This window comes from Phycicoccus sp. Soil802 (assembly GCF_001429605.1).
Taxonomy (GTDB): Bacteria; Actinomycetota; Actinomycetes; order Actinomycetales; family Dermatophilaceae; genus Pedococcus.
This window is the reverse complement of record NZ_LMSS01000001.1, coordinates 227322-452710: the sequence shown is the minus strand read 5'-3', so window position 1 is coordinate 452710 and position 225389 is coordinate 227322. Positions and strand designations below refer to the sequence as shown.

Annotated in this window: 217 protein-coding genes, 4 tRNA genes and 1 riboswitch (2 of these 222 cut by a window edge); of the genes, 94 read left to right on the top strand and 127 right to left on the bottom strand. The window is 71.0% G+C overall.

The window, feature by feature from the left end; genetic code table 11:
- The 10 genes from ASG91_RS02095 to pdxT all read right to left on the bottom strand — a co-directional run.
- Nucleotides 1–2204: the 5' portion of a bifunctional (p)ppGpp synthetase/guanosine-3',5'-bis(diphosphate) 3'-pyrophosphohydrolase gene (locus ASG91_RS02095; RefSeq protein WP_056920934.1), read on the bottom strand. Its footprint begins 106 nt before the window's first position; 2204 of the gene's 2310 nt are visible here — the first part of the coding sequence; its start codon is at nt 2202–2204; its stop codon lies beyond the left edge, outside the window.
- A 9-nt stretch (nt 2205–2213) separates the two neighbouring features.
- Nucleotides 2214–2762, bottom strand: coding sequence for an adenine phosphoribosyltransferase (locus ASG91_RS20965; RefSeq protein ID WP_235545322.1), 549 nt, complete (start codon nt 2760–2762; stop codon nt 2214–2216).
- A complete protein-coding gene (gene secF, locus ASG91_RS20960; protein ID WP_200961203.1) occupies nt 2759–3922 on the bottom strand; it encodes a protein translocase subunit SecF in 1164 nt (387 codons plus the stop codon). Before secF ends, ASG91_RS20965 begins: the two co-directional genes overlap by 4 nt.
- On the bottom strand, nt 3919–5706 hold the full coding sequence (secD, locus tag ASG91_RS02080; protein ID WP_056920933.1) for a protein translocase subunit SecD: 1788 nt from the start codon (nt 5704–5706) through the stop codon (nt 3919–3921). Before secD ends, secF begins: the two co-directional genes overlap by 4 nt.
- Nucleotides 5707–5718: 12 nt before the next feature.
- Complete coding sequence (gene yajC / locus ASG91_RS02075) at nt 5719–6066, bottom strand: preprotein translocase subunit YajC (protein ID WP_235543775.1); 348 nt, start codon at nt 6064–6066, stop codon at nt 5719–5721.
- A gap of 261 nt (nt 6067–6327) precedes the next feature.
- Nucleotides 6328–7431: a Holliday junction branch migration DNA helicase RuvB gene (gene ruvB / locus ASG91_RS02070; protein ID WP_056920931.1), complete on the bottom strand. Its 1104-nt coding sequence runs from the start codon at nt 7429–7431 to the stop codon at nt 6328–6330.
- 3 nt (nt 7432–7434) lie between these two features.
- Nucleotides 7435–8037, bottom strand: a complete 603-nt coding sequence (ruvA, locus tag ASG91_RS02065) for a Holliday junction branch migration protein RuvA (RefSeq protein ID WP_056920930.1) — start codon at nt 8035–8037, stop codon at nt 7435–7437.
- Entirely contained in the window at nt 8034–8585 is a 552-nt protein-coding gene (gene ruvC, locus ASG91_RS02060; RefSeq protein ID WP_056920929.1) for a crossover junction endodeoxyribonuclease RuvC, read from the bottom strand. The genes ruvA and ruvC overlap by 4 nt, the downstream gene beginning before the upstream one ends.
- 82 nt (nt 8586–8667) lie before the next feature.
- Nucleotides 8668–9429, bottom strand: a complete 762-nt coding sequence (locus tag ASG91_RS02055) for a YebC/PmpR family DNA-binding transcriptional regulator (protein ID WP_056920928.1) — start codon at nt 9427–9429, stop codon at nt 8668–8670.
- Nucleotides 9426–10034, bottom strand: coding sequence for a pyridoxal 5'-phosphate synthase glutaminase subunit PdxT (gene pdxT, locus ASG91_RS02050; RefSeq protein WP_056920927.1), 609 nt, complete (start codon nt 10032–10034; stop codon nt 9426–9428). The genes ASG91_RS02055 and pdxT overlap by 4 nt, the downstream gene beginning before the upstream one ends.
- Nucleotides 10035–10115: 81 nt before the next feature.
- Here pdxT and ASG91_RS02045 point away from each other — a divergent pair, with 81 nt between their 5' ends.
- Nucleotides 10116–10631, top strand: a complete 516-nt coding sequence (locus ASG91_RS02045; protein WP_056920926.1) for a GNAT family N-acetyltransferase — start codon at nt 10116–10118, stop codon at nt 10629–10631.
- Between the two features lie 20 nt (nt 10632–10651).
- On the opposite strand, the gene ASG91_RS02040 is transcribed toward ASG91_RS02045, so the two are convergent.
- Both ASG91_RS02040 and ASG91_RS02035 read right to left on the bottom strand, forming a co-directional pair.
- Nucleotides 10652–11743: a class I SAM-dependent methyltransferase gene (locus ASG91_RS02040; RefSeq protein WP_056920925.1), complete on the bottom strand. Its 1092-nt coding sequence runs from the start codon at nt 11741–11743 to the stop codon at nt 10652–10654.
- A gap of 154 nt (nt 11744–11897) precedes the next feature.
- Nucleotides 11898–13436, bottom strand: coding sequence for a helix-turn-helix transcriptional regulator (locus ASG91_RS02035; RefSeq protein WP_056920924.1), 1539 nt, complete (start codon nt 13434–13436; stop codon nt 11898–11900).
- 97 nt (nt 13437–13533) lie between these two features.
- Here ASG91_RS02035 and kynU point away from each other — a divergent pair, with 97 nt between their 5' ends.
- Nucleotides 13534–14769 (top strand): kynureninase, encoded by a 1236-nt coding sequence (gene kynU, locus ASG91_RS02030; RefSeq protein WP_056920923.1) that lies wholly within the window; start codon nt 13534–13536, stop codon nt 14767–14769.
- Nucleotides 14770–14887: 118 nt separating this feature from the next.
- Here the strand turns inward: kynU and pdxS are convergent, their stop codons facing one another.
- The 6 genes from pdxS to ASG91_RS02000 form a co-directional block, all read right to left on the bottom strand.
- Nucleotides 14888–15799 carry a pyridoxal 5'-phosphate synthase lyase subunit PdxS gene (pdxS, locus tag ASG91_RS02025; RefSeq protein WP_056920922.1) on the bottom strand — a complete coding sequence of 304 codons (912 nt, stop codon included), beginning with the start codon at nt 15797–15799 and terminating at the stop codon, nt 14888–14890.
- Between the two features lie 216 nt (nt 15800–16015).
- A complete protein-coding gene (locus tag ASG91_RS02020) occupies nt 16016–16603 on the bottom strand; it encodes a hypothetical protein (protein ID WP_056920921.1) in 588 nt (195 codons plus the stop codon).
- A complete protein-coding gene (locus ASG91_RS02015) occupies nt 16603–17790 on the bottom strand; it encodes a glycosyltransferase family 4 protein (protein WP_056920920.1) in 1188 nt (395 codons plus the stop codon). Before ASG91_RS02015 ends, ASG91_RS02020 begins: the two co-directional genes overlap by 1 nt.
- Entirely contained in the window at nt 17787–18749 is a 963-nt protein-coding gene (locus tag ASG91_RS02010; protein WP_056920919.1) for a phosphatidylinositol mannoside acyltransferase, read from the bottom strand. Before ASG91_RS02010 ends, ASG91_RS02015 begins: the two co-directional genes overlap by 4 nt.
- A gap of 13 nt (nt 18750–18762) precedes the next feature.
- On the bottom strand, nt 18763–19377 hold the full coding sequence (gene pgsA / locus ASG91_RS02005) for a phosphatidylinositol phosphate synthase (RefSeq protein ID WP_056920918.1): 615 nt from the start codon (nt 19375–19377) through the stop codon (nt 18763–18765).
- Nucleotides 19378–19384: 7 nt separating this feature from the next.
- The gene (locus ASG91_RS02000; RefSeq protein ID WP_082593834.1) at nt 19385–19813 is read right to left on the bottom strand and encodes a thiol-disulfide oxidoreductase DCC family protein; all 429 of its coding nucleotides are present in this window, start codon (nt 19811–19813) and stop codon (nt 19385–19387) included.
- Nucleotides 19814–19849: 36 nt separating this feature from the next.
- Here ASG91_RS02000 and ASG91_RS01995 point away from each other — a divergent pair, with 36 nt between their 5' ends.
- Both ASG91_RS01995 and ASG91_RS01990 read left to right on the top strand, forming a co-directional pair.
- Nucleotides 19850–20338 carry a hypothetical protein gene (locus ASG91_RS01995; RefSeq protein ID WP_157605935.1) on the top strand — a complete coding sequence of 163 codons (489 nt, stop codon included), beginning with the start codon at nt 19850–19852 and terminating at the stop codon, nt 20336–20338.
- Complete coding sequence (locus ASG91_RS01990; RefSeq protein WP_200961202.1) at nt 20335–21210, top strand: hypothetical protein; 876 nt, start codon at nt 20335–20337, stop codon at nt 21208–21210. The genes ASG91_RS01995 and ASG91_RS01990 overlap by 4 nt, the downstream gene beginning before the upstream one ends.
- Here the strand turns inward: ASG91_RS01990 and ASG91_RS01985 are convergent.
- On the bottom strand, nt 21107–21676 hold the full coding sequence (locus tag ASG91_RS01985; RefSeq protein ID WP_056920915.1) for an HIT domain-containing protein: 570 nt from the start codon (nt 21674–21676) through the stop codon (nt 21107–21109). The genes ASG91_RS01990 and ASG91_RS01985 overlap by 104 nt on opposite strands.
- 18 nt (nt 21677–21694) lie before the next feature.
- Between ASG91_RS01985 and ASG91_RS01980 the strand changes: the two genes are divergently transcribed.
- Nucleotides 21695–22177, top strand: coding sequence for a GNAT family N-acetyltransferase (locus tag ASG91_RS01980; RefSeq protein ID WP_056920914.1), 483 nt, complete (start codon nt 21695–21697; stop codon nt 22175–22177).
- Nucleotides 22178–22196: 19 nt separating this feature from the next.
- Here the strand turns inward: ASG91_RS01980 and thrS are convergent, their stop codons facing one another.
- On the bottom strand, nt 22197–24182 hold the full coding sequence (gene thrS, locus ASG91_RS01975; protein WP_056920913.1) for a threonine--tRNA ligase: 1986 nt from the start codon (nt 24180–24182) through the stop codon (nt 22197–22199).
- Nucleotides 24183–24307: 125 nt separating this feature from the next.
- Entirely contained in the window at nt 24308–25009 is a 702-nt protein-coding gene (locus tag ASG91_RS01970) for a GPP34 family phosphoprotein (RefSeq protein ID WP_056920912.1), read from the bottom strand.
- A 72-nt stretch (nt 25010–25081) separates the two neighbouring features.
- On the opposite strand from ASG91_RS01970, the gene ASG91_RS01965 reads away from it, so the two are divergent.
- Nucleotides 25082–25738, top strand: a complete 657-nt coding sequence (locus ASG91_RS01965) for an NAD(P)H-binding protein (protein ID WP_056920911.1) — start codon at nt 25082–25084, stop codon at nt 25736–25738.
- A complete protein-coding gene (locus ASG91_RS01960; RefSeq protein ID WP_200961201.1) occupies nt 25735–26247 on the top strand; it encodes a GNAT family N-acetyltransferase in 513 nt (170 codons plus the stop codon). Before ASG91_RS01965 ends, ASG91_RS01960 begins: the two co-directional genes overlap by 4 nt.
- Before the next feature lie 13 nt (nt 26248–26260).
- Here the strand turns inward: ASG91_RS01960 and ASG91_RS01955 are convergent, their stop codons facing one another.
- Nucleotides 26261–27481 (bottom strand): aromatic acid exporter family protein, encoded by a 1221-nt coding sequence (locus tag ASG91_RS01955; protein WP_056920910.1) that lies wholly within the window; start codon nt 27479–27481, stop codon nt 26261–26263.
- 312 nt (nt 27482–27793) lie between these two features.
- Between ASG91_RS01955 and ASG91_RS01950 the strand changes: the two genes are divergently transcribed.
- Nucleotides 27794–29089 (top strand): alpha/beta hydrolase, encoded by a 1296-nt coding sequence (locus ASG91_RS01950; RefSeq protein WP_162257489.1) that lies wholly within the window; start codon nt 27794–27796, stop codon nt 29087–29089.
- Between the two features lie 3 nt (nt 29090–29092).
- On the opposite strand, the gene ASG91_RS01945 is transcribed toward ASG91_RS01950, so the two are convergent.
- From ASG91_RS01945 to ASG91_RS01935, 3 genes are read right to left on the bottom strand one after another with little or no spacing between them, the layout of a single operon-like run.
- Nucleotides 29093–29941 carry a MaoC/PaaZ C-terminal domain-containing protein gene (locus ASG91_RS01945; protein WP_056920908.1) on the bottom strand — a complete coding sequence of 283 codons (849 nt, stop codon included), beginning with the start codon at nt 29939–29941 and terminating at the stop codon, nt 29093–29095.
- Between the two features lies 1 nt (nt 29942).
- A complete protein-coding gene (locus ASG91_RS01940) occupies nt 29943–31286 on the bottom strand; it encodes a 3-oxoacyl-ACP reductase (protein WP_056921228.1) in 1344 nt (447 codons plus the stop codon).
- Nucleotides 31286–32611, bottom strand: a complete 1326-nt coding sequence (locus ASG91_RS01935; protein WP_056920907.1) for an acetyl-CoA C-acetyltransferase — start codon at nt 32609–32611, stop codon at nt 31286–31288. Before ASG91_RS01935 ends, ASG91_RS01940 begins: the two co-directional genes overlap by 1 nt.
- 89 nt (nt 32612–32700) lie before the next feature.
- Between ASG91_RS01935 and ASG91_RS01930 the strand changes: the two genes are divergently transcribed.
- The gene (locus ASG91_RS01930) at nt 32701–33375 is read left to right on the top strand and encodes a TetR family transcriptional regulator (protein WP_056920906.1); all 675 of its coding nucleotides are present in this window, start codon (nt 32701–32703) and stop codon (nt 33373–33375) included.
- Between the two features lie 29 nt (nt 33376–33404).
- A complete protein-coding gene (locus ASG91_RS01925; RefSeq protein WP_056920905.1) occupies nt 33405–35321 on the top strand; it encodes an acyl-CoA dehydrogenase in 1917 nt (638 codons plus the stop codon).
- A 188-nt stretch (nt 35322–35509) separates the two neighbouring features.
- Here the strand turns inward: ASG91_RS01925 and ASG91_RS01920 are convergent, their stop codons facing one another.
- The 8 genes from ASG91_RS01920 to ASG91_RS01885 all read right to left on the bottom strand — a co-directional run bounded on the left by ASG91_RS01920 (nt 35510) and on the right by ASG91_RS01885 (nt 43127).
- Complete coding sequence (locus ASG91_RS01920) at nt 35510–35929, bottom strand: VOC family protein (RefSeq protein ID WP_056920904.1); 420 nt, start codon at nt 35927–35929, stop codon at nt 35510–35512.
- The gene (locus tag ASG91_RS01915; RefSeq protein WP_056921227.1) at nt 35929–37182 is read right to left on the bottom strand and encodes a class I SAM-dependent methyltransferase; all 1254 of its coding nucleotides are present in this window, start codon (nt 37180–37182) and stop codon (nt 35929–35931) included. The genes ASG91_RS01920 and ASG91_RS01915 overlap by 1 nt, the downstream gene beginning before the upstream one ends.
- Nucleotides 37183–37244: 62 nt before the next feature.
- The gene (locus ASG91_RS01910) at nt 37245–38627 is read right to left on the bottom strand and encodes an FAD-binding oxidoreductase (protein ID WP_056921226.1); all 1383 of its coding nucleotides are present in this window, start codon (nt 38625–38627) and stop codon (nt 37245–37247) included.
- A 103-nt stretch (nt 38628–38730) separates the two neighbouring features.
- Complete coding sequence (locus ASG91_RS01905; RefSeq protein WP_200961200.1) at nt 38731–39093, bottom strand: hypothetical protein; 363 nt, start codon at nt 39091–39093, stop codon at nt 38731–38733.
- Between the two features lie 2 nt (nt 39094–39095).
- On the bottom strand, nt 39096–39356 hold the full coding sequence (locus ASG91_RS01900; protein WP_056920902.1) for a DUF6295 family protein: 261 nt from the start codon (nt 39354–39356) through the stop codon (nt 39096–39098).
- Nucleotide 39357: 1 nt separating this feature from the next.
- Nucleotides 39358–40110 carry a dienelactone hydrolase family protein gene (locus ASG91_RS01895; RefSeq protein ID WP_056920901.1) on the bottom strand — a complete coding sequence of 251 codons (753 nt, stop codon included), beginning with the start codon at nt 40108–40110 and terminating at the stop codon, nt 39358–39360.
- Nucleotides 40111–40755: 645 nt separating this feature from the next.
- A complete protein-coding gene (locus tag ASG91_RS01890; protein ID WP_157605933.1) occupies nt 40756–41361 on the bottom strand; it encodes a hypothetical protein in 606 nt (201 codons plus the stop codon).
- A gap of 269 nt (nt 41362–41630) precedes the next feature.
- Nucleotides 41631–43127 (bottom strand): cobyric acid synthase, encoded by a 1497-nt coding sequence (locus ASG91_RS01885; protein WP_056920899.1) that lies wholly within the window; start codon nt 43125–43127, stop codon nt 41631–41633.
- Between the two features lie 136 nt (nt 43128–43263).
- Here ASG91_RS01885 and ASG91_RS01880 point away from each other — a divergent pair, with 136 nt between their 5' ends.
- From ASG91_RS01880 to ASG91_RS01865, 4 genes are all read left to right on the top strand, one after another.
- Nucleotides 43264–43887 (top strand): antibiotic biosynthesis monooxygenase, encoded by a 624-nt coding sequence (locus ASG91_RS01880; RefSeq protein ID WP_056920898.1) that lies wholly within the window; start codon nt 43264–43266, stop codon nt 43885–43887.
- A gap of 341 nt (nt 43888–44228) precedes the next feature.
- Nucleotides 44229–45020 (top strand): N-formylglutamate amidohydrolase, encoded by a 792-nt coding sequence (locus tag ASG91_RS01875; protein WP_056920897.1) that lies wholly within the window; start codon nt 44229–44231, stop codon nt 45018–45020.
- A complete protein-coding gene (locus ASG91_RS01870) occupies nt 45017–46183 on the top strand; it encodes a flavohemoglobin expression-modulating QEGLA motif protein (RefSeq protein ID WP_056920896.1) in 1167 nt (388 codons plus the stop codon). The genes ASG91_RS01875 and ASG91_RS01870 overlap by 4 nt, the downstream gene beginning before the upstream one ends.
- Complete coding sequence (locus tag ASG91_RS01865; protein ID WP_056920895.1) at nt 46180–47220, top strand: glutathione synthetase; 1041 nt, start codon at nt 46180–46182, stop codon at nt 47218–47220. Before ASG91_RS01870 ends, ASG91_RS01865 begins: the two co-directional genes overlap by 4 nt.
- Nucleotides 47221–47257: 37 nt before the next feature.
- On the opposite strand, the gene ASG91_RS20025 is transcribed toward ASG91_RS01865, so the two are convergent.
- Nucleotides 47258–47425, bottom strand: a complete 168-nt coding sequence (locus tag ASG91_RS20025; RefSeq protein WP_082592511.1) for a Flp family type IVb pilin — start codon at nt 47423–47425, stop codon at nt 47258–47260.
- 338 nt (nt 47426–47763) lie between these two features.
- Between ASG91_RS20025 and ASG91_RS01860 the strand changes: the two genes are divergently transcribed.
- A complete protein-coding gene (locus ASG91_RS01860) occupies nt 47764–48252 on the top strand; it encodes a hypothetical protein (RefSeq protein WP_056920894.1) in 489 nt (162 codons plus the stop codon).
- A 93-nt stretch (nt 48253–48345) separates the two neighbouring features.
- Here the strand turns inward: ASG91_RS01860 and ASG91_RS01855 are convergent.
- The 4 genes from ASG91_RS01855 to ASG91_RS01840 form a co-directional block, all read right to left on the bottom strand.
- A tRNA-Val gene (locus ASG91_RS01855) sits at nt 48346–48422 on the bottom strand.
- Between the two features lie 99 nt (nt 48423–48521).
- A complete protein-coding gene (locus ASG91_RS01850) occupies nt 48522–48998 on the bottom strand; it encodes a TIGR02611 family protein (RefSeq protein WP_235545321.1) in 477 nt (158 codons plus the stop codon).
- Nucleotides 48995–49840 (bottom strand): aminotransferase class IV, encoded by an 846-nt coding sequence (locus ASG91_RS01845; RefSeq protein ID WP_056920893.1) that lies wholly within the window; start codon nt 49838–49840, stop codon nt 48995–48997. The genes ASG91_RS01850 and ASG91_RS01845 overlap by 4 nt, the downstream gene beginning before the upstream one ends.
- On the bottom strand, nt 49837–50862 hold the full coding sequence (locus ASG91_RS01840; protein ID WP_056920892.1) for a chorismate-binding protein: 1026 nt from the start codon (nt 50860–50862) through the stop codon (nt 49837–49839). The genes ASG91_RS01845 and ASG91_RS01840 overlap by 4 nt, the downstream gene beginning before the upstream one ends.
- A gap of 35 nt (nt 50863–50897) precedes the next feature.
- Here ASG91_RS01840 and ASG91_RS01835 point away from each other — a divergent pair, with 35 nt between their 5' ends.
- Nucleotides 50898–52094 carry a CapA family protein gene (locus tag ASG91_RS01835; RefSeq protein WP_200961198.1) on the top strand — a complete coding sequence of 399 codons (1197 nt, stop codon included), beginning with the start codon at nt 50898–50900 and terminating at the stop codon, nt 52092–52094.
- 16 nt (nt 52095–52110) lie between these two features.
- On the opposite strand, the gene ASG91_RS01830 is transcribed toward ASG91_RS01835, so the two are convergent.
- Nucleotides 52111–52842, bottom strand: coding sequence for a cyclopropane-fatty-acyl-phospholipid synthase family protein (locus tag ASG91_RS01830; RefSeq protein WP_056920891.1), 732 nt, complete (start codon nt 52840–52842; stop codon nt 52111–52113).
- 90 nt (nt 52843–52932) lie between these two features.
- Between ASG91_RS01830 and ASG91_RS01825 the strand changes: the two genes are divergently transcribed.
- The 3 genes from ASG91_RS01825 (at nt 52933) to ASG91_RS01815 (ending at nt 55651) form a co-directional block, all read left to right on the top strand.
- A complete protein-coding gene (locus ASG91_RS01825; protein WP_056920890.1) occupies nt 52933–54039 on the top strand; it encodes a CE1758 family FMN-dependent luciferase-like monooxygenase in 1107 nt (368 codons plus the stop codon).
- On the top strand, nt 54036–54653 hold the full coding sequence (locus ASG91_RS01820; RefSeq protein ID WP_056920889.1) for an FMN reductase: 618 nt from the start codon (nt 54036–54038) through the stop codon (nt 54651–54653). The genes ASG91_RS01825 and ASG91_RS01820 overlap by 4 nt, the downstream gene beginning before the upstream one ends.
- 230 nt (nt 54654–54883) lie before the next feature.
- Entirely contained in the window at nt 54884–55651 is a 768-nt protein-coding gene (locus ASG91_RS01815; protein ID WP_056920888.1) for an SDR family NAD(P)-dependent oxidoreductase, read from the top strand.
- A gap of 77 nt (nt 55652–55728) precedes the next feature.
- Here the strand turns inward: ASG91_RS01815 and ASG91_RS01810 are convergent, their stop codons facing one another.
- Entirely contained in the window at nt 55729–56319 is a 591-nt protein-coding gene (locus ASG91_RS01810) for a hypothetical protein (RefSeq protein ID WP_056920887.1), read from the bottom strand.
- Between the two features lie 85 nt (nt 56320–56404).
- Nucleotides 56405–56851 carry a pyridoxamine 5'-phosphate oxidase family protein gene (locus ASG91_RS01805; protein ID WP_056920886.1) on the bottom strand — a complete coding sequence of 149 codons (447 nt, stop codon included), beginning with the start codon at nt 56849–56851 and terminating at the stop codon, nt 56405–56407.
- Nucleotides 56852–56973: 122 nt separating this feature from the next.
- On the opposite strand from ASG91_RS01805, the gene ASG91_RS01800 reads away from it, so the two are divergent.
- Together ASG91_RS01800 and ASG91_RS01795 are read left to right on the top strand one after the other, a co-directional pair.
- Entirely contained in the window at nt 56974–57870 is an 897-nt protein-coding gene (locus tag ASG91_RS01800; RefSeq protein WP_056920885.1) for a universal stress protein, read from the top strand.
- Nucleotides 57870–58295 (top strand): pyridoxamine 5'-phosphate oxidase family protein, encoded by a 426-nt coding sequence (locus ASG91_RS01795; protein ID WP_056920884.1) that lies wholly within the window; start codon nt 57870–57872, stop codon nt 58293–58295. The genes ASG91_RS01800 and ASG91_RS01795 overlap by 1 nt, the downstream gene beginning before the upstream one ends.
- Here ASG91_RS01795 and ASG91_RS01790 read toward each other — a convergent pair.
- From ASG91_RS01790 to ASG91_RS01775, 4 genes are all read right to left on the bottom strand, one after another.
- Nucleotides 58273–58923 carry a response regulator transcription factor gene (locus ASG91_RS01790; protein WP_056920883.1) on the bottom strand — a complete coding sequence of 217 codons (651 nt, stop codon included), beginning with the start codon at nt 58921–58923 and terminating at the stop codon, nt 58273–58275. The two genes, ASG91_RS01795 and ASG91_RS01790, sit on opposite strands and share 23 nt — an antisense overlap.
- Before the next feature lie 97 nt (nt 58924–59020).
- Nucleotides 59021–59971, bottom strand: a complete 951-nt coding sequence (locus ASG91_RS01785; protein WP_056920882.1) for a universal stress protein — start codon at nt 59969–59971, stop codon at nt 59021–59023.
- A gap of 64 nt (nt 59972–60035) precedes the next feature.
- Nucleotides 60036–61538 (bottom strand): GAF domain-containing protein, encoded by a 1503-nt coding sequence (locus tag ASG91_RS01780; RefSeq protein ID WP_157605930.1) that lies wholly within the window; start codon nt 61536–61538, stop codon nt 60036–60038.
- A 224-nt stretch (nt 61539–61762) separates the two neighbouring features.
- Entirely contained in the window at nt 61763–62368 is a 606-nt protein-coding gene (locus ASG91_RS01775) for an HPP family protein (RefSeq protein WP_056920880.1), read from the bottom strand.
- A gap of 161 nt (nt 62369–62529) precedes the next feature.
- On the opposite strand from ASG91_RS01775, the gene ASG91_RS01770 reads away from it, so the two are divergent.
- Nucleotides 62530–62955 carry an OsmC family protein gene (locus tag ASG91_RS01770; RefSeq protein ID WP_056920879.1) on the top strand — a complete coding sequence of 142 codons (426 nt, stop codon included), beginning with the start codon at nt 62530–62532 and terminating at the stop codon, nt 62953–62955.
- 43 nt (nt 62956–62998) lie between these two features.
- Nucleotides 62999–63982 (top strand): magnesium transporter CorA family protein, encoded by a 984-nt coding sequence (locus ASG91_RS01765; protein ID WP_056920878.1) that lies wholly within the window; start codon nt 62999–63001, stop codon nt 63980–63982.
- Nucleotides 63983–64078: 96 nt separating this feature from the next.
- On the opposite strand, the gene ASG91_RS01760 is transcribed toward ASG91_RS01765, so the two are convergent.
- Nucleotides 64079–65131 (bottom strand): ribonucleotide-diphosphate reductase subunit beta, encoded by a 1053-nt coding sequence (locus tag ASG91_RS01760; protein WP_235545320.1) that lies wholly within the window; start codon nt 65129–65131, stop codon nt 64079–64081.
- Nucleotides 65128–67608 (bottom strand): ribonucleoside-diphosphate reductase subunit alpha, encoded by a 2481-nt coding sequence (locus tag ASG91_RS01755; RefSeq protein WP_235545318.1) that lies wholly within the window; start codon nt 67606–67608, stop codon nt 65128–65130. Before ASG91_RS01755 ends, ASG91_RS01760 begins: the two co-directional genes overlap by 4 nt.
- A 133-nt stretch (nt 67609–67741) precedes the next feature.
- Nucleotides 67742–67997, bottom strand: a riboswitch (cobalamin riboswitch).
- A gap of 67 nt (nt 67998–68064) precedes the next feature.
- Here ASG91_RS01755 and ASG91_RS01750 point away from each other — a divergent pair.
- The 6 genes from ASG91_RS01750 to ASG91_RS01725 all read left to right on the top strand — a co-directional run bounded on the left by ASG91_RS01750 (nt 68065) and on the right by ASG91_RS01725 (nt 71950).
- Nucleotides 68065–69234 (top strand): DUF4185 domain-containing protein, encoded by a 1170-nt coding sequence (locus tag ASG91_RS01750; protein WP_056920877.1) that lies wholly within the window; start codon nt 68065–68067, stop codon nt 69232–69234.
- A gap of 55 nt (nt 69235–69289) precedes the next feature.
- On the top strand, nt 69290–69748 hold the full coding sequence (locus tag ASG91_RS01745; RefSeq protein WP_056920876.1) for an isoprenylcysteine carboxylmethyltransferase family protein: 459 nt from the start codon (nt 69290–69292) through the stop codon (nt 69746–69748).
- 51 nt (nt 69749–69799) lie between these two features.
- Nucleotides 69800–70222 carry a nuclear transport factor 2 family protein gene (locus ASG91_RS01740; protein ID WP_082593830.1) on the top strand — a complete coding sequence of 141 codons (423 nt, stop codon included), beginning with the start codon at nt 69800–69802 and terminating at the stop codon, nt 70220–70222.
- Between the two features lie 118 nt (nt 70223–70340).
- Complete coding sequence (locus ASG91_RS01735; RefSeq protein WP_056920874.1) at nt 70341–70919, top strand: dihydrofolate reductase family protein; 579 nt, start codon at nt 70341–70343, stop codon at nt 70917–70919.
- Nucleotides 70912–71301 (top strand): TraR/DksA C4-type zinc finger protein, encoded by a 390-nt coding sequence (locus ASG91_RS01730; RefSeq protein WP_082593829.1) that lies wholly within the window; start codon nt 70912–70914, stop codon nt 71299–71301. The genes ASG91_RS01735 and ASG91_RS01730 overlap by 8 nt, the downstream gene beginning before the upstream one ends.
- Before the next feature lie 10 nt (nt 71302–71311).
- Complete coding sequence (locus ASG91_RS01725; RefSeq protein ID WP_056920873.1) at nt 71312–71950, top strand: dihydrofolate reductase family protein; 639 nt, start codon at nt 71312–71314, stop codon at nt 71948–71950.
- A gap of 46 nt (nt 71951–71996) precedes the next feature.
- On the opposite strand, the gene ASG91_RS01720 is transcribed toward ASG91_RS01725, so the two are convergent.
- From ASG91_RS01720 to ASG91_RS20020, 6 genes are all read right to left on the bottom strand, one after another.
- Nucleotides 71997–72761 carry a MerR family transcriptional regulator gene (locus ASG91_RS01720; protein ID WP_056920872.1) on the bottom strand — a complete coding sequence of 255 codons (765 nt, stop codon included), beginning with the start codon at nt 72759–72761 and terminating at the stop codon, nt 71997–71999.
- An 18-nt stretch (nt 72762–72779) separates the two neighbouring features.
- A complete protein-coding gene (locus tag ASG91_RS01715; protein ID WP_056920871.1) occupies nt 72780–73541 on the bottom strand; it encodes an ABC transporter permease in 762 nt (253 codons plus the stop codon).
- Complete coding sequence (locus ASG91_RS01710) at nt 73538–74356, bottom strand: ABC transporter ATP-binding protein (protein WP_056920870.1); 819 nt, start codon at nt 74354–74356, stop codon at nt 73538–73540. The genes ASG91_RS01715 and ASG91_RS01710 overlap by 4 nt, the downstream gene beginning before the upstream one ends.
- Nucleotides 74357–74426: 70 nt before the next feature.
- A complete protein-coding gene (locus tag ASG91_RS01705) occupies nt 74427–76688 on the bottom strand; it encodes a xanthine dehydrogenase family protein molybdopterin-binding subunit (protein ID WP_082593828.1) in 2262 nt (753 codons plus the stop codon).
- Nucleotides 76685–77680 (bottom strand): xanthine dehydrogenase family protein subunit M, encoded by a 996-nt coding sequence (locus ASG91_RS01700; RefSeq protein ID WP_056920869.1) that lies wholly within the window; start codon nt 77678–77680, stop codon nt 76685–76687. Before ASG91_RS01700 ends, ASG91_RS01705 begins: the two co-directional genes overlap by 4 nt.
- Entirely contained in the window at nt 77677–78216 is a 540-nt protein-coding gene (locus ASG91_RS20020) for a 2Fe-2S iron-sulfur cluster-binding protein (protein WP_235545316.1), read from the bottom strand. Before ASG91_RS20020 ends, ASG91_RS01700 begins: the two co-directional genes overlap by 4 nt.
- 309 nt (nt 78217–78525) lie before the next feature.
- Between ASG91_RS20020 and ASG91_RS01690 the strand changes: the two genes are divergently transcribed.
- Nucleotides 78526–80619: an ATP-binding protein gene (locus ASG91_RS01690; RefSeq protein WP_056920868.1), complete on the top strand. Its 2094-nt coding sequence runs from the start codon at nt 78526–78528 to the stop codon at nt 80617–80619.
- A gap of 167 nt (nt 80620–80786) precedes the next feature.
- Entirely contained in the window at nt 80787–81068 is a 282-nt protein-coding gene (locus tag ASG91_RS01685) for a DUF1801 domain-containing protein (RefSeq protein WP_235545314.1), read from the top strand.
- A 20-nt stretch (nt 81069–81088) separates the two neighbouring features.
- Here the strand turns inward: ASG91_RS01685 and ASG91_RS01680 are convergent, their stop codons facing one another.
- Entirely contained in the window at nt 81089–81478 is a 390-nt protein-coding gene (locus ASG91_RS01680; protein WP_056920867.1) for a DUF2237 family protein, read from the bottom strand.
- A gap of 47 nt (nt 81479–81525) precedes the next feature.
- On the bottom strand, nt 81526–82086 hold the full coding sequence (locus tag ASG91_RS01675; RefSeq protein ID WP_056920866.1) for a 1-acyl-sn-glycerol-3-phosphate acyltransferase: 561 nt from the start codon (nt 82084–82086) through the stop codon (nt 81526–81528).
- Nucleotides 82087–82225: 139 nt separating this feature from the next.
- Here ASG91_RS01675 and ASG91_RS01670 point away from each other — a divergent pair, with 139 nt between their 5' ends.
- Both ASG91_RS01670 and helR read left to right on the top strand, forming a co-directional pair.
- On the top strand, nt 82226–82873 hold the full coding sequence (locus tag ASG91_RS01670; RefSeq protein WP_082593826.1) for a hemerythrin domain-containing protein: 648 nt from the start codon (nt 82226–82228) through the stop codon (nt 82871–82873).
- 127 nt (nt 82874–83000) lie between these two features.
- The gene (helR, locus tag ASG91_RS01665; protein WP_056920864.1) at nt 83001–85199 is read left to right on the top strand and encodes an RNA polymerase recycling motor ATPase HelR; all 2199 of its coding nucleotides are present in this window, start codon (nt 83001–83003) and stop codon (nt 85197–85199) included.
- Nucleotides 85200–85278: 79 nt separating this feature from the next.
- On the opposite strand, the gene ASG91_RS01660 is transcribed toward helR, so the two are convergent.
- Nucleotides 85279–85857 (bottom strand): NADPH-dependent F420 reductase, encoded by a 579-nt coding sequence (locus tag ASG91_RS01660; RefSeq protein WP_056920863.1) that lies wholly within the window; start codon nt 85855–85857, stop codon nt 85279–85281.
- 109 nt (nt 85858–85966) lie between these two features.
- Between ASG91_RS01660 and ASG91_RS01655 the strand changes: the two genes are divergently transcribed.
- A complete protein-coding gene (locus tag ASG91_RS01655) occupies nt 85967–86455 on the top strand; it encodes a MarR family winged helix-turn-helix transcriptional regulator (RefSeq protein ID WP_056920862.1) in 489 nt (162 codons plus the stop codon).
- Between the two features lie 15 nt (nt 86456–86470).
- On the opposite strand, the gene ASG91_RS01650 is transcribed toward ASG91_RS01655, so the two are convergent.
- Nucleotides 86471–87076, bottom strand: coding sequence for a GNAT family N-acetyltransferase (locus ASG91_RS01650; protein WP_056921218.1), 606 nt, complete (start codon nt 87074–87076; stop codon nt 86471–86473).
- A gap of 100 nt (nt 87077–87176) precedes the next feature.
- Here ASG91_RS01650 and ASG91_RS01645 point away from each other — a divergent pair, with 100 nt between their 5' ends.
- Complete coding sequence (locus ASG91_RS01645) at nt 87177–87875, top strand: spermidine synthase (RefSeq protein WP_056920861.1); 699 nt, start codon at nt 87177–87179, stop codon at nt 87873–87875.
- A 193-nt stretch (nt 87876–88068) separates the two neighbouring features.
- Here ASG91_RS01645 and ASG91_RS01640 read toward each other — a convergent pair whose 3' ends face one another.
- Nucleotides 88069–88269 (bottom strand): three-helix bundle dimerization domain-containing protein, encoded by a 201-nt coding sequence (locus tag ASG91_RS01640; RefSeq protein ID WP_056920860.1) that lies wholly within the window; start codon nt 88267–88269, stop codon nt 88069–88071.
- A gap of 159 nt (nt 88270–88428) precedes the next feature.
- Here ASG91_RS01640 and ASG91_RS01635 point away from each other — a divergent pair, with 159 nt between their 5' ends.
- Nucleotides 88429–89298 carry a CHAD domain-containing protein gene (locus ASG91_RS01635; protein WP_056920859.1) on the top strand — a complete coding sequence of 290 codons (870 nt, stop codon included), beginning with the start codon at nt 88429–88431 and terminating at the stop codon, nt 89296–89298.
- A gap of 102 nt (nt 89299–89400) precedes the next feature.
- Entirely contained in the window at nt 89401–90345 is a 945-nt protein-coding gene (locus tag ASG91_RS01630) for a S1C family serine protease (RefSeq protein WP_056920858.1), read from the top strand.
- A gap of 95 nt (nt 90346–90440) precedes the next feature.
- Here ASG91_RS01630 and ASG91_RS01625 read toward each other — a convergent pair whose 3' ends face one another.
- Nucleotides 90441–92396, bottom strand: coding sequence for a thiamine pyrophosphate-binding protein (locus ASG91_RS01625; RefSeq protein ID WP_056920857.1), 1956 nt, complete (start codon nt 92394–92396; stop codon nt 90441–90443).
- 276 nt (nt 92397–92672) lie between these two features.
- On the opposite strand from ASG91_RS01625, the gene ASG91_RS01620 reads away from it, so the two are divergent.
- Both ASG91_RS01620 and ASG91_RS01615 read left to right on the top strand, forming a co-directional pair.
- Complete coding sequence (locus ASG91_RS01620; RefSeq protein WP_200961196.1) at nt 92673–93575, top strand: ATP-binding cassette domain-containing protein; 903 nt, start codon at nt 92673–92675, stop codon at nt 93573–93575.
- Nucleotides 93572–94402 carry an ABC transporter permease gene (locus ASG91_RS01615; RefSeq protein WP_056920855.1) on the top strand — a complete coding sequence of 277 codons (831 nt, stop codon included), beginning with the start codon at nt 93572–93574 and terminating at the stop codon, nt 94400–94402. The genes ASG91_RS01620 and ASG91_RS01615 overlap by 4 nt, the downstream gene beginning before the upstream one ends.
- Before the next feature lie 153 nt (nt 94403–94555).
- Here the strand turns inward: ASG91_RS01615 and ASG91_RS01610 are convergent, their stop codons facing one another.
- Nucleotides 94556–94957 (bottom strand): hypothetical protein, encoded by a 402-nt coding sequence (locus ASG91_RS01610; protein WP_056920854.1) that lies wholly within the window; start codon nt 94955–94957, stop codon nt 94556–94558.
- A 708-nt stretch (nt 94958–95665) separates the two neighbouring features.
- Here ASG91_RS01610 and ASG91_RS01600 point away from each other — a divergent pair.
- The 4 genes from ASG91_RS01600 to ASG91_RS01585 all read left to right on the top strand — a co-directional run bounded on the left by ASG91_RS01600 (nt 95666) and on the right by ASG91_RS01585 (nt 100125).
- Nucleotides 95666–96178 (top strand): hypothetical protein, encoded by a 513-nt coding sequence (locus tag ASG91_RS01600; RefSeq protein ID WP_056920852.1) that lies wholly within the window; start codon nt 95666–95668, stop codon nt 96176–96178.
- A 272-nt stretch (nt 96179–96450) separates the two neighbouring features.
- Complete coding sequence (locus ASG91_RS01595; protein ID WP_056920851.1) at nt 96451–96906, top strand: hypothetical protein; 456 nt, start codon at nt 96451–96453, stop codon at nt 96904–96906.
- Between the two features lie 83 nt (nt 96907–96989).
- Complete coding sequence (locus ASG91_RS01590) at nt 96990–97562, top strand: DUF305 domain-containing protein (protein WP_056920850.1); 573 nt, start codon at nt 96990–96992, stop codon at nt 97560–97562.
- A 127-nt stretch (nt 97563–97689) separates the two neighbouring features.
- Nucleotides 97690–100125, top strand: coding sequence for a heavy metal translocating P-type ATPase (locus ASG91_RS01585; RefSeq protein WP_256363709.1), 2436 nt, complete (start codon nt 97690–97692; stop codon nt 100123–100125).
- 381 nt (nt 100126–100506) lie between these two features.
- Here ASG91_RS01585 and ASG91_RS20495 read toward each other — a convergent pair whose 3' ends face one another.
- The 3 genes from ASG91_RS20495 to ASG91_RS01570 form a co-directional block, all read right to left on the bottom strand.
- Nucleotides 100507–100944 (bottom strand): pyridoxamine 5'-phosphate oxidase family protein, encoded by a 438-nt coding sequence (locus ASG91_RS20495; RefSeq protein WP_056920848.1) that lies wholly within the window; start codon nt 100942–100944, stop codon nt 100507–100509.
- Between the two features lie 145 nt (nt 100945–101089).
- Nucleotides 101090–101356, bottom strand: coding sequence for an SHOCT domain-containing protein (locus tag ASG91_RS20490; protein WP_371262019.1), 267 nt, complete (start codon nt 101354–101356; stop codon nt 101090–101092).
- Between the two features lie 87 nt (nt 101357–101443).
- Nucleotides 101444–102355 carry a universal stress protein gene (locus ASG91_RS01570; protein WP_056920846.1) on the bottom strand — a complete coding sequence of 304 codons (912 nt, stop codon included), beginning with the start codon at nt 102353–102355 and terminating at the stop codon, nt 101444–101446.
- Between the two features lie 430 nt (nt 102356–102785).
- Here ASG91_RS01570 and ASG91_RS21345 point away from each other — a divergent pair, with 430 nt between their 5' ends.
- The 3 genes from ASG91_RS21345 to ASG91_RS01555 all read left to right on the top strand — a co-directional run bounded on the left by ASG91_RS21345 (nt 102786) and on the right by ASG91_RS01555 (nt 104841).
- Entirely contained in the window at nt 102786–103307 is a 522-nt protein-coding gene (locus ASG91_RS21345) for a dsRBD fold-containing protein (RefSeq protein ID WP_082593824.1), read from the top strand.
- 199 nt (nt 103308–103506) lie between these two features.
- Nucleotides 103507–103770: a hypothetical protein gene (locus ASG91_RS01560; RefSeq protein ID WP_371262025.1), complete on the top strand. Its 264-nt coding sequence runs from the start codon at nt 103507–103509 to the stop codon at nt 103768–103770.
- An 87-nt stretch (nt 103771–103857) separates the two neighbouring features.
- Complete coding sequence (locus ASG91_RS01555) at nt 103858–104841, top strand: universal stress protein (protein WP_056920843.1); 984 nt, start codon at nt 103858–103860, stop codon at nt 104839–104841.
- A gap of 105 nt (nt 104842–104946) precedes the next feature.
- On the opposite strand, the gene ASG91_RS01550 is transcribed toward ASG91_RS01555, so the two are convergent.
- Nucleotides 104947–105945 (bottom strand): universal stress protein, encoded by a 999-nt coding sequence (locus tag ASG91_RS01550; RefSeq protein ID WP_082593823.1) that lies wholly within the window; start codon nt 105943–105945, stop codon nt 104947–104949.
- Nucleotides 105946–106890: 945 nt separating this feature from the next.
- On the opposite strand from ASG91_RS01550, the gene ASG91_RS01545 reads away from it, so the two are divergent.
- Nucleotides 106891–107127, top strand: coding sequence for a hypothetical protein (locus tag ASG91_RS01545; protein ID WP_157605927.1), 237 nt, complete (start codon nt 106891–106893; stop codon nt 107125–107127).
- Between the two features lie 128 nt (nt 107128–107255).
- On the opposite strand, the gene ASG91_RS01540 is transcribed toward ASG91_RS01545, so the two are convergent.
- The 4 genes from ASG91_RS01540 to ASG91_RS01525 all read right to left on the bottom strand — a co-directional run bounded on the left by ASG91_RS01540 (nt 107256) and on the right by ASG91_RS01525 (nt 108720).
- A tRNA-Val gene (locus ASG91_RS01540) sits at nt 107256–107330 on the bottom strand.
- 31 nt (nt 107331–107361) lie between these two features.
- Nucleotides 107362–107432, bottom strand: a tRNA-Cys gene (locus ASG91_RS01535).
- A gap of 22 nt (nt 107433–107454) precedes the next feature.
- Nucleotides 107455–107527 (bottom strand) — tRNA-Gly (locus ASG91_RS01530).
- A gap of 32 nt (nt 107528–107559) precedes the next feature.
- A complete protein-coding gene (locus ASG91_RS01525) occupies nt 107560–108720 on the bottom strand; it encodes a YihY/virulence factor BrkB family protein (RefSeq protein ID WP_235545313.1) in 1161 nt (386 codons plus the stop codon).
- Nucleotides 108721–108752: 32 nt separating this feature from the next.
- On the opposite strand from ASG91_RS01525, the gene ASG91_RS01520 reads away from it, so the two are divergent.
- Nucleotides 108753–110399, top strand: coding sequence for an acyl-CoA dehydrogenase family protein (locus tag ASG91_RS01520; RefSeq protein WP_056920840.1), 1647 nt, complete (start codon nt 108753–108755; stop codon nt 110397–110399).
- 26 nt (nt 110400–110425) lie between these two features.
- Here ASG91_RS01520 and ASG91_RS01515 read toward each other — a convergent pair whose 3' ends face one another.
- The 3 genes from ASG91_RS01515 to zapE form a co-directional block, all read right to left on the bottom strand.
- Nucleotides 110426–110806 (bottom strand): VOC family protein, encoded by a 381-nt coding sequence (locus ASG91_RS01515; RefSeq protein ID WP_056920839.1) that lies wholly within the window; start codon nt 110804–110806, stop codon nt 110426–110428.
- Nucleotides 110807–110916: 110 nt separating this feature from the next.
- Nucleotides 110917–111882, bottom strand: a complete 966-nt coding sequence (locus ASG91_RS01510; protein ID WP_056920838.1) for a polyphosphate kinase 2 family protein — start codon at nt 111880–111882, stop codon at nt 110917–110919.
- A gap of 41 nt (nt 111883–111923) precedes the next feature.
- Nucleotides 111924–112928 (bottom strand): cell division protein ZapE, encoded by a 1005-nt coding sequence (gene zapE, locus ASG91_RS01505; RefSeq protein WP_056920837.1) that lies wholly within the window; start codon nt 112926–112928, stop codon nt 111924–111926.
- Between the two features lie 50 nt (nt 112929–112978).
- Here zapE and ASG91_RS01500 point away from each other — a divergent pair, with 50 nt between their 5' ends.
- The gene (locus ASG91_RS01500; protein ID WP_082592543.1) at nt 112979–113695 is read left to right on the top strand and encodes a dihydrofolate reductase family protein; all 717 of its coding nucleotides are present in this window, start codon (nt 112979–112981) and stop codon (nt 113693–113695) included.
- 28 nt (nt 113696–113723) lie between these two features.
- Here the strand turns inward: ASG91_RS01500 and ASG91_RS01495 are convergent, their stop codons facing one another.
- Nucleotides 113724–114893, bottom strand: coding sequence for a S9 family peptidase (locus tag ASG91_RS01495; protein WP_056920836.1), 1170 nt, complete (start codon nt 114891–114893; stop codon nt 113724–113726).
- On the bottom strand, nt 114893–117073 hold the full coding sequence (locus ASG91_RS20005) for an ATP-dependent DNA ligase (protein WP_082593821.1): 2181 nt from the start codon (nt 117071–117073) through the stop codon (nt 114893–114895). Before ASG91_RS20005 ends, ASG91_RS01495 begins: the two co-directional genes overlap by 1 nt.
- Nucleotides 117074–117242: 169 nt before the next feature.
- On the opposite strand from ASG91_RS20005, the gene msrB reads away from it, so the two are divergent.
- Nucleotides 117243–117674, top strand: coding sequence for a peptide-methionine (R)-S-oxide reductase MsrB (msrB, locus tag ASG91_RS01485; RefSeq protein WP_056920835.1), 432 nt, complete (start codon nt 117243–117245; stop codon nt 117672–117674).
- Between the two features lie 36 nt (nt 117675–117710).
- Here msrB and ASG91_RS01480 read toward each other — a convergent pair whose 3' ends face one another.
- The 3 genes from ASG91_RS01480 to hemG all read right to left on the bottom strand — a co-directional run bounded on the left by ASG91_RS01480 (nt 117711) and on the right by hemG (nt 121061).
- Nucleotides 117711–118658, bottom strand: a complete 948-nt coding sequence (locus ASG91_RS01480; RefSeq protein WP_056920834.1) for a type IV toxin-antitoxin system AbiEi family antitoxin domain-containing protein — start codon at nt 118656–118658, stop codon at nt 117711–117713.
- 182 nt (nt 118659–118840) lie between these two features.
- Nucleotides 118841–119554 (bottom strand): hydrogen peroxide-dependent heme synthase, encoded by a 714-nt coding sequence (gene hemQ, locus ASG91_RS01475; protein ID WP_056920833.1) that lies wholly within the window; start codon nt 119552–119554, stop codon nt 118841–118843.
- A 4-nt stretch (nt 119555–119558) separates the two neighbouring features.
- On the bottom strand, nt 119559–121061 hold the full coding sequence (gene hemG, locus ASG91_RS01470) for a protoporphyrinogen oxidase (RefSeq protein ID WP_056920832.1): 1503 nt from the start codon (nt 121059–121061) through the stop codon (nt 119559–119561).
- Between the two features lie 133 nt (nt 121062–121194).
- Between hemG and ASG91_RS01465 the strand changes: the two genes are divergently transcribed.
- The gene (locus tag ASG91_RS01465; protein WP_056920831.1) at nt 121195–122184 is read left to right on the top strand and encodes a DUF4349 domain-containing protein; all 990 of its coding nucleotides are present in this window, start codon (nt 121195–121197) and stop codon (nt 122182–122184) included.
- Between the two features lie 42 nt (nt 122185–122226).
- On the opposite strand, the gene hemE is transcribed toward ASG91_RS01465, so the two are convergent.
- The gene (hemE, locus tag ASG91_RS01460) at nt 122227–123261 is read right to left on the bottom strand and encodes a uroporphyrinogen decarboxylase (protein ID WP_056920830.1); all 1035 of its coding nucleotides are present in this window, start codon (nt 123259–123261) and stop codon (nt 122227–122229) included.
- 18 nt (nt 123262–123279) lie between these two features.
- Nucleotides 123280–124104 (bottom strand): DMT family transporter, encoded by an 825-nt coding sequence (locus tag ASG91_RS01455; protein WP_056920829.1) that lies wholly within the window; start codon nt 124102–124104, stop codon nt 123280–123282.
- Between the two features lie 79 nt (nt 124105–124183).
- Here ASG91_RS01455 and ASG91_RS01450 point away from each other — a divergent pair, with 79 nt between their 5' ends.
- The 4 genes from ASG91_RS01450 (at nt 124184) to ASG91_RS01435 (ending at nt 129616) form a co-directional block, all read left to right on the top strand.
- Nucleotides 124184–124771 carry a DUF3000 domain-containing protein gene (locus ASG91_RS01450; RefSeq protein ID WP_082592547.1) on the top strand — a complete coding sequence of 196 codons (588 nt, stop codon included), beginning with the start codon at nt 124184–124186 and terminating at the stop codon, nt 124769–124771.
- Nucleotides 124772–124830: 59 nt separating this feature from the next.
- Complete coding sequence (locus tag ASG91_RS01445) at nt 124831–126075, top strand: HRDC domain-containing protein (RefSeq protein WP_056920828.1); 1245 nt, start codon at nt 124831–124833, stop codon at nt 126073–126075.
- 179 nt (nt 126076–126254) lie between these two features.
- Nucleotides 126255–127472: a thiolase family protein gene (locus ASG91_RS01440; protein ID WP_056920827.1), complete on the top strand. Its 1218-nt coding sequence runs from the start codon at nt 126255–126257 to the stop codon at nt 127470–127472.
- Nucleotides 127469–129616: a 3-hydroxyacyl-CoA dehydrogenase NAD-binding domain-containing protein gene (locus ASG91_RS01435; RefSeq protein WP_056920826.1), complete on the top strand. Its 2148-nt coding sequence runs from the start codon at nt 127469–127471 to the stop codon at nt 129614–129616. The genes ASG91_RS01440 and ASG91_RS01435 overlap by 4 nt, the downstream gene beginning before the upstream one ends.
- A gap of 73 nt (nt 129617–129689) precedes the next feature.
- On the opposite strand, the gene ASG91_RS01430 is transcribed toward ASG91_RS01435, so the two are convergent.
- Entirely contained in the window at nt 129690–130442 is a 753-nt protein-coding gene (locus ASG91_RS01430) for an SDR family NAD(P)-dependent oxidoreductase (RefSeq protein ID WP_056920825.1), read from the bottom strand.
- Between the two features lie 139 nt (nt 130443–130581).
- On the opposite strand from ASG91_RS01430, the gene ASG91_RS01425 reads away from it, so the two are divergent.
- Together ASG91_RS01425 and ASG91_RS01420 are read left to right on the top strand one after the other, a co-directional pair.
- The gene (locus ASG91_RS01425) at nt 130582–131346 is read left to right on the top strand and encodes a 3-hydroxybutyrate dehydrogenase (protein ID WP_056920824.1); all 765 of its coding nucleotides are present in this window, start codon (nt 130582–130584) and stop codon (nt 131344–131346) included.
- A 28-nt stretch (nt 131347–131374) separates the two neighbouring features.
- Nucleotides 131375–133261 (top strand): helix-turn-helix domain-containing protein, encoded by a 1887-nt coding sequence (locus ASG91_RS01420; RefSeq protein ID WP_056920823.1) that lies wholly within the window; start codon nt 131375–131377, stop codon nt 133259–133261.
- On the opposite strand, the gene dxs is transcribed toward ASG91_RS01420, so the two are convergent.
- Both dxs and ASG91_RS01410 read right to left on the bottom strand, forming a co-directional pair.
- Nucleotides 133233–135101, bottom strand: a complete 1869-nt coding sequence (gene dxs, locus ASG91_RS01415) for a 1-deoxy-D-xylulose-5-phosphate synthase (protein ID WP_056920822.1) — start codon at nt 135099–135101, stop codon at nt 133233–133235. The two genes, ASG91_RS01420 and dxs, sit on opposite strands and share 29 nt — an antisense overlap.
- 47 nt (nt 135102–135148) lie before the next feature.
- Nucleotides 135149–137230: a glycogen debranching N-terminal domain-containing protein gene (locus tag ASG91_RS01410; RefSeq protein WP_056920821.1), complete on the bottom strand. Its 2082-nt coding sequence runs from the start codon at nt 137228–137230 to the stop codon at nt 135149–135151.
- A gap of 245 nt (nt 137231–137475) precedes the next feature.
- Between ASG91_RS01410 and ASG91_RS01405 the strand changes: the two genes are divergently transcribed.
- The 4 genes from ASG91_RS01405 to ASG91_RS01390 all read left to right on the top strand — a co-directional run bounded on the left by ASG91_RS01405 (nt 137476) and on the right by ASG91_RS01390 (nt 141831).
- Nucleotides 137476–138546, top strand: a complete 1071-nt coding sequence (locus tag ASG91_RS01405) for a LacI family DNA-binding transcriptional regulator (RefSeq protein WP_056920820.1) — start codon at nt 137476–137478, stop codon at nt 138544–138546.
- Between the two features lie 62 nt (nt 138547–138608).
- Nucleotides 138609–139847 carry an extracellular solute-binding protein gene (locus ASG91_RS01400; protein ID WP_056920819.1) on the top strand — a complete coding sequence of 413 codons (1239 nt, stop codon included), beginning with the start codon at nt 138609–138611 and terminating at the stop codon, nt 139845–139847.
- Nucleotides 139848–139849: 2 nt separating this feature from the next.
- Entirely contained in the window at nt 139850–140980 is a 1131-nt protein-coding gene (locus ASG91_RS01395) for a carbohydrate ABC transporter permease (RefSeq protein WP_056920818.1), read from the top strand.
- Entirely contained in the window at nt 140977–141831 is an 855-nt protein-coding gene (locus ASG91_RS01390; protein WP_056920817.1) for a carbohydrate ABC transporter permease, read from the top strand. The genes ASG91_RS01395 and ASG91_RS01390 overlap by 4 nt, the downstream gene beginning before the upstream one ends.
- A gap of 164 nt (nt 141832–141995) precedes the next feature.
- Here ASG91_RS01390 and ASG91_RS01385 read toward each other — a convergent pair whose 3' ends face one another.
- The 3 genes from ASG91_RS01385 to ASG91_RS20485 all read right to left on the bottom strand — a co-directional run bounded on the left by ASG91_RS01385 (nt 141996) and on the right by ASG91_RS20485 (nt 144568).
- Complete coding sequence (locus ASG91_RS01385) at nt 141996–142328, bottom strand: hypothetical protein (protein WP_056921214.1); 333 nt, start codon at nt 142326–142328, stop codon at nt 141996–141998.
- A gap of 335 nt (nt 142329–142663) precedes the next feature.
- Nucleotides 142664–143854 carry a hypothetical protein gene (locus ASG91_RS01380; RefSeq protein WP_157605918.1) on the bottom strand — a complete coding sequence of 397 codons (1191 nt, stop codon included), beginning with the start codon at nt 143852–143854 and terminating at the stop codon, nt 142664–142666.
- Between the two features lie 81 nt (nt 143855–143935).
- Nucleotides 143936–144568, bottom strand: coding sequence for a hypothetical protein (locus ASG91_RS20485; protein WP_157605915.1), 633 nt, complete (start codon nt 144566–144568; stop codon nt 143936–143938).
- A gap of 587 nt (nt 144569–145155) precedes the next feature.
- Between ASG91_RS20485 and ASG91_RS01370 the strand changes: the two genes are divergently transcribed.
- The 5 genes from ASG91_RS01370 to ASG91_RS01350 all read left to right on the top strand — a co-directional run bounded on the left by ASG91_RS01370 (nt 145156) and on the right by ASG91_RS01350 (nt 151461).
- The gene (locus tag ASG91_RS01370; RefSeq protein ID WP_056920814.1) at nt 145156–145737 is read left to right on the top strand and encodes a DinB family protein; all 582 of its coding nucleotides are present in this window, start codon (nt 145156–145158) and stop codon (nt 145735–145737) included.
- Nucleotides 145738–145825: 88 nt separating this feature from the next.
- Nucleotides 145826–147238 (top strand): hypothetical protein, encoded by a 1413-nt coding sequence (locus ASG91_RS01365; protein ID WP_056920813.1) that lies wholly within the window; start codon nt 145826–145828, stop codon nt 147236–147238.
- A complete protein-coding gene (locus ASG91_RS01360) occupies nt 147235–149256 on the top strand; it encodes a VWA domain-containing protein (RefSeq protein ID WP_056920812.1) in 2022 nt (673 codons plus the stop codon). Before ASG91_RS01365 ends, ASG91_RS01360 begins: the two co-directional genes overlap by 4 nt.
- Nucleotides 149257–149438: 182 nt before the next feature.
- Nucleotides 149439–150899 (top strand): HNH endonuclease signature motif containing protein, encoded by a 1461-nt coding sequence (locus ASG91_RS01355; RefSeq protein ID WP_056920811.1) that lies wholly within the window; start codon nt 149439–149441, stop codon nt 150897–150899.
- Between the two features lie 151 nt (nt 150900–151050).
- Complete coding sequence (locus tag ASG91_RS01350; RefSeq protein ID WP_056920810.1) at nt 151051–151461, top strand: VOC family protein; 411 nt, start codon at nt 151051–151053, stop codon at nt 151459–151461.
- Nucleotides 151462–151499: 38 nt separating this feature from the next.
- On the opposite strand, the gene ASG91_RS01345 is transcribed toward ASG91_RS01350, so the two are convergent.
- The 4 genes from ASG91_RS01345 to ASG91_RS01330 all read right to left on the bottom strand — a co-directional run bounded on the left by ASG91_RS01345 (nt 151500) and on the right by ASG91_RS01330 (nt 158443).
- Nucleotides 151500–151949 carry a DinB family protein gene (locus ASG91_RS01345; protein WP_056920809.1) on the bottom strand — a complete coding sequence of 150 codons (450 nt, stop codon included), beginning with the start codon at nt 151947–151949 and terminating at the stop codon, nt 151500–151502.
- 188 nt (nt 151950–152137) lie between these two features.
- Nucleotides 152138–154945 carry an aconitate hydratase AcnA gene (acnA, locus tag ASG91_RS01340; RefSeq protein ID WP_056920808.1) on the bottom strand — a complete coding sequence of 936 codons (2808 nt, stop codon included), beginning with the start codon at nt 154943–154945 and terminating at the stop codon, nt 152138–152140.
- Nucleotides 154946–155141: 196 nt separating this feature from the next.
- Nucleotides 155142–156440: a class I SAM-dependent RNA methyltransferase gene (locus ASG91_RS01335; RefSeq protein ID WP_082593818.1), complete on the bottom strand. Its 1299-nt coding sequence runs from the start codon at nt 156438–156440 to the stop codon at nt 155142–155144.
- Entirely contained in the window at nt 156437–158443 is a 2007-nt protein-coding gene (locus ASG91_RS01330; RefSeq protein ID WP_235545311.1) for an APC family permease, read from the bottom strand. Before ASG91_RS01330 ends, ASG91_RS01335 begins: the two co-directional genes overlap by 4 nt.
- 79 nt (nt 158444–158522) lie before the next feature.
- Between ASG91_RS01330 and ASG91_RS01325 the strand changes: the two genes are divergently transcribed.
- Both ASG91_RS01325 and ASG91_RS01320 read left to right on the top strand, forming a co-directional pair.
- Nucleotides 158523–159191: a TrkA family potassium uptake protein gene (locus ASG91_RS01325; RefSeq protein ID WP_056920807.1), complete on the top strand. Its 669-nt coding sequence runs from the start codon at nt 158523–158525 to the stop codon at nt 159189–159191.
- A 64-nt stretch (nt 159192–159255) separates the two neighbouring features.
- The gene (locus ASG91_RS01320; RefSeq protein WP_056920806.1) at nt 159256–159939 is read left to right on the top strand and encodes a TrkA family potassium uptake protein; all 684 of its coding nucleotides are present in this window, start codon (nt 159256–159258) and stop codon (nt 159937–159939) included.
- Here the strand turns inward: ASG91_RS01320 and ASG91_RS01315 are convergent.
- The 5 genes from ASG91_RS01315 to ASG91_RS01295 all read right to left on the bottom strand — a co-directional run bounded on the left by ASG91_RS01315 (nt 159912) and on the right by ASG91_RS01295 (nt 162802).
- Nucleotides 159912–160646 (bottom strand): DUF3159 domain-containing protein, encoded by a 735-nt coding sequence (locus tag ASG91_RS01315; RefSeq protein ID WP_056920805.1) that lies wholly within the window; start codon nt 160644–160646, stop codon nt 159912–159914. The two genes, ASG91_RS01320 and ASG91_RS01315, sit on opposite strands and share 28 nt — an antisense overlap.
- Nucleotides 160636–161055 carry an OB-fold nucleic acid binding domain-containing protein gene (locus tag ASG91_RS01310; protein WP_369820378.1) on the bottom strand — a complete coding sequence of 140 codons (420 nt, stop codon included), beginning with the start codon at nt 161053–161055 and terminating at the stop codon, nt 160636–160638. Before ASG91_RS01310 ends, ASG91_RS01315 begins: the two co-directional genes overlap by 11 nt.
- 6 nt (nt 161056–161061) lie before the next feature.
- Nucleotides 161062–161916, bottom strand: a complete 855-nt coding sequence (locus tag ASG91_RS01305; RefSeq protein ID WP_056920804.1) for a DUF3710 domain-containing protein — start codon at nt 161914–161916, stop codon at nt 161062–161064.
- A gap of 7 nt (nt 161917–161923) precedes the next feature.
- Nucleotides 161924–162418, bottom strand: a complete 495-nt coding sequence (gene dut / locus ASG91_RS01300; protein WP_235545310.1) for a dUTP diphosphatase — start codon at nt 162416–162418, stop codon at nt 161924–161926.
- 84 nt (nt 162419–162502) lie between these two features.
- Nucleotides 162503–162802: a DUF4193 domain-containing protein gene (locus ASG91_RS01295; RefSeq protein WP_056920802.1), complete on the bottom strand. Its 300-nt coding sequence runs from the start codon at nt 162800–162802 to the stop codon at nt 162503–162505.
- A gap of 425 nt (nt 162803–163227) precedes the next feature.
- Between ASG91_RS01295 and ASG91_RS01290 the strand changes: the two genes are divergently transcribed.
- Nucleotides 163228–163413, top strand: coding sequence for a hypothetical protein (locus ASG91_RS01290; protein ID WP_056920801.1), 186 nt, complete (start codon nt 163228–163230; stop codon nt 163411–163413).
- Nucleotides 163414–163494: 81 nt separating this feature from the next.
- On the opposite strand, the gene ASG91_RS01285 is transcribed toward ASG91_RS01290, so the two are convergent.
- Genes ASG91_RS01285 through ASG91_RS01275 form a run of 3 tightly spaced genes read right to left on the bottom strand, consistent with a single transcriptional unit; the run spans nt 163495 to nt 166146 of the window.
- Nucleotides 163495–164376 carry an inositol monophosphatase family protein gene (locus ASG91_RS01285; protein ID WP_056920800.1) on the bottom strand — a complete coding sequence of 294 codons (882 nt, stop codon included), beginning with the start codon at nt 164374–164376 and terminating at the stop codon, nt 163495–163497.
- A 2-nt stretch (nt 164377–164378) separates the two neighbouring features.
- A complete protein-coding gene (locus ASG91_RS01280) occupies nt 164379–165497 on the bottom strand; it encodes a ferrochelatase (protein WP_056920799.1) in 1119 nt (372 codons plus the stop codon).
- A gap of 13 nt (nt 165498–165510) precedes the next feature.
- A complete protein-coding gene (locus ASG91_RS01275) occupies nt 165511–166146 on the bottom strand; it encodes a trimeric intracellular cation channel family protein (protein WP_056920798.1) in 636 nt (211 codons plus the stop codon).
- 126 nt (nt 166147–166272) lie between these two features.
- Between ASG91_RS01275 and sepH the strand changes: the two genes are divergently transcribed.
- On the top strand, nt 166273–167481 hold the full coding sequence (gene sepH / locus ASG91_RS01270) for a septation protein SepH (RefSeq protein ID WP_162257488.1): 1209 nt from the start codon (nt 166273–166275) through the stop codon (nt 167479–167481).
- A gap of 27 nt (nt 167482–167508) precedes the next feature.
- On the opposite strand, the gene ASG91_RS01265 is transcribed toward sepH, so the two are convergent.
- The 6 genes from ASG91_RS01265 to ASG91_RS01240 form a co-directional block, all read right to left on the bottom strand.
- A complete protein-coding gene (locus tag ASG91_RS01265) occupies nt 167509–168183 on the bottom strand; it encodes a thymidine kinase (protein ID WP_056920796.1) in 675 nt (224 codons plus the stop codon).
- A gap of 11 nt (nt 168184–168194) precedes the next feature.
- Nucleotides 168195–169343: an alkaline phosphatase family protein gene (locus ASG91_RS01260; protein WP_056920795.1), complete on the bottom strand. Its 1149-nt coding sequence runs from the start codon at nt 169341–169343 to the stop codon at nt 168195–168197.
- A gap of 94 nt (nt 169344–169437) precedes the next feature.
- A complete protein-coding gene (locus tag ASG91_RS01255) occupies nt 169438–170073 on the bottom strand; it encodes a DUF5998 family protein (RefSeq protein ID WP_235545308.1) in 636 nt (211 codons plus the stop codon).
- Nucleotides 170074–170121: 48 nt separating this feature from the next.
- Nucleotides 170122–172788, bottom strand: coding sequence for a bifunctional GNAT family N-acetyltransferase/acetate--CoA ligase family protein (locus ASG91_RS01250; RefSeq protein WP_056921209.1), 2667 nt, complete (start codon nt 172786–172788; stop codon nt 170122–170124).
- Between the two features lie 65 nt (nt 172789–172853).
- Nucleotides 172854–174299 (bottom strand): sialidase family protein, encoded by a 1446-nt coding sequence (locus ASG91_RS01245; protein ID WP_056920794.1) that lies wholly within the window; start codon nt 174297–174299, stop codon nt 172854–172856.
- The gene (locus ASG91_RS01240; RefSeq protein WP_157605912.1) at nt 174296–174946 is read right to left on the bottom strand and encodes an RNA polymerase sigma factor; all 651 of its coding nucleotides are present in this window, start codon (nt 174944–174946) and stop codon (nt 174296–174298) included. The genes ASG91_RS01245 and ASG91_RS01240 overlap by 4 nt, the downstream gene beginning before the upstream one ends.
- A gap of 14 nt (nt 174947–174960) precedes the next feature.
- Here ASG91_RS01240 and ASG91_RS01235 point away from each other — a divergent pair, with 14 nt between their 5' ends.
- The 8 genes from ASG91_RS01235 (at nt 174961) to ASG91_RS01205 (ending at nt 184032) form a co-directional block, all read left to right on the top strand.
- On the top strand, nt 174961–175590 hold the full coding sequence (locus ASG91_RS01235; protein ID WP_056920792.1) for a nitroreductase family protein: 630 nt from the start codon (nt 174961–174963) through the stop codon (nt 175588–175590).
- A 66-nt stretch (nt 175591–175656) separates the two neighbouring features.
- Nucleotides 175657–178104: a DNA topoisomerase (ATP-hydrolyzing) subunit A gene (locus ASG91_RS01230; RefSeq protein ID WP_056920791.1), complete on the top strand. Its 2448-nt coding sequence runs from the start codon at nt 175657–175659 to the stop codon at nt 178102–178104.
- 10 nt (nt 178105–178114) lie between these two features.
- On the top strand, nt 178115–179140 hold the full coding sequence (locus tag ASG91_RS01225) for a sucrase ferredoxin (RefSeq protein WP_157605910.1): 1026 nt from the start codon (nt 178115–178117) through the stop codon (nt 179138–179140).
- A gap of 190 nt (nt 179141–179330) precedes the next feature.
- Complete coding sequence (locus tag ASG91_RS01220) at nt 179331–180599, top strand: ABC transporter substrate-binding protein (protein WP_056920789.1); 1269 nt, start codon at nt 179331–179333, stop codon at nt 180597–180599.
- A gap of 153 nt (nt 180600–180752) precedes the next feature.
- Nucleotides 180753–181808, top strand: coding sequence for a carbohydrate ABC transporter permease (locus tag ASG91_RS01215; protein ID WP_056920788.1), 1056 nt, complete (start codon nt 180753–180755; stop codon nt 181806–181808).
- A gap of 1 nt (nt 181809) precedes the next feature.
- Nucleotides 181810–182715 (top strand): carbohydrate ABC transporter permease, encoded by a 906-nt coding sequence (locus ASG91_RS01210; protein WP_056920787.1) that lies wholly within the window; start codon nt 181810–181812, stop codon nt 182713–182715.
- A gap of 88 nt (nt 182716–182803) precedes the next feature.
- On the top strand, nt 182804–182965 hold the full coding sequence (locus tag ASG91_RS20480; protein ID WP_200961195.1) for a hypothetical protein: 162 nt from the start codon (nt 182804–182806) through the stop codon (nt 182963–182965).
- A 20-nt stretch (nt 182966–182985) separates the two neighbouring features.
- Nucleotides 182986–184032, top strand: coding sequence for a LacI family DNA-binding transcriptional regulator (locus ASG91_RS01205; RefSeq protein WP_056920786.1), 1047 nt, complete (start codon nt 182986–182988; stop codon nt 184030–184032).
- Nucleotides 184033–184039: 7 nt separating this feature from the next.
- Here the strand turns inward: ASG91_RS01205 and ASG91_RS01200 are convergent, their stop codons facing one another.
- On the bottom strand, nt 184040–185476 hold the full coding sequence (locus ASG91_RS01200; protein WP_056920785.1) for an APC family permease: 1437 nt from the start codon (nt 185474–185476) through the stop codon (nt 184040–184042).
- A 162-nt stretch (nt 185477–185638) separates the two neighbouring features.
- Nucleotides 185639–187837, bottom strand: a complete 2199-nt coding sequence (locus tag ASG91_RS01195; protein WP_082593814.1) for a DNA topoisomerase IV subunit B — start codon at nt 187835–187837, stop codon at nt 185639–185641.
- Nucleotides 187838–188153: 316 nt separating this feature from the next.
- Between ASG91_RS01195 and ASG91_RS01190 the strand changes: the two genes are divergently transcribed.
- Together ASG91_RS01190 and ASG91_RS01185 are read left to right on the top strand one after the other, a co-directional pair.
- On the top strand, nt 188154–188375 hold the full coding sequence (locus ASG91_RS01190; protein ID WP_056920783.1) for a hypothetical protein: 222 nt from the start codon (nt 188154–188156) through the stop codon (nt 188373–188375).
- A gap of 21 nt (nt 188376–188396) precedes the next feature.
- Nucleotides 188397–188882 (top strand): DUF456 domain-containing protein, encoded by a 486-nt coding sequence (locus ASG91_RS01185; protein WP_056920782.1) that lies wholly within the window; start codon nt 188397–188399, stop codon nt 188880–188882.
- A gap of 9 nt (nt 188883–188891) precedes the next feature.
- Here ASG91_RS01185 and ASG91_RS01180 read toward each other — a convergent pair whose 3' ends face one another.
- The 6 genes from ASG91_RS01180 to ASG91_RS01155 form a co-directional block, all read right to left on the bottom strand.
- A complete protein-coding gene (locus tag ASG91_RS01180; RefSeq protein WP_056920781.1) occupies nt 188892–189305 on the bottom strand; it encodes a DUF3040 domain-containing protein in 414 nt (137 codons plus the stop codon).
- 143 nt (nt 189306–189448) lie between these two features.
- Nucleotides 189449–190735: a DNA polymerase IV gene (dinB, locus tag ASG91_RS01175; protein ID WP_056920780.1), complete on the bottom strand. Its 1287-nt coding sequence runs from the start codon at nt 190733–190735 to the stop codon at nt 189449–189451.
- Nucleotides 190736–190768: 33 nt separating this feature from the next.
- On the bottom strand, nt 190769–191542 hold the full coding sequence (locus ASG91_RS01170; protein ID WP_056921208.1) for a methyltransferase domain-containing protein: 774 nt from the start codon (nt 191540–191542) through the stop codon (nt 190769–190771).
- Nucleotides 191543–191747: 205 nt separating this feature from the next.
- On the bottom strand, nt 191748–195749 hold the full coding sequence (locus ASG91_RS01165; protein WP_056920779.1) for a DNA polymerase III subunit alpha: 4002 nt from the start codon (nt 195747–195749) through the stop codon (nt 191748–191750).
- Nucleotides 195746–196249: an SAV_6107 family HEPN domain-containing protein gene (locus tag ASG91_RS01160; RefSeq protein ID WP_235545304.1), complete on the bottom strand. Its 504-nt coding sequence runs from the start codon at nt 196247–196249 to the stop codon at nt 195746–195748. Before ASG91_RS01160 ends, ASG91_RS01165 begins: the two co-directional genes overlap by 4 nt.
- The gene (locus ASG91_RS01155; protein ID WP_235545302.1) at nt 196249–196620 is read right to left on the bottom strand and encodes a DUF6504 family protein; all 372 of its coding nucleotides are present in this window, start codon (nt 196618–196620) and stop codon (nt 196249–196251) included. The genes ASG91_RS01160 and ASG91_RS01155 overlap by 1 nt, the downstream gene beginning before the upstream one ends.
- A 330-nt stretch (nt 196621–196950) precedes the next feature.
- On the opposite strand from ASG91_RS01155, the gene ASG91_RS01150 reads away from it, so the two are divergent.
- Entirely contained in the window at nt 196951–197496 is a 546-nt protein-coding gene (locus ASG91_RS01150) for a YbaK/EbsC family protein (RefSeq protein ID WP_082593812.1), read from the top strand.
- A 101-nt stretch (nt 197497–197597) separates the two neighbouring features.
- Here ASG91_RS01150 and ASG91_RS01145 read toward each other — a convergent pair whose 3' ends face one another.
- Entirely contained in the window at nt 197598–197984 is a 387-nt protein-coding gene (locus tag ASG91_RS01145; RefSeq protein WP_056920778.1) for a VOC family protein, read from the bottom strand.
- Between the two features lie 90 nt (nt 197985–198074).
- Here ASG91_RS01145 and ASG91_RS01140 point away from each other — a divergent pair, with 90 nt between their 5' ends.
- Nucleotides 198075–198881 carry an HAD-IIA family hydrolase gene (locus ASG91_RS01140; RefSeq protein WP_056920777.1) on the top strand — a complete coding sequence of 269 codons (807 nt, stop codon included), beginning with the start codon at nt 198075–198077 and terminating at the stop codon, nt 198879–198881.
- Between the two features lie 36 nt (nt 198882–198917).
- Here ASG91_RS01140 and ASG91_RS01135 read toward each other — a convergent pair whose 3' ends face one another.
- Nucleotides 198918–199235 carry a helix-turn-helix transcriptional regulator gene (locus ASG91_RS01135; RefSeq protein WP_056920776.1) on the bottom strand — a complete coding sequence of 106 codons (318 nt, stop codon included), beginning with the start codon at nt 199233–199235 and terminating at the stop codon, nt 198918–198920.
- A 102-nt stretch (nt 199236–199337) separates the two neighbouring features.
- Between ASG91_RS01135 and ASG91_RS01130 the strand changes: the two genes are divergently transcribed.
- Nucleotides 199338–200627, top strand: a complete 1290-nt coding sequence (locus ASG91_RS01130) for an MFS transporter (RefSeq protein ID WP_082593811.1) — start codon at nt 199338–199340, stop codon at nt 200625–200627.
- 229 nt (nt 200628–200856) lie between these two features.
- On the opposite strand, the gene metF is transcribed toward ASG91_RS01130, so the two are convergent.
- Nucleotides 200857–201795, bottom strand: a complete 939-nt coding sequence (gene metF / locus ASG91_RS01125; RefSeq protein ID WP_056920775.1) for a methylenetetrahydrofolate reductase [NAD(P)H] — start codon at nt 201793–201795, stop codon at nt 200857–200859.
- Nucleotides 201796–201889: 94 nt separating this feature from the next.
- On the opposite strand from metF, the gene ASG91_RS01120 reads away from it, so the two are divergent.
- The gene (locus ASG91_RS01120) at nt 201890–202975 is read left to right on the top strand and encodes a polyprenyl synthetase family protein (protein WP_056920774.1); all 1086 of its coding nucleotides are present in this window, start codon (nt 201890–201892) and stop codon (nt 202973–202975) included.
- Between the two features lie 110 nt (nt 202976–203085).
- On the opposite strand, the gene ASG91_RS01115 is transcribed toward ASG91_RS01120, so the two are convergent.
- Nucleotides 203086–203469 (bottom strand): Rv2175c family DNA-binding protein, encoded by a 384-nt coding sequence (locus ASG91_RS01115; protein WP_056920773.1) that lies wholly within the window; start codon nt 203467–203469, stop codon nt 203086–203088.
- 239 nt (nt 203470–203708) lie between these two features.
- Between ASG91_RS01115 and ASG91_RS01110 the strand changes: the two genes are divergently transcribed.
- From ASG91_RS01110 to ASG91_RS01100, 3 genes are all read left to right on the top strand, one after another.
- Entirely contained in the window at nt 203709–205028 is a 1320-nt protein-coding gene (locus ASG91_RS01110; protein ID WP_082592571.1) for a lytic transglycosylase domain-containing protein, read from the top strand.
- 114 nt (nt 205029–205142) lie between these two features.
- Nucleotides 205143–207101: a Stk1 family PASTA domain-containing Ser/Thr kinase gene (gene pknB, locus ASG91_RS01105; RefSeq protein ID WP_056921203.1), complete on the top strand. Its 1959-nt coding sequence runs from the start codon at nt 205143–205145 to the stop codon at nt 207099–207101.
- 16 nt (nt 207102–207117) lie between these two features.
- Nucleotides 207118–208041, top strand: coding sequence for a DMT family transporter (locus ASG91_RS01100; protein ID WP_056921202.1), 924 nt, complete (start codon nt 207118–207120; stop codon nt 208039–208041).
- Between the two features lie 5 nt (nt 208042–208046).
- Here ASG91_RS01100 and ASG91_RS01095 read toward each other — a convergent pair whose 3' ends face one another.
- From ASG91_RS01095 to ASG91_RS01080, 4 genes are read right to left on the bottom strand one after another with little or no spacing between them, the layout of a single operon-like run.
- Nucleotides 208047–209114, bottom strand: a complete 1068-nt coding sequence (locus ASG91_RS01095; protein ID WP_200961194.1) for a low specificity L-threonine aldolase — start codon at nt 209112–209114, stop codon at nt 208047–208049.
- Between the two features lie 4 nt (nt 209115–209118).
- Entirely contained in the window at nt 209119–210471 is a 1353-nt protein-coding gene (locus tag ASG91_RS01090; protein ID WP_082593809.1) for a class II 3-deoxy-7-phosphoheptulonate synthase, read from the bottom strand.
- Between the two features lie 53 nt (nt 210472–210524).
- Complete coding sequence (locus tag ASG91_RS01085) at nt 210525–211088, bottom strand: VanZ family protein (protein ID WP_056920770.1); 564 nt, start codon at nt 211086–211088, stop codon at nt 210525–210527.
- Nucleotides 211085–211786, bottom strand: a complete 702-nt coding sequence (locus ASG91_RS01080) for a M15 family metallopeptidase (RefSeq protein WP_056920769.1) — start codon at nt 211784–211786, stop codon at nt 211085–211087. The genes ASG91_RS01085 and ASG91_RS01080 overlap by 4 nt, the downstream gene beginning before the upstream one ends.
- A gap of 88 nt (nt 211787–211874) precedes the next feature.
- Here ASG91_RS01080 and ASG91_RS01075 point away from each other — a divergent pair, with 88 nt between their 5' ends.
- From ASG91_RS01075 to ASG91_RS01065, 3 genes are read left to right on the top strand one after another with little or no spacing between them, the layout of a single operon-like run.
- Entirely contained in the window at nt 211875–212582 is a 708-nt protein-coding gene (locus tag ASG91_RS01075) for a response regulator transcription factor (protein WP_056920768.1), read from the top strand.
- Complete coding sequence (locus tag ASG91_RS01070) at nt 212575–213645, top strand: HAMP domain-containing sensor histidine kinase (RefSeq protein WP_056921200.1); 1071 nt, start codon at nt 212575–212577, stop codon at nt 213643–213645. Before ASG91_RS01075 ends, ASG91_RS01070 begins: the two co-directional genes overlap by 8 nt.
- A gap of 17 nt (nt 213646–213662) precedes the next feature.
- Entirely contained in the window at nt 213663–214241 is a 579-nt protein-coding gene (locus tag ASG91_RS01065; RefSeq protein WP_056920767.1) for a dihydrofolate reductase family protein, read from the top strand.
- Nucleotides 214242–214308: 67 nt separating this feature from the next.
- On the opposite strand, the gene ASG91_RS01060 is transcribed toward ASG91_RS01065, so the two are convergent.
- The 3 genes from ASG91_RS01060 to ASG91_RS01050 are packed head-to-tail and all read right to left on the bottom strand — an operon-like array spanning nt 214309 to nt 217146.
- Nucleotides 214309–215010, bottom strand: coding sequence for a response regulator transcription factor (locus ASG91_RS01060; RefSeq protein ID WP_056920766.1), 702 nt, complete (start codon nt 215008–215010; stop codon nt 214309–214311).
- Nucleotides 215007–216191: a MacS family sensor histidine kinase gene (gene macS / locus ASG91_RS01055; protein WP_056920765.1), complete on the bottom strand. Its 1185-nt coding sequence runs from the start codon at nt 216189–216191 to the stop codon at nt 215007–215009. The genes ASG91_RS01060 and macS overlap by 4 nt, the downstream gene beginning before the upstream one ends.
- A 13-nt stretch (nt 216192–216204) precedes the next feature.
- Nucleotides 216205–217146: a 1-acyl-sn-glycerol-3-phosphate acyltransferase gene (locus ASG91_RS01050; RefSeq protein ID WP_082592574.1), complete on the bottom strand. Its 942-nt coding sequence runs from the start codon at nt 217144–217146 to the stop codon at nt 216205–216207.
- Nucleotides 217147–217275: 129 nt separating this feature from the next.
- Here ASG91_RS01050 and ASG91_RS01045 point away from each other — a divergent pair, with 129 nt between their 5' ends.
- Nucleotides 217276–218013 (top strand): carboxylesterase, encoded by a 738-nt coding sequence (locus ASG91_RS01045; protein WP_235544197.1) that lies wholly within the window; start codon nt 217276–217278, stop codon nt 218011–218013.
- A 55-nt stretch (nt 218014–218068) separates the two neighbouring features.
- Nucleotides 218069–218713 carry a hypothetical protein gene (locus tag ASG91_RS01040; RefSeq protein WP_056920763.1) on the top strand — a complete coding sequence of 215 codons (645 nt, stop codon included), beginning with the start codon at nt 218069–218071 and terminating at the stop codon, nt 218711–218713.
- 95 nt (nt 218714–218808) lie between these two features.
- On the opposite strand, the gene ASG91_RS01035 is transcribed toward ASG91_RS01040, so the two are convergent.
- The 6 genes from ASG91_RS01035 to ASG91_RS01010 are packed head-to-tail and all read right to left on the bottom strand — an operon-like array spanning nt 218809 to nt 223266.
- The gene (locus tag ASG91_RS01035) at nt 218809–219609 is read right to left on the bottom strand and encodes an endonuclease/exonuclease/phosphatase family protein (RefSeq protein ID WP_082593808.1); all 801 of its coding nucleotides are present in this window, start codon (nt 219607–219609) and stop codon (nt 218809–218811) included.
- Entirely contained in the window at nt 219606–220598 is a 993-nt protein-coding gene (locus tag ASG91_RS01030; RefSeq protein WP_056920762.1) for an ROK family glucokinase, read from the bottom strand. The genes ASG91_RS01035 and ASG91_RS01030 overlap by 4 nt, the downstream gene beginning before the upstream one ends.
- A complete protein-coding gene (locus ASG91_RS01025) occupies nt 220595–221191 on the bottom strand; it encodes a hypothetical protein (protein ID WP_056920761.1) in 597 nt (198 codons plus the stop codon). Before ASG91_RS01025 ends, ASG91_RS01030 begins: the two co-directional genes overlap by 4 nt.
- Nucleotides 221184–222392 (bottom strand): ArsA family ATPase, encoded by a 1209-nt coding sequence (locus ASG91_RS01020; RefSeq protein ID WP_056920760.1) that lies wholly within the window; start codon nt 222390–222392, stop codon nt 221184–221186. The genes ASG91_RS01025 and ASG91_RS01020 overlap by 8 nt, the downstream gene beginning before the upstream one ends.
- A 48-nt stretch (nt 222393–222440) precedes the next feature.
- Nucleotides 222441–222887, bottom strand: coding sequence for an SRPBCC family protein (locus ASG91_RS01015; protein ID WP_056920759.1), 447 nt, complete (start codon nt 222885–222887; stop codon nt 222441–222443).
- 10 nt (nt 222888–222897) lie between these two features.
- Nucleotides 222898–223266, bottom strand: coding sequence for a polyketide cyclase / dehydrase and lipid transport (locus ASG91_RS01010; RefSeq protein WP_157605904.1), 369 nt, complete (start codon nt 223264–223266; stop codon nt 222898–222900).
- A 115-nt stretch (nt 223267–223381) separates the two neighbouring features.
- Between ASG91_RS01010 and ASG91_RS01005 the strand changes: the two genes are divergently transcribed.
- Nucleotides 223382–225181 (top strand): long-chain fatty acid--CoA ligase, encoded by a 1800-nt coding sequence (locus tag ASG91_RS01005; protein ID WP_056920757.1) that lies wholly within the window; start codon nt 223382–223384, stop codon nt 225179–225181.
- Nucleotides 225182–225230: 49 nt separating this feature from the next.
- Nucleotides 225231–225389, top strand: the beginning of a protein-coding gene (locus ASG91_RS01000; protein ID WP_056920756.1) for a DUF2029 domain-containing protein. 1182 nt of this gene lie beyond the right edge of the window; 159 of the gene's 1341 nt are visible here — the first part of the coding sequence; it begins with the start codon at nt 225231–225233; its stop codon lies beyond the right edge, outside the window.

The window sequence follows — 225389 nt, the reverse complement described above, 5'->3', positions numbered from 1 at the left end:
CCCATCTCGAAGGTGAACTTGCTGATCGCGACGCGGTCGCGCGACGTCTGCACCGACGCCGACAGGATGTTGACGTGCTGGTCGGACAGCACCCGAGTGACGTCCGAGAGCAAGCGGTTGCGGTCGAGCGCCTCGACCTGGAGCTGCACGAGGAAGACCGACGCCGACGACGGCGCCCACTCGACCTCGATCATCCGATCCGGTTGCGAGAGCAGCGACTCCGCGTTGGTGCAGTCGGTCCGGTGGACTGACACGCCGTTGCCACGGGTGATGAAACCCATGATCGGGTCGCCGGGCACGGGCGTGCAGCAGCGCGCGAGCTTGACCCACACGTCAGCGGTGCCGACCACGACCACGCCCGGGTCGCCCGAGCGACGGCGCATCGACCGGGTCGGGGTGGTCGCCTCGGCGAGGTCCTCGGACGCGCCCTCCTCGCCACCCAGGGAGGCCACGAGCCGGCCCACCACGTGCTGGGCGGACACGTGCCCCTCGCCCACCGCGGCATACAGGGCGTCGATGTCCTGGTAGCGCAGCTCGGAGGCGAGCCCGGTCAGGGTCTCGACGGTGAGCAGCCGCTGGAGCGGGAGGCCCTCCTTGCGCATGGCGCGGGCGATCGCGTCCTTGCCGGTCTCGATCGCCTCCTCGCGGCGCTCCTTGGAGAACCACTGCTTGATCTTGTTGCGGGCCCGCGGCGACTTGACGAAGGTGAGCCAGTCGCGGGACGGGCCAGCGCCGTCGGCCTTGGAGGTGAGGACCTCGACGACGTCGCCGTTCTCGAGGGTGGACTCCAGCGGGACCAGGCGACCGTTGACGCGGCCGCCGATGCAGTGGTGCCCGACCTCGGTGTGCACGGCATAGGCGAAGTCGACGGGCGTCGCCCCGGCCGGCAGCGCCACGACCTCACCCTTGGGGGTGAAGACGTAGACCTCGCGGGCGTTGATCTCGAACCGCAGCGAGTCGAGGAACTCCCCCGGGTCGGCGGTCTCCTTCTGCCAGTCGAGCAGCTGGCGGAGCCACGCCATGTCGTTGATGGGGCCGGTCTCGCCTTCCTTGGTGCTGGCGCTCGGCGCGGTGCCGTCCTCCTTGTACTTCCAGTGCGCGGCGACGCCGTACTCCGCCCTGCGGTGCATCGTGTGCGTGCGGATCTGGATCTCGACGGCCTTGCCCTCGGGCCCGATGACCGTCGTGTGCAACGACTGGTACATGTTGAACTTCGGCATCGCGATGTAGTCCTTGAACCGCCCGGGCAGGGGGTTCCACCGCGCGTGCAGGGCACCGAGCGCGGCGTAGCAGTCGCGCACCGAGTCGACCAGCACGCGGACCGCGACGAGGTCGTAGATGTCCTCGAAGTCGCGGCCGCGCACGATCATCTTCTGGTAGACGGAGTAGTAGTGCTTGGGGCGGCCGGTGACCGTCGCCTTGATCTTGGCGCCCTTGAGGTCCTCGCTGACCTGCTCGCGCACCCCCGACAGGAACTCCTCACGGGCCGGCGCGCGCTCGGCCACGAGGCGGACGATCTCGTCGTAGACCTTCGGGTAGAGCGTCGCGAACGACAGGTCCTCGAGCTCCCACTTGATGGTGTTCATGCCGAGCCGGTGGGCCAGGGGGGCGTAGATCTCGAGGGTCTCGCGGGCCTTGCGCTGGGCGGACTCGACCGAGACGTAGCGCCAGGTGCGGGCGTTGTGGAGGCGGTCGGCGAGCTTGATGACGAGGACGCGGATGTCGCGCGCCATGGCGACGACCATCTTGCGGACCGTCTCGGCCTGCGCCGCGTCGCCGTAGGTCACCTTGTCGAGCTTGGTGACGCCGTCGACCAGCATCGCGACCTCGCGCCCGAAGTCCTTCTCGAGCTGCGTGAGGCTGTATGCCGTGTCCTCCACCGTGTCGTGCAGCAGCGCCGCTGCCAGCGTGGCCGGCGTCATGCCCAGCTCGGCGAGGATCGTCGTGACCGCCAGCGGGTGGGTGATGTAGGCGTCACCGGACTTGCGCTTCTGGCCGCGGTGGGCCTCCTCGGCGACGACGTAGGCCCGCTCGATGACGGTCAGGTCGGCCTTGGGATGGGTGGCCCGCACGGTCTGGAGCAACGGCTCGAGGACCGGGTTGGTCGGGCCCCCGCGACTGCCGAACCTGGCCAGTCGGGCGCGGACGCGGTTCGCCGAGGACGCACCGGTGGGCACCGGCCCGGTGACGACGTCCTCAGTCATGTCGGAAGCCTACGTGACCACCACGGTCGAGTGGATCTCGCGTCCGGACAACCGCTCGCGCCCGGGCAGGAAGGCCAGCTCGACGAGGGTCTCGAACGCCACCACCTCGGCCCCGGCCCGGTCGAGCAGCTCGCACGCGGCTGCTGCGGTGCCGCCGGTGGCCAGGACGTCGTCCACGACCAGCACCCGCTCGCCACCGACGAAGGAGTCCTGGTGGATCTCGATGGTGGCCGAGCCGTACTCGAGGTCGTAGGTCAGGCCGTGCACGGCTCCGGGGAGCTTGCCCGCCTTGCGGACCGGCACGAACCCGATGCCGAGCTCGTGCGCCAGGGCTGCCCCGAAGATGAAGCCGCGGGCCTCGATGCCGACGACGACGTCGATGCTGCCGCGGCGGCGGTCGGCCATGTCGCGGATGATGTCGCCGAAGACCTCGCCGTCGGCGAGCACCGGCGTGACGTCCTTGAACAGGATCCCGGGCGTCGGGAAGTCCGGGATGTCACGCAGCCGCGCGGTGACCCGGGCGGCGAGCGACTCGCTCACCGACGTGCCGCTGTTCACCGACGAGACTTCGGGGGGCGCTTGGGCTGGTTGCGGGGACCGCTGGTCGCGTACTTGTGCGTCTCGCGGACGGCACCGGTGCGGGCCGCCGACGGGTCCGGCTCCCGGCCTTCGGCGAGCTCCTCGGCATCCGGCTCGTGCTCCACCGGTGCGGCGTCCGAGGACGAGACCACGCCACCGTGGCGGGCCTGGTAGCGCGTCGCCTTCTTGTCGAGGTCGATGATCGCCGGCTCCTTCAGGCGCAGGTGCACCAGGAGCGGGGTGGCGATGAAGATCGACGAGTAGGCGCCCACCGCGATACCGACGAACAGCGCCAGCGCGAGGTCGAGCAGCGTGCCCGGACCGAGGAAGACGAAGCCGATCACCAGGATCGACGCGATCGGCAGCAGGGCCACGATGGTGGTGTTGATCGAGCGCACCAGCGTCTGGTTGACCGCGAGGTTCGCCGCCTGCTGGTAGGTCATCCGACCGTTGCCGAGGGCTTCGGTGGTGTTCTCCCGGACCTTGTCGAACACCACGACCGTGTCGTAGAGCGAGTAGCCGAGGATCGTCAGGAAGCCGATCATCGTGGCCGGCGAGACCTCGAACCCGGCCAGCGCGTAGATCCCCACGGTGATGAACAGGTCGTGGAGCAGGGCGACCAGCCCGGCGACGGCCATCTTCCAGGTGCGGAAGTAGACCGCCATGACGAGGGAGACGAGCCCGAGGAAGACCAGCAGGGCCTTCAGCGCCTTCTGGCTGACCGAGGCGCCCCACGAGGGTCCGACGAACGAGGCCGAGACGTTGCCCGGGTCGGTCTTGAACTCGCTGGCCAGCGCCGACTGCACCGAGCGGATGTCGTTCTCGCCCAGCTTCTCGGTCTGCACGCGGATGGTGCCGGTGCCGACCTTGGTCACCTCGGCGGCGCCCGCGTTCGGCACCGTGCCCACGGCATCCTTGGCCCTGGCCTCGTAGTCCTGGCCCGAGGCCACCTTGGAGACCCGGAACTCCGAGCCGCCACGGAACTCGAGGCTCAGGTTGAGCCCGTGCCAGACGAGGCCGAGGGCGGCGATCAGCACGAACACGCCGGAGAGCGCGTACCAGCGCTTGTAGCGGCCGACGAAGTCGACCGACCGCTTCCCGGTGTAGAGGTCGTTGCCCAGTGCGGCGAAGTTGATCACAGCGCGCTCCCGTCGCTCGCGGTCCGTGCGTTGGTGGGCATCGCGACCCGTCCGCGCCCGGCATACCGGGGCTTCTGGGCCTTGGCGCCGAGACGCTCGGGGTCGAGACCCGACCACCGGTGTCCGCCACCGAAGAACTTCGTGCCCGCCAGCAGGGCGACGAGCGGGTGGGTGAAGAGCACCACGATGAGCAGGTCGATGAGCGTGGTGAGGCCGAGCGTGAAGGCGAACCCGCGCACGTTCGACGACGCCAGCAGGTAGAGCACGAAGGCGGCCAGGAAGTTCACCCCGTCAGCGGCCAGGATGGTGCGCCGGGCCCGGCGCCAACCGGTGTCGACGGCTGCCCGCAGTGGCCGTCCTTCGCGGACCTCGTCCCGGATGCGTTCGAAGTAGACGATGAACGAGTCGGCGGTCACACCGATGGCCACGATCAGGCCGGTCACCCCCGCCATGTCGAGGCGGAAGTTGTGCGACCACCCCAGGATGGCGATCGCGACATAGGTCAGCAACGCCGCGATGATGATCGACGCGACGGTGACCAGGCCCAGGGCGCGGTACTGCGCGAGCGAGTAGAGGAACACCAGCGCGAAGCCGATGATGCCCGCGATGAGGCCCATCCGGAGCTGCTCGCTGCCGAGCGTGGGGCTGATCTGGTCGCGGGTCTGCAGCGTGAAGGACAGTGGGAGGGCGCCGAACTTCAGCTGGCTGGCGAGGTCGCGGGCCGACTCGATCGTGAACGAGCCCGAGATGCTGGCCCGTCCGTCGAGGATGGCCGCCTCGAAGTACGGCGCGACGATGACGCGCGAGTCGAGGGTGGCGGCCATCTGGTTGCGCGGCGACTCGAGCGAGACCATCCGCTTGCTGGCCTCGCCGTAGGCCTTGGTGCCGGAGGACTTGAAGGTCAGGCTGATCTCGACGGTGCTGGACGGCTGCCCGTTGGACAGCGGTCGGTAACCGGCGGCGGCGTCGGCGATCTGGTCGCCGTTGACGACCACCGGGCCGAGCACGTACTTCTCGGCCCCGTCGTCGCTGCAGGTCACGAGGGGCTTCGCGGGGTCATCGACGATCTTGTCGGTCACACCGGGGACCGAGCAGTCGAGCGCCTGGTAGGCCTTGGAGATGTCGTCGGTGATCCAGGCGAGGTCACTGGAGTTGGCCGGCTTGGCCGTCGAGCCGGTCGGTGCCGTCGTGCTGCTACCGGTGGCGGTGGCGGACCCCGTCGGCTCGGTGGTGCTCTTGACGAATGCACCGGGCACCCCGGAGCCGGCCGTGGTGGCCGTGCCGGTCGCCTTGGGCACCGTGCCGGTCGCCGTCCCGGTCGCGGTGCCGGTGGCCGTCCCGGTCGCGGTGCCGGTCGAGGTCCCGGTGGGCACCGGCTGGTTGGTGCCCGGGGCGGTGGCCAGCACCGGGCGGAACCGCATCTGCGAGGACTTGCGGATCGCGTCCTCGGTGGTCTTGTCGAGGCTCTTGCCCGGCACGCTGACCACGATGTCCTCGCTGTTGCGCGTGGTCACCTCGGCGCCGGCGACACCGTTGGCGTCGACCCGCTGCACGATGATGTCGCGGGCCTGGCTCAGCTGCTCGTTGGTGACCTTGTTCGCCCCGACGAGCACCGGCTTGAGCACCAGCTGCGTGCCGCCGTCGAGGTCGAGCCCCAGCTTGGGTGCCCATTGCGCGTCACCCCAGGTGGTCGCGGCGAAGAGGAGGCCGTAGAGGCCGAGGGTGACGGCCGCCAGCGCTGACAGGATCTTCAGCGGCTTGCGGTTGTACGGGTTGATTGCCACGTGCAGGGACCTCTACTCGGTGGTGCCGGGTGTGCCCGGGTCAGCTGGGCCGGTCGGCACAGTCTTGGTGCCGATGGCTCGCCGGTCGAAGCGGACGGTGACCCCGGGGCTGATCTCCAGGGTGGCGGTCTTGTCGTCGAGGGACTTGATGGTGCCGAACAGGCCGGACGTCGTGCAGACCTCGTCACCGACGACCAGCGCCGCCTGGAGCGACTGGACCTCGCGCTGGCGACGCCGCTGGCTGAACACCATGAAGACGATCAGCAGGACGGGCAGCGCGAAGATCAGCAGGCTGGCGACGGGCGAGCCCCCGCCGGAAGCCGTGACCGCCGTCAGCGTGGCCGGCATGCCTAACGTCATGGAGCAGTCCCTTCGAGTTGGGGCAGTCGGTGTGCGGCGCCACGCAGTCGGGCACACGCAGGTCCCCGACTCCAGCCGGGGGACCGCCCGAGTGTAGGTGACGCACGGCATACCGACCAACGTGCCCCACCGTGGCCGCGTTCCAATTGTGACCTTTGGCGAAGCTGAAGGGTGTTACTGCGGCGAAGCTGAAGGGTGTTACTGCGCCGAAGCTGAAGGGTGTTGCTGCGGCGAAGCTGAAGGGTGTTGCTGCGGCGGTGCTCAGCTCCCGAAGCGGCCCTCGCCGGTGTCGAGCGGGAGGCTCGGCTGGGCGACCTGCCCGGCCGGCGGGGTGAGCCCGAGGTGCTCCCAGGCCAGGGCCGTGGCGGCCCGTCCGCGTGGGGTGCGGGTGATGAAGCCCTCGCGCACGAGGAACGGCTCGGCGACCGTCTCGACCGTGTCGGCCTCCTCCCCCACGCCCACGGCCAGGGTCGACAGCCCCACCGGGCCACCGCCGAAGCGGCGGCACAGGGAGTCGAGCACGGCGCGGTCGAGCCGGTCCAGGCCACGGTCGTCCACGTCGAAGAGGGCGAGGGCCGCGTGGGCCGCCTCCTCGTCGACGACCTGCCGCCCGTGCACCTGCGCCCAGTCCCGCACGCGGCGGAGCAGGCGGTTGGCGATCCGCGGTGTGCCCCGGGAGCGGCGGGCGATCTCGGTGATGCCGTCGGTGTCGGCCGACACCTCGAGCAACCGGGCCGACCGCTCGAGGATCGTCACGAGGTCCTCGGCGGCGTAGAAGTCGAGGTGGCCGGTGAACCCGAACCGGTCGCGCAGCGGGGCGGGGAGCAGGCCGGCCCGCGTCGTGGCCCCCACGACGGTGAAGGCCGGGAGCTCGAGCGGGATCGCGGTCGCGCCGGGACCCTTGCCGACGATCACGTCGACCCGGAAGTCCTCCATCGCGAGGTAGAGCATCTCCTCGGCGGACCGGGACATCCGGTGGATCTCGTCGAGGAAGAGCACCTCGCCCTCCATCAGCGACGAGAGCACCGCGGCCAGGTCGCCGGCGTGCTGGATCGCCGGGCCGCTCGTGATGCGGATGGGGCGCTCCAGCTCGGTGCCGATCAGCATCGCCAAGGTGGTCTTGCCCAGCCCCGGCGGTCCGGAGAGCAGCACGTGGTCGGGTGGGGTCCCGCGCCGACGGGCCGCCTCGAGCACCAGCGAGAGCTGGTCGCGCACCCGCGTCTGTCCTGTGAACTCGCTCAGGCGCCGGGGTCGCAGGGCTGCCTCGACAGTGCGCTCGTCGGCCTCGCTGTCGGCGTCGACCACGCGCGACGTGGCGTCGATCGAGGAGTCCTCGAACATCTCGGAGGAGAAGCCGTCAGCCATGGCCTAGCGCCCCAGCTCGCGGAGGGCGGCGCGGAGCATCGCCGAGACGTCGGCCCCCGCGGGCGCGGCCTCGGCGGCACGGGACACCGCGTCCTCGGCCTGCTTGGCGGAGTAGCCGAGCCCGACGAGGGCCTCGGCCACCTGGTCGCGCCAGGCGGCGGTGGGGCTTGCCGGGGCCGCGGTCGCGCCGGCGGCCGCGCCGGACGGCATCCCGAGCTTGTCACGCAGCTCGAGCACGATGCGCTCGGCGCCCTTCTTGCCGATGCCCGGCACCTTGGTGAGCGTCGCGAGGTCGGAGCTGGTCACGGCGGCGCGCAGCCGGTCGGGCGCGAGCACGGACAGCATGGCGAGGGCGATCCGGGGCCCGACCCCCGACACGGTCTGCACCTGCTCGAAGATGTCGCGCTCGTCGTCGGAGCCGAAGGCGTAGAGGGTCAGCGAGTCCTCGCGCACGACCAGCGTCGTGGCGAGCAGCGCCTCCTGACCGAGGTGCAGGGCCGACGCGGTCGCCGGGGTGGTGTGCAGCAGCATGCCGACTCCCCCGACCTCGACGACGACGCGGTCGAGGCCGACGTGGCGCACCGCGCCACGGACGCTGGCGATCACCGGGCCACCGCGGCTCGGCCCACCGACCGCAGCCGGGCCTGCTCCGCGCGGGCCGCGTCCTGCAGGCGGCTGGACGCGGCTCCCTGCCACAGGTGGCAGATCGCGATCGCGAGGGCGTCGGCGGCGTCGGCCGGCTTGGGGGCGGACTCCATCCGCAGGATGCGGGTGACCATCGCGGTGACCTGCGCCTTGTCGGCGCGGCCGGAGCCGGTCACCGCGGCCTTCACCGACGTGGGCGTGTGGAGCTCGACCGGCAGCCCGCGCCGGGCGGCGGCGAGCAGCGGGATGGCCGAGGCCTGCATGGTGTGCATGACGCTGGCGACGTTGACGTCGGCGAAGACCTGCTCGACGGCGATCGCGTCGGGCTGGAACCGGTCGAGCCAGGTGTCGAGCTCGGTCTGGAGGTAGAGCAGGCGCTCGGCGGCGGGCTCGGTCGCCGGCGAGCGCACGACCCCGACGGCCACCAGCCGGACCTGTCGGCCACGACCTCCCTCGACCACCCCGATGCCACACCGGGTCAGGCCGGGGTCGACCCCGAGTACGCGCACGACTGCAGCTCCCTCATGTCCGAACAGGTGTTCGGTCAAACGCTACACACCGGCCCGCACCTGCGAGCGCAGCAACACGCCTCTACTCCTCGTCGTCCTCGATCTCGGCGAGCACGTCGTCGCTGATGTCGCCGTTGGCGAAGACGTCCTGCACGTCGTCGGAGTCCTCGAGGGCCTCGATCACGCGGATCATCTTGCGCGCGCCGTCGGCGTCGAGCGGCACCTTGAGGTTGGGGACCCACGACGCCTCGGCGGAGTCGTAGTCGATGCCGGCGTCCTGGACCGCCTTGCGGACGGCCACGAAGTCGGTGGCCTCGGAGATGATCTCGTAGGAGTCGCCGAGGTCGTTGACCTCGTCGGCGCCGGCCTCCAGCACCACCTCGAGGATGTCGTCCTCGGTCTTGTCGCCCTTGGGGACGATGACGACGCCCTTGCGGTCGAAGACGTAGGACACCGAGCCGGGGTCGGCCAGCTGGCCACCGTTGCGGGTCAGCGCAGTGCGCACCTCGGCCGCCGCGCGGTTGCGGTTGTCGGTCAGGCACTCGATGAGCACGGCGACGCCGCCGGGCGCGTAGCCCTCGTAGGTGATCGTCTCCCAGTCGGAGCCGCCAGCCGTCGCACCGGACCCGCGCTTGACCGCGTTGTCGATGTTGGTGTTGGGGACCGAGGTCTTCTTGGCCTTCTGGATGGCGTCGTAGAGCGTCGGGTTGCCGGTCGGGTCACCGCCGCCCGTGCGGGCCGCGACCTCGATGTTCTTGATGAGCTTGGCGAAGAGCTTGCCCCGCTTCGCGTCGATGGCAGCCTTCTTGTGCTTCGTGGTTGCCCATTTGCTGTGGCCGCTCATGCCTTGCCTCTCACGATCTCGACGAACAACTGGTGGAACCGGTGGTCACCGGTCACTTCCGGGTGGAAGGAGGTGGCCATCAGCGACCCCTGACGAACGGCGACGATCCTACCTGCGGCGGGTCCGTCCTCGACGCGGGCCAACACGTCGACGCCCTCCCCCACCTCCTCGACCCATGGCGCGCGGATGAACACGGCACGCATGGGAGCGCCGCCGATGGCGCGGATGTGCAGGTCCTCCTCGAAGGAGTCGACCTGCCGCCCGAACGCGTTGCGCCGCACCGTGATGTCCAGCCCCCCGAGGGTCTGCTGGTCGGGACGCGCGTCGGCGATCCGGTCGGCGAGCATGATCATGCCCGCGCAGGAGCCGTAGGCCGGCATGCCCGCTCCCAGCCGCTCACGCAGCGGGTCGCGCAGCTCGAAGGCCCGGACCAGCTTGTCCATGGTGGTCGACTCGCCCCCCGGGATGATGAGGGCGTCGACCCCGTCGAGCTCGGTCGTGCGACGCACGGTGGTGGCGCGCGCGCCCGCCTGCTCCACGGCATACAGGTGCTCTCGCACGTCACCCTGGACGGCGAGCACTCCGATGGTGGGCTGGTCGGTCACGCCCGGAATGCTACGGCCGCAGGGGCAGCGGCCACGCCCCGGCCTGTCACTGCGCAGGACTGGCCCCCCTACAGTGACGCCATGAGCGAGGTGGTGGTGCGCGAGCGCACTGCGGATGACATCCCGGCCCTGGCCGACGTGCTGGCCGCCCAGCAGCCGCACTCCGGGTACCCCCAGAACTGGCCGCTGCCGTTCCCGGTCGAGTCGTTCATCGCCCGCGCCGACGAGGACGCTGCGTGGGTCGCCGAGCTCGGTGACCGGGTGGTCGGCCACGTGGCCGTGTCGCGGGTCGAGCCCGGGCTCGAGGCCGACCTGTGGACTGCCGGTGCCGGCCGTCCGCGCGAGGAGCTCGCCGCGGTCGCGGTGCTGTTCGTCGACCACACGGTGGTCGGCCGGGGCATCGGCACCGCGCTGCTCGCGACGGCGGTCGACGCGATCCGCGGGTCGGGGCGGACCCCGGTGCTCGACGTCGTGCAGGAGACCGCCTCCGCCGTCGAGCTCTACCGGCGCACCGGCTGGCAGGTGGTCGGCGAGGGGCGTCCCTGGTGGCTCCCCGACGACCACCTCCCGGTGCTGTTCATGGTGCTGCCGGACTGACCTCAGTGGACGCCCGACCCCTACCGCCGAGAAACGAAGTAGGCGTTGAACGGGTCCTGCTCGAGCTCGTACTGGTGCACCTCGGCGAACCCGGCCTCGCGCAGCATCTGGGTCGCGAGCTCGGTCCCCCAGACCGTCCCCAGCCCGTCGCCGTCCTGACCGAGTGACACCGACATGCAGTGCACGGTGGAGATCGCGTAGAGGAAGCTGGCCCACGGCAGCTCCAGGTTGTTCTCCAGGTGGCTGGAGGCCTTGATGTCGACCATCAGGAACGTCCCACCCGGACGTAGCGAGCGCTGGATGTTGGACAGCACCGTCGCCGGGTGCGCCTGGTCGTGGATCGCGTCGAAGGCCGTCACCAGGTCGTAGGCCTCCTCCTCGGCCTCGTTGGCGACGTCGCACTCGACGAACGTCGCGTTGGTCAGGCCCCAGGCCGCGGCCTCGGCGCGGGCCGGGACCAGTGCCTCGGGGCTGAAGTCGAAGCCCCAGAACCGGCTGTTCGGGAACTCGCGCGCCAGCAGGTTCACCGCGTGTCCCTCGCCGCAGCCGATGTCCGCGACGTCGATGCCGGCCCGCAACCGGTCCACGACGCCGGTGAGCGGCACGATGGCGTCGATGAGGGAGGCGTCGTTGACGGCGGCGCTGTCGGCGGCCTGGCCGTCGTGGAAGCCCGGGTAGTCGGCGTAGGCGAGCCCGCCGCCGGTGCGGAAGGTCTCGAGGACCTTCGGCGTGACCTCTCCCATGAGGGTGACCAGGCTCATCGTGCGGGCGATGTTGTCGACGCCCGTCCCGGAGAGGAACGGCGCGTGGTCGGGGCGGATCCGGTAGAGCCGCCCGTCCGGTTCGTACTCCACCCAGCCGGCGGTGACGACGCCGCCGAGCCACTCGCGGACGTACCGCTCGGTCAGGCCGGCCGCATCGGCCACCTGCTCGCTGGTCGCCCACGGGAGCGTGGTGAGGACGTCGAAGAGACCGAGCTGGTGCCCGATGCTCCCGAGGACGGTGATCGCGCCGTCGTTGAGGACCTGGACCATCCGCTCGGCCACGGCCTGCGGGTCCTGGGTGTCCTGCTCCTCGGTCGTCGTGACGGCCGGCTGCTCGAGTGTGGTCATGGTGTGCTCCCTCCGGGTCCGGGTCGACCTCCAGCGGGTGCGACCTCGTGCCGTCGACGCTAGGAGCCGCGGCACTGGCGTCGCGTCGGGCGGATCGTGCAGGTCGCTGCGCCACCAGTGGTGCAGATGGTGCAGACCCAGCGTTCGTCCAGGGTCAGACCGGCTCGCGGGTGGCGATGCCGTGGGTCCGAGCCCACGCGGCGGCGGCGGTGCGGGAGCTCACCCCGGCCTTGAGGTAGATGTTCGCCAGGTGCCGACCGACCGTCTTGTCGCTGATGAACAGCGCCCTGGCCACCTCGCGGTTGCTCGCCCCGGAGGCGACGCAGGCCAGCACCTCGGCCTCGCGCGGCGTGAGCCCGGCGGGCAGCGTCGGCGGCGACAACCGCGCGAGGTCGGTCACCGCGCCCAGCTGGCGGTAGATCTCGTGGGCGCAGGCGAGCTCGGCGCGGGCCGCGGTGTCACGGCCGAGCAGCCGGTGTGCTTCCGCGAGCCCTTCGTGGACCTGGGCGCTCGCGTAGCGGTAGCGCTGGTCGCGGTAGACCTGGGCCGCGAGCTCGAGGTGCGGGACCGCCTCCTCCGGACGCGACTCGGCCAGGAGCACCGAGGCCCGCGCGCGGGCCGCCCCGGCCAGCATGCCAGGGGTGCCGTAGCGCTCGGCCGTGGCCTCGGCCTCCTCGGCGAGCGAGTGGGCGTATGCCGCGTCGCCGGCCTCCAGGGCCAGCCCCACCGCCGCGGGGAGCAGGCGGGCGCGCTCGAGTCGGCCGCGCTGACCGAGGCTGGCCCGGAGGGAGGCCAGTCCCGCCGACGGACCGGAGGCAGCGCGGGCCAGGAGCGCCAGGCCCGGCTGGGGGTCGACCCCCAGCGCGAGTGCCGCGTCGAAGGCCTCCCTCGCCGGGCCGACCTGGCCACGCAGCCGTCGCACCTCACCGAGCTCGTGGTACCCGGCACCGGCGAGCCAGCCGTGCGACCCGATCAGTCCCTCGCTGCGCTGCCCCAGCTCGCTCTCCACGACGTCCCAGCCGCCCTCCGCGGCGATCAGCTGGAGCTGGTGGATCCTGGTCACCCCTGCATACATGAAGGTCTGGGACTGGGGGATCGCCCAGCGTTCCAGCGCATCGGTCCAGGCTCGCACCCGGGCCAGGTCACCGAGGCCCTCGCAGAGGTGGATCACCGAGCAGTAGATGTCCCCGGACCAGAGCGCGGGCACCTGGCCGGCCAGCACCGGGAGCATCGCCTCGTCGAGGTCGCCGAAGCCCTCCCTCGGGTGCCCGTCCCGCACCGCCGCGACCCCGGACAGCACGAGGGCGAAGCAGGCCAGCGCTGGGTCGTCGAACGCCGCGGCCATGCTGGACAGCATGGCGGCGGCCTCGTGGGCCGGCCCGGAGTCACCCTCGGCGTCCATCGCGATGGTCGCCTCGAGATAGGCGAGGTAGCCGTGGTCGGCGGACGGGGCCAGGCCGGCGAGCAGCTTGCGGGCCCGGTTGAGCCAGCCGGAGGCGACCTCGATGTCTCCGCGGGTCACCCACTCGAGAGTGAGCGTGAGCGCCTGGTGGGCGGCACCCGCCGGGTCACCGGCATCCACCCGTCGTCGGTAGACCTCCTCGGACGCGGCCATCGACGCGGCGCCGTCGCCGCGCCACCAGGCCTGGTCGGCCTCGCGCTCCAGCTCCTCGATGGTGAGTGCGCCCGCCATGTCCACCTCCCAGCGTCAGGGTACGCCGGACCCCCCCTCGAAACCGGGGTCCTCGGGGCCCTGACATCGCCGGCCACCGCCCCGATAGGTTGCGGACATGACCGACCTCGCCGCCCGCGCTCGCGACCTCGACGCGCAGCACTCAGCCACTGACCGACGCAGCGCCTTCCGCATCCCCGAGGGCGTGATCTACCTCGACGGCAACTCGCTGGGGGCACTGTCGGTCGAGGCCGAGCGGACGGCCGCCGACGTGGTGGCGCGGCAGTGGGGCGAGCAGCTCATCCGGGCCTGGAACGAGTCCGACTGGTGGGGTGCGCCCGAGCGCGTGGGTGACCGCATCGGCTCGCTCGTGGGCGCCGCTCCCGGCCAGGTCGTCGTGACCGACTCGACCTCGGTCAACCTCTTCAAGACCATCGTCGCCGCGTCCCGGATGCGGCCGGGACGCAGCACGGTGCTGACCGACCCGGACTCGTTCCCGACCGACGTCTACATCGCCCGCTCGGCCTGCGACCTGCTCGGCCTGACCCTCGAGCTCGTGCCGACCCCGGAGGCGCCGGCCCGGATCGCCGAGCTGGGCGAGTCGCTGGCCCTGGCCGCCTACTCGCAGGTCGACTACCGCACCGGCGAGCAGTGGGACCTACCCGCCCTCACCCGGGCCGCCCACGCCGTCGGCGCCCTGGTCTGCTGGGACCTGTGCCACTCCGCGGGCGCCATGCCGGTGGGGCTGGACGATGGCGGCGCCGACCTGGCGGTGGGCTGCGGCTACAAGTACCTCAGCGGTGGCCCGGGCGCGCCGGCCTTCATCTACGTCCGGCGCGAGCACCTGGCCGCGTTCGACAACCCGCTGTCGGGGTGGCAGGGCCACGCCAACCCGTTCGGGATGTCCACCGACTACGCCCCCGCGGCCAGCATCACCCGCGCCAGGGTCGGCACCGCTCCCCTGCTCAGCCTGCTCACGCTGGAAGGTGCGCTCACGGCATACGACGGGCTCTCGATCGAGGACGTGCGGGCCCGGTCGCTCTCGCTGACGGGGCTGTTCATCGAGGCGCTCGACGCCCTGGGCGTCGAGCTCCCCCTCGCGACGCCCCGCGACGGGGCGCGACGCGGCTCGCAGGTGAGCCTGCGACACCCGGAGGCGTATGCCGTGGTGCAGGCGCTCATCGCGCGCGGCGTCATCGGCGACTTCCGTGAGGTCGACATCGTGCGGCTGGGCTTCAGCCCGCTCTACCTCTCGCACGCCGACGTGGTCGCGGCCGCCGAGCACGTCGCGGCGGTGCTGGAGGGTCGCGAGTACGAGCGCGACGAGTTCCGCGCCCGCAGCACCGTCACCTGACCCCACCCGGCCCAGCTTTATCGGGTCAAGGGACAAGGTTGACCCTCACTCGACTTCGGAAGCCGAGTGAGGGTCAAGGTTCTTGCCAGACCCGATAAAGCTGCGGGTCGGGGGTGGGCTACCAGCCGCGCTCGGCGAGGCGGTGCGGCTCGGGGATCTCGTCGACGTTGATGCCGACCATCGCCTCGCCCAGACCGCGCGAGACCTTGGCGATCACGTCGGGGTCGTCGAAGAAGGTGGTCGCCTTGACGATCGCCTCGGCGCGCTGGGCCGGGTTGCCGGACTTGAAGATGCCGGAACCGACGAAGACACCCTCGGCGCCGAGCTGCATCATCATCGCCGCGTCGGCCGGGGTCGCGATGCCACCGGCGGTGAACAGCACGACGGGGAGCTTGCCGAGCTCGGCGACCTCCTTGACCAGGTCATAGGGCGCCTGGAGCTCCTTGGCCGCGACGAACAGCTCGTCCTCGGGCAGATTCTGGAGCTTGCGGATCTGCTGGCGGATCTGGCGCATGTGCGTGGTGGCGTTGGAGACGTCGCCGGTGCCGGCCTCACCCTTGGAGCGGATCATCGCCGCGCCCTCGGTGATCCGGCGCAGGGCCTCACCCAGGTTGGTCGCACCACAGACGAAGGGCACCGTGAAGTTCCACTTGTCGATGTGGTTGGCGTAGTCGGCCGGGGTCAGCACCTCGGACTCGTCGATGTAGTCGACCCCGAGGGACTGCAGGACCTGGGCCTCGACGAAGTGGCCGATGCGGGCCTTGGCCATGACCGGGATCGAGACGGCCTCGATGATGCCGTCGATCATGTCGGGGTCGGACATCCGCGAGACGCCACCCTGGGCGCGGATGTCGGCCGGGACGCGCTCGAGCGCCATCACGGCGACGGCTCCGGCGTCCTCGGCGATCTTGGCCTGCTCGACGTTGACGACGTCCATGATGACGCCGCCCTTGAGCATCTCGGCCATGCCGCGCTTCACGCGCGGCGTGCCGGTGGTGGGCTGGCTGGGGCTGCTGGTGTCCGCGGACATGGGGTCACTCCAAGAATGTGCAGGGCGCAGCGCGGGGAACGCGCTTCACACCCGAGTTTAGTGGGTCCCGACGGCACCCCCGACCCCGGCTCGGTCTCGCACTTCGGGCCACCCATGCAGCACCAGGGCCCGGAATGCAGCCGCGGAGCAGCACCAGTGGCCAGAAGTGGCGGGACGACAGGCGGGTATGCCGCGCGGCCGGGAACGCGGGTGCGCTCAGTCGCGGACGGCGGGGGGCAGCTCGTCGTCGAACTCGACGGTGCGCGGCAGGTCGGCGTGCCCGGCCAGCCGGAACAGCCGAACCACGGGCTTGCGGCGGACCCGACGCACGTCGGTCACCGCGTCGTTGAGGAACCGCCGGGCCAGCTGGACGCGCACCCCGGCCGCCTCGACCCGCTGGAGCGCGCTGGCCCCGAGGGCGTCGGTGCCCTCCGCCCGCAGGTCGGCCACGACCTCCGCGGTCAGGGCTGCCTGGAGCGCCTCGGTGAGGTCGCTCTCGAGGACCTCGCGCGCCCCGAAGCTCTGGCCGTCCAGCAGGTCGTCCTCGAGCGCCCGCTCGTTGTGCGCCTCCAAGGACTCCGAGGCCGCCCCCGCCAGCATCAGGGCGCTGGCGGGGTCGACGGCTCCCGAGTTGGCCAGCTCGAGGGTGGCCTCGGCCCGACGCACGAGCTGGGCGTCCAGCGCCGACAGCGCACCCTCGGCCCGGGTGTGGAGACGGTCCAGGCGTGCTGCGCTGTAGGAGAGGTACCAGGCGACGCCGAGCAGCACCGCCACCACGACGACACCCCAGGTGAGTGAGTCCATCAGTCCTCGCCTCCTCGACGGCCGCGCAGCAGCCGGGTCCATCGGGTGTCCACGGAGGCCTCGGCCCGCAGCTCGTCGGTCCCGTGGGTGACGGTGTCGTAGACCGCCATGACGTCCTCGGCCACGACCGACCAGTCGAAGACCCAGGCCCGCCGGTGCCCGGCGTCCCCCAGGCGTTCGCGTTCGGTGCGGTCACCGAGGAGCCGCACCAGGTGGCGGGCGAGGTCGGCGCTGTCCTCGTTGGCGAAGGTGCAGCCGGCCTGCCCACCGTCCAGGACGCGGACGAAGGCCGGCAGGTTGCTCGCCACGACGGGGGCCCCGGCGCTCATCGCCTCGACCAGCACGATGCCGAAGCTCTCGCCGCCGGTGTGGGGCGCCACGTAGAGGTCGACGGACGAGAGCAGCGCCGCCTTGTCCTCGTCACTGACCATGCCCAGGAACTCGGTGGCCGCGGCGACCGCCGGGTCGAGGCGTTCGCGGGCGGCCTCGACGTCACCCGGCCCGGCGACCAGGACGCGGGCGCCGGGGTGCTTCGCCAGCACCGCGGGCATGGCGGCAGCCAGCACCGGGAGTCCCTTGCGGGGCTCGTCGATCCGGCCGAGGAAAGCGATGGTCGGGGTGGTGTCGGTGCCGGTCCAGCGTTCGGCCGGCACGGCGTCGGCGAAGCGAGCGACGTTGACCCCGTTGGGGATCACGACGGCGTCGCCCCCCAGGTGGGTGGTGACGGTGCGCCGAGCGTCCTCGGACACGGCGATCCGCCCGTTGATCTTCTCCAGGCTGGGGCGCAGCAACGGGTAGGCCGCCTGCATCGCCCTGGACCGCAGGTTCGAGGTGTGGAAGGTCGCCACGACGGGGCCTTCGGCGGACCAGAGCGCCAACAACGAGATGCTGGGCGTGACCGGCTCGTGGATGTGGAGGACGTCGAAGTCGCCTGCCTCCAACCAGCGACCGACCCTGGCGGCAGTCAGCGGCCCGAAGTTCAGCCTGGCGACGGAGCCGTTGTAGCGCACCGGGACCGCCCGCCCGACAGACTCGACGTAGCCGGGCAATGGGGTGTCCTCGTCGGCGGGGGCGAGCACCGAGGCGTGGTGACCCTGGCCGAGGAAGTGCTCCGCGAGGTCGCGGACGTGGAACTGCACCCCGCCCGGCACGTCGAACGAGTAGGGGCAGACGATGCCGATCCTCATGGCCACGTCCTGGTCACGCGATCCGCCGGCGGGGACTCGTCGACGCTCGGCGTGAGGTCGTCGAGGAACACGCGCTGCAGCATGTGCCAGTCAGCCGTGTGCTCGACGATGGCGGCGCCGAGCGCGTCCGCGCACTGCTGCGTCATGGCCACCGCCTTCGCGCGGGTCGCCCCCGTGGTCGGCACCTCGACGCGGTCGTGGAACGTGATGACGGTGCGGTGCTTCCAGCTCGGCCGGTCGAGGCGCTCGTAGTGGATCGACACGGGGTGCAGGGCCGCACCCGTCGCCAGGGCCAGGGCGGCCGGGCCCGCGGCCATCTTCGAGCGGTGACCGCACAGGTCCACCTCGACACCGCGGTCGGTGAGGTCGCGGTCGGCCAGCAGGGGCATCAGCACCGGCTTGGTCAGGTGACCCCGGAGCTGGGCGAAGACGTCACCACCGCCGGTCAGCGGCAGGATCGTCATGCCGAGCGACTCCCGGAAGGCGAGGAACTCGGCATACACCTCCTCGGGCTCGAGGCGCTCGGCGACGGTCACGACCGGCGCGAGGTCGGTCGTGCCCCAGGCGCCGGCGAGGTCCCAGTTGCCGAGGTGACCGAGGAAGCACACGACGGGGCGCCCGGCGGCGAGCTCGGCTCGCACCGGCCCGTCGCCCTCGACCCGCACCGACGCGGCCACGTCTTCCGCACTGCGGTCGGGCAGTCGGAACGCCTCGCAGTAGTAGCGCAGGTAGGACCGCATGCCCTCGCGCACCAGGCTGTCGAGCGCGGACTCGTCGAGGTCGGGGCGCACTCTCGCGTAGTTGCTCCGCAGCCGTTGCACGCCCTTGCCGCCACGGGCGGTGGTGAGGTCGGCGAGCTGCTCGAAGACCGTGTATGCCGTGCGCTCGGGGAGCCGTCGGACGGCGCCCCACCCGAGGCGGTACCCGCTGACGGCGAGGAGGTCGCCCAGCCCGGTCATGACACCAGCCCGGTCAGGAGGTCTGGCCGAGCGCCTGCTGGCGCACGAGCAGCATCCGCTGGAAGACGGTGACGAGACTGGCGACCGCGAGCAGGGCGAGCACGATGGTGAGGACGACCTCGGGCAGCCCCAGTCCCACGAGCCCGGTGATCACGAGGACCGCCACGAGGCGGTCGGCGCGCTCGGCGATCCCGACGTTGGCGGTGAAGCCGAGCCCCTCGGCCCGGGCCTTCGCGTAGGAGACGACGCTGCCGAGGATGAGGCAGGCCAGCGCCAGACCGGCCATCAGGAAGTCGTCGCCCTTCCCGGCATACCAGAGCACGAGCCCGCCGAAGATGGCCGAGTCGCCCACGCGGTCGAGGGTCGAGTCGAGGTAGGCGCCCCACTTGCCGGACCGGCCGGACATCCGCGCCATGACGCCGTCGACGGTGTCGGAGAAGACGAACAGCGTGATGACGACGGTGCCCCAGAAGAACTCGTGGCGCGGGTAGAACGCCAGCGCGCCGGCACACACGCCGAGCGTGCCGACGACGGTCACCACGTCAGGGCTGATGCCCAGCTTGAGGAGCAGCCGGGCGACCGGGGTGAAGATCTTCGTGAAGAGGGCGCGTGCGTACTTGTTGAGCATGGTGGGGTCAGCCTACTGAGGCTGAGCCCGACTTCCCGGCCACCGTGCCGTCCGGCAGGTGTGCCGGTGCGCACGCGGGCGTCCCGCCCGGAAGGGCATAGCGGTGGTCGGCGACCCACGTGTAGACGCGGCCGGCCAGCCAGCGCACCCCCGGCAGCGTGACCAGGTGGCCGAGCGGCCGCCACGGTGGGGCGCCGTGCTTGAGCCCTTCGGCGATGGCGAGGTGGGCCGCCGCGACGGAGCCGTCGGGGCGCACGAACTGGGCGGCCTCGATGCAGTCGGCCTCGGTCAGGCCGAAGCGGGCGAGGTCGACCTGCTGCCAGGGTTTGATGTCGTAGCGGTCGCGACGGTCGACCCACCGGGTCGCGAACCGCGCACTGGTCGTGCAGAACCCGCAGTCGCCGTCGAAGATGAGCAGTCCCCGCTCCATGTCCATGGTTCCAGTCTGTCACCCGCATGGGAGCATGACCGCGTGAGGGGGACGTCCAGGCCGTTGGGTCCGTATGCCGTGTTGTGGCGGCTCGCCGTGACCGCGGCGGTGGTGACGACGGTCTGCCTCGGCACGTGGGTGGGCGACGACGACTGGTGGCCGTTCGCCCCGATGTCGCAGTACGCCTTCTCGGTGCGCAACGACGGGGTCATCAACTCCCTGACGATGGACGCCCTGACCGTGGACGGCGAGGTCGTGCGGGTGCCGCTGTCCAAGGAGATGATCGGCATCGAGCGGGCCGAGATCGAGGGCCAGGCTCCGCGGATCATCGCCCACCCCGAGCTGCTGCAGGACATCGCCGTGCTGCACGCGCGCCGCCTCCCCCACCAGCCCGCGTACGTCGTGATCTACCTGCGCAACACGTCCACGCAGATCGGCACCGGCGCGACCACCATCTACACGCTGGCGACGTGGCAGGTCCGTGACCCGTTGCAGCCCAAGCCCTCTGGCCTGCCAGGGGGTGCGCGGTGAACCGTGTCGAGAGGTTCTTCGCCCCGGAGCTCCCGCTCGCGCGGGTGGCCTGGCTGCGGGTCTTCGTCTACGCCTTCGTGTGGCTCGACGTGCTGTGGATCGTCACCGACCCGATCCCGCACGGCGACGTGCCCCCGAGCCTCTACCGCGGGCTGGAGGTGCGCACGCTGCTTCACCTGCCGGCCCCCTCCCACGACTACGTCCGGGTGCTGCTGGCCGTGGTGCTGGTCAGCTCTGCCATCGCGGTCACCGGCCGCCTGCCACGACTCGCTGGGTGGGTGTGTGCCGTCGGCATGCTCGACTGGGTGAGCAACGCGTTCGCCTACTCCAAGGTCGACCACGACCACTTCGCCCTCGTGGTGGCGTTGTTCGTCCTGCCGACCGTCGGCCGGGCCCGTCTCTCCGATGTCGACGTGCAGTCGCAGGCCGCCGGCTGGGCGATCCGCATGGTGCAGATCAGCGCGGTGTCGATCTACTTCCTGTCGGCCAGCGCCAAGATGCGCTTCGGTGGCTGGGGCTGGGCCAACGGCGCGACGCTCATCTGGGCGCTCACCCGTCGTCCCAACGGCATCGGGCCCTGGGTCGGGTCACACCCGGCGCTCACCCATGCGTTGCAGTGGGTCGTCCTGGTGGCCGAGTTCACCTCGCCGATCCTGTTGTGGCTCAAGGGAAGAGCGCTGTATGCCGCGTTGCTCTTCTGGGCCGGTTTCCACCTCAGCACCTACGTGATGCTGAAGATCCACTTCCTGCCGCTGGTGGTCTGCCTGCTCAGCTTCCTGCCACTGGAGCGGCTGCCCCACCCGGCCACGCTGCGACGAGCCGTGACCGCACGTCCTCGAGGAGCATCGGCAGCGCCTTCGTCTGTCCGATGACCGGCAGGAAGTTCGAGTCACCACCCCAGCGCGGGACGATGTGCTGGTGCAGGTGGGCCTGCACCCCCGCGCCGGCGACGGCTCCCTGGTTCATGCCGATGTTGTAACCGTGCGGCCCGGACGCGGCGTCGATCGCGGCGATGGCCTCCTTGGTCAGCCGGGTGAACTCGCTGGTCTCTTCGTCGGTCAGCTCGACGTAGAGCGAGACGTGGCGGTAGGGGCAGACCAGGACGTGGCCGGGGTTGTAGGGGAACAGGTTCATCACGACGTAGCAGGTGCTGCCGCGGTGCACGATGAGGCCGGTCTGGTCGTCCTTGTCCGGCGCTGCGCAGAACGGGCAGCCGTCACCGGCGTCCTCGCTGGGGCGCTCCCCCGTGACGTAGGCCATCCGGTGCGGGGTCCAGAGGCGCTCGAAGCCGTCCTTGGCACCGGCGAACTCCGTGTCGGGCTGCATCGCGTCCGTCATGTCGTGATCCTATGAGGCGTGCCCGAGACCGCCTCCGAGCCCACCATCCGTCGCGCCGTACCCGACGACGCCGTCGAGCTGGCCGAGCTGTTCTGGCGGGTGCGGGAGCAGTCGGTGCCGGCGATCCCCATGATCGCCCACCCCCGCGAGACCGTGCTGCCGTTCGTGCGCGAGGTCCTGCTGCCCGACTTCGAGGTCCACGTCGCCGTCCTCGACGGACGGATGATCGGCTTCCTCGCCCTCATGGCGCCCGACCAGCTCGGCCACCTCTACCTCGACCACTCGCACACGGGGGAGGGCCTGGGCAGCCGTCTCGTCGACCTCGCCAAGGAGCGCTTCCCGGACGGGCTGCGGCTGTGGGCCTTCCAGGACAACCACGACGCGCTGCGCTTCTACCGTCGACACGGGTTCGTCGCGGTCGAGTGGACCGACGGTGACAACGAGGAGCACGCCCCGGACGTGCTCATGACGTGGTCTCCCACAGCACCCGACGGCACCTGACGGCGCCGGTCCGCCCCGACTACACCTGACGGCGTGAGGCGACGGCCTCGAGGACCTCGGCGATCGCGTCCGCGATCGGCACCCCGTTCTTCTGCTCGCCGTTGCGGTAGCGGAAGGACACGGCGTTCTTGGCCCGGTCCTCCTCACCGGCGATGAGGACGAACGGCACCTTCGACTTCGAGGCGTTGCGGATCTTCTTCGGGAACCGGTCGTCGCTCTCGTCGAGCTCGACCCGGATGCCCTTGGCCTTCATCTGCGAGAGCACGTCCCACAGGTAGTCGTTGAAGTCCTCGGCGACCGGGATCCCCACCACCTGCACCGGGGACAGCCAGACCGGGAAGGCGCCCGCGTAGTGCTCGACGAGCACGCCGATGAAGCGCTCGATCGAGCCGAACTTCGCCGAGTGGATCATCACCGGCTGCTTGCGGGTGCCGTCCGACGCCTGGTACTCGAGACCGAACCGCGCGGGCTGGTTGAAGTCGTACTGGATGGTCGACATCTGCCAGGTGCGGCCGATGGCGTCCCGCGCCTGCACCGAGATCTTGGGGCCGTAGTAGGCCGCGCCACCGGGGTCGGGCACCAGCTCGAGCCCGGACTCCTCAGCCACCTGCTCGAGCACCGCGGTCGCGACCTCCCACTCCTCGTCGGACCCGATGAACTTGTCCTTCTTGTCGCCCTCGGTGTCGCGGGTCGACAGCTCGAGGTAGAAGTCGTCGAGGCCGAAGTCGCGGAACAGGCCGAGGCAGAAGTCGAGCAGGTGCTTGACCTCGCCCGGCGCCTGCTCGGCGGTGACGTAGGAGTGCGAGTCGTCCTGGGTCATGCCGCGCACCCGGGTCAGACCGTGGACCACGCCGGACTTCTCGAACCGGTAGACCGAGCCGAACTCGAACAACCGCAACGGCAGCTCGCGGTAGGACCGCCCGCGCGAGCGGAAGATGAGGTTGTGCATCGGGCAGTTCATCGCCTTGAGGCGGTACTCGGTGCCCTCGAACTCCATCGGCGGGAACATGGTGTCGGCGTAGTAGGGCAGGTGGCCCGAGGTGTGGAACAGCCCGTCCTTGCTGATGTGGGGGGTCCCGACGTACTCGAAGCCCTCCTCGATGTGGCGGCGGCGGACGTAGTCCTCCATCTCGCGCTTGATGATCCCGCCCTTGGGGTGGAACACCGCGAGACCCGAGCCGAGCTCGTCGGGGAAGCTGAAGAGGTCGAGCTCGGCGCCGAGCTTGCGGTGGTCGCGCTTCTCGGCCTCGGCGAGCCGGTCGAGGTAGGCCTTGAGCTCGTCCTTGGTCGGCCACGCGGTGCCGTAGACCCGCTGGAGCTGCGGGTTCTTCTCGCTGCCACGCCAGTAGGCGCCGCCGCTGCGCATCAGCTTGAACGCGTTGCCGAGCACCTTGGTCGACGGCACGTGCGGGCCACGGCACAGGTCGCCCCACGCCCGTGAGCCGTCCCGCTTGAGGTTGTCGTAGATGGTGAGCTGGGCGCCACCGACCTCGACGTCAGCGCCCTCCGCAGCATCGCCGGCCGCGCCGCCCTTGAGCCCGATCAGCTCGATCTTGTAGGGCTCGTCGGCGAGCTCGGCGGCTGCCTCCTGGTCGGTGACCTCGCGACGGGCGAAGGTCTGGCCCTCGTTGACGATGCGCTGCATGACCTTCTCGAGCGCCTTGAGGTCCTCGGGGGTGAACGGCTCGGCAACGTCGAAGTCGTAGTAGAAGCCGTCGCGCACCGGCGGCCCGATGCCCAGCTTGGCCTTGGGGTTGACCTCCTGCACGGCCTGCGCCAGCACGTGGGCAGCGCTGTGCCGCAGGACGTCCAGGCCGTCCTGCTCCTGGGCGGTGACCGGCTCGACGGCGTCGCCGTCGGACAGCACGTGGGCCAGGTCGCGGAGCTCACCGTTGACCCGTGCGACGAGGACGGCGCGGTCACCCTCGAACAGCTCGGCAGCGGTCGTCTGCTCCGGCACCGATCGCTCGTCTCCAGCGACGTTGACGGTGATCTGGGCAGACATGGTGGTGGCTTCTCCTGCTGGTCGGGTGATGGGGCTGTCGGTATGCCGCGCGCGGAGGCCCGCAGGCGGCATACCGATGCTATCGGCCGCCTCGCAACCCTCGCGCGCGAGTTGCGCGCGGCCGGTCAGCTGCCGCCGCTGGCGACGACCGTCGAGGCGACGATGGACGCCGTGATGGCGGTCTGCACGTCCTGGACCGCCTTGCGCACCGCCTCCGCACCCCAGTCACCGTCGGCGACCGCCTTGCCGCGGGCCCGGACCTCGCGCTTGGGCTCGTCCGGGAACAGCTTGGGCAGCAGGTCGACCGAGTGCAGGAGGGCCACCAAGGCGCCGGTCCGCTCGTCGGGCTCGACACCACCCACCACCGTGGCCCGGACCCGGCCGAGCACCTCGCGCTCGACAGCCGGGTCGGCGAGTGGCCAGGACGTCCTCGGGAAGAGCCCCAGCACCTTGCCCTGCTCGCGGCTCAGGACTCCTTGGGCCGCGAGGTCGCTGAGCACGGCGTCCTTGAGGCTGCCGGCCCGGTCCTTCCACGCGCTCACGCCGCCGATCCGGCCGACCGCGTCCTTCGGCTTGCGGTCGTGCGACAGCCGCGCCACCTCGGCCAGCAACGGGTCGGCGACGTGGCGGGTCGTGCGGACCAGCCGTCCGGGCCTGTGCTCGGGGTCGCCGGGCTCACTCAGCCGAAGGGCACCGTCGAGGGCCAGGTCGACGATCGCGGCGCCGGCGACCGCCGCCTTGAGCTTGGTGCTGTCGATCCGCGGCCGGCCGTCCTCGTCGCCCAGGGCGAGGAGCAGGAACTCGGCGGTGAGCGGGCGTCGCGTCATGTCCTCACTGTAGGAAACGCCCGCGCCCTCGACAGTGCCCGAGGGCACACAACGTGGTGGTAGACAGGCTCCATGATCGTCGTCATCGCCGGAGGCCACGGCCAGATCGCCCTGCACCTCGAGCGGTTCCTGGCGGACGCCGGTCACGAGCCCGTGGGCCTGGTGCGCAACCCCGACCACCTCGCCGACCTCGCCAAGCAGGGCGCTCGCGGTGAGGTGGTCGACCTCGAGAAGGCCACCGTCGACCAGCTGGCCGCCGCCGTGGCCGGCGCTGACGCGGTCGTGTTCGCCGCGGGTGCCGGTCCGGGCAGTGGCGCGGACCGCAAGGAGACCGTGGACCGGGCCGCTGCGGCACTGCTCGCCGACGCCGCCGAGCAGGCCGGGGTGACCCGCTACCTCATGGTGTCGGCGATGGGCACGGAGCGAGCAGACCCCGACAGTGACGACGTGTTCCAGGTGTACCTGCGGGCCAAGGGGGCGGCCGACGACGACCTCCGTGCACGCACCGCGCTCGAGTGGACGGTGGTGCGGCCCGGTCGGCTCACGGACGACGAGCCCACGGGTCGGGTGACCCTCGGCGAGGGGCTCGACCGGGGCTCGGTCACCCGGCGCGACGTCGCCGCCGTGCTCGCCGAGCTGCTGGTCACGGGCGCGGGGCGGGGACGCACCGTCGACCTCGTGTCGGGCAAGGTGCCCGTCGAGCAGGCTGTCGCGGCCCTCGGCTCGTGACCGCGCGACCCCCTGACCCTGCCCGGGCGTGGTCCGTGCAGCAGGTGGCGTTCACCGACCCGCGGGTGCAGGCCCTCGTGGCCGAGGTACAGGGCTACTACGTGCAGATCTATGGCGGACCCGACGACTCCCCCGTGGACCCGACGGAGTTCGACGAGCCGCGCGGCCGCTTCCTCCTGGGACTGGTGGACGGGTCGCCCGTCGCGATGGGCGGCTGGCGGCTGCGGCCAGAGCTCGATGCCGCCATCGGTGGCCGCTGCGCCGAGGTGAAGCGGATGTTCGTCTCCCCCACCGTGCGCCGCCAAGGGCTCGCGCGACGGCTGCTGGCCGCCCTCGAGGACTCGGCCCGGACGGCCGGCGTGGAGGTCCTGGCGCTGGAGACCGGCATGATGCAGCCCGAGGCGATCGCGCTCTACCAGGGGCAGGGGTACGAACCGACGATCCGGTTCGGCCACTACGCCGACTCCGACCTCTCCCGCTACTTCGCCAAGCGCCTCGACGGCCGCTGACGACCCGCCGACGTCATCGTCCGACGATGCGGCCCGGTGGTTTGCGGATCGGGCCGCTGTCAGTGGGCATCACTGCTGTCCTCGAGTGCAGCGCCAGCTCCCGGATCAGGCGCCGGGCGTCGAGCAGCATGGCGCCGTAGGCCGGCCAGGCCCGCTCGTCCTCGAGCTCGGTGGTGCGGACCACGTTCTCCAGCTCGGTGAGGATCTCTTCGGCGGACTGCAGGTAGCCGCGGACGACGGCCTGCTCCTTCTCCCCCTCCAGCCCGAAGTGGCTCAGGGCGCCGGCGATCTCGTCGAGCGCACCGGCATAGCTGTCGAGGAAGCGCTGGGTCGGTCTCGGCTGGTTCGCCTCGTCATCGGCGGCGTCCACGAGGGTCCGGGCGATCCCGCTCACCTGCCACTGACCGCGCCGGATCGCCTCGACCGTCTGCGCGTACCCCTCCCAGTCGACCTGCAGCCGGCGCACGTTGTCGCGTGGGTTGAACCGGGTGCTCTCCTGGCCGGTCTCGATCGAGGCGTGGATGTCCGGGGCCGACCTGAGGAGGTCGGTGCTGGTGTCGAACCACCCCCGGGCCTGGTCGCCGTCCCAGCCCTCGCGGAGGCCGGCCGCGATGTCGTTGAGCAGCAGGCAGACCTGTCGTGTCAACGCGCGGATCTGGTCACGCGGCTGCTGGATGTGCAGTGGTGCCACCACGATCGCGTTGGTCAGCACCCCGATGACGCCGCCGGCCAGGGTCTCCACGATCGTGAGGTAGGTGAACTCCGTGTCCGTCCCACCGACGGTGATGAGCGACAGGAGCACCATGGTCGGGACCTGGATGCCGTGGTCGCCCAGCCGGCGCCACCGGCCGACGAGCAGGGCGAGCGCCATGACGGGCAACATGCTCCACCAGTGCACCCCGAGCGTGGAGCCGACCAGCCACGCCGCGCTCATGCCGACCATCACCGCCACCAGCCGCTGCGCGCTGGCGAAGAGTGAGCGCACCATCGTGCGGTCCACCACGAGCAGAGCCGCCATCGGCGCGTAGAAGGGTGCCGGGCTGTGCAGCACTCGCATCGCGAACTGCCACGCGAGGACGGTGGCGAGGGCCGCCTTGCCCATCAGCAGCGCAGCGTCCCGCTCGGGTCCGGCGTGGCGGACCGCCTCACCCACGGCGCGGGCCGCGCCCCGAGCCGACTCGCGCAGGGCACCGAACCGCGGGGACGGCTTCGGCCCGTCGGCTGGGGACTCCATGCTGCTGACCCTAGGGCCACCGGACCGCTCCGTCCCCACCGCGCGATGGCACAGTTGGGGTCCGCCCCAAGATGGCTCGGGTGGGTGATCGCGCTGGGCCCGGCCCGCTGCTGTACTGGTCGCGTGCGGCGCCGTGTGCCCGCCGCGGTCGCGGCAGTTGCCCTGAGTCTGGCCTCGTGTTCGGGAGAGCCGGACGAGTCCGACGCGACCCGTGTCCGATGGGGTTCTTGCCAGGGCGTCACCGACCTGTCGGCCCCGCCGGTGCCGCCGGAGCGGTTGGCCCGGCTCAGCTTCAGCTGCGGCAGGCTCACTGTGCCGCTCGACCGCACCCGCCCGGCGGCCGGGACGCTCGTCCTCCAGCTGATCAGGGCGACGACCGGCCACGACCTGGACGCCACGCGACCGATCGTGCTGCTGGTGCCCGGTGGGCCGGCCTCGTCCGGGGTCGACAACCACGCCTTCCTCGTCGGCCGGCTGTCCGACCGGCTGCTGGCCGAGTTCGACGTGGTGGGCTTCGACCCTCGTGGGGTGAAGCACTCCAACCCGATCAGGTGCGAGCACGTGAAGCGTCCCGCCACCCTGCCCGACGTGTCGACCGACGCGGGGTATGCCGCGGCGGCCCGGGTCGTTCGGACCTTCACCGAGGAGTGCCTCACCAGCCTCGGCGACCGGGCCTCCCTCTTCGGCACCACCGCCGCGGCCGCGGACATCGACGCCATCCGCGCCGCGCTGGGACAGACGAAGCTCACCTTCGTCGGAGGGTCCTACGGAGCCAAGCTGGGGGCGGAGTACGCGCGGCTCTACCCCGGCGCCATCCGCGCTGGCGTGCTCGACGCCCCCACCGATCCGCAGACCTCGGCGGTCGTCACGGCAGAGCACCAGGTCAAAGGGTTCGAGGACTCGCTCGACGAGTTCATCGCCTGGTGCCTCGACCGGTCCTGCCCTCGGCTGACCGACGTCCGCGCCTTCATCGCCGCGCTGGTGGCCGAGGCCGACCGCTCGCCGATCCGGAGCGGGCGCCCCCAGGGCGACGAACCGATGCGCGGCAGCGAGGTGCTCGACGCCGTCGCCTCGTCGCTGTACGACGTCGACCGGTGGCCCGACCTGGCCGCCGGGCTGATCGAGGCCGACGACGGCGACTCCGGCACCCTGTGGGACCTGCGCGACGCCTCGGGCAACGACCCCGACGACACCACGGAGAGCGACGGACGGTTCGTCATCAACTGCACCGACAGCGGTGCCGCACCGACTGAGGCGGAGATCCGGAGGCTCGCCGCGCACTTCAAGAAGTCCTACCCGACCTTTGGGGTGTGGGGCACCTGGCAGCTCTTCGGCTGCTCGTTCTGGACCGCACCGAAGCACACCCTGCCGGTACCCGTGGCCGAGGCCGCACCACCGCTGATGGTGATCGGCACGATCCACGACCCCGCCACCCCGTATGCCGGCGCGGTGAGCATGACACGGGTCCTCGGCAACGGTTCGACGTTGATCACCTGGGAGGGCTTCGCCCACGCCGCCTTCACCCGCGACCCCTGCATTGACGCGCTCGTCGACGCCTACCTGATCTCCCTCAGCCTCCCGTCGGACGGCACCCGCTGCGCAGCCTGAGGCTCAGTGCTCCAGCGTCAGGGTCAGGTGTGTGGTCGTCGGGTTCTTCGCCGATCGCAGCCCGGCCACCGTGATCGGACCCGCGTCGTCCACCACGAGCTCGACGGTGCTGGGCAGCAGCACCGGCTTGGCGAACCACACGTGCGACGTGCTCGGCCCGGCGGTGCCCGGTCCCAGGGCGGAGAGCGTGCGGGCCGCCGTCCACATCCCGTGCGCGATGGCGCGCGGGAAGCCCATCGCCTTGGCGGTGATGGCGTGCAGGTGGATCGGGTTCACGTCACCCGACACCGCGGCATACGCACGGCCCTGTCCCTCAGGCACGCGGATGACGCCAGCGGGCGGACGATCCGGCAGCGGTGGCGCCTGGCCGCCACGGTCGGCGTCGGCGTTCGTGCGGCCGCGCCGCAGGTAGGTGCTGCGGCCCTCCCAGACCCGCTCGCCGTCGACGTCGACCTCGGTGACCAGGTCGACGAGCCGGCCCTTCGGATGGGGGCGCAGGTGCTCCGCGTGGACGGTGAGGTCGAGCCGGTCGTCGGCAGTGAGCTGGCGGTGCACGGTGATCTGGTTCTCGAGGTGGACCAGCCCCGGCAAGGGCAGCGGGAACGACCGGTCGGCCATCAGCGCGACCTGGAGGGGGAACCCGAGGACGTGCGGGTAGGTGTGCGGGAGCACGTCGCCGCCGCCGAAGCCGCAGACCCGCTCGTAGCCGAGCAGGTGGTCGCGGTCGACGACGACGCCTTCGCGCCGCAGTGCGGAGTCCGGGAGGTCGCCGTGACGACCCCGCTGGGTGAGCGCAGCCTTGGCGAACAACGGTGCGAGGGAGGGCGACTCACTCACCGTGCGGATCACCATGTCAGGCGCCCAACAGGCTCTGGCCGCAGACCCGCACGACGTTGCCGGTCACGCCTGCGTTGGCGTCCTGGCTGAACCACGCGATCGTCTCGGCGACGTCGACCGGCAGCCCGCCCTGGTTGAGGGAGTTGAGCAGGCGGCCGACCTCGCGGGTGGCGAAGGGGACCTTGGCGGTCATCTCGGTCTCGATGAAACCCGGCGCCACGGCGTTGACCGTGATGCCCCGAGCCCGGAGGCCCTCGTCCGCCGCCAGCGCGTCGACCAGTCCGATCACCCCGGCCTTGGACGCTCCGTAGTTGGTCTGGCCGCGGTTGCCCGCGATGCCGGCGATCGACGACACGAGGACGACGTGGCCGCCGTCGCGGATGCCCCCGTCGGCGAGCAGCACCTCGTTCATCCGCAGGATCGACCCGAGGTTGACGTCGAGCACCGACGACCAGCGGGCCTGGTCCATGTTGGCGAGCAGCTTGTCGCGGGTGATGCCGGCGTTGTGCACGACGATGTCGAGACCGCCGTGCCGGGCGGTGGCGTGGTCGAGGATCTGGCGTCCGGCGTCGTCAGCGGTGACGTCGAGCTGCAGCGCCGTGCCGCCGACCCGGTTCGCGGTGCGGGCCAGCGAGTCGCCGGCGGCAGGGATGTCGACGCAGAGGACCGTGGCACCGTCACGGGCCAGCACGTCCGCGATCGAGGCACCGATCCCCCGAGCGGCCCCGGTCACGACAGCGACCTTGCCGGCCAACGGCTTTGCCCAGTCGGCGGGCTCGGTGGGCGTGCCCGGCCCCACGCGCACCACCTGACCGTCGACGTATGCCGCGCGGCCCGACAGCAGGAAGCGCACCGCCGCGTCGGCATTGGCCTCCGCACCGTCACCGACGAGGACGAGGTTCGCGGTGGCTCCCGCACGGAGCTCCTTGCCGATGGACCGGGTGATGCCCTCGAGAGCCCGTCGCGTCGCCGCCTGCGCGAAACCGTTGGCACTGCTGGGCTCCCGGCCCACCACGATGACCCGACCGCTGGGACGCAGGCCCCTGAGGGCTGGCGCCACGAGCGCCCGCAGGGCGTCGAGGTCGCTCGGTTCTGCGGCCTCGGTGAGGTCGGCGACGACGGCCGCGACCCGGTCGCCGTCAGCCAGCTCGTCCACCGTGTCGATCCCCTCGCTCTTCAGCAGGGCACGCACGCGTTCCGCGACGGGTGCCGGGCCGAGCCCACCGACGAGGACGGACCCCTCCACGAGTGGCTCGCCCACGGCATACCTCCGCAGCGTGGCGGGGCGAGGCAGTCCCAGCTGGGTCGCCAGCTTCCTGCCGACCGGACTGTTGACGAGGCCGGCGTAGGTACCCGCCATCACGCGGCCTCGAGGATCGCCATGACGCCCTGGCCACCCGCGGCGCAGATCGAGATCAGGCCACGGGCACCGGATCCCTTCTCGTGCAACATCTTTGCGAGCGAGGCGACGATGCGGCCACCCGTCGCTGCGAACGGGTGACCGGCCGCGAGGGACGACCCGTTGACGTTGAGCCGGTCGCGGTCGAGCGCTCCGATCGGCGCGTCGAGGCCCAGCCGGTCGCGGCAGAACTCCTCGCTCTCCCAAGCGGCCAAGGTGGTGAGCACGGTGGCGGCGAAGGCCTCGTGGATCTCGACCAGGTCGAAGTCCTGCAGCTTCATCCCCTGGCGGGCCAGCAGGTGGGGCAGGGCGTAGGCGGGGGCCATCAGCAGGCCCTCGTTGCCGGTCACGTAGTCGACGGCGGCGGTCTGGGCGTCGACGAGGTGCGCGAGCACGGGCAGCCCGCGCTCCTGGGCCCACTCGTCCGACCCGAGCAGCACGGCAGAGGCACCGTCGGTGAGCGGCGTGGAGTTGCCCGCCGTCATGGTCGCGCCCTCACCCCTGCCGAAGACGGGCTTCAGGGTGGCGAGCTTCTCGACGGTGGAGTCGGGGCGCAGGTTCTGGTCGCGCGTCTGCCCGAGGAACGGCGTCATCAGGTCGTCGAAGAAGCCCCGGTCGTAGGCGGCGGCGAGGTTGTGGTGCGAGCTGGCGGCGATCTCGTCCTGGGCCTCGCGGCTGATGCCCCACTGCTTGGCGGTCTGGGCCATGTGCTCGCCCATGGACAGCCCGGTGCGGGGCTCGACGTTGCGCGGGATCTCGGGCACCAGCTGGCTGGGGCGCAGCCCGGTGAGCGCCTTCACGCGCTGCCCCGGGGTCTTCGCGCGGTTGAGCGTCAGAAGCGTCTCGCGCAGGCCCTCATTGACGGCGATCGGCGCGTCCGAGGCGGTGTCGGTGCCACCCGCGATGCCGGACTCGATCTGGCCCAGCGCGATCTTGTTGCCGACCAGGATGGCCGCTTCGAGTCCGGTGCCACAGGCCTGCTGCACGTCGTAGGCAGGGGTGCGCGCGGAGAGGCTCGACCCCAGCACCGACTCGCGGGTCAGGTTGAAGTCGCGGGCGTGCTTGAGCACCGCACCGGCGGCGACCTCGCCCACCTGCTCCCCCGCCAGGCCGTGCCGGGCCACCAGGCCCTCGATGGCGGCGGTCAGCATGTCCTGGTTCGAGGCCTTGGCGTAGGCGGCGTTCTGCCGCGCGAAGGGGATCCGGTTGCCGCCGATGACGGCGGCCCGACGGGGCTGCCCGGAGGTGCGGGACGCGGATCGGGATGACGACGCTGAGGGGGACACGGGGTGCTCCTGAGGTGGGTCGAGCTGTGGGGCAGGTAACTGATACGCACAGTAGCAGGTACACCTAGTACCTGCTACTGTCCAGCGTTGTGACCACGAGCACGCAGCCGGCGAGCCCGGCTCCCGACGGCCGCAGCACCCGGTGGGACCAGCACCGGGCAGCCCGCCGCCGCGAGCTGGTCGACGCGACCCTGCGCGCGATCCGCCAGCACGGGGCAGGCGTGGGGATGGACGACATCGCCGCCGTGGCCGGCACCTCGAAGACCGTCGTCTACCGCCACTTCACCGACCGCCAGGGCCTGTATGCCGCGGTGTCGGAGAGCGTCGACGCGCTGATCCTGCGCAACCTCGCGCAGGCCACCGGCGCGGCCGGTGACGACCTCGCGAGCGCGGACTCGACGCCGCGAGGCCTGATTGCGGGGGCCATCGACGCCTACCTCACGCTCGTCGAGAAGGACCCGGAGGTCTACCGGTTCGTGGTGACCGCTCCCCTGCTCGACCAGCCGGCAGGAGACCCGGCGGCGCCGGTGACCGGCCACATCGCGGCACAGATGTCCCTCGTGATCGCGGAGGCGCTGGCCCGCGCCGGACGCGACACCGCGCCCGCGAAGGTGTGGGGTGCCGGTCTCGTGGGGATGGTGCGCGCCGCGGCCGACCAGTGGCTGGCCGAGAGCGATGCGATGAGCCGACCCGAGCTGACCCAACACCTGACCGACCTGGCCTGGGGCGGGCTCTCCGCTGCCTGGCCCGACGAGACCCCCTGACCTGTGCAGCACCGACCCAGGAGCTCCCCATGACCACTCTCGCCACCGCCCTCCAGAAGACCCTCGACGGTCGCTGGGCCGCGATCCGCGACGAAGTCAGGACCGACCTCGACCCGGAGCGCTTCGCCCCTCCGAGCGAGCCGCTCGACCTCGAGTCCTACCGGGCGCGGATCGCCGACCAGGTGCAGGCGCTGGCCGCCACCGGCCACGCCAAGCGCGGCTTCCCCCAGGCCATCGGCGGCAACGGTGACCTGGGCGGCTCGGTGACCGCCTTCGAGCTGCTCGGCCACGCCGACCTGTCGCTCATGGTGAAGGCCGGGGTGCACTGGGGACTGTTCGGAGGGGCGGTGGCGAACCTCGGCACCGAACGCCACCACACGGCATACCTCCCCTCGATCATCGACGCGACGCTGCCGGGCTGCTTCGCGATGACCGAGACCGGGCACGGCTCCGACGTCCAGTCGCTGGGCACCACCGCCACCTACGACCCGGCCACCGACGAGCTCGTCGTCCACACGCCCGACCTGCGCGCCCGCAAGGACTACATCGGCGGCGCGGCGCGCGACGGGCGGATGGCCGCCGTGTTCGCCCAGCTGGTCACCGAGGGTGAGAGCCACGGAGTGCACTGCGTCCTGGTGCCGATCCGCGACGAGTCCGGCGCCACGATGCCGGGCGTGACGATCGGCGACTGCGGCGCCAAGGCCGGGCTGCCGGGGGTGGACAACGGCCGCCTGTCGTTCGACCAGGTGCGCGTGCCGCGGACCAACCTGCTCAACCGCTACGGCGACATCGACGAGCAGGGCGCCTACACCTCACCCATCGACAACCCGACCCGTCGGTTCTTCACCATGCTGGGAACGCTGGTGCGCGGACGGATCAGCGTGGCCGGTGGTGCCGGCGCGGCCACCCGCACCGCCCTGACCCTGGCCATCACGTATGCCGGTCACCGCCGCCAGTTCGCCCCTCCCGGCGGCAGCGACGAGGTGATCCTGCTCGACTACCGCGTGCACCAGCGCAAGCTCCTGCCCGCGCTCGCCAAGTCCTACGCGTTGCAGTTCGCCCAGAACGAGCTGGTCGGGCTCATGCACGACGTGCAGTCGGCCGGTGACGCCGCCGACGACCACCAGCAGCGCGAGCTCGAGGCACGGGCGGCGGGCACCAAGGCGGTCGCGACGGCCCATGCGACCGCGACGATCCAGGTGTGCCGGGAGGCCTGTGGCGGCGCCGGCTACCTGGCGGTCAACCGACTGCCCGCCCTCAAGGCCGACACCGACGTCTTCACCACCTTCGAGGGCGACAACACCGTCCTGCTGCAGCTCGTCGCCAAGGGGCTGCTCACCGACTACCGCGACGCGTTCGGCGACCTCGACACCCTGGGCATGGTGCGGTTCGGGGCTCGGCAGTTCGCCGGGGCCGTCATCGAGCGCACCTCCGCGCGGGGCCTCATCCAGCGCCTCATCGACTCCGCACCGGGCCGCGACAGCGAGAAGGGCCCGACCGACCGCGGCTGGCAGCTCGACCTCTTCGAGGACCGCGAGAAGCACCTGCTCGAGACCCTGGCGCTGCGCCTGCGCAAGGCCGGCAAGCCCGGCGCCGAGCTGTTCGACGTCTTCAACGACGCCCAGGACCACGTGATCGAGGCGGCCCGCGCCCACGTCGACCGCACCATCCTCGAGTCGTTCGTCGCGGCTATCGACCGGTGTGACGACCCGTCAGCCGCCCAGACGCTGTCGCGGGTCTGCGACCTCTACGCGCTGAGCAGCATCGAGGCCGACAAGGGCTGGTTCCTTGAGCACGGGCGGATCACGCCGGCGCGCAGCAAGCAGGTCACCGCCGCGGTCAACGACCTGTGCGCGGCGCTGCGCCCGCACGCCCAGGAGCTGGTCGACGCGTTCGGGATCCCGAAGGCCTGGCTCGGCACCGAGCTCCTGACCCCCCTCGCCTGACCGGCCCGTCTGCCCGCGCTTCTGGCCACCCATCTCTCACCGGACCCCCGAAGCAGCGCCCGCGTGCCACACCAGTGGCACGAAGTCCCGGGCCCCGCGCACTTCTTGCCACCCATCCCTCACCGGACCCCCGAAACAGGGCCCGCGTGCCACACCAGCGGCCACAAGTGCCGGGTATGCCGCGTGGCTCAGCCGCGGAGCAGGGTGCGGCCGTCGTCGGTGACCGTCCAGAACGGGTTGTGGGCGACCTCCCACGGGTGGCCGTCGGGGTCGATGAAGATCCCCGTGTAGCCACCCCACGACGTCTCGGCACCGCGGCGACCGATGACGGCTCCGGCGGCCTCCGCCTGGTCGAGCACCTCGTCGACCTCCGCCGGACCGCGGAGGTTGAGGGCCAGGGTCACCCCGCCCCACCCACCGTTGTCCTCGACGACGGAGTCCTCGGCCAGCGCGCCACGGTCCCACAACGCGACCACCATCCCTCCGCACTGGAAGAAGGCGACCTCGTCGTCGTCGTTGCCCCGCTCCCAGCCCAGGGCGGTGTAGAAGCGCTCGGCCCGGTCGAGGTCGGAAACGCCGAGGGTCACCAGCGAGAGTCGTTGCTCCACTAGGCGTTCCACCACGGTCGCAGGGGCAGGTCAGACTGGCCCCGGTCGTCGAGCTTGACGGCCAGCACCTGGTGGAGCTGCACGATGTTGCGCTCGAAGCCCACCCGCGAGCCGGCCATGTAGAGGCCCCACACCCGAGCCGTCGCCTCGCCCACCTCGTCGACACAGGCGTCCCAGTTGTCGACCAGGTTGGCGCACCAGCCGGCGAGGGTGCGGGCGTAGTGCTCGCGGAGGTTCTCCTCGTGGCGGACCTCGAGACCGGCGTCCTGGGCGGCGGCGATGATCGTGCCCGAGCCGGTCAGCTCGCCGTCGGGGAACACGTAGCGGTCGATGAAGGCACCGGTGGAGGTGCGCTTGTTGTCGGGACGGGTGATGCAGTGGTTGAGCAGCATCCCGCCGGTGCGCAGGTGGTTCTTGATGAAGGCGAAGTAGGCCGGGTAGTTGCGCACCCCGATGTGCTCGGTCAGCCCGATCGAGGAGATCGCGTCGAACCCGGTCTCGTGGATGTCGCGGTAGTCGCTGTGACGCACTTCGGCCAGGTCCTGCAGACCCTCACGGCGGATGGCCTCTTGCGCCCAGCTCGCCTGCTCGGCCGAGAGCGTGGCGCCGACGACGTGCACGCCCCGCCGCGCGGCATACCGGACCATCCCGCCCCAGCCACAGCCGATGTCGAGGAGCCGGTCGCCCTCCTTGAGCCGGAGCTTGTCGAAGACGAGGCGGTACTTGTTCTCCTGTGCCTCCTCGAGGGTGGCGCCGTCGTGCGGATAGCACGCGCAGGTGTAGGTCATCGACGGCCCGAGGACGTACTCGTAGAACGTGTTGGACACGTCGTAGTGGTGGTGGATCGCCTCGGCGTCGCGGGTCTTGCTGTGCCGCAGGCCTTCGGCGACCCGGCGCCAGCGCGGGAGCGCCTCCTGCGGGGGAGGCGGCGGCGGCTTGAGCAGCTCGACACCGAGCGACCGGGCGATGGCCGCGGCGGTCTTGGGCGGCGGCATCCGGAAGTGCAGGTTGCCCATCGCGTCGAGGAGCTCGTAGGGGTCGCCGGGGTGGACCCCGGTGAGGTCGAGGTCGCCGGCCACGTAGGCGCGCGCCATGCCGAGGTCGCCGGGCGCGGTGGCGAGGTAGCTCGCGCCCCGCGGTGACTTGAGGTCGAGGCCGTAGGGAGCGTCCTCTGGGCCGGTGGCGGAGCCGTCGAAGGCGGTGAACCGCAGCGGCACGTCGTCGGCGGTCACGGCATCGAGGATCTCAGCCATCGACAGCTTTTCGGGGCCCGGGGAGCTGTGCTGGGGGTCGGTCCGGTTGGTCCTGAGAATCGTCACTTGCGTTGCACCGCCTTGGAGTAGAGGTCAAGCAGTCGGGACTTCGGGTCGTAGCGGCGCTTGAGGTCGGCGTAGGTGTCGCCGCCGTAGAGGCGCCAGAACTGGGCTTCGTCGTAGTAGGCGTCGGAGTAGAGGGACTTGTGCCCGTCGAGGGCGGTGACCTGCTCCTCGATGAGGCGGTTGGCCGCACCGTCGGGCTCGGCCGGGTCGCGGGGCACGCTGGACCAGAAGCCGACGTTGACGTAGGTCTGGCCCGGCTTCAGCGGGTAGAGCGGCCACTGGTCCTTGCTGCGCACCGGGCAGAGCCAGATCGGCTCGATGGGGATCTCCCGCAGGAACCAGTGGACGAACTCGGCGGTCCGCCCCAGCGGCACCTCGATGTCCTGCACGACGCGCTCGCGCGGCGGGCGGCCCTTGCGCGCCTCCAACCGGTCGGCGACGTCGAACCGGTGGTCGAGCGCGATGAGCTTCCAGTAGAACGAGCTCCGCCGGTAGCGACGCGGCCAGAGCCGGCGCACGCGAGGATTCTGCGCGCCGAACGCCCGGCTGCACCAGAACCAGTCGGTGTCCCAGCGCCAGAGGTAGTCGTGGATCGTGAGCCGGTCGACCTTGGGCAGCGGCGAGTCGTGCTGGATCGAGCGGTAGTAGACCTGCTGGCCGGTGTAGTCGCTGACCGGTCCGGGTTGGGCCGTCTTCCTGCCCAGGGTGAGGTAGGACTCGGTCGCGGAGAACACCACGCCGTCGAGGTAGTCGACCCGCTCCCCCTCGTGCTCCCCCGCGTCGCAGATCCGGCCCATCGTGGCGACGAGCGACTCGACGTCGTGGAAGCGGACGTGGCGCAGGGCGACGAAGGGGTCGACCGGCTCCAGCGCGATCCGCAGCCGGGTGGCGTAGCCGAGCGTGCCGTAGGAGTTGGGAAACCCGTGGAAGAGGTCGGCGTGCTCCCCCTCCGGTCGGGCGGTGACGATCTCGCCCGCCCCGGTGAGGATGTCCATCTCCAGCACCGACTCGTGGGGGAGACCGCTGCGGAACGAGGTCGACTCGATGCCGAGCCCGGTGACGGCGCCACCCAGGGTGATCGTCTTGAGCTGGGGCACCACGAGCGGCGCGAGGCCGTGCGGCAGGGTCGCCTCGACGAGGTGCTCGTAGGTGCACATGCCCTGCACGTCAGCGGTGCGGGCCTGCGCGTCGACCGCGATCACCTGGTCGAGCAGGGCGACGTCGAGCCCCGGCGCGTCGGTGCGCGCGCGGGCCCGGAAGAGGTTGGAGGTCTTCTTGGCCAGCCGCACCGGGGCATCGAGCGGGATGGCCGCGTAGCTGGCAGCAAGACGACCCACGGCGGCGTCGTGGCGCGCACGAGCGTCCGTGGGAGCCTTCATGATCCGCCCAGTCCCAGCGGAGACGAAGTCCGGCACACCTTGACCTTATGCCGCCGTGCCGACACTCGTCACGCAGGTTGTCAGCACCTGGTCTCCGGGCGGCTCAGCCCGCATCGACAGCGCCGTCCGGAGCGACTGTCGTCACCTCGTCGCCGACGCGCACGATGCCCGGGTGACGCACGGCGGCATACACCCCCGGGCAGTTGCGGGCGGTGCCGGTGACCTCGAGCTCGACGCCGCCGGTGACGAGGAGCCCACCGATGGCTGCCTCCAGCTCGACCGGGGTGAGCGACACCACGAGGTTGGCCCGGGTGTCGGGCGCGACGTCGGCAGCCGCCACGACGTGGACCGCCGCCTTCTTGCGCCGGTCGCCGGCCAGGCCCTCGGAGTCGACGGCGGCCTCCTCGAGGTCACGGCCGGGCTCGCCGCTGACCGGATAGACGTGGAGCTCGGTCACCTCGGCCACGGTCACATGCCTTCCGGTGCGGAGGCGAGGGCTTCCTCGATGGCCCGGACGAGCCGGGTGGCCGAGTCGCGGGTCAGCTCGACGGCCAGCCGGGCTCCCGGGCCGCGCGAGGGGTCGGCGAGGTCGATGTTGAGGGTGTGCTCGGCCATCGCGTGGGCAGGGTGGTCGTAGTAGACAGTGGCGTCGGTGACGTGGAACCACTGGCCCCCGGGACCCTTGGCGCTGCCCTCGACCTGCTCGGAAACCGTTGCGTAGGTGCACATCTCAGCTGTCCCGTCCGGCGAGGTGGGTGTCGAAGAAGGACGCGATCCGCTCCCAGCCGTCGTTGGCCGCGGCGACGCGGTAGCTCGGGCGGTCGGTGGCGAAGAACGCGTGGCCGGCCTCGTCGTAGGAGTGGAACTCGTGGGGTTTGTCGAGCTCGGTGAGGCGCTCGTCAAGCTCCTTGACGTGCTCTGGGCTCGGCGTCTTGTCCTCCTTGCCGAAGAGTCCCAGCAGCGGCGCCCTGAGGTCCGGCAGCTGGTCGACGAGGTTGGTGACCTTCAGCGGGTAGCCCTGCGGCGGCTCGCCCGTGACGAAGGCGCCGTAGCAGTCCACCGCCGCATCGAGGTCGAGATGGCACGCGGCGAGCACGGCCTGCCGGCCGCCGGAGCAGTGCCCGATCACGCCGACAGAGCCGTTGCTGGTCGCCAGTGCCCGCAGGTATGCCGCGGCGGCACCGACGTCGTCGACCAGCCTTGCGTCGGGCACGCCACCCTGCGCCCTTGCTGTCGCGGCTGCGTCGGACGGGTCTGCTCCCGGGGCCTCGCGGCTGTAGAGGTTGGGGCAGATCGCGTCGTAGCCGAGCTCGGCGAACCGGCGCACCATCTCCTTGGTGGCCCGGTCGTAGCCGGGCAGGTGGTGGATGACGACCACTCCCCCGCGGGTGTGCTCGCCGTCGGGACGGGCGAGGTAGGCCTCGACCTCCGCGTCGTCGGCGCCGGTCAGGAAGATGGTGGTCGCGCTGAGGGAGTCGCTCACGTCTCGGATGCTATGCCTCGCGCTCAACGTCGGCCCTGACACCCGTCATGAGACCAAGGCGACCCGCTGCCCAGAATGACAATGCGGCGCGGCGCGCGCTGACTTCGGGCGCCGCCCCTCCCTACAGGGGTGTGGGCGGGGCGGCTACGCGGCGTGGGCACGTGGGGGTGCAGGCCCCAACCGCGCTGTGATCACGGTACCGAGCACGATCAGGCCGGCGACCTCTTGCGGTCCTAGTCCAGGTGCGCTGACTCCCTCGCCATGGAGGCCCGACTCCCTCGCCATGGAGGCCCCGCGACGGGGTCCACCGTTCGGCTGAGGCCGGATCCACCGAACGGTCAGTCTATTTACTGGCAAACCGGGACAGAAGCGGATCTGGCAATACCTCTCTCATACCAAGTGATGACTCTTTCTTGACCTAGCCCTAACCTCCGAGTTGGGGGCCGGGTCGACTTCGGGGGAGGTCGATAGCGGCAAGGAGGGGCAGGGCTTTGGTGGGTCCGGTTGCTTGCAGGGGGAACGCGACCGGGCCCACCAAAACCTCAAGGATCGAACGACGCATGCTTTCGTCGGCGACCGCAACCATCCGTAGCCAGCCGACTCACCGTTCCGAGAACCGCGTGACGGATCACCCGGTGGGTCTCGTCAACCCGCGTCGGCGTCCATCCATCCGAACGTGTGCCCGCAGTCGAGGCAACGGTGCTCGTGGCACCGTCCGCGTTGCTCCACGAAGGCCACCCGGTGCCCCGACACCCGGCAGATGAACGGGTGCGTGACCCGGGTGAGGCCCTGCTCCGCGAGCAGGAAGCTGTGCCCGCAGTCGCAGCCGTACTCGATGAAGCCGCTCCGGGCGGTGACCTCGTGGACGGCGTGGCCGAACACGCCGCACAGATAGCGGACCCGCTTGGGAAACGCCGCCAAGGGCTCGTGGGGGTCGTCGTCCACGGCGAGGAGCAGCGGATGCCCGCAGCGAACACACATGTACTCGTTGTGTCCGGCGCGTCGGTCGATGCGGATGTAGGTGTGATGGCGGAGGAAGCAGCCCAGCACGTGGCGGGTGTGGCTGACCCTGCCGTCCTCGAACAGGAACGGCTGGCCGCACCGTCGGCACCGCGGGTTGCCGGCGGCGACCGTTCGGTTGTCGATCTCGTGGCCGAAGAGCGCGCACGACCCCGTCGGGGGCGCGGCGACCGGCGGCACGACGGCCGGGGCGGCGGGCGCGGCCACGGGTGTGACAAGTGGTCGTTGCATGGTCGGATCCTCGGCTTCCACGTTTGTCGCTCGGGTGGTTGATCCCAGCAGCATGGCGACCAGCATCAGCGGTCCGCATCCGCGCCGGGGGCCATCCGTGTGGCCGCGTGGCCGACACCGTTGTGGACCAGAACACGACTGTGGACCAGAACACGACGGTGGACCAGAACACGACGGCTGGAGGCTGGACCGCCAGCCAGCATCAGCCCCAGAACCCTTGGGCCACCAACGCGATCAGGGGTGCTCTCAGTGATGGGTCGCGCGGTCGCTCACCGCGAGTCCCCCGGCGGCAGAACCGGCAGCCCTCCCGGTGCTCCCGCGGTGATCAGCGCGTCGATCGCGTCCATGTCGACGCACCCCTCGACCAGGTCAGCCAACAGATCGAGCCGGGCCTGCCGAGCCGCCTCGAAGCTGACTCCACTGGCGGCGAAAGGGCGCCCCACTCGCGCGGCCACCTCGCCCAGGAGCGCCTGCCGGAAGCCGTCGGACTCCAAGCTGCCGTGCACCATCGTCCCGAGCACGTGCCGGCGGCGGGCGCCGCCGAAGAACTCCTCCTCGCCACCGGTGGTGATCACCCCGTGGTGGATCTCGTAGCCGGACACCGCTGCGCCCAACGCCGTTCCCTGCGAGAGGCGCAGGACCTTCTCGCGCGCGAACGTGGTCGTGGTGTCGAGCAGCCCCAGTCCTTCGACCACCGTCCCGGCCGGGCCCTCGACACCATCCGGGTCACTGATCGTGCGTCCAAGCATCTGGAACCCGCCGCAGATGCCGAGCACAGGGCGTCCGGCGGAGGCGTGCTTGACGACGGCACGGTCGAGGCCACGATGCCGCAGCCAGGCCAGGTCCGCGATGGTCGCCCGGGTCCCGGGGAGCACGACGAGGTCCGCGTCCGCGAGGTCCTGCGGTCGGGACGCGAACCGCACGTCGACGTCGGGCTCCAGCCCCAGGGCGTCCAGGTCGGTGAAGTTGCTGATCCGTGGGAACCGCACCACCGCAACCACCAGCGGGTGCTCGGCGTCGGCCGCTCGTCCCGCGAGGTCGAGGCCGTCCTCCGAGTCCAACCACACGACTGGGCTCCACGGGATCACCCCGAGCACCGGGCGACCGGTGATGCGTTCGATCTCGCGGTTGGCCGGTGCGAGCAGGGTCTCGTCCCCCCGGAACTTGTTCACGACGAACCCGGCCACCAGTCGCTGGTCCGCTGGCTCCAGGAGCGCCACGGTGCCGTGCAACGCGGCATACACACCGCCACGGTCGATGTCTCCGACGACAACCACCGGCATGTCGGCGTGCCGCGCCAGCCCCATGTTGATGTAGTCGTGCTCCCGCAGGTTGATCTCGGTGGGGCTTCCGGCGCCTTCGCAGACGACCACGTCAAAACGGCATACCAAGTCGTCGTATGCCGCGAACGCCGCCTTCGCGAGCGACCCTCGCGACCCTGCGAACTCGGCTGAGGAGATCGAGCCGGCAGGGTGCCCGTTGAGGATGACGTGGCTGCGCCGATCACTCCCCGGTTTGAGGAGGACGGGGTTCATCGCCACCTCGGGCGTGGCCCCCGCAGCCACAGCCTGGATCCACTGGGCGCGGCCGATCTCGGCGCCGAGCCCGTCCGGGCCGGCGACGACCATCGAGTTGTTCGACATGTTCTGGGCCTTGAACGGAGCCACGCGGACCCCGCGGCGGGCCAACAGCCTGCACAGCCCCGTGGTCACCACACTCTTGCCGGCGTCCGACGTCGTCCCGGCGACCAGCAGTGACCCCTTCACGGTGCTCAGCCTACGAACCCACGGCGGGGATCCCGAGGCCGCCCCAATTGTCCCTAGACGGACCCACGCCGGAGGAGAAAGATCAACCGGTGACGGCAGCGCCGTCGGGGCGCTGCCCCGATCAAGGGAGCACGTCGTGTACGCACGTACCACCACGATCCAGGCGGATCGCTCCAAGGTCGAGGACGGGATCGCCCACGTCCGGGACCAGGTCTTCCCCGCCGTGACAGCCATAGACGGCTGTGCCGGCATGTCGCTGCTCGTCGACCGCGAGTCGGGCCGCTGCATCGCCACGACCTCGTGGGAGTCGGAGGCCGCCATGCAGGCCAGCGCCGAACAGGTGAAGCCCCTGCGATCCGACGCGGAGGACACCCTTGGGGCGACGTCCAGCGAGGTCGCGACCTGGGAGGTCGCCGTGATGCACCGCGACCACGCGAGTCCTGATGGGGCCTGCGCTCGCATCACGTGGCTCAGTGGGGACCAGGGACTTGCCGACCGGGCCACCGACGTCTACAAGACACTCATCCTTCCGACGCTGCAGGAGTGGGACGGGTTCTGCAGCGCGAACCTGATGATCAGCCGGGACTCCGGCCGCATCGTCGGCACGGTGACCTTCGAGACGCGGGCCCAGCTCGAGGCCACGCGCGAGGCGGCCAAGGACCTTCGCCACCGGGCCAGCGAACGGCTCGACGCAAAGGTCGACGACGTGGCCGAGATGGACGTGGCCATGGCCCACCTGCACGTGCCTGAGCTGGTCTGACTCCACGGTCAAACCGCGGTCGTGCGCCGTCGGGTCACCATGCGGTGCACTCGACGGCGCGCGCGGAGCCAGCACGTCATTGCACGCGTTGTCGGCCCAGCCCTCAGCTACGTGAGACAAGCGCTGACGCGCAGGACTCCCTACGCACGCTCGAAGATGAGGTCGAAGTCCCCCAGTGGACTCCATCGTTGCTCCTGGCACGATCCGTTCAGTCAAGCAGTTGGCACGAAAGCGCGTCAGGTCTCTGCTCCGTGCACCTCCCCGGACCGGTCGGCGCAGGACGAGCGTGAACAGGACGCGGGGCGGGTGTGAACAGGACGCGGGGCGGGTAAGTCGTGCACATGGCTACTCCCGAGATCGTTGAGTTCATCGGTGACTGGACGGGCCCGGTGGTCGCCACCTCCGTCCACGCCGGACACGATGTGCGCCCCGACCTCGTCGAGCTGATGGTGCTTGACGACGCCGAGCGCCTCCGGGAAGAAGACCCCTACACGGACCGGATCGCCGCGGTCGTGCCCGACCGGGTGCTGACCCATCGGTCCCGGTTCGAGTGCGACCTCAATCGGCCGCGCCGCGAAGCGATCTATCGCACGCCTGACGACTGCTGGGGGCTCCAGGTGTGGCGCGACGGAGAGCTCCCGGACGAACAGTTCCAAGGCAGCCTCGCGACGTATGACGCGTTCTTCGACGCTCTCGGTGCGCGCCTCGACCGGGTTGCCGAGCGTGGACCGTTCGTCCTGCTCGACGTGCACTCCTACAACCATCGCCGCGACGGCGAGGACCAGCCGGCTGCCCCGGCGCACGAGAACCCGGAGGTGAACGTCGGCACCGGAAGCGTCGACCACGACCTGTTCCAACCACTGCTCGAGCGGTTCATGAGGGATCTGCGTTCGAAGGATCTGGGTTGTGGACCGATGGACGCCCGCGAGAACGTCGCGTTCGAGGGGCGCAACATCGCCTGGTTCGTGCACGACCGCTATCCGCGGGTCGGTTGTGTGCTGGCCCTGGAATTCAAGAAGACCTTCATGGACGAGTGGACCGGTGAGCTCAACCAGCCTGCGCTCGAGTGTGCCAGTGTGGCCCTCGAGGCGGCCCTGCCCGGCTTGCGAGAGGAGCTGGATCGACTCCGATGACCAGATCTCCGCTGAGCGCGCCTGACCGCGCCGTCGATCATGCGCTGGCCCAGCTCTCGGCCAGCATAAAGTTCCTGCTCGAGGTCACGCCCGTCAATGCCGCGGACGTGCGCGCCGAGTTCCTCGACGGCGACGTCACGGAGCCCGTGTTCACCTACCGGGAGCTCGAGGTGGAGCCCGAGGTCGTGGTGGAGCAGCTCGCCGCGATCGACATCGGGTCGGTGGAGGACACCACGCTTGCTCACCTGTTGCGCGCCAAGCATCGCGAGATGGAGTTGCAGCTGGAGATGCTGCGCGCCCGCGATACCGACGACTTCCTCGGCCTGAGCATCGAGCTGTACGGCGGGGTGTCGCCGGCGCTGCGTGAGCAGGCCGAGTCAGTGCTGGAGGCCGTGCCGTCCGCAGAGACCCGGGGTGCGTCGATCGACGCTGAGGAGTTCCTCGAACTCGCGCTGGACGAGATCGGGCACTACCGCGAGCAGGACCCCGAGATCGAGATGCATGCGGAGATCAGGCCCGACGTCAACGGGGTCATGGTCTCGGGTGACACCCTGCTCATCGGCAGAGAGGCTTCCGTGCAGCGGGCTCGGGCGGAGGGCCTGCTGCACCATGAGGTCGGCACCCACCTCGTCACCCAGGTGAACGGCGCCGCTCAGCCGGTGAAAGTTCTCGGCACCGGCCTGGCGGGCTATGACGAGACGCAGGAGGGGCTGGCCGTGCTGGCCGAGGTCGCCTGTGGCGGGCTCACCGCGTTCCGGCTGCGCCAGCTCGCCGGTCGGGTCGTCACGGTGCACCGGCTCGTCGCGGGGGCGAGCTTCTCCCAGGCCCACGGCGGGTTGCTCGAGGCCGGATTCCCGCGGGGAAGTGCCTTCAACACCGTGATGCGGGTCTACCGCGCCGGTGGGATGACCAAGGACGCCATCTATCTCCGGGGCCTGGTCGACCTGCTGGCGCACCTGCGCGGGGGCGGGACCCTCGACCTGCTCTGGCGTGGCAAGTTCTCGCTCGATGATCTGCCCCTCATCGCCGAGCTGGACGACAAGGGCGTGCTCTTGCCTGCTCGGCTCATACCCCGCTATGTCGCCGACCCTGCGGCCGTCCGCCGGATCGAACTGGCCGCAACGACCAATGAGCTCAGCACACTCCTGGGAGGGGCGTCGTGAAGATCGCCTTCGTCGTCAACGACGTCAACACCGAGGACCCGCGCTACACCACCAACCGGCTCGCCATGGCCGCCAAGAGCATGGGCCACGAGGCGTGGTTCGTTGGCGTCGGTGACTTCTCCTACGAGCCCGACGGCTCGCTGAGCGCCAAGGCCCGAATGGGTCACGCGAAGAACTACCGCTCACTCGAGCGACACCTCAATGACGTGAAAAAGCCCGACGTCGAGCAGCTCATCGGGCTCGAGGAGTTCGACGTGGTCATGCTCCGCAACGACCCCGCCGAGGACGCCGAGTCGGCGCCTTGGGCCAACAACGCCGGAGTGGCATTCGGCCAGCTGATTGCGACCTGCGGGGTACTCGTCGTCAACGACCCCACCAGCCTGGCCAATGCGCTGTCCAAGGCGTACTTCCAGCACTTCCCGGAGATCGTCAGGCCACGCACGCTCATCTCGCGCGACACGGCACTGATCAACAGCTTCATCGAAGACCTCGGAGGCAAGGCAGTGCTCAAGCCGCTCCAAGGCTCTGGTGGCAGTGGCGTCTTCCTGATCGACCGCAAGGAAGGGCCCAATCTCAACCAGATCATCGAGGCGATCTCGCGCGACGGGTACGTCGTGGCGCAGGAGTACCTACCGGAAGCCAAGAACGGCGACATCCGCCTCTTCGTGATGAACGGCGAGCCGCTCCAGCACGAAGGCAAGTACGCCGCGTTCCGACGTATGAACAAGACCAATGACATGCGCTCCAACATGTCGGCCGGCGGCGAGGTCGCGAAGGCCACCGTCACTGACACGATGCTGGAAATGGTCGAGATCGTCCGGCCGAAACTGGTCTCCGACGGCATGTTCCTCGTGGGCCTCGACATAGTCGGTGACAAGCTCATGGAGATCAACGTCTTCAGCCCGGGCGGCATCGGCAGTGCTCAGGCGTTGTACGACGTGAACTTCGCGCACGTGATCATCGGCGAGCTGGAGCGGAAAGTCCGGATCCGCAAGTACTACAGCGACATCGACAACTCTCGGCTCGCGACCAGCTGAGTCCCTCCGGGTCAGGGGGCCCGGAGGATTGCAGGACTCAGATGCTGGTGGCGCCGTCGTGGAAGATGGTCGAGAGGTTCGTACCCAGCAACGCGACGGCCACGATGATGACGAGCGCGATGAGGGCGACCATCAGGCCGTACTCGACGGCGGTGGCGCCGCGCTCGGTCAGGAGGGCCCGGAACTTGGTGATGTGCTTGGACATTGGAGACTTCCATCCTCATGGGGTGCCAACGGATGGTCCGAGGGTGGCAGACCACCTGACCGAAAGGCTCCTCCCTTTGAGGGAGTACATCCCTCCCACCAATGGGCCGGCCAGCGCCCGTGCAGTGCACTTCCAGGGGGCTGGCCGGAACGTAAGGATAGACGCCGCCCGAGCGCGCGTCGTCCGCCATTCGAGCGACCCCAAAGGGTCGACCCCGAGCGCAAACGGCGTAGGTCTGTTGGGCGATGTGGAGCTCTCCGCGCAGGGCCTACCTTGGCGACCCTTGGACCACGCGGATGCAGCGGGCAGCCAAGGGTCCTTGACCAAGGAGCGCGGACATGGTCACTCGAACCGGACGCGGTCGCACCCTCTTGGTGGGGCTCGCGAGCGCCACTGCCCTGCTGGTCCCGATCAGCATGGCCTACGCCGGCGGCAGCCCCGCCGGCGACAACGGGACCGTCAAGATCGACGGAGTCCCCTTCGACGAAGCCCCAGACAACCAGCCGCACGTCGGCTGTGTGTTCCAGGTCGACTTCTACGGTTTCGACAAGGGCAACCTCAATGCCACGGTCACCTTCGAAGCCCAACCGCCCACCGGGCGTGACGTGCTGCTCGAGAAGGACAAGATCTTCATCGGTGAGGACGACGCGGGCGGTGGCACCGACGTCGACGCCCAGGAGACCTACAACCTCTCTCCCTACCTGTTGCCCTACATGGCCCACCCGCAGCAGGGCTACCACGTCAAGCTCACCGTGAAGGCTCCCGGCTCGATCGGCTCCGACACGAAGTACAAGACGTTCTGGGTCCAGACCTGCCAGATCTCGTGAGCACCCGACAGGCGTGCCCCTGACGCCACCGGAACGTCGGCACCACGCAGAACAGCCCCTGATCCTCACCGCGGATCAGGGGCTGTTTCGGGCTGGTGGACGTGAAGGGACTCGAACCCCTGGCCTCTCGCGTGTGAAGCGAACGCTCTAACCAACTGAGCTACACGTCCAGCGCCCTCGTCACGCAAGGGTGACTTTCGGGCCTGCCGAAGAATAGCCGGATCGGGCGCGCGAGGTGAAATCGGCCCCCCGCCCGGCGACCAACCCGGTCAGAGCCCGGGCAGGCCCTCGATCCAGTCCTCGATGGCGTCGGGGAAGAAGCCGGGAACGCCAGACAGGAGGAACAGCCCGTAGAAGATCGCCAGCACCAGCGCCAGCGTCACCAGCCCGACCAGACCCTTGAACCACAGGGGTTTGGGGGCGAGCCACTCGCTCCAGTCCTTGAGCCTGGCCTTGGCCCAGTCGAGCAGCCGCTGCGCCGGCTCGAACTCCGACCCCAGGATGGCGATCCCGGCGAAGACGATCAGCCACCCCGGTCCAGGGAGCGGCACCAGGGCGAGCCCGACCACCGCGATGACGAGCCCGAGGACGATGACGGCAGCCCGGTAGACGGGGTACACCGCCGGGTTGGCGCGGATCCGGCGCCGCCACTCCCAGTCGTCGTCGACCGCGTCGACCACCTCGTCGACCACCTCATCAACGACCGGCTCCCCCGGCGTGACCGGCCCGGGACGCTCGCTGCTCACGGGTCCATCCGCTCGACGCAGAGCCGGGCGAACACGGACGCGGCCCGAGCCGTGACCGGCCCCGGCTCCAGGGCGCGGTCGTCGACGCCGTGGATGGCCAGGACGTCCTTGGTGCTGCTGGTGATGAAGACCTCGTCGGCCTCGCGCAGGACCTCCAGCGGCAGGGCCTCCTCGCGCACCTCCAGCCCGTCCTCACGGCACCACTCGATCGTCACCTCGCGGGTGATCCCGGCCAGGCAGCCCGAGTCCAGCGGCGGGGTGAGGATCGCCCCACCCACGACGACGAAGATGTTCGACCCGGTGCACTCGCACAGCTCGCCACGGGTGTTGGCGAAGACCGCCTCGATCGCCCCGCGCTCCTTGGCGTACGCGAGCGCGACGACGTTCTCGGCATACGAGGTGGTCTTGAGGCCGGCTACGGCGGACCGCTCGTTGCGCGTCCAGGGGACGACGGCGACGGCCGCGCTCTGCGGCGGGCGCGGCTGGGCGCCGGCGGTGACGATGTAGGTGAGCGGGCTGTCGTCGCGGTCCGACCCGAGGGGGCCGGCCCCGCCGGTCACGGAGTAGCGCAGCCGGCCGAACTCGATCTGCTCCCCCGCGCCGAGGACGGCCTTGGCACCCTCGGCGATGTAGTCGTGGTCAGCGGCAGGCAGGCCGAGCCCGGCGAGGGTGCGGTCGAGCCGCCGGGCGTGCCGGGTCGCGGCGAACACCTGGCCACGGTCGATCTTGGCCGTCTCGAACGCGCCGTCGCCGACCGTCACCCCGTGGTCGAGCGCCGTGATCGACGGTTCGTCGACCGCAGTCAGCCGACCGTTGACCCACACGCGTGGCTCGTTGCTCATGCCTCCACCTTCCCAGACGCCAGCCCCACGAGACGTCGGGATTTCACCTGAGTCTCCACCCATTCCTGCTCGGGGTCGGACCCCCACGTGATCCCCGCGCCGGTGCCGAACCGCAGCCACCGCTGCCCGTCGGCGTCCCTCTGCGCCCAGAACGAGCGGATGCCGACGGCGAGTTCCGCGGTCCCGCGGTCGGCGTCGACCCAGCCGATCGCGCCGCAGTACGGGCCACGGGCGGTCGGCTCCAGGTCGACGATGGCCTGCAGGGCGGTGTGCTTGGGCGCGCCGGAGACCGAGCCCGGGGGGAAGGTCGCCGCCAGCACCTCGCCCCAGCCGACACCTGGTCGCAGCCGTCCCGAGACGGCGGACACGAGGTGCACCATCCCGGGGTGCTCCTCGGGTCGACACAGGTGGTCGACCTGCACGGTCCCCTCCCGGCAGACGTGCGACAGGTCGTTGCGCACGAGGTCGACGATCATGACGTTCTCCGCGTAATCCTTGGGCAGCATCGCGTCGAGGCTGGTGGCCGTCCCCTTGATCGGGCGCGACTCGAGGCGGTCGCCGTCCCGCAGGAGGAACGCCTCCGGGCTGGCGCACACGACGTCGAGCCCCGCGGACGGCACCACCACCCGCCCCGCGTGCGGTGCCGGGTTGCCGCGCTCGAGCAGCAGCGCGAGCCCGTCGAGATCGGCCTCCTCGGGCAGCTCGTGCGAGAGCACGCGACAGAGGTTCACCTGGTAGACGGTGCCCGCGGCGATCCGCTCGCGGATCTCGCCCACCCCCGCGAGGTATGCCGCGTGGTCCAGGCTCGTGTGCCACTCGCCCTCCAGCGGCACCCAGGGAGTCGGCCGCCCGGTGGGTGCCGACCGGTCCACCTGGGCGAAGCGGACGGCCGTGACCTTGCCCTCGAACTCGGCGACGACGGCCCAGAAGCCGCTCGCCAGGGAGTCGAGGTCGTGGCGGACCTCGACGGGTCGGGTGGCCAGGACCGAGCCGAACCTCGCATGTCCGGTCGCCGCCTCCACGTGGGCGATCCTAGGCCGACCTAGACTTCCCGATCATGCGCCCTCTCGCCGTTGCCGCGGCTGCCGCCCGCTCGGCCCCGAGACTGACCCCGACGCTGGCCCCGACCCTGGTGCTGGCCGTCGTGGTGGCCCTCACGGGCTGTCAGGCCGCGACCCCGGCCCCTGCCGCCGGCACCAGCCCTGCGACGGCCACGACCGCTCCATCGCCGTCGACGTCTGACGCAGCGCCGAGTGCGTCGACCACCACGACCACCACGGCTCCCCCGTCGGACCCCGACACCCTGACCATGGCCTTCGCCGGCGACGTGCACTTCGAGGACTACCTGGCGCCGCTGGCCCGGGATCCCCACGGGCTGGACGAGCTGCAGTCGTCGCTCGGCGCCGCCGACCTGGCGATGGTGAACCTCGAGACCGCCATCACCGAACGCGGCACCAAGATCGGCAAGGAGTTCCACTTCCGGGCTCCCGCCTCGGCCCTCGAGACCATCAAGGGCGCCGGCATCGACGCGGTCAGCATGGCCAACAACCACGGGGTCGACTACGGACCGGTGGGGCTGCAGGACACGCTGGCGGCCAAGAAGGCCAGCCCCGTGCCGATCGTCGGCATCGGCAAGGACGAGGACGAGGCCTTCGCGCCCGCGATCCTGTCGGCCAAGGGCCTGAAGGTGGCGGTCTTCGGCGCATCGGAGGTCTTCGAGATGACCTTGGCGCGCTACTCGGCAGGTCCGGGCAAGGGCGGCATCGCCAGCGCCTCACCCGTGACCCGGCTCCGCAACGCCGTCAGCAGGGCAGCCGCGCGCTACGACGTCGTGGTCGTCTTCCTGCACTGGGGCCTGGACTACCAGAAGTGCCCTGACCAGCTCTCGGTGCAGACCGCCCAGGCTCTCGAGCAGGCCGGCGCGGACATCATCGTCGGGGGGCACTCCCACCGGGTCAACGGAGCCGGATGGCTCGGCCGGTCCTACGTCGACTACGGCTTCGGCAACTTCGTCTGGTGGCGCAGCCACGAGCCCGACTCACGGTCGGGGGTGCTCACCCTGTCCATCGACGTGAAGGCGGCCAAGGGCACCAAGCGCACCACGACCAGTGCGGTGCGCAAAGCAGTCTGGACGCCGATGCTGATCGGCGCGGACGGCATACCCAGGCCGCCGGCGGCTGCCGACAGCGCTCGGCTCCTGGCGCTCTGGAAGCAGGCCGGCCAGTGCGCGAACCTCGCCACCGGTCCCCGGTGACCCTCCACCGCTGCGCTCAGCGACCGAGGACGAGGTAGCAGAACTGGAGCACGCCCCGGTAGGTGCGGACGTAGGCGTCGAGCTGCGCGTCGAGCCTGCTGCGCACCTCCGGAGCCCGGTCGTCGTCGCCGTGGCGGATCAGCCACTCCTGCCGGGCCGCGCGCCAGGTCGACTCGAAGTCGTCCCACTCCCGCTGGTCGGCGGTCGACAGGTGCAGCACCCGCCACCCGCTGGTGTGCACGTGCTCGAGCAGGTCGGTCAGGGACTCGACCTCCTCGAACATCTCGGCCGCCGCGGCAGTGGGCGGGGCGGTCCAGCAGGCGTCGCCGAAGAGCAGCCGTCCACCGCGCGGGGTCAGCTCGGCCAGCCGGGCGAGGGCAGGACCGGTGCCCCCGAGCACGTGGCTGGACCCGATGCACAACAGCCGGTCGGCAGGCTCGTCCCACGAGGCCGCCACCGCATCGACGAACCTGACCCGCGATTCGAGACCGCGCGCCACGGCCAGCGCACGGCCCCGCTCCAGCCCGTCGGCGTCGGTGTCGACCCCGATGCCCGTGGCGCCGGTCGGCTCCACGGCCCGCAGCAGGAGCTCACCCCACCCACAGCCCAGATCGGTCACCCGGTCGCCCTCCCCCACGTCGAGGCGTTCCAGCAAGAGGGCCGCGTGGTCCTGCGACAGCGGCGTGTTCCAGCGCATCCGGTCGTAGCGGGTGCGGGCGGGGTCGGGGACTGAGGACGGGGCGGCCATGCGCCACACTCTGCCGCACGGGAATGCGCGCGGCGGTCGCACCGTTACGATAGTTGAAATTGAAACTACCTAGCCAGGAGCGCGAGCGAGATGCAGTTCGGAATCTTCACGGTCGGCGACGTCACCACCGACCCCACCACCGGGACGACGGTCAGCGAGAACGAGCGGATCAAGCACACCGTGGAGCTGGCCCGCTTGGCTGAGCAGGTCGGGCTCGACGTGTTCGCCACCGGCGAGCACCACAACCCGCCGTTCGCCGCCCCGGCCAACCCGACCGTGCTCCTCGCCCACCTCGCCGCCGTCACCGAGCGCCTGGTGCTCTCCACCTCCACGACGCTGATCACCACCAACGACCCGGTGCGGCTGGCCGAGGACTACGCCTACCTGCAGCACCTCGCAGACGGTCGCATCGACCTGATGATGGGTCGCGGCAACACCGGCCCGGTCTACCCGTGGTTCGGCAAGGACATCCGCGACGGCATCCCGCTCGCGGTCGAGAACTACGCCCTCCTGCGGCGGCTCTGGACCGAGGAGAACGTCACCTGGGAGGGCAAGTACCGCGGCCCGCTGCAGTCCTTCACCTCGACGCCGCGTCCCCTCGACGGCATCGCGCCGTTCGTGTGGCACGGGTCGATCCGCAGCCCCGAGATCGCCGAGCAGGCGGCCTACTACGGTGACGGCTTCTTCCACAACAACATCTTCTGGCCGATGAGCCACACCAAGCAGATGGTCGCGCTCTATCGGCGCCGGTTCGCCCACTACGGCCACGGGACCGCCGACCAGGCGATCGTCGGCCTCGGTGGACAGGTGTTCATGCGGGCCAACAGCCAGGACGCGGTCCGCGAGTTCCGCCCCTACTTCGACAACGCCCCGGTCTACGGGCACGGGCCGTCGCTCGAGGACTTCACCCGCGAGACGCCGCTGACCGTGGGCTCGCCCGAGCAGGTCATCGAGCGGTACGCCGGCATGGCCGACGCGGTGGGCGACTACCAGCGCCAGCTGTTCCTCGTCGACCACGCCGGGCTCCCGCACAAGACCGCCATGGAGCAGGTCGAGCTGCTTGGCACCCAGGTCGTGCCCGAGCTGCGCAAGATCGCCGCGGCTCGCAAGCCGGCCCACGTGCCCGACGCCCCCACCCACGCCAGCCGGCTCGCCGCCGGCGCCACGAAGCACGAGGACCTGGAGGTCACCCGATGAGCACCCGTCGAGTCGTGGTGGTGCAGGCCGGTCTCGGCCAGCCGAGCAGCAGCCGGCTGCTCGCCGACCGGCTGGCCACCGCCACCCGCGACGCGCTCCTGGAGCGCGGCGACGAGGCCGAGGTCGTCACCGTCGACCTGCGCGAGCACGCGCACGCGATGGCCGACGCCCTCCTCACCGGGTTCGCCACCGGTGAGCTCCGGGCCGCCCTCGACGCGGTGCGCGACGCCGACGCCGTCATCGCCGTCACGCCGGTCTTCCAGGCGTCCTACAGCGGGCTCTTCAAGACCTTCGTCGACGTCCTCGACGACGGCGCCCTGCGGGGCACGCCGGTGCTCATGGCGGCCACTGCCGGGACGGCCCGTCACTCGCTCGTCCTCGAGCACGCCATGCGGCCGATGTTCGCCTACCTGAAGGCGATCACCGTCCCGACCGCCGTGTTCGCCGCGTCGGAGGACTGGGGCAGCGGCGGCACGGTCGACACCGGCCTCTCGGGCCGGATCGACGTGGCAGCCGGCGAGCTCGCCGACCTCCTCACCGGGCGCCCGCCGCGGACAGACCGGGTGGACGAGTTCGCCGACCCCGTGCCGTTCGAGCAGCTGCTCGGCCACTGACCGGGGCCGTCCCGGCGGGGAAGCGACCAATTGGCCGACTTCCGACGTGCGAGCTCGATTTCGCAGGGGGAAAGCGGGCCATTGGCCGACTTTCGGCGCCCAGGTGCCCATTTCGCGCCGGAAAGCGGGCAACTGGCCGACTTTCGGCGCACCGTCGCCGACCGCGGTGACGTGGGTATGCCGCGTCGGCACCGGTGTCGTGCGGGTTTCCCGAGCCCTAGATTGGTCGGATGAACGCACTGGAGCGCTTCTCCCTGGCCGGCCGCGTCGCCGTCGTCACCGGCGGGACCCGAGGGCTCGGTGCCGGCTTCGCGCGCGCCCTCGGTGACGCGGGGGCAGCCGTCGTCCTCGTGGGCCGCGACCCGGAGGCTGCCGAGGAGGTGCTCGGGTCGTTGCGCGACAACGACATCCGGGCCGACTTCGTGGCGGCTGACGTCACGGTGGCCGCAGACGTGCAACGCGTGCTCGAGGCCACCTTGTCGCAGCACGGCCGGGTGGACGTACTGGTCAACAACGCCGGCGCCTGCGTGCACGCTCCTGCCCTCGACGTGACCCCGGAGGACTGGCGTGCCGTCATGGCCGTCAACGTCGACGCGGTGTGGACCTGCTCGCAGACCTTCGGCCGGCACTTCGTCGAACAGGGCTCGGGGTCGATCGTCAACATCGGCTCGATGTCTGGCTTCATCGTCAACCGGCCCCAGTGGCAACCCGCCTACAACGCGTCCAAGGCAGCCGTGCACCACCTGACCCGCAGCCTGGCCGCCGAATGGGCGCCGCACGGGGTGCGGGTCAACGCCCTGGCACCGGGCTACATCAAGACGGACATGTCCCCCGTCGACGACCCGAAGTTCCGCCAGCACTGGATCGACGACGCCCCCATGCAGCGCTACGGCACGGTCGAGGAGCTCGCGCCGGCGGTCATCTTCCTGGCCAGCGACGCGTCCTCGTTCGTCACCGGCTCGGTCCTCGTGGCGGACGGCGGCTACACCGCCTTCTAGCCAGACGTGCTTCTGGGACGACGTGGCAGAGCCCCCGCCGCAGGGGGCGAGGGCTCTGGTCCGGGGGTCGGTGCGGCCTAGGCGATCGCCGGCTTCGGCGCGGTGTGGCGTGAACCGATGGCGACCTCTTCCTCGACCGGCACCCGGCGCAGGTGCCGGAAACCGAGCAGGGCCAGGAAGATCATCGCCGCCGCGCCGATGAAGCTGGCCCACGCGGCATACATCGCGATCTTGCCCATGGTGCCGAAGGCGTAGGCGTTGAGCAGCAGGCCGCGCAGGGTCTCGCCCTTGAAGGCGAGGTCGACCATGGCCTTGGCCTTCGGGTCGTCCGGGTTGGCCCGGGCGGCGGCGCTCAGCTCGGAGTAGGTCTTCCCACCGGTCGACTCGTCGAGGTGCACCTTGATGTAGTGGTCGGCCCAGGCCTTGGCCTGTGCGCCCGTGGTGAGCTGCTGTCCGGCGTACTGCTCGAGGTAGGGCTTCACGAGCGGGTCGTTGAGCTGCTCACTGCCCTTCGCCGGGAAGGTGATGTGCTGGGCCGAGAGCTGGGAGTGGACCTCGTTGTCCACGAAGCTGCTGGCCCAGGTCATCAGTCCCCCGACCACCAGCAGGACTGCGGCGACGATGAGGCCACCGGTCGTGAGCAGGGCATCCAGGGTGCGTCGTCGCATGGTGGTGGTTCCTCCTTCGGGTGCGTGGCACCCGCGTTGTATTCCGTTCTGACACCTCAACTCTGGCGTCGACAGAGCCGGGCGATCAGGGCCGAAGGTCCCGACTTCGGGACTGGTGGCCGCCCTTGACGTAGCCACCCTTGACGACGAACCGGCGGCCGGTGACCGAGTCGGGGTGGATGCGCATGATGCGGGGCTTGGGCGCGTCGTGCCAGGGGTGCACGGGCAGTCGCATCGCCTCGAGTGCGTCGTCGAGCTGGTAGACCTCGTGGGCTACGCCTCGGACGACGACGCTCCAGGCCTCGGCCCGCTCGACGTCGTAGCCGTCCACCTCGAAGGCGACGAAGGTGCCGTCCGAGGAGGTGAAGAGGGTGCCCGACCCGGTCCGGAAGACCACCGTCCCGTGGTCGACGGCGTAGTTGATCGGGAAGATGTCGGGACGCCTGTCGTGGACCACGGCGAGGCGCCCGACCACGCCCTCCCGAAGGGACTGCCAGCACTGCGGGACGGTGAGCTCTGTCTGCGTTTCCATGCGTCCACGATTCCCCTGCGACGGCCCGGAGATCAGGGTCCAAGGTCCCTGTGCCCGGCGACCCGGCAGTCGGACCCTGAGGTCAGGGCCCGGACCGCGGGCCGTCAGCAGAGGAGGAAGTCATGTCGTCCAACACCGGAGCCTCGACCGCCACCCGACCCGTCGTCGTCGGGGTCGATGGCCAGGAACCAGCTGCCCACGCGCTGGACTGGGCGATCGCCGAGGCCCAGCGCGCGAACGTGCCGCTGCACGTCGTGCACGCCCGGATGATGCCGCTACGCGGCCCCACCATCGAGTCGGAGTTGGGTGTGCACACGCCCGAGTCCGACGCGATCCTCGCCGTTGCCACCGAACGGGTCCACGCCCTGGCGCCCGACCTGGCCGTGACCACCGCAGCCGCCTACCGCAACGCTGCCGCGCTACTCGTGGACGAAGCCCGCGACGCCACCTGCCTCGTCGTGGGGGGCCGCCACCACAGCGCCCTGGGCAGCGTCCTGCTGGGCTCGACCTCGCTCGACGTCGCGGCCCACGCACCCTGCCCGGTCGTGGTGGTGCGTGAGCTCCCGCAGCAGCTCCCCGACCGTCCCGGGGTCGTCGTGGGGTCCGATGGCTCCGAGCTCTCAGAGGCCGCCATCGCGGCCGGCTTCGAGCAGGCCGACCGTCTCGGGCTGCCATTGACCGTGGTCCACGCCTGGTACCTCGACTACCAGGGCACCGGCCTGGCCGCGCTCGAGACCGACGACGTGCGGCTGGTCGTGACCCAGGAGGAGCTGGCCGTCTCGTCCGAGGCAGTCGCCGGCTGGTCGGAGAAGTACCCCGACGTGACGGTGCGACAGCGCATCCTGCACGCCCACCCCGTCGAGGCCCTCGTGGACCACTCGCGTGGGGCCGAGCTGCTGGTCGTCGGCAGCCGCGGTCTAGGCGGGTTCACCGGCATGCTCCTGGGGTCGGTCAGCCAAGGTGTGCTCCACCACGCGCACTGCCCGGTGATGGTGGTGCGGTCGAGTGGGGGTGCGTGATGGCCGACGTCGTCCGTCCCACCGACCACACCGGTCTGGAGGTCCTCGACCTCGACGAGTGCCTGGCGAAGCTCGTGGAGGTCCCGGTCGGCCGGCTCGCCTTCCACCTCGACGGGGAGCTGACCATCCTGCCGGTCGTGCACACCGTCGACGGCGTCGACGTGTGCTTCCGGACGACGGGCGACTCCAAGATCCAGGCTGCCGTGGACCGCGACCCGGTCGCGTTCGAGGTGGACCAGTTCGACGCGTCGACGAGGACCGGCTGGAGCGTCCTGGTCCAGGGGACGGCGATGGTCGTCGACGACGACTCGGACGTCCGCCGGCTCGACCAGACGGCGCGGGCGCCGTGGGTTCCACCACATCCCGGACCGAGCACGTGGGTGCGCGTGCGCACCCAGAGCATCACCGGTCGCGCGCTGGTCTGACTCCCTGGCCGGCGACGTAGACGGCGGCCTGGGTGCGCCGCTCCATGCCGAGCTTGGCCAGCACCGACGTGACGTAGTTCTTGACCGTCTTCTCCGCCAGTGACAGGGACTCGCCGATCTGGCGGTTGGTCAGGCCCTGGGCGATGCAGTCGAGGATGCGCCGCTCCTGCGGGGTGAGCGAGGCCAGCCGGGGGTCGGTCGGCTGGTCGTGGCCCCAGGCTTGCCGCAGGCGCTGCACCACCTCAGGGGCCAGGAGCGACTCCCCCGCGGCAACCCGACGGATGGAGGCCACCAGGTCCGAGCCCCGCACGTCCTTGAGGACGTAGCCGGCGGCTCCGGCCGCCACGGCGGCGGTGAGCGCCCGGTCGTCGTCGTACGACGTCAGGATGATCCCCTGGATGCCCGGGTCGACCGAGCGGACATCGCGGCACACATCGATCCCTGAACCATCCGGGAGCCGCGCGTCGAGCACCATGACGTCGGGCCGCAACGCGGGGATCCGCCGGGCCGCCTCGCTGGCCGAGCCCGACTCACCCACCACCTCCAGGTCGTCCTCGACCTCGAGGAGCTCGCGCAGTCCGCGCCGGACCACCTCGTGGTCGTCCAGCAGGTACACCGTGATGCTCACCAGCGATCACTCCCTCTCCGGTGTGAGCCTACCCAGCCACGCGACGGCCCTAGGGCAACGACGCACACCGGGCACTCCGCCCGAGCTCTGGTGAGCTTCACAGGGAACCGCGACGCACGACCACGACAGGGCTGGCCGAACGACGCATCACGCCGTGGCTCACCGAGCCGAGCATCAGCCCGGCGAAACCGCCTTGGCCGCGACTGCCGACCACGACGAGGCCGGCGTCCCGGGAGGCCTCGACCAGGACGTCCTCGGCGCGTCCGGGCTCGGTGACACCGGTGACGGTGACACCAGTGTCACCCGCCTCGACCTGTCTGACCGCCTGGTCGACGGCGGCGCGGGCGACAGAAGCCCACGGCTGGTCCGACACCGCCGCGGAGAAGGCTTCATCGAACGTGTCGGGATACGAAGAGGGCGACGGCGCCTGCCAGGCACTCACGATCCGGAGGGGCGCCTGCCAGGCGAGGGCGAACGCGAGGGCGAGGGAGACGGCCGCCAGCGCAGGCCGCGACCCGTCGATGCCCACCACCACCGGCAAGGACGGACCGGGGTGACGGACCGCCCCCTCACTCACGACCACGACGGGGCACCGCGCGTGCGCGGCCACGGCGAAGGACACCGACCCCAACACGGCCGTCTGCAACGCGCTGCGACGGCTGCGACCGACCACCACCAGTCCGGTCTCGCTCGACCGGGCGACGAGCTCGCCGGCAGGTCCTCCGACGACGGCAACGGGGCCGACGGCGAGCTCGCGACTGCACGAGCGGGCCAGGTCGACACCCCGAGCGGCCGTGGCCCGACTGACGCTCCACAGGTCGGGAACCGATCTGATCACTCCGACGCCCAAGGGTGTCTGGATGGGAGGGTCCGAGGCGCTCAGGACGGTGAGCCCGGATCCGAGTCGGGCGGCCTCCACAGCAGCCCACTGGACCGCAGCGACCGAGGCGGCACTGTCGTCGAACCCGACGACAACGGGTGCGCCCACGAGGCCGGACGAGGGCAGCCGGTGACCGGCGGTCGACTCGGTCTGGGGTCGCGACGTCATGTCCTGACCCTGCCCCGGGCGAGCCGTGGCGGACAGGGTCGAAAGTCCCTGTGACCCGTGGCTGCTAGTCGGTGGGCGGCGCCAACGGCACCTGCCAGTCGAGCACCGTGCCCCCGGCCGTCGCCGCGGCGAGCTCGAAACGACCACCCCGGCTGCTGGCCCGTCGCGCGAGGTTGTCGAGTCCGGACCGGGTGGCGTCGGCGGGCAGACCGACGCCGTCGTCGCGGACCTTCACCACCACCCGGGAGTCGGACACCTCGATGACGACCTCGGCCTGACTGGCCCTTGCATGCCGCGCGACGTTGCTGAGCCCCTCCCGCACGACTGCCAAGAGGTCCGCCGCGATGTACTCGGGGACATCGGCGACGTTCCCGCGCATCGTCAGGGACGGTGCGAAGCCCAGGCTCACCACTGCACCCTCGCAGATCGTCGTGACCTCGGCCGCGAGGCTGCGGGAATCAGGTGCGCGGTTGAGCGCGAAGATCGTGTGGCGGATGTCCTTGATGACCGCGTCGACCTCGTCCACGGCGGTCTCGATGCGGTCGCGGGCCGTCGGCTCACTGGTCAGGCGACTCGCGGACTGCAGGGAGAGCCCGGTGGCGAACAACCGTTGGATCACGTGGTCATGCATGTCACGCGCGATCCGGTCGCGGTCCTCGAGGAGGTCGATGCGCGCCTGCTCACGGTGGGAGCTGGCGGCAGTCAGCCCGACGGCCAGGCGCTGGGCGAAGTCGAGTAGGGGTGCGGAGATGCCGCCGAGCTCGGCCGGCAGGCCGGTCACGACCATCACGCCGAGGGCCTGGTGGCCACCAGCCGACAGAGGGACGACCACGTGGTTCGCTGCTGGATCGGGCTCGGTGGGCGCGGCCGCCAGCGTGGCCCTGGTCTCTGCGTCACTCAGGACCGTGCCGACGGCTGCGGCCCTGGGTCCCGCCGCGGCCACGACGACCAGGTCCCGGCCCCTGGGCTGGGCGATGTGGGCGCCCGCGGCACCGGTGAGGGAGAGGACCCGGTCGACCGCGTCCGAGAGGACCTCCGCCTCGGACCCCCCGACCAGCAGTGCCGAGACGAGGTCGCGCGTGGCCTCGCCCCAGTGCTGCTGGGTGACGCTGCGGTGGTAGAGCCGGGCGTTGTCGATGGCCACCCCGGCGGCCGCGGCCAGCGCCGTCAGGATCGTCTCGTCGTCTTCGCTGAAGCGCTCCGCGTTGCGTTTGTCGGTGAGGTAGAGGTTGCCGTAGACCTCCCGGCGGATCCGCACCGGCGCCCCGAGGAAGCTCGTCATCTCGGGGTGGTTGGCGGGGAACCCGTAGGAGTCCGGGTGGTCGCTGATGCGGTCGACCCGCTGTGGGTGCGGGCTGGTGATGATCATCCCGAGCAGGCCACGGCCGTGCGGCAGAGGACCGATGGCGGCTCGGTCCTCGTCCGAGATGCCGTGCGTCACGAACTCGATGAGCTCCTCCCCGTTCGGGCCCAGCACGCCCAGGGCGCCATAGGTCGCGTCGACCAGCTGACAGGCCGACTCGACGATTCGCCGCAGCACGGCCGCGAGCTCCAGGTCCGAGGTCACCACCACCACGGCATCCAGAAGCGCCTCGAGCCGAGCCTGAGCCGTTCGCGCACTGCCGGCCCGGGATCGGAGCTCCTCAAGGAGGTCGTCAAGGTCGAGCCCGGAGAGTCGGGCGATGCTGCCAGGCCCTTGGTCCGGCGGTGTCACCTGGTCTGCCACGTGCCCATCGTAGGTCGCGGGACACGCTGTGCTGGGATCGCCAGCCTGCTTCGCCCGCTGCGGACCTAGTCGGTCTCGGCCTCGATGACCACGTCCCGCACCCCTGGGGCGGTTGCCACGAGGGCAGCCGCGAGTCGCGCATCCCCACCCGGCCGCACTCCGGTGACGGTCACCACCCCACGCGACACGGAGGCGCGCCAGGTGGACTGGTCCAGCTCCGCGAAATCACGGACCACCCGCAGCCAGATGTCGGCGTCACGACTGGACAGTGCCCTGATGACGTCACTGCGGCTGACCATCCCGGCGAGCCGTCCGTCGCCGCGGACGACCGGCAGGCTCTTCCATCCCATGTCGGCGAGGATCCGCGCCACGTCCGCCACGTCGCTCGACTCATGGGCGACCACGGGGTCGGCACTCATGACCTCGCCGACGGTCGCGGGCCACGGCTCGGCTGGGCCGTCGTCGACCGGCCGGAGGTGGGCCCGTGGGTCGGCGGACACGTGGAGCCGCAGCACATCGGCCTCGCTCAGGATGCCGACCAGCCGGCCCGTCGCGTCCACGACGGGCAGGGCGGACACGCGTTGCTCGGCCAGCACCCGGACGGCGGCGTCCAGCGCCGAGGTGTCGCGCACCTGGACCACGTCGCGGGTCAGCAGCTCACGGACCAGCATGGGTGCTCCTCTCGTCGATCACGGCGGGCAGGGTGCCGGTCGTCACGTCCCACGCTGACCCGCGCAGCAGCCCACCACCAGGGTCCTTGGTCCTGTCCGTTGCGGTTGTCGGCGGAGCGCCTAGATTGGGGCTGACCGTTCCGCCGCCCGAAGGAGAACCCATGCCCACCACCCGCACCGCCGTCACGCACTGGGAGGGCTCCCTCTTCGAGGGCGCCGGCCAGGTCAGTCTCGAGTCCTCGGGGATCGGCACGTATGACGTGTCGTGGGTCGCGCGGTCGGAGGAGCCGAACGGCAAGACCAGCCCCGAGGAGCTCATCGCGGCAGCCCACTCGAGCTGCTTCTCGATGGCCCTGTCCCTTGCGCTGGACAAGGCGGGACACCCGCCGACCTCTCTCGACACGACCGCCAAGGTGACGTTCCAGCCGGGCACCGGCATCACGGGTAGCGCACTGTCGGTCGTCGGCAACGTCCCCGGCATCACCGCCGAGCAGTTCGAGGAGGCAGCGCAGGACGCCAAGGCCAACTGCCCGGTGAGCCAGGCCCTCAAGATCCCGATCACGCTGGAGACGAGCTTCACCGGCTGAGGCCGGAGCTCGGGCCAGCGCGGAGCTGGAGCGAACAGCCGTGATGGACGCCTGGTGGGTGTCCGACGCCGGGCTCGAGGGGCACGACGTCAGGCAGGTCGACGACCTGTTGCGCCGCGACGAGGGCTTCGTCTGGGTCGACATCCCCGAGTTCGACGACGCCGCCGAGGCGCTCCTGCGCGACCACTTCCACGCCCACCCCATGGTCGTGAAGGCTTGTCGTGAAAGGAACTTCGTGCCGTCCGTGCACGGCTACGAGCACCACACGTTCGTCATCGTGCACACCCCGCTGGCCGGCGAGGGCGGTCACGTCCACATGCTCGAGCTCGACCAGCTCGTGGGTGGTCGCTACCTCGTGACCGTGCACGGGCCGCGCAACCCGGCCGTCTCCCTCGCGGACGCGACCGAGGAGACCCGCACCGTCCAGGAGCGGATGCGGGCCGGTCGGTTCCGGCCGAAGACCCCGAGCGAGCTGTCCTACGCGATCGGCTCGGCCGTGGCGCGACGGCAGAGTGCGGCAGTCAAGGACGTCGCGAGCCGGCTCCCGGCGCTGGAGATGCGGGTGATGGGCTCGGACTTCCACCAGCCCGAGGAGCTGCTCGAGGAGCTCTTCCTGCTGCGCCACGAGCTGCTGATCTCGCGGACCCAGGCCGGCCAGGCGCACGAGATCTACGGGCGGCTGGCCTCGCTCGAGCGGTTCGCCAGCGAGGAGTCGCAGCGCCACGCCCGCGACCTGTCCGAGCAGTTCGACCGGGTGCGCAGCCTCGCCGACGGCGAGAGCCAGTTCCTCTTCGGGGTGATCGAGCTCTACCAGACCAGGGTCACCACGAAGATGACCGTGGCGATGGAGCGGCTGGCCGTCATCGCGGCGATCACGCTGCCGGTCACCGCCATCGCGTCGATCTACGGCATGAACGTCATCGTCAACGGCAGCACCCACTGGGTGCAGCTCATCATCGTGCTCGCCGTGATGGCGTCGATCAGCCTGTGGCTGCTGCGCTGGGCGCGCCGCCAGGGCTGGTGGTGAGCTGGCGGCGAGCGACGACAGGGGTATGCCGGGCGGTCGCCCCCCATGGTGACCACCCGGCATACCTGCTCGGCCCCCGCCTAGATGTCCTCGTCCCTAGAACTCTTCACCGAACTCGACGGATCCCGACACGCCGACCTGGTAGGCCGAGACGCGACGCTCGAAGAAGTTCGACAGCTCCTGCACGTCCTGCAGCTCCATGAAGGCCAACGGGTTCTTCGAGCCGTACTCCGGCTCGAGCCCCAGCTGCTCCAGCCGGCGATCCGCCACCGACTCGAGGTAGGTGCGCATGTCGGTCGTCGAGAGCCCCGCCACTCCCCCGCCCAACAGGTCATGCGCGAACTGCGCCTCCGCGTCGACGGCGTCACGCATCATCGCCCGCACCTGGTCGGCGAGCTCGTCGTCGAAGAGGTCCGGCTCCTCGCGGCGCACCGTCTCCACCACGTCGAACGCGAACGCCATGTGCATCGACTCGTCGCGGAACACCCAGTTCGTGCCGCTCGCGAGGCCGTTGAGCAGGCCGCGCGACCGGAGGAAGTAGACGTAGGCGAACGCGCCGTAGAAGAACAGTCCCTCGATGCAGGCCGCGAAGCAGATCACGTTGAGCAGGAAGGCCCGCCGGTGCTCCTTGGTCTCCAGCTTGTCGAGGTCGAACACCGAGTCGATCCACCGGAAGCAGAAGTCGGCCTTGTCCTTGATCGACGGGATGTTGTCGACGGCCGAGAACGCCTCGTGCCGCTCCTTCTCGTCGGGGACGTAGGTGTCGAGCAGGGTCAGGTAGAACTGCACGTGCACGGCCTCCTCGAACAGCTGCCGGCTCAGGTAGAGCCGGCCCTCCGGGGAGTTGATGTGCTGGTAGAGGTTGAGCACCAGGTTGTTCGCGACGATGGTGTCGCCGGTGGCGAAGAACGCCACCAGCCGGCCGACGAGGTGCCGCTCGGCGGCGGTCAGCCGCTGCAGGTCCTTGAGGTCGGAGTGCAGGTCGACCTCCTCGACGGTCCAGGTGTTCTTGATCGCGTCGCGGTAGCGCTCGTAGAAGTGCGGGTAGCGCATCGGCCGCAGGGTGAGGTTCATCCCCGGGTCGAGGAGCATCCGAGTGGCCGAGTGGTCGGTGGCCACGGTGGTGTCGGTCGTCTGGTCGATGGTCACTGGCAGGCCTCGCAGCTCTCGGGGTTCTCGAGGGAGCACGCGATGGCCTCCTCGTCGGTCACGACGGTGGGCAGGGTCTCGGGCGTCAACGACGTTCCAATTGGCTGAGATCCCTGCGGTGGGGTCGGGGTCTGGCGGGTCGAGGCCATCGAGATGGTGGCCTGCTGGATGCGGGTGGCCGGACGCGACCGCAGGTAGTAGGTCGTCTTCAGCCCGGCCTTCCACGCGTAGAGGTACATCGAGCTGAGCTTCCCGATCGTCGGCGACGCGAGGAACAGGTTGAGCGACTGGCTCTGGTCGATGTAGGGCTGGCGGGCCGCGGCGAGCTCGATGAGCGACTTCTGGGGCAGCTCCCACGCGGTGCGGAACAACACCCGGACGTCCTCGGGGATCTCCGCGATGCCCTGCACCGACCCGTCGCTGCGCTTGATCGCCTCGCGCACCTCGGGAGTCCACAGCCCGCGCGCCTTGAGCTCGCGGACCAGCGCCGTGTTGACCTGCAGGAACTCCCCCGACAGGGTCTCGCGCTTGAACAGGTTGGACACCTGCGGCTCGATGCACTCGTAGGCGCCCGCGATCGACGCGATGGTGGCCGTCGGGGCGATGGCGATGAGCAGCGAGTTGCGAAGTCCGTTCTCCTTGATGGCCTTGCGCACGAGGTCCCAGCGCTCGGTCTGGGTCGGGGTGACGTCCCAGAGGTCGGGCTGCAGGTCACCACGCGCTGCGCGCGTCTGCTCGTATGCCGGGTGCGCACCGTGCTCGGCGGCCAGCTGGCTGGAGCGCTCGAGGGCCGAGAGGTAGACCTCCTCGGCGATCCGCGTGGACAGCTCCTGCGCCTGCGGCGAGTCGAAGGGCAGGCGCAACGCGAACATCACGTCCTGCAGCCCCATCACGCCCAGCCCCACGGGGCGCCAGCGCGGGTTGGACGCCGCCGACTCCTCGCTCGGGTAGTAGTTGATGTCGATCACCCGGTCGAGGTAGGTGACCGCAGTGCGGACCGTGGCGCGCAGCTTCTCCCAGTCGACCGCGTCGCGCCCGGGGGTGAGGTGCTGGGCGAGGTTGACCGAGCCGAGGTTGCAGACGGCGGTCTCGTCGTTGCTGGAGACCTCGATGATCTCGGTGCACAGGTTCGACAGGTGCACCACCGGTGCTCCCGGGCGCTGGTCGTCGCTGGTCTGGTTGCAGGTGCGGTTGCTGGCGTCCTTGAAGGTCATCCAGCCGTTGCCGGTCTGGGCCAGGGTCCGCATCATCTTGCCGTAGAGCTCGCGCGCACTGACCTGTCGCACGAAGCGCCCGTCGCGCTCCGCGGCGGCATACGCCTCCTCGAAGGCCGGCCCCCAGAGGTCCGGCAGCTCGGGCACCTCGTTCGGGTCGATGAGGCTCCACTGCTCGTCGGCCTCGACGCGGCGCATGAACTCGTCGGGCACCCAGTTGGCGAGGTTGAGGTTGTGGGTGCGCCGGGCGTCCTCGCCGGTGTTGTCGCGCAGCTCGAGGAACTCCTCGATGTCGGGGTGCCACGGCTCGAGGTAGACGCACGCGGCACCCTTGCGACGACCACCCTGGTTGACCGCGGACACCGACGAGTCGAGGGTGCGCAGCCACGGGACGATGCCGTTGGAGTGGCCGTTCGTGCCACGGATGAGGGCCCCGCGCGACCGCACCCGTGACCACGAGATGCCAATGCCACCAGCGAACTTCGAGAGCTTGGCGACCTGCGCATAGCGGTCGTAGATCGACTCGAGCTCGTCCTGGGGAGAGTCGACGAGGTAGCACGACGACATCTGGGTGTGCCGGGTGCCGGAGTTGAAGAGGGTCGGCGAGCTGGGCAGGTAGGCCAGCGACGCCATCAGCCGGTAGAACCCGATCGCCTCCTGTGGCGTGTGCGACAGGCCGCAGGCGACCCGCAGCAGGAAGTACTGCGGCGTCTCCAGCACCATCCGGGTGTCGGGGTGGCGCAGCAGGTAGCGGTCGTAGACGGTCCGCAGCCCGAAGTACTCGAACCGGCGGTCGTTGCTGACGTCCACCGCGTGGTCGAGCTTGCGGGCGTTCGCCTCGACGAAGGCAGCGGTCTCGTCACCGATCAGCCCCTCGAGGTGGCCGAGCCGCACGGCCTGGCTGAACGACGCGATCTGCTGGCCGCGCACCTCCTTGTCGATGTAGTTGGACAGCAGTCGGGCGGCCAGCCGCGAGTACTCGGGCTCGGCGGCCGTCATCTCTGCGGCGGTCTGGATCGACAGCCGGTCGAGCTCGGCGGTCGTCGCGCCGTCGTAGAGGCCGCTGATGGTGCGGGTGGCGATGGCCATCGGGTCGACCTCGGTGAGGTCGTCGCACCAGCGCTCCACCGCCCGGACGATCTTCATGACGTCGACGGGTTCGCTGTCGCCGTTGCGCTTGCGCACGGCCATGGTCGTGCGGCGGGCGGTCGGGGGTTCGACGGCCGGGATGTCGTCGATGACCTCAGTGGTCGTGTCGGTCACTGCTCTCTCCTCGCGAGCGATTCGGTGCCGCGGGTCGAGGAGGGGACGACGACACAGCCACCGCCTCGGGAAACCGGGTGCGGTCGTCTGTGCAGGTCGTGTGACCCGCCCTCGAGGCCACGACTCACCGCACACGGCGTGTGCGGTCGCTGGCAGGTCTTCGGACTCGCGGACCTTCGCCTCGGCGACCGTGGGGTGAGCTCTGGCGAGCTCGGGTCGTCGGGGCGGTTCCTACTGGCCGTCGCTTCCCACCCGCGTGGTGCGAGCAGTGCTTGATGACGGCGGTCGTTTCCGCTTACCGCTGCGGGGCAGTCCCGGATTCGCACCGGGTTCCCTCTTGCCCCGGAGACCGATTGCGCGGTCTCCGGACCAGCAAGAGACACCATATGCGGGTGGTGGCACGAATTCGTGGCACCACATGTTGGGTCCGCGTGTCGCGTCCCTAGGATTGCCGCCATGCCCCGCGCCACCCCTTGCCTCCTCGGGGGCGCAGCGCTCGGGCTGGTGCTCACCGCGGTGCTCACGGGCTGCTCCACCACGCCCGGTGGCGGCGGTGGCACGACGCCCGGCTACGCGGCATACCCGCGGTTGACGCCGGCCTGCGCCCGGGTGACGCCGACCGGGAAGCCGCCGGCGGTGACGGTCGCCCAGCTCAACCGGATCGTCGCGGGTCTCGACCTCCCCCTGTGGCAGGCCGGCGACATCGGGGCGAGCGCGCGGCTTCCCGACGACCGGATCGTCTGGGTGTTCGGCGACACCGTGCGCGGCGACGGCATCACCCCGCGCATCGTCGCCAACTCCATGCTCGTGACCAGCGGCCTGTGCACGTCGCAGGTCGAGGCGGCCGGTCAGGGGCCGGTGATCCCGGACCGCGCCGATGGCGTCGTGCACTGGCCGATGTCCGTGGTGTCGGTGTCGCGGCCCGAGGACGACGTCCTCGTCGTCGTCTCGGCCCGCATCCGTCGAGGCACGGCGGGCGGCTTGGACTTCACCTACCTCGGGAGCAGCGCGTCCCTCTTCGACGTCGCACCCGGGGGCGCACCGACCCTGCGGGAGCAGCTCGACATCACCCCCGACAGCACGGCCGCCGACCAGGTCAACTGGGGCTCGGCCATGACGGTCCGGGGTGGCTGGCTCTACGTCTACGGCACCCGCCTGCCCAGCAAGGACTCGTTCGGACGGGCCCTGTATGCCGCCCGCGCACCGATCGGCGACGCGCGCGACCGCGCGACGTGGCAGTTCTGGGACGGGACGGCCTGGGTGGGCGAGCCGTCGCGGGCGGCGGTCGTCCTGCCGGCTCGCGGAGGAGTCTCGCAGACCCTGTCGGTGGACGTGCTCGACGGCCGGTACGTCATCGTCTCCAAGCGCGACGGCGACCTCGGCAACACCGTCTACGCCTGGACGTCCGACTCCCCCGTCGGCCCCTGGACCGCCCGGCGCGGCACGCGGGCGGACTTCCAGGACCCGTCCGGGCAGCTCCAGTACGCGCCGCTGGCCCACCCCGGCATCACGCTGGCCGACGGCAAGCTGCTCATCTCGATCTCGCGCAACACCACCGACTTCAGCCGGTTGCTCACCGACCCTTCCCTGGGTCGCCCGGTCTTCGCGGAGCTCGACCGGCCCTGACCTGACCAGCCGCCGGCTCTTGCCGACCGGACTTCGTCGGGCGACGATGGCAGTCGTGGATGCGCCTGCGTTCCGGATCTGGCCACCGGTGGCCCTGGGGGTGCCGCTCGCCGCGGGGCTCTTCCTGAGCGCGGCCACGGACGACCCCGTCGCGGTCACCGGCTCGGCAGTCCGGTGGGTCGGCTGGGCCCTGGTCGTCGCGTTCGTGCTATGGAACGGCTGGACGCTGGCCCACATGGCCACCCACGACACCGCGGTGCTGCCCGGCGGGGCCACCGTTCTCGTGCTCCAGTCGGGGCCGTTCCGGCTGAGCCGGAACCCGCTCTACGTGGGGCTCGTCGCCCTCGACGTCGGATGGGCGCTGCTCGCACACTCGTTCTGGGCGTTGGTCCTCGTGCCGATCGGTGTGGCCGCACTCTGGTGGGGCGCGATCCGTCCCGAAGAGCGTTACCTGGCCGGCAAGTTCGGGGCCGAGTACGAGGCCTACCGTTCTCGCGTGCGGCGGTGGGTCTGAGCCGATGAACAGCAGGCCGATGAACAGCAGGTGGATGAACAGCAGGTGCCCATGAACAGCAGGCCGATGACGAGCATGATGGAGCGCCTCACGGAGGCCCAGAACGCCCACGACGCCGATCGTTTCGCGTCGCACTTCGCCGAGGACTACGTGAGTGCCCAGCCGGCGCACCCCGGCCGCGCCTTCCGGGGCCGCGCCCAGGTGCTCGCCAACTGGACCTCCGTCTTCGAGGGAGTCCCCGACTTCCACGCCGAGCTGTTGGCCCACATCGTCGACGGCGACACCGAGTGGGCGGAGGTCGACTGGGGCGGACACCACGTCGACGGCTCCGGCTTCTCGATGCGTGGTGTCATCGTGCTCGTCATCCGCGACGACCTGGTCGCCGAGGGTCGTCTCTACGTCGAGCCGGTGGACGTCGAGGGGGACGACATCGAGGCGGCCGTCGCGGAGCTCTACCGACCACCCAGGGCGTGAGCCGCACCCGGTGCCCACCGCCGGGCAGCGACGCGGGCGACGATGAGTTCGCCGGTCGGCGCGGGTCTGCATCGGTAGCAACCGAACGCCCACACGACCCACAGGACGGGAGAGACCCATGACAGCCACCTACACCTTCGACGTCTTCAGCAGCCTCGACGGCTACGGCGCCGCCAGCGGCGACTGGACCGGCTACTGGGGGAAGCAGGGCCCGGAGCTGCTCGACCACCGCCTCGACCTCTACGCCGAGGACCAGCGGATGGTGTTCGGCGCCAACACCTTCCGGGCGTTCGTCGACATGTTGGCCGACAGCACCGAGGACTCCGAGGTGCGCGACCCGTGGGTCACCCGCATGGTGAACCTCCCAGCGATCGTGGTGTCGTCGACCCTCGACGGACCGCTCGACTGGCCGGACGCCACGATCGCGAGGGGCGATGCCCTCGACGTGGTCGCCCGCCTCAAGGAGGAGTCCGATGTGCCGTTGCGCTCACACGGAAGTCTCGCGATGAACCGGGCCCTCATGGCCGCAGGCCTCGTCGACTTCGTCCAGGTGTCGATCTTCCCGGTCATCACCGGCCAGACCGGTCTGGGTCCGATCTTCGCAGGGGCTGCCGACTTCGACCTGGAGCTGGTCGAGCACCGGACCCTCGACCATGACATCCAGGAGCTCGTCTACCGACCGACCCTCCATGGTTGAGCCCGACGGTCCTGGAGAGTCCGCCGTGGAGGTCGACCGCAACGCCGTCGACGAGCGGCTCCGCGAGGAGCGCGACGAGGTGCGTGCTCGGCTGGCGTCCATGACCAGCGACCTCCAGTCGCTGTTCGCTGCCTCGCAGGACTCCAACGCCGACGACGAGCACGACCCCGAGGGCCAGACCATCGCCTACGAACGCTCGCAGCTGTCCTCCCTGATCGGCGCGGCTCAGGACCAGCTAGCCCAGATCGATGCGGCCATGGCCCGACTGCGCGGCGGCAGCTACGGTCTCTGCGAGGTGTGCGGCGAGCCAATCGCGCCAGCGAGGCTCGAGGCCAGGCCGACGGCTCGCACCTGCGTCGCACACGTCCAGTCCACCACCTGAGGAGAGCACCATGTCCATCACGCGGGTCCACAACCTGTCGATCTCGCTCGACGGCTTCGCCACCGGCGAGCCACAGTCCCTCGAGGCCCCCTTCGGCCACGCCGGTGAGCGACTCCACGAGTGGATGTTCGCGACCCGCTACTGGGACGAGAGCCGGGGGTCGCTCGGGGGCGACAACGCCTTCGCCGAACGGCACACCCCGGGCATCGGTGCGGAGATCATGGGCGCCAACAAGTTCGGGCCGCCCGGCTGGCAGGACGACCCCGAGTGGCGGGGCTGGTGGGGGCCCAACCCGCCGTTCCACACGCCCACCTTCGTCTTGACCCACCACGCCCAGCCCTCGATCGAGATGGAGGGCGGCACGACGTTCCACTTCCTCGACGCCAGCCCGGCCGAGGCCCTGGAGCAGGCTCGCGCGGCAGCGGGAGACCAGGACATCCGGATCGGCGGTGGCGCCACGGTGGTCCGCGACTTCGTCCTCGCCGGGTTGGTCGACCACCTGCACCTCGTGCAGGTGCCCATCCTGCTCGGCCGTGGGGTGCGGATCTGGGACGGCCTGGAGGGCATCGAGGACACCTACGACATCGAGGCGGTCTCCACCCCGAGCGGGGTCACGCACCTCACCTTCACGCGCAAGGCCACCGCCTGAGCGGTGCGGTATGCCGCGTGGCTCGGCCACGTGGCACACCGCGCCGTCAGCCGGCTGGCTCCAGCCGCTGGATGTTGGTCCACCCGGTCCAGCCGAGCTGCTCGAGCCGCGCGAGGATGCGACGGGCGCCGGGCACGGACGAGAGGAAGACGCCGTCCAGCAGGTCGGCGAGGTCCTGGGGCAGCATCTCCTGATCCCACGCGTCGTCGGGCACCTGCTCGAACTGCACGGCCAGCCGTTCGGCCGCCTGGTCGAGGCGCGGGTCGTCCGCCGACCACTGCGTGATCTCGGCCAGGTCGCGGTAGAGGTCACGCACGTTGGGGTCGTCGAGCTGTCGTTCCTTGGTCTCCATGTAGAACGCCATCCGCTCGGGGATCTGCGCGGCCACGAGGATCCACGCATCGCGCTCGGCCTCGACCATCTCCTCGGGGACGTCCAGGCTGCGCAGCCGCGTGAGGTAGGCCACCGCCTCGGGCGGCAGGGCGAGGCTCTCGCCCGCGACGAGCTGCGCGATCCGCTCGCGGTGCCGCTGGCGCTGGCGGATCTCCGAGCGCAGGCGGCGGTCGATGTCCTCGACCGCCGCCGCGAACTCCTCGTCATCCGCGACCAGCAGCTCCTGCACCCTGGCCAGCGGGACGCCGGCGTCGGCGAGCGTGCGGATCCGCACGAGCTCGACGACGGCGGCCGCGTCATAGCGCCGGTATCCCGACGCGTCGCGCTCGGGCTCGGGCAGCAGGCCCTTGGCGTGGTAGTGCCGGACGGCACGCACGGTCACGCCGGCGTACGACGCGAGCTGGCTGATCGTGAGCATGGCTCCCATCCTCGCGCTTCAGGCGACCTTGGTGCGGTAGGTGCGCATCGCGAGGGCGTAGGCCACCAGCAGCAGCGCGACGCACCACGCCAGGGCGAGCCAGCCGTCGTTGCCCAGCGGCTGCTCGGCGTAGAGCGCGCGGATGGTGTTGACGATCGAGGTGACCGGCTGGTGCTCCGCGAACCAGCGCACCGGGCCGGGCATCCCCGCCGTGGGCACGAAGGCCGAGCTGACGAACGGCAGGAAGATCAGCGGGTAGGAGAACCCGCTCACGCCGTCCACCGACTTCGCCGTGAGGCCCGGGATCACGGCCAGCCAGGTCAGGGCGAGCGTGAACAGCACCATGATCCCGAGGACCGCGAGCCAGGCGAGCACCCCTGCACCGGAACGGAACCCCATCACCAGGGCGACCAGCACGACGAGCACGAGCGACGTCAGGTTGGCGACGACGGACGTGAGCACGTGGCTCCAGAGCAGCGCCGACCTGGTGATCGGCATCGACTGGAATCGCTCGAAGATGCCGCCCGAGACGTCGGTGAAGAGCCGGAACGCGGTGTAGGCGATCCCGGACGCGACGGTGATGAGCAGGATCCCCGGGAGCAGGTAGGTGACGTAGTTGGCCCCGCCGACGTCGATCGCGCCGCCGAAGACGTAGACGAACAGCAGCAGCATGGCGATCGGCGTGACCGCCGTGGTGATGATGGTGTCGGGGCTGCGCAGGATGTGCCGGAGCGAGCGCTTGAGCAGGACCGTGGTGTCGTGGACGAGGTCGGTGGTCATCGGGCGTCCTTTGCAGGGTTCGACGGGGCGGCGGGTGCGTGGGTGTCGTGGTGGTCGTGGTCGTGGCCGACGATGGCGAGGAAGATCTCCTCGAGCGACGGCTGCTTCTCGACGTACTCGACCTCGGCCGGCGGGAAGAGCTGCTTGAGCTCGGCCAGCGTGCCGTCGGCGATGATCCGGCCCTCGTGCAGGATCGCGATCCGGTCGGCCAGCTGCTCGGCCTCGTCGAGGTACTGCGTCGTGAGGAGCACCGTGGTGCCTCGTCCGGCGAGCTCCCGGATGGTGGCCCAGACCTCGAGCCGCGACTGCGGGTCGAGCCCGGTGGTCGGCTCGTCGAGGAAGAGCACCGGCGGGTTGCCGATCAGGCTCATCGCGATGTCCAGCCGGCGGCGCATGCCACCGGAGTAGGTGCCCGCTCGGCGTCCGCCCGCTTCGGTGAGGTCGAACCGCGCGAGCAGCTCGTCGGCGACGACGCCCGGCTCACGGAGTCGGCGCAGCTCGGCGACGAGGACGAGGTTCTCGCGCCCCGTGAGGACCTCGTCGACGGCCGCGAACTGGCCGGTGAGGCTGATGGACTCGCGGACCCGGTGCGGGGCGGTGGCGACGTCGTGGCCGTGCACCACAGCCGTGCCGCTGTCGGCCTTGAGCAGGGTGGAGAGGGTCCGCACGACGGTGGTCTTGCCGGCTCCGTTCGAGCCGAGCAGGGCGTGGATGGCGCCCTGGCGGACGGTCAGGTCGACGCCCTTGAGCACCTCGTGGTCGGCGTAGGACTTGGTGAGCCCGACGATCTCGATGATGGGTGGTGGTGTGGTCATGACGCAAGGGTGCAACCCTGACCCTGCGTCAAGGTCAAGCCCGGTTCCGAGGCGCCTCCGGGACGGTCGCTCAGCCCACGATGCGGTCCAGCGTCAGCGGCAGGTCGGTGACCCGGCGACCGGTGGCGTGGCGCACCGCGTTGGCCACCGCGGCACCGACCCCGACGATGCCCACCTCACCGGCTCCGAGGATGCCCAGCGGCATCTGCGGGTCGGGGTCGTCGAGGGTGTGGATGTCGAGGTGGGGCACGTCCGCATGGACCGGCACGTGGTACTCGGCCAGGCTGGGGTTCATGATCCGCGCGCTGCGGGTGTCGATCAGCGTCTCCTCCCCCATCGCGAGCCCCAGACCCATGACGATGCCCCCGCGCAGCTGGCTGTGGGTGGTCTTGGGGTTCACGACCCGGCCCACGTCGAACACGCTGGTCCACCGGGTCACGCGGAGCTCCCCGGTGTCGGCGTCGACGCGGACCTCGCAGAAGTGCGCCCCGGTGGCCGCTTTCATCCACCGCCGGCTGTCGAGCACCATCTTCGACAGGAACCGCACCTGCCCCCACGTCGCCCGCGGTCCGCTGTCGGCCCCGACCTCCACGGTCAGCGATCCCTCGCCCGCGCGGGACAGGACCTCCCCCGGGTCGGAACCATCCGGCATACCCACGCGATCGGACAGGGAGTCGAGGCGCTTGCGCATCGCGCGGCAGGCCCGCTCGATCGAGGCGGCCAGGCTGGCGGTCTGCCCCGAGCCACCGGCGCCGGGACCCATCGGCAGGTCGGAGTCGCCGTAGACGGCGGTCACCCGCTCGAGCGGCACGTCGAGGCAGTCCGCGACCATCTGGCCGACCACGGTCGCCGTGCCCATGCCCATCTCGTGGAATGCGCAGGCCAGGGTGACGCCACCGGTCGCGTCGACGGTGAGCTGGACGTTCGCGATGAACTCCCAGGACGGGTGGATGGCTGCGGCGACGCCCCACCCGACGAGGTCCTTGCCATCGCGGGTGCCGGGCGCGGGTCGGTCGGCCCAGCCGAAGAGATCGCGTCCGCGTTCGAGGGTCTGCGCGAGCCGGCGGTGCGAGTAGCGGGTGCCGTGCACCGGGCTGCGCTCCCCCGGCTGGTTGCGCAGCCGCAGGTCGACCGGGTCCAGCCCCAGCACCACGGCGAGCTCGTCCACCGCGGACTCGACGGCGAAGCTGCCCTGCGCCTCCCCCGGCGCGCGCATCGCGGTGTTGGGCATGAGGTCCAGCTCGACGATCCGCTGCTCGGCCAGGATCGTCGCGGCGTCGTAGAGGTCGAGGCTGCAGGCCACGACCTGGTCGGCCTCGCCACCCACCCTGCCCTTGCGCGAGGTCACCTCGTGGATCAGGGCCTCCATGTGGCCCGAGGCCGAGGCGCCGATCGCCACCCGCTGTCGGGTCGGGGTGCGACCCCCGACGGTCCGGTAGACACCTTCGCGGGTGAGGGCCAGCCGCACCGGTCGCTGGGCGACCTTCGCCGCCATGCAGGCGATGAGGGTCGCGGCCCACACCTTCGACTTGCCCCCGAACGCGCCGCCGACGAACTTCGCCACGACGTGCACGTCACCGGCAGATATCCCGAACCGCTTGGCGAGGTACTTCTGTGTCCAGTCGATGTTCTGGCAGCCTTCGTACACCGTGAGCCGGTCACCGTCCCACTCGGCGGTCGTCGCGTGCGGCTCGAGGGCGTTGTGGTTGTGCTGCGGGGTGCTGAAGGCGAGGTCCACCTGCACCGGAGACCTCCCGTATGCCGCCCGCGCGTCACCGCGCTTGCCCCCGGTCGGCGGCATGACGGGCATCGAGCGGACCGGTGTGGAGTTGCCGAGCTCGGCGTCGAAGTCGCCGGTCGGCGTGACCTCGAGGTACTCGACCCGGACCAGCGAGGCCGCGTACTGGGCGGCTTCGAGGGTCTCGGCCACGACGGCCGCGACCGGCTGGCCGTCGACGTGCACCTCGTCGGTGTTGAGGAACGGGATCGTGCTGCCGGCCGCCATGGTCGACAGGTCCATCGGGTTCATCCGGGCAGGGGGCGGCGTGAGCCGCGGGGCGTTGTGGTGGGTCAGGACGAGGACCACGCCCGGGTGCGCCTCAGCGACCGTGGTGTCCAGGGCGGTGATGCGACCGCGGGCGATCGGCGCGTGGACGAGGACCGCGTGGGTGAGTCCCGGGATCGGGTACTCGGCCGAGAACCGTGCCGTACCCGTGGCTTTCGCCAGCCCGTCGACCCGGTCCACGGCACGCCCGATGGCCGGGCCGGGGGCGCCGGCGGGAACCTCCGTCGGCGGCGCGGTCGTGGTCGTGCGCTCCGGGGCGATCGTCATGCCGCGCCCCCTTCGTCGCGCAGGCGGCGCAGGGTCGCGGTGATGGTGCGGACCGCCAGCCCGATCTTGAACTCGGTGTCGGGCCCTCCGACCGCCTGCGCCAGCTCGGCCCGGGCGGCGCGCTCGAACTCCTCGTCGGTGGCGGACCGACCGGTCAGCTGCTCCTCGAGAACCGTTGCGCGCCAAGGCTTGTGGGCCACGCCGCCGAGGGCGACCCGCACCTGGGTGACGCTGTCGTCACGCACCTCGAGTGCGGCAGCGACCGACACCAGGGCGAAGGCATAGGAAGCACGGTCGCGGACCTTGCGGTAGCGCGACCGGAGGGCCAGGGGCTCCGGCGGCAGGAGCACGGCCGTGACCAGCTCGTCGGCGGCCAGCGTCGTGTCGACGTCGGGGGTCTGGCCCGGCAGGCGGTGGAAGTCGCCGACGGAGATCGTCCGGGTGCCGCTGCGGCTCACCACCTCGACCTGGGCGTCGAGCAGCACCAGCGCCACCGCGAGGTCGGACGGGTGCACGGCCACACAGTGCTCGCTCGCCCCGAGGATGGCGCCCATCCGGTTGTGGCCGGCGGCGGCGTCGCAGCCAGCGCCCCGCTCGCGCTTGTTGCAGGCGGCCGCCTGGTCGTAGAAGTAGAGGCACCGGGTGCGCTGCAGCAGGTTGCCCCCCACGGTCGCCATGTTGCGGATCTGGCCGGAGGCACCCATGACCACGGCCTGGGCCACGACGGGGTAGCGCCCGCGCAGCAACGGGTGCGCGGCGAGGTCGGTGTTGCGGACGCCGGACCCGATGCGCAGACCACCGTCGGCGGTCTCGGTGATCTCCGCCAGCGGCAGCCTGGTCACGTCGACCAGGACGTCGGGCGCCTCGATCCCCTCGCGCATGAGGTCGACCAGGTTGGTCCCCCCGCCGAGGAACTTCGCGCCGGGCAGGTCGGCGATGGCAGCCAGCGCCTCGTCGACGCTGGCGGGCACGGCATACGAGACCGGTCTCATCGGTGACCGCCCGCGGCGTCGGCGTAGGCAGCGATGGCGTCCACGATGCCGTTGTAGGCGCCACAGCGACACAGGTTGCCGCTCATCCGTTCGCGCATCTCCAGCTCACTCGAACCGGGTTGCGCTGCAACGTGTTCGGCGACAGCGCTCGGCACACCGTCAGCGAGCTCGCGCAACATCCCGAGGGCCGAGCAGATCTGGCCCGAGGTGCAGTAGCCGCACTGGAACCCGTCGGCGCCGATGAAGGCCCGCTGGAGGTCGTGCGGCTGTTCCGGGGTGCCGACGCCCTCGATCGTGGTCACCTCGCGGGCGTCGAGCTGCGCCACGAGGGTGAGGCATCCCAGCACGCGCCGGCCGTCGACGAGGACGGTACAGACCCCGCAGGCCCCCTGGTTGCAGCCCTTCTTGGTGCCGGTCAGGTCGAGGCGTTCGCGGAGCAGGTCGAGGAGACTGACGCCGGCCTCGACGGCCACCTCGATGGGGGCGCCGTTGAGCGTGAACGAGACTGCGGGGGTGGTCCTGGACTGCACGGTCACGGCGTCTCCCTTCCTCAGTCCGGAGACTAGTCCAGCGCCGGAAAGTGTCGCGAGGTCTGGGACGTCGTCCTCACGCGGCTCCGCGCCGGCCCCCTTTCCTGCCTCCCGCACACCACTCCACACCCCCTGGGACGGACGATGTGGGAGATCCGGGTGGAACCTCTGCCGAGTTTCCTCGCGAGGCGACACCTCCGATGTCCCCCACCTCTGGGTGCTTGCTGCGCAAGAATGACCCATGCCCACCTGCCCGGAGGATCGCCCTCCCGTGCCGCCGGTGGCTCGGGGGTTGGTCGGGCCGGGCGGAGCGCGGTGAACCGCGCGCTTGCCCTCCTCCGTCGGTGGGACGTGGCCGCAGGGCTGGTGCTGGTCGGCATCTTCGTCCTCGGTGCGACGGCGGTGCGGTTCGCCCCACCCGGTTCGTCGGTGGCCGTCTGGTGGCCGGCTGCGGGTCTGGGGGTCGCGTTCCTCCTCGCCACCGGACCCAACCGCCGACGAGCTGCCATCGTGCTGGCCGGGATGGTCGTGAGCAGCGGCCTGGCGAACTGGTACGGCGGACGGACGCCGCTCGTGGCGACCTACTTCGGGTTCGCCAACACCGCCGAGGCCGCGGTGGTCTGGTGGGCGATGACCCGGGGCAGCCGCCGCCCCAGGCTGGCCGCGCTGGACGACCTGGGGCGGCTCCTGCTCGCGACGCTTGCGGGGGCGCTCGTCTTCGGCGTGCTGGCCGGCCTCATCGTCACCTACGCCCTCGACCGCACCTTCTTCCCGACCGCGTACGCCGTGACCGCCTCCCATGCGGCTGCAGTGCTGACGCTCGCGCCACTCGGGGTCGCCGTCTCCACCAAGGCGACGATCCCGTGGCGGTTGGAGGACCTCCTCCAGGGCATCGTCCTGCTCGCCGTCACCCTCTGGGTCTTCGCGTCGACCAACGGCCTTCCCCTCGCCTTCCTCCCCCTGCCCGTCCTCGTCTGGGGGGCGACGCGGCTGGACCTGCGGGCCCTCGCCACCCAGCTGGCGGTGCTGGGGGTCATCGTGGTCGGGCTCACCAGCGAGGGCTACGGGCCGTTCGCCATCGCCGGAAAGTCCGGCGCCGTCGCCCCGGAGACGGTGGGGGCACTCACGCAGGCGTTCCTCGTCACCGCCGCCGTCACCGGTCTGGCGCTGGCCGTGGCGTCGGCCCAGCGTCGCGACGCGCTGGCCGACCTCTTCAGCGAGGCGACCTTCACCCAGACCGTGCTGAACTCGGCAGCGGCCACCGCCATCATCGGCACCGACTCCACCGGCACCATCACCCTCTTCAACCGCGGGGCCACGAACCTGCTGGGCTACCAGTCCGAGGACGTCGTCGGCTCGCTCAACTGGGTCGAGCTGCACGAGCCGGCCGAGGTGGCCGCCCGGGCCGCGGAGCTCGGCCTGTCGCCGGGCCCACAGGTGCTGGTCCACGGGCTCGACCAGGCCGGCCGCAGCGAGACCCGCGACTGGACCTGGGTGACCAGCGACCAGAAGCGGATCGTGGTCGACCTCACGATCAGCCCCATCGTCGACCAGGACGGCTCGGTGATCGGCTACATCGGCGTTGCCGAGGACGTCACCGAGCGCCGGGTCGCGTCCGAGGCGGTCCAGCTCGCGCTGCAGCGCGAGCGAAACGCGGTCGAGGAGCTCACCGCCCTCGACCAGACCAAGACCGACTTCCTCTCCTCCGTCAGCCACGAGTTCCGGACCCCGCTGGCCAGCGTGCTCGGGTACACCGAGATGCTCGAGGACGGGGCCGTCGGGGAGATGTCGCCCAAGCAGCTCGACCTGGTGTCCCGGATCGACCGCAACGGACGACGGCTGTTGGGCCTGATCGAGGACCTGCTGCTCAACTCGCGGATCGAGTCCGGCCAGCTCAACCTGGCCAAACGACCCTGCGACCTCGCCGCCATCGTCGACCACGCCTGGGAGGCCACCGGTCCTCTCACCCAGCGGCGAAACCTCCACCTGCGCCACGAGATCGCCAGCCGACCGGTCACGGTGGACGGCGACGACACCGCCATCGAACGGGTCGTCCTGAACCTGTTGTCCAACGCGGTGAAGTTCACGCCCGACGGCGGCATCGTGACGCTGACCCTCGACATCGTGCGGGACGAGCGGGGCGGCGCCAAGGCGCGACTGGTGGTCAGCGACAGCGGTTACGGGATCTCGGAGGAGGACCAGCGACAGGTCTTCCGCCGGTTCTTCAGGTCGACCGACGCCACCGAGCGCGCCGTGCAGGGCACCGGCCTCGGGCTGTCGATCGTGCAGGCGATCGTCGACGGGCACGAGGGCACGATCAGGGTCGACTCCGTGCTCGGGCAGGGATCCACCTTCACCGTCCTCTTCCCGCTCGCCTCGGCCATCGCCCCGAGCGCGCCGCTGCGCTGACCACCAGCAAGCCGGTATGCCGATGAGTCGGCCCCAGCGCGCCGGTCTACCTCTCATGGACACCTACCACCGGGACCCGGGCGTGGACGCCTACCTCGAGCCGCTGCCGGGCTGGCAGCGAGCTGTGCCAGCACCTGCGCGACATCATCCACACCGCCGATCCCGAGGTGCGCGAGGTCGTCAAGCGACGGGTCCAGCCCTACTTCGCCCTGGCCGGCAACGTGTGTGCGCTGCTGGCCACGAAGGACCACGTCAACCTGTTCGTCTACGACGGTGCGATCGTTCCGGACCCACACGGCCTCGTGACCGGCGGCCACGACAACACCACCGCCCGGACCATCGCGTTCTGGGAGGGCGACCCCATCGACGAGCCGGCGCTCCTGGAGTTCCTGCGCCAGATCATCGCCAACAACCGCGCCGGTGGGTGGCGACAGCTCAAGAAGGGCTGAGCCCGCGCAGGTCAGGGAGCTCAGGTCAGCGAGCTCAGGTCCGGCGGCACGTCGACGGCGTGCTGACGCAGGGCCTCGAGGGGCACCACCCGCAGCACCGCCTCGTTGGTGGCCGCGAGCACGACGTGCGCTGCGGCTCCGTCCCGGTGGGCCCGGGCCCAGTTCAGGGCGGTGACGCACCAGCGGTCACCCGGCACCAGGCCGGGGAAGCCGTACTCGGGCATCGGGGTCGAGAGGTCGTTGCCGATGCCGCGCTGGTGCTCGAGGAACTCGCTCGTGACCACGGCACAGATCGTGTGGCTGCCCAGGTCCTCCGGCCCCGACGTGCAGCAGCCGTCGCGGTAGAAGCCCGTCATCGGGCTCGTGCCACACTCCTCCAGCTCGCCACCCAGGACGTTGCGCTCCGCCACGCTGCCTCCTCCGGTCCTGGTCGAGAGCTGCCTCACTGCAGTCTGCCCTAGCGCTGCTCCTCGCGCAGGCGGGGCTCGGTGCGCAGCTCGGGGTGGATGCCGCGCTTGTCGCGGTAGAACTCCCTGACCTTGTCCATGTCGGCCACGACGTCAGCAGTGGCCGTGATCGTCGGACCGAATCCTGCTGTGCGAGTAGGCCCGTCGATGAAGGCAAGGGCGATCGGGAGCTTGGCCGAGCGCGCGATGCGCCAGAAGCCGGACTTCCAGTACTCGCCCTTCTGGCGCGTACCCTCCGCCGCGAGGATCAGCAGGAAGGGCTCGCCACTGCGCGCCTCACGCACCAGCTCCCGCACCACGGCTCCAGGGTTGTCCCGGTCGAGCGGGAGCCCACCGAGCCTCGGCAGCAGCCAGCCCAACGGACCCTTGAACAGCTCCTTCTTGATCAGCACCCGAGGGGTCACGCCACCTCGCCACATGATGAGCAGCATCATCACGAAGTCCCAGTTGGAGGTGTGCGGCGCGCCCACGAGGACCCCGGTCCGGGGCACCTCCCCCACGGCGGTCCAGCGGCTGGCCCGCAGCACGAGGCTGGCGAGTCGACTCCTCATCAGTGCCTCTCGGTGGGGCCCCTCCCGGGGAGAAGGCGCACGTGCCAGCCCCGCAGGGGATGCGGATCGGTGAGGGAAGGCTACCCGGCCCCGCCTGTTGACGGTTCACGGATCCGGGCTGCGGCCCTACAGTCCTGCCATGGGAGAGATGAGCATGAACAAGGCCATCCACGGCGCCTTCCGGCGCGACCTCGACCGGTTCATCACCGCGCTCGGGACGTTCCAGCCCGGCGACCGCGCCAGGGCCGCCCAGCTCGCCACCGCGTGGGCGAACTTCGACGACCAGCTCACCCACCACCACGAGGGCGAGCACCAGATCGCCTGGCCGGCGCTGCACGCGGTGGGAGTGAGCACCGAGCTGCTCGACGCCATGGACGCCGAGCACGACACCATGGCTGCCGCGCTCGCCGAGACCCGCGTCGCCATGGCCGGTCTGCTGCGCGACCCCGGCGACGCGCAGGCCGCCGCCGCCAAGGCCTGCTTCGAGACCCTGCGCACCGTGACGGTGGCGCACCTCGACCACGAGGAGGCCGAGCTCGAACCGGTTTACCAGGCCAACAAGGACACCCCCGAGATCAAGGCCATGGGCAGGGCGTTCGGCAAGACCGGCCTGGCCCGCGGCGGTCGGTTCTTCTCGTGGGTGCTCGACGGCGCGTCACCCGAGGAGCGTGCGGGCATCACCGCCAGTGTGCCCGCGCCGGTCCTGTCGATCATCGGAGGGATCTTCGGGCGCGGCTACCGCAAGGAGATCGCACCCATCTGGGCGGCGACCCCTCCTCGCCGGTAGGTGCACCGGGAAGTCCACCTGTCTTCCCTCTCCAACGTATAGCGCACAGGGGGCCTTGCGGCAAGGCCCTACTGCTGCCTCAGAATCGTCCCTCGTGACCGGGACGAACGAAGGGGGCAGCCGCCGCATGCACGAGGTCGACCGCGAAGTACGGGCTCAGAGTTTCGACGAGCAGGAGGTAGGGGCGTTCGACCTGCCGGACCACCTCTCGGCGAAGGCAGACCCGGGCCTCATCGCCCGCGACGAGGAGCACTTCCAAGCCATCCGACGGAGCCTCGAGGAGACCATCACCGAGCTGTCCGAGCGCCTGGACGCCGAGCGCACGGCACCGGCGCGAGCCGGCCAGGAGGTGCTGGAACGCGACCTCGAGGTGCACCGGCTGACCGCTCGGCTGCGCGCCCTGCGTCGGTTCGGGCTCGACCTGTGCCTCGGGCACATGGTGCCCGCCGGCTCGGCGGCCGGCTCCGGAGGCGAGCCGGTCTACGTCGGCCGGCTCGGGCTCACCGATCGCACCGGCCGCCAGCTGTTGGTCGACTGGCGCTCCCCCGCGGCCGAGCCGTTCTTCGCGGCGACCCACGCGAACCCGATGGGCCTGACCTTCCGGCGCCGCTACCGCTGGTCGCGCGGCCGGGTGAACGACTACTGGGACGAGGTCTTCACCGCGGAGGGGTTCACGGGTCACGCTGCGGCCCTGGACGACCAGTCGGCGTTCATCGCCAGCCTGGGCAGCAACCGCTCGGCGCGGATGCGCGACGTCCTCGGCACGATCCAGGCCGACCAGGACTCCATCATCCGAGCGAGCTCCCGCGGCGCGCTCGTGGTGGACGGTGGGCCCGGCACGGGCAAGACGGTCGTGGCACTGCACCGCTCGGCATACCTGCTCTATGCGGACCCGAGGCTGGGTCATCGGCGCGGTGGCGTGCTGTTCGTGGGCCCGCACCAGCCCTACCTAGCCTACGTCTCGGACGTGCTGCCCAGCCTGGGTGAGGAGGGCGTCCAGACCTGTACCGTGCGCGACCTCGTGCCCGAGGGCGGCACCGCGCAGGTCGAGGCAGACCCCGAGGTGGCCGGCCTCAAGTCCTCGGCCGAACTCGTGCGTGCGGTCGACCAGGCCGTGCGGTTCTACGAGGAACCACCGACCGAGGCGATGACGGTCACCACGCCCTGGGACGACGCGCGGCTCACCCCCGACGACTGGGCGACGGCGTTCGACGCCGCCGACCCGGGGACTCCCCACAACGAGGCGCGCGACCAGGTCTGGGAGGAGCTGGTGACGATCATCGTCGACCAGCACGACGAGGACGTGCCGACCCAGCTGCTGCGCAGGTCGCTCCAGCAGGACCGCGAGCTGCAGGACGCGCTCAACCGGGCCTGGCCCTTCGTCGAGGCGACCGACCTGGTCGGTGACCTCTGGTCGGTACCGGCCTACCTGCGGATGTGCGCCCCGTGGCTGAGCCCGGACGAGGTGAGGTCGCTGCAGCGCAAGGACGCCCAGGCCTGGACGACGTCCGACCTGCCCCTGCTCGATGCCGCCCGGCAGCGGCTCGGCGACCCCGAGGCGTCCCGCCGCCGGCGCCGGCAGGAGGCGGCGGTCGCGGCTGAGCGCGAGCAGATGGCGCAGGTGGTCGAGCACCTCATCGCGACCGACGACTCCGAGATGAAGGTCATGTCGATGCTCAAGGGACAGGACCTCAAGGACCGCTGGGTCGACGAGGACGCCCTCCGGGACGTCGACCAGGACCTGCTCGCCGGACCGTTCGCGCACATCGTCGTCGACGAGGCACAGGAGCTCACCGACGCCGAGTGGCAGATGCTGTTGGCCCGGTGCCCCTCCCGCAGCTTCACGATCGTGGGAGACCGGGCACAGGCGCGGCACGGCTTCACCGAGTCGTGGCAGGAGCGGCTCGAGCGGGTGGGGCTGGACCGCAGCACGCTGTCCTCGCTCAGCATCAACTACCGCACGCCCGAGGAGGTGATGGCCGAGGCCGCGCCGGTGATCCGCGCCGCGCTGCCCGACGCCAACGTCCCGACCTCCATCCGCCGCAACGGGTTGCCGGTGGTGCACGGGTCCGCCGCAGACCTCCGGTCGGTCGTCGACACCTGGCTCGCTGCCCATCCCGAAGGGGTCGGGTGCGTCATCGGCGACCCGTCCTTCGCGGCGAACGGCCGGGTCCGGTCGCTCACGCCCGAGCTCGCCAAGGGCCTGGAGTTCGACCTCGTGGTGCTGGTCGACCCGGAGGCCTTCGGCGAGGGCATCGAGGGTGCCGTCGACCGCTACGTCGCGATGACCCGCGCCACCCAACAGCTCGTGCTCCTCACCAGCTGACGCCCAGTCGACGTATGCCGCGCCCGCCCCTCTCCGGGGCGGCCGCGGCATACGTGACTGGCTTGGTCAGCCGGCTGGGTCAGGCGGCGACGACGCCGAAGCCACCCGTCCAGGCGACCTTCTCGCCGGCGGCGAGGGTGATCTGCAGGAAGCCGATCGCCTCGAGCTCGCGAGCGCGCGAGAGGGAGCCCGCGTCGATGGCCTCGAGGCCACCGGAGGTGATCACCCCGGCCAGGTCGCTCTTGGCGTCGGCGTCGTCGCCGGCGATGAGGACCGTGGTGCCGAGCGGGCCGACGGTGCCCGCCGCGAGGGTGCCCGCGAAGTTGGTGTTGAACGCCTTCAGCACGCGGGACTGCGGAAGGGCCTCGGCGATCTCGGCCGTGGCGGAGCCGTCGGACGCGACGGTGAGGGAGTCGAAGGTCTCGAAGTTCAGCGGGTTGGTGATGTCGACGACGACCTTGCCGGCCAGGCTGTCACCGCGCTCGGCGAGGACGGTGCTGACGGCCGGGTACGGGACGGCGAGGACCACGATCTCGCCGGTGACCTGCGTCGCGGTGTCGCCCTGGCCGAGCAGCTGGACGGTGTGTCCGCCGCGGCCCGCGACGGCCGCGATGGCCTGGCCCATGTTGCCGGTGCCGATGATGGAGAGGTGTGCCATGAGGTGCTCCTGGGTCTGGGCGACGGGTGTCGCCTTCGGTTTGGTTGTTGCTTCAAGTAACACCATACACGATTTAGTTGTTCCTTCAAGTATTCGCTAGACTCGTCCCATGGAACCGAGATGGCTGGACGCGGACGAGCGCGCGGCATGGCTGCGCCTGATCGCCGTGGTGGAGCTGCTGCCCAGCGCGCTCGACGCGCAGCTGCGCCGTGACTCCCAGCTCACGCACTTCGACTACTACGTGCTCGCGATGCTCTCCGAGTCGCCCGAGCGCACGCTGCGGATGACGGCCCTCGCCGCGCGCACCAACGCCACCCTCCCCCGGCTCTCCCACGTCGTGCGCCGGCTCGAGGACCGGGGGCTGGTCGAGCGGTTCCCGTGTCCCCAGGACGGACGGGCCACCAACGCCCGCCTCACGACCGCCGGCTGGGAGGCCGTCGTCGCGGCGGCACCCGGTCACGTCGAGGCCGTGCGGCGGCACGTGCTGGACCCGCTGACCCCGGCCCAGGTGAGGCAGCTCCGCGAGATCTGCGACGCCCTCCTGCCGACCCTCGACACCGACCGCGCCCTGGCTCCGCTGTACGAAGCGACCAGCTGAGCCGGCACTGACGGCTCAGCCCGCGACGTCGAGCCGCATCACCCAGCGCCACTTGGCGATCTGGCGGTCGCGCTCGAAGCCGAACTCCTCGAACAAGGTCTCGGGGCCGGTGTGGAAGTAGGCGCCGCGCTGCGGCGGCCGCGCCTCGACCTGCTCCGGGTAGGCCTCGACGACTCCCCCGCCGGCTGCACGGATCGCCTCGATGACCCCCGCGACCGCGGCCCGGGCGACACCCTGCCCGCGGTGCCGACTGGCGGTGAAGATGCAGCCGATCCGCCAGTCCGGCTCGCGGGTGAGCTCCTTCGCGTAGGCCTTGGTGTTCTTGATGTTGGGGAGCTCGACGGGCGGCCCGAACTGGCACCAGCCCACGCAGTCGTCACCCTCGTAGACCAGCACCTGGTGGACCGTGCCCGCACGGACGTGGGCCTGTTTGGCGGCCTTGTTGCCCGCGACCGTCCTGCCTGCACCCACACCCTGGGGGTGGAAGCCCATGCACCAGCACCCGCCCCAGACGCCGTTGTTCGCCTCCACGAGCGCCGCGAAGTCCGGCCAGGTCTCCTCGGTGAGCAGTCGCGTCGTGAACGAGCGGGTGGTGGTCGTGCTGGCGTCCTGTCCTCCCATGGCCGCAGCATCCCACCAGCCGCCGACAGCCACGGCGGTCGACAGCGCCACGGGCGACGGCTCGGCCTGACGCCGCCGACGACGCGACTAGTCTCGGGAGGTGAGGATCGAGGAGCTCGACTGGGCCGACACCCCTTGGGGCGTCATCAGCCTCCGCCGGCGTTGGGACCGCGTGACCGAGCGGGACGTGCACGAGGTGAAGCTGGACGACGACTTCCTGATGTCCAGCCAGTTCACCACCGGGGAGGAGGAGCTTTCGCGCATCGGCCTCGCAGCGGTGACCGGCGAGGCGCTGACCGTGCTGGTCGGTGGGCTCGGTCTGGGCTACACCGCGCTGGCCGCCCTCGAGGACGACCGGGTGGCCGAGCTGACCGTCGTCGAGGCGCTCGAGCAGGTCATCTCGTGGCACCGGCGCAACCTCTTGCCCGACACCGAGGGCATGGCTGCGGACCCGCGGGTGCGCCTGGTGCTCGACGACTTCTTCGACCTGGTGCGCACGGGCCGCGCCGACCGCACCTACGACGCGGTCCTGCTGGACATCGACCATGCACCCGACTGGCTGCTCCGCGACGACCACGGCGACCTCTACACGGTCGAGGGCTTCGCCCGGCTGGCCGGCATGGTCACCGACGACGGCGCGTTCGCGTTGTGGTCGGACGAGCCACCCGAGCCCGAGGTGGTGCGGCGGATGGGCGAGGTCTTCGACCACGCCGACGCCCACGTCGTCCGGTTCCCCAACCCGCTGACCGGTGGTGAGTCCACCAACACGGTCTACCTGGCGGTCCGACCGCGTCGTTGAGCCCTAGGCCGGCTGCCAGACGACATCGAGCTCGTCGCGCTGACCGAACCGCTCGAGGTGGGCCCGGCGAGCTGCTTGGCGTAGCGCTCCGGGCGGGCGGTGTTCATCGTGCCGTGACGGACGGGCATCGCGGTCCTCTCTGTCTGGTCACCCCAGCCTGGGCCGGGTGATCGCGGCAGGCCGCCGCCCCCTGCTAGCGCCTCACCAGCGAGCCCAGGCGGTCTCGGGCGATGTGCTCGACGAGCACCGGCACGAAGTCCCGGATCGGGCCGGTGAGCTGGGAGTGCGCCACGCGGACGGCCGCCTCGACCACGTCGGGCCCCAGGTCCGGGAACCGCTGGGACAGCCGCTCCTGGACTTCGTCGAGTGCGGCTACCTCGTCGTGCGCGTTCATCCGGTCAGTGTGATCCCGGCCCGGGGCCGGGGCAAGAGGAGTCTCGCGGCAGCCCGCGCCGAACGGAACCGTCCGCGACAATACGAGGGTCCCGACCCGCGCGGGGAAGCCCGAAACGCACCGAGTGCAGGTGGCCCTGCGAAGGGAGGATGTCTGACGATGAGTGGCTCCACGACGACCCCGGGCAGTGCCGCGTCACTCGTCGGGCCGTACCTGGGAGCGCAGTTCACGGCCCTGCTGACCGCCGACGACAGGCTCCGGGAGGGCGATGAGTCGGTCGTCCACGCCGGAAGGGTCGCGGCCCGCCGAGCCCGGAGCGTCCTGCGCGTCTACGGGCCCCTCTTTGACGCGCCGGCCGCCACGCACCTGGATCGCGAGCTGCGCTGGTGGGCCGGCACCTTGAGCCCGGTGCGCGACCTGCAGGTCCTGCAGGACCGACTCGATGCGCTGGTCGCCGGCCTCGACGAGGAGCTGGTCGTCGGCCCGGTACGCACTCGGATCGACGTCGAGCTCGGCCACGACCGGCTCCAGCACTGGGCGGCCGTGGTCGCGGCGCTGACCAGCGAACGGCATCGCGCACTGGTCGACCATCTCGAGCGATGGAGCACCGAACCGCCCTGGACCGCCAAGGCCAGCCGGGCCGAGTCCACCCTCACCCCCATGGTGCGGCGTGCGGACCGCACTGTCGCCGAGCGACTCAGGCACGCGCACCGCTCCGACGACGTCGAGGACATGCACCGCGCCCGGAAGGCGGCCAAGCGGGCGCGCTACGCGGCGGAGGTGGTGTCCACCGTCGAGTCGACAGGAGCCACCAAGGCCGCACGCCGCTACCGACGGCTGCAGGCACTGCTCGGTGAGCACCAGGACAGCGTGGTCAGCGCCCAGCTGCTTCGCCGCCTTGCCGACGTGGCCGACCAGGCCCCCGGCGAGAGCAGCTTCACCTTCGGCCTGCTCCATGAAGCCGAGCAGCGACGCGCCCGCGAGACCGAGGTCAAGGCCCAGCGCCTCGCCCGACGGCTGTTCACCTGAGTGCGCGCCCGACGCTGCGCCAAAGCCCCTCGGCCTCTGCTCCCGCCGTTCGCCCTCGGTGAACCCCGGAATCCCGCCTCAGGGGCGCTCGTTGTCACAGGCGTGAGCACTGACCCGGCGGCAGAGTCGGCCGCCCTGGACGCCTACTCGGCGATCGTCACCTCCGTCGCGGCGGAGCTGACGCCCAAGGTTGCCGCCCTGCGGATCCGGTCCCGCCGCGGGGAGTCCACGGGATCGGCCGTGGTCCTGACCACGGAAGCGCACTTGGTCACCAATGCCCACGTGGTCGGCGATGCCCGAGGGGGAAGTGCCGAGTTCGCCGATGGCACGGAGGCTCGCTTCGAGGTCGTGGGCCGCGACCCGTTGTCAGACCTTGCGGTCATCCGAGCTGATCGCGACGTGCCAGCACCCCCCGAGTTCGGCGACGCGAGCTCACTGCTCGTGGGCTCGCTCGTGGTGGCCGTCGGCAACCCGCTGGGCCTTTCCGGGACGGTCACCGCAGGTGTCGTGAGCGCCCTGGGGCGCAGCATGCCGGCGCGCACCCGCACGACGGCGCGTCTGATCGAGGACGTCATCCAGACCGATGCCGCCCTCAACCCGGGCAACTCGGGCGGAGCCCTGGCCGACAGCCGCGGCCGCGTCGTGGGCATCAACACCGCCGTCGCAGGGATCGGCCTCGGGATGGCGGTGCCCATCAACGCCACGACCCACCAGATCATCCACGCCCTGATGCACGACGGGCGTGTGCGGCGTGCGTACCTCGGCATGGTGAGCACCCCCGCCCGACTCACGCCCGCCCAGGCTGAGCGCTACGGACAGCGTGGCGCACTGCGCCTGGTCGAGGTGGTCGAGAGCAGCCCCGCCGCCAAGAGTGGCTTGCTCGCCGGCGACCTGGTGCTCGCGATCGACGGCGCCCCCCTGGGCGATGCCCAGTCGCTGCAGAAGCGCCTGTTCGCCGACGCGATCGGTCGGCGGATGGAGGTCACCGTCATCCGCAACGGCGCGCTGGTCGATGCGGTGGTGCTGCCGAGCGAGCTACCGGACTGAAGACGCGCCCGCGGGCAGCCGGGCAGCCGGGCAGCCTCTCGAGGACACGCGTTCAGTCCGAGTCCATTCACCCCGCGCGTGGCGCGAGGGTGGGCTCACAAGAGCTCAGGGTCCTGCTCCACACACAACAGGACCGGACCCTCGGTGGCGAACAGCTCGACCATCGCCGCATCGAGCTCCCCGCGCTGGGTGACGCGGATTCCGCGGGCGCCGCACAGCGCGGCATACGCGGCCCAGTCCGGATTGGTCAGGGAGGTGTGCCACACCGGGTAGTCGGCCGCCAGCTGCTCCTTGCTGATCTTGCCGAGCGAGTTGTTGTTGAGCAGCACGTGCTTGACGGGTATGCCGTGGTGCACCGCCGTCGTCAGCTCCATGGCGTACTGGCCGAAGCCTCCGTCGCCGGTGACCGCGACGACGGGCCGCGTGGGGTCGGCGGCCCAGGCACCCATCGCCGCCGGGTAGCCGAAGCCGATCGAGCCGAGGTAGCCCGACATCAGCACCGGTTGGCCCTTGGACTCGAGGTAGCGGCCGAGCGAGTAGGCGTGGTTGCCGACGTCGACGGCCACCACGGCATCGACCGGGAGGTGTTCGGAGAGCGCGGCGAAGACCGCGGCCGCCGACACACCGCGACCGCGGTCGTCGGCCACCCGGCGGGCCTTCTCGGCCCGCCAGATCGCCCACCGCGCAGCCACGTCCTCGCGCTGGTCCTGGGCCCGCGCCCCGGCCACCCGCACCGCCTCAGCAAGGGCTGGGACTGCGACGGCCGCATCGCCGAGCAGGTCGGCGGTGACCGCGTCGAAGCGTCCGATCGCGGTGGGGGTGTCGTCGATCTGCACGATCCGCTGCCACGGCGCGATGCCCGTGTGGTTGGAGAAGGACGCTCCGACCACGACGAGCAGGTCGGCCTCGTTCATCAGCCAGCTCGCGACTGGCGTGCCGCTGCGTCCGAGGACGCCCGCGCCCAGCGGGTGGGTGTCCGGGACCAGGCCCTTGGCCTTGAAGGTGGTGAGCACCGGCGCGCCGAGCTGCTCGGCCAGCGCGATCACCTCGCGCCCGGCGCCGCGAGCGCCGTGCCCTACGACGAGGACCGGGCGCACCGCCGACGCGACGAGCTCGGCGGCCCTCGCGAGTGCGTCCGGCTCCGGGCCCACGGGGCTGTGGGAGTAGCGGCCGTCCGGGGACCCCGCTGGTGCTGACGAGGGCTGCGCCTGCACCTCATCGGGCAGCACGAGGTGCGCGACGCCGCGGCCGTCGCGGGCGTGCTTGACCGCCAGCGCGGCCAGCTCGGCGTGGTCGCTGCCCGCCTGCACGGTGGTCGTCGAGATGGCCACGTCACGGAACACCGCGCTCAGGTCGAGGTCCTGGAAGGCTCCGCGGCCCAGCACCCTGGACGGGACCTGTCCCGAGATGGCCACGACGGGTGCGCCGTCGAGCTTGGCGTCGTACAGACCGGTCAGCAGGTTCGTGGACCCGGGCCCGGCGATGGCGAAGCACGCCGCGGGCCGTCCGGTGAGCTTGCCGTACGCGCTTGCCGCGAACGCCGCCGCGCCCTCGTGCCGGATGCCGACGAACCTCAGCTCACCACGCTCCTCGGCATGCCGGAGGGCGTCGGCAAACCCCAGGTTCGAGTGGCCGACCATCCCGAAGACGGTGTCGATGCCATGGGCGACAAGGGTTTCGACGAGCACGTCGGCGACCGTGCGGCCCGGCGCCAACCGGTCGGGCAGCCGCACCTGGACGCCGCCGGGGCCTTCCTCGACCTCATAGGCGGCGACCCGGTCGTCCAGGTGGTCGGCCAGCTCCCCCGGAGGTGCGCCGGTGATCGGGTCGTAGTCGTAGCCGTGCCAGGGGCAGCGGAGCAGCCCGCCCTCGATCGACCCCTCGCCGAGCGGGCCGCCCTGGTGGGGGCAGTGGTTCTCCAGCGCCCCGAGCTGTCCCCCACATCGGGTGAGTGCGATCGAGCGCCCGTCGACGGTGACACTTCGCACCCTGCCCTCGTCGGGCACGTCCTGCGGTGGCACCTCGTGCCATGACGTCGTGGTGCTGTCCATGGACGCTCCTCGGGCCCGCGCGAACCGATACGGGCTCAGTACACACCCTCCGCCCAGCCACGAGGGCACTGCCCGACGTCGTGACCGACGACGTGTCCATCGGTTGAGGGCTCAACCCATGTCGGCCGGACATACCGGGTGTCGTCACGCATCACATGGCGCAGCTCCTCGGCACCCGGGGTACTGCACCCTGAGACGGCATCAGGGTCGGCTCAGGGGGAGCATCCGGCCTCTCCCCGATGTGGCCGTGCCGCCGCCCGGGCCACGATGCTCGACATGATCACTGTCGAATCACTCACCAAGAAGTATGGCCGCGGGATGACCGCCGTCGACGATGTCTCCTTCACCGCGGCCACTGGTCGGGTGACCGGCTTCCTCGGCCCCAACGGCGCAGGCAAGTCGACGACGATGCGCATCATCGTCGGACTGACGCCCGCCACCTCTGGCACCGTCATGGTCGACGGACGCCGGTTCACCGACCTCCCCAACCCCGGCACGGAGGTCGGAGTCCTCCTGGATGCCTCCGCCCAGCACGCCGGCCGGACCGGTCGCGAGATCCTCACCCTGGCCCAGCGGACGATGGGCCTTCCCAGGAGCCGGGTCCAGGAGATGCTCGACCTGGTGAGCCTCACCTCCCACGAGGCCGACCGGCGCGTCCGGGACTACTCCCTGGGGATGCGGCAGCGCCTCGGTATCGGGACGGCCCTTCTCGGCGATCCCGACGTGCTCATCCTCGACGAGCCGGCCAACGGCCTCGACCCCGCCGGCATCCGGTGGATGCGTGACCTCCTGCGTGGCTTCGCCGACCAGGGCGGCACCGTCCTCCTGTCCTCCCACCTCCTGCACGAGATCGAGGTGGTCGCCGACGACCTCGTGGTGATCGGCAACGGACGAATCGTGGCGCAGGGCACCAAGTCCGACCTGTTGGCAGCCGCCGGCACCATCGTCCGCGCCCGCGATGCTGCGGCACTCGCACAGGCGATGGAGTCCGCCGGACTGACCTTCAGCGGACACGCTGACGGCAGCGTGCGCACCGAGGCCTCCCCAGACCGGGTCGGCGAGATCGCCCTGGCCGCGCACGTGGTGCTCACCGAGCTCCGCGCCGCCGAAGGGGCCGGGCTCGAGGAGATGTTCCTTGAGCTCACCGCAGACACTCAGCGCGAAGGAGCAGCAGCATGACCACCACCGTCCTCACGCCCTCGACCCCGGCGACCTCGCAGCCGGACGCGGTCGTCGGTCGCACCCGCAGGCCGCAGCCGCGGATCCCCCTCACCCGCATCATCGGGGTCGAGCTGCGCAAGATGTTCAATACGCGTTCCGGCTTCTGGCTGATGGCCAGCCTGGTCATCACCAACGTGCTCGCCACCGCAGCCATCATCGTGTTCGCCCCGGACGACCAGCTGACCTTCGACAACTTCGCCGCAGCCATCGGGGCGCCGATGACGGTGATCCTGCCCATGATCGGGATCCTGGCGGTGACGAGCGAGTGGAGCCAGCGCAGCGGCCTGACGACCTTCACCCTCGTGCCGCATCGCGGTCGGGTGCTCCGCGCCAAGTTCCTCGCAGCCACGACCGTGGGAGTCGTGTCGATGTTCGTCGCCCTCGTCGTCGGTGTCCTCGGCACCCTCCTCGGGAGTGCCGTCGCGGGCGTGGACCCGGTCTGGAACGTCTCCGCCGCCCACTTCGCGCTGATCGTCCTCGGCAGCGTCCTCGGCATGCTGTTCGGGTTCATGCTGGGCTTGGTGATCCGGAACTCGGCGGGGGCGATCGTGACGTACTTCGTCTACACCCTCGTCCTGCCACCGCTGCTGGGCCTGCTGGCCGCAAACCAGAGGTGGTTCGCCGACGTACAGCCCTGGGTCGACTACAGCTACGCCCAGCGGCCCCTGTTCGAAGGCACCCTCACCAGCCAACAGTGGCAGCACCTCGCCGCCTCCGGTGTGCTGTGGTTTCTGTTGCCGATGGCGGTCGGTTTGTTCGTCGTCCGACGCGCCGAGGTCAAGTGACCTTGGGCGATCCTCCCCACGCGAACGGCCCCTACCCGCGCTTTCGCAGGTCAGGGGCCGTTCTTCAACGACTTTCGCACCGTCCGCTGACGACCATGGGCATCCCCTCTGAGCACAAACCACTCCCCCGACGTCCGTCCGCAGCCGCTCGAATCACCCCGCTCGATGCCAGACGATTCCAAAGGAGTCCGTGAGGGTGTCGGTGCCGGCGTCGTAGCTGAAGCCGATCGCCAGCCGCGACCGGAACGGGTTCCCGCCAGGCAGGCAGACAAGCGTGCCTTCCATGACGACGTCGTTGCCGTCCACGAAGCCCGGGCCGACGATCCGGGCAGGGGCGCCGCTGCAGGCGCCTGTGGCTGACTCATCGTCGTAGACGATCGCATAGGCCTGGCCGCCGGATCCGGTAATGCTCAGTGTCTGGGTGCTTCCGTCCGCGTCCACAGAGGTCCACGTATCGGCCAGTCCTCCGCTGGCCGCCCACGCCGACGGTGCGAGCATCGCGCTGACGCACGCGAAGATCGCGCCTGCCGCTATTGAGAGAATTGTCTTCTTCATGATGTCTCCGCCCTTCTCCGGTTGACACACCGATAAGCAAGTCTCTTGCCGCACCAACGGAGCCGACAATGGCTCACGCGGGCTATGCACGAGGGAGCCGCAGATACGGGTGTCCGGGTTCGAGCGCGACGACCTCGGCTCGCACCTCGGGCGCGAGCCCTGCCTCGCGTGTCAGGGTCCTCGAGCACGAGTATGCCGCCGAGCGCGAGGAGCCGGCGGTGGGCCGCAACCTGCTCGGCCATCCTGCCCAGCGGCGCGAGCTGGAACCGCGTGTGCACCAGGTCGAACCCCGCCTCGGGCAAGGCGCTGGCGAACAGGTCGTCGGCGACCAGCTCGACGTTCGACAAGCCAGCCGTGCGCACCATCGCCTGCGCCTCGTCCAGCATCTGCTGCGCATTGTCGGTCCCACGTCGACAGGCCCGGAGGTACTAAGCCAATCAACCGATGCGACCGCCGGAAGCCACGAGGAGTCTGGAAGAACCTCGAAAGGCAGCTGCTGTGAAGAAGCCGATCACCGCTCGCACCAACACTGCCGGATGCCACGGGCTCGCACTCTGGATGCCAACCCAGTTCTCGGCTCGACCTCTGGGCGGAACGCAGGCAGGGCGCCTTCGGCCAGTCAGGAGAGTCCGCCGCCATGGGCCACCAGTCGAGCGAGTCTCGACCTCCGTGCGCTGATGCATGTACATCCCTTGAAAGGAGAGTTCGATGTCCCCCACCCGATCCGCCGTGACCCTGGCGCTCCTCCCACTCGCCCTGGCGGTGGCCGCCCCAGCCTCTGCCAGCGCCCCAGAGCACTTCGAGACGTCCTTCAGCTACACCCTCGCCGACGCTGTCGCCGACTACCAGGCCTTCGGTGACAATGCCGGGAGCTGCGGCGACTTCGTCCTCCTCGTCGACTTCGACGTCCAGCGAAGCGTCGCCCGGTGGCCAGACCGCGAGGTCCGCCACGTCCACTACATCGGCCACTTCTACTCCTCTGCCGACACCTCGCGCTCGATCGTGCGCGGCGGAGACTTCAACCTGACCCTGTCGCTCGACTCGAGTGGGGCGCCCTATGCCGTCACGCGCTCCGGGCTGTTCGAGTACGTCGAGATCGACAATCGGCGCCTCGTGACGCACGTCGGACACGACGAGCTCGACTTCGCGACCGGCCCGATCAGCGCCACACCCAAGGCCGGTGACGCGGTGAGGCAAGCCGTCTGCGAGGCACTCGACTGAGTTGTGACCTCCCTTCCCCGCGACTGTCCAGTTGATTCACCACGACGAGATCCAGAAGGTGATCCGGAAGATTTCTATCCGGCCCCTCGTGCCCTCGTCCCGATGTTCCACTGAACCGCGGCGCCCCTGCTCTCGCTTCTTGAGGTCAGTGGTTCACCCGACGATGGGGGCACAAGCATGAATGAGTGGGCCGAGGTCTCGACCGGGTTCGGGGGTGAACGGGACGATAGCCCTGGGTTGCCCGCCCGGGGTCCTGCTTACACTGGGGAGCAATGAGCACTCTGGGTCGGTCTGGGACTGCGGCGCGGCGCGCGCTGTGGTTCGTTGGCCTGCTCGTCCTCCTGGTGGGGATTGTCGCGATGCATGGCATGAACAGCCACGGCGGGGGGATGGACCCGTCCGTGCACGCGGTCGCGACGCATGCTCCGGCCTCTGCGCCGCTGGCCGCCGGCCAAGACCTGATGGCGGCTGCCGCGCATGGGATCGCGGCTCCCTTAGAGGCGATGGGTGCCGTGGTCTCCGCTGGGGCGTCGAGCATGGACTCGGGTATGGCGGAGATGTGCATGGCCGTTCTGGCTCTGGCGCTGACCGTTCTCCTGCAGATGCTGGGGAACGCGCCTGCCCTTCCGCTCTACCGGCTGGTGAGTGCCCCAGCTCGCGCGCCTGGGCCCCATGGTCGGGACCCCGATCCGCCGTCTTTGATCAATCTGTCGATTCGGCGCTGCTGATCCCCAGCGGACCCGCCCCAGGAGGCGGTGGTCCGCGGTGTCTGCATGCCTACATTCGTATAGACCTGATTGGACGACCGGTGATGAAGCGATTTATTGGTGTGCTCGCGCTGGCCCTGGTGGCAGCGCTGGCTTTGACCGCGTGCGGTAATGACGCAGGCAACGGCAGTAGCAGTTCGAGTAGTGAGTTCAACGATGCGGACGTGACGTTCGCGCAGTCGATGATTCCTCATCACGAGCAGGCAGTGGAGATGGCAAAGATGGCCGCCTCGCACGCCTCGACTGCTGAGGTGAAGGACCTGGCCGCCAAGATCGAGGCGGCTCAGGGACCGGAGATCAAGACGATGTCGGTTTGGCTCAAAGCCTGGGGCAAGGACGTGCCCTCCGGCGGCAGCATGGGCGGGATGAACCACGGCTCTGACGGGATGCCCGGCATGATGACCAACGCCGACCTCATGTCGCTCGACTCCTCTGACGGAGCTGCGTTCGACCGGATGTTCCTGACCATGATGATTGAGCACCACGAGGGTGCGGTCGGGATGGCGAAGACGGAACAGGCCGACGGCAAGAATCCCGACGCGATCGCCCTCGCTAAGAAGATCGAGGCGGATCAGACGGCCGAGATCGCCGTGATGAAAGACCTTCTGAAGTCCTGACCTGCCAGCTCGGTCGGCTGCTGCCTATGGACGCGGCCGACCGGGCCTTCGGCAGCCCGTCGCGCGCCAGTGCGGCGAGCAACTCCCACCCGTTGACTACATACCCCTGGGGGGTATTATGAGTGATATGAACGCGCACGCTGACCTCACGCCCGTGGCGAACACCGTGGTGAAGGACCCTGTCTGCGGGATGGACGTCGACCCGGCAACGAGCGAGTACCGCTCCGACCACGACGGGCAGAACTACTACTTCTGCTCAGGGCACTGCCAGGCGAAGTTCGACGCCGCCCCGCAGAACTACGTGTCCCTCGACGCCGGTCACGGCCATGCCCACGACAACGGCGGGCACGACCATGCCCGGCACGACCAGGGCGGGCACGACCAGGCCGGGCACATCCCTGCCGGGCACGGGGAATCCCCTGCTGGCGTGGCTGCCGTTCGCGCCGGTGAGGTCGCGGAGTGGACCTGCCCGATGCATCCGGAGATCCGGCGCCCCGGTCCGGGGTCGTGCCCGATCTGTGGGATGGCTCTCGAACCCGTGATGGTGACCGCGGACGGCGGTCCCAGCCCGGAACTGGCGCAAATGAGGCGCCGGTTCTGGGTCGGGGTCGCCCTCTCGTTCCCTGTGGTCATCCTCGGGATGGGTGGGGACCTGATCCCGGCGATCCACGACCTCATCTCCCCAAGGGCCTCGGCGTGGGTTCAATTGGCTCTGGCGACACCGGTGGTGCTGTGGGGCGGGTGGCCGTTCTTCCAGCGCGGCTGGACCTCAGTCCGCACCATGAAGCTGAACATGTTCACGCTCATCGCCATGGGCACCGGTGTCGCGTGGCTGTTCAGCGTGGTCGCCACCGTCGCACCGGGGATCTTCCCAGACGCGTTCCGGATGGATGGTGCGGTCGATGTGTACTTCGAGGCCGCGTCGGTCATCACCACTCTCGTGCTGCTCGGGCAGGTGCTGGAGCTGCAGGCCAGGGAGCAGACGTCTGGGGCGATCCGGGCCCTGCTCGGCCTGACCCCGGATACCGCGTGGCGGATCGACGTGGACGGGAACGAGGAGGAGGTCACCTTGGACAGGGTCGGTGTTGGTGACCGGTTCCGGGTCCGGCCGGGTGAGAAGGTTCCGGTGGACGGGGCCGTCGAGGAGGGCCGGTCCACCTTGGATGAGTCGCTGGTGACGGGTGAGTCGATGCCGGTGACCAAGACCGTGGGCGACACGGTGATCGGGGGGACGATCAACCGGTCCGGGTCGCTGGTGGTGCGGGCCGAGAAGGTCGGCCGGGACACCATGCTGGCCCGGATCGTGCAGATGGTCGCCGACGCGCAACGCTCTCGCGCACCGATCCAGCGGGTCGCGGACCGGGTGGCCGCCTGGTTCGTGCCCACAGTCATCGTCATCGCGATCATCGCGTTCATCGTGTGGGCCACGGTCGGACCGGACCCGCGACTGGCCCACGCCCTCGTGGTGGCCGTGGCCGTCCTGATCATCGCCTGCCCATGTGCACTCGGGCTCGCGACCCCCATGTCGATCATGGTCGGCGTCGGCCGCGGCGCGGGGCTCGGGGTCCTGGTCAAGAACGCCGAGGCGCTTGAACGGATGGAGAAGGTCGACACGCTCGTCGTGGACAAGACCGGCACCCTCACCGAGGGCAAACCCTCCGTCACGCAGGTCGTCACCGCTTCCGGTTTCGACCGCGACGAGCTGCTCCGGCTCGTCGCCGGGGTCGAACGCGCCTCCGAACACTCGCTCGCCGCGGCGATCGTCAACGCCACCACCGATGCCGGGTTGACCGTGCCGGATGTGACCGACTTCGACGCGCCGGTCGGCAGGGGCGTCGTCGGGACCGTGAACCAGCGCCGGGTGCGGGTCGGCAGCGCCAAGTTCCTGTCCGGTGAAGGTCTCGACCCGAGCGGCCTGATGAGGCAGGCTGACCGGTTGCGCGAGGATGGTGCCACGGTGATCTTCGCGAGCGTCGACGACCAGGTTGCCGGGATCGTCGCGATCGCCGACCCAGTCAAGGAGACCACGCCGTCCGCGGTGAAGGCGCTGCGCGAGGAAGGAATCGACGTGGTCATGTTCACCGGGGACAATCGCGTCACCGCGGAAGCGGTCGCCCGCAGGCTTGGCATCGACCGGGTCGAGGCGGAGGTGATGCCGGACCACAAGGCGGACGTCGTCAAGCGGCTCCGCGGCGAAGGACGCGTGGTCGCGATGGCGGGCGACGGCGTGAACGACGCCCCAGCTCTGGCCGCGGCGGACGTGGGCATCGCCATGGGTTCCGGCACCGACGTGGCCATCGAGAGCGCGGGCATCACCCTGCTCAAGGGCGACCTGACCGGCATCGTCCGCGCCAGGAAGCTGTCCCAAGCCACGATGGGCAACATCCGCCAGAACCTCGTGTTCGCATTCATGTACAACGTCGCAGGAATCCCGATCGCCGCCGGGGTCCTCTACCCCGCCTTCGGGCTACTTCTGTCGCCGATGATCGCTGCCGCCGCGATGGCCCTGTCCTCCGTCAGCGTCATCGGCAATGCCCTGCGGCTGCGTGCCCAACACCTGTGACCCGCACGAACCACCGCGCTGTCCTCAGCCTCACCCATAGGAGTCTCCTCCGGCCGACCCGGCCGTCCTGTTCGCGACCGGCACCCCGGAGTAGCGGCACACGCGATTCATTCTCGCACTGGCCAGGGAGGGGGTACATGCCTAGTACTGACCATTGCAGCGGGTCCGGCTCAGGCGCACACTCACCTCGGGAAGAGGAGCCCCGCGCCGGAGGGATTCAGGGGAAGAGGCGCGGGGAGCCTCGCGTTCCCCGTCACCCGGACTAGGACCTCTGCGTGGCGTCAACTCGCGCATCATCTGCAACCTTCACAGCGCCGCGAGGTGACCAGCGCCAGCACGTCCGGCTCAGAAGCGCGTTGCAGCGGCGGCACGTCGGTGGGGTCAGCCGCGGGTGGCTGACGTCACCGCGCGGCCGCTGATCTTACGCGGCTCGATCTCAATGAAGAGGTTGCGAGCTCCGTCCGCCCAGGGCACCGGTCCGGTCTCCCAGGCCGATGCGAGGAGCTGGTCGTGTGTCATCGCTTCAGCGAATCCGAGAACGAGAACGCTCCAGCCGGACTTGTTCTGCTCATCAATTGCGTCGATCTCGAAGGCGACACTGGTTCGCCGGACGAGCCCAGCCAGAGGGCCATTGGGGGACGTACGGAAAATCACTCTGCCGGCACGGTATTGATAGGTCACTGGCAAGATCTGCGGCCCCTCACCCGCCATGAAACCGACTCGGCCGGCCGCGTGGTGCGTCAGGAGCTCCTCGCACTCGGTCTCCGACAATTCAGCGAAATTGCCGGTGTGGGGTTTCTCGTCCTGTGGTGGGGTCATGACCAGACTCTGTTCATTACGTCGGTGCGGTGAAGATGGCTGTGGTGGTCGACGTACCGCCCCGCCGATTCGGGGCAAATGTTCCGTAGCCACCGCAGCTCGGCGAGCCTCGCGGAGTCCCGCGGGCAGTTCGCGGACGGAGGTCTCATCGTTGGCGCAGCACTGCTCGCTGCCGGGCGAGCGTCTCTGCGTCGATCTCCCCGCGCGCGTACCGCAGCTCAAGCTCTTCCTCCGCTGCCGTGCGAGGTGGCCCAATCTGCGCAGGAGGTGTGCGATCGCCCTGTCCCGCAGAGGGATACAGAGCATTGATCCCCACCACGAGACCGACCACCAGCAGAATGGTCAGAACCACCATGACGACGATCATCATCAAGCTGGTTTCCCCGTCCACCCAGTCCATCATCAGGCTCACCTCGTCGGGTTGTTGTTCCAGGCTGTCAGCGTTGCATGGGCTGGTTCCCGTGGGCTGTGCCAAAGGTCCCGCAGGATCTGCCGCCTGTCAGCCGCGCACGACCACGACGGGACATGACGACTCGTGGATGACGGTGTGGCTGACCGAGCCGAGCAGCAGCCCCCCGAACCCGCCGTGTCCTCGGGTGCCCACGACGATGAGTCCCGCGTGTGCACCCAGCGGGCTCAGCACGTGCCCTGCGCTGCCGTACAAGACTTCCGTCTCGATGGGCAGGTTCGCGAAGGTCGCCTGAGCCCGGCGAGCAGCACGACCGACCAGGTCCTCCGCGTGCGCGCGCACCGCCTTCGTGTGCTCGGTGCCGGCGAGGGCGCTCTCGACGTAGGCCTGGGCGTCTGGCGAGAAGGAGCCGTGGGCCACGTGCACGATGTGCAGGGCAGCGTCGGAGATGGCTGCCATCTCGGCCGCGAGGTCCAGAGCACTCTCCGACGCCTGCGACTCGTCAACGCCCACGACGACGGGATGGTCGTGACCCGGTTGGACCGGACGCTCCGGGTGCACCACTACGGCTGGACAGGCAGCGTGCGCCGTGACCGCGTAAGCGACCGAGCCCAGCAGCCCGGCCGCAAACGGGCCCCGTCCACGACTGCCGGTCACGACGAGGTCGGCATCCTTGGACGCGTTGACGAGCTCGGCGGCCGGGGAGCCGAGGGCCAACAAGCCGGCCACCTCCGAGGGCTGGGTCATCAGCTGCCGGGCCCGAGCGACCCCATCACCGAGGAGCTCGCGGCCCGCCTCGTCGAGGCTGTCCGGAAGCCGAGCCACGTCATAGGCCGGCTCCATGGGTGCCGCCGCAAGGTCGACACTGTGCATCACCGTGAGGGTCGCGCCCCACCGATTTGCTGTGATCGCAGCCCATTCCAGGGCCGCGATGGAGCCCGGGGAGTCGTCGTACCCGACGACAATTCCCTTGGCCAGGCGGTGCTCTGACTGGTCGACCATGACGTTCCTCCTGAGCTAGGGGCCGGCTGGCTCGCGGAACTCCCGACCTGCCATTGCCCTGGTGAGAGCATGCGGCTCCCCGCCCCGCTGGGTGAGGGCCGAAAGTCCCTGCTCAACGACGTCGCGCCGCGGGCGCACAGTCGGCCCGCTTGACCAGTGACCTCCCACGCGGGCATCCGAGCCGGGATCGCTGATCCTGCCGAGCTGGTCACGGTGCTGCCCCTGTCCATCCTGCCCGCGTCGTGGCCGACGGCGGTAGCTCGCCCCCACTGTCCTCGGCCCTGCCGGCGGCGGACAGGGGCATTGGTCCTGTCCACCACCTCCGGCACGACTCCCCGAGGCCGGATGTCGCGGACGCCGGGACCTTGGACCTACCGCCCGACGCCCGGTGGGAGGAGCCTTGAATGGCCAAGACCTTCTGGAGGAGACCATGAGAGCAAAGCCCGGAGATCGCATCATCCTCGCCGCACCCAACATCGACGGCCCTCTGCGTGACGGCGAGGTGCTCGAGGCCCGTGGGGACGACGGGGAGCCTCCGTACGTGGTCCGCTGGAGCGACGGCCACGAGGGGCTGCTGTACCCCGGACCCGGTTCGATACTGCGGGTCACATCGCACGACCCCGAGGGTGCAGCCGAGCCCAGGCCCACGAGTTCTCAGCCCCATCGGACCGGAGCACATCCACGCGTGCGTGACTGGGAGGTTCGCGTGTCGATCCTGGGCTCGGACGACGACGCCGAAGCCACCGTGGTGCTGCTGTCCGACTCGCCCGAGCACCTGACGGCACACGGCCGTAGCCACCGCAGCGGCCACGACCGCGCCGTCCCTGAGATCGGTGACGAGGTTGCGGTGGCCCGGGCCCTGCGACGTCTTGCCGACCAGCTGCTCGAGACGGCGGCCGACGACATCGAAGGGATCACCGGCGAGCACGACGTGAGCCTCCGGGCGCGTTGATGACGTGAGTCGGTGTGCAGCCCAATTCGTCGCCCGGAAACCGAGCGCTCAACTCGCTCACGGACAGATCCGTGCTGGACGGGCTGACAACCACCGAGGCCAACTGAGGCTGGCGCACGGCACTCAGGGACAGATTCCTCACGGGGGCAAGCCCTGGTCGCGACAGCAGTGAGTCCGCCGGGTTCGCGCGACGGCCGCCCTGCTGGCGCTCGGGACGGGCCAGCTCGGCGTCGCGTGGGGCCTGCGCACCCCACGACGGGGCGCGGTGGGTGACCTGCGCTCGGACCCCTTGCTCCCGCTCTTGGCGCTGGCGGGGGCGATGCTCGTCTCGGCAAGCCTCGTCGCGCCCGTTCGCCAGCTCCTCGAGACCGTTCCGGTCGGCGCCCTGGCCTGGCTGGTGGCGGGCCCCTCCGGCGTCGCCGCCATGGCCGTCACCCGCGTGCTCGGAGTTCGTTCGGTCTGAGCTGCGCCCCCGGGACCAAGGGCCCTGTCCCATGGTGTGACTGCTGGGGAGTCTGGTTGCACCACGTCGTCGTACTAGGGAGAAGCCATGAACGCCCACGAAGACAGTCGCCAACCCGTCGTGGTCGGTGTCGATGGCTCGCCGCACGCAGAGCTCGCACTCGACTGGGCAGCCGCCGAGGCAGACCGGCGTCGGGCCCCGCTGGTGGTCCTCCAGGCCTACTCGCCTGACTACCCCGCGGCTCGCTCGGCTGGACCCGGTGGGCCGGTGCCACCCCAGCCGTCGAGCGCGATCCACGCCGCAGCCGAGGAGACTGCCGCGGCCGCGGTCGAGCGCGCTCGCGCCGGCCACCCCACGCTCGAGGTCGCTGCGAGGGTCGTGCCCGACGATCCCGGGGCAGCCATCGTCGAGGCATCGTCTTCGGCTGCCTTGGTCGTCGTCGGTGCTCGCGGGGTGGGCAGGGTACGCGGGCTGCTCATGGGATCGGTCTCGTCGTACGTCGCGCCGCGCGCGCACAGTCCGGTCGTCGTGGTTCACGAGGCACCCAGCAGGTCTCTCTCCGAGATGCGGGTGATCGTCGGCGTGGACGGTTCTGCCGACTCCGCGGCAGCCCTTCGCTTCGCGTTCGAGGCAGCCGAGCGCCAGCAGCTGGGGGTCACCGTCGTGCACACGTGGGACCTCGACGTCGACGCGACGGCAGCAGCGCTGGCGTGGTCGGTGGACTGGCAGCAGGCCGATGAGCAGGAACGCGCCCTTGTGGCCGAGGCGGTGGCGGGCTACGCCAGCGAGTTCCCCACGGTGGACGTGTGTCGGCACGTGGTGCGGGGCCACCCCGTGGCAGAGCTCGCACGGCAGAGCGAGAACGCCGCGCTCCTCGTGCTGGGCACCCGGGGCCGCGGGAGTGCCAAGGGATTGGTCCTCGGTTCGGTCTCGCAGCGGGTCCTCCACGACGCGCACTGCCCAGTAGCAGTCGTCTCGGCCTCGGACCAGACCTCGACCCAAACGGCCGGGACCTCGCACCGCCGCCGCGAGTTCCACCTTCCGGTGCCCCCAGTGCGCGAACGCCTCTGAGTAAGCACGGTGACGCCGATGGAGGACCTTCGCCCCTGCCACGGTGCACCGCCGCCGCCGAGCCACCCTGGACCAGAGCTGTTGGCGACGTTGGCCGGAGTGCTACTAGACGTTGGTCGGAGCGCTACCAGTGGCGTCGGTGTCCACCTCGTGCGACGAGGCTCCTGCCTCGTCCGCAGTGGCGGTGCGCACGGGTACGACCACCACCACCGGGCAGGCGGCGCGACCCAGGACTGCCTGTGCGACTTGGCCCCGCCCGGGCAACCGGGTTCGTCCTGCGTCACCGGACCGTCCACCAGAACCCGGTCCGCGACCGCCTGTGGCCCCGACCACCAGCAGACCGGCTCGGTGGGAGGCGATCTCGAGCGCCGTTGCTGCGTCGAGGGGCTCGACCTCGGTCCGCGTTGCCACCGCGGGATGGTGCCGGTGGACGTAGATCTTGCTCGCCTCGGCAACGGCTGCGGCCCGCGCCTTGAGGTGGCGGGCCACCTGAGCGACGGTGTCGAAGTCGGGCGAGCTCCGGGCCCACTCTCGGGTCGGAGGAAGCGACCAAGCCGACACGATGGTCAGCGGCACATCCCGGAGCTCGGCCGTCTCTGCGGCGAAGTCAAGGGCGGCACGCGAGCCTTCATCCTCGGTGACCCCCACGACGACGGGTAGGAGGGAGCGCTCCGGCGCAAGGGCTCCCCGGGCAACCGCGACCGGACAGGGCGCCCGGTCAGCCAGGACCAGCGAGGTGGAACCGACAGCACTGGAGACGGGACCGTCCTGTGCGCGCTGGCCGACGACGACCAGGGCAGCATGGGCTGAGGCATCGGCGAGGACGCCCGCCGGGTGCCCGGGGATGGACACCCCACTCACCTGATCCGGATCCAGAAGCATGTTCGCGACCCGAATGCCCTCGTCCAGCACCTTGTCCTCGTGAGTGGTGCGGTGCCCAGGGGCGAGCCCTGGAGCGGCCTCCAGCACCGCGGCATACGGAATGGCCCGGACGACCCGAAGGGGAAGTCCGCGATCGCCGGCTTCGCGGGCGGCCCACTTCAGAGCTGAGAGGGCACGTCCTGAACCGTCATAACCGACGACGACTGGGCTTGAGCGCGGCATCTCGATCCTTTCGTCCCGGGACGCCTACGTCCCGTTCCACCACGATGGAGCGAGTCCGGCGGGGGCACCCGGGGCCTTGGTCCCGAATACGTGATGAGCTCGACCGGGGCGGCGGCTGGAGCCCGAAGACAGGCCCTTGGTCCCTGTGACGCTCCACCGGTCACCGGGACAGTGAAATTGCCAGAGCCCGATGACGTTCTCGTCCTGGGAGTCCACCCGACCCGAAGCGGTCAGCCCAACAGCATCGACACGTCACTGCTCGAGACGCCTCCGTGCGACCTCCTGCTCACGCGGGACAGCTGGGGCTGCGGCTCGAGACGACGCCCCCGCAGCACAGGTGCTTGAGCTGGCTGCCTCACCGGGTCCGAACCTGGTCCTGTAGTGCGGTGGCGCCATGGACCTGCAGTGGTACCCGGGACCCTCGTGCGGTCGTATCCGGGACCCTTGGTCATCCCCGGAGGCGCGGCAGTTCGCCAGACGTCAGGACCCCGGACGCGCCGTGCTGTCCGGGGCCTGCGTCGGTCGTCCCGGACTCCTCAGTCCTGGGCGCGCACCACGGCCAGCGGGCAGGGGCGTTCGTGATGGAGCAGCCCTTGGCTCACTGAGCCGAGCAGCACTCGAGTGCCGCATGACCGGTGAGACGAAGCCATCCGAGTACCAGGTCGAGGCCGTCAGGCTGTCCGAGCAGCCCGCGCTGGTCGTCCGCGCCACGGTCGGTCAGGACCAGCTCGCGTCTTTCATCGGTGGTGCATTCGTTCGCGTCCGAGAAGTCGCCGAGGCTGATGTACGCACGTTTCCGGACCGCCCTTCGCCCGGTTGGGTCAGGAGGCTGACGGCAGGCTCCTCGTGGCGGCCGGCTTCCCCGTCAGGGGCATGCTGCTTGGGGAGGGTGACGTCAAGGCGTCACGCCTGCCGGGGGGCCGGTGCTGCAGACGATCCACAGGGGTGACTACGGCGGGTGCCGTCCTCCCGCCTGGCGTCTCCCTCGTTCCGGTGCTGGTGCTCACCCAGGTGCTCAACGCCGTGCTGTTGCTGTCCCTACTGGTGGTGATGTACCGCTTCTCGCGGGAGCCTGACGTGATGGGGGAAGGCGTGGTGGGAACCTCAGCCCTGCTCTACGTGGCCACCATCGGCCTCGTCGCCGCGTGTGTCGGCGGACTGCTCCTCCTCAGCCTGGGATGAGGCCCCCCACCTGTGTCGGAGCCGGCTCCTCGCACGCAAGCCAGACCGAGCGCGACGGAGGTGTCGACGGGCGCGCCATGACGAAGGCCCTGACCCGCACTTGCGCGGGTCAGGGCCTTCGTCATCGATGGTGGGCGATACTGGGTTTGAACCAGTGACCTCTTCCGTGTCAAGGAAGCGCGCTACCACTGCGCCAATCGCCCCGGGTGGTGCTTTTCGGGTTCGTACGTGTCGAGGTGGAGACGGGATTTGAACCCGTGTACGCGGCTTTGCAGGCCGCTGCCTCGCCTCTCGGCCACTCCACCGTGAAGGCGGTCAAACCCTCCGAGCGGATGACCGGGCTCGAACCGGCGACCTCAACCTTGGCAAGGTTGCGCTCTACCAACTGAGCTACATCCGCATACACGCGCTATTGGTGTTGAACGGGGTGTTTCACCCGCTGCGCGTGCGTGCAGACATTATCCGATCATCGGCGTCGTCTCCAAATTGGGTGTCGTCAGAGTCGGTTCCGGGCTTGCGTGGCATCGGTGTGAGCGGCTTTCGGGCCTCGTCGCGCAGCCCCTGCACCGAGGACGACAGCTGCTCGTCCTGCCCCGCACCGCGGGTGTCAGTGGCGTCGAGTGGGGCGTTCACGGGACCTCCGCCGGCCCTGCGCCGCTTCAGCCAGCCCCTGGCCCAGGCGACGCCCTTGGCCCGCAGGGAGAGCCGGTCCTCGACCGGCCACATGACCCTGATGGCGGCGTTGAGGGCCGCACCGATGAGCACGGCGATCGCGAGGGCATAGAGGAAGATCAGCAGCACGATCGGCGTCGACAGCGGTCCGTAGATCGACGTCCCGCCCTTGACGGACGCGGTGATCGTCCCGCGCAGCACGAACGACGCCAGCACCCAGATCACCAGCGTCAGCACGGCACCGGGCACGTCGCGCAGCCAGGGAGACCGCTTGGGCGTCGAGATGTGGAACAACGTCGCGATGCTGGCGACAGCCAGGACGCTCACCACCGGCCAGTACAGGTAGGTCAGGAAGTGCACCTCCTCGGGCAGCAGGTCCCCGAGCCACGAGGGGCCGATCACCACGAGCGGGACCACCACGATCCCCACGACGAGCGAGAGGAAGTAGAGGGTCAGCGACAGCGCCCTGGTGCGGACGATCCCCCGCACCCCGGACTGTCCGTACATGATCGAGATGGTGTCGACGAAGACGTTGAGGGCTCTCGACCCCGACCAGATCGACAGCAGGAAGCCGAGCGAGATCAGGTCGCCCCGGCCGTTCTTGAGCACGTCGTCGGCGGTGGGCAGGATCGTGCCGGTGACGACGTCGGCCACGAGGAAGCGCTCCGAGAAGGTCTGGATGCCGTCGATGACCTGGTCGACGATGTCCTGACCCAGCCAGCCGCCGACGTACCCCACCCCGCCGATCAGCCCGAGCACCAGGGGCGGCAGCGACAGCAACATGAAGAAGCCGGCTTCCGACGCCAGACCGGTCACCCGGTAGCGCAGGCAGACCCGGATCGTCTCCACCGTGAGCCTCGCCACGGGCATGGCGCCGGGCACGCGGAGCAGCGCGCGCCGTACCCGGGCCTTGGGAGTCACCCCGTCACGGTATCCCGGCATAGTGTGCCCCCGTGCCCACCCACGCCGTGACCAACCAGGTACCCCCACTCCCCGACGTCAACACCGTCACGTCCCAGCCCGCGCTGGACGAGGGCCTGCGGCGCTGGGCCGGCCAGGCGGCATATGACGAGGTCTGCGCCCTGGGCGCCCGCGCCGGCAGCGCGCAGGCGCGCGAATGGGCGGTGCAGGCCAACGAGAACGAGCCGGTCCTGCGCACCCACTCCCCCACCGGCGAACGCCTCGACGAGGTGGACTTCCACCCGGCGTGGCACGAGCTGATGAATGTCGGCGTCGGCGCCGGGCTCACCGCGGAGCCGTGGACGCAGCCGTCCGGCAGCGGGGCGCACGTGCGTCGCGCCGCGGGCTTCATCGCCTGGTCCGAGAACGAGCAGGGTCACCTCTGCCCCATCTCGATGACGTATGCCGCCGCGCCGGCTCTCGCAGCCAACCCCGCCCTCCAGCAGCGCTGGCTCCCCCAGCTCGCCTCTCGTAGCTACGACTTCGGGCTGCGGCCACTCGACCAGAAGCGTGGCGCCCTCGTGGGCATGGGCATGACCGAGAAGCAGGGCGGCTCGGACGTGCGCGCCAACACCACGCGGGCGGTCGCCACCCCGGGCGGTCCCATGGAGGGTGGCGACACCTATCGCCTGACCGGTCACAAGTGGTTCTGCTCCGCGCCGATGAGTGACGGGTTTCTCGTGCTGGCCCATACCGAGGCAGGCGTGGGCTGCTTCCTCGTGCCCCGCGCTCTCGATGACGGCACGCGCAATCCCTTTGCGCTGCAACGCCTCAAGGACAAGCTCGGCAACCGGTCCAACGCCTCGTCGGAGGTCGAGCTCGACGGCACCTGGGGCGTGCGGGTCGGCGACGAGGGCCGCGGCATCCGCACGATCCTCGACATGGTCGCGGCCACCCGGCTCGACTGCATCCTCGGCTCGGCGTCCACGATGCGCGCGGCGCTGGTGCGCGCGGTCCACCACGCCCGCCACCGGTCGGCCTTCGGGGCGCTGCTCGTCGACCAGCCCCTGATGCAGAACGTCCTGGCCGACCTCGCGCTCGAGGTCGAGGCCGCGACCACGCTGGCCCTGCGCCTCGCCCACGCGGTGGACGAGGGCGACACGGCGCTCTCGCGGCTGGGGGTCGCCGTGGGCAAGTACTGGGTCTGCAAACGCACCTCGCCCATGGTCGCCGAGGCGCTGGAGTGCTTGGGCGGCAACGGTTACGTCGAGGAGAACGGCCTGGCTCGGCTCTACCGCGAGGCCCCGCTCAACTCGATCTGGGAGGGCGCGGGCAACGTCAACGCGCTCGACGTCCTGCGGGCGATCACCCGCGAACCCCTGTCGGTCGAGGCATTCCGCAAGGAGCTCGCGCTGGCGCACGGGCACAGCGCCGTCCTCGACGCCGCCATCGCCCGCGTCGACGACGTTGTCCGGTATGCCGCGGAGCCGGGTGCCGAGGCTGGGGCACGCCACGTCGTGGAGCACCTCGCGGTGACCCTGCAGGCCGCCCTGCTCGCCCGCCACGCCCCGACGGAGGTGGCCGACGCCTTCGTCGCCAGCCGCCTCGGGGGGCAGCACGGCGTGACCTTCGGGACCCTGGACGCAGGCCTGTCGGCCACCCACGCCCGGGCGATCGTCGACCGGGCGTTCATCGCCTAGGGCAGGTCACGGGTCGGTCAGGTCCGTCAGCCGGCGTCCTCGATCACGGACAGCACGTTGCCGGCCGGGTCGGTGAACCACGCGATCAGTGGGCCGCCCTTACGGAAGATCCCCTTCGCATCGGTCTCCATCTGCGTGCCTTCGTACTTCTCGAAGGACACCCCTCGCGCGGTCAGCTCGTCGACCGTCGCCTCGATGTCGGGCACCGGGAAGTTGAGGATCGTGAAGCCCGCCGGCTCGTGGTCCGGCTTGGGGTAGGCGATGGCGCGGTGCCCTCCCCCGAGCTGGATGCTGAGGATGCCGTGGTCCTCGGTCACCTCCAGTCCGAGGGTGTCGGCGTAGAACGCGCGGGCGGCCTCGGTGTCGGGCACCGAGAATCCGCTGAAGGCCTTGGACTCGCTGAGCATCGCTGCTCCCTTCCTTGGGGTCGTGGTCAGAGCCTGCTCCGACAGCGGTACTGACCGAGCGCGCCAGCAGAAGTCATCGCGGCAGGTCCCACCGCGCGCTCACGGGCGCCCTACGACTTGGCGAGTCGCTCCTTCTCGGCCTCCACGTCGAAGTCGGCGGCTGGCCACTGCGGGTCCATCCGCTCGAGGTGTTCGAGGACGAGGTTCTGGACGGCCAGGCGGGCGTACCACTTGCGGTCGGCCGGCACGACGTACCAGGGCGCCGCGTCGGTCGACGTCTTCTCGAGGACCGCTTGGTAGGCCGCCTGGTACTCCGGCCAGTGCATCCGCTCGTCCACGTCTCCCGGCTTGTACTTCCAGTGCTTGTCCTCCCGCTCGAGGCGCTCGGTGAGCCGGGCCTTCTGCTCGTCGGAGGAGATGTTGAGCATGACCTTGATGATGGTCGTGCCGTCGGCGACCGCCTTGGCCTCGAAGTCGTTGATCTGCGCGTAACGCCGGGACCACGTCGCGCGGGGCACCAGCTCGTGGACCCGCACGATCAGGACGTCCTCGTACTGCGACCTGTCGAAGACGCCGACCTGGCCCGGCGCCGGCAGGGCGTTGCGGATCCGCCACAGGAACGGGTGCGCCCGCTCCTCCCGCGACGGAGCCTTGAACGCGGTGTACTTCACGCCCTGCGGGTCCATCTGGCCCACGACGTGGCGCATGATGCCGCCCTTGCCCGAGGTGTCCATTCCCTGCACCACGAGCAGCAGGGAACGCTGCACGGGCCCCTTGGACTCGGCATACAGCCGTTCCTGGAACTGGCTGATCTCGCCGGCCCGGGCGGCCAGGGCCTCCTCGCCCGCGGCCTTGTCGCCGTCGAAGCCGGGGGTCGAGCGGGTGTCGAGGTCGGCGAGGATGAAGCCCTCGCCCACCCGCAGCGCGTCGGCGAAGCTCGACGGCGCCGGGATGCCCTTGTCCGAGGCCATTGTCGCGTCGAGGCCGGCGACCTTGGACTTCTTGCCGTCCTTGCCCTTCTTGCTGCCCTTGGCCTTCTCGTCCTTCTTGCCGCTGCCCTTCTTGCCCTTGCTCATTCCCGCATCCTGTCAGTGCAGGTCAGACCGCGCGAGGGATGTCAGCCCGGGTCGTGCCGCGCGAGGGCCGTCAACCGGGAGATGGCCCGGTAGTACTTCTTGCGATAGCCGCCGGCCAGCATCTCCGCGGAGAACACCTCGCTGAGCGGGAGCCCGCTCGCGTAGAGCGGGATGTCCGCGTCGTAGAGGCGGTCGGCCAGCACGACGAGGCGCAGCGCCACGGCCTGGTCGGTGACCGGGCGCACGTGCGTCCAACCGACTGCGGTGACCCCGTCGAGCAGCGCGCGGTAGCGGCTCGGGTGCACCTGGGCGAGGTGCCGCGTGACGTCGACGAAGTGGTCGAGCACGCCGCCTTCGGTGTCGACGCCCGCGCGCACCTCCTCATCAGAGGACGGCGACGGGCTGTCCACGCTGTCGCGGTGCCGGTAGTCGGGCCCGTCCACCGTGAGCACCTCGAAGCGGGCCGAGAGCGCCTGGATCTCGCGCAGGAAGTCCTCCGCCGCGAACCGTCCCTGGCCCAGGGCGTCGGGCAGCGTGTTCGACGTGGCGGCCAGCGAGACACCGGCGCCCGCCAAACGCGACAGCAGCGTGGCCATCAGGACGGTGTCGCCCGGGTCGTCGAGCTCGAACTCGTCGATGCACACCAGCTGGTGCCCACTCAACGCCTCGACAGTCGGCTGGAATCCGAGGGCGCCCACGAGGTTCGTGTACTCCACGAACGTCCCGAAGGCCTTCTCACCATCGGCCTCGTGCCACAGCGACGCGAGCAGGTGGGTCTTGCCGACCCCGAACCCACCGTCGAGGTAGATCCCGCGCCCGTTGTCCGCCGGGGCCTTGCGGCGCCCGAACCACCCGCCACCCGCGCGCTGTCCCAGCCCCGCGGCATACCCCTCCAGCCGGGTCACCGCCGCGGCCTGGGACGGCTCGGCCGGATCGGGTCGGTAGGTCGTGAAGCGCTCGGCATCGAAGCGGGGCGGTGGCACGAGCTCGCGCACCAACCGCCCACGGTCGAGCTGCGGGAATCGGTCCACGAGCGAGCCAGGCACGAGCGCAGCCTAGTGAGAGGAGTCAGGGGATAAATGCAACACTGTGGGACATGCGCCTGCTGCTCGACTCGTCCAGCACCCATGCCCCCGGTGTGAACGTCGACGCCGCCACCCTCGCGGATCTCTACGTTGCGCCCGCCCGCCGCTGGCTGCGCGCCAACTTCGTGGCCAGCCTCGACGGTGCGGCCAACGGTGCCGACGACCGCTCGGGGAGCATCAACACCCCGGCCGACCATGTGGTCTTCGACCTGCTGCGTCGCCTCACCGACGTCGTCATCGTCGGTGCGGGCACCGTGCGGGCCGAGGCCTACCCGTCCCTGCGCGCCGAGGACCCGAGGGCGCCCGTGCTCATGGTGGTCAGCCACCAGGGCGCGGTGCCGCCGAGCGTGGTCGACGGTCCGTTCGGGTCGGTCTACCTGATCACCCGCGAGGGTGCCGACCCCGCCACGCTGGACGCCTCGCGCTCCCTGATCGGGGAGGAGTTCGTCCTGACGGTGGGCGATCAGGCCGTGGACTTCGTGAAGATGCGGAACATGTTGGAGGACAAGGGTTTCCGCCAGATCCTCTGCGAAGGTGGCCCGAGCCTGCTCAACAGCATGTTGGCGGCAGGCGTCGTCGACGAGCTCGACCTCACGTGGTCGCCGATCCTCGTCGGCGGCGAGCACCCCACCATCGCCCGCGGTCCGCACCTCAACCTGCCTGCGTCGCCGACGCTCCTCCTCGAGGAGGACGGCACCATCCTCAGCCGCTGGTTCGTCAACCGCTGACCCACGAGCGGGGTCAGTCGCTGGATCGTCAGGAGCCGACGAACTCCGACACCGCGGCCTCCCAGCGCTCGGGGTCGACGTTCCACTCCTTGGTGTGCCTGGCGCGGTCCCACCGCTCCATCGTCACGAGGTCGGGCCGCGCCCCCGCGAGGGCCAGCGACGGGCCGACCGGCACGAACTCGTCGTCGACCGAGTGGATCAGCAGGATGCGGTGCGCCAGCTCGCCGGCCCGCGACACCCAGTTGGTCTTCGCCACGTCCACCGGGTCGTGCACGCCCACGAGCCGGCGCGCCGACCGCCGTCCCATCAGGGCCCGGCTCAGCCCACCGATGGGAGCGGGTATGCCGTTGGCTCGCGCATGGTGCGCGATCACGTCTCCCCAGTCGATCACCGGTGCGTCGAGGACCACGTGGCTCACGTGCTCGGCGAGCCAGGACCGCGCGAGGGTCTGCAGCACGATCGCGCCACCCATCGACCAGCCCACCAGGACCAGCTCACGCGCACCCCGCTGCACCGCGAGCAGCCCCGCGTCCTCGATGTCGCGCCACTCGGACAGACCGAGGTTGTAGCGACCGTCAGGGCCGCTGCGGGCACCGAGGTCGTTGCGGTAGCTGGGGATGATGACGTTGATGCCCGCCGCGTGCAGGGGGCGCACCGCCCGCAGCCCCTCCTGACGCCGCGCGCCGCGACCGTGCACGAGGATCGCCCAGCGGTCCGACGGGGCGGGCGCGGGCACGACCCAGGCCGGCATCGTGCCGAGCTCGGTGTCGACGTCGACGTACTCGGTGCGCAACCCCAGCGCACGGTCCGGTGGACTGGCGAAGTAGTACTGGTTCCAGCGGCCGAAGCCGCTGGTGAGCTGGCCGAAGTCGACGCCCAGGAGCTCACGGCGCACCCGGCCGGAGCCCTCGTGCACCTCGAGCACCTCCCCCACCCGCGCGTGACCTCGGTCGCCGTCGAGCCAGAGTCCGTAGCGACCGGGCGAGAGCGTGTCCGGGCTGACGCCCAGCGTCACCGAGTCGGCGTCGACCGCGAGGATCTGGGTGTCGTCCGGGCGCTGGCGGTCGGGCGTCAGCACCCGACGGGCGAAGTAGGACGCCGCGCCGACGGTGCTGAGTGCACCAGCGGCGGCGAGCGAGCCCGCGGTGACCGCACCGGCGATGGCCGCCTTGCGGCCCGGCGTCGACGCCGCCGCCACTACTGCTCCCCCGTCACGGCTCTGGCCACGGCAGCCTCGCCCAGCACGTCCGCGAGGTCGAAGCTGACCGGCTCCTCGAGCTGGTCATAGGTGCACGACTCCGGCGTACGGTCTTCACGCCACCGCACGAACTGGGCCGTGTGGCGGAACCGGATGCCCTCCATGTGGTCGTACTTCACCTCGACCACCCGCTCGGGGCGCAGCGGTGTGAAGGACAGGTCCTTGCCGGCGTTCCACCGGGAGGTCGCACCGCTGGTCGGCGTGCGGCTGCCCATCTCCTCGGCCGCCCAGGCCCACGGGTGGTGGTCGAAGTCGGTGACCAGGGGTTGGAGCTCCTCAAACAGCTCCTTGCGCCGGGCCATCGGAAAGGCCCCGATGACGCCGACGCTCTGGAGCGAGCCGTCCTCCGTGTGCAGACCCAGCAGCAGCGAGCCGATCGCGTCGTCGCCGCTCTTGTGGGTGCGGTAGCCGGCCACCACGCAGTCGGCGGTGCGCTCGTGCTTGATCTTGAGCATGAGGCGCTTGTCCGGGACGTACGCGATGTCGAGCGGCTTGGCGATGACCCCGTCGAGCCCGGCGCCCTCGAACTGCTCGAACCACTCCTGCGCGACCGCCGGGTCATTGGTGGCCCGGGTCAGGTGGATGGGTGGCTGGACGTTCGCGAAGGCCTCGGTCAGGCGCGCGCGGCGCTCCGAGAACGGTCGCTCGGTGAGGTCGTCGTCGCCGATCGCCAGCAGGTCGAACGCAACGAAGCTCGCCGGCGTCTCGGCTGCCAGCTTCTTCACCCGGCTGGCGGCAGGGTGGATCCGTTGCTGGAGGGCGTCGAAGTCGAGCCGGTCACCGCTCGCGCCGATGAGGACGATCTCGCCGTCCACCACACACTTCTCCGGGAAGTTGGCCAGCACCGCCTCCACCACCTCGGGGAAGTAGCGGGTCATCGGCTTCTCGTTGCGGCTGCCGATCTCCACCTGGTCACCCGACCGGAAGATGATCGACCGGAAGCCGTCCCACTTCGGCTCGAACAGGTAGTCGCCGGTCGGGATGCCCTTGACCGGCTTGGCGAGCATCGGCGCCACCGGTGGCACGACCGGGCCCCACACCGTGCGGAGGTCGGCGTCGCGCTCGGCCTTGGGCGGCATGTAGTCCTCGTCCGTCTTGTCCTTGCGGCGCTTGCTCGGCTGCACGCGGGGCGGCTCCCCCGGCATCTTCGGGTAGTCCGGGGGAAAGTTCAGCTCGCCGAGCCCGCGCTCCTCGAGGTCCTTGTCCCACAACGCGATCGCCGCGGACACATCGCCCACGGCATCGTCCATCCCGGCCCAGGCATCGCCGTCCGTGCCCACGATGCCGGGCACGGTCCGCACGGTGAAGTCGCCGGGGCTGACGCCCGCGAGCGCGTCCCAGCTCACCGGCATACTCACCGGCGCGCCGGGCAGCGGGCGCGGGCTGTAGGCCGACGCGATGGTGCGGTCACGGCAGGCCTGGTTGAAGTCGACGAAGACGCGCTCGCCCCGCTCCTCCTTCCACCACGAGGTCGTGACGAGGTCGGGCAGCCGGCGCTCGAGCTCACGGGCGATCCCGATCACCCCGTGTCGCACGTCGAGGAACTCGTGGGTGGGCGCGACGCGGACGAAGACGTGCACCCCGCGGTTGCCGGAGGTCTTCGCCCACCCCGTGAGCCCGAGCTCGGTCAGCAGCTCGCGCAGGACCAGGGCCGCCTCGACCGAGTCCTTGAAGTCCCGCCCGGGCTGGGGGTCGAGGTCGATGCGGAGCTCGTCGGGGTTGTCGACGTTGCTGGTGCGCACCGGCCAGGGGTGGAACGTCACGGTGTTCATCTGCATCGCCCACACGACCGCCGCCGGCTCGTCGACGACCACCTGGAGGTGCTTGCGCCCCGAGGGGTAGGTGCACATCACCGGGTTGATGAAGTCGGGCATGCCCTTGGGCGGGTTCTTGGTCCAGAACTCCTCGCCGGTGATGCCCTCGGGGAAGCGCTGGAGCGTGACCGGACGGTTGCCGAGTGCCTCCATGAAGCCGTCCGACATCTCGACCGCGTACTGGGCGAGGTCGAGCTTGGTGATCCCGTCGTCGGGCCAGATCAGCCGGTCAGGGCTCGAGACACGGACCAGCCGCGACCCCTCAGGCCCCCCCGGGACTTCCAGCTCGGTTGCTTTGGCCGCCATGGCGCGAGCCTAGCCGGGGCCTCCGTCACCGTGCGCCCGTCATCGGGTCGTAAGGAGAGGTGGGACCAGAATGGGCACCGATTGCGTTGAGATGGTCGTGAGGCCCATCTGGAGCAAGCACAGCCGACGAAACACCGTCACCGTCCCGCGAAGGAGTCGCAGCGTGAGCATGGAGCAGACCGACCGCACGTACGCCGTGTCCAAAACCGACGAGGAGTGGCGCGCCGAGCTCAGCCCGGCCGAGTACCAGGTGCTCCGCCAGGCCGGCACCGAGCGTCCCTACGTCGGTGAGTACACCGACACCAAGACCGAGGGCGTCTACGCCTGCCGGGCCTGTGGCGCGGAGCTCTTCACCTCGGACACCAAGTTCGACAGCCACTGCGGCTGGCCGTCGTTCTACTCGCCGCTCGCCGGCGACTCGGTGGAGTACATCGAGGACGTCACGATGGGCATGAAGCGGGTCGAGGTCCGGTGCGCCAACTGCGGCAGCCACCTGGGGCACGTCTTCGAGGGCGAGGGCTACGGCACCCCGACCGACCAGCGCTACTGCATCAACAGCATCAGCCTGACGATGCGCCCCAAGGACGCCACCCCCGCCTGACCCCACCTTTATCGGGTCTAGCAGGAACGTTGACCTTCACCCCACTTTGGAACCGGGGTGAAGGTCAACGTTGTGGGGGGAAGCAGCCATCGCCTCGCGTACCCGTCGCACGATCCGGCCAGGGTTGGCCAAGTCTGACCAGACGAACCGAAGGACGACGAAGCCGAGACGACGCAGCTCGTCCTCGCGCGCCTTCTCTGCCACCAGTGCTTCGAATCCGCGGTCGCGATACTTCACCAATCCGTCGAACTCGATCACCACATTGGTGCCGCGGACCAGCAGGTCGACTCGGGCGACAAACTTTCCGGACGCATCGGTGATGGTCACCTGCGGGACCACGTCGATGCCTGCCATCGACAGGTCGACCCGCAGGCGCGACTCGCCCGGCGACTCGCTGCGGCCGTCGATGTGCGCCAACATCGTCGTCACGTGGTGTGAGCGTGGCCAACCCGCCACGTGCGCCGCCATCGCCTCCAGTTCCGGCACCGTCATCCGCCTTTCATGCAGCGCGAAGTCTGCTGCCACGATGCCGGCCACGCTTCCACTTTCCAAAGCATGGTGGACGGTGGTGGCCGCCACCGAGGCGCACGATCCCACCGATCCCTTCACCTGCTCGAGCCAGGGCGGCCGCGGTCTGATCACCCAGTGCTGCGCGATCCGCTCGGCCGGAACATTCCTCGCAAGGTGCGCCTTCGACAGGTTCGCGCCCCAGACCGGGAGTCCGAGAGCCAACACTGCGGAGTGGTGCGTCAACACCGCGTCGGGGTAGAGACGGCATACTCCGGCCGCGAGGCGCAGGTGTCGCTGCTCGGCCCGCTCACCCTCGGCGCCCGGAAACGCGTACACCCCCCTGGCCAGATGTTCGAGCTCCCCGGCTTTCACCAGTCGCACCAGGTCGAAAGGGGTCAGGCCCCGGCTGGCCGCCTCCTTTGTCGTAAACACTTGGTGTTCGAGGGTGCTGAGCGGGGCCAGGAGCGGGTTCATGCAGGCATGGTGCTGTGGTGGATCACAGTCCGCCGCATCCCCGATCTGCGCCTGTGGAGGACTGGGTGCGTCCCCAAGACCTGTGGACAACTGGCTTTCCACAGGAAGGTTGACCTGCACACCGGTTCCGAAGTGTAGCGAGGGTCAACCTTCTTGCTAGACCCGATAAAGCTGGGCAGGGGTCAGCGCAGGGAGGCGAGGAGCTCGCCGACCTCCACCCGGCGACCGGTGTGGAAGGGCAGCTCCTCGCGGACGTGCATCCGCGCCCTCGACGCCCGCAGCTCGCGCATCAGGTCGACGATCCGGTGCAGCTCGTCCGCCTCGAAGGCCAGGATCCACTCGTAGTCGTTGAGCGCGAACGACGCGATCGTGTTGGCGCGCACGTCGGGGAAGTCGCGCGCCTGCTGGCCGTGCTCACGGAGCATGTCACGGCGCTCGGCGTCCGGGAGCAGGTACCACTCGTAGGACCGCACGAACGGGTAGACGCAGATGAAGTCCTTGGGCGCCTCGTCGGCGAGGAACGCGGGGATGTGGCTCTTGTTGAACTCCGCCGGCCGGTGCAGCGCTGCCGCCGACCAGGTCGGCTCGAGCAGGTGGCCGAAGTCGGTGCGCAGGAGGGCGCGGTAGGCCCGCTGCACGTCCTCGACCCGCTCCGCGTGCCACCACACCATGAAGTCGGCATCGGCACGCAGGCCACCGACGTCGTAGACGCCACGGGTCACGACGCCGTCCGCCTCGAGGGACGCGAAGAGCTCCTCGACCTCCTTGGCCATCACCTCGCGGTCGTCACCCAGGGGGGCGGTGACCGCGAACACCGACCACATCGCGTAGCGGATCGACTCGTTGATCTCGCGGATCCGGGCGGCGTTCGGGTTGGAGGGGTGCGGCTCGCTCATGCCCCTATCCTCCCGTGCCCGCCGACCGCGCCCGCAGGTGGGTGGCCACGGCCTGCGCCGCGGAGCGACCGCTGGCGATGCAGGCCGGGACACCGACGCCACCGTATGCCGCGCCGGCCAGCTCCAGCCCGGGTGCCGTCGCGGTGTCGGCCCGGATCCTCGCGACCCGGTCGAGGTGACCGACGGTGTACTGCGGCAGGGCCCCGCCCCACCGCTGCACGTGCGTGTCGACGATGCGGGGCAGCTGGTGCCCGAGGGCTTCGCTGACCTCCGCCACCGCGATCGCGACCAGCTCGTCATCGGGTCGCTGCAGGTCGGTGGTCTCGCCGTAGCGACCCACGGACGCCCGCAGGAAAGACAGGTCGCCAGCGGCGTCGGCGGTCCACTTCCACTTCGTCGACGAGAACGTGCTCGCCTTGATCGTGCGCCCCTCCACCGCAGGGACGAGGAACCCGGAGCCGGGGAGGGGCGGGGTCTGCGGGCCATCGGCACCCACCGCGAGGGTGATGATCGCCATCGAGGCGTAGTCGATCTCCCGCAGGGCCCTCGCGGCCACCGGTAGGTAAGGGGCGAGCAGCCGGCTCGTCGGGGCCGCCGGGGTGGCAAGCACCACGGCATCGGCGCGCAGCCGCTCGGGTCGGGGTTGCGGCCCCACGACGACCGTCCAACCGCCACCATTCGACCGCGTCGAGCTCGTCGCACCCGTCGACCCCGTCGCACCCCCGGAACCCGCGGTGACCGGCTCACGGTGCAGCTCGCGGACGATGGTCTCGCTGCGGATCGTCACTCCTCGTCCCCGCAGCGACTCGGTCAGCACCTCCGCGAGCCGTCCCACCCCGCCGGCCAGGCCCGCGAAGACGGGTGGCGGCGCGGGCTGGTCGGCCGTCGGCTGCGCGGCCGCGGCCAGCGCTCCGGCGGCAGCGGTCAGTGACTCCCCTCGACGCGCCGCCTCGAAGGCCTGGGGCAGGCAGGCGCGCAGGGACAGCAACCTGGCCTGGCCGGCATACACACCACCAAGCAGGGGTTCGACAAGGCGGTCGACGACCGCGTCACCCAACCGGGCCGAGACGTAGTCACCGACTGACACGTCGTCGAACTCGCCTGCCTCCCAGGGCTGCTCGGCTTCCGCCCTGGCCACCTCCTCAGGCGACAGGATGCCGAGCGCCGAGGACGCCGACGAGGGGATGCCCATGAGCGTCCCCTTGGGCATGGGGTGGAGGTCGCCGCGCGACCAGATCGAGGCAGCGGTGGTCGCCGGGTGCACGACGTCGAGGCCGAGTCCCAGCTCGGCGGCCAGGTCCAGCGCCTCGGGTCGCCGGGCGAGCACCGACTCGGCGCCTACGTCCAGAGCGACCCCAGCCACTGGTTCCCGGCGGAGCTTGCCGCCCGGGCGGTCGGCTGCATCGATCAGGGTGATGGTCGCGTCGGGAAGCGCATGCGACAGCTCCCAAGCGCAGGCAAGCCCAGCGATGCCTCCCCCGACGATGAGGATTCGTGACCCGACCATGCCCACACCCTTTCAAGATCGTGACTCTTTCGACACCACCGGGTGGGAACGTCGAGCGCACGGCACGAGTCGCACCGGTATCCGCACCGCCGCACGACCTCTCCACGACCCGCTCCACCACCAGGGAGTCGCCATGATCCGTGTTCGTTCGCACCGCACCGCTGCCGCCATCGGGGCAGCCCTCCTCGCCACCCTTGCCCTCGCCGCGTGCGCCGGCGGCGACAACAGCGCCGGCAGCTCGGCCGACTCGGCCGCCTCGAGCCCACAAGCGGGGTTCTCCGACGAGTCCGGCGGTCGCGCCGCCGACTCCGGCAACACGCCTTCGTCCGCCGGCAGCCCCGGCAAGGGCGCCAGCGGGTCGTCGGCCGACCCGGTGACGACCGCCAACCTCGCCGCCAGCCAGGACTCCCTGGCCCGTCGAGCCTCGATCGCGTTGAAGGTCAAGAACATCGGCCAGGCCGTGGCCAAGGTACGGGCCACCACCGCCACCGCCCAGGGCATCGTCCTGTCGGAGAACATCGGCACGGCGGCTGGTGACGCACCCTTGGCCGAGTCGGCCAAGGTCACCGCGACGACCTATGGCGAGATCACCATCTCGGTGCCCTCCGCCGAGCTCGACCGGGTCATCGCCGAGCTCGGGTCGGTCGGCACCGTCATCCGCTCCACGAGCTCCAGCGAGAACGTCGGCGGCCAGATCGTCGACACCACCTCACGCCTCCAGACGATGCGCGTCAGCGTCGAGCGGGTGCGCGCCTTCCTCGAGGACGCCAAGGACCTCAACCAGATCGTCGCCCTCGAGGCCGAGCTGACCCGTCGCCAGTCGGACCTGGAGGCGCTCGAGGCGCAGCTCGCGTCCCTCAAGGGCAGCGTGGCCCGCTCCCCCATCCAGATCAGCCTGACCACCGAGCCGGGCGCGATCGTCGAGGAGCCCGACCAGGCCGGCTTCCTCGTCGGGCTCAAGGGCGGCTGGGACGCGTTCACCGCCTCGCTGAGTGTGCTGCTCACCGTCCTCGGAGCGCTGCTCCCCTTCCTCGCCCTGTTCGCCCTGTTGGGCCTTCCGGTGTGGTGGTACCTGCGTCGGCGACGTCCGGTGAACCCGTCGCCCACAGTCCTGCCGCAGTAGGTCCCGCGGGGGCATGCCGAGGTCGGTCAGCGCCTGAGTGCGTCAGCGCTGACCGACCTCGTGCACGAGCTCGACGACCCGGGTGAGCACGTCGGGGTCGGTGTCCGGGGGGACGCCGTGGCCCAGGTTGAAGATGTGCCCCGGAGCGGCCCGGCCCTCCTCGACGATCGAGCGCACCTTGGCCTCCAACGCCTCCCACGGCGCGAAGAGCAGCGCGGGGTCGAGGTTGCCCTGCACGGCATACCGGCCGTCGAGCCGAGCCAGTGCGTCGGTGAGCGACACGCGGTAGTCGACGCCCACGACATCGGCGCCGACGGCGCCCATGGACGCCAGCAGCTCACCGGTGCCGACCCCGAAGTGGATCGTCGGTATGCCGCGGCCCGAGACCGCGGCGAGCGCGGCGGTCGAGTGCGGGGCCACGAACCGCTCGTAGTCGGCGCGCGGGAGCGCACCGACCCACGAGTCGAAGAGCTGCACGGCGGAGGCGCCGGCCGCGGCCTGCACGTCGAGGAAGGCACCCGAGATCTGGGCCAGCCGGGCACACAGGTCGTGCCAGAGCGTGGGATCGCCGTACATCAGCGCCTTGGTGTGCTCGTGGTTCTTGCTCGGGCCGCCCTCGACGAGGTAGCTGGCGAGGGTGAAGGGGGCGCCGGCGAACCCGATGAGGGGGGTCGCCCCCAGCTCAGCCGTCAGCAGACCGACGGCCTCGGTGATGTAGGGGACGTGGTCGGGGGTCAGCTCGGGCAGCCGGTCGAGGTCCGCGCGGGTGCGGATCGGCTTGGCGACGACCGGGCCCACACCCGCCACGATGTCGAGGTCGACCCCCACGGCAGCCAGCGGCACCACGATGTCGGAGAAGAAGATCGCGGCGTCGACGCCGTGGCGGCGCACCGGCTGCAGGGTGATCTCCGTGACGAGGTCGGGGCGTCGGCACGAGTCGAGCATGCCGATGCCCTCACGGACCGCGCGGTACTCCGGCAGCGACCGCCCGGCCTGGCGCATGAACCACACCGGTGTGTGGCTGACGGGCTCGCGGCGGGCAGCACGGACCAGGGCAGAGTCGTGGGGGGAGGTCACCGGGAGATTCTAGGTGGCCTAGAGGGCGATGATCGCCGCGCCCGTGAGCGAGAGCACCGCGCCCACCTGCTGGATGCGTCGCAGCTTCTCCTTGAGCAGCAGCCGCGCCAGCAGGATGGTGACGACCGGGTAGAGCGAGCCGAGGACGCTGGCGATGCTGACCTGCCCGCGGGACGACGCGATGCCGAACAGCAGGTTCGCACCCATGTCGCCGCAGCCGATGAGCAGCAGGGGCGGCAGCTCCTTCACCACGACGCCACCGCGGCTGCGCACGACGAGGGCCAGGGTCGCGAAGACGACGAACGACACCCCACGCATCCCCCAGAGGGTCATCAGGGTGGAGGAGCGCGCGCCCCGGTCGATGCAGAACAGCGCCAGCCCGAACCCGACCGCCGCGATGCCGGCCAGGACCACCGGCCGCGGGGACACCCCGCCACTCAGCTCGGGCCCGGAGGCGAGGGTCACCCCGACGACCGTGACCACGATGCCGACCCAGGTCCAGGAGGAGGGCTCGTCCCCGGTGGCGACCCCGAGGAACACGGGCACGGCCACACCGAGGGCCGCGATGGGGGCGACGACGCCGATGGTGCCGGTGGCGAGCGCGGTGTAGAAGCAGAGCAGCCCGGCCACGCCGGAGACCGCGGCGCCGACCGACCACAGCGGCCAACCGCTCCACGTGACGTGGTCCCAGCGGATCGCCACGACGACGCACAGCACGACGAACGCGAGCGACTGGGTCCAACCCACCACGGCGACAGCCGGCCGGCGCCGGGAGAACAACCCGGCGAAGAAGTCGGAGGTCCCCCAGCACGCGCTGGAGGCGAGCGCGAGCAGGGAGAGCATCCGCGCACGGTACCGGTCGCCGCGACACGACGCGGACGGCAACCTCCCTGTGATATCCGACCCCGCGGCATACCCTCTGATGGTGGGCAGCCGAACGGTCCCTGGCGACCAATCTCCCGAGTTCACGCAGGCGCTCAGCGACCTGCGCGGGGCGCGGCTGCGCCCCGAGATCCGCCTCACCGAGGTCCCCGCTCCCCAGCGCATCGCGCCGTATGCCGTGGCGCTCACCGCCGAGGTCGTCGGTGCCGCTGCGGACGAGGACGAGCTCGCCTCAGGACGGTTCGTGCTGTTGCACGACCCGTCGGTCCCGGACCCCTGGGACGGCGCCTGGCGGGCGGTGACCTTCGCCCGGGCCGAGCTCGAGCCAGAGCTGGCCAACGACCCGATGCTCGGGGCGGTCGGGTGGTCGTGGCTGACCGATGCGCTGAAGAGCCACCACCTCGGCTACACCGCGGAGGCGGGCACGGTCACCCGGGTCGTCTCCGAGAGCTTCGCGGGGCTGTCCGACCGCCCCGCCAGCGTCGAGATGGAGGTCCGCGCCTCGTGGACGCCGGTGGCCGGCAACGTCGGTGCCCACCTGGTCGCCTGGTCCGACCTGCTGTGCACCATCGCGGGCCTCCCGCCGCTGCCGGAAGGCGTCATCGCCCTGCCCGGACCACGTCGTTGAACGGTGGGGTGCTGAGCGTCAGCAAGTGCCGGGACGCGCTGGGCCGATAGGTTGAGCCGGTGACCGACACCGACGCCGACCAGGCGGTGGAGCCCGAGCAGGAGCCAGCCCCGCCGCTGACTCCTCTCGACATGCCCGTCGACGGGGTGCCGCCGGTGGTCGAGTCGGAGCGGGCGCTGATGGACGCGGCCCGGGCGATCGCCGCGGGTGAGGGCCCGGTCGCCCTCGACGCCGAACGCGCCAGCGGCTACCGCTACGGCCAGCGGGCCTACCTCGTGCAGCTGCGTCGGGAAGGCTCCGGCACCTGGCTGATCGACCCGATCGCCTGCCCCGACCTGTCCCCGGTCAACGACGCGATCGGCAGCGCCGAGTGGATCCTGCACGCCGCCACCCAGGACCTGGCCTGCCTGGCCGAGGTGGGACTGCGACCCCAGCAGCTGTTCGACACCGAGCTCGCGGGGCGCCTCCTGGGTCTGCCGCGGGTCGGCCTGGCGGCCGTCGTCGAGCACTACCTGGGCCTCTCGCTGGCCAAGGAGCACTCGGCGGTCGACTGGTCCACCCGCCCCCTGCCGGAGCCCTGGCTCCGCTACGCCGCGCTCGACGTGGAGGTGCTCGTCGACGTCCGCAACCTGATGGGGGTCGACCTGGCCCGCCAGGGCAAGGACAGCTGGGCGCGCGAGGAGTTCGAGGCGCTGCTCGACTTCACCGGTCCTGCGCAGCGGGTCGACCCGTGGCGCCGTACCAGCGGGATGCACCGGGTCCGGCACCGCAGGATCGCCGCCGTGGTGCGCGAGCTGTGGGAGACCCGCGACCAGATCGCCCAGGACCGCGACGTCTCCCCCGGCCGGGTGCTGCCCGATGCCGTGCTGGTCGAGGTCGCGATGGAGTCGCCCACCGAGACCGGCGCCCTGCCCAGCGGGCACCGCTCGGTCCGCCGCTACCAGCGCCAGTGGCTCGACGCCATCACCCGGGCCAATGCGATCCCGGAAGCCGACCTGCCGCCGATGACCCTGCGTTCCGACGGCCCGCCGCCGCAGCGGTCGTGGGCCGAGCGCAACCCGGTCGCCGCAGCCCGGCTCACGGCCACCCGGGAGGCGCTGACCGCGTTCGCCACCGAGCACGAGATCCCGGTCGAGAACGTCCTGTCGCCGGAGCCCCTGCGCCGCGTGATCTGGTCACCGCCGGAGCAGCACACGGCGGCAGCGTTCGCCGACGCCCTGTCCGGGCTCGGCGCCCGGCACTGGCAGACCGCGGTCGTCGCGCCGATGATCGAGGCGGCCTTCGAGGCCAACCCCGACACTTGACCGGGTCCCCGCGGTGCAGGTTTCGTTCCAATCGGAGAGATACCTGCATGGGTGACGGCTCTCACTCGCGAGGTCCGGTGACCCGCTTGTTACCGCGGAGTAGCATCGAGCGGGTAACCCACCGGCACACCGGTGGACCACCACCCCGAGCTTGATCCACATACCCAGGGAGGCCACCCGTGCCCCGCACCCTTCATGAGGTCGTGTTCGTCGACGGTGTCCGGACACCGTTCGGCAAGGCCGGCGACAAGGGCATGTACGCCCAGACGCGCGCCGACGACCTCGTCATCCGCTGCATCCGCGAGCTGATGCGCCGTCACCCCGAGCTCCCCCCGGAGCGCGTCGAGGAGGTGGCCATCGCCGCCACCACGCAGATCGGCGACCAGGGGCTCACCCTCGGCCGCATGGCCGCCCTCTTGTCGGGCCTGCCCAAGACCACCCCCGGCTACTCGGTCGACCGGATGTGCGCCGGCGCGATGACCGCCGTGACGACCACCGCGAGCTCGATCGCGTTCGGCTCCATCGACATCGCCATCGCCGGTGGCGTCGAGCACATGGGCCGCCACCCCATGGGTGAGGGCGTCGACCCCAACCCGCGGATCGTCGCGGAGAAGCTGGTCGACCCGTCCGCCCTGGTCATGGGCTCGACGGCGGAGAACCTGCACGACCGCTACCCGTCGATCACCAAGGACCGCAGCGACGCGTATGCCGTGGGGTCGCAGGACAAGCTCGCCAAGGCCTACGCCAACGAGCAGATCCAGCCCGACCTCGTGCCTGTCGCCACCCGTCACCAGGAGCTCGGCTACGGTCTGGCCACCCAGGACGAGCCGCCGCGCCCGGGCACCACGGTGGCGGACCTCGCCACGCTCAAGACGCCGTTCCGCCCGCACGGCAACGTCAGCGCCGGCAACTCAGCCGGGCTCAACGACGGTGCCACCGCGTGCATCCTGGCGTCGGAGACGGCGGCCCGCGAGCTCGGCCTGCCGGCGAAGATGCGGCTCGTCGACTTCGCCTTCGTGGGTGTCGAGCCAGAGGTGATGGGCATCGGTCCCGTCCCCGCCACCGAGAAGGCCCTGGCCAAGGCCGGCCTGTCGATCGAGGACATCGGCCTGTTCGAGCTGAACGAGGCGTTCGCGGTGCAGGTGCTCGCCTTCCTCGAGCACTTCGACATCGCCGACGACGACCCCCGCGTCAACCAGTACGGCGGCGCGATCGCCATCGGCCACCCGCTCGCGTCGTCCGGCGTGCGGCTGATGACCCAGCTGGCCCGCCAGTTCGAGGAGCACCCGGAGGTGCGCTTCGGCCTGACCGCCATGTGCATCGGGATCGGGATGGGTGCCGCCGTGATCTGGGAGAACCCCCACCACGCCGACTACGGCAAGGAGGTCGCGGCATGAGCGACGCCACGACGAACACCGCCACGACGAATACCGCCACGACCACCGCCCCCGCGTTCGAGGAGGTCGTGACGCACACCCCGGTGCGCGACGTCACCCTCCCCGGCAAGGCCGGCACGCTGGCCCTGGTCACGCTGGACAACGGTTTCGACCACACCAAGCCCAACACCTTCGGCCCGCAGACCATCGCCGGCCTCAAGGCCACGGTGGACGCCCTGCAGGCGCGCGCCGAGGCGGGCGAGATCCAGGCCGTCGGCATCACCGGCAAGCCGTTCATCTTCGCCGTCGGCGCCGACCTCAAGGCGGTCTCGCAGGCCGCGGACCGCGAGCAGGCGCTCGAGGTGGCTCGCGCGGGACACTCTGCCTTCGCGGCGATCATGGACCTGCCCGTGCCGACCTTCGCGTTCGTCAACGGTGCGGCCATGGGTGGTGGCGTGGAGATCGCGCTGTCCGCCGACTACCGCACCATCTCGGCCGGGGTGCCCGCGCTCGCGCTGCCGGAGACCTTCCTCGGCCTGGTCCCCGGCTGGGGCGGCTGCTACCTGCTGCCCAACCTGGTCGGCCCGGCGAACGCCCTCAAGGTCATCATCGAGAACCCGATGAACATGAACCGCATGCTCAAGGGTCCGCAGGCCTTCGAGCTGGGCCTTGCCGACGTCCTGCTCGAGCCGGCCGACTTCCTCGAGGAGTCGCTGCTCTGGGCAGCCTCGGTCCTGACCGGGCAGACTGCGGTCGAGCGGCCCGCGGTCTCGAGGGACGAGGCCGAGTGGACTGCAGCCATCAAGGCCGCCAAGGGCCTGGTCGACCTCAAGACCGGTGGCCAGGCCCCCGCGCCCTACCGCGCGCTGCAGCTCGTCGGCCAGGCGCGCACCGCCACCCGCGACGAGGCCTTCGCGGCCGAGGACGAGGCGCTCGCGGACCTCGTCATGGGTGACGAGCTGCGGGCCGGGCTGTACTCGTTCGACCTCGTGCAGCGTCGCGCCAAGCGCCCGGCCGGCGCGCCCGACAAGGCGCTGGCCCGCAAGGTCACCAAGGTCGGCATCGTGGGCGCCGGACTCATGGCGAGCCAGCTCGCCCTGCTGTTCGCCCAGCGGCTCGAGGTGCCGGTGGTCATGACCGACCTCGACGAGGAGCGGGTCGCCAAGGGCGTGGGCTACGTGCACGGCGAGGTCGACAAGCTGCTCGGCAAGAAGCGGGTCAGCTCCGACAAAGCCAACCGGCTCAAGGGCCTGGTCACCGGCGCGACGTCCAAGGACGGCTTCGCGGACGCCGACTTCGTCATCGAGGCGGTCTTCGAGGAGATGTCGGTCAAGCAGCAGGTGTGGTCCGAGGTCGAGGCGATCGTCAGCCCCGAGTGCGTCCTCGCGACCAACACCTCGTCGCTGTCGATCACCGAGATGGCCTCCGGGCTGACCCATCCCGAGCGGGTCGTCGGGTTCCACTTCTTCAACCCGGTCGCCGTCATGCCGCTGCTCGAGATCATCAAGGGCGAGCAGACCGACGACGCCACCCTGGCCACGGCGTTCGCCACCGGCAAGGGCCTGAAGAAGACGACCATCCTCGTCAAGGACAGCCCGTCCTTCATCGTGAACCGACTGCTCGGCCGGTTCATGGGCGAGGTCGCCAAGGTGGTCGACGAGGGCACCCCGATCGAGGTCGCCGACCGGGCCTTCGCGGGGCTCGCCCCGATGCCGCCGTTCATCCTCCTCGGCCTGGTCGGTCCGGCCATCGCGTTGCACAACAACGAGACCCTGGCCAAGGCGTTCCCCGACCGCTTCTACGTCTCCGAGAACCTGCGCAAGGTCGTGGCGGCGAAGAAGTCGGCCATCTACACCTGGCCCGAGGGCAAGCCGGTCGTCGACCCCGAGGTCGAGGCGCTCTTCGACAAGCCGGCCGACCCGGTGGTGCTGTCCACCGAGGAGGTCCGTGAGCGGGTGCTGGGCGTGCTCGCCGACGAGGCGCGCCGGATGCTCGACGAGGGCGTGGTCGCTGCGCCGATGGACCTCGACCTGGCCATGATCACCGGTGCCGGGTTCCAGTTCTGGAACGGCGGCCTCACTCCCCTGCTCGACCGTGCAGGCGTGGCCGAGAAGGTGACCGGGCGGCGCTTCCTGCCGCCGGGCGCCGCGAGCGTCCCCGCCTAGGCGCGGGTCCCAGCAAGGGCTGGTGGCCGGCACACCGAAGCGACGGTGTGCCGGCCACCGGCAGGTCAGTGGGTCACTGCGCGGGTGGGAGCACCCTGCGCGCGGTGCCGTCGAGCAGCTCGACCACGGTGCCGGCCGTGACGTCCTCCCGGACGAGGCGCACGACCTCGCCGGCGACCAGGTGCGGCGGCACCAGCGCGGGCACGGTGGCCTGCTCGGCAGGGTCGAGAGCCGCTCGCTCCGTGTGTGCCCTCGGTAGCCCGATCCACCCCGGCACGACACAGGTGACCCGGACCCCCTCGGCCTGCAACCCGGCCAGCGCGGTAGTGAGGCGGATGAGGCCGGCCTTCGCCACGGCATACGGAGGGCTGCCGTAGGCGGACGACGCCACCCCCGCGCTGGAGGCCACATTGACGACGGCGCCCCGGCGGCGCCGGCGCATCCCGTCCAGACTGAGCTGGAGCAGGCGCATCGGAGCCCGCAGGTTGAGGTCGAGGACCTGGCTCCACTCCTCGAACGCTGCGTCCGGGTACTGGTGGGCCGCTGCCCCCCAGCCACCCGCGTTGTTGACCAGGACGTCGACACCGCCGAAGTCCCCAGCCAGGGCCAGGAGCGCCTGCAGGTCACGCTCCACGGTGACGTCGCACCGGCAGGCGCTGGCCGACCCGCCACGCTCGCGGACCGAACGGGCGAGCAGCTGGGCCGCCGCCGCGTCGCGGTCGGCGATGACCACGCGGGCGCCGCAGTCGGCGAACGACCGCACCAGGTGCTCGCCCAACCCCGTCGCGCCCCCGGTGACCACGACCGTGCTCTCCTCCAGGTCCATGGCCACGACGCTAGGCACCACCCCCGACACCACCCCACACGGCGCCCGCCCGAGGGGGTCCCGACGCACCACAGGTCGGCGGCGAACTGTGGGCTGGCACCACATGCTCGGGTGCTCGCGCCGCACCTAGTCTCGCCGCATGCCGATGACGCCGACGCTGCTCGACCTGTCCGGACGGAGCGCGTTGGTGACCGGGGCCGCGAGCGGCATCGGGGCCGCGTGCGTCGAGCGACTGGTCGCCGCCAAAGCGAGCGTGTATGCCGTGGACCGCGACGCCGAGGGCCTCTCCCGGTTCGACGGGGTCGGCGCGGTCGAGGCCCTCGCGGTGGACCTGGCCGACCTCGACGCGGTCGACGCCCTGCCGGGCACCGTCGACATCCTGGTCAACAACGCCGGGATCCAGCACGTCAGCCCGCTGCACGAGTTCCCGGTGGAGACCTGGGACCTGATCATCCGGCTCATGCTGACCTCGCCGTTCCGGCTGACCCGACGCGTCCTGCCCCACATGTACGACCAGGGCTGGGGCCGGGTCGTCAACGTCTCGAGCGTCCACGGGCTGCGGGCCAGTGCCTACAAGGCCGCCTACGTCTCCGCCAAGCACGGGCTCGAGGGCCTGTCGAAGGTGACCGCGCTCGAGGGTGGCGAGCACGGGGTCACGAGCAACTGCGTGAACCCGGCCTACGTGCGGACGCCGTTGGTCGAGCAGCAGATCAGCGACCAGGCCCGCACCCACGGCATCTCCGAGGACGAGGTCGTCGACCGGGTCATGTTGGCGCCGGTGGCCCTCAAGCGGCTGGTCGAGCCGGACGAGGTGGCCGAGCTGGTGGCGTTCCTGTGCAGCCCGGCGGCCGACTCGGTGTCTGGTTCGTCGTTCTCGATGGACGGCGGCTGGACCGCCCACTGAGCGGGTCCGCCGCCTAGGATCCGACTCGATGGACGCCCACGACGACTCCCCCGCGATGACGCTGCTGCGCCTGCTCGCGCAGGGTGCTCCGGCGGCCGAGCTCGAGGCGGTGGTGCCCGGCTCCGCCGCGACCGACGACGCCGCTGCGGCCCAGGCCGCCGACGAGGCCCGCGACCTGGCGCTGCGGGTGCGCGCGGCGTTCGACTCGCGGCGTCGCCGGGAGGCCGAGCTCACCGGCCTCGTCGAGACGGCTCGTGACCTGGCTGCGATGCGTGACCCCAGCGGCATCCTCGAGGCGATCGTCCGCCGGGCCAGGGCGCTGCTGGGGACGGACGTCGCCTACCTGACGCTGTTCGACCCCGAGGCGGGCGACACCTTCATGCGCGCGACCGACGGCTCGGTGAGCGCCGAGTTCCAGGAGGTGCGGCTGTCGCTCGGCGACGGCCTGGGCGGGCTCGTGGCCTCGACGCGCAAGCCCTACTGGAGCGCCGACTACCTCCACGACCACCGCTTCCAGCACACCGGCACCATCGACAGCGCCGTCGGGGACGAGGGCCTGGTGTCGATCTGCGGCACGCCGCTGCTCGTCGAGGACGAGTTCGTGGGCGTGCTGTTCGCGGCCAACCGCTCCCCGCGCCCCTTCTCCCCCGACCAGGTGGCCCTGCTGGGCTCGCTCGCGGCGCTGGCCGCCGTGTCGATCGTGCAGACCCGCAGCGCCGAAGAGGTCCGACGCCACACGGCCGGGGTGGAGCGCGCCGCCGCTGCCCACGACCGGTTCGCCGAGCTGGTCCTCGCCGGTGGAGGGGTCGACGACATCACCAAGGCACTGGGCGACCTGCTCGGGGGCTGGGTGGTGCTGTTGAGCTCGGAGGGCGAGCTGCTCAGCACCCACGGGTCGGCCCCGCTGCCGGACGACGGCAACGCCGGTGTGCTGGCCCGGTCGCGCGCCGTCCGCGAGACGGACAGCACCGGACGGCTCGCCCACGACCCCGGCACGGACCAGTGGGCGATCGGCGTGAAGGCCCCCCAGACCCCCCTCGGCACCCTCGTCCTCGGGGGCGTGGGCATCCTCGACGACGCCGACCGGCGCACCGTCGAGCGGGCGTCGGTGGTGACGGCGCTCGTGCTGCTCTTCGAACGCACCGCCGCCGAGGCCGAGCAACGGGTCCGCACCGACCTCGTGGCCGACCTGGTCAGCGGTCGCGGCGACCCGACGTCGCTGGCCACGCGGGCGCGGGCGCAGGGCATCGACCCCACCGCTCCTCACGCCGTGCTGGTCGCCCACGCCGACCCGGACACCCCGCGCCGCACCCTGCTCCTCGCCGCCCACGCCGCAGCCGGGCAGGGCTCGGTCGTCGGTGAGCACGACGGCCACGTGGTCGCGCTGCTGCCCTCGCAGGACCCGCACGAAGCCGCTGCCGAGCTGGCCCGCCGGCTCAGTCGGCTCGCCACCGTGACCGTCGGCGCGGCCGGTCCGACCACCCTCGGCGCCGACCTGCCGGCCGTGTGGCGCGAAGCCGTCCGCACGGTCTCCGCGCTCGTGTCGCTCGGGTTGGCAGGCACCGGAGCCAGCGCGGGCCACCTCGGTTTCGCGGGTCTGGTCGTCGGGTCGGCACCCGACGTCAGCGGGTACGTCGCCCAGCACCTGGGTCCCCTGCTCGACTACGACGCCCGCCGCGGCTCCGAGCTGGTCAAGACCCTCCAGGCCTACTTCGACGCCGGCGGCAGCCCCCGGCACGCGGCCACCGACCTGCACGTCCACGTCAACACCGTGAGCCAGCGACTGGAGCGGATCTCCGCGCTCCTCGGACCGCACTGGCAGCGCCCCGACGACGCGCTCGAGCTCCAGCTCGCGCTGCGCCTGATGCGCCTGCAGGTGAACAGGCTCAGCGCAGGCGGGTCGCCAACGAGGTAGCCACCGCGTCCGCGGTGAGGCCGACCTCCTCGAGCACCTGTCCCCGCGACGCGTGGTCGAGGAACCGCTTCGGTATGCCGTGCACGTGCACCGGTACGTCGACCTCGGCCTCGCGCAGGGCCAGGGTCACGGCGGCGCCGACTCCCCCGCTGACGAGGTTGTCCTCGACCACGGCGACGGCACCTGCACGGCGAGCCATCGCGACGAGGTCGTCGCTGACCGGCAGCACCCAGCGCGGGTCGACGGCGGTGACCGAGTGTCCCTGCGCCTCGAGCTTGCCCGCGATGTCGACGGCCATGGCAGCGAAGGCACCGACCCCGACGAGGAGCAGGTCGCACCGGTCCGTCGAGGTCTCGTGGAGCACGTCGACGACCCCGTCCTGGCGGATGGCGTCGACGGCCGGCCCGACATCACCCTTGGGGAAGCGGATCACGGTCGGCCCGTCGGTGACGTCGATGGCCTCGCGCAGCTGGCGCTTGACCTGGTCGCCGTCGCGGGGCGCGGCCAGCCGCAGGCCGGGGACGACCGAGGCGATCGTCATGTCCCACATGCCGTTGTGCGAGGCACCGTCGCTCCCCGTGACGCCGGCCCGGTCGAGGACGAAGGTGACGCCCGCCTTGTGCAGCGCGCAGTCCATCAGCAGCTGGTCGAAGGCCCGGTTGAGGAAGGTGGCGTAGACCGCGACGACCGGATGCAGGCCGGCATAGGCCAGGCCGCTGGCCATGGTGACGGCGTGCTGCTCGGCGATCCCGACGTCGAAGACGCGGTCGGGGTACGCGGCGGCGAAGCCGTCGAGGCCGACCGGGATGAGCATCGCCGCGGTGAGGGCGACGACGTCCTCGCGCTCGCGGCCGATCGCGACCATCTCGTCGTTGAACTCGTCGGTCCAGATCCGGCCGCTCACCTCGAACGGCAGCCCGGTCTCGGGGTTGAACTTGCCGATGGCGTGCCACTGGTCGCCCTGGTGCCGCCGGGCGGGGTCGTAGCCGCGGCCCTTCTCGGTGATGACGTGGACGAGCACGGGCCCGCCGAACGCCCTGGCGCGACGCAGCGCCGCCTCGACCGCCTGCTCGTCGTGGCCGTCGACCGGGCCGAGGTACTTCAGGCCGAGGTCCTCGAACATGCCCTGCGGCGCGACGATGTCCTTGATGCCCTTCTTCACCCCGTGCAGCGTCTCGTACATCGCTCCGCCGACCACGGGGGTCCGGCTCAGGGTGTTCTTGCCCCAGTCGAGGAAGCGTTCGTAGCCACGGGTGGTGCGCAGGGTCGCGAGGTGGTCGGCCAGGCCGCCGATGGTCGGGGCGTAGGACCGCTCGTTGTCGTTGACCACGATGGTCAGGGGCAGGTCCTTGTCGGCGGCGATGTTGTTGATCGCCTCCCAGGCCATGCCCCCGGTGAGTGCGCCGTCGCCGATGACCGCGACGGTGTGCCGGCCCTTCTCGCCGCGCAGTCGCCGGGCCTTGGCGATGCCGTCGGCCCAGGACAGGGCGGTGGAGGCGTGGGAGTTCTCGACCACGTCGTGCTCGGACTCGGCCCGGCTCGGGTAGCCCGACAGGCCGCCCTGCTTCTTGAGCTGGCTGAAGTCGTGCCGGCCGGTGAGCAGCTTGTGCACGTAGGACTGGTGGCCGGTGTCGAAGACGATGGCGTCCCGGGGGCTGTCGAAGACGCGGTGCAGCGCGATGGTCAGCTCGACGACCCCGAGGTTGGGGCCGAGGTGGCCGCCGGTCTTGGAGACGGACTCGACGAGGAAGTCACGGATCTCCTGGGCCAGCCCGGGCAGCTGGGCAGGCGTCAGCGCCTTGAGGTCGGCCGGGCCGGTGATGGTCTCGAGCACTCCCACGCACGCCGTCCTTCCGGTTGTCATCTCTGCAGGGGAACCGCCCGAGTCTATGCGCCCCGGCTGATCCGGACCTCCTGCGGGACCCCGGTGACCTCCACCTCACCGTCGCGGCTGACGGACACCGTGAAGGGCACGCCACCCAGCCGCAGGCCCTCGACGCGCAGCGCGCCGAACGGCAGCGGCAGGACGGGGTCGACGTGCAGGACACCGCCGGGCAGGTCGGCGCGCAGGCCGAGTGCGACGGTGAGGATGGCACCGGCCGAGGCCGCGGACCACGCCTGCGGTCGGCACGAGGCGGGGTAGGGCGAGGGGCGACCCAGCATGGGCAGCCCCGAGTAGAGCTCGGGCCAGCGGTAGTCGAACGCCTCGGCGGACGCCACGAGGGCCTGCGCCACGCGGGCAGCCGGCCCGGTCAGCCCTTCACGGGCCAGGCCCAGCGCGACGATGGCGGTGTCGTGGGTCCACACCGACCCCGTGTGGTAGCCGATCGGGTTGAACCCACCGTTGCCGGTGCCGAGGGTGCGCACGCCGAAGGTGTCGAGCAGCTCGTCACCCGTCACCGTCTCCCCGACCGCGGCGGCCTCCGCGGCGTCCAGCGTGCCGGTACCGAGCGCGTGCCCCATGTTGGAGCCCAGCCCGTCCACGGGTTTGCCCGACCCGTCGAGCGCCATCGCGAGGTAGCGGCCCGCACCGCCTTCGACCCAGAAAGCCCGCCGCACGCGCTCCCGCAACGCCCCGGCCTCCACCCGTGCGGTGTCCGCTCCGTCCTCACCCAGCGCGTCGAGGAGGTCAGCGGCCCCGAGCAGTGCCTCCACGGCATACGCCTGCGCCTCGACGAGGGCGATCGGCGCGGCAGCGACGCTGCCGTCGCGCATGCGCATCGAGTCGCCGGAGTCCTTCCAGCCCTGGTTGGCGAGGCCGTGGCCCGTGGTGTCGAGGTACTTGAGGAAGCCGTCGTCGTCGGGCTGGCCGTCCGAGGTGAGCCAGGCCACGGCCGCGCGCAGGTTGGGGAGCAGCGCGCGGACCTCGCCCTCCGACAGCCCCCAGCGCCAGGCCTCGACGAGCAGCGTCACCCACAGGGCGGTGGCGTCGACGGTGCCGTAGTAGAGCGGGGGGAGCGCCAGGTCTCCCTTCCGCGGCGACCCCGTGTATGCCGTGCGGCGCACCTCGTGGGCGATCTTGCCGGGCTGCTCGGCCGAGTCGGCGTCGTGTCGCGTGCCCTGACGACGGGCCAGTGCGCGCAGCGTGCCGCCTGCGAGCTCGGTGCCGAAGGGCAGCATCATCCGCGCCGCCCAGATCGAGTCCCGACCGAAAAGCGTGAGGTACCAGGGAGATCCGGCTGCGGCGAAGACGTCGGCCGGCTCGAGGGGGTCGCGGAGCAGGAGGTGCTGCAGGTCGTCCGTGGACTGGGCGACGAGGGGCGCGAGACGCGGCTCGTCGGACGTGACGCGGATGTCGCCCCACGTGACGGCGGCGCCGCCCGGGTCGGCGTCGAACTCCGAGGCTGTCGTCCGGGAGGCGGTGACGGTCACCCTGAGGGTCTGGCTCTCGCCGGGCTCCACGACGACGTCGTGGCTGACGACGGCGCGGTCCGTCGCGACCTCGAGTCGGGTCGGACCGGGGTCGAAGTCGACGCGCGTGCTGTGCCGTTCAGTGGTGAACGTCAGGACCCCGTCGGTCAGCTCGGGCGCCACCGACGGAGCGTCGAAGGTGCCGTACTTCACCCGGGCGATGGCCAGGCCGTCGGACCCGAGCTCGAGCCGCAACGTCGCGCGGACGGTGCGGGCAGCCCGCGAGGTCACCGTCACGTCCTCGTGCAGGGTGGCTCCCTCCAGGGTGCGCACCCGGCGGACCTCGACGGTCGGGTCGGGCCCCTCGTCGCCCAGCCCGCGAGCCGCGCCGAAGAACTCCGCCGTGGCACCACCGGCCTCCGAGGCGACCGCGCTGGGCGTCTCGCCCGAGACGGTCAGCTCGAGCCTGGACAGGAGGCGCACGTCGTCGACGAAGAGCCCGTGACCGGCTCCGGGGCTCACGTCACCCGTGGTCGCGGACAGGGCCGTCGCGTTGCCGTCGACGATGATCCGCAGGTCGTGCAGCCACGGTTGACGTGGGCTCTGCTCGGTGGTCACGCGGGCCTCGCTTCCGGGTTCAGCACTGGGTCCATCAGGGGCTTCCATCAGGGCATTCCTCAAGGCTTCCCTCAGGGCGTTCCCCAAGGCTTTCCTAAAGGCTTCCCTCAGGGCATTCGTCAAGGGTTGGTGGCCATGATCTCTTGACTGCCGGCCCGCCGTGGGCCATATTCAGCCTAGTTGGATCGTTCAAATAGGGCATCTTCACCCAAGCCGTCGGTCGATCACAGCGCAAGGGAGCGGTTGTGGCAAGTGGACCTGAGCAGTCCCGCGGACGAGCGACGATCGTCGACGTCGCCACCGCGGCCGGGGTGTCCCGCCAGACCGTCAGCAACGCTCTCAACTACCCCCAGCGGGTCGCGCCCGCCACGCTCGTGCGCGTCCACCGCGAGATCGAGCGCCTCGGGTTCACCCCCAACGCGGCGGCGCAGCAGCTGCGCCGGCGCAAGGCCTCCGCCTACGGGTTCGAGGTGAACCCCTCGGGCGCCGGCAAGATGGGCCACATCCTCGACGGCTTCCTCGTCGAGCTGACCGTGGCGGCCCCCGACCACAGCTGCCACCTGGTCACCTTCGCTCCCGACCTGACCAGCCTGCTCGCGGGCTACGACCAGATCCTCTCCACCGGGCTGGTCGACGGGTTCGTGCTGGGTGACACCCGGCACGACGACCCCCGGCCCGCCTGGCTGCTCCAGAACGACGTGCCCTTCGTGACCTTCGGCCGGATCTGGGACGAACCCCACATGGGTCGGTGGGTCGACGTCGACGGACGCGCCGGCATGGAGCTCGCAGTCGAGCACCTGCTCGGGCAGGGCTACGCCTCGGTCGCCTATTTGGGGTGGCCGGACGGCTCCCCCGTCGGCGACGACCGGCGCCGAGGCTGGCTGGCCGGCCTCGCCGACGCCGGTCTGGCGGACGACCCCATCGCCGAGGAGGCGGTGCAGGACCTCGCCGCCGCGACTGCGGCGGCCGACCGGTTGCTGGCGCGCCTCGGGCCGGACAGCGCCATCCTCTGCGCGTCCGACCTGCTGGCCCTCGGAGCGCTGCGGGCGGTCCGCAACCGCGGCCTCGAGCCCGGCCGCGACATCGGCGTGGTGGGGTTCGACGACAGCGACGTCGCGGAGGCCCTGCAGCTGAGCAGCCTGCGCCAGCCGCTCCAGCAGGCGGCCGCCGAGGCGTGGCGGATCGTCCATGCGAAGGGCACCGACCTGTCCCTGACCGCCTTGCTGGCCCCGACGCTCACGGTCCGCGAGAGCACCTCCCGCGCGGGCGACACCCCAGCACGCCCTCCGACCCCTGTACCCCGACCCACCCCCTGACCCTGAGTCACCCAGGTCGTCCGACATCCCTGCGGACGGCAAACCCATCCTGAGGAGCATCCATGAGGCGCAACACCACCCTGGCCCTGGTCGTCGCGGCCACGACATCGCTGGCGCTGACCGCCTGCGGTGGCGGCGGCTTCGACGAAGGCGCCAAACCGCAGCAGTCGTCCGGCCCGGCGAAGCTGCAGATCCTGATCGGCACGTCCGGCGACGCCGAGACCGCGGCCGTCAAGGCGGCCGCTGACACCTGGGCCAAGAAGACCGGCAACACCGCTGAGGTCGTCGTCGCCTCCGACCTCAACCAGCAGCTCGGTCAGGGCTTCGCCGGTGGCACTCCCCCGGACATCTTCTACGCCGACGCCGGCCGCATCGGCGACTTCGCCAAGGCGGGCAACCTCTACGCCTACGGCGACCAGGTCAAGGACGCGGGCTACCTCGACAGCCTCGTGCAGACCTACACCTACGACGGCAAGCTCCAGTGCGCGCCGAAGGACTTCTCGACGCTCGCCCTGGTCATCAACACCGAGATGTGGACCAAGGCCGGTCTGACCGACGCCGACATCCCCAAGGACTGGGCAGGTCTGGAGACCGTGGCCAAGAAGCTCACGAGCGGCAAGGTCACCGGCCTCGTCGTCAGTGGCGAGTGGGCCCGGCTCGGGGTCTTCATGCGTCAGGCCGGCGGCTGGGTCGTCAGCCCCGACGGCAAGACCGTGACGGCCGACTCCCCGGAGAACGTCGCCGGGCTCACCGAGGCGCAGAAGCTGCTCAAGGCCGGCTCGATGAAGTACGCCAAGCAGGTCGACGCCGGCTGGGGTGGCGAGGCGCTGGGCAAGGGCAAGGCCGCGATGACCATCGAGGGCAACTGGATCCGCGGCGCGCTGAAGAACGACTTCCCCGACATCAAGGCCAAGGTCGTCGAGCTGCCGGCTGGTCCGGCCGGCAAGGGCACGCTGCTGTTCAGCAACTGCTGGGGCATCGCCGCCAAGTCGAAGAACCAGGCCGCCGCGGTCGACCTCGTGAAGTCGCTGACCTCGGTCGACCAGCAGATGGAGTTCGCCAAGGCGTTCGGTGTCATGCCGTCCACCAAGGAGGGCTCGACGCAGTATGCCGCCGCCTTCCCTGACGACGCCGCGTTCTCCGCCGGTGGTGCCTACGGCACCGGTCCGGTGAACGTGCCGGGCTTCGACCCGGTGATGGCCGCCTTCAACACCGACCTCGAGCAGCTGGCGAGCAAGGACCCGAAGACGATCCTGTCCAGCCTGCAGAAGAACGGCGACGCGGCCCTCAAGGGTCAGTGAGCATGACCGTCATCCCCGGATCCCGCCGCCGCGCCAAGGCCGGCGGCGGGATCCGCGGCGGCGAGGCCGTCGCAGGCTGGTTGTTCACCGCGCCCATGATGATCATCCTCGGGCTGTTCCTGTTCATCCCGATCGTGATGGCCCTCTACGTCAGCTTCACCAACTGGAACGGCAACGGCTCGCCCTTCAACGGCGGCACCAACGCCGAGTGGGTGGGGACCAGCAACTACACGTCCCTGTTCACCCAGGACGGCCTCAAGCGCGCCAACTTCATGCAGTCCCTCAACAACAACTTCTGGTACGTGCTGTTCGTCGTGCCACTCCAGACGGCGGTGTCGTTCTTCCTGGCGCTGATCGTCAGCAACCGTTTCCTCAAAGGGAAGGGCTTCTTCCGCACCGCGTTCTACTTCCCTTCGGTCACGAGCTCGATCGCGATCAGCGTGGTGTTCCTGTTCCTCTTCGCCAACTCGGGCGCGGTGAACGCGGTCCTCAGCGCCGTGGGCATCAAGGGGCCGGCCTGGTTCAGCGACTCGCGCGGGCTCTTCCACATCGTGCTGGGCTGGTTCGGCGCGGGTGACAACCCCGGGTGGGGCCAGGGCCTGGTCCTCGGCCGCTCGGTCTGGGACTGGTTCGCCGGGCCCTCGGTCGCCATGTGCGTCGTCATCATCCTGGCGGTCTGGACCACCACCGGCACCTTCATGCTGATGTTCCTGGCGGCCCTGCAGGACGTGCCGGTCGAGGTCGAGGAGGCCGCCATGCTCGACGGCGCCACCGGCTGGCAGAAGCTCCGCCACGTCACCATCCCCATGCTCAAGCCGGCGTTCTTCCTCGTGACCACGCTCGGGCTGATCGGCACCTGGCAGCTCTTCGACCAGATCTACGTCATGGGCAAGGGTGCCCCCGCCAACACCACGCTGACCCCGGCCTACCTGTCCTACAAGCAGTCCTTCACGAGCCTCCAGTACGGCAGTGGCGCGGCGATGTCCTTCATCGTCTTCGTCCTCATCGTCGTGCTGACCGCCTTCCAGCGGTGGCTCATGCGCGACAAGGACATCAAGCCGAGGCGACGCTTCGGGCGGGCAGCCGCCGTCGGCGTCGCGACCCAGGGCACCGGCACCGGAGGTGTGAGGTGAACCAGCGGACCAAGGGTTGGAAGCTGACGCTCTTCTACGTCATCCTCGTGGCCTTCGCGGTCATCTACCTCTACCCGTTCCTCATCCAGACCGCGACGTCGTTCAAGTCCAACGCGAGCGCCACCGACAACCCGCTGAGCCTGGTCCCCAACCCGCTCGACCTCTCGACCTGGAAGCGGATCTTCGGTATCGGCGGGGACACCTCGCTCCCCATCATGCGATGGCTCACGAACTCGGTCGTCGTCACCGTCGTCATCACGGCCGCTCGGGTCTTCCTCGACAGCATGGCCGGATATGCGTTGTCCCGCCTGAGGTTTCGCGGCCGCGGGTTCCTCTTCTCCACCGTGCTCGCCGTGATGAGCGTGCCGGGCGTCGCGCTCCTGATCCCGAAGTTCCTCATGGTGAACTACCTCGGGATCTACGACAGCTACACCGCGATGGTCCTGCCGCTGGTCGTCGACGCTGCCGGGGTCTTCATCATGAAGCAGTTCTTCGACTCGGTCCCGGTGTCGATCGAGGAGGCCGCGCGGATCGACGGGGCCGGCGTGTTCCGGACCTTCTGGTCGGTGGTGCTGCCGATGGCCCGCCCAGCCCTCATCACCCTGACGATCCTGTCGTTCCAAGGCTCCTGGAACGAGTTCACCCACTTCCTGGTCACCACGCAGAGCCCGGAGCTGAAGACCCTCGTGACCGGCCTGGCCAGCCTGGCCAGCGGCGACCTGGGTGCCGGCTCGCAGTACCCGCTCAAGCTCGGCGCCGCGCTCCTGACGACGATCCCGGTCGCGGCGCTGTTCTTCGCCTTCCAGCGCTACTTCGTGTCGGGCGCCAACGAGGGCGCCGAGAAGGGCTGACGCCGTTCGGTATGCCGCCGTGCCCCACCGGGCGCGGCGGCGCACCGGGCGCGGCGGCGCACCGCGCGCGGGCGGCATCGCGCGTGGGGTGGTCGTGTGCGCGCGGGGCGGCACCGCGCGTGGGGCAGCCTCGTGCGGGGCGCGGCATGGTTCGTGGCGGGGACTCACAACCTGGGCACGTAGCGTTTGCCCTGCAGCGCGTCGTAGACCAGACCAGCACTGCGTCGCGCCGCGAGCAGCCGCACCCCCTCGGTCTCGAGGTCGGCCAGCACCTGGGCCAGCCCCTCGCTGGTGAGGTGGTCGCCGAGCTCGACGCGCACCTCACGGTAGGCCTGCCGCATCGCGACCACCTGCGCGTCGATGTGCCGGGTCGTCATCCAGGCCAACGCGACCGGCTGCCGTCGCCACCCGGCATACAGGCGGTACTCGGAGGGACAGAAGTCGAGCAGCCACGAGACGGCGGGGACCTGCCAGCCGTGCGACTCCGGCGGCGGCACCAGCGGAGGCCAGCCCGGAGGCACCGCAGGGCTCGCAGGTCTCGTCGGCGACGGACCCGCGAGGCGTCCCCCGGCCTCACCCGGCCGGCGAGCCGAAGCAGACATCGCCGGCCGTGCTGGACGACCGACGGGAGCCCTCCAGCGATTCGAACATGTGTTCGATCATAGGGCACCGCCTTGGTGTCGCGCACCGCCTCGGGATCTTTGATGGATCGGCCCCACCCTGGTGTCGTCATCCCATCAAGGACTCGCCGAGAGTGAGCCTCGGGACTGGCCGCGGGCGCGGGGGAAGGACGGACGGCGGGCTGCTTCACCGTCCGTCCTCCCCTGCCGGGTCACCTCACGTCGGCGAACCTCCGCGCGGTGACCCGGGTGCCTGCTCCGGCGAGGAGCAGGGGTCCGGCGAGCAGCAGGAGCTGCCACGGGACGCCACCGGTCATCGCCAGCGCGGCCGCCGCAGTGGGTGCTCCGACGGCCGGAAGGGCCGAGGCTGCCGGGTTGGCGCTGCTCGACCCGCTCCCGGTGTCGCCCGAGGGCTGGCCCGCCGATCCGTCGGCGCCGTCACCAGGCGTGGTGGGCGTCGTCGGGTCGCTCGGGTCGTCGCCGGGAGGTGTGGCCGGGTCGGGCCCGGTGGCGGCTCCCGTGGTGGTGGCGTCCCCGAAGACCGAGACCGCATTGCCACCGGCGGTGACCGGTGCGGTCACCGGAGCGGTGACCTGGTTGCCACCCGCCGCCGAGCCTTCACCCGACGTCGTGTCACCGGCACCGCCAGCCGAACCACCCGAGGGAGCGGTCGCGGTCGAACCCGAGGACGACGAGTCCCCCAGCACCGACACCGCATTGCCACCGGCCGTGACCGGTGCGGTCACCGGAGCGGTGACCTGGTTGCCACCCGCCGCCGAGCCCTCACCCGASGTCGAGTCACCCGCACCGCCAGCCGAACCAGCCGAGCCACCCGAGGGAGCGGTCGCGGTCGAACCCGAGGACGACGAGTCCCCCACCACCGACACCGCATTGCCACCGGCCGTGACCGGTGCGGTCACCGGAGCGGTGACCTGGTTGCCACCCGCCGCCGAGCCCTCACCCGACGTCGAGTCACCCGCACCGCCAGCCGAACCAGCCGTGCCACCCGAGGGAGCGGTCGCGGTCGAACCCGAGGACGACGAGTCCCCCAGCACCGAAACGCTGTTGCCGCTGACCGTGACCGGCGCCGCGACCGCCGCAGCGGCCTGGTTGCCACCCGCCGCCGAGTCCGCACCGGAGGTGCTGGCGACCTGGGCCGTCGGCGCCTCAGGCGTCGCTGGTGTCGTGGCCCGGGCACCGGACGAGTCCGAGTCCCCCACCACCGAGATGGAGCTGCCCGTCACGGCGACGGGGGCGACGACAGAGACTGCCGCCTGGTTGCCACCGAGGGCGCTATCCGCGCCGGTGGTGCCTTCGTCGGCCGACGCCTGTCCTGCGAAGAACAGGATGCCGCCCCCGACCACCAGGGCTACTTCGAGCCCTCTGCGCACATATGCATGCATGGTCTTTCCTTCCTGAACGTGCTGTGTCGCCCGTGTCCGGGCATGGCTCTTCTGCGCCGAGATCACGGCGCGAGAGCGGCACTAGTCAGGTTGGGTGCCGGGGTGTGCGGGAAGGCCGCGCGGGACGCGCCAGTCGGCGCTGCTACGGCCGAACAAGCTCGGGTTCGGGAGCACGAGACTCGCGCTCGCCGTGGCATGGTCGCCGCCACCCTGGGCCGCGCCGCCGGTGGACGACGGCTGGCTCGGCAGGGCCGGCGAGGAGTCGAACGGAACCCACGGGCCGGAGGGCTCGCCGGGTCGGCTGGGTCCAGCGGGCACCTCGACCTGCACCGGGGGCCCGTGGCGACCGGGCGTGAGCCCGTCCTCGGTCAGGGACGTGTGACGGTCACGGGAATGGGGGCGCCGCAGGTCGGCTCGGGCCGTCGACGGGTCACGCTCTGTCGCAACGACTTCCGTGGCCCCCGGCAGCGGGACCACCTGGACAGGCGTGCCGTCGCCGATCGGCAGGGGCACGATCGGCGACGGGACGCCCACGGTGGGAAGGGACTGGACCAGGGTCACGACGGTGTCGGTCACGGACCCGAGCGCTTCGCCGGCCACGGGCAGGGAGTCGGCCACCTCACCCACGTCGGTGACCAGCGTCAGACCGGTGTCGACCGTTGACCGGGTCGTGGCGCCCACCAGGTCGAGGACCGGCGCGATCGTGGCGGACATCGGTGCTGTGGAAGTCGGTGCTGTGGAAGTCGACGCTCTGGAAGTCGTTGCGCCAGAACGCTTTTCGTTCGCCGTCTCCGTCTCATCCGAAGCGTGCGAGGTGGCGGCCTTCGAGGACTTCGCAGGGTGGGCCGCTGACCGCTCGGCCGGTGCGGACGACTTTCCGAGGGCACTGCCCAGCACCGTCTCGAGGCCCGTCCGGTCGATGAGCGGGAGGCTGCGAACCCCGTCGGAGCGGGGGTGCGAGGCGGTGGGCCGCTCGGCTGCGGAGGCTTGTCCGGAGGTGAGGACCACCCAGGCCAGACACAGCAGGGCGGCACCGATGAACAGCCGAACGAGGCTGCGCACGTGCGTCGTCCCCTGCATGCAGTCGACCCCAAGCTCCCCGGCTCAAGGGCATTAACTTGACTCCAGTGGAACACGGACCAAGCGCAACGGCAAGAGATCACCCCGACAACGCCGCAGGTCAGCCCCGCCTTCCGCACCCAAACGGGCTCAGCGACCGGCCGTTGGAATCCTCCGAAACCCTCAGTCTTTCGGGGGTAAAGCGGTCAGGAACTGACCGGTTGGACTCCTAGCGTGGAGCCATGACCACCACCGACCAGACCCACACCCCCGCACCCACCTCGACATCCGCCCCGACAGGGGGTGAACGTGCCGACTTCCTGGAGTCGCTGCGACGCCATCGTGACTTCCTGCGCTTCACCGTCAAGGACATCAGCGACGACCAAGCCCGCCAGCGCACCACTGTCTCGGAGCTCACGCTCGGCGGCCTCATCAAGCACGTCGCCACCACCGAGAAGCAGTGGGCCGACTTCATCGTCGACGGACCCGCGCCCCGTCCCGCCATCGACTGGGAGAACGTCGACTGGCAGAACCCCCCGGAACACGTGAAGGCCTTCATGGACTCGCATCGGATGACAGCGGACGAAACGCTGGACGACTTACTCGCACAGTACGACTCGGTCGCCCAAGCCACCGACGCGCTCGTCGCGAGCCTGCCTGACCTCGACGCCTCACACCCGCTCCCTGAGGCTCCGTGGTTCGAGCCGGGGGCGCGGTGGTCGGCTCGCCGGACCCTCCTGCACATCATCGCCGAGACCTCGCAGCACGCTGGTCACGCCGACATCATCCGTGAGTCCCTCGACGGGCAGAAGACCATGGGCTGACCGGGCGAGCGGGCTGGGACGCGACCGGTGAGTCCGAAGGGCGGTCCCCGGCATACGGATCCGGCACAGGCGGGGTTAGCGTGAGGAGGTGACGCACCCCTCTGCCTCCACCACTGCTCCCCCGCCCGCTCCCTCGACCCTCGGCGAGCTGCGCGCCTTTGGTCACGAGCACCGCACCCTCCGCGAGGAGGTGCGCGGCAACCTCGTCGCCGCACTCGCCGAGGGCCGCGACCCGTGGCCCGGGCTGCACGGCTTCGCCACCACCGTCATCCCCCAGCTCGAGCGAGCCCTCCTCGCCGGCCACGACATCGTCCTGCTCGGCGAGCGGGGGCAGGGCAAGACCCGGCTGCTGCGCAGCCTCGTCGGGCTGCTCGACGAGTGGACCCCGGTGATCGCCGGGTCCGAGCTCGGCGAGCACCCCTACGAGCCGGTCATCCACGCCTCACGGCGACGGGTGGCGGAGCTGGGCGACGACCTCCCGATCGAGTGGCGGCACCGCGACGAGAGGTATGCCGAGAAGCTCGCCACTCCGGACACCTCCGTCGCCGACCTGATCGGCGACGTCGACCCGATGAAGGTCGCCGAGGGGCGCTCGCTCGGCGACCCCGAGACGATCCACTTCGGGCTGATCCCCCGCAGCCACCGCGGCATCGTGGCGATCAACGAGCTGCCCGACCTCGCTGAGCGGATCCAGGTCGCGATGCTCAACGTGATGGAGGAGCGCGACATCCAGATCCGCGGCTACGTCCTGCGGCTTCCCCTGGACGTGTTGGTGGTAGCCAGCGCCAACCCCGAGGACTACACCAACCGGGGCCGGATCATCACTCCCCTGCAGGACCGGTTCGGCGCCGAGATCCGCACCCACTACCCGCGCGAGCTCGAGGACGAGATGGCCGTCATCCGGCAGGAGGCCGCCCTGGTCGCCCAGGTGCCCGACCACCTCGTCGAGGTCCTCGCCCGGTTCACCCGCGCGCTGCGGGAGTCGAGCTCGGTCGACCAGCGCTCCGGCGTCTCGGCGCGGTTCTCCATCGCCGGGGCGGAGACGGTCGCCGCGGCCGCCCTGCACCGCGCCACCCGTCAGGGCGAGCCCGAGGCCGTGGCCCGAGTCGTCGACCTCGACAGTGCCGTCGAGGTGCTCGCCGGCAAGATCGAGTTCGAGACCGGTGAGGAGGGTCGCGAGCAGGAGATCCTGACCCACCTGCTGCGCACCTCCATCGCCGACACCGCTCGACGCCACCTGGCCGGGATCGACCTCGCCCTGCTGGTCGCCGCCCTGGAGGGTGGCGCCACCGTCACCACCGGCGAGCAGGTGGCGGCCACCGACGTGCTGGCCGGGTTGCCGGTGCTCGGCGAGTCCGACCTCTACGACGCCATCGCGGACCGGCTCGATGCGCACAGCGCCGGTGAGCGGGCCGGCGCGGTGGAGCTGGCGCTCGAGGCCCTCTACCTCGCGCGCCGCGTCGACAAGGACTCGGCGGACGGGGAGACGGTCTACGGATGAGCCCGCACCGGTCGCGGTACGCGCGGTACTCAGGCGGGCCTGACCCCCTGGCACCCCCGGTCGACCTGGCCGACGCCCTCGACGCGATCGGTCAGGACGTCATGGCCGGCTACTCCGCCGACCACGCCATGCGCGAGTACCTGCGCCGAGGCAGCCATGACCAGACCGGCTTGGACGACCTGGCCCGCAGGGTGGCCGAGAAGCGCCAGGAGCTGCTGCAACGGCACTCGCTCGACGGCACCTTGCGCGAGGTCCGCGAGCTGCTCGACCGTGCCGTGCTCGAGGAGCGCAAGCGGCTGGCCCGCGACCTCGACGACGACGCCAGGCTGGCCGAGATGCGGATCGAGAGCCTGCCGCCGTCCACCGCGGGGGCCGTCAGCGAGCTGTCCGACTACCCGTGGCGCAGCCCGTCCGCGCGGGCCGACTACGAACGGATCAAGGACCTGCTCGGCCGCGAGGCCCTGGACCAGCGGTTCGCCGGCATGAAGCAGGCCCTCGAGAACGCAACCGACGAGGACCGCGAAGAGGTCCGCCGGATGCTCTCGGACCTCAACGACCTGCTCGCGGCCCACGCGCGGGGCGAGGACACCACCGAGCAGTTCCGCGAGTTCATGGAGCAGCACGGTGACTTCTTCCCCGACAACCCACAGGACGTCGACGAGCTCATCGACAGCCTGGCCCAGCGGGCGGCCGCAGCGCAGCGGATGCTGAACTCGATGACCGCCGAACAGCGGGCCGAGCTGATGCAGCTGTCGGCGCAGGCGTTCAGGTCACCGGCGCTCATGGACCAGCTGGGGCAGCTCGACGCCAACCTGCAGGCGCTGCGTCCCGGTGAGGACTGGGGAGGTTCCGAGGAGTTCGAGGGGTCGCAGGGGCTCGGTCTCGGCGACGGCACCGGGGCCCTGCAACAGCTCGCGTCGCTCGACGAGCTCGCCGAGCAGCTCTCGCAGTCCTATCCCGGCGCGCGGATGGACGACATCGACATCGACGCCCTGGCCCGGCTGGTCGGCGACGACGCCGCGGTGGACGCCAGGACCCTGAGCGAGCTGGAGCGCGCCCTGCGCGACTCGGGCTACCTCAACCGCACCTCGGACGGACAGCTGCGACTGTCCCCCAAGGCGATGCGCCAGCTCGGCAAGGCCCTGCTGCGCGATGTCGCCACCCGGCTGTCCGGACGCCAGGGACAGCGCGACGTGCGGCACGCCGGGGCGGCCGGCGAAGCCAGCGGCGCCACCCGGGAGTGGCAGTTCGGTGACACCGAACCCTGGGACGTCACCCGCACGGTCACCAACGCCGTGCTGCGGACGGCGGGTGAAGGCGGCCAGCCCGCACGCGGCATACGCCTCGACATCCGCGACGTGGAGGTCACCGAGACCGAGGCGCGCACCCAGGCCTGCGTCGCCCTGCTCGTCGACACGTCGTTCTCGATGGCGATGGACGGGCGCTGGGTGCCGATGAAGCGCACCGCCCTGGCCCTGCACCACCTCATCTCCAGCCGGTTCCGTGGCGACGCCCTCCAGCTGATCGGGTTCGGACGGCATGCGGAGGTGATGGACATCGAGCAGCTCACTGGTCTCGACGCCCAGTGGGCCAAGGGCACCAACCTGCACCACGCGCTGCTGCTCGCGGCGCGGCACTTCCGCAAGCACCCGAGCGCGCAGCCGGTGCTGCTCGTCGTGACCGACGGCGAGCCGACCGCGCACCTCGAACCCGACGGCCAGGTCTACTTCGACTACCCGCCACACCCCCTCACCGTCGCCTACAGCGTGCGCGAGCTCGACAACGTGGCCCGGCTCGGAGCGCAGGTGACGTTCTTCCGGCTCGGCGAGGACCCGGGGCTGGCCCGGTTCATCGACCAGATGGCGAAGCGGGTGGACGGCCGCGTCGTGGCGCCGGAGCTGGACGACCTCGGTGCGGCCGTCGTCGGCAGCTACCTCGGGTCGCGCGGTCCCGGCTCCTACCGCGAGCAGTTCGGTGGCTTCTACGGCGGCGGCCGGGGGTTCTGGGTCGACGACTGAGGTATGCCGCGTGGCCGGCTCGTGCGAGTGCCTCGCCTCCACGAGTCGGTAGGAGTCTTGTGGGCGCCGTATCTGCGTCGCCTGTCCACACCAGCACGATGGTCGAAAAGTTATGCACAGCAACCTGATTCGCCGTCGGACGGTTGGGTTGCACTGTCGGTGCCACGTCCTAGGTTTGACCCATGGCGATCGCACCGGACAACAGCTGGCGGCGGGACCTCCCTGCCGACCGGCCCGTCCTCGGTGCGGTCGACACGGCTCTCGACACTCTGGCCGGCGCCCAACCCGGGCGGCTGTGGGCTCTGAGCGACGCCGAGGTCACGCAGGCGTTCGCCCTGCTCGGCAGGCTGCGGGGCAGCGTCGACGCGCACCTGGTCGAAGTGCTGGCCGAGGCCAAGAGACGCGGACTGGGCTCAGGTGACGGGTGGGGGCCGGTCGACTGGAGCAGGGCGCAGGCGCCACAGCTGCCGACCCGGACCCTGACCGACCTCGACACCGTCGCCACCGCGGCCGCCGACGCGGCAGCGGGCGACACGCGCCTCAGTGACGTCGTTGACGCCGTCACCGAGGCGGCCAACTGCGACAGCGAGCGCGGCGACGACGGTGCGGATACGGCGGTTCGTGCGGACGGCGCCGCCCCAGACGAGGACGACACGGCGGACATCGGGACGGGTGGGCTGGAGCTCGGGAAAGCGGCCCAGATCGTCCGGTTCCACCGGTCAGTGCGTGGGCTGGCCGACCCCGACCACCTCGCCGAGCTCACCACCATCGCTCTGCGGGCCGCGCGCGGACACAGCGCCCTGTCCGAGCGCGGCCTCGCGACAGCCCTTCGCCATGCCGCGGACCAGCTGCGCCCAGAGCAGGTCGTCGAGCACGACGCCGACATCCGCCGAGCGCACCGCTCGCTGGTCAAGGGCCCCGGTCCTCTCGGGTTGTCCCGCTACACCCTGCTTCTGGACGACGAAGGTGCCGCCATCCTCGACACGGCGGTCGACGCCCTCGCGAAGCCTTCACCCGACGCCGAGACCGGCGAACCCGACCCACGCACCCCGGCGGCCCGCCGCGCCGATGCCGTCCTCGAGCTCGTCACGCGCGCCGCCACCGCGCCCGACGGCCTCCCCCGGCAGGCCAAGACCCAGGTCGTCGTCACCACCGACCTGACTACCCTCACCCGTCAGGTCCGAGGCGCCGGCCGCACCCTCGCCGGCGACCTGCTCACCACCGACACCATCCGCCGCCTCGCCTGCGACGCCGACCTCATCCCCGCCGTCCTCGGCTCACCGGGCGAGATCCTCGACCAAGGCCAGACCATCCGGCTCTTCACCCCGGCCCAGACCCGACATCTCTGGCTGCGCGACCACAGCTGCACCTTCCCCGGCTGCACCAAACCCCCGCAATGGGCCGACGCCCACCACCTCGTCCACTGGGCTGATGGCGGACCCACCGACCTGACCAACGCCGCCCTGCTCTGCCGCGCCCACCACACCGTCGTCCACCGCCACCGCTATGCCGGCGCGGTCATCAGCACTCGGCACGGTCCGACCGTCCAGTGGGACCTGGTCCCGGGCGGCTATGACGACCGCCTCGAGGCCCTCCGCCGAGCCGGCACCATCCCGCGTTGGCCAGACCCGGACCGACCATGACCACCACGGCGCCCGAGGGGCTCCCAGGGCCTGACTGCGACCCACGCCGCGGCCGCGCGCCGACGGATCCGTCAGGAATCGAGAAGCCCAGACCACACCGCGTTCCTAGCATTGGGGCAGCCCATCCCGACCTTCTTCGCAGGAGCGCGCCATGATCACCAGGCTCAACGTCGCCACCGTCTACGTCCTCGACAAGGAGGAGGCGCTCGACTTCTACGTCGGCAAGCTCGGGCTCGAGAAGAGCAACGACGTCAGGCAGGGCGACTACCGCTGGCTCACCGTCCGGGTCCCGGGCGACCCGTCGACCGAGATCTCGCTCGAACAGCCGGGCGCGCCGCTGCACGACGAGGCGACGGCCCAGCAGATCCGCGAGCTCGTCACCAAGGGCGCGCTGGGCGGCCTCGTGTTCATCACCGACGACGCCCGCGCCCTCTACGACGACCTCACGGCGAAGGGCGTCACCGACTTCACCCAGGAGCCCACCGAGCACTTCTACGGCACCGACCTCGGCGTGCGCGACCCGTTCGGCAACCACATCCGGGTCCTCCAGCAGGGCAGCTAGGCCGGGACCGGCCGGCGGCCGGCACCAACCCCGAGGCCTCAGCGACCGGTCCGGCCGTCGATCTCCTCGCGGATGATGTCCGCGTGTCCGAGGTGCCGTGCGGTCTCCTCGATCATGCCGACGAGGACGGACCGGAGGGTGACCGTCCGCCCGTTCAGGTCGACGAGCGAGTCACCGTCACCGGCCGCGGCGACGATCGCGTTGCTGGCGTCGCACGCCGCTCGGTAGTCGGCCCGCAGCCCGCGCAGCGAGACGGCGGGGTCCACCACCATGGAGCGGGCGCCCCTGCCCGCCTTGCCTCCCGCGACGACACCCTCGAACCACTTCGACTCCGCGAAGGTCAGGTGCTGCACGAGGCCGGCCAGGTTGGTGCCCGACGCCACGGTGCTCCGCCGGGCGTCCTCCTCACTCAGCCCGGTGAGCTTCTTCAGCACGCCGGCCCGGAGCCCTTCGAGTGCCGCCACGAGCTGCTCCACCTCGGTGGTCATGGGTCGAAGGCTAGCCACCCGCGTCGCCTACGATCGGCCCATGGAGCGCGTGACCGGCATCGGTGGCATTCCGCCGATCCAGCTCTGGGAGCCAGCCGGACCCGAGTCCGACCAGGCGCACGACTGAGGGGTATGCCGCGTGGTGACCACGCGGCATACCCCTCAGCGTTGGTGCGGGGCGGCGGAGCTCAGCTGTTGACGAGCGACCGCAGGACGTACTGCAGGATGCCGCCGTTGCGGTAGTAGTCCGCCTCACCGGGGGTGTCGATGCGGACCACCGCGTCGAACTCGACCGGGTCGGCGCCGTCCCGGACCGCCGAGACCTTGACCGTCTTGGGGGTGCGGCCCTCGTTGAGCTCGGTGATGCCCGAGATGGAGATCGTCTCCGTGCCGTCGAGGCCCAGCGAGTCGGCCGACTCACCCGCCGGGTACTGCAGCGGGATCACGCCCATGCCGATGAGGTTGGAGCGGTGGATCCGCTCGTACGACTCGGCGATGACGGCCCGGACGCCCAGCAGCCGGGTGCCCTTGGCCGCCCAGTCGCGCGACGAGCCGGAGCCGTACTCCTTGCCGGACAGGATGACCAGCGGGACGCCGGCCTCCTGGTAGGCCGCGGACGCGTCGTAGATGGTCGTCTGCTCGCCGCCCGCCAGGCCATCACCCTTCAAGAACAGGCGGGTGAAGCCACCCTCGACCCCGTCGAGGAGCAGGTTCTTGAGCCGGATGTTCGCGAACGTGCCGCGGATCATGACCTCGTGGTTGCCGCGGCGCGAGCCGTAGGAGTTGAAGTCCTTGCGGTCCACGCCGTGCTCGGCGAGGTACTTGCCTGCCGGGCTGTCAGCCTTGATCGACCCGGCCGGGCTGATGTGGTCGGTCGTGACCGAGTCTCCGAGCTTGGCCAGCACCCGCGCGTCGGCGATGTCGGAGACCGGGGTGGTCTCCATCGTCATGCCGTCGAAGTACGGGGGCTTGCGCACGTAGGTCGAGTCGTCGGCCCAGTCGAAGGTCTTGCCCTCGGGCGTCGGGAGCGACTTCCAGCGCTCGTCGCCGGCGAACACGTCGGCGTAGTCGCTGGTGAACATCTCCTTGTTGATGCTCTCGGTGATGGTCCGCTCGACGTCAGCCGGAGCGGGCCACAGGTCCTTGAGGAAGACGTCCTTGCCGTCGGTGTCCTGGCCGAGCGGCTCGGAGTCGAAGTCGAAGTCCATCGTCCCGGCCAGGGCGTAGGCGATGACCAGCGGCGGCGACGCGAGGTAGTTCATCTTCACGTCGGGGTTGATCCGGCCCTCGAAGTTGCGGTTGCCGGACAGCACGGAGACGACCGCGAGGTCGTTCTCGTTGATCGCCGCGGAGATCTCGTCCGACAGCGGACCGGAGTTGCCGATGCAGGTGGTGCAGCCGTAGCCGACCAGGTGGAACCCGAGCTTCTCGAGGTAGGGCCACATGCCGGCCTTCTCGTAGTAGTCGGAGACGACCTTGGAGCCCGGCGCCATCGACGTCTTGACCCAGGGAGCGACGGTGAGGCCGCGGTCGACCGCGTTCTTGGCCAGCATCGCGGCGGCCATCATGACCGACGGGTTGGACGTGTTGGTGCAGCTGGTGATCGAGGCGATCGAGACGATGCCGTGGTCGATCTCGAACGACGCACCCTCGGCCGTGGTGACGGTGACCTTCTTGGACGGACGGTCGGCACCGTCACCCTCGGAGGCCGGCTTGTCGCCGCCGTTGGTGCCGTCGGTGCTCCCCTGCGGCGAGGGGTCGCTCGCGGGGAAGGAGGACGCCACGCCGGCGTCGCCCTCGTGGTGCGCGACGTAGGTCGGCAGCACCTTGCGGAAGGCGTCCTTGGCGTCGGTGAGCGCGATGCGGTCCTGCGGGCGCTTGGGTCCGGCGATGGACGGCACCACGGTCGACAGGTCGAGCTCGAGCCGCTCGGAGTAGCGGGCCTCGGGCTGGTCGGGGCCGGCGTGCAGCCACATCCCCTGCTCCTTGGCGTACGCCTCGACCAGCGCGACGGACTCGTCGCTGCGGCCGGTGAGCCGCAGGTACTCCAGCGTCACGTCGTCGATCGGGAAGATCGCACAGGTGGAGCCGAACTCGGGGCTCATGTTGCCGATCGTGGCGCGGTTGGCCAGCGGCACCGCGGAGACGCCCTCACCGTAGAACTCGACGAACTTGCCGACCACGCCGTGGGCGCGGAGCTGCTCGGTGATGGTGAGCACGACATCGGTCGCGGTGGCGCCGGCCGGGATCGAGCCCGAGAGCTTGAAGCCGACGACGCGCGGGATGAGCATCGAGACGGGCTGGCCGAGCATGGCCGCCTCGGCCTCGATGCCGCCGACGCCCCAGCCGAGCACGCCGAGGCCGTTGACCATCGTCGTGTGCGAGTCGGTGCCGACGCAGGTGTCGGGGTAGGCCACGCCGTCGCGGACCATCACCGTGCGGGCGAGGTGCTCGATGTTGACCTGGTGGACGATGCCGGTGCCCGGGGGCACGACCTTGAAGTCCTCGAACGCGGTCTGGCCCCAGCGCAGGAACTGGTAGCGCTCACCGTTGCGCTGGTACTCGATCTCGACGTTCTTCTCGAAGGCGTCGGCGCGGCCGAACACGTCGATGATCACGGAGTGGTCGATGACCATCTCGGCCGGGCTGAGCGGGTTGATCTTCGCCGCGTCGCCCCCGAGGTCGGCGACCGCCTCGCGCATGGTGGCCAGGTCGACGATGCAGGGCACGCCGGTGAAGTCCTGCATGAGGACCCGCGCGGGCGTGAACTGGATCTCGGTGTCGGGGTCGGCGGTCTCGTCCCACGCGCCCAGCGCGCGGATGTGGTCGGCGGTGATGTTGGCGCCGTCCTCGGTGCGCAGGAGGTTCTCCAGCAGCACCTTCAGGCTGTACGGGAGGGTCTCGCTGCCCTCGACCGCGTCGAGCCGGTAGACCTCGTAGGAGTTGTCACCGACCTTCAGCTCACCGTGGGCGTTGAAGCTGTTCGTGCTGGCCACTGCCTGCTCCTTCGATGCTCGGAATCGATGCTCTGGGATGCACCGTCGTGTCGCTCGATGCGGGTGCTCGTGCTCGTTCGATTTATCTTGACGTCAAGATATCACGTTGGTCAGGCCTTGTGCCTGATCCTGCTCCAAGGCCGCGCGCAGCGAAAGTGGGGAGCACCCGCGGCACCCGCGGCAGCAGCCCCACCGGTCACGTCGTGGTCCTCGTGAACAGCGCGATGCACTCGACGTGGTGGGTCATCGGGAACGCGTCGAAGGCGCGCAGCTCCCCCAGCTCGTAGCCGGCCGCGGCCAGGAAGGCCGAGTCCCGGGCCAGCGCCGAGGGGTCGCAGGCGACGTAGGCGATCGCCCGCGGCTCCAGGGCGGCCACCTGCGCAGTGACGTCGCGACCGGCGCCGGTCCGTGGCGGGTCGAGCACCACCAGGTCGGCACGCAGCGGGATCAGGGGGTGGCGACGCAGCTTGCGCTGCCGTTGCGCACGGTTGCGGGTGGGCCCCGACCGGCTGGCCCGCGGCACCCCGAACGCGTCGTCGACGCGGGCGCGGACCACCGCGACCGACGGGTATGCCGCGAGGTTGCCTGCCGCGGACGCGACGGCTCCCGCGTCCGACTCCACCGCGACGACCTTCCCCGACTCGCCCACCCGCTGGGCCAGGGCTGCGGCGAAGAGGCCGACGCCGGCATACAGGTCGAGGGCGGTCTCGCCCGCGCGCGGCTCGAGCAGGCCGGTGACCGTGTCGACGAAGGTTGCGGCCGCGCCGGGGTGCACCTGCCAGAAGCCGCGGGCGGACACCTCGAACCGGCCCGAGAAGGTCTGTCCCACCACGTGTTCGGTGACGGCGGGAGGGTCCGTCTCATCGGTGGGGAGAGCGACCACGACGGCCTCGCCCTCCGACGGTGCCGCCACGTCCACGGCCGACTCGCCTGACCAGTCGTGCGTCAGGACGCCGGTGGCGAGGATGCGCGGGTCGGCGATCAGGCAGGTGTCGACGGGCACGATGTCGTGCGAGCGACTCCCCCGCAGCCCGGCCCGACCGGAGTCATCGACCGCGAACTCCACCCGGGTGCGCCAGCCCAGGCCCTCGTGGTCGCCGGGGAGCGCCTCGACGACGACCTCGACGTCCTGCTTGGCCAACCGGGCGAACTGCTCACGGACGACCGACGTCTTGAGCTCTCGCTGGTAGCTGAGCGTGGCGTGCTGGAAGTCGCACCCACCGCAGAGCCCGGGGGCGGCATACCGGCACGGCGGGGTGACGCGGTGCGGACTGGCGTCGAGCACCTCCACGCAGTCGGCCCGGACGAACCGCTGGCCCCCGCGGGCCTCGGTGACCTGGGCGTTGACGCGCTCGCCCGGCAGCGCGTGGCGGACGAAGACGACCCGGCCCTCGTGCCGCGCGACGCAGAACCCGCCGTGCGCCACCGCGCCGATGTCGAGGGTCACCACGTCGCCGACGGCGAGCGCAGCTCCAGGGGGCGGGGCGGTGGTCACTGCCCGAGGCGGACGGAGCCCGCCGTGGGGCCGTCGAACCGCTCCTCCTGGCCCTCCGACGAGGCCAGCTGCCACGGCACGCTGGCCACCATCACGCCCGGCGTGAAGAGCAGCCGGCCCTTGAGGCGCAGGGCGCTCTGGTTGTGCAGGACCTGCTCGTACCACTTGCCCAGCACGTACTCCGGGATGTAGACCACCACGACGTCGCGGGGGTGGCCGGAGCGCAGCGACTTGACGTACTCGACGACTGGGCGGGTGATCTCGCGGTAGGGCGAGTCGAGGGCCTTGAGCGGCACGGGGATGTCGCGTCGGTCCCACTCGTCCTGCAGCGCCTTGGTCTCGTCGGGCTCGACGTTGACCGTGATCGCCTCGAGCTTGGACGGGCGGGTGGCCCGCGCGTACGCGAGGGCGCGCAGGGTCGGCTTGTGGATCTTGGACACGAGGACGATCGCGTGCACCCGGCTCGGGAGCATCTGGGCATCCAGGTCGTCGTCGCTGATCCGCAGCTCGGCCCGGACCCGATCGTAGTGCCGGTGGATACGCACCATGATGAAGAAGATGACGATCATCGCCGCGATGGCGTAGCCGGCCCCGTGGATGAACTTGGTCAGCAGCACCACGACCAGGACCGTGCCGGACATCGTCGCGCCGACGGCGTTGATGATGCGGCTGCGCATCATCCGGCGCCGCACGGCCCCGTCCCGCTCGAGCCGCAGGTGCCGGTTCCAGTGCCGGATCATGCCGGTCTGGCTCAACGTGAACGACACGAAGACGCCCACGATGTAGAGCTGGATCAGCTTGGTGACCTCGGCGTCGTAGATGACGATGAGCAGGGCCGCCGCGCCGGCGAGGATGAGGATGCCGTTGGAGAACGCGAGTCGGTCGCCGCGGGTGTGCAGCTGGCGCGGCAGGTAGCCGTCCTTGGCGAGGATGGAGGCCAGCACCGGGAACCCGTTGAACGCGGTGTTGGCCGCCAGGATGAGGATGAGCCCCGCGACGATCGAGACCAGCACGACCCCGGGGTGGAAGCCGGAGAAGACCGCCTTGGCCACCTGCCCCATGATCGTGTCCTGGACGTAGGTGTCGCCGACCGGCTTGCCGTCGCGGAGCAGCTGGGTGCCCGGGTCCTCGGCGTACTTGATGCCGGTCCACTTGGCCAGGGTCAGCATCGACATGAGCATCGTGATGGCGATGACGCCCATCAGCAGGAGGGTGGTCGCGGCGTTCTTGCTCTTGGGCTTCTGGAAGGCAGGGACGCCGTTCGAGATGGCCTCGACGCCGGTCAGCGCGGCACAGCCCGAAGAGAAGGCGCGCAGGAGCAGGAACATCATCGCGAAGCTGCCGAGCGACTCGAAGCCCTTCTCCGGGGCCAGCGTCAACGCGGCGCTCTCCGCCTGGGGCAGCGACCCCGTGAGCTCGCGGACCAGCCCGACGATGCCCATGCCGATGACGCTCGCCATGAAGAGGTAGACCGGCAGCGCGAAGGCCTTGCCCGACTCGCGCACCCCGCGCAGGTTCATCGCGGTGAGCAGCGCGACCAGGCCGACGGCGACGATCACCTCGTGGCCGCGGATGAACGGCAGGGCGGCCGCGGCGTTCTGGACACCCGAGGAGATCGACACCGCCACGGTGAGCACGTAGTCGACGAGCAGCGAGGCAGCGACGGTGAGACCGGCCTTGGGCCCGAGGTTGGTGGTCGCGACCTCGTAGTCACCACCGCCGGAGGGGTAGGCATGCACGTTCTGCCGGTACGACGCGACCACGACGAGCATGACGCCGACGACGCACAGCCCGATCTCCCACGAGTGGGTCAGGGCGAGGAAGCCACCCGCCAGGCCGAGCGTCAGGAAGATCTCGTCCGGTGCATAGGCCACCGAGGACAGGGCGTCGCTGGCGAAGATCGGGAGGGCGAGCCGCTTCGGCAGGAGCGTGTCGCCCAGCCGGTCACTACGCATCGCGCGTCCGACGAGCACACGCTTGACGACGCGTGAAGAGTTGGGCACGGCCAACACTCTAGGGCGCGGTATCCACGGCTGCGCGGCGCCCTGCAGCCGTGGGACGGCGCGGTGTAGCGTCGGCGTCGTGCATTTCGTCATCATGGGCTGCGGCCGGGTGGGTTCCTCCCTCGCGCACAGCCTCGAGAGCCAGGGCCACGACGTCGCGATCATCGACCAGGAGGAGTCGGCGTTCCGCCGCCTCGGGTCCAGCTTCGAGGGGCGACGGGTGACGGGGGTCGGGTTCGACCGCGACACCCTGCACGAGGCGGGCATCCAGGACGCCTACGCCTTCGCGGCCGTCTCCAGTGGTGACAACTCCAACATCCTCGCGGCCCGGGTGGCGCGCGAGACGTTCGGCGTCGAGCACGTCGTCGCCCGCATCTACGACCCCGGCCGCGCCGAGGTCTACCAGCGGCTCGGCATCCCCACCGTCGCCACGGTGAAGTGGACCGCCGACCAGATGATGCGGCGGCTGCTCCCGCAGGGCCACGTGCCCGAGCTCGTCGACCCGTCGGGCAACGTCGTGATCGCGGAGGTGACCGTCAACCCCGGTTGGGTCGGCCGACGCCTCACCGAGCTCGAGGAGGCCACCGGGGCCCGCGCGGCATACCTGACCCGCCTGGGTGTGGCCACGCTCCCCGCCGCGGACAGCGTCTTCCAGGAGGGTGACCTGCTCCACCTGGCCGCCCTGGCGGCCGAGCTGCCCTCCGTCGAGCGCACGCTCGACGGACCGCCCGCAGTGACCGACCAATGAGCAGCACGCCCACCGAGCACCACGAACACTGAGCACTACGAACCCTGAGCACGAAGGAACCAAGATGCGCGTCGTCATCGCCGGTGCAGGCAGCGTGGGCCGTTCGATCGCCCGCGAGCTGCTGCACAACGGTCACCAGGTGCTCCTCATGGACCGCGAGCGCAAGGACGTCCAGGCCAGCAAGATCCCGGACGCCAACTGGCTGCTCGCCGACGCCTGTGAGATCACCGCGCTGCACGAGGCCGGGCTGGCCGAGTGCGACGTGGTCGTCGCCGCGACCGGTGACGACAAGGTCAACCTCGTCGTCTCACTGCTGGCGAAGACCGAGTTCGGCGTGCCGCGCACCGTGGCGCGCGTCAACAACCCCAAGAACGAGTGGATGTTCGACGAGGCGTGGGGCGTGGACGTCGCGGTGTCGACCCCACGGCTGATGACCGCCCTGGTCGAGGAGGCCGTGAGCATCGGCGACCTCGTGCGGATCTTCCAGTTCCAGCAGGGCAAGGCGACCATGGTCGAGCTCACGCTGCCGCCCGACAGCCCCTACGCGGGCAAGCGGGTCGGCGACGTCGACTTCCCGGGCGAGACCGTGCTGGTGGGGATCATCCGCGAGGACCACCCCATCGCCCCCAGCCGCGACGACTCGCTCGAGCCGCACGACGAGCTGCTGTTCATCTCGACGCCGGAGTTCGAGGACGAGCTCGAGGCGATGCTGAGCCCGGGTCAGAGGGTGCCGCGCGGCGAGGAGTGAGCCGAGCCCTCGGGCTCGACCTCCAGCTCGGGCGGGGTGTGTCCCTTGACGAGCATGAGGCCCATCACGCCGATCCCGGCCAGCCAGAGCGGCCACCCCAGCACGACCTTCGCGACGCCGAGCAGGGCCACCTGGCTCGCGAGATACAGCGGCACCATGATGACCAGCCGGACCATGAAAAGCCCGACGAGCACCAGGGTCAGCCGCTGACAGACGCGCACGAGCCCGCGGTCGCGGTGCCAGCCGACCGGGTCGTCGGCCATCCGCGGGTCACCCGCGCCGACCATGAAGCCCACCAGCGGCCAGCGCAGGGCCACCGAGACCAGGGCGACCGCCAGCATCACGGTGTTCCAGATGATGCCGGGCAGGAAGGCATCCTCGGCCTTGCCGCTGCGCAGCGCGAAGAAGGCGGCGATGGCCGTGGGGAAGACGGCCGAGAGCACGTATTGCAGGCTCTGCCGCTGGACCAGGCGCACGACGGCCAGGACGACCGTCACGGCGACCGAGCCGATGATCGCGACGGTCAGGTCCTTGCGCCAGACCCACAGGACGACGAACGCCACGGTGGGCAGCGCCGTCTCGATCGAACCGCGCCAGCCGCCCAGGGCGGTGGACAGGCGGTGCCGGATCAGCTCCTCGACGGTGGCGCCGGGCGCGAGGTCGTGGCGGTCCTCCCCGCGACCGTCGGGCGCGGGGTCAGTGGGCACGCAGGGGGACGATCTCGTAGGACGGGTTGAAGATCGTCGGCGTGCCGCGGGTGTAGGTCACGCGACCGTGCGCGCGCAGGTAGGTGCCGGGCTCGATGCCGCCGATGGTGCGGCGACCCAGCCAGACCAGGTTGATCGTGCGGCTTCCGTCGTAGAGGTCGATGACCAGCGCGGGCACGTTGACCCGCGGGCGCAGGGTGACCGCGCGCACGGTGCCGGAGACGGTGGCCTCCTGTCGATCCTCCAGGTCGCACATCGGCGTACACCCCATGCGGGCGGCGTCCTCCTGGAGCTCGTCCGCCTCCATCTGGGTGACCGTCTTCGTGAGGCGTTCGGAGAGCTTGGCCAGCGGTGACTTGTGGACCTGCGTCGTGCGCGGGTCGACGGGGGTGAGGTGCTTCATCGCCATGGCGTCCTACCTGACCTCGGTGATCTCGGGACCACGCTCGAACGGCTTGAGGTCGTCGACCCGGCTGGACGAGCCAGTGGGGGCGTCGTCCCCGTGGTCGTGGTCGTGGTCGTGGTCGTGGTCCGGCTGCATCTCTTCGGGCAGCTTGAGCAGCAGCATCTCGCGAGGGGCCATGGCGCTGTCGCCGCGCACCACCACGGTGCCGCGGACGACCTCGAGCAGCGGCTCGGCGGCGTCGTCCTCGATCGCTGCCCGACCGGAGAAGACGGCGCGCAGGAACCAGCGCGGGCCGTCCACGCCGGCGAACCGGGCCGGGGCGAAGACGGTGCGGCCGTCCGGCCCGGCTGAGGGCATCCGGGTGCGCAGCTCGGTGCCGAGCACTCCCCTGGCCTCGTCGGCGGTGCCGCCCTGGGCCAGGATCGACTCGGCGATCTCGCTGCGGATGTCGTCCCAGATGCCCGTCGTCTTCGGGGCGGCGAAGGCCTGGATCTGCACCGCCGAGTCCCCGATGACCGCCGTGGCGCCGACCACCTGGTTGGCGGCCTCGTCGATCTCGAGCCGCAGCTCCATGCCCGGCACGCCCTTGATGCGCAGCGCGCCCAGGTCGAGCCGGCCGTCCTCGTCGTCGACCTCGGCCGCGTCGAACGGCCCGGTGGCGCCGGTGTCAGAGCCGACCGCCCGGTCGGGCGACCGCTCGTCGTCCGAGTCGTCGTGGTCGTCGGTGTCGCTGACGTCGCCCAGGTCCTCGAGGTCGAGGTCGTCGGCGTCGGTCCCGTCGGCCTGGTCGGCGCCGGCGACGTCGTCGACACTGTCGACGGTGTCGGCCGCGTCGGAGTTCTTGCCGCGTCGGAAAATGCCCACTGGTGAGTCAGTCCTTCGTTGTCGGGGTGTGGTCGCCGAAGCCACCACTGGCACCATGTCCAGTGTCACCCCGGGGGGTGGTTTCGAGCGAATCAACCTCGTGGAACTCGACCCGGGCGACCTGTTGCACCACCAGCTGGGCGATGCGGTCGCCACGACGCACGGTGAACGCGTCGCGGGGATCGAGGTTGACGAGGTTGACGAGGATCTCGCCGCGGTAGCCGGAGTCCACGGTGCCGGGGGCGTTCACGATGCTGACGCCGTGCTTGGCCGCCAGTCCGGACCGGGGGTGCACCAGCCCGACCCAGCCGTCCGGGATCGCGAGCGCGACCCCGGTGGGGACCAGGGACCGCTCCCCCGGCTCGAGCGTCACGTCGGTGGCAGCGTGCAGGTCCGCCCCGGCATCGCCCGGGTGGGCGTAGGACGGGAGCGGGAGTGCGGGGTCGAGCCGCCGGACCGCGATGGGCACCGGCGAGGTCGGGACGCGGGAAGGGCCAGTCACGTGGACTGACCCTATCCCTGCGTCGAGAGGAGGTGCGTCGTGCACCGTGGTGCCCACGCTGCCGTCCTCCATGTCCGTGCTCACCTACGCGGCGCACTCCCGGCACACCATCTGGCCGCCGGACTCGGAAGCCAGCTGGCTGCGGTGGTGCACGAGGAAGCACCGTGAGCAGGTGAACTCGTCGTACTGGCGCGGGATGACCCGCACCGAAAGCTCTTCGCCGGACAGGTCCGCACCGGGCAGCTCGAAGCCTTCGGCCTGTTCGGTCTCGTCGACGTCGACGCTGGATGCGCTCTTGTCGACGCGGCGGGACTTCAACTCCTCGATCGAGTCCTCGGACAGCTCGTCATCGGTCTTGCGCGGCGCGTCGTAGTCAGTCGCCATGGTCGCTGTCGCTCTCCCTGTTCTGTCGTCGTTCTTGGTCTTCCCGAAGCTCGGGAAAACGATCGGCCGGTGTCCCGGCAATACGATTCGCCCGTGTAACGCTGGTGCCCGCGGTTTTGTGCCCGCTGCAGGGCGGGATTGTGCCCTATCCACGGCGCCACGTCACCATCGCGTCCAGATCCGGTCCGCGCGTGGCCACGAAGCACTGCCAAAGCACCCCCAAAGCACCGCCAAGGCACCGGCGAGCCACCCCGGTCCGCACGCCAGCGGCATACCAAGTGCTGGTCTGGGTTCACCCAAGATTCACCCCCGAGGGGCAACCCCGAGTCCCCGTTCCGGCGTCTGAGCCCGTAGAGTCCTCACCTCCGGCCCGGCCGACCCGACTCGTGAAACGACCATCTGACACACGAAGAGAGGGGTGCACCATGACCGAGTTCCACACCGAGATCACCCAGCGCGCAGCCCGCGCCGTCCAGTCCCTGCGCAAGGCCCAGGAGTCCGGCGACGACTACCTCGCCTCCGTCCGTGAGGCCGAGCTCGAGAACCTGGCCCGCCTCGCCTCCGAGCACGGCCTGCGCATCCCCGAGCTCAGCAACTACCACGCTGCCTGAGCCTGACCTGCACGACGAAGCCGGTGCCGGGGCCAGCGCCCCGACACCGGCTTCCTTCCTGCGCGGGGTGTGGCCGCTGCGTCACAGGGTCGAGTCGGTGCCGGCCCGCTCGGCGGCGCGGAGCACCACCTCGTGCAGGGCGGTATGCAGCGTGGGCGCCGCCGCGACCACCATCCGGTCGCTGGGTGGCTCGCCTCCCAGGCCGGAGAACACCCCGCCCGCCTCGACCAGCACCAGCCAGGCGGCGGCCATGTCCCACGGGTTGAGGCCACGCTCGTAGTAGGCGTCGAGGCTGCCGGCGGCGACCGCACAGATGTCGAGGGCGGCGCTCCCGATCCGGCGGATGTCGCGGACCTCGGGCAGCACGTCCATCAACACCGTCGCCTGCCACTGCCGCCGGGCCGTGTCGTAGCCGAAGCCGGTGCCCACCAGGGCGTGGCCCAGGGACGGCGGCTCAGCGAGCTCGAGGCGGCGCTCCGGCGCCCGTCCCCCCTCGAGCCTGGCCCCGCCGCCGGCCCGCGCACGGAAGAGCTCGCCCGTCACCGGGTTGAAGACCGCACCGGCCACCGGTCGCCAGGCTCCGGGGACCGTGGGGTCGCCGACCACGGCAGCCACCGACACCGAGTACGAGGGGATGCCGTAGAGGTAGTTGACGGTCCCGTCGATGGGGTCGACGACCCAGGTGATCGCCGAACGCCCGTCGGTGCCGCCCTCCTCCTCGCCGAGGAAGCCGTCCTGGGGCCGGGCCTCCTGCAGCCGGGTCCGCAGCAGGTCCTGCGCCCGCTGGTCCATCACGGTGACGACATCCGTCGCGGTGCTCTTGGTCTTGGAGACCCCCAGGTTCGGGGGGCGCTCGTCGACGATGAGCCGGCCTGCCTCGACGGCGACCTCGACGGCGAGCGCCTCGAGGCCCTCCAGGGTGGCGTCGTCGGGGGTGCTGAGGTCGGGGGTCGCGAGGTCCATGGTCAGTCCCGCCCGCAGAGCGCCGGCTTGGCCGCACGCAGGTTGGGGCAGCACCCGGGGGCGCACACCGACGGCATCGGCGCGCGGCCCGGCCACGCAGGGACGACCGGCTCCTCACCGCGCGCCTGGGCGGCGCGTTCGAGCACGAGGTCGACGAGGCCGGACACGAACTCGGGGTCGACCCCGACGGTGGGCACCCGCACGAGCCGGAGCCCGAGGCGGTCTGCCGTCGCGGCGGCCTCGGTGTCGAGGTCGTAGACGACCTCCATGTGGTCCGACACGAAGCCGATGGGGGCCAGCACGACGGTCGTGGCGCCCTCGGCGGCGAGCTCCTCGAGCCGGTCGTTGACGTCTGGCTCGAGCCACGGCTGGGAGGGCGGTCCCGACCGCGAGCAGAACACCAGCTCGCCGGCGAAGTCCGTGTCGAGGGTCGCGTTGACCTCGTCGGTGATGGCCGCCCCGAGCGCGATGTGCTGGTGGCTGTAGGCGTTGCCGTCCTCGTCGCCGGGGCCGGACGTGTCGTCCATCGCCGTGGGGATCGAGTGCGTGACGAAGAGCAGGCGGATGCCCTCCCGGTCCACCCCGTCCCGCAGGGCTCCTCGCACGGCGTCGGTCACCAACCGGGTGTTGGCACGCGCGAACCCCGGGTGGTTGGCGTAGGGACGGACCTTGTCGAGCTCGATGACGATGCCGCTCTCGGCCACCGACTCCTGCGCGGCGGCGAGGTCCTCGCGGTACTGCCGGCACGAGGAGTAGGAGGAGTAGGCGCTCGTGACCACGGTGACCAGCCGCCGCATACCCTGTCGGGCCGCCTCGGCGAGCGCCTCGGCAGTGAACGGGGTGAAGTTGCGGTTGCCCCAGATCACCGGCGTCGAGATCCCGCGCCGGTCCAGCTCGACTCGCAGGGCCGCCAGCAGCGCGCGGTTCTGGTCGTTGATGGGGCTGCGGCCGCCGAAGCCGTAGTAGTGCTCGCCCACCTCTTCGAGGCGCTCGTCAGGGATGTTCTTGCCTGCCGTGACGGTGCGCAGGAACGGCAGCACGTCCTCGGGCTTCTCCGGCCCGCCGAAGGACAGCAGCAGGATGCCGTCGTAGGGCTCGAGGGGTCGCTCGTCCGTGGTCATCCGGTGGGTCCGATCATGTGAGGTCTCCCGTGCGCAGTGGTTTGGGGGCGTGGACGTCGAGGACGACCGCCACCATCCGCATGACGAAGACGAGTGCGACACACCCCCAGATGGTGAAGGAGTTGACGAGGTCGTAGTGGTGGGCGGTGACCATCAGGATCGAGCCGAGCAGCGCCGGGAGCGCGTACATCTCCCGACGCAGCACCTCGGGCACCTGGCCGGCCAGGACGTCGCGGATGATGCCGCCGCCGACTGCGGTGATGCCACCCACGAACACGGAGGTGAGCGGGTCCATCCCGGCTCCGAGGGCCTTGAGCGACCCCCCGATGGCGAAGACGGCCAGGCCCGCGGCGTCGAGCACGCGGACGAAGCGGGAGATGCGCTCGACGCCCGGGTGGTAGAGGAAGGTGACCAGTCCGGCGGCGAGCGAACAGGTCAGCAGCCGCCAGTCGGAGATGCCCACGGGTGGCAGGGCACCGATGAGGACGTCCCGGATCACCCCTCCTCCGAGGGCGGCCGCCCCGGACAGGACGAGCACCCCGAACAGGTCGAGCCGCTTCTTGACGGCCACCAGCCCACCGGACAGCGCGAAGGCGAACACCCCGACGAGGTCGAGGGCCAGCTGGAGGTGTGCGTCGAAGGTGAGCATCGCGAGTCAAAACTACCGTTGCGGCGTGGTCGCTTTCGCCTCGACCTCGGGGATGGCAGAGTCAGCAGCACGGTGCCCGATCCACGAGCGAGGGCGATACGGGAGACCATGCCGATACTGGAGACGATGGCAATGCGGGATTTGCGGCTGATCGGTGTGCAGGAGGACGGCCAGCACCTGCTGCTGTCCGATTCCGACGGAGAGCGCTTCCGCGTCCAGCTCGACGAACCCCTGCGGGCCGCGGCCCGGCGGGACCGGCCCCGCCTCGGACAGCTCCAGATCGAGATCGACGGCGGGATGCGGCCGCGTGAGGTGCAGGCCCTGATCCGTGGTGGGCTCTCGGCCGAGGAGGTCGCTGAGCGGTCCGGCTGGCCGGTGGAGAAGGTCCGACGCTACGAAGGGCCGATCCTCGCCGAGCGCGAGTACGTCGCGGGCCTGGCCCGTGCCGTCCGCCTCCGTGGTCGCTCGGTGGGCGGCGCCAGCGCTCCCACCCTGTCGGCCCGCGTGAGCCAGCGGCTCTCCGGCCGCGGGGTGGACCCCGCCTCGGCGGACTGGGACTCGGCTCGCAGCACGGAGGGCGACTGGACGATCATCCTCACCTTCCCCGCGGGCGGTCGCGAACGCCAGGCCCGGTGGTCCTTCGACGTGCAGGCGCGCACCGTCGCGGCGGCCGACGACGAGGCGCGGTGGCTCAGCGAGGAGGACGTGTCCGGCACGAGCTCACCCCTGCCGGCGCCGCACCTCGTCTCCGCCCCGGTGCGGGCGACCACCGTCTACGACGTCGAGGCCGAGGGCGGGGTGGGTTCGGCCCGACGGGCAGCCGCACGCTCGTCCGCCACCACCGCTGGCCCGCACGACGAGCCGCTCGACCTGATGTCCGCCATGCGCGAGCGGGCCTCGCATCGCGGCCGCCCGCGTCGTCGCAAGAGCCCCGCCACCCAGACCCCCGGCGACGACACCCCGCGCGATGACGCGCTGCCCCTCGAGGACCTGGCCTACGACCCCGAGTCCATGCCGCCTCCCCCGGCGGCCCGTGGCCCGCACCCCCTCGACGAAGGCCCCGAGGACGGCTCCGTCGGGCACGACGTGCTGCCAGCGGCGCCGGAGCCCCCAGCCGAGCCCCCGGCCCAGCCCCAGGGCTCGCCGCAGGGCTCGCCGCCGAGTGATGCAGCAGACGACCCGCACGAGAGCGAGCCGGAGGTCGGGGCGACGCCCGAGCCGCCTGCCGAGGATGAGCCGACCCACCGTCCTGCTGCGGGTTCGGGCAAGAAGTCCGCGCGCCGCAGCGTGCCCAGCTGGGACGACGTCATGTTCGGGGCCAAGCCCCGCGACTAGCCGACGCCCGACACGACGCCGGTTCGACTAGCCCTGCGGCACCGGGCAGACGTCGAGGTCGAACGGCAGCACGTCCGGTGAGGTGGCCGCGGCCCGCGCGGCGGCCGAGTTCATCCGCCGCATGAAGTGCCGGCGGCACAGCACCTCGTACTCCACGAGCGTCTCGGTGCCGGGCTTGGTGTCGCCGACGACGACCTGCTCACCCTCGACCACCATCACCCCGTCGACCACCCGGGCGTTGTGGGTGGCGCGGCGGCCACACCAGCACAGGGCCTCGACCTGCAGCACCGAGACCCGGTCGGCCAGCTCGATCATCCGGCGCGACCCGGGGAACAGCTGGGTGCGGAAGTCGGCGGTGATGCCGAACGCGAACACGTCGATGCCCATCTCGTCGACCAGCTTCGCGAGCTGTTCGACCTGCTCGGGGGTGTAGAACTGCACCTCGTCGCAGATGAGGTAGTCGACCCGCAGCCCACTGGTCGCGTGCTCGACGACGGCCTCCCAGAAGTCGAGGTCGTCGCTGACCTCGTGGGCGGCGGTCGACAGGCCCAGCCGGGACGACAGCACGTCGCTGCCGGCGCGGTCGAGCTTGGTGTAGATCAGGCCCGACCGACCCCGCGCCTGGTGGTTGTGGTCCATCTGGAGCGCAAGGGTCGACTTGCCGCAGTCCATGGTCCCGGAGAAGAAGACGAGCTCAGCCACGAGAGGACACCCTAGGCGTTGTCCCGCGCCGGGACGTGGAACCACGGCACGGCGGACTCCTCGGGGGTCAGGGATCCGTGCAGACCGAGCAGGGCGAGCAGCTGCGGACGAGCCCGGCGCGAGTCGACGATGGCGAAGTTGTCGCGCATCGCCACGACGAGGTCACCGATGCGGGCCCGGTTGACCTCGCTGACCGGACCGAACCACCCCTCGCGGGTGGCCTCCTCGCGGGTGCGGATCCAGGCTCGCTCCCCCACCCGGTCGGCCCAGGTCTGGGCGACGTCGGCGGCCGCCCCCTCCTCGCAGTAGAGCTGCAGGGCGCGCGGCTCCCCGCCGACGTGGCGGATGCCCGCGGCCAGCTCGGCGTCGTGGGCCAGGTCGATCCGCAGGGCGTGCGGGGCGTCGACCATGCCGTGGTCGGCGGTGATGTGGACCGCGGTGTCGCTGGGCGCCGAGCGCACCAGCCGACCGAGCTCGGCATCGATCGCCTCGAGCTCGTCGCCCCACTCCCACGACTGGCAGCCGTGCACGTGCCCCACCTTGTCGAGCTCGCCCCAGTAGAGGTAGACCAGCGACCGGGCGCCGGCCCGCACCGCCGCCAGGCTCGCGTCGACCCGGTCGGCGAGGGTGTCCGCGGCGCGAAAGCTCCCACCCCGTAGGGCTGCTCGGGTCAACCCGGACCCGTCGAAGAACCCCGGGCCGATGCGGGTGACGGCCACCCCGGCAGCTTCGGCGACCTCGAAGACGGTCTGCTGCGGCTGCCAGGCGACGGGGTCGGGACCGTCCTCCCAGGACAGCTCGTTGACCAGCCGGTCCTCGCCCGGCACCAGCACCTCGTAGCCCAGCAGACCGTGCGAGCCGGGCGGAAGTCCGGTGCCGAACGTGCCCATCGAGGTGGCGGTCGTGGCCGGGAACCCGGCCGTGATCCGGTGGGCGGCGGGCAGGAGCGAGCGCAGGAAGGGGGCATGGCCACCGCGCCGACGGATCAGCTCGTAACCCAGCCCGTCCACGAGGACGACGACCGCGCGCCGCGCCTCCGGCAACTGCAGGTGACCGGGACCGGCATAGTGCTGGACGCCCAGGCTGGCGGCGACGGCCGGCAGCACCCCGGCGAGACCGGACTGGTCGTAGCGGGGTGGGAGCAGACCGTCGTGGGGCATCGGCTAGCGGGTCGCCGGGGTCAGGTCGAGCGTTCTGGCCGCAACGGTCGGGTCAGTCGGGTGGAGAGGGGACGGACCGCTGGCGCGACGCACCTCAGCTGCCGATGCTCGCCGAGAGCTCGCGCGCAAACCCCAGGGCGTGCTGCAGGGCCGCCTCGCCCTCGGCGTCGGCGCTGATCCGCAGTGAGATGTCGTCGGAGGCGACGCTGCCCTCGTAGCCGTGGTCGGCGTCACAGTCGGGGTCGGCGCAGGTGGCGGGCATCAGGTCGATCCGGCTGACCGCCCCCCAGCCCAGCGTCAGGGTGATCTCGCGTCCGAGCGACCCCGGCTGGTACTCCTGCGGGCGTGCGACGACGTGCGTGATCATCACGCCGCGCACCGCAGACAGGGGCACGCTCTCGGTCGTGGCGGTCGCGACGTCCTCGTGGCCGGGTCGCTCGTCGGTGTGGTCGTCGGCGTGGGCGATGACCAGCCGGGTAGCGGTCAGGGCCAGCACCGTGATGTGCCGACGGACGACGTCGTGGTCGAACGTCGTCTCCTGGTGCACGAGGTGTGACACGACCTCCTCGGAGCCGAGCGCGGCCTGGACGACGTCCGCCACGAGTGCGGGGTAGTAGCCGGCCCGCTCGATCTCCCGCGTCAGGTCGACCGGGAGGGGGATGAGGGGTGCAGCAATGCCATCAGGCGAGGCCCTGCGTGCTGAAGCATCGTGCGAGGAGGTGGAGCCCATGCGTCCCATCTTGCCCTAGCCCGACGGGTGGCGCTCCGGCCAGGTCGGCTAGGTCAGCGTGCGGCGAGCCTGGTCCTTGCGGCGTGGGGTCGGGGCCAGGGTGACCTCGGCGCCGAGCACGTCGACTCCCCCGACGTGTGCGTTGACCGGGTTGAGCACGAGACTGCCCACCTCCGGCAGGTTGTCGGCCAGCACCGACACGCGGGCGATGAGGTCGGCGAGCGCCGCGCGGTGGACCGGCGCCGCACCACGGTGCCCGTGCAGCATCGGCGACGCCTTCACCGACGAGATGAGGTCGGAGACGTCCACGTCCGTCAACGGCGGGATCCGGTGCCCGATGTCGCCGAGCAGCTCGGTGGGTGGTCCCGCGATGCTGAACGACACGACCGGGCCGAAGAGGGGGTCCTCGTCGGAGCGGACCACGCACGACACCCCCGGCGTGGCCATCCGCTGGATGACGAAGGTGTTGGCCGACATCGGCGCCAGTCGCTCGTTGAGCCCCTCGAACGCCTCCCGCAGCTGCGCCTCCGACCGCAGGTCGACCCGGATCCCACTCAGCCCCGGGGAGTGCCGCATGAGGGGCGCCACCGACTTGATCACGACCGGGTAGCCGATCGCCTCCGCGGCGGTCACCGCCTCGTCGACGGTGCGGGCGGGCACGCTGCCCCAGACCTCGATCCCGTAGGTGGCCAGCAGCTCGGTGACCTCCTGCAGCGTCAACCGCCGCCCTTCGGGCGTCTCCTCGAGGATCCGCTCGACGAACGCCTCGGCGGCCTCGCGGTCGATCCCGACCGGGAGCACCGGTATGCCGCGGTCGCGAGCCCGCCACTCGGCATACCTCGTCGCTGCGGCCAGGGCGCGGACGGCGTCCTCGGGCATGGCATAGGCGGGGACCACCGTGGTGCGTCCGTCGTCGGTCGTGCCGGACAGCCGCTCGAGGACTCCGCGCATGCCGAGGAACGTTGCGAGGCAAGGCTTCTCGTGCTTCATGGCGGCGTCGCGCACGGCGATCGCGACGTCCTCGTCGAGGGTCACCAGGGGTGGGATGAAGCAGGTCAGGACACTGTCGACCTCGGGGTCGGCGAAGGCGTCGGCGAGCGCCTCGGCGAAGCGTTCACCGCTCGCGTCGCTCGGCAGGGAGACCGGTCCGTGGGCGACCTGCAGGCCCCAGCTGACGCACGCCTCCGCGCTCAGCGCGCCCAACGCGTCGGAGTTGCCGATGATGGCCACCCGGTTGCCCTGGGGCAGCGGCTGGTGGACCACCAGCTGCGCGACGTCGAACATCTGGTGCACGTTCTCGACCCGGATCACGCCGGCCTGCCGCAGCATGGCGTCGAAGGCCTCGGGCCGGATCCGGGTGTGTCGCGCGCGGTGGCCAGGGGGGACGCCGTAGGACGACACCCCGGACTTCACGACGATCACGGGCTTGGTGGAGGCGAGCCGCCGGGCGATGCGGGAGAACTTGCGGGGGTTGCCCATCGACTCGAGGTAGAGGCCGACCGCGTCGGTGCTGTCGTCGTCGATCCAGTACTGCATGAAGTCGTTGCCCGAGACGTCGACCCGGTTGCCGGCGGAGGCGAAGACGGAGATGCCGAGGCCGCGGCGGGCGGCCGACGCGAGCACCGCGATGCCCAGGGCCCCGCTCTGGGCGAACAGGCCCAACCGTCCCGGTGGCGGCAGCTCGGGCGCCAGCGACGCGTTGAGCCGCACTGCTGGGTCGTTGTTGATCACCCCGAACGAGTTCGGGCCGAGCACCCGCATCCCGGACTCCCGCGCGGCGGTGAGCAGCTTCGACTGGAGGTCCGCGCCGTCGGGCCCGGACTCGGCGAAGCCGGCGCTGACCACGAGCAGCGTCTTCACCCCCGCCTCGGCACAGTCGGCCACGACGTCGAGGACCTCCTCGGCCGGGACCGCGACCACCGCGAGGTCGACGTCGTCGGGGATCTCGGAGACCCGCGCGTGGGCCGGCAGCCCGAGCACCTCCATGGCCTCGCGGTTGACCGCGTGGACGGCGCCGTTGAAGTCGGCGGCGAGGATGTTGGACAGGATGTGGTGGCCGATCGACTCCGGCCGGCGGCTCGCCCCGACCACGGCGATCGAGTCGGGGAAGAGCACCGAGTGCATGCTGACCGACTCGGCGCGGTGCTCGCGGGACAGCCGAACCGCCTCGGAGCGCTCGGTCGGCTTGATCTGGAAGGTCAGCGAGACGACGCCGTCCTCGAAGCGCCGGCTCACCTCGTAGCCGGCGTCGGAGAAGACCGAGATCATCTTGCGGTTCTGCGGGAGCACCTCGGCGGTGAACTCCTCCACCCCCGACTCCCACGCGATCACGGCGAGGTGCTCGAGCAGCACCGAGCCGATCCCCCGGCCCTGGTAGCTGTCGGAGATGTTGAAGGCCACCTCCGCGCTGGTCGGCGTGATCCGGTCGTAGCGCCCGATCCCGATGATGTCGCCGCGAACGGTCGCCACCAGGGCCACCCGGTCGTGGTAGTCGACGTTGGTGAACCGGGTGACGTCGCGGTCGCTGAGCTGGCGCAGGGGCGCGAAGAAGCGCATGTAGATCGACTCGGCCGACTGGCCGGCGTGGAACCGGTGCACGGCGTCGACGTCGCTCGGCGTGATCGGTCGCAGGTGGGCCACCGACCCGTCTCGCAGGACGACGTCGGCCTCCCACAGCACCGGGTAGCCGGCGGGAAGCGCCGAGGCCTCGCTCATGGCCGAAAGCATGTCACGTCCGGTTGTCCCCGGACCGGCTGACCCGCCCCCGCGGACCGGTTGGTCTACCTGCGGAGCTGGACCTGCTCGAACGTCGCGCCCGAGTCGTGGCTCACCCAGTAGGACCGACCACCGCCGAGGGCGTAGACGAGGCCCCCTCCGGCCGCTCCGACCCACTCGGTGGCGCCGCCGGGCGCGGTCTTCGGACGGGTCCAGGTCCCGCCGCTGTCGCCGCTGGCCATGAGGGTGGGAGCGCCGCCGGGCTCAAGTGCGCTCGTGGGCAAGCCCTGCGACACCGCGACGAAGCGATCGAGGTCGACGGCGGTCAGCCACACCCCCGTCGGCTGGGTGGAGCCCAGCCCCCGGGCGATCCTGGCGTCGGACCAGGTGGCTCCGCGATCGGTCGAGGTCGCCACGCCGTACGAGGCGTGCGCGTCACCGATCTGGCACACCGCGACCAGCCCGCCCTTGCGGTTGGCCGTGCCCCAGACCCAGAGGCCACCGGCCTCCTGGCAGCCTTGCGGGCGGACCAGCGTCACCGGCTTGCCCGAGACGCGGCGTGGCGGCGTGTGGGTGGTCTGGTCGAGGTAGGACACGCTGACGTAGGCGTCGGCGCCGTCCATGCTCAGCCAGGCCGACTCCACTGGCTGCGACACGTTGAGCGACTGCGTCTGCTGCGGGGCGCTGGCCGTGACGTCGAGCGACCTGACGTCGAGACCGGAGCAGCCTCTCGCGCTCCCCGAGTCGGCTCGCTGGCACTTGGCGGCCGTGACCATCCAGACCGTCGACCCGTCCGTCTCCAGCGAGAGGACGGTTCGGCCGCCAACGTCCATTGGCTTCCAGCTGCGCCCGCCGTCCACGGTTCGCATGGTCGCGCTGCCGTACACGAAACCGGTCTCCGGGTCGGCGAAGCGGATGCCGACCAACTGGTTGGGCGCTGCTGGGGTGGCGAGCGGGCCGGGACTGGTCAGCGTCGTGAACGAGGCTCGGGTGGTCCAGGTGGCCCCGTCGTCGTCCGACCCGATGACGGCGGTGCAGGCCCCCTTCGGGCAGGTGGCTTTCCCGAGGCCGAACAGGTGCTTCCCACCGGCATTGGTCATGGACACGACGTCGAAGCTGTTGGGGACGGGCAGCGGGGCCGGCGTCGAAGGAGTGGTGAGCCCGCTCGAGGGAGTGCCGGTGGCGGACGGGCCGCCCACCTTCGGGCTGTCGGTGGCCACCGTCTCGGTCGAGACGGACGCCGTGCTGCTGGCGGGGTTGGCGGCCTGCTCGGTGCCGGGCCCTCGCCCGTTCCCCCACACCACGCCGGCGGCCACGACGACAGCCGCGGCACCCGCGAGGTAGGGCAGCCAGCTGCGGCGCACCGGACGGCGCGCCTCGACGACGATCGACTCCCAGCGGTCGGCGCCGGCCGGCAGGTCGCGGATGTCGGCTCGCTCGCGGGCGAAGAAGTCGGCGACGGGGTCGCGCTGCTCTCCCTCGCCGGGCAGGTCGGACAGGTGGCGGTTCATCGGATCTCTCCCAGCATCGTCGCCATCCGCTGGCGCGCGTCGAACAGGTCCCGCTTGATGGTTCCCTCGGACTTCTCGAGCTGCCTGGCCACGGTGGCCACCGGCAGGTCGGCGAAGTAGTGCAGCATCACCACGACCCGCAGCCGGTCGGGCAGCGCCTCGACGGCGTCCCGGACGGTGAGGGTGGTCGCGTGGTCGGCGTCGGTCGTGAAGTCGTCGCGGCCGGCCTCGTGGCGCTGGTAGGCGGCCGCCTCCCGGCCGCGCTTGCGCCAGTGGTCGCGGACCAGGTTGGCCGTCACGGTGTAGAGCCACGGCCGCGGCTCGTCGACCCGCCCGAACTCCCGGAACAGCTTGAGGAAGGCCTCGGTGGCGAGGTCGTGGGCCAGGTCGGGGTCGCCCACGAGCTTGGCGGTCCACCCCGCGAGGCGGGCGTAGTGCACGTCGTAGAGCTCACGGACGGACGCTTCCACGTCCACGCGGTCTCGCGCCGGCACTGCCACCCCTCCCGTGAGTGCCACCGCGGCCATGGTCGTCATGCCTCGTGGACGCCGCAGGGCGGTCCCGGGTTGGCAGTGCTGGGCGGGTGGGTCGTCGGCCAGTCTTGCAGGCAGCGTGCGCGGGTCCTCCGCCGCCACGACGGAGGCCACGACAGGATGGCCCCATGGAGTTCGCAGACGTGGTCCGGCGGCGCCGCATGGTGCGGCGCTTCGACCCCGACCGCCCCGTCCCGCCGGCCGCCCTCGAGGCGGTCCTGTATGCCGCGCAGCGGGCTCCCAGCGCCGGCTTCAGCCAGGGCTGGGACTTCGTCGTGCTCGTCGAGGACCACGACCGCGCGCGCTTCTGGGGCGCGACCCGGGACCCGGGCTCGGGGGCACCCGACGCCTGGCTGGCGGGTGTCTCGGCCGCGCCGGTACTGGTGCTCTGCCTGTCCGACCCCGACACCTACCTCGACCGCTACGCCGAGCCCGACAAGGGCTGGGACGACCGTGACCCGGCTCGCTGGCCGATCCCCTACTGGGACGTCGACACCGGGATGGCCGCGATGCTGATGCTGCTGGCCGCCGTCGACCAGGGGCTGGGGGCGCTGTTCTTCGGGGTCCCCGCGCCCCGGCACCCGGCGGTGCGGGAGGCCCACGGCATACCCGGGAACCGGCGGCTGGTCGGGGTCGTGGCCCTGGGCCACGAGCTGCGGCGCACCGAGGGGTCCAGCCGGACCCGGCCACGCCGGGCCGCCACCGAGGTCGTGCACCGGGGTCACTTCAGCGGCGAGTCGGGGGCAGGCCCGGTGTAGCCGTGGGACAAGATTGGGGGGATCCCCGCGCCGTGCGGGGACGACCTCGAGGAGTTGCACACACGCATGGCCCGCAAGACCCCAGCCGCACCGGCCGACGACAGCTACGTCGAGCGGATCGTCGACATCGACGTCGAGGAGGAGATGCAGGGGGCGTTCCTCGAGTACGCCTACTCGGTCATCTACTCGCGCGCCCTGCCCGACGCGCGCGACGGCCTCAAGCCGGTGCAGCGCCGCATCCTGTTCTCGATGGCCGAGATGGGGCTGCGCCCCGACCGCGGTCACGTGAAGTCGTCCCGGGTCGTGGGCGACGTGATGGGCAAGTACCACCCCCACGGCGACACCGCGATCTACGACGCCCTGGTCCGCATGGCCCAGCCGTTCACGATGCGGCTGCCGCTCGTCGACGGCCACGGCAACTTCGGCTCGCTCGACGACGGCCCGGCCGCCTCGCGCTACACCGAGGCCCGGCTCGCCGCTGCCGCGATGCTGATGGTCACCGGTCTCGACGAGGAGACCGTCGACTTCATCCCCAACTACGACGACCAGCTCCTCCAGCCCGCGGTCCTCCCCGCGGCGTTCCCCAACCTGCTCGTCAACGGTGCCAGCGGGATCGCCGTCGGCATGGCCACCAACATGGCCCCGCACAACCTCGTCGAGGTGATTGGCGCGGCCCGGCACCTCATCGCCAACCCCACCTGCTCGCTCGACGACCTCATGCGGTTCGTGCCCGGGCCCGACCTGCCCCAGGGCGGGCGGATCATCGGGCTCGACGGGATCCGGGACGCCTACCTCACCGGCCGCGGCAGCTTCCGCACCCGCGCGACCACGCGGATCGAGAAGACCTCACCCCGGCGGATGGGCATCGTCGTCACCGAGCTCCCCTACCTCGTCGGTCCCGAGAAGGTGATCGAGAAGATCAAGGACGCGGTCCAGTCCAAGAAGCTCCAGGGCATCTCTGACGTCAAGGACCTGACCGACCGCAAGCACGGGCTGCGCCTGGTCATCGAGGTGAAGAACGGCTTCAACCCCGACGCCGTCCTCGAGCAGCTCTACAAGCTCACCCCGATGGAGGACTCGTTCTCCATCAACAACGTCGCGCTCGTCGAGGGCCAGCCGAAGACGTTGGGGCTCAAGGACCTGCTGCGCGTCTACGTCGACTTCCGCACCGACGTGGTGCGTCTCCGCACGCAGTACCGGCTGACCAAGTACAAGGACCGCCTGCACCTGGTCGAGGGCTTGCTCATCGCGATCCTCGACATCGACGAGGTCATCCAGGTGATCCGCACGTCGGACGACGCGGCCGCGGCTCGCAGCCGCCTGATCGACGTCTTCGACCTGTCCGAGGCGCAGGCCAACTACATCCTCGAGCTCCAGCTGCGCCGCCTGACCAAGTTCAGCCGGCTCGAGCTCGACAAGGAGAAGACCGATCTCGAGCGGCTCATCGAGGAGCTCGAGGCCATCCTCGGCGACGAGAAGCTGCTGATGAAGACGGTCTCCACCGAGCTCGCCGACGTCGCGAAGGCCCACGGCACGCCGCGGCGGACGGTCCTGCTGGAGTCGGCCGGCGTGCCCGCGACGACCACCACACCGCTCGAGGTCGCCGACGACCCGTGCTGGGTGCTGCTCTCCTCCACCGGGCTGATGGCCCGCACCGGATCCGCCGAGCCGCTGCCGCTGGACTCGGCGCGCAGCAAGCACGACGCCCTCGTGGGAGCGGTCCGCACGACCGCGCGCGGCGAGGTCGGGCTCGTGACGTCGCGGGGCCGGCTCGTGCGGCTCTCCGCGCTGGAGCTGCCGACGCTGCCGCCGACCAACGGCTCGCCCAGCCTGTCGGGGGGTGCGCCCCTCGCGGCCTACGTCGACCTGCCCGCCGGCGAGGAGCCGCTGACCCTGGTGTCGGTCTCCCCAGAGTCGGCCGGCATCGCGCTCGGCACGGCCCAGGGCGTGGTCAAGCGGGTGACGACGGACTACCCGTCCCGTCCCGACTTCGAGATCGTCTCCCTCAAGGACGGCGACGAGGTCGTCGGAGCCGTCGAGCTGGCGACCGGCACGGAGGACCTCGTCTTCATCACCTCCGACGCCCAGCTGCTCCGGTTCGGGGCCGGCGCCGTACGACCCCAGGGACGAGCCGCCGGCGGCATGGCCGGCATCAAGCTCGGGGCCGGGCAGCGGGTCACCTTCTTCGGGGCCGTGCCCCAGGGCGCCGACGGCGTGGTGGTCACCTCCTCCGGCTCCTCGGGGGCGCTCCCCGGCACCGAGCCCGGCTCGCTGAAGGTCACGCCCTACTCGGAGTACCCGCCCAAGGGACGGGCCACGGGCGGGGTGCGCTGCCACCGGTTCCTCAAGGGCGAGGACACTCTCGTCCTCGCCTGGGCCGGCGCGCTGCCGGCCCGGGCCGCGGCCGCCAACGGTGTGGCACTCGACCTGCCCGAGGCCACCGGCCGCCGGGACGGCTCGGGGGTCCCCGCGGCAACCGCCATCGCCCGCATCGCCGGGCCGCCACTCTCGTGACGGCGCGGTCGTGACGTCGACCGGTCCGGCGCGCCCTGTCTCCCACGCGACCCCGGCGCCGGACGCCTGCTCGGTGGGCTTCGACCGCGCCGACGTCAGCGCCTACGGCACGGCCGCTCGAGCCAGCTTCTTCATCGCGCTCGAGCAGTCCGGGCCGTGGGGTCGGGATGCGGCGACCGAGTCGCATCTGCCTGCGGCAGTAGGACGCTCGCTGTCCCAGGCGTGTTCCGCGCGGGGCGGTCGACTCTCACTGATTCGCCGGCCCGGCCGCCACGCCGACGACGCCCACGACGCCGGCCACACGGCATACCTCGCCTGGGCGGGTGAGGCGCCCTGGCTCCTGCAGCTGTCGGTCACGGACCCGGCAACGCTGCTCGACCTCGACCTCGACGCGCTCGCGAGCGGCGACCGCACGGCCGTCCTGGCCACGGCGCCGGGCGCCGCTCCGGCCGAGCCGATCCTCCTGCTGTGCACCAACGGACGCCGCGACGTCTGCTGCGCCGTGCGCGGCCGCCCCGTCGCCCTGGAGTCGTTCGCCCAGCACCCGGGAAGGGTGTGGGAGGCGTCGCACACGGGCGGACACCGGTTCGCCCCGACCGGTGTGCTGCTCCCGCACGGCGCCACGCTGGCCAGGCTCGACGCCGCGGCATGTGCCGAGGTCCTGACCGCGGCCGGCGCCGGCCACCTGCCTCGATCGGTCCTCGGACCGCTACACGACCGCGGGCGCAGCCCCCTGTCCGGTCCCCACCAGGCCGCGGAGTCGTTCGTCCGGCACCATGCGGGGATCACCGACCTGACCGCGCTCAGCGCCGGGGACGCGACGGCCGGCGTGGACGACGGCGCGGACGACGTGGGCGACGGCGCGGACGACGTGGGCGACGGCGCGGACGACGTCGGTGGCTCGTATGTGGTGCGGCACAAGGACGGTCGCGTGTGGGTCGTCGCGCTCGAACGCCGCGCGCACGAGTACCTCCCCGAGTCGTGCGGCAAGGCGGCCGTCCACGTGGCGGACTGGGTCGGGCACCTGGTCGGCTGACGGATCGGGACAACTCCGACTCGTTACGCGTGGATCACCTGCCAGTTACCCAATCGTTACCGGAACGCATGCATCTTCGGATTGCGGCGACGGAGCGTAAACGTTTACATGAACTCGGTTCACCTCAGCGCTGAGGGCAGTCCGCCCCAGCGCAACGCGAGAAGATGGAGGCGGGCGTATGGCCCTTCGAATGCACAAGCGGCGCACCCTCACGGTGATGGCCGGAGCTGTGGCCGTGGCGCTCGTTGCCGCGGCCTGTGGCGGCGATGACGGCGGCACGGGCAGCACGGCTGACTCCGGCGCTGCAGCCCGAGGCCCGATCACCTACGTCCAGGGCAAGGACAACAGCGGTCTGCTCGGCCCCATGGCCGAGAAGTGGAACTCCTCCCACCCGAACGAGAAGGTGACCGTCAAGGAGCAGTCCGACCAGGCCGACCAGCAGCACGACGACCTCGTGCAGCACTTCCAGGCCAAGGACCCGAGCTACGACGTCGTCTCCGTCGACGTCGTCTGGACAGCGGAGTTCGCCGCCAAGGGCTGGCTGACCCCGCTCAAGGACAAGATGGCGCTGCCGACGACCGGGTTCCTCGAGCCGACAGTCAAGGCCGCGACCTACAACAAGACGCTGTTTGCTGCACCGACCTCCTCGGACGGCGCGATGCTCTACTACCGCACCGACCTGGTGAAGACCCCGCCGAAGACCATCGACGAGATGTGGGGCATGTGCTCCATCGCCAAGCAGAACGGCATGGACTGCTTCGCAGGCCAGTTCGCCAAGTACGAGGGCGGCACGTGTAACGCCACCGAGTGGATGAACGCCTACGGCGCCAAGGTCGTCGACGACGCGGGCAAGCCCACCGTCGACTCCCCCGAGGCGGCTGCCGGCCTCAAGGCCCTCGCCGACCACTACAAGAGCGGCGACATCCCGAAGCAGGCGATCACCTACCAGGAGGAGCAGAGCCGTGCGGCCTTCCAGGACGGCAAGCTGCTGTTCCTGCGCAACTGGCCCTACGTCTACAACCTGGCCTCCACGGACAAGTCGTCCAAGGTCAAGGGCAAGTTCGCCGTCGCCCCGCTCCCGGGCGTGAGCGGCCCCGGCACGTCGACGCTCGGTGGCCACATGGCGGCCATCAGCGCCTACTCGAAGTACAAGGCAACCGCCCTGGACTTCCTGAAGTTCCTCACCAGCCCCGAGCAGCAGAAGACCAACATGGAGAAGGGTTCGCTGGCCCCGGTCATCGAGTCCATCTACACCGACGAGGCACTGGTCAAGAAGTACCCGTACCTCCCGGTGCTCAAGGAGTCCATCGCCAACGCGGTCTCCCGTCCCGTCACCCCGTTCTACCCGCAGGTGACCCAGGCCATCCAGGACAACTTCTACGCCGCTATCCAGGGCCAGAAGTCACCTGAGGCCGCGGTGAAGGACATGCAGTCCGCCATGGCGGCAGCCGGCGGCTGACCGGTCTGACGCAACATCCCAAGGTGTGGGGGTGGCCCCCCCGGGGTCACCCCCACACCTGCAGGAACCCTGCCGTTCGCATCCTCGGTCGAAGCTCGACTCGACCCCCATCTCGACCCACCCTGAGACGCACCTCCCGGGCTAGGAGCAGGCATGAGCGCAGCCACATCCGCACCACCGCGACCGACTGACACGAAGCCGAAGAAGAGCAAGGGCCTGAACGCAGGCCAGGGTCGCCTGGGCCTCATGCTCGTGGCGCCCACCATGCTCTTCCTGGCCGTGATCATCATCTATCCGCTGTTCAAGGCGATCCAGCTGTCCTTCCAGAAGGACGCCGGGCTCGACCCGGCCACCGGGCTGTTCGTGGAGGGCGGCAACGCAGGGATCTCCAACTACACACACTGGCTCCTCCAGAAGTGTGGCGAGGTGGACTGCCCGCCCGGTACCCTCGGCGCCCAGTTCTACGACGCCCTCTGGGTGACGCTCTTCTTCACCGTCGTCAGCGTCTTCATCGAGGTCATCCTCGGCATGTGGTTCGCCATGATCATGAACCGCGACTTCAAGGGCCGCGGCCTGGTCCGCGCCGCCATCCTCGTGCCGTGGGCCATCCCCACCGCCGTGACGGCCAAGCTCTGGCTCTTCATCTTCGCCTTCGACGGCATCGCGAACAGGTTGCTCAGCACCGTGGGAGTCAACCCCCAGCTCTGGACGAGCGACCCCTGGGCTGCCAAGTTCGCCATCATCATCGCCGACGTCTGGAAGACCACGCCGTTCATGGCGCTGCTCATCCTCGCCGGCCTCCAGCTGGTGCCCGGCGACGTCTACGAGGCGGCCCAGATCGACGGCGCCACGAAGTGGCAGACCTTCACCAAGATCACCCTCCCGCTGGTCAAGGTCCCGCTCATGGTCGCGGTGCTCTTCCGCACCCTCGACGTGCTGCGCATCTACGACCTGCCGGCGATCCTCACCAACGGAGGTGGTGGCACCACCTCGCTGTCGATGCTGGTCATCAAACAGATCCGGAGCGGCTTCCACAGCGCCTCGGCGCTGTCCACGATCGTCTTCCTGCTGATCGCGTTCACCGCGTTCTTGTTCATCAAGTTCGGTGGCGCAGACGTCGTCCAACGACCACCCAAGAGCAAGAAGAAGGAACCGGCCGCCGCGCCCGGAAACCCGGTCGCCGCCAACGCAACCACCCCGGGAGCCTGAGATGACAACCGCGACGACCACGGCCACTCCGACGAGTGGTCGCACCGAGGCGCAGGAGATCCACTTCAAGAGCGACCGCAATGCCAAGATCCGGATGTACCTCGGTCTGGCTGCCCTGGTCATCTGGGGGCTGGCCCCGTTCTACTGGATGGTGGTCACGGCCTTCCGCGACGTGGGCTACACCTTCGACACCACCCCCTGGCCGACCCACGTGACGTTGGACAACTTCACGACGGCGTTCTCCACCGATCGCGGCAACCACTTCGGTGCCGCCTTGGTGCACTCCGTCATCATCGGCGTCCTCACGACGGCGGTCGCCCTGCTCGTCGGAGTGTTTGCGTCCTACGCGCTGGCCCGGCTCGACTTCCCGGGCAAGTACGCCGTGCTGGGCGTCATCCTCGGGGCCTCGATGTTCCCGGGCGTCGCCCTGGTCTCCCCGCTGTTCCAGATGTTCTCCAACTTCGGCTGGCTGACCGGCGCCAACTACCAGGCGCTGATCATCCCCAACATCTCGTTCGCCCTGCCGCTGACGATCTACACGTTGACGGCGTTCCTGTCCGAGATGCCCTGGGAGCTCGAGGAGTCCGCCCGCATCGACGGGTGCACCCCCGGCCAGGCGTTCCGCAAGATCATGCTGCCGCTCGCGGCACCCGGTCTGTTCACCACGGCCATCCTGGCGTTCATCTCCAGCTGGAACGAGTTCCTGTTGGCCGCCCAGTTCTCGACCAAGTCGACCCAGACCGTCACGGTCGCGATCGCGAACTTCACCGGGGCCCAGCCCCACCAGGAGCCCTACACCGCGGTCATGGCAGCCGGGACCATCGTCACCGTGCCGCTCATCATCATGGTGCTCATCTTCCAGCGGGCCATCGTCTCCGGCCTCACGGCGGGAGGTGTGAAGGGCTAGGCGACAGCCGAAGCCCCCAGCACCCATGGGAATCTTCAACCCAGGGAGCGGCACGGGTGGCCAACGGGCGAGGGCCCAGCGGCTGGACATGCTGCTCGGAATCATCGGGTTCTTCGCGTTCATGGCCGTCGTCCAGACGGTGGTGCTGGAGGTCCGCGGGGAGTCGGCGGCAGCGTCTGCCGTGCTCCTCGCGGTCCTCCTGGCCGCCCTCTGGTTCGTCTGGCGGCTGCGACGCAACACCGGCGTCTAGACCTCGAGTGGGGGTGCGCGATGACCACCATCGGCGACGTGGCCAGGGCCGCGGGTGTGTCCGTGGCTACCGTGTCCCGCGCCCTGCGCGGGGTGGACCGGGTCAGCCCGCGCACCCGCGACCGGGTCCTGGCCGCGGCCACCGAGCTGCACTACGTCGCCTCGCCCGCCGCGACCAGCCTCGTCTCTGGACGCACCCGGGGCGTGGGTGTCATCACCCCGTACTTCAACCGGTGGTTCTTCGCCACGGTCGTCAGCGGCATCGAGAAGGTCCTGCGCGAGGAGGGCTTCCACGTCCTGCTCTGCGACCTCGAGGGTCACACCTTCGACACCCGGCTGCCGATCACCCAGACGATGCTCTGGAAGCGCGCCGACGGCGCGATCATCCTCAACGTGCCACCGGTGCCGGCCGAGCGCTCGGTCCTGGACCGCCTCGGTATGCCGGTCGTGACCGTCGGCAACCGCCAGCCCGGCTGGCCGTCGGTCCGGATCGACGACCGGGCGGCCATGGCGCTGGCCACGCGCTACGCGATCGACCTGGGCCACCGCGACATCGGTTACGCCGGCACCGTGCCGGCCTCGATCACCCACCTGCAGACGCCGTTCGACCGGCGCGAGGCCTTTGCCACGGTGCTGTCCGACCACGGGTTGGTCTGTCCCCCGGAGTGGACCCTCGAGTGCGACTGGACCGCCGCGGGCGCCGCCGAGCACGCCAACCGGCTGTTCGCGCGCGCACGCATCCCCACGTGTGTCGTGGCAGCCTCCGACGAGATGGCCTTCGGCGTGCTGAGCGCCGCGCGCCGGCACGGCCTGCGGGTGCCCGAGGACATGTCGGTCATCGGGATCGACGACCACGTCCACTCGGAGATCTTCGACCTCACGACGGTACGCCAGGACGTGGAGGCCCAGGGCCGCCGGGCCGGGCAGATGATGCTCGACGCCCTGCGCGGTCGCACCGGGGACACCGTGGTGGACGAGGTCCTCGACGTCGAGCTGATCGTGCGTGGGTCCACCGCCGCGCCGCGACCAGCCGGCCAACGACGGTCGCCGGCAGCGGCGGGCGTCTGAGCGCGCCCTAGTTGACGCCGCCCTCGCGCTCTGACAGCGACTCCGGGTCACGCAGGTAGGTCTTCTTGGAGCGCAGTGCGCGGTTGGCGAACCACGTGATCGCCCAGAGCACGACCCCCAGGACCAGTAGCCAGCCCGCCACGACGTACTGCTCACCGTCGCGTCCAGTGAGGGGCGTGACGAGGAACGCGCAGCAGAACCCGGCGATGATCGGGATCACGGTGGGCGTCACGAAGTGGTCACTGTCGACGGTGTCCTTGCGCAGCACGAGCACGCAGATGTTGACGATGGTGAAGACCCCGAGCAGGAGCAGGGCCGTCGTGCCTCCGAGGACCGCCGTCGCGTCCGCACTGGCCCTGGACACGAAGAAGATGAGGCCGAAGGCCAGCACCGTCGTGAACAGGATCGCCGCCCACGGGGTCCGACGCTTCGGGTGCACCTTGCCGAGGAAGGGCGGCAGCACCTCCTGCTTGGCCATGCCGTAGAGCAGCCGGCTCGCCATCAGCATGTTGATCAGCGCCGAGTTTGCCACCGCGAACATCGAGATGAACGGCAGCAGCTTCTCGATCGGGATCCCGGGCGCCGCGGTCTCGACGACCTTGACCAGCGGGGTCTCGCTCTCGCCGAGCAGCCCGACCGGCACGATCGCGACCGCGAACAGGGAGACCAGGATGTAGATGACCCCGGTGATGCCGAGCCCGGTCAACATCATCCTCGGGAAGATCCGGACCGGGTCCTTGGTCTCCTCGGCCATGTTGACGGAGTCCTCGAAGCCCACCATCGCGAAGAAGGCGAGCGAGGTCGCAGCCGTCACCGCGAAGAACGCGCTCTTGTCGCTGGGGCTGTCGAAGACCATGGTGCGGCTGAAGTCGGTCTTGCCGGCGAAGAGCGCGTAGAAGCCGACCATGATGACGAGCAGCAGACCGGAGAGCTCGACCAGTGTGAGCACGACGTTGGCCTTGACGCTCTCGCCGACACCACGCAGGTTGACCAGCGCGACCAGGGTCATGAAGCCGAGCGCCCCGATGAGGATGAGGGTGGTGTTCTTGCTGTCACCCCCGAACCCCTTGAGCATGTTCGACGCGAACGCCCGGGACGCGGTGGACGCCGAGGTGATGCCCGAGCACATCACGGTGAAGCAGACGATGAAGGTGACGAAGTGGATGCCGAACGCCTTGTGGGTGTACAGCGCGGCGCCGGCGGCCTGCGGGTACTTGGTGACGAGCTCCAGGTAGGAGAAGGCGGTCATGATCGCCACCACGAAGGCGACCACGAAGGGCGCCCACGCGGCTCCACCCACCTCCTTGGCCACCGTGCCGGTCAGCGCGTAGACGCCGGTCCCGAGGATGTCGCCGACGATGAAGAGCAACAGGAGCTTGGTGCCCATCACCCGCTTGAGCTCGGTGTGCTCCTCTGACCGCTCGACTTCTGCCGTCGCACTCATGGCGTACCCACTCTCGGTCGCGGGGGCCGCCCTTCACGGCTCCTGCAGACCCCCACAGTGGCGTAGAACCTGCGGCACGGCAACGACAAACGCCCCATATGCCGCGGGCTCGAGGTGCCTTGCGCTTCGCTCTCGAGAGGGCTGCAGCCGCGGACCAGCCAGTCAGGCGTCGATGCGCTCGCGGTCGAGACCGGCTGCGGAGTCGACGATGAAGTCCTTGCGGGGCGCGACGTCGTTGCCCATGAGCAGCTCGAAGACCCGCTCGGCCGCCTCGGCGTCGCGCAGGGTCACCTTGCGCAGCGTGCGGTGCCGGGGGTCCATCGTGGTCTCGGCCAGCTGGTCGGCGTCCATCTCCCCCAGGCCCTTGTAGCGCTGCAACGGCTGCTTGATGTTCTTGCCGCGCTTGCCGAGGGAGGCGACCGTCGTGCGCATCTCCTTCTCGGAGTAGGTGTAGATCAGCTCGTTCTTCTTCGACCCGGGGTTGACGACCTCGATGCGGTGCAAGGGGGGCACGGCGGCATACACCCTCCCGGCCTCGACGAGGGGACGCATGTAGCGGAAGAACAGGGTGAGCAGGAGCGTCCGGATGTGGGCGCCGTCCACGTCGGCGTCCGTCATGATGATGACCTTGCCGTAGCGCGCGACGTCGAGGTCGAAGGACCGCCCGGAGCCGGCGCCGATCACCTGGATGATGGCGGCGCACTCGGCGTTCTTGAGCATGTCCGAGACCGAGGCCTTCTGGACGTTGAGGATCTTGCCGCGGATCGGCAGGAGCGCCTGGTAGTCGCTCGAGCGCGCCAGCTTCGCGGTCCCGAGGGCGCTGTCGCCCTCGACGATGAACAGCTCGGACCGCTCGACGTCGGTGGACCGGCAGTCGGCGAGCTTGGCGGGCAAGCTGCTGGTCTCCAGCGCGTTCTTGCGACGCTGGGTCTCCTTGTGCAGTCGCGCGCTGATCCGCGACTTCATCTCCGAGACGACCTTCTCGAGCAGCAGCGCGGCCTGGGCCTTCTCGCCACGTTTGGTGGAGGTGATCCGCGCGGTCAGCTCCTGCTCGACCACCTTGGCCACGATCGCCCGCACCGCGTTGGTGCCCAGGACCTCCTTGGTCTGGCCCTCGAACTGCGGCTCGGCGAGCCGCACCGTGACCACCGCCGTCAGGCCGGCGAGGACGTCGTCCTTCTCGGGCTTGTCGCTGCCGACCTTGAGCCGTCGGCTGTTGACCTCGAGCTGCTTGCGGAACACCTTGAGCAGCGCCTGCTCGAAGCCGGCCAGGTGGGTGCCGCCCTTGGGCGTGGCGATGATGTTGACGAACGAGCTGACCTTGGCGTCGTAGCCGGTGCCCCAGCGCACCGCCACGTCGACCGCACACTCCCGCTCGACGGCGGTCGGCGACATGTGGCCGTTGGCGTCGAGGACGGGCACGGTCTCGGTGAAGGTGCCAGTGCCCTGGAGGCGCCAGACGTCGGTCACGGCTGCGTCGGGAGCGAGGAACTCGGCGAACTCCGAGATGCCACCGTCGTGGACGAGGGTCTCGACGTGGGTGGCCGTCTCCCCCGCCGTGCCCGGCTTGCGTCGCTCGTCGCGGATGACCAGGGTCAGTCCGGGGATGAGGAAGGACGTCTGGCGGGCGCGGGCGATCAGCCCGTCGTAGTCGAACTCGGCGTCCTTGAGGAAGATCTGCTCGTCGGCCCAGTAGCGGATCCGGCTGCCGGTGACCCCTCGCTTGGTCTTGCCGACCACAGCGAGCTCGCTGGAGCGCTCGTAGGGGGTGAACTCGTGGTCCGGCGCCTTGTCGTCGGTGGCGACGTCGGGGAAGTAGCCGGGCTCGCCCCGGCGGAAGCTCATCGCGTAGGTGTTGCCCCCGCGGTCGACCTCCACGTCGAGCCGGGCCGAGACCGCGTTGACCACGGACGCCCCGACACCGTGCAGGCCACCGGAAGCGGTGTAGGAGCCACCGCCGAACTTGCCACCCGCGTGCAGCTTGGTGAAGACCACCTCGACACCGGTGAGGCCGGTGCGCGGCTCGATGTCGACCGGGATGCCGCGGCCGTTGTCGCGCACCTCGACCGACCCGTCGCGGTAGAGGACGACCTCGATGTGGTCGCACACCCCGGCCAGGGCCTCGTCGACCGCGTTGTCGATGATCTCCCAGAGGCAGTGCATGAGTCCGCGACCGTCGGTGGACCCGATGTACATGCCGGGACGCTTGCGGACCGCCTCGAGGCCCTCGAGGACCTGCAGGTGGTGCGCGCTGTAGTCCGACGTCGACTTGGTGGTCGCGGCCTTCTTGGCGGTGGTGGCGGTGGCCAACGGTGCTGTGCTCCTGTGGTGGGTTCCGGCGACTCCTGCGTGCTCACACATGCGCGCACAGGGGTGTCCCCACGCTATCTCGCCGCTCCCCCGTCGCCGCGCAGGCACGCGGCACACCGGCCCCACCCACTGCGCGGCCGGTTTTCCCATCCACCGGACGCCCGATCTACGAATCACCCGATGCGACATGAGATGGCCCACATGACGACCCAATACCGACCGGGAAGAACGTGGCGTGCTTGACTGTTGGACACGGCACCGGACGGGCCATCGGGAAAAGTTACTTCCCCGGTGTATCAACCGAAGTCCGGGGTACCTCGTCTCATAGAGACAACGCGCCTCCGGGCGTTACGAAAGGAAGGCTGACGTGACCACTGCACTGGCACCCTCTATGACCGCGGCCGACCGCTGCGACCGCTGCGGCGCCCAGGCCTACGTGCGCGCTCGCCTTCACGCTGGGGGCGAGCTGCTGTTCTGCGCCCACCACGGACGCGAGCACCTGCCGAAGCTGCGCGAGTACGCTGACATCGTCGACGAGACCGAGCGCCTCAACGAGACTCCCACCGTGGCTCCGCTCGAGGAGCGGTAGAACGCGACTGCGGACCTCCTGATGGAGGCCACCCTCTGGGTCCCCGCCGTCCTGATCGTGATCGGGATGGTGGGGATCGTCATTCCCGTCATCCCCGGCCTGCTGTTATGCCTGGCCGGCGTGTTCGTGTGGGCGTTCGACACCCAGACCACCCTCGGGTGGTCGGTCTTCGGCGTGTGCGCCGCGCTCTACCTGGCCGGGCTGGCGCTGCAGTATGCCGTGCCCGGTCGCCGGATGCGCGAGGCGGGCGTCCGCCGGTCGACCCTGGTCCTGGCCGTGCTGCTCGCCGTCGTCGGCTTCTTCGTGATCCCCGTCGTGGGGGCGGCCGTCGGGTTCGTCGGCGGGATCTTCCTGGTCGAGCTGGGCCACTCGCAGGACCGGTCGGCCGCCTGGGCCTCGACCAAGGCCGCGCTGAAGGCGGTCTTCCTGTCGATGGGCATCGAGCTCTTGGCCGCGCTGGCCATCGCCGTGACCTGGGTCGTGGGCGTGCTGCTCAGCCGCGGCTGACCTGCGCGATCAGTAGCCGTCGTCCCGGCGCTTGTCCCAACGCTCCTCCATGCGGTTCATGAACGACCCGCCGGACCTGGAGGACTTGGGCTTGCTCGGCGACTTGCCGGGGGTGGAGCGCCGGACGGTGCCGTCCGGCTGGACCGTGCCGAGGGCGGTCTTGCGCCGCGGCGGCGTGAGCGCGAAAGCGACGGCGCTCACCATCACGGCGAACCCGATCGCGCCGATCCACATCGTGGTGTTCACGCCGACGAGGACGAGGGCCAGACCGGCCACGACACCCACGACGCCGACGGCCATCCGTCGTCGGGCCGAGGCGCGGGCACCGGCCCCCTGCATCTGCGAGGCGAACTTGGGGTCCTCGGCATACAGCGCCTGCTCCATCTGCTCAAGCAGCTGCTGTTCGTGCTCAGAGAGCGGCACGGTGACCTCCTGGACGTTCGGCGTGCACCCAACTAACGCGTCGAGCCACCGAATCGTTGCCTGTCGAGAGCATCGTTGCCGGTCAGTGGCCTTCCGCTGACCTCTTCAGGATATGTCGCCGCGCGGTGTTGCACTACCCGTTCTCAGGTGGAGGTCTGGCCCGCCCCGGATTCGGCTCCACCCTGCCGGCCCCGACGCCGGTCGCGTTCCCGGTCGCTGATCAGGCTGGCCGGGCGGACGCTCCCCGCACCGAACCGGGCGCTGGCCCGGTCGACCGCGCGGTCGGCGTCTCGCCACCCGTGGTCGGGCTCGTCGAGGGTGCCCTGGATCGGCGCGCCCTCGCTCTCCACGAGGCCCTCCATCCGCACTCCCACGAGGCGGATCCTGGCCCGCTGCAGCCCCAACGCGTCGTAGAGCCCCTTGGCCGTGTCGAAGATCTCGCGACTGACGTCGGTGGGGTCACGCAACGTGCGGCTGCGGGTGATGGTGGTGAAGTCGGAGAACCGCACCCTGATCGTGACGGTCCGCCCCAGCATCCCGGCCGAGCGCACCCGGGCCGCCGTGCGGTCGCTGAGCTTGAGCAGCTGCCGGTGGATGTAGGCCGGGTCGTCGACATCGAACTCGAACGTCTCGTCCGAGCCGATGCTGCGCTCGCGACGCTGGACCTCGACGTGGCGGGGGTCCCGGCCCCAGGACAGGTCGTGCAGGTGCGGGCCGGCGCTCTCGCCCAGGGCCCGGCGCAGCGTGTCGACGGGGGTGTGGGCGATGTCGGCCACGGTGTGCAGGCCGAGCCTCAGGAGGGCCTCCTCCGTCTTGTCACCCACCCCCCACAGCGCTCCCACGGGCAGCTGCTGCACGAAGGTCACCACCTCGTCGCGGGGCACCACGACCATCCCGTCGGGCTTGGCCAGGCCGGAAGCGAGCTTCGCCACGAACTTGGTGGGCGCGACCCCGACCGAGCAGGTGATGCCCTGCTCGTCGTGGATGGTGTCGCGGATCAGCTGGCCGATCCTGGCCGGGTTGCCGAGCCGGCGGATCGCCCCGGACACGTCGAGGAAGGCCTCGTCGAGGGACAGCGGCTCGACCACCGGGGTGATGGTCTCGAAGGTCGCCATCACGGCCGCGGAGATCGCGCTGTAGAGGGCGTGGTCGGGCGCCACGACCGTCGCGGTGGGGCACAGCCGTCGGGCGCGCGCCATCGGCATGGCGGAGGCGACGCCGAACGTGCGGGCCTCGTAGGTCGCGGACAGCACCACCCCGCGGTTGCCACCGCCACCGATGATGACGGGGGTGCCGACCAGCTCGGGACGACTCAGCAGGGAGGCCGAGGCGTAGAAGGCGTCCATGTCGACGTGCAGCACGGTGCACCCGGTGTCGTCCGGGGGGTGTTCGTCGCCGCGCTGGGGAAGCGCGTACTGGCGCCGGCTCATCTCGGTGGCCTCGTGGTCAGCACCCGGACGCCGTCAGCGTCGGGCGAGGACGTGTACCGCGGCGCCGAGCTGTCCGAGGAAGCCGAAGTCCGGGTGGCCGGTGGCGGCCTCCTCGAGCTCGAGCAGGGCGACGCGGTCGGCGTCGGAGTCGATCAGGGCCGACGGGACGAGGTCGCTGAACACGCGCACCCCGTGCACGTCCTCCACGACCAGCCCGGTCTGCTCGACCAGGGTGCGGAGGGCTGCGGCGTCGAACCGGCGCGGCAGCGGGTCGGCGCCGCCCCATCGGCCGTCCGCCGAGGTCAGCGCGGTGTGCGCCTGGGCGAACTGGCCGGCCAGGGCCCTGGCGAGGACCGCGGCGAGCCGCCCTGCCGCCACCAGGCTGAGGTAGCCGCCGGGGGCGAGCACGCCGGCCAGCGCCACGAGGGTGGCTTCGGGGTCGTCGACGACCTCGAGCGTGCCGTGGCAGCAGACCAGGTCGACCTGCTGGTCGCCCACGAAGCCGGCGAGGGAGTCGGCATCGCCCTGCAGGGCGGTGACCCGGTCGGCGACCCCCCGCTCGGCGCTGCGCCGCGAGAGCGAGGCCAGGGCGTCCGGGCTGGGGTCGACGACGGTCACCTGGTGGCCGAGCTCGGCGAGCGGGACCGCGAGTCCTCCGGTGCCGCCACCGAGGTCCAGGACCCGCAGGGGGCGGCCGAGCTCGCCCTGCCGCCGCTCGATGAGGCTGCGCACCGAGGACCAGACCGCCGAGGTGCGCAGGGCTGTCTCGACGCCGCCGCGCCGGTGCCGCCACTGCTCTTCGGCCACGACGGCCACCTCCTGTGCTGGGTCTGATGGTGCTTCGGCCAGCCTAATGGCCTGAGCTTCGCGGATCATGCGGCTGGAGTGCTGGCACGGTCACGTCTCAGWGACCCGAGCTTCGCGGATCATGCGGCTGGAGTGCTGGCACGGTCACGGCTCAGAGACCCGAGCTTCGCGGATCATGCGGCTGGAGTGCTGGCACGGTCACGGCTCAGTGACCCGAGCTTCCTGGGCTGGAGTGCCAGAGCTTGCGGGGCGGGCTGAACTGCTCCGCCTCCCGGCCGTCGGGCACCACCACTCCCTGGCCCAGCCGGTGCGAACCCCGCACGTCCTCTCCCGGAGGACGGGTGTCGGCGTAGGGCGACTGGCGGAACCCCGAGGCGTGGACGAGCACCCGCCGGCCCGCGCCCACCTGGTTCTGGTGGGCTGCCTCCAACGCTTCCGCCTGCTCGGTGGCGGCGCGCTCGGTCGCCTCCATCGCGGCATACACCGCCTCGAGGCCACCACGCAGCCACGCCTCCCACAACGGCGTGAGCTCCCAGGCACCCGTCGCCCGCAGTGAGACGCCCCGGGGCCCGGTGCGTCGCACCACTCCCCGCACGAGCAGCATCCACGAGTGGAACACCGTGGCGGCATACGGGCCCTGGACGTCCTCGAAGAAGGTCGCGTCGACCGGACCGGTGGAGTCGTCGAGGGTCAGGAAGACCACCCTGCGGCCGGTCCGGATCGGCGGTGTCTGGGTGGCCACCTTCACCCCGCACGCCCACACGGTCGACCGGCTGCGCGCCCGCAGCAGGTCACGGCTGCGGGTCACCCCCAGGGCATCGAGCATCGGCGCGTAGAAGGCGACGACGTGGGCGCTGGCGTCGAGGCCGAGGATGTCGAGCTCGGCGCGGATGCGTTCGGGACCGGACAGCTCGGGCAGGCCGGTGCCGCTGGTGAGCTCGGGTCGGTCGCCGAGGTCGAGCGCGAGCTGGGTCGGCTGCTGGTCGGCCGCGCGGACCGGCAGGGCGCCCTGGGACTGCGCGGCCGCCCTGGCCCGCACCTGGCCGGTCTCGAGCGCCTGGTCCGACGGGGCAGCGCTGGACGCCCTGCCCCGTCGTGGGGCGGCCCGCTTCGCGGAACGGTCGAGTGCTCGTCCGTAGCGGTCGAGCTCGGCGACGTGGAGCAGTAGGTCGCGTCGGGTGGTGCGACCCCGGCGCCCGAGCCCCCCGGCACCGATCCCGGCGGACTCGACCCGCATGCCGTAGAGGCTGTCGAACCCGCCGGCGAGGACGAGGCGCTCGGCGACCGGGCGCGAGACGTGGGCCCGGTGCCAGAAGTCGGCCAACCCGGCGTAGGGCTGGCCCGCCACGATGCGGGCCACCTCCGCGTCGTTGATCCCCCGCACGTCGGCCAGGGACAGCCGGATGCCGTAGTTGCTGGCATCGGGCAGGTCGGGATGCGCTGGCACGAACCCGGACGGGTCTGGGCCAGCAACGCCAGCAATGCCATCGGTGTGATCGGTGCCTTCGGTGCCTTCGGTGTCATCGGTGTCCTCGCCCAGGCGCTCGATGCGGTAGCTCTCGGTGGAGACGTTGACGTCGAGCCCGAGCACCGCGATGCCCAGGCTCCGGGCGTCGTCGAGGATGAGCCGCTTGGGGTACATGCCCGGGTCGTGGGTGAGCACCCCGGCGAGGAACGCGGCGGCGTGGTGGGTCTTGAGCCACGCCGAGTGGTAGGTGGGCAGTGCGAAGGCCGCGGCGTGCGCCTTGCAGAACCCGAACGACGCGAACGCCTTGAGCACCTCCCAGATCCGGTCGACGTCGGCCGGGGCATAGCCTCGCGCCCGCGCCGCGGGCCGCCACCAGGCCTCGATCTCGCGCTGGCCCTTGGGGGTGCCGAGGGCGCGGCGGACCTCGTCGGCCTGGGCCAGCGACACCCCGGTGGTCTCGGCGACGATCATCAGCACCTGCTCGTGGAAGACGACGACCCCCTCGGTCTCGCGCAGCGCCTCGATGAGCGTGGGGTGCAGGTAGCTGACCTCCTTCCACCCGTGCCGGGCCTCGAGGAACGGCGTGATCATGTCGGACTTCACCGGGCCGGGTCGGAACAGCGAGATGTCGATGACGAGGTCCTCGAACCGCTCCGGGCCGAACTTGCCGATCAGCTCGCGCTGCCCGGGGCTCTCGATCTGGAAGCAGCCGAGGGTGTGGCTGGTGCGGATCAGCCGGAAGGTCGCCTCGTCGTCGAGCGGCACCTGCGCCTGGTCGTCGAGGTCGACCTGCACCCCGTCGACCCGGGCGACCTCGGCCACGGCGTGCGCCATCGCCGACTGCATGCGGATGCCGAGGACGTCGAGCTTGAGCAGCCCGAGCGTCTCGACGTCGTCCTTGTCGAACTGGCTCATCGGGAAGCCCAGCCAGCTCGCCTCGACCGGGGTGCGGTCGAGCAGGCTGCCGTCGGACAGGATCACCCCGCACGGGTGCAGCGCGATGTGGCGGGGCAGCCCGTCGAGCCGCTCGACGAGGTCGAACAGGGCGCGCAGTCGTGGGCTGTCCAGACCCCGGGCCCGCAGCTCGGGCAGCTCGGCGATGGCGTTGCGGGCGTCCCGGGCCCGGATGTGGGGGAACGCCTTGGCGATCTCGTCGATCTCCACCGGTGGCAGCCCGAGGGCCGACCCGACGTCGCGGATGGCGTGGCGGACCTTGTAGGTGTCCATCATCGAGACGCACGTGACCCGTTCACCGCCGAACCGGTCGAGGATCCGTTCGTACACCTCGGTGCGTCGGGCCGACTCGACGTCGATGTCGATGTCGGGCAGCTCGGCCCGCAGCGGGGAGCAGAACCGCTCCATCAGCAGGTGGTAGCGGATCGGGTCGACCCCGCTGATGCCGAGCAGGTAGTTGACCAGCGACCCGGCACCGGACCCGCGGGCGGCAACGCGGACGCCCATCTCCCGGATCAGGTCGACGACCTGGGCGACGGTGAGGAAGTAGGTCGGGTAGCCGAGCTCGGCGATCACCTTGAGCTCGTCGCCGAGTCGGCTCTCGATGGCCACCAGCTCGTGCTCGCTGGCGCCGGGGTAGCGCCAGGCCACCGCCGCGCGACACCGTTGCTCGAGGATGACCTGGGCGCTCATGCCCGGCTCCACCCCCAGTCGCTCGGGCTCGGGCAGGTGGATCGAGCCGATGCCGAGGTCATGGCGGGCGCTCTGGGCGCACCCGAGCCCGAGGGCCAGGGTGCGGGCGACCAGGGCGTCGGCGCGCGCCCGGTCGCCACCGGCAACCTCGCGGGCGATGGCGTGCATCGGGTCGGTGCCTGCGAGGTGGGCTGCGTCGGTGACCCGGTCGAGGTGCCGGGTGTCGAGGGCGACCAACCGCCGGGCGGCGTCGAGCACGTCGACGACCGCCGACTCCCCCGGGTCGACGTGGCGCACCGCGGCGGTGAGCACCGCCGGGACGCCCTGCTCGTCGGCGAGCCCGAGCAGTCGCCGGGCATGGCTGCGCGAGGCGGGCGTGCCCTCGGGGCCCCCGTGGCAGACCACCTCGATGACGAGGGCGTCGGGGGGCAGCCAGCGCCGCCAGGCGCTCAGCAGCTCGCGCGCCCGGTCGGTGCGCCGCGCCAGCAGCGCGCGACCCACGTCGGAGTCGGGTCCGAGCAGCACCACGAGCGGGCTGGGCGCTCCCCCACCGGCGGCTCCTGCTGCTCCCCTGCCCTGCTCCCCCCTGCCCTGCTCCCCCGGTCCTCCCGCCGGCCCCCCGCACGCGCCGGCGAGCACCGCGACGGAGCTCACCGGCACCCCGCGCTCCCCCCGCAGGTGGGTCTGGGTGACCAGCCGGCACAACGCCGCCCAACCCACCCCGGCGGGCACCCCGGCGGCCCGCCCCCGCGCGAGGACGGTGACCCGTGGGTGCCGCGCGTCGCGCTCGGCACCACCGCGGACCGGCGTCCGGGCTGGAGCGGTGGGCGTGGGAGTGGGGCGGGCTCCTGGTGCGCCGGGGTGTGCCGCGTCCGGTCCCACTGCGAGGTCGACGCCGAGGACGGGGGCGATCCCGGCCGCGGTGGCCGCCTGGACGAACCGGACCGCGCCGTAGAGACCGTCACGGTCGGTGAGGGCGAGGATCGGCTGGCGGTGCTGGGCGGCGCGCTCGACCAGGGCTTCGGGTGGCGCCGTGCCGTAGCGCATCGAGAACCCCGACGCGACGTGCAGGTGGGCGAACTCGGTGCTCATGGCGCCGCCCTCGCGCCGGTAGCGGCCGTGGGCACCAGCAGGTGGTCCTGGGCCGACATGGTCACCGGCAGACCGAGGGTGTGGCAGACGAGGTCGAGGAAGAGCTCGGACTGGCGCAGCACGTCATCGGCCTCCCGCGCGCTGTGCCCGTGGTGGCGGCGGGCGCCGACCACCTCGAAGAAACCCGCCCACTCGGAGAGCTCCGGGGCGACCGTGGGCAGCAGCTCCCACAGGCTGCGCGGACCCGACTGACCCGTGGGTGGACGACTGGAGGTGCGGGTGGCGACCACGGCGGCAGCGGCCCGCAGCGCCCCGAGCTGGGCCTGGTCGTAGCGCCGGGTGACCTCCTGGCTCTGGCAGGCCTCGAGCAGCGAGTGCCGCGCCCGGTCGAGCAGGTCGAGCGTGGCAGCCGCCCCGGTGGAGGACCCGGTGGAGGACCCGGTGGAGGACCCGGTGGAGGACCCGGTGGAGGACCCGGTGGCCATGAGCTCGTTCCCCATCAGTCCGCGACCCTCAGCAGCCGCCACTGGTCGCCGTGGTCGGCACCCAGGTCGTAGACCCCTACCCCGCAGAGGCGGCCGGCACTCGCCTCGACCCGCCAGACCTGCCGCTCGCGGGCATCGGTGAGCACGTCGCTACCACCGTCCCGCTCCCGGGCGTCGCGCCACCACGGGCGGCGTTCCTGCCAGCGGTCGAGCACGGCCCGCACGACGTAGAGCCGGCCACGCCAGACAAAGGCCTCGGGCTCGCGTGCTCCCCCGTCCCGGACACCTCCAGCCGCCCCGACACCGGCAGCCCCCAGGACGTCGGGGGCGAGCTCGTCGCGAACCCCCTCGCGGACCTCGATGGTCTCTTCGTAGCGGCGAACCACGGGATGCTCCTTCACGGTCTGGTGCGGATGAGATGGGCAGGGATCGGGCAGGGTGGAACCGGGCATGGAACCGGGCATGGCGCAGCACCGTCGAGGGCAGGCGCGACGGCGCACTCAGGTGGTGGCTCCGGCCCTGTGACGGGCGGGGTCGAGGCGCCTGATCACCGGGCCGGAGCCGCCGCGCTCCACCGGTGACCGATCGTCATCGGGTGGACCACGAGTTCGAACAAGTGTTCGATAAGAAGAACCGTACACCCCGCCACGGACAGCCCGTCAACCCCTTCGGGAACAGTGGTGACAGCGACTCCCCCACGCCCCTACTTTGGGGACATGACAGCACCCGAGGGACCGACGTCGGCCCCCGACACGGTGGCCTCGTCACCCGACCTGACCGCACACCCCGCCGTGCGCCGGGTGCTCGACACGCTCGCCCGGCACCACGTCGTCCCGCAGGTCGTCAGCCTTCCCGACGCCGCCCGCACCGCGGCTGCCGCGGCCGCCGCCCTGGGCATCACCCCGGCCGAGATCGCCAACTCCCTCATCTTCCGCGCCCATGCCCCCGACCAGAGCATCAGCCCGGTGCTCATCCTCACCTCGGGCGCGCACAAGGTCGACCTGGTCAAGGTCGCCGAGCTCGTCGACGACATCGACCACCTCGACCGCGCCGACGCCGACTTCGTCCTGGCGACCACCGGGTTCACCATCGGTGGCGTGGCGCCGGTCGGCCACGCCGTCCCGGTCCGCACCCTCGTCGACGTCTCGCTCAGCCGTTACCGCCACGTGTGGGCCGCCGCGGGGCACAGCCACACCGTCTTCCGCACGACCTACGAGGAGCTCCTGCGGGTCACCGGCGGGCACGCCATCGAGGTCGCCTGAGCGACCCGCGACCCGCAACCCGCCACCCGCCATCCCGGACCCCGCACGGAGTCGTGCCGCGCCCCAGAGGGTGGGGCCCGGCATACCGAAGTCGCAGAGACCTAGCCGCTGGCCACCTGGTGGACGCACAGGACGTTGCCGTCGGGGTCCTTGAACCACGCCGCCTTCTCGCCACCCATCTCGGCGATGTGGTCGACGGTCTTCAGGTCGGGCAGGTCGTAGTCCTCGAAGACGATCCCCCGACCCTCGAGGTCGGCGACCTCGGCGACCACGTCGTCGACCTCCCAGGTCAGCGCCGTGCTGGGGTTCTGCGTGCCGGCCTCACGGGGCAGCAGCATCAGCATCGCGCCACCGCTGAGCTGGTACCTGAGACTGCCTTCGTCGTTCGTCCCGAGGTACGGCAGGTCGAGCCGGTCGTAGAAACTCTTGGCGCGATCGATGTCCGCGACTGGAAGCAGCGCCGCAACTGCGCTCGTGGCCAATGACATGAGCACCTCCTTCAGGCCCCTCCAGCGTGCCCGCGGTCCGGCTGCTGGTGCTCCACCAAAGCGCGCAGCACAAGTCGGCACAATGGACGCATGACCACCCCGAAGCCCGTCGAGTGCTGGCTCACCGACATGGACGGCGTCCTCGTCCACGAGGAGAGCGTCATCCCCGGAGCGCCCGAGTTCATCGCCGCCCTGCAGGAGTCCGGCACGCGCTTCCTCGTCCTGACGAACAACTCGATCTTCACACCGCGCGACCTGCGAGCCCGCCTGCTGGCGAGCGGGATCGACGTGCCCGAGGAGTCGATCTGGACCTCGGCCCTGGCGACCGCGCAGTTCCTCGCCGACCAACGGCCGGGTGGGAGCGCCTTCGTGGTGGGTGAGGCCGGCCTGACGACCGCCCTGCACGAGGTGGGCTACACGATGACCGAGCGCGACCCGGACTACGTGGTCCTGGGCGAGACCCGGACGTACTCGTTCGAGGCGATCACCAAGGCGATCCGGCTCATCGAGGCGGGCGCCCGGTTCATCGCCACGAACCCCGACGTCAGCGGACCCAGCCCCTTGGGGATGCTGCCTGCCACCGGCTCCGTCGCGGCGCTGATCAGCACGGCGACCGGCCACCAGCCCTACTTCGTCGGCAAGCCGAACCCCCTGATGATGCGCAGCGCGCTCAACCGGATCGACGCCCACTCCGAGTCGACGGTGATGATCGGCGACCGGATGGACACCGACGTGATCAGCGGCCTCGAGGCGGGCCTGCGCACCGTGCTCGTGCTGACCGGGTCCACCCGCCCGGAGCAGGTGGGCCGGTTCCCCTACCAGCCCACCCGGATCGTGGACTCCATCGCCGACGTCGTGCCCCTCGTGGGCCAGCTGCGCCCCTCACCCCAGGGCTGAGCGACCCCCACGACGCGGGTATGCCGTCCGGCCGGGTCAGCGGGTGGCGCCGAGGACGCTGTCGAGCAGTCCGGGGAAGGCCGCGTCGAGCTCCTCGCGCCGCAGCGACACCAGGCGCTCGCGACCGCGTGGCTCGTTGCGGATCACCCCCGCTTCGCGCAGGACCTTCATCAGGTGCGACTTGGTCGACTTGGGCAGCGCCGGGTTGGTCGCGCCACACTGGGCCATCTCGAGCGGACCGTCCGCGAGGTCCCGGACGATCTGGAGCCGGGCGGGGTCACTCAGCGCGAAGAGCACGTCGGTGAGCGTCACGTCGGCGAGGTCAGGGTGCGGGAGCACCTGGTTGGCGGGCATGGTTCGATAATACTCGAACCAATTCGGTGGAATCGGGAATGCCCCGGCCGGAATGACAGTTCGACAAATATCGAACCGTTGTTTTCGTCCGAGAGGCCCGTCATGAGCGCGACCAGCAGCATCCCGACCGGCACCACCAGCCCGACCGTGAGCAGCACCGCCGGCACGAGGGGCAGCACCCCGACCCCCACGACCGCCCAGGACCGGCCGGGCCGGCTGCGTCTCGCTCGTCGGCCGGCCTTCGTGCTCGCCCTCACGACCGTCGTCGCGATGATGGTCGGTGCGAGCGCCCCGTCGCCGTTCTACCCCGTGCTGCAGGCCGAGATCGGCTTCTCGCCCGGCACGATGACCACCATCTTCGGGGTCTACGCGCTCACCCTCCTGGCGACCCTCCTGGTGACCGGGTCACTGTCGGACCACATCGGCCGCCGCCCGGTGCTGGCGACCGGCTTCGTCGTCCTCGCCGTGAGCATGGTCGGGTTCTGGCACGCCGACGGCGTCGCGACGCTGATGGTGTCCCGAGCCGTGCAGGGCGTCGCCGCGGGCCTGTTGATGTCGACCATGTCCGCTGCGGTCGTCGACCTCGAGCCCCGCAACCGTCCCGGCCTCGCCGCCACCCTCAACAGCGTCACCCCGCTGTTCGGCCTCGCTGCCGGCGCCCTGGTCGCCGGGGTGGCGCTCGACGCGACCACGCACGCGCTGCCGATCGTCTTCGCCAGCCTCACGGTGCTCTACGTCGCCCTCGCCGTGGGCGTCCTGGCGCTTCCGGAGACCTCACCCCGGCACGAGGGCTGGCGGCGCTCGCTGCGGCCCCGGGTCGGCATCCCCGTGGCCGCCCGACCCGCCTTCCGGCGCAGCGCCCCCGCACTCTTCGCCGGCTGGGCCACCGGTGGCCTCTACCTCTCCCTCGGTGCGCCGATCGTCGGTCAGCTCCTGGGCGGCCGCACCCACCTCGAGCAGGGCGCCGTCGTGGCGGTCCTCACCGGGGTCGGCGCGCTCAGCTCCTTCCTCGGCCGACGTCGCTCGCCCCGCGAGATCACCCTCTACGGCACGACCATGCTCGCCCTCGGCACGATCCTGACGCTGGTGGCCCTGCACGCCGAGTCGCTGGTGGGCTTCCTGCTCGCCGCCGTGGTCGCGGGCTCCGGCTTCGGGACGTCGTTCCTCGGGATCATGCGCTCGATCACCCCGACGGTCGGGCCGGAGCAGCGCGGCGAGCTGTTCTCCAGCGTGTTCGTCGTGAGCTACCTGGCGTTCGGGCTGCCGGCGGTCGCGGCGGGGTTCGCCGCTCCCCACCTGGGTCTCGAGCGGACCGCGACGACCTACGGGCTGGCCGTGGTCGTGCTGTCGGGCGCGGCGGCGCTCGCCCGGGCCTTCACCACCCGCGACTGATCCGAGACGTCATCGGAGACCGCGCGATCTGACACCAAGTCACGCGATCTGACACCAAGTCATCTGAGTACGTGTACGGATGCGCCGGCCGGCGACCGCGCGGGAAGGTGGTCCCCGTCGCGTTCGGGGGAGTGCGGCAGCGGGACACGAACCGTGACGCAGCCATGAGGGGAGCCTGCGCCCGGCTCGTGTCCCGCCCTCGTCTCGGCGGCCCTCTCACTCGCGGCGGTCAGGCCCGGCTGGCGGCGGTCCTGGCCCCGAGGTCGAGGTTGCGGTAGACCTCGAGGGTCGCGGTCGAGCGGTTCATGGTGATGAAGTGCAGCCCCGGCGCGCCCTCCGAGAGCATCCGGTCGGCGAGCTCGGTGGCGATCTGCACGCCGACCTCGCGCGTGGCGGCGGGGTCGTCCGACACGGCCTGCAGCCGCTGCACCACGGCCTCGGGCAGCGGGGTACCCATCAGCTCGGACATCCGCGCGACCTGCTTGAAGTTGGTCACCGGCATCAGGCCAGGGGTGATCGGCAGGTCGCGGCGGGCGGCGACGGCATCGCGCAACCGCAGGTAGGAGTCGGCGTCGAAGACCATCTGGGTGATCGCGAAGCTCGCGCCGGCGTCGGCCTTGCGGACCATGACGTCGACGTCGTGCTCGAAGCTCGGCGAGGCCGGGTGGACGTCCGGGAACGCCGCGACGCCGATGGTGAAGTCGCCCAGGGTCCGCACGAGCTCGACCAGGTCGGTCGCGTGGTTGAGGCCCTCGGGGTGCGCGGTCCACTCGCCGCCGGGGTCGCCCGGCGGGTCACCGCGCAGGGCGAGGATGTTGCGGACGCCGCTCGCGGCATACAGCCCGACCACCTGGCGCAGCGCGGCGACCGACGCGCCCACGCAGGTGAGGTGGGCCAGCGGGGTCAGCGTGGTCTCGCGGGCGATCCGCTCGGTGACCCGCACGGTGCGGTCCTGGTTCGAGCCGCCGGCGCCGTAGGTGACCGACACGAAGTCGGGCCGGACCGACTCCAGCCGCCGGATGGCGTCCCAGAGCACCGACTCCCCCGCGTCGTCCTTCGGCGGGAAGAACTCGAAGCTGATCGACGGGTGGTCGGCGGCCAGCATGCCGGGGATCGACTGCGGCTCCCTCCCCGGTCGCCCGTCGCGTGACGTGTGCACCAAAGCCATGGCGGTGAGACTAGTCGAGGCGTCACGCCGTAGGCTCGGGGCCAGCACAGGATGAGACATCCTCGGACCGACAGCCGCCTGGGAGGAACGCGTGGTGACCAGCCCGCTCGACGCCGCCTCCCTGCGTGAGCGGGTCCAGGCCACGGTCGACGACGTCCTCGCCCACCAGGCGACCGTCCTCGCCGAGGTGGGCCCCGACGCCCAGGAGCTGCTCGGCGCCGTCGCCCGCCTGCTCACCGGCGGCAAGCGGCTCCGGGCCGCCTTCCTCTACTGGGGCTACCGCGCCGCGGGCCAGCCCGACTCCGACGCCGTGGTCCGCGTCGCGACCGCGATGGAGTTCTTCCAGGCGGCCGCGTTGATCCACGACGACGTCATGGACGACAGCGACACCCGACGGGGTATGCCGGCTGCGCACCGTTCGCTCGCGGCGCGACACGAGCGCGAGTCCTGGTCGGGCGACGCCACCCGGTTCGGGGTGGCCGGGGCGATCCTGGCCGGCAACCTGTGCCTCAACTGGACCGAGGAGATCTACGCGACGTCCGGCCTCGATCCGGACCACCTCGAGCGCGGGCGTGGCGTCTTCGACCGGATGCGCACCCAGCTGATGGGTGGCCAGTTCCTCGACGTCGTGGAGTCCGCCCGGTCCTGGGACGGCGTGCCCACCAGCGAGCGGGTCGAGCGGGCTGAGCACGTGATCCGGTTCAAGAGCGCCAAGTACACGGTCGAGCACCCCCTCCTCATCGGCGCGACCGCCGGCGGCGCCTCGGACGACGACCTCGCCGCGCTGTCGCGCTACGGGCTCGACCTCGGGCAGGCCTTCCAGCTGCGCGACGACCTGCTGGGCGTCTTCGGCGACCCGGCGGCCACCGGCAAGCCCGCGGGCGACGACCTGCGCGAGGGCAAGCGCACCGTGCTGGTCGCCCACGCCCTGGCCGGGGCGGACGACGCAGGGCGCGAGCTCATCGAGAGCCGGCTCGGCGACCCGACCCTCGACGACGAGGTCGTCCAGCGGCTGCGCGACGCCATCACCGCGGCCGGGGCCGTCGACGCCGTGGAGGCCGACATCGCCCGCCTCGCGGGGTCGGCACGGATGGCCCTGAAGTCGACGCGTGACCTGTCGCCCGAGGCGACCGGCGTGCTCGACCAGCTGATCGACAGCGCGACCAGCCGAGCCAACTGACCCCTCGCCCCGACGAGTTTCCTTTGCTAGCAAAGGAAACTCGTTGATGGACAGCTTGCAACCTGTCCGTCAACGCGGATGCCTTGCTAGCAAAGGTTCCTGCCAGGGGCTTAGAAGGCCTGCTCCATGGCCCGGCGCCGCACCTCGGTCTTGAACCCGGCCGCGAGGTTGTCGACTGGCGTGCCCGGGACCCGCAGCGTCGGGTCGGGGGTGAACAGCCAGCGCAGGATCTCCTCGTCGTCGAGCCCACCGTCACCGAGCACCGTGAAGGTGCCCCGCAGGTGCCGGAAGACGTCCTCGTGGAGGAACTGCTCGGGCACGGCCACGACCCTGCGCTCACCGATGCGGGCACTCAGCAGCTCGCGCTCCTCGATCAGCCGCCGGACGGCCGACAGGGCGATGCCCATCCGCTCGGCGACGTCGGGGACGGTCAGCCAGGAGCCGACGAGGGCTTCCAGCGAGGGCTCGGCATCCGCCGGGGGCTGTTCGGTCACGGGACAAGAGTGCCAGCCGGAGCAGGCAAAGCAAATCGCTCGCGAAAGTGAATTACATCGATGTAAGTCGATATGGGAGTGCCCGAATGGTGTACCTTTCACATTCGTCACAGTCGTCACACTGTCCACTCCAGCACCGACTGATGCACCAGCCCCGCGGCCCGCACGCCGCGACCCAGGAACGCCCACCGTTCGCCCACAGATCGCCCACAGATCGCCCGGAAAGGCAGCCGCCCCCGATGTCTCCAGTGATCGCTCCCGCAGCGCTCCCTTCGGCCACCCTCCAGGCGCCGGTCGCAGTCGTGCAGAGGGCCAAGCCCGCCCCGCACGGCTGGACCACCTACACGGTGCGCAGTGGCGACACCCTCGCCGCCATCGCCGACCGGACGGGCACCACCACCGGCGTGCTCGCGTCGCGCAACCACCTCAGGGGTGGCGGCAACCACCTCTCCATCGGCCAGCGCCTCTCCGTGCCGAAGACCGCCGCCCAGGCGCGGGCCGAGGCCGCCCGGGCGAGGGCAGCAGCAGCAGCGCGTGCCGCCGCGATCAAGCGGGCCACCTACGTCGTGCGCTCCGGGGACACCCTCAGCCACATCGCGGTCCGCAAGGGCGTCTCGCTCGCGGCCCTGCTCAAGGCCAACCGGCTGTCGACCCGTTCGGTCCTGCAGGTCGGCCAGAAGATCCGGATCCCCGGTGCCGGCGCCGCCCATGCGAGCCGACCCACCGCCCGGACGGTGTCGACCACCACCTACCGGGTGCGCAGCGGCGACACCCTCAGCGCCATCGCCGCCCGCACCAGGACGTCCCTCGCGACCGTCTACTCCCTGAACCACCTGAGCGCCCGCAGCGTCATCCACCCGGGCCAGCTCATCAAGGTGCGCGGGACGACTCCGGCGGCGACCCGGCGGGCCGGCTCCGCGGCATACACGGTCCGCCCGGGCGACACCCTGAGCGGCATCGCCGTGAAGCACGGCACCACCCTCGCGGCCCTGCTCAAGACCAACCACCTGTCGGCACGCTCGGTCATCCACCCGGGCCAGCGGCTCCGGGTGCCCGCCAAGCCGGCCAAGAGCGCGGCGAGCTCCAACACCTTCGCGGGACGCACCTACCCCCGCTCGACGGTCAACGCGGCCAACCGCAACCGTGCCGCGCTGGCCAGGACCTCCGTGCCGAGCCGCAGCCAGACGAAGGCCATGATCATCGCGACGGCCCGTCGGCACGGTGTGGACCCCAAGCTGGCGCTCGCCGTCGGGTGGCAGGAGTCCGGCTGGAACCAGCGGCAGGTCTCGGTCGCCAACGCCATCGGCGTCATGCAGGTCATCCCCTCCTCGGGGCAGTGGGCCTCGGACATGGCCGGTCGCCCGCTCAACCTGCTGCGCACCCAGGACAACATCACTGCCGGTGTCGTCATCCTGCGCTCCCTGACCCGCTCGGCGAAGAACCTCGACCAGGCGATCGCCGGGTACTACCAGGGCCTCTACTCGGTGCAGACGCACGGCATGTACGCCGACACCAAGGTCTACGTGGCCAGCATCAAGGCGCACCGCGCCCGCATGTGAGGCCGGGCCTGCGCCCGGCTGGCACCCCGCGTGCCACGGACCTGATGTGAGCCCGGACACCACCCACGGACCCGCCTGCGCGAGATGACCAGCGAGACCTCCTACACTTTGCGGGTGTCTTCAGGTGTCACCGAGTCGTTGCTCGGTCGTGTGTTCGACGGGCGTTACCGCGTCCTGTCGCACATTGCCGACGGTGGAATGGCGTCGGTCTACCTTGCCCTCGACACCCGGCTCGACCGCGACGTGGCCCTCAAGGTGCTGCGTCACGACCTGGCCCAGGACGACGCCTTCGTCAGCCGGTTCAAGCGCGAGGCGCGCTCCGCCGCCCGGCTCTCGCACCCCAACGTCGTGTCGGTCTTCGACCAGGGCGAGGACGACGGGCACATGTTCCTGGCCATGGAGTACGTGCCCGGCCAGACGCTGCGTGAGGTGATGAAGGCCGAGGGCCCGCTCACCCCGCGAGCCACCCTCGACATCATGGGTCCGGTGCTACAGGCGCTCGGCGCCGCGCACCGGGGCGGCATCATCCACCGCGACGTCAAGCCCGAGAACATCATCCTGCGTGAGGGCGACGGCACCGTGAAGGTGGCCGACTTCGGGCTCGCCCGGGCGGTCTCCAACCAGACCTCGCACTCCCAGACCGGCGTCCTGCTCGGCACGGTGGCCTACCTGTCCCCCGAACAGGTCGAGCGCGGCATCGCCGACGCCCGCAGCGACGTCTACGCCGCCGGCTTGATCCTGTTCGAGATGCTGACCGGCACCAAGGCGTTCACCGGCGACACGCCGATCCACATCGCCTACCAGCACGTGCACGGCTCGATCCCGGCTCCCTCCTCGCGGGTGAGCTCGGTGCCGAGCGAGCTCGACGCCCTGGTGGCGCTGGCCACCTCCCGCGACCCCGACCAGCGGCCCCACGACGCCGAGGACTTCCTCGCCGAGGTCCGCAAGTCGCGCGCGATGCTGACCGCCACCGAGCTGGACCGTCGCCCCGAGGGCCCGGCCGCCCTGGGTGGTGGCGCGAGCACGGTGGCCGTCGAGCGGACCAGCGCGCTGCCGGTGCAGCACGAGCCGCGGCACGTCGCGCAGGGCGCCCGACCGCTCCCCCCGGTGGCGCTCCCGATCGACCGCACCCCGACCACTCCCCCGGTGCTGCACGGCCGCGTCGTCGACACCTACGACGAGGACGAGCGCCGCGGACCCTGGCGGTGGATCTGGGCCGCCCTCGGGGTCGCCCTGGTCGCCGGCCTCGCCGCGTGGTGGTTCCTGGCCGGCCCGGGCTCGCCCACCGTGGTGCCGCAGACGACCAAGCTCACCTTCGCGCAGGCGCAGACCGCCCTCGAGCGCGCGCACCTCGGCGCCGAGCAGGTGGAGAGCTTCGACGAGTCGGTGCCCAAGGGCATCGTCATGTCGACCGACCCGGGCGCCGGCCAGGAGGTCCGCCGCGGCACCGACGTCAAGGTCACCGTGTCCAAGGGCCCGGAGCGGTATGCCGTGCCGAACGTCGTCAAGAAGTCCGCAGCCGAGGCGCGGGACCAGATCACCGCGGCCAAGCTCACCGTCGGCACCACCAAGGAGGCCTTCGACGACAGCATCGCCGCCGGTCTCGTGGTGGGCGTCGACCCGAAGGTCGGCACGCAGCTCAAGCGCGGCACCAAGGTCAACCTCGTGGTCTCGAAGGGCCGTCAGCCGATCCAGGTCACCGACTTCACCAACAAGCCCGCCAGCGAGGCGGTCGACGCGCTGTCCAAGGCCGGGCTCGAGGTCGACGCCACCGAGCAGGCCAACAGCGACACCGTGGCCAAGGGCAACGTGATCTCCCAGTCGCCGGCCGGTGGCACCCTCTTCAAGGGCGACCCGGTCAAGCTCGTGGTCTCCAAGGGCCCGGTCCTGGTCAAGGTGCCCGACGTGCAGGGCAAGCAGGAGGCCGAGGCCAAGGCGATCCTCGAGGGCGCGGGGTTCAAGGTCGTCGTGGAGCGCTTCATGGGCGGCATCTTCGGCACCGTCCGCAGCCAGGAGCCCGGCGCCAACACCGAACAGCCCAAGGGCAGCACCATCAAGCTCGTCGTCGTCTGAGTTGTCTGACCGCGAGGTGTCCAGCCGCCTTCCCGCCAGCCGTCTCGCGACGCTGCTGCTCGTCTCGGTCACCGCGGTCTGGGGCTCGACCTTCTTCCTCATCCACGACCTCGTGGCGCACGTCCCATCGGCCGACTTCCTCACCGTGCGGTTCGCGATCGCCGCGGTCGTCATGGCCGTGGTCTTCCGGCGCCAGACGCTCGCGCTGAGCCGTCGCGAGGTCCTCATCGGGGTGGTGCTCGGCGTCCTCTACGGTCTCGCCCAGCTGCTCCAGACCATCGGCCTGGAGCACACCCCGGCCTCGGTGTCGGGTTTCGTCACGGGCACCTACGTCGTGCTGACCCCCGTCTTCGGGGCACTGCTGCTGCGCGACCGGGTCAACCGCACGACCTGGCTGGCGGTGCTGCTCGCGACGGCCGGGCTCGCGGTGCTGTCGCTGCGCGGACTCACGGTGGGGTACGGCGAAGCCGTGACCCTGGCCTCCGCGGCGCTCTACGCCCTGCACATCGTGGGCCTGGGCCGCTACTCGACCGCGGAGTCGGCCACCGGGCTGGCGACCGTGCAGGCCTTCGTCATCGCGGCAGTCACGTTCGTGGCGGCCCTGCCCGGCGGGATCACCCTCCCCGCGACGGGCGGGCAATGGACCTCGTTGCTCTACATGGCGCTGATCGCCGGTGCCGTGGCGCTGTGGGCCCAGACCTGGGCCCAGTCGCACCTGCCTGCGACCCGCGCGGCGATCGTGATGACCATGGAGCCGGTCTTCGCGACGTTCTTCGCCGTGCTCCTCGGGGGCGAGTCGCTGACCACCCGGATGGTGGTGGGCGGCGCGATGGTGCTGACCGCGATGTACGTGGTGGAGCTGCTGGGACGGCGCTCAGGGCCGGCGGGTGCCACTGCGGCCGAGGACCGGCCGGCCGAGCTGCTGCACCACGACGTCTGAGGGCGTCAGCTCGTCGGACCGTCGGCCAGCAGCGGGACCAGCTCGGTGATGGCGAGGTCGGTGCCAACGTCGTCGACGTCGAGGTGCCAGACCAGCCGCACCGCAGTCGTGCTCACGGGATAGAGGCGTATGCCGCGTCGGCCCGCCTCCTCGACGAAGGCCGCGGGAGTCCACCCGGCTCCGGCCACGTCGAGGACGACGATGTTGGTCTGCACCCGCTGCGGGTCGATCGACCCGGGAGCCGCCGCTGCTGCCGCCTCGGCGAACCGGCGGGCCCGGGCGTGGTCGTCGGCCAGTCGCTCGAGGTGGTGGTCGAGGGCGTGCAGGCCGGCCGCCGCGAGGATGCCGACCTGGCGCATGCCGCCGCCGAACCGCTTGCGCCAGATCCGGGCGCTGGCCATCAGCTCGCGCGACCCGGCCAGCACGGACCCGACGGGGGCGCCGAGGCCCTTGGACAGGCAGACGCTCACCGTGTCGAACAGCCGGCCGTAGGTGTCGAGCGGGACACCGGTGGCGACGTGGGCGTTCCAGAGGCGGGCGCCGTCGAGGTGCATCGCGACTCCCCGGTCGCGGGTGCCGGCGCGCAGGGCCTCGATCTGGTCGAGCGGCTGGACCGTGCCGCCGCCGAAGTTGTGGGTGTTCTCGACCACGACCAGCCGGGTGTTGACCTGGTAGGTGCCGCCGTCGGGGATCATCAGGGCCAGCGGCTGCGCAGCGTCGAGCAGGCCGTGCTCGGCCACCCACGACCGCGACGAGATGCCGGAGAGCACTGCGGCAGCGCCCATCTCGGCGCGCAGGACGTGCGCGAGCGAGTCAGCGACCAGTTCCTCGCCGTGGCCGACGTGCAGTCGTAGGCAGAGCTGGTTGGCCATCGACCCGGTCGGTGCGAAGAGGGCGTCCTCGTGGCCGAGCAGCTCGGCCACCCGCTCCTCGAGCCGCCGGACCGTCGGGTCCTCGCCGAAGACGTCGTCGCCGACCGGCGCACCGGCCATCGCGCGTCGCATCGCGTCGGTGGGCTTGGTGAGGGTGTCGGAGAGCAGGTCGACGTGCACGGGTGGTGCGCTGGGCGGCATCCGGTCAGTCCTTGGCCAGCATCTCGGCGACGAGGAACGCGAGCTCGAGGCTCTGCTGGTGGTTCAACCGCGGGTCGCAGACCGTCTCGTAGCGCTTGTTGAGGTCGGCGTCGAGGATCTTCTCCGCGCCACCGAGGCACTCGGTGACGTCGTTGCCGGTGAGCTCGACGTGGATGCCGCCGGGCACCGTGCCGAGCCCCTGGTGCACCTCGAAGAACCCGCGCACCTCCTCCACGACGTCGTCGAAGTCGCGCGTCTTGTAGCCGCTGGCGGACTCGAACGTGTTGCCGTGCATCGGGTCACAGATCCAGGTGACCTGGGCGCCGCTGCCGGTGATCTTGTCGACCAGGGTGGGCAGGGCGTCACGCACCGTCTTGGCACCCATGCGGGTGATGAAGGTCAGCCGGCCGGGCTCGCGGTCGGGGTCGACCTTGTCGATCAGGCGCAACACGTCGTCGACCTCTGCCTTGGCCGACAGCTTGACGCCGATCGGGTTGAGCACCTTCGACACGAAGTCGATGTGCGCCCCGTCGATGTCGCGGGTGCGCTCCCCCACCCAGATGAAGTGTCCACTGGTGTCGTAGAGCTCACCGGTGCGGCTGTCGACCCGCGTCAGCGGCCGCTCGTAGTCGAGGAGGAGGGCCTCGTGGGACGAGAAGAACTCCGTCGTGCGCATGGCGTCGAAGTCGGCGCCACAGGCCTGCATGAACTTCATCGCCTTGTCGATGTCCTTGGCCAGCCGCTCGTAACGGCTGTTGGCGGCGTTGGCGACGAAGCCGCGGTTCCAGTCGTGCACGTGACGCAGGTCGGCGAAACCACCCTGCGTGAAGGCGCGGACGAGGTTCAGGGTGGCCGTGCTCGCGTGGTACGCCTTGACCAGCCGCTGCGGGTCGGGCGTGCGCGACTCGAGCGTGAACTCGAAGTCGTTGACCATGTCGCCGCGGTAGGCCGGGAGGCTCACTCCCTCGCGCGTCTCGGCACCGCTGCTGCGCGGCTTGGCGTACTGCCCGGCCATCCGGCCGACCTTGACCACCGGGACGGACGCACCGTAGGTGAGGACCGCCGCCATCTGGAGGATCGTCTTGACCCGGTCGCGGATGTTGTCGGCCGTCGCCGAGGCGAAGGTCTCGGCACAGTCGCCGCCCTGGAGCACGAAGGCCTCACCGCGCGCGGCGGCGGCCATCCGGGACTTGAGGACGTCGCACTCCCCCGCGAACACCAGCGGCGGATAGGACGCGAGCTCGGCGACGGCGCTGGAGAGGCGGGCGGCGTCGGGCCACTCCGGCTGCTGGGCGGCCGGGAGGGCTGCGCCGGCCGCGAGGCTGGCCAGGGCGTCATGGTGCTGCGTGGTGCTCACCGGTCAAGGATAGGTGCGCATCCCAGCGGGTGGGCAGGCGGCTCGGATCGCGGTCACGGGTGGCGCTGACGGAGCTGGACGGCGAACCGGTACGACCTGCGCGACGCCAGCGAGACGACGGCGGCCAGGCCGGCCCCCGCCGCGTTGAGGAGGACGTCGTCGACCGACGACACCCGGTCCAGGCGCAGGACGTACTGCGCCGTCTCGATCAGGGCCGAACAGCCGGCTGCCAGTGCGGTGACCCGCGGCACCGAGGCCAGGGCCGGGAACCGCAACGGGGTGAGGAACCCCAGCGCCGCGAAGATGAGCAGGTTGCCGACGACCTGCACCGTCGACATGGTCTCGAGGTCCCGCAGCGGCACGAGGCTCACCGCCCCAGTGACCTCACCCGCCCGGCTGCCCGGGAGCATGGTCAGCCAGACCCAGGGCACGGTCCCGTAGACGATGCCGACGTCGGCGACCGAGGTCCGCCAGGCGTCCACCGACCTGCTGCCGCGAACGGTCCGCCTGCGGACCAACGACCAGACCGTCTGCAGCACCAGCGGGAGGGCGGCCACCGTGAGGACGACGACACCGGTGTAGGAGCCCAGGACGTCGTGCCACCGCGCCGTGCTCATCGCGTCATCCGTGGGTCCTGGGTGGGGTCGGCATACATCGATGGACAGCCGTCGAGCGCGGCACCCTGTCGCAGCTCGAAGTGCCAGGGCTCGTTCCGGTAGATCTGGCACAGCCCGTAGGCCGCGCCGTGCCGCGCGAGCCAGCGCGCAGCCTCCGACGGGCCGAGGTCGACGGCATCGCCGGACACGTGCGCCGACGTCTTCGGGGTGGCCACCCAGCGTCTGGCCTCCTTCACCGACCCGTACTCCGCCACCGCCTGCTCGAGCAGCCGCTCCTGCTCGGCCGCCGAGCGCCAGCCGCTGTTGACGTGCAGCTCGACGCCGTCGTCGAGGGCCGCCGTCGCGGCGGTCCGGAGGGCGTCCAGCAGCGCGGGGTCGAGGTTGGCCACCGTCGCACTGCTGTCGTCGAAGACCGCGCCGCCCGGGCCCACGGAGCCCTCGCCGGGCACCGAGGTCGGCACGCTCCGCGGGTCCCGACCCGCCTGACCGTCGTCAGCGGCCGGGACCATCGCGGCGCGAGGCGGCGTCAGCGAGGTCTGCGACGCAACCCCGGGGCGGGGCACGGTGTGGACCTCGTGGCGCAGCTCGACCGGCGAGAGGGCCACGACTCCGGCGGCGACCGCGGCGAGGAGGACGACGAGGAGCACGCGCGACTTCGGGGGTCGCGCTGTGGTGGGTGTCGGCTGGTTGGGGATCATGGTGCTACCCAAGCCAGCGCGCTGTTGCCGGGGCGTATCCGGTTTTGCATACGTCGGCGATATGCCGGCGGTCGTTAGCATCCCGGGTATGCGGGTGCTGGTGGTCGAGGACGAGCCGTTCATGGCTGAGGCGATCCGCGACGGCCTCCGACTGGAAGCCATCGCCGCCGACCTCGCCGGCAACGGGCACACCGCGCTGGAGCTCCTGGACACCAACACCTACGACATCGCGGTCCTCGACCGCGACATCCCCGGCCCGTCCGGCGACGAGGTGGCGAGGCACATCGTGGCCTCCGGCACCGGCACACCGATCCTCATGCTCACCGCCGCGGACCGGCTAGACGACCTGGCCTCGGGGTTCGGGCTCGGCGCCGACGACTACCTCACCAAGCCGTTCGAGCTGCGCGAGCTCGTGCTCAGGCTGAGGGCGCTGGACCGGCGGCGCGGGCTGAACCGGCCACCCGTGCTGGAAGCGGCTGGGGTGCGGCTCGACCCGTTCCGCCGTGAGGTGCACCGGGACGGTCGCTACGTCGCCCTCACCCGCAAGCAGTTCGCCGTCCTCGAGGTGCTGGTCGCGGCACAGGGCGGGGTCGTCAGCGCCGAGGAGCTGCTCGAGCGCGCGTGGGACGAGAACGCCGACCCGTTCACCAACGCGGTGCGCATCACCGTCTCCGCGCTGCGCAAGCGGCTCGGTGAGCCGTGGGTCATCGTCACCGTGCCCGGCGTCGGCTACCGCATCGACGCGGGACCCGACGAGGAACCCACGGTCGCCGGTGCCGGAGCCGGCCGTGGATAGGGCGCCCGGCCTGAGCGTCCGCCTGAAGCTGACCCTCAGCTATGCCGCCTTCCTCATCGTCGCCGGCGGCCTGCTGATGGCCACGGTGTGGGTGTTCCTCCTGCGTTACGTGCCCACCGAGTCGAACTTCGGCCCGGCCTTCAGCCCGAGCCGCCGCGACCTCCTCGACGCCTTCGCCCCCAGAGCCGGCCAGGCGATGGCGTTCCTGCTCGTGTTCGGCCTGGTCGGCGGGTGGTTCCTCGCGGGGCAGATGCTCGCACCGCTGACCCGGATCGCCGACGCGGCCCGGCTGGCCGGCACGGGCTCGGTGTCCCACCGGATCCGGCTCGAGGGGCGCCGCGACGAGTTCCGCGAGCTGGCCGACGCCTTCGACGCCATGCTGGCCAAGGTCGAGGCCCGGGTCGCTGAACAGCAGAGGTTCGCGGCGAACGCCTCGCACGAGCTGCGCACGCCGCTCGCGGTCACCCAGACCCTCCTCGACGTGGCGCGCCAGGATCCCGGCGTCGACCACCGCGAGCTGGTGAACCGGCTGCAGTCCGTGAACGCTCGCGCGATCGACCTCACCGAGGCGCTGCTCGTCCTCAGCCGCGCCGACCAGCGGTCCTTCACGCGGGAGGACGTCGACCTGTCGCTCCTCGCGGAGGAGGCCGCCGAGACGCTCCTGCCCACTGCGGAGCAGCGCGGGGTGACGATCGAGACGTCGGGGGCTGCCGCCCCGGCCACCGGGTCGCCCACGCTCCTGCAACAGGTGACGACCAACCTCGTGCACAACGCGATCGTGCACAACCTGACCCGCGACGGCCACGTCTGGGTCACCACCGTCGGCCGACCCGACGGCGCCCTGCTGACGGTCGAGAACACCGGCGCCCACCTGACCCCGGCGCTGGTCGCCACCCTCGTCGAGCCCTTCCAGCGCGGCGTCGGGCGGGCGCGCAGCGACCACGCGGGCGTCGGCCTGGGCCTGGCCATCGTCGACAGCATCGTGCGAGCGCACGACGGGATCCTCACGCTGACCCCGCGACCCGACGGCGGGCTGCGCACTACCGTGGAGCTGCCCACCTGAGCAAGGAGCCGGTAGCCATGCTGATGTACTCGATAGGCGTCACGGTCGATGGCTTCATCAAGGACCGGGAGGGCCGGTTCGACTGGGGCGGCCCCGACGACGAACAGTTCCGGGCCCACCTCGCCGAGGTCGGCTCGCTCGGCGCCTACCTCTGCGGCCGCCGACTGTACGAGGAGATGCTCGTCTGGGAGACCGACCAGTCCTTGCGTGCCACCGAGGACCGTGCGGCGTTCGCGGACGTCTGGTGCGCGTTGCCGAAGGTGGTCTTCAGCCGCACCCTCCAGACCGTGCAGGGCAACGCACGCATCGCCCGGGGCACGGTGGCCGAGGAGGTGGCCCGCGCCGCCGACGAGACCGACCGCGACGTCTCCATCGGCGGGGCGGACCTGGCGGGCCAGGCGTTCGAGCTCGGGCTCGTCGACGAGCTGCGGGTGTTCCGCTACCCGCTCGTCGTCGGCGGCGGCACCCCCCACCTGCCGCCGGTCAGCGACCGCGTCAGGTTCGCGCTCACCGAGACCCGGACCTTCGGTGGCGGCGTCGTCTACGAGCGCTACCGGCGGGCCAGTGACTCCAGCGACGCCGCCGACTCCGACTGACCGGGCTCCGCACCCGGTCCGCAGCGGCTCGGCACCGGCGTCCGCCGGGCCCCGTCGCCGGGCCCGCTCAGGCTTCCGGGGTGTCGAGACCCTTCGCGATCGCAAACCGCACCAGCTCGATCCGGTTGTGCAGCTGCAGCTTGCCCAGCGTGTTCTGCACGTGGTTCTGCACGGTGCGGTGCGAGATGAACAGGTCGGACGCGATCTCCTTGTAGGACATGCCGGTCGCGACCAGCTTGAGCACCTCGGTCTCCCGCTCGGTCAGCTCGGGGATCGGCCGCGACGGGTCGGTCTGCGGCTGCGTCGACAGCTTGCGGAACTCCCCCAGCACCAGCCCGGCCAGACCCGGCGTGAAGACGGCCTCACCACGCGCCGTCGCCCGGACCGCCTCGACGATCTGCTCCCGGGACGCGGACTTCACCAGGTAGCCGGTCGCACCGGCCTTGACCGCCTCGAGGACGTCCTGCTGCTCGCCGGAGGCCGACAGCACGAGCACCCGGGTCTCCAGTGAACCCAGGGCAGCGCACACCTCGTGGCCGCGCATCCCGGGCAGGTTGAGGTCGAGGACGAGCACGTCCGGCCGGGTGGCCTTGGTGCGGTTGACCGCAGACGGTCCGTCGTCGGCCGTGGCCAGCACCGCCATGCCTGCCTCGGCCAGGTCGCGGGCCACGGCGTCGCGCCACAACGGGTGGTCGTCGGCGACCACCACGCTCGGCTGCCGCGGGGGCTCCGTCCCCGCGTCGCCGCTGGGCCGCTCCTGCTCGCTCATCGCGCTCCTCCGTCTCGTCCGCCGTCCTTCGGCGCCCGCATCCGCACGGTCACCCCAGCTCCTTCGCGTCCCGCGTACTCGGCCGTCCCACCCAGGTCGGTGAGCCGACCCCGGATGCTCGACGACGCACCCATCCTCCCGGCCGCGGCCGCCTCGTCGAGGCGACCCGCCGGCATACCCACGCCGTTGTCGCGCACGGTCAGGCCGACCTCGTCGCCGTCGTCCTCCACGAGCACCCAGGCCTGGGCCTCCTCGCCCGCGTGCACGCGCACGTTGTCGAGGGCCGCACCGACGGCCGCGACCAGCTCACCCGCCACGCGCGGAGGCACGAGCACGGGGTCGGCGGGCGCGACGAGGTGCACCCGGCCGCCGGCGTAGCGCCCGAGCAGCTGGCGCAGGTCGACATCCCCCGAGACGGTCGCCTCGGTGTCGGCCGGCGACGTGCCGCTGACGAGGGCGCGCAGCAGGCGTTCCTGGTCGGCTGCCATGGCGCCGAGCTGCGCCGACTCCCCGCCGAGCTGGGTGCCACGCCGGTTGATGAAGGCGAGGGTCTGCAGGACGCCGTCGTGCACGGTGCGGGCCAACCGCTCGCGCTCGCGCACGCTGGCCTCGAGGGCGAGCGCCTCGCGCAGCTTGGCGTGGCCCTCGCGGGCCAGGTCGCAGGCATAGCCGATGAGCGTCCCGATCAGCAGGAGCAGGACGATGTTGTTGATGGTGTTGGGCGTTGCCCGGCCGACCTCGACCACGTCGACGACCCCGATGAAGACGGCCGCCGCGAGACCGCCGTTGCGACCGCGCAGCACGGCCGCCGAGACCACCCCCGCCGCGGGCCAGAACGTGGGCAGCGTGCGGCTCCCGGCCTCGATCGCCTCGGCCGTGTCGACCAGCCTGGTCGCGAGGATCGCCCCGGCGGCCAGGAGCAGCTCGACGACCACCAGCCACAGCCTGCGACGGCGGTAGAACACGAGGAAGACGGTCCAGACGCCGAGCACCGCCAGCACCAACCAGGCGAGGGTCGGCCGGACCAGGTCGTGCGGGCGGTCCCAGAGCGAGTACGCGGCATAGGCCAGCGCGAGGGGCCGGAAGACGTCGATGCCCTTCCAGAACGCCGACACCACCTCGGGTTGCGACCCCGGCGCGGCGACGTCCTGGCGCGCGGACAGGCTCAGGTGCCGCGCCACGGCGATGGTGTCCTCAGCTCGCCGCGCGGGCGCCCGGGGGCACCTCGTCGGAGGCCGCGTCGCCCGCCCCCTCGGCGGGGAGCGGGTCGGCCCCGGCCTCGGTCCGCACGTCGTCGCGGGCGGTCAGCTCGTCGATGTCACCGACGGCGTCGTCGACGCTGGGGCGGACCTTGCGCGACGACTCGTCGTCCTGGGCGTCGAGCGCCTCCTCGAGCTCCTTGGCGGCGGTGCCCGGGAGGGCAGCCTCCTGGAGCTCGCGGGCCTTGGTCTTCGCGGCGGCGAGGATGCGGTCCTTCATCGACGTGGCGTACATGTCGACGTACTCCTGGTCGGACAGGAGCATCAGCTCGTACATGATCTCGTCGGTGATCGACCGCAGGACGAACCGGTCGTCCTCCATGCCCTCGTAGCGGGAGAAGTCGAGCGGCTTGCCGATCTTGACGCCGATCCGGATCAGCTTGGGGATCTTGGTGCCGGTGGGCTGGGCCTTGTCGGTGCCGATCATCGCGACCGGGAGCACCTTGACCTTGCCCTCGAGGGCCATCCGCGCGACACCGGTGCGGCCACGGTAGAGCCGGCCGTCGGGGCTGCGGGTGCCCTCGGGGTAGATGCCGAGCAGCTCGCCGCGACGCAGCACCTTCAGCCCCGAGCGCAGGGCCGCCTCGCCGGCCCGACCGCCGGAGCGGTCGACGGGCAGCTGGCCCACGCCGCGGAAGAACGCTGCCGTCGCGCGACCCTTGAGGCCCCGACCCGTGAAGTAGTCGGACTTCGCCAGGAACGTCATGCGACGAGGGACCACCAGCGGCAGGAAGATCGAGTCGGAGAAGGACAGGTGGTTGCTCGCGAAGATGGCGGCGCCGTCGTCGGGAATGTTCTCCTCGCCCTCGACCCACGGGCGAAAGAGCAACTTGAGGATCGGGCCAAGAACGACCGTCTTGAGCACCCAGTAGAACACCAGCACACCTCCGAAGTGACGCCGTGAACTCTACGGTACCGAGGGCGACCTCGCGGCACCGTGCGAGAATGCGCGCCATCGTCGGATCCCCCCGTCCGACCCCGGAGTCCCCCAGGAGCCCCGTTGTCCGTGCTTCCCGGCGCCGAGCCGTACTCCCACGACGGAACCGACACGGGGGTCCTCCTGCTCCATGGTTTCACCGGCACACCCCAGGCCGTGCGGCCGTGGGCCGAGCACCTCTCCGAGCGCGGCCTGACCGTCCGCGTCCCGCGACTCCCGGGACACGGCACGACGTGGCAGGAGCTCAACCGCACCCGGTGGCAGGACTGGTATGCCGTCGCCGACGCCTCGTTCCGCGAGCTCCACGAACGCTGTGGCCGGGTCTTCGTCGGGGGTCTCTCGATGGGCGGTGCGTTGGCGCTCGCGCTCGCCCAGGAGCACGGGCCGCGGGTGTCCGGCCTGGTCCTGGTCAACCCCGCGGTGAAGTTCGACGACTGGCGGGTGCGGCTGGTGCCGGTGCTGCGCCACGTCGTGCCGAGCGTGGCCCCCATCGGCAGCGACATCAAGAAGCCGGGGGTGGTCGAGCTGGCCTACGAGCGGTCGCCGGTGCAGGCCGCCCACTCGCAGTTCACGGCGTGGAAGAACGTGATCCGCGACCTGCCGGAGGTCACGCAGCCGGTGCTCCTCCTGCACTCCGCGGAGGACCACGTCGTGCCGGCCGCGAGCTCCGAGCTGGTGCTCGCCCGGATCTCCAGCGAGGACTCCACCGAGATCCTGCTCCGCGACAGCTACCACGTGGCTACCCTCGACCACGACGCGCCACGTATCTTTGACGAGTCGGTGCAGTTCATCGAGCGGCTGACCTGATCGGGCCGGTCCCACACCGGCCGGCCAGTCGTCCGATCCAGACCAAGGGGCATCCATGAGCGACCGCGACGTCGACGCCGAGTTCGCGGACATCATCGCGCGCTGGGACGAGGTCCAGTCGCTGCCCGACGCCGCGGACGGCGCTGCCACGACTGCGGCGACCACTGCGGCGACCGGCGACGGGACCGGCGCGGGGACCGACGCAGGGACCGACGCAGGGCTGGACACCGGGCTGGACGCCGGGCCCGACCCGAGGACCGTCGACGGCCCGACCGCACCCGGCGACTCCCCCCGGGGTCTCGGCCCCGGCGTGAACCCTCCGCTGCGGTCCAACACCAACCCGCCGCCGACCCGGCCCTTCGTCGTCTGGCGCGGCGCCGAGATCCCCGAGCCCGAGCCCGGCGAGGAGTCCCCCGACCCGGTGGAGCTCCGCGACCTCTCGGACCTCGACGACGACCACTTCGAGCCCGGGCCGACCGCTCCCCTGCCGCCGCAGGAGGACCTGCAGTTCTGGGGGATCATCGTCGGCCTGGTGGCCGGCCCCCTGCTGCTGCTCTGGATCGTCATGTTCCGACCGGACGTCAGCGACTGGTGGACCCTCGGCGCGCTGGGGCTGACCGTCATGGGCTTCGTCCTGCTGGTGATGCGCCAGCCGCACGCCCGCGACGAGGACGACCCCGACAACGGCGCCCGGATCTGAGCCCTCTCCGGTGACCACGGTGCACGCCGATCCCGGCTGACCGGTCGACGCTCGCGCAGCGCGCGGGCAACCCGTCCAGTGCCTGCGTCACCTGCCTAGCCCGCTGGGTCGTCCTGCGAGCTGCTCGCCGCCGCATCGGCAGCGACCTCCTCGACGCGCTCGACGGTGGACGCGGGGACCACGGGCTCGCCCTCGGTCTCGGTCTCCGCGGTCGGCACCGCCTGCGGGTCGAGGTCGACGTCGACCCACGTGGGGCGGTGGTCGCTGGCGGCGACGAGGTCGGCGACCTCGAGCTCGACCGCCCGGTGCGGGAGCACCGTGAGGTCGGGTGAGGCGAAGATGACGTCGAGCACCCTGTGCGGGGCGCTCGACGGGTAGGTCGGCACCGGCGGTGAGATGAGCCGCAGTGGCGAGGCGAACAGCCGCCAGGCCCGGCCGGTCTCGCCCTCGTTCAGGTCGCCGGCCAGCAGCACCGGACCGCCCCCGGAGACGGTCCGCAGGATCTGGCCTGCGTGCCGCTCGCGCTCGTCGGCGTCGAGGCTCAGGTGCACCGACGCCACCACCAGCGGCTGGTGACCGGCGGGACCGACCCGGATCACGGCATACCCCCGGGTGCGCTGCAGCGCAGCCACCCGGAGCCGGTGGTGACGCGACTCGCTCACCTGCACGCGCAGGGAGGTGAAGATCGTCGTGCCGCCGCTGCCGCGGTGCCGTCCGGACCAGAACAGGCCGCACTCGGCCGCGAAGTCGGACACCCGCCAGGTCGAGAGCAGCCGTCGAGGCACCTCCTGCAGGCAGAGCACGTCGGGGTCGATGGCGCGGATGACCCGCGCAGCCGCGTGCCGGTCGAGGGTGAAGTCCTTGAGGTTGTAGGACGCCACCCGCATCGTGCTCATGCGCCCTCGGCCGCGGCCCGTTCCATGGCGTCGCGGCGAGCCAGGTCCGCTGCGCCGATCAACCCCGCCTCGTTGCCCAGGGCTGCAGCGACGATCCGGGCCTCGGGCCGGTAGCCGCGCCCCGTGAGGTGCCGTCGGAAGGTCGTGCGGGCCGGTTCGAGCAGCAGGTCTCCCGCGGCACTGACCCCACCGCCGATGACGAACACCCCCGGGTCGAGGGCCGCGGCCAGGTTGGCGATCCCGATCCCCAGCCACTGGCCGATCTCGCCCAACAGCTCGGTGGCCGTCGCGTCGCCGTCGCGGGCCGCCTCGGTGATCATCGGGCCGGTCAGCGACGACGGGTCACCACCCACGAGGTTGAGCAGGTCGGTCGCCATCGGGCTGCCCGCCGTCATCATCGCCCGGGCCTCGCGCACGAGCGCGTTGCCCGACGCGTACTGCTCCCAACAGCCCTTGTTGCCACACTCGCAGCGTTGGCCACCGGGGACCACCTGCATGTGGCCGAACTCCCCCGCGATCCCGTACCGGCCGCGCATGATCTGTCCGTCGAGGATCATCGCGCCCCCGATCCCGGTGCCGAGGTTGACCATCACGACGTGCGAGTCGCCTTGCGCCGCACCGAATCTCCACTCGGCCCACGCCGCCGCGTTGGCGTCGTTGTCGACCGAGATCGGCACCGGCACCCGGCGCTGCAGGTTGGCCTCGAGGGGCTCGTCGCGCCAGGACAGGTGGGGGGCGAAGACCACGGTCGCGCGGTCGGCGGCCACGAACCCCGCTGCGCCGATGCCGACCGCGACGACGTCGTCACCCGCGCCGTCGATCAGCTCGGCGACCACGTCGACGATGGTGTCCTCGACGACGCTGGGGTTGGTCGAGCGGTGCGGCGTGTCGCGACGGGCGCGGGCCACGACCACGCCGTCGGGGTCCACGACCCCCCCGGCGACCTTGGTGCCACCGATGTCGATCCCGACCGCCAGTCCGCCGCTCATGAGGTCGCGCTCCCCGGGGCGTCCTCGTCGTCGACCGTGATGTCCTGGACCCGCGAGGAGTGGGGCTGCGACCGGCGGGGCGAGGCCGACCCGGAGCTCCCCGGGTCGGCGCGGCGCTGGCCGGCGATGTCGCGCAGCGTCGCGGCGAGCGCACCCGCGAGGTCGGCCAACCGGTCGACGGTCTCGGGTCGCACCGACCGCAGCAGCCCGATGCCCTGGCAGACCGGGCACAGCTGGCAGGCCACCGCCTGCCCGACGCCGTTCTCCGCGCCGCACGACGAGCAGCGCGAGGTGGTCGAGTCGGCGCCCCCCGCGTGGGTGCCGGGCTCGTCGGTCCCGGACCCGTCGGTCCCGGACCGGTCGGAGCCGGACCCGTCGGAGCCGGACTCGTCGGAGCCGGACTCGTCGGAGCCGGATCGGTCGGAGGCCGGCGCGTCGGCGCCGGACCGGTCGGCGCCAGGTGCGGTCGCCGCGTGACCCGGCCCCGCGGCATACCCGGCCTGCGCACTGGTGGCCCAGCCACCGAGCGCGTCCAGGAGGCGGGCAGCCTCCTCCGCCACCGTGCCCACGGCAGGGCGTTCGTCGTCAGCCACGCGGCCAGACCTCCTCGTCGGGGACGAAGCGCACCCGCAGCAGTCCGTCGCGCACGGAAGCACCCTCGACCACGCATCGTTGCAGAGCCGACGGCAGGGTGAGCACCCGGCGGTGCTCCCCCACCGTCACGACCAGCTCGTCGTCGCGGCGTTGCAGGCCCAGGTCGGCCGCGTGGGCCAGCGGGAGCGGCAGGACCAGGAGGAACCCCTCGTCGGTGCGTTCGACCGCCAGTCCGCGGTGGGTGACGGGGGCGAGGACGTCGCTGCCGCCTTCCTGCGCCTCGGCGAGCGCGGCGAGCGCGTCGGCACCGATCGGCTCCGACGGGAGATACGGAGTCACGACCACCGGCAGCCCGGCGAACGACTCGCGCACCTCGACCAGGCCACCCCGCTGGGCCGTGTTCCACGACGCGCGCCAGGCATCGGTCCGGCCCTCCTCGGCGGTGGCGTCCGGGAACACCCGGTTGACGACGACCGCGTCGACGACGAAGCCGTAGAGCGACAAGGACGTCCAGGTGCGCCGCGACTCGGCGATCACGACGCGTTCGGGCGTCAGGACCAGCCGCACGGAGGTCTGGTCACCGGTCAGGATGCGGTGGACCTCGCGCATCTGCCGGTGCCACCCGGTGACCGCCTCGACCACCGCGGGGTCGGGCAGCGGCACCCCGGCAGCCGCGGCCGCAGCAGGACGCAGGGTGCGGATCAGGCCGCGCTGCGCGGGGAGCAGGCGCTCGAGGTGCCAGGCGAGCGCCTCGGGCAGGGCCAGCAAGCGCAGGGTCTCGGCGGTCGGGGCGCAGTCGACGACGACGAGGTCCCACGGGCCCGACTCGACCTGCGACCGCAGCTCGAGGAGGGCCGCGACCTCCTCCGCGCCGGGGAGGCGGGTCAGCTCCTCGGCGACGACCGGGTCGACGCCGACGGTGTCGAGGACGGCGAGCAGGTAGTCCTGGACCACGCGCCACGACTCGCCCAGCAGGTGGGGCGGGCTGATCTGCAGGGCGGAGAGGCCGGGCTCGACGTCGACCGGTGACCCGCTGCGCGACCCGCCCAGGGCGACCCCGAGCGCGTCACCCAGCGAGTGGGCGGCGTCGGTCGACATGACCAGGGTCTTGACGCCGGCCCGAGCCGCCTTGACGGCCGTGGCGGCTGCCGTGGTGGTCTTGCCGACCCCGCCCTTGCCGGTGAAGAGGATGACGCGCATGGCTGTCGACGCCCCTTGGCTATCGAGGGTCCGCGGCGGCGAGCTGCCTCAACCCTCCACCCGCTTCTTCAGCGACTTGAGCGCGGTGTCGATGATGACCTTCTCGGCCTTGCGCTTCAGCATCCCGAGCATCGGGATCTTGACGTCGACGGCGAGGCGGTAGGTGACGGTCGTGGCGTCCTTGCCCTTGGCGACGAGCGTGTAGGAGCCGTTCATCGCCTTGAGCACGGTGGCCTCGACGAGGCTCCAGGAGACGACCCCGGTGCCGTTCCTCGCGACGTCCCACTCGTAGTCGAGCGTGTAGGTGTCCTTGATCGCCCCGGCGTCGAGGGTGAACTGCACCTGGTCGGCCCAGCCGTCGCCCTCCTCCGTGAGGATGCTGACCGCCTTGACCTCGGTGGCCCACTCGGGATAGCTCTCGAAGTCGGCGATGACGTCGAGGACTTCACCCGGCTTTGCGTCGATGTCGATGCTGGATTCGGTGCGGTCGGCCATGCGCCGAAGGCTACAACGCCGAGGTGTCGGACGCCGGACCGCCTTCGAGACGGTCCTTGAGACCGTGCACCGCCCGCTTCCAGCGCAGGGTATGCCGCGTGGCCACGTTCCGGGGCGCCCGCGGGCCCCGGTGGCCCCGGACGTAGTGGTGCACGACCACCCCGTCGCGGAACGGCTCGAGCCAGACCTCCATCTCGCCGACGACCTGGCCGGTCACGGCCCAGCGCACGCCCTTGACCCCACGGTCGCGGGTCACCGTGGGGGTCAGGTGCGGCCAGACCTGCGCGACCCAGGCCTGGTCGTCCAGGCTCGCGCGCACGACCTCGGGCGAGGCCCGGATGAAGGTCTCGTCGACGATGTCGATCCTGTGGTCGCGCACCGGGTCAGTGTTCCGCACGTCACGTCGCCATGTGGATGGACCCTGCCCCCACCTGCTTACCCACGGGTAGGCTGTGCGAAACAGGCTAGAGAGCGCCGCCGTCAAAGGAGACTCCGTGCAGGAACACGTCGCACCCCCACTCGTGCCACCCACGACCAAGGGGAGCCTGGCCGACCTGCCGGGCCGCAACGCCGCCTCCGACCCCACGCGGGTGGCGTTCTCCCGCAAGGAGGGCAGCGGCTGGGTCGACGTGACCGCGGCCGAGTTCGACGAGGACGTGCGGGCCGTCGCCAAGGGCCTCATCGCCGCCGGGATCGCGCCCGGCGACCGCGTGGCCATCATGTGCAAGACGCGCTACGAGTGGACCCTCACCGACTTCGCGATCTGGACCGCGGGTGCCGTGACGGTCCCGATCTACGAGACCTCGTCGGCCGAGCAGGTCGCCTGGATCCTCACCGACTCCGGTGCCAAGGGCATCATGCTCGAGACCCCGTCGCACGCGGCGACCCTCGCCGAGGTGCGCGACCAGCTGCCCGGCCTCGAGCACGCCTGGCAGGTCGACGCCGGGGCCATCGCCGAGCTCAAGAGCGCCGGGGCCGAGGTGAGCGACGCCGACCTCGAGGCCGCCAAGGGTGGGCTCGACCGCGCGAGCATCGCCACCATCATCTACACCTCGGGCACGACCGGCCGCCCCAAGGGCGTCCAGCTGACCCACGACAACTTCCTCGCCCTGTCCGAGAACGCCATCACCAAGCTCAAGTCGGTCGTCAAGGCCGACGGCGCCTCGACGCTGCTCTTCCTCCCGCTGGCCCACGTCTTCGCGCGGTTCATCCAGGTCCTCTGCGTCACCGGCGAGGCCAAGATGGGCCACAGCGCCGACATCAAGAACCTGCTCGCCGACTTCGCCGAGTTCAAGCCCACCTTCATCCTCTCGGTGCCGCGCGTCTTCGAGAAGATCTACAACTCCGCCGAGGCCAAGGCCACGGCCGAGGGCAAGGGCAAGATCTTCGCGGCCGCCGCCGACACCGCCATCGCCTGGTCCACCGCCCAGGACACCGGCGGGGCCGGGCTCGGCCTCAAGGTCCGGCACGGCATCTTCGACAAGCTGGTCTACGCCAAGCTGCGTGCCGCCATGGGCGGCCGGGTGATGTACGCCGTGTCCGGTGGCGCGCCGCTGGGCACCCGGCTGGGCCACTTCTTCCGCGGCATCGGCGTGACGGTGCTCGAGGGCTACGGCCTGACCGAGACCACCGCCCCGGCCACGGTCAACGTGCCCGACCGCGTGAAGATCGGCACCGTCGGCGCCCCGCTCCCCGGGGTGGGCATCCGCATCGCCGACGACGGCGAGATCCTCATCCAGGGCAACAACGTCTTCGCCGCCTACCACAACAACGCCGAGGCCACCTCGGGCGCGGTGCTCGACGGGTGGTTCCACACCGGCGACATCGGCGAGCTCGACGAGGACGGCTACCTCAGGATCACCGGGCGCAAGAAGGAGCTCCTGGTCACCGCGGGTGGCAAGAACGTCGCCCCGGCGGGTCTGGAGGACCGGCTCCGGGCCCACCCCCTGATCTCCCAGTGCATCGTCGTCGGTGACCAGAAGCCGTTCATCGGCGCCCTGCTCACCCTCGACGACGAGATGTACCCGGGCTGGGCCAAGAACAACGGCCTCTCCGGAGTCAGCTTCGACCAGGCCCGCACCAACGAGACCGTCCTCGCCGAGCTCCAGAAGGCCGTCGACGACGCCAACAAGTCGGTGTCCAAGGCCGAGTCGATCCGCAAGTTCGCGGTGCTGCCGGGTGACTTCACCGAGGAGAACGGCTACCTGACGCCGAGCCTGAAGCTCAAGCGGAACATCGTCATGAAGGACTTCCACGACGAGGTCGAGGCGCTCTACTCCGGTGCCAAGGAGTGACCCGCTGACCCGGAGGCTCCCGGCGAGCACCGGCCCGTAGGGTCTAGCCATGCGCGCCGCCCCCGGACCCTCCGCCCGGTCCGTGGTGGGGTCGGTCGCCCTGCCGCTGGCGTGGCTGGTCTTCTTCACCGCGCTGCAGTGGAGCGTCGTGCGCTACCGCATTCCCATCGTGGCCGCCCTCACGGCGGCCACGCTGGCGTTGGCGCTC

Bases quoted from the DNA above. Each gene is read 5' to 3' on its own strand.
- yajC (WP_235543775.1), bottom strand. From the start codon at position 6,066: ATGACGTTAGGCATGCCGGCCACGCTGACGGCGGTCACGGCTTCCGGC.
- ruvB (WP_056920931.1), bottom strand. From the start codon at position 7,431: ATGGCTGACGGCTTCTCCTCCGAGATGTTCGAGGACTCCTCGATCGAC.
- ASG91_RS02055 (WP_056920928.1), bottom strand. From the start codon at position 9,429: ATGAGCGGCCACAGCAAATGGGCAACCACGAAGCACAAGAAGGCTGCC.
- ASG91_RS02045 (WP_056920926.1), top strand. From the start codon at position 10,116: ATGAGCGAGGTGGTGGTGCGCGAGCGCACTGCGGATGACATCCCGGCC.
- ASG91_RS02040 (WP_056920925.1), bottom strand. From the start codon at position 11,743: ATGACCACACTCGAGCAGCCGGCCGTCACGACGACCGAGGAGCAGGAC.
- ASG91_RS02035 (WP_056920924.1), bottom strand. From the start codon at position 13,436: ATGGCGGGCGCACTCACCATCGAGGAGCTGGAGCGCGAGGCCGACCAG.
- kynU (WP_056920923.1), top strand. From the start codon at position 13,534: ATGACCGACCTCGCCGCCCGCGCTCGCGACCTCGACGCGCAGCACTCA.
- pdxS (WP_056920922.1), bottom strand. From the start codon at position 15,799: ATGTCCGCGGACACCAGCAGCCCCAGCCAGCCCACCACCGGCACGCCG.
- ASG91_RS02020 (WP_056920921.1), bottom strand. From the start codon at position 16,603: ATGGACTCACTCACCTGGGGTGTCGTCGTGGTGGCGGTGCTGCTCGGC.
- ASG91_RS02015 (WP_056920920.1), bottom strand. From the start codon at position 17,790: ATGAGGATCGGCATCGTCTGCCCCTACTCGTTCGACGTGCCGGGCGGG.
- ASG91_RS02010 (WP_056920919.1), bottom strand. From the start codon at position 18,749: ATGACCGGGCTGGGCGACCTCCTCGCCGTCAGCGGGTACCGCCTCGGG.
- pgsA (WP_056920918.1), bottom strand. From the start codon at position 19,377: ATGCTCAACAAGTACGCACGCGCCCTCTTCACGAAGATCTTCACCCCG.
- ASG91_RS02000 (WP_082593834.1), bottom strand. From the start codon at position 19,813: ATGGACATGGAGCGGGGACTGCTCATCTTCGACGGCGACTGCGGGTTC.
- ASG91_RS01985 (WP_056920915.1), bottom strand. From the start codon at position 21,676: ATGACGGACGCGATGCAGCCCGACACGGAGTTCGCCGGTGCCAAGGAC.
- thrS (WP_056920913.1), bottom strand. From the start codon at position 24,182: ATGTCTGCCCAGATCACCGTCAACGTCGCTGGAGACGAGCGATCGGTG.
- ASG91_RS01970 (WP_056920912.1), bottom strand. From the start codon at position 25,009: ATGACGCGACGCCCGCTCACCGCCGAGTTCCTGCTCCTCGCCCTGGGC.
- ASG91_RS01965 (WP_056920911.1), top strand. From the start codon at position 25,082: ATGATCGTCGTCATCGCCGGAGGCCACGGCCAGATCGCCCTGCACCTC.
- ASG91_RS01955 (WP_056920910.1), bottom strand. From the start codon at position 27,481: ATGGAGTCCCCAGCCGACGGGCCGAAGCCGTCCCCGCGGTTCGGTGCC.
- ASG91_RS01945 (WP_056920908.1), bottom strand. From the start codon at position 29,941: ATGGTGATCCGCACGGTGAGTGAGTCGCCCTCCCTCGCACCGTTGTTC.
- ASG91_RS01940 (WP_056921228.1), bottom strand. From the start codon at position 31,286: ATGGCGGGTACCTACGCCGGCCTCGTCAACAGTCCGGTCGGCAGGAAG.
- ASG91_RS01925 (WP_056920905.1), top strand. From the start codon at position 33,405: ATGACCACTCTCGCCACCGCCCTCCAGAAGACCCTCGACGGTCGCTGG.
- ASG91_RS01915 (WP_056921227.1), bottom strand. From the start codon at position 37,182: ATGGCTGAGATCCTCGATGCCGTGACCGCCGACGACGTGCCGCTGCGG.
- ASG91_RS01910 (WP_056921226.1), bottom strand. From the start codon at position 38,627: ATGAAGGCTCCCACGGACGCTCGTGCGCGCCACGACGCCGCCGTGGGT.
- ASG91_RS01900 (WP_056920902.1), bottom strand. From the start codon at position 39,356: ATGTGCACCTACGCAACGGTTTCCGAGCAGGTCGAGGGCAGCGCCAAG.
- ASG91_RS01890 (WP_157605933.1), bottom strand. From the start codon at position 41,361: ATGCAACGACCACTTGTCACACCCGTGGCCGCGCCCGCCGCCCCGGCC.
- ASG91_RS01875 (WP_056920897.1), top strand. From the start codon at position 44,229: ATGGCTACTCCCGAGATCGTTGAGTTCATCGGTGACTGGACGGGCCCG.
- ASG91_RS01870 (WP_056920896.1), top strand. From the start codon at position 45,017: ATGACCAGATCTCCGCTGAGCGCGCCTGACCGCGCCGTCGATCATGCG.
- ASG91_RS20025 (WP_082592511.1), bottom strand. From the start codon at position 47,425: ATGTCCAAGCACATCACCAAGTTCCGGGCCCTCCTGACCGAGCGCGGC.
- ASG91_RS01860 (WP_056920894.1), top strand. From the start codon at position 47,764: ATGGTCACTCGAACCGGACGCGGTCGCACCCTCTTGGTGGGGCTCGCG.
- ASG91_RS01845 (WP_056920893.1), bottom strand. From the start codon at position 49,840: ATGAGCAACGAGCCACGCGTGTGGGTCAACGGTCGGCTGACTGCGGTC.
- ASG91_RS01835 (WP_200961198.1), top strand. From the start codon at position 50,898: ATGCGCCCTCTCGCCGTTGCCGCGGCTGCCGCCCGCTCGGCCCCGAGA.
- ASG91_RS01830 (WP_056920891.1), bottom strand. From the start codon at position 52,842: ATGGCCGCCCCGTCCTCAGTCCCCGACCCCGCCCGCACCCGCTACGAC.
- ASG91_RS01825 (WP_056920890.1), top strand. From the start codon at position 52,933: ATGCAGTTCGGAATCTTCACGGTCGGCGACGTCACCACCGACCCCACC.
- ASG91_RS01820 (WP_056920889.1), top strand. From the start codon at position 54,036: ATGAGCACCCGTCGAGTCGTGGTGGTGCAGGCCGGTCTCGGCCAGCCG.
- ASG91_RS01815 (WP_056920888.1), top strand. From the start codon at position 54,884: ATGAACGCACTGGAGCGCTTCTCCCTGGCCGGCCGCGTCGCCGTCGTC.
- ASG91_RS01810 (WP_056920887.1), bottom strand. From the start codon at position 56,319: ATGCGACGACGCACCCTGGATGCCCTGCTCACGACCGGTGGCCTCATC.
- ASG91_RS01805 (WP_056920886.1), bottom strand. From the start codon at position 56,851: ATGGAAACGCAGACAGAGCTCACCGTCCCGCAGTGCTGGCAGTCCCTT.
- ASG91_RS01800 (WP_056920885.1), top strand. From the start codon at position 56,974: ATGTCGTCCAACACCGGAGCCTCGACCGCCACCCGACCCGTCGTCGTC.
- ASG91_RS01795 (WP_056920884.1), top strand. From the start codon at position 57,870: ATGGCCGACGTCGTCCGTCCCACCGACCACACCGGTCTGGAGGTCCTC.
- ASG91_RS01785 (WP_056920882.1), bottom strand. From the start codon at position 59,971: ATGACGTCGCGACCCCAGACCGAGTCGACCGCCGGTCACCGGCTGCCC.
- ASG91_RS01775 (WP_056920880.1), bottom strand. From the start codon at position 62,368: ATGCTGGTCCGTGAGCTGCTGACCCGCGACGTGGTCCAGGTGCGCGAC.
- ASG91_RS01770 (WP_056920879.1), top strand. From the start codon at position 62,530: ATGCCCACCACCCGCACCGCCGTCACGCACTGGGAGGGCTCCCTCTTC.
- ASG91_RS01765 (WP_056920878.1), top strand. From the start codon at position 62,999: ATGGACGCCTGGTGGGTGTCCGACGCCGGGCTCGAGGGGCACGACGTC.
- ASG91_RS01750 (WP_056920877.1), top strand. From the start codon at position 68,065: ATGCCCCGCGCCACCCCTTGCCTCCTCGGGGGCGCAGCGCTCGGGCTG.
- ASG91_RS01740 (WP_082593830.1), top strand. From the start codon at position 69,800: ATGAACAGCAGGCCGATGACGAGCATGATGGAGCGCCTCACGGAGGCC.
- ASG91_RS01735 (WP_056920874.1), top strand. From the start codon at position 70,341: ATGACAGCCACCTACACCTTCGACGTCTTCAGCAGCCTCGACGGCTAC.
- ASG91_RS01730 (WP_082593829.1), top strand. From the start codon at position 70,912: ATGGTTGAGCCCGACGGTCCTGGAGAGTCCGCCGTGGAGGTCGACCGC.
- ASG91_RS01725 (WP_056920873.1), top strand. From the start codon at position 71,312: ATGTCCATCACGCGGGTCCACAACCTGTCGATCTCGCTCGACGGCTTC.
- ASG91_RS01720 (WP_056920872.1), bottom strand. From the start codon at position 72,761: ATGCTCACGATCAGCCAGCTCGCGTCGTACGCCGGCGTGACCGTGCGT.
- ASG91_RS01715 (WP_056920871.1), bottom strand. From the start codon at position 73,541: ATGACCACCGACCTCGTCCACGACACCACGGTCCTGCTCAAGCGCTCG.
- ASG91_RS01710 (WP_056920870.1), bottom strand. From the start codon at position 74,356: ATGACCACACCACCACCCATCATCGAGATCGTCGGGCTCACCAAGTCC.
- ASG91_RS01705 (WP_082593828.1), bottom strand. From the start codon at position 76,688: ATGACGATCGCCCCGGAGCGCACGACCACGACCGCGCCGCCGACGGAG.
- ASG91_RS01700 (WP_056920869.1), bottom strand. From the start codon at position 77,680: ATGAGACCGGTCTCGTATGCCGTGCCCGCCAGCGTCGACGAGGCGCTG.
- ASG91_RS01675 (WP_056920866.1), bottom strand. From the start codon at position 82,086: ATGAGGAGTCGACTCGCCAGCCTCGTGCTGCGGGCCAGCCGCTGGACC.
- ASG91_RS01670 (WP_082593826.1), top strand. From the start codon at position 82,226: ATGGGAGAGATGAGCATGAACAAGGCCATCCACGGCGCCTTCCGGCGC.
- helR (WP_056920864.1), top strand. From the start codon at position 83,001: ATGCACGAGGTCGACCGCGAAGTACGGGCTCAGAGTTTCGACGAGCAG.
- ASG91_RS01660 (WP_056920863.1), bottom strand. From the start codon at position 85,857: ATGGCACACCTCTCCATCATCGGCACCGGCAACATGGGCCAGGCCATC.
- ASG91_RS01655 (WP_056920862.1), top strand. From the start codon at position 85,967: ATGGAACCGAGATGGCTGGACGCGGACGAGCGCGCGGCATGGCTGCGC.
- ASG91_RS01650 (WP_056921218.1), bottom strand. From the start codon at position 87,076: ATGGGAGGACAGGACGCCAGCACGACCACCACCCGCTCGTTCACGACG.
- ASG91_RS01640 (WP_056920860.1), bottom strand. From the start codon at position 88,269: ATGAACGCGCACGACGAGGTAGCCGCACTCGACGAAGTCCAGGAGCGG.
- ASG91_RS01635 (WP_056920859.1), top strand. From the start codon at position 88,429: ATGAGTGGCTCCACGACGACCCCGGGCAGTGCCGCGTCACTCGTCGGG.
- ASG91_RS01625 (WP_056920857.1), bottom strand. From the start codon at position 92,396: ATGGACAGCACCACGACGTCATGGCACGAGGTGCCACCGCAGGACGTG.
- ASG91_RS01620 (WP_200961196.1), top strand. From the start codon at position 92,673: ATGATCACTGTCGAATCACTCACCAAGAAGTATGGCCGCGGGATGACC.
- ASG91_RS01615 (WP_056920855.1), top strand. From the start codon at position 93,572: ATGACCACCACCGTCCTCACGCCCTCGACCCCGGCGACCTCGCAGCCG.
- ASG91_RS01610 (WP_056920854.1), bottom strand. From the start codon at position 94,957: ATGAAGAAGACAATTCTCTCAATAGCGGCAGGCGCGATCTTCGCGTGC.
- ASG91_RS01600 (WP_056920852.1), top strand. From the start codon at position 95,666: ATGTCCCCCACCCGATCCGCCGTGACCCTGGCGCTCCTCCCACTCGCC.
- ASG91_RS01595 (WP_056920851.1), top strand. From the start codon at position 96,451: ATGAGCACTCTGGGTCGGTCTGGGACTGCGGCGCGGCGCGCGCTGTGG.
- ASG91_RS01590 (WP_056920850.1), top strand. From the start codon at position 96,990: ATGAAGCGATTTATTGGTGTGCTCGCGCTGGCCCTGGTGGCAGCGCTG.
- ASG91_RS01585 (WP_256363709.1), top strand. From the start codon at position 97,690: ATGAACGCGCACGCTGACCTCACGCCCGTGGCGAACACCGTGGTGAAG.
- ASG91_RS20495 (WP_056920848.1), bottom strand. From the start codon at position 100,944: ATGACCCCACCACAGGACGAGAAACCCCACACCGGCAATTTCGCTGAA.
- ASG91_RS01570 (WP_056920846.1), bottom strand. From the start codon at position 102,355: ATGGTCGACCAGTCAGAGCACCGCCTGGCCAAGGGAATTGTCGTCGGG.
- ASG91_RS21345 (WP_082593824.1), top strand. From the start codon at position 102,786: ATGAGAGCAAAGCCCGGAGATCGCATCATCCTCGCCGCACCCAACATC.
- ASG91_RS01555 (WP_056920843.1), top strand. From the start codon at position 103,858: ATGAACGCCCACGAAGACAGTCGCCAACCCGTCGTGGTCGGTGTCGAT.
- ASG91_RS01550 (WP_082593823.1), bottom strand. From the start codon at position 105,945: ATGCCGCGCTCAAGCCCAGTCGTCGTCGGTTATGACGGTTCAGGACGT.
- ASG91_RS01515 (WP_056920839.1), bottom strand. From the start codon at position 110,806: ATGCTCAGCGAGTCCAAGGCCTTCAGCGGATTCTCGGTGCCCGACACC.
- ASG91_RS01510 (WP_056920838.1), bottom strand. From the start codon at position 111,882: ATGAGCAAGGGCAAGAAGGGCAGCGGCAAGAAGGACGAGAAGGCCAAG.
- ASG91_RS01500 (WP_082592543.1), top strand. From the start codon at position 112,979: ATGCGCCTGCTGCTCGACTCGTCCAGCACCCATGCCCCCGGTGTGAAC.
- ASG91_RS20005 (WP_082593821.1), bottom strand. From the start codon at position 117,073: ATGGCGGCCAAAGCAACCGAGCTGGAAGTCCCGGGGGGGCCTGAGGGG.
- msrB (WP_056920835.1), top strand. From the start codon at position 117,243: ATGGAGCAGACCGACCGCACGTACGCCGTGTCCAAAACCGACGAGGAG.
- ASG91_RS01480 (WP_056920834.1), bottom strand. From the start codon at position 118,658: ATGAACCCGCTCCTGGCCCCGCTCAGCACCCTCGAACACCAAGTGTTT.
- hemQ (WP_056920833.1), bottom strand. From the start codon at position 119,554: ATGAGCGAGCCGCACCCCTCCAACCCGAACGCCGCCCGGATCCGCGAG.
- hemG (WP_056920832.1), bottom strand. From the start codon at position 121,061: ATGGTCGGGTCACGAATCCTCATCGTCGGGGGAGGCATCGCTGGGCTT.
- ASG91_RS01465 (WP_056920831.1), top strand. From the start codon at position 121,195: ATGATCCGTGTTCGTTCGCACCGCACCGCTGCCGCCATCGGGGCAGCC.
- ASG91_RS01455 (WP_056920829.1), bottom strand. From the start codon at position 124,104: ATGCTCTCCCTGCTCGCGCTCGCCTCCAGCGCGTGCTGGGGGACCTCC.
- ASG91_RS01450 (WP_082592547.1), top strand. From the start codon at position 124,184: ATGGTGGGCAGCCGAACGGTCCCTGGCGACCAATCTCCCGAGTTCACG.
- ASG91_RS01435 (WP_056920826.1), top strand. From the start codon at position 127,469: ATGAGCGACGCCACGACGAACACCGCCACGACGAATACCGCCACGACC.
- ASG91_RS01430 (WP_056920825.1), bottom strand. From the start codon at position 130,442: ATGGACCTGGAGGAGAGCACGGTCGTGGTCACCGGGGGCGCGACGGGG.
- ASG91_RS01425 (WP_056920824.1), top strand. From the start codon at position 130,582: ATGCCGATGACGCCGACGCTGCTCGACCTGTCCGGACGGAGCGCGTTG.
- ASG91_RS01420 (WP_056920823.1), top strand. From the start codon at position 131,375: ATGGACGCCCACGACGACTCCCCCGCGATGACGCTGCTGCGCCTGCTC.
- ASG91_RS01400 (WP_056920819.1), top strand. From the start codon at position 138,609: ATGAGGCGCAACACCACCCTGGCCCTGGTCGTCGCGGCCACGACATCG.
- ASG91_RS01395 (WP_056920818.1), top strand. From the start codon at position 139,850: ATGACCGTCATCCCCGGATCCCGCCGCCGCGCCAAGGCCGGCGGCGGG.
- ASG91_RS20485 (WP_157605915.1), bottom strand. From the start codon at position 144,568: ATGTCCGCCACGATCGCGCCGGTCCTCGACCTGGTGGGCGCCACGACC.
- ASG91_RS01370 (WP_056920814.1), top strand. From the start codon at position 145,156: ATGACCACCACCGACCAGACCCACACCCCCGCACCCACCTCGACATCC.
- ASG91_RS01360 (WP_056920812.1), top strand. From the start codon at position 147,235: ATGAGCCCGCACCGGTCGCGGTACGCGCGGTACTCAGGCGGGCCTGAC.
- ASG91_RS01355 (WP_056920811.1), top strand. From the start codon at position 149,439: ATGGCGATCGCACCGGACAACAGCTGGCGGCGGGACCTCCCTGCCGAC.
- ASG91_RS01350 (WP_056920810.1), top strand. From the start codon at position 151,051: ATGATCACCAGGCTCAACGTCGCCACCGTCTACGTCCTCGACAAGGAG.
- ASG91_RS01345 (WP_056920809.1), bottom strand. From the start codon at position 151,949: ATGACCACCGAGGTGGAGCAGCTCGTGGCGGCACTCGAAGGGCTCCGG.
- ASG91_RS01320 (WP_056920806.1), top strand. From the start codon at position 159,256: ATGCGCGTCGTCATCGCCGGTGCAGGCAGCGTGGGCCGTTCGATCGCC.
- ASG91_RS01310 (WP_369820378.1), bottom strand. From the start codon at position 161,055: ATGGCGATGAAGCACCTCACCCCCGTCGACCCGCGCACGACGCAGGTC.
- ASG91_RS01295 (WP_056920802.1), bottom strand. From the start codon at position 162,802: ATGGCGACTGACTACGACGCGCCGCGCAAGACCGATGACGAGCTGTCC.
- ASG91_RS01290 (WP_056920801.1), top strand. From the start codon at position 163,228: ATGACCGAGTTCCACACCGAGATCACCCAGCGCGCAGCCCGCGCCGTC.
- ASG91_RS01285 (WP_056920800.1), bottom strand. From the start codon at position 164,376: ATGGACCTCGCGACCCCCGACCTCAGCACCCCCGACGACGCCACCCTG.
- ASG91_RS01280 (WP_056920799.1), bottom strand. From the start codon at position 165,497: ATGACCACGGACGAGCGACCCCTCGAGCCCTACGACGGCATCCTGCTG.
- ASG91_RS01275 (WP_056920798.1), bottom strand. From the start codon at position 166,146: ATGCTCACCTTCGACGCACACCTCCAGCTGGCCCTCGACCTCGTCGGG.
- sepH (WP_162257488.1), top strand. From the start codon at position 166,273: ATGGCAATGCGGGATTTGCGGCTGATCGGTGTGCAGGAGGACGGCCAG.
- ASG91_RS01260 (WP_056920795.1), bottom strand. From the start codon at position 169,343: ATGCCCCACGACGGTCTGCTCCCACCCCGCTACGACCAGTCCGGTCTC.
- ASG91_RS01255 (WP_235545308.1), bottom strand. From the start codon at position 170,073: ATGGGCTCCACCTCCTCGCACGATGCTTCAGCACGCAGGGCCTCGCCT.
- ASG91_RS01250 (WP_056921209.1), bottom strand. From the start codon at position 172,788: ATGAGCGAGGCCTCGGCGCTTCCCGCCGGCTACCCGGTGCTGTGGGAG.
- ASG91_RS01245 (WP_056920794.1), bottom strand. From the start codon at position 174,299: ATGAACCGCCACCTGTCCGACCTGCCCGGCGAGGGAGAGCAGCGCGAC.
- ASG91_RS01235 (WP_056920792.1), top strand. From the start codon at position 174,961: ATGGAGTTCGCAGACGTGGTCCGGCGGCGCCGCATGGTGCGGCGCTTC.
- ASG91_RS01230 (WP_056920791.1), top strand. From the start codon at position 175,657: ATGGCCCGCAAGACCCCAGCCGCACCGGCCGACGACAGCTACGTCGAG.
- ASG91_RS01220 (WP_056920789.1), top strand. From the start codon at position 179,331: ATGCACAAGCGGCGCACCCTCACGGTGATGGCCGGAGCTGTGGCCGTG.
- ASG91_RS01215 (WP_056920788.1), top strand. From the start codon at position 180,753: ATGAGCGCAGCCACATCCGCACCACCGCGACCGACTGACACGAAGCCG.
- ASG91_RS01210 (WP_056920787.1), top strand. From the start codon at position 181,810: ATGACAACCGCGACGACCACGGCCACTCCGACGAGTGGTCGCACCGAG.
- ASG91_RS20480 (WP_200961195.1), top strand. From the start codon at position 182,804: ATGCTGCTCGGAATCATCGGGTTCTTCGCGTTCATGGCCGTCGTCCAG.
- ASG91_RS01205 (WP_056920786.1), top strand. From the start codon at position 182,986: ATGACCACCATCGGCGACGTGGCCAGGGCCGCGGGTGTGTCCGTGGCT.
- ASG91_RS01200 (WP_056920785.1), bottom strand. From the start codon at position 185,476: ATGAGTGCGACGGCAGAAGTCGAGCGGTCAGAGGAGCACACCGAGCTC.
- ASG91_RS01195 (WP_082593814.1), bottom strand. From the start codon at position 187,837: ATGTGTGAGCACGCAGGAGTCGCCGGAACCCACCACAGGAGCACAGCA.
- ASG91_RS01185 (WP_056920782.1), top strand. From the start codon at position 188,397: ATGGAGGCCACCCTCTGGGTCCCCGCCGTCCTGATCGTGATCGGGATG.
- dinB (WP_056920780.1), bottom strand. From the start codon at position 190,735: ATGAGCCGGCGCCAGTACGCGCTTCCCCAGCGCGGCGACGAACACCCC.
- ASG91_RS01165 (WP_056920779.1), bottom strand. From the start codon at position 195,749: ATGAGCACCGAGTTCGCCCACCTGCACGTCGCGTCGGGGTTCTCGATG.
- ASG91_RS01160 (WP_235545304.1), bottom strand. From the start codon at position 196,249: ATGGGGAACGAGCTCATGGCCACCGGGTCCTCCACCGGGTCCTCCACC.
- ASG91_RS01150 (WP_082593812.1), top strand. From the start codon at position 196,951: ATGACAGCACCCGAGGGACCGACGTCGGCCCCCGACACGGTGGCCTCG.
- ASG91_RS01145 (WP_056920778.1), bottom strand. From the start codon at position 197,984: ATGTCATTGGCCACGAGCGCAGTTGCGGCGCTGCTTCCAGTCGCGGAC.
- ASG91_RS01140 (WP_056920777.1), top strand. From the start codon at position 198,075: ATGACCACCCCGAAGCCCGTCGAGTGCTGGCTCACCGACATGGACGGC.
- ASG91_RS01135 (WP_056920776.1), bottom strand. From the start codon at position 199,235: ATGCCCGCCAACCAGGTGCTCCCGCACCCTGACCTCGCCGACGTGACG.
- ASG91_RS01130 (WP_082593811.1), top strand. From the start codon at position 199,338: ATGAGCGCGACCAGCAGCATCCCGACCGGCACCACCAGCCCGACCGTG.
- metF (WP_056920775.1), bottom strand. From the start codon at position 201,795: ATGGCTTTGGTGCACACGTCACGCGACGGGCGACCGGGGAGGGAGCCG.
- ASG91_RS01110 (WP_082592571.1), top strand. From the start codon at position 203,709: ATGTCTCCAGTGATCGCTCCCGCAGCGCTCCCTTCGGCCACCCTCCAG.
- ASG91_RS01095 (WP_200961194.1), bottom strand. From the start codon at position 209,114: ATGCCGCCCAGCGCACCACCCGTGCACGTCGACCTGCTCTCCGACACC.
- ASG91_RS01085 (WP_056920770.1), bottom strand. From the start codon at position 211,088: ATGAGCACGGCGCGGTGGCACGACGTCCTGGGCTCCTACACCGGTGTC.
- ASG91_RS01080 (WP_056920769.1), bottom strand. From the start codon at position 211,786: ATGATCCCCAACCAGCCGACACCCACCACAGCGCGACCCCCGAAGTCG.
- ASG91_RS01075 (WP_056920768.1), top strand. From the start codon at position 211,875: ATGCGGGTGCTGGTGGTCGAGGACGAGCCGTTCATGGCTGAGGCGATC.
- ASG91_RS01065 (WP_056920767.1), top strand. From the start codon at position 213,663: ATGCTGATGTACTCGATAGGCGTCACGGTCGATGGCTTCATCAAGGAC.
- ASG91_RS01060 (WP_056920766.1), bottom strand. From the start codon at position 215,010: ATGAGCGAGCAGGAGCGGCCCAGCGGCGACGCGGGGACGGAGCCCCCG.
- ASG91_RS01040 (WP_056920763.1), top strand. From the start codon at position 218,069: ATGAGCGACCGCGACGTCGACGCCGAGTTCGCGGACATCATCGCGCGC.
- ASG91_RS01035 (WP_082593808.1), bottom strand. From the start codon at position 219,609: ATGAGCACGATGCGGGTGGCGTCCTACAACCTCAAGGACTTCACCCTC.
- ASG91_RS01030 (WP_056920762.1), bottom strand. From the start codon at position 220,598: ATGAGCGGCGGACTGGCGGTCGGGATCGACATCGGTGGCACCAAGGTC.
- ASG91_RS01020 (WP_056920760.1), bottom strand. From the start codon at position 222,392: ATGCGCGTCATCCTCTTCACCGGCAAGGGCGGGGTCGGCAAGACCACC.
- ASG91_RS01015 (WP_056920759.1), bottom strand. From the start codon at position 222,887: ATGGCCGACCGCACCGAATCCAGCATCGACATCGACGCAAAGCCGGGT.